General features: G+C 50.5%; 176 protein-coding genes, 1 tRNA gene, 1 pseudogene and 1 CRISPR repeat array (2 of these 179 cut by a window edge). Of the genes and pseudogenes, 33 read left to right on the top strand and 145 right to left on the bottom strand.

Annotation, left to right across the window (positions count from 1 at the left end; all coding sequences use genetic code 11):
- From rlmD to LK436_RS07905, 7 genes are all read right to left on the bottom strand, one after another.
- Positions 1-852: the 5' portion of a 23S rRNA (uracil(1939)-C(5))-methyltransferase RlmD gene (gene rlmD, locus LK436_RS07935; RefSeq protein ID WP_008395749.1), read on the bottom strand. 831 nt of this gene lie to the left of the window's left edge; only the first 852 of its 1,683 coding nucleotides appear in the window; it begins with the start codon at positions 850-852; the stop codon falls past the left edge of the window.
- A 546-nt stretch (positions 853-1,398) separates the two neighbouring features.
- Positions 1,399-1,704, bottom strand: coding sequence for a hypothetical protein (locus LK436_RS07930; protein ID WP_021965953.1), 306 nt, complete (start codon positions 1,702-1,704; stop codon positions 1,399-1,401).
- A 106-nt stretch (positions 1,705-1,810) separates the two neighbouring features.
- Positions 1,811-4,303, bottom strand: coding sequence for an ATP-dependent helicase (locus tag LK436_RS07925; protein WP_008395752.1), 2,493 nt, complete (start codon positions 4,301-4,303; stop codon positions 1,811-1,813).
- 234 nt (positions 4,304-4,537) lie between these two features.
- Positions 4,538-5,188: a flavodoxin family protein gene (locus LK436_RS07920; RefSeq protein WP_008395753.1), complete on the bottom strand. Its 651-nt coding sequence runs from the start codon at positions 5,186-5,188 to the stop codon at positions 4,538-4,540.
- Positions 5,189-5,476: 288 nt separating this feature from the next.
- Positions 5,477-7,291 carry an ABC transporter ATP-binding protein gene (locus tag LK436_RS07915; RefSeq protein ID WP_008395755.1) on the bottom strand — a complete coding sequence of 605 codons (1,815 nt, stop codon included), beginning with the start codon at positions 7,289-7,291 and terminating at the stop codon, positions 5,477-5,479.
- On the bottom strand, positions 7,291-9,051 hold the full coding sequence (locus tag LK436_RS07910; RefSeq protein WP_008395756.1) for an ABC transporter ATP-binding protein: 1,761 nt from the start codon (positions 9,049-9,051) through the stop codon (positions 7,291-7,293). The genes LK436_RS07915 and LK436_RS07910 overlap by 1 nt, the downstream gene beginning before the upstream one ends.
- Positions 9,048-9,509: a MarR family winged helix-turn-helix transcriptional regulator gene (locus tag LK436_RS07905; RefSeq protein WP_008395757.1), complete on the bottom strand. Its 462-nt coding sequence runs from the start codon at positions 9,507-9,509 to the stop codon at positions 9,048-9,050. Before LK436_RS07905 ends, LK436_RS07910 begins: the two co-directional genes overlap by 4 nt.
- Before the next feature lie 329 nt (positions 9,510-9,838).
- On the opposite strand from LK436_RS07905, the gene LK436_RS07900 reads away from it, so the two are divergent.
- The gene (locus LK436_RS07900; protein ID WP_008395758.1) at positions 9,839-10,291 is read left to right on the top strand and encodes a hypothetical protein; all 453 of its coding nucleotides are present in this window, start codon (positions 9,839-9,841) and stop codon (positions 10,289-10,291) included.
- Between the two features lie 144 nt (positions 10,292-10,435).
- On the opposite strand, the gene LK436_RS07895 is transcribed toward LK436_RS07900, so the two are convergent.
- The 10 genes from LK436_RS07895 to LK436_RS07850 all read right to left on the bottom strand — a co-directional run bounded on the left by LK436_RS07895 (position 10,436) and on the right by LK436_RS07850 (position 24,927).
- Positions 10,436-11,818, bottom strand: a complete 1,383-nt coding sequence (locus LK436_RS07895) for a sodium-dependent transporter (protein ID WP_008395759.1) — start codon at positions 11,816-11,818, stop codon at positions 10,436-10,438.
- A 158-nt stretch (positions 11,819-11,976) separates the two neighbouring features.
- On the bottom strand, positions 11,977-13,935 hold the full coding sequence (locus LK436_RS07890) for a fructose-bisphosphatase class III (RefSeq protein WP_008395762.1): 1,959 nt from the start codon (positions 13,933-13,935) through the stop codon (positions 11,977-11,979).
- A 310-nt stretch (positions 13,936-14,245) separates the two neighbouring features.
- Positions 14,246-16,648, bottom strand: coding sequence for a ribonucleoside triphosphate reductase (locus LK436_RS07885; RefSeq protein ID WP_021966124.1), 2,403 nt, complete (start codon positions 16,646-16,648; stop codon positions 14,246-14,248).
- Positions 16,649-16,901: 253 nt separating this feature from the next.
- Positions 16,902-18,155: a GTPase HflX gene (gene hflX / locus LK436_RS07880; protein WP_008395766.1), complete on the bottom strand. Its 1,254-nt coding sequence runs from the start codon at positions 18,153-18,155 to the stop codon at positions 16,902-16,904.
- Between the two features lie 157 nt (positions 18,156-18,312).
- Positions 18,313-19,287: a tetratricopeptide repeat protein gene (locus LK436_RS07875; protein WP_008395767.1), complete on the bottom strand. Its 975-nt coding sequence runs from the start codon at positions 19,285-19,287 to the stop codon at positions 18,313-18,315.
- Positions 19,288-19,319: 32 nt separating this feature from the next.
- Positions 19,320-19,751, bottom strand: coding sequence for a dUTP diphosphatase (locus LK436_RS07870; RefSeq protein WP_008395769.1), 432 nt, complete (start codon positions 19,749-19,751; stop codon positions 19,320-19,322).
- Positions 19,752-20,151: 400 nt separating this feature from the next.
- Positions 20,152-20,643, bottom strand: a complete 492-nt coding sequence (nrdG, locus tag LK436_RS07865; protein ID WP_008395770.1) for an anaerobic ribonucleoside-triphosphate reductase activating protein — start codon at positions 20,641-20,643, stop codon at positions 20,152-20,154.
- A gap of 96 nt (positions 20,644-20,739) precedes the next feature.
- Positions 20,740-22,872, bottom strand: coding sequence for an anaerobic ribonucleoside-triphosphate reductase (nrdD, locus tag LK436_RS07860; RefSeq protein ID WP_008395772.1), 2,133 nt, complete (start codon positions 22,870-22,872; stop codon positions 20,740-20,742).
- Positions 22,873-23,321: 449 nt separating this feature from the next.
- Positions 23,322-24,014, bottom strand: a complete 693-nt coding sequence (scpB, locus tag LK436_RS07855) for an SMC-Scp complex subunit ScpB (protein ID WP_008395777.1) — start codon at positions 24,012-24,014, stop codon at positions 23,322-23,324.
- A gap of 112 nt (positions 24,015-24,126) precedes the next feature.
- Positions 24,127-24,927 (bottom strand): segregation and condensation protein A, encoded by an 801-nt coding sequence (locus tag LK436_RS07850; RefSeq protein ID WP_008395779.1) that lies wholly within the window; start codon positions 24,925-24,927, stop codon positions 24,127-24,129.
- Positions 24,928-25,380: 453 nt separating this feature from the next.
- On the opposite strand from LK436_RS07850, the gene LK436_RS07845 reads away from it, so the two are divergent.
- Genes LK436_RS07845 through sdaAA form a run of 3 tightly spaced genes read left to right on the top strand, consistent with a single transcriptional unit; the run spans position 25,381 to position 28,172 of the window.
- Complete coding sequence (locus tag LK436_RS07845) at positions 25,381-26,592, top strand: dicarboxylate/amino acid:cation symporter (protein ID WP_008395784.1); 1,212 nt, start codon at positions 25,381-25,383, stop codon at positions 26,590-26,592.
- 19 nt (positions 26,593-26,611) lie between these two features.
- Positions 26,612-27,283 (top strand): L-serine ammonia-lyase, iron-sulfur-dependent subunit beta, encoded by a 672-nt coding sequence (gene sdaAB / locus LK436_RS07840; protein ID WP_008395790.1) that lies wholly within the window; start codon positions 26,612-26,614, stop codon positions 27,281-27,283.
- Between the two features lie 16 nt (positions 27,284-27,299).
- Positions 27,300-28,172: an L-serine ammonia-lyase, iron-sulfur-dependent, subunit alpha gene (gene sdaAA / locus LK436_RS07835; protein ID WP_008395791.1), complete on the top strand. Its 873-nt coding sequence runs from the start codon at positions 27,300-27,302 to the stop codon at positions 28,170-28,172.
- Between the two features lie 276 nt (positions 28,173-28,448).
- Here the strand turns inward: sdaAA and LK436_RS07830 are convergent, their stop codons facing one another.
- From LK436_RS07830 to mtaB, 34 genes are all read right to left on the bottom strand, one after another.
- Entirely contained in the window at positions 28,449-29,318 is an 870-nt protein-coding gene (locus LK436_RS07830) for a metallophosphoesterase (RefSeq protein WP_008395792.1), read from the bottom strand.
- A gap of 68 nt (positions 29,319-29,386) precedes the next feature.
- Positions 29,387-30,007 carry a rubrerythrin gene (rbr, locus tag LK436_RS07825; protein ID WP_008395793.1) on the bottom strand — a complete coding sequence of 207 codons (621 nt, stop codon included), beginning with the start codon at positions 30,005-30,007 and terminating at the stop codon, positions 29,387-29,389.
- Positions 30,008-30,184: 177 nt separating this feature from the next.
- Positions 30,185-32,194, bottom strand: coding sequence for a GGDEF domain-containing phosphodiesterase (locus LK436_RS07820; RefSeq protein WP_008395794.1), 2,010 nt, complete (start codon positions 32,192-32,194; stop codon positions 30,185-30,187).
- Between the two features lie 296 nt (positions 32,195-32,490).
- Positions 32,491-33,192, bottom strand: coding sequence for an L-ribulose-5-phosphate 4-epimerase (locus LK436_RS07815; RefSeq protein ID WP_008395796.1), 702 nt, complete (start codon positions 33,190-33,192; stop codon positions 32,491-32,493).
- 25 nt (positions 33,193-33,217) lie between these two features.
- The gene (locus LK436_RS07810) at positions 33,218-34,825 is read right to left on the bottom strand and encodes a xylulokinase (protein WP_044930636.1); all 1,608 of its coding nucleotides are present in this window, start codon (positions 34,823-34,825) and stop codon (positions 33,218-33,220) included.
- Positions 34,826-34,881: 56 nt separating this feature from the next.
- Entirely contained in the window at positions 34,882-36,387 is a 1,506-nt protein-coding gene (gene araA / locus LK436_RS07805; RefSeq protein ID WP_008395799.1) for an L-arabinose isomerase, read from the bottom strand.
- A 116-nt stretch (positions 36,388-36,503) separates the two neighbouring features.
- Positions 36,504-37,526 carry an ABC transporter permease subunit gene (locus tag LK436_RS07800; protein WP_008395801.1) on the bottom strand — a complete coding sequence of 341 codons (1,023 nt, stop codon included), beginning with the start codon at positions 37,524-37,526 and terminating at the stop codon, positions 36,504-36,506.
- A 2-nt stretch (positions 37,527-37,528) separates the two neighbouring features.
- Positions 37,529-38,584, bottom strand: a complete 1,056-nt coding sequence (locus tag LK436_RS07795) for an ABC transporter permease (RefSeq protein ID WP_008395802.1) — start codon at positions 38,582-38,584, stop codon at positions 37,529-37,531.
- A 1-nt stretch (position 38,585) separates the two neighbouring features.
- Entirely contained in the window at positions 38,586-40,100 is a 1,515-nt protein-coding gene (locus LK436_RS07790; RefSeq protein WP_008395803.1) for a sugar ABC transporter ATP-binding protein, read from the bottom strand.
- A gap of 254 nt (positions 40,101-40,354) precedes the next feature.
- Positions 40,355-41,428 (bottom strand): ABC transporter substrate-binding protein, encoded by a 1,074-nt coding sequence (locus tag LK436_RS07785; protein ID WP_008395807.1) that lies wholly within the window; start codon positions 41,426-41,428, stop codon positions 40,355-40,357.
- Positions 41,429-41,602: 174 nt separating this feature from the next.
- Positions 41,603-43,291, bottom strand: a complete 1,689-nt coding sequence (locus tag LK436_RS07780) for a sensor histidine kinase (protein WP_008395809.1) — start codon at positions 43,289-43,291, stop codon at positions 41,603-41,605.
- Positions 43,292-43,376: 85 nt separating this feature from the next.
- Positions 43,377-44,486 carry a response regulator transcription factor gene (locus LK436_RS07775; RefSeq protein WP_008395810.1) on the bottom strand — a complete coding sequence of 370 codons (1,110 nt, stop codon included), beginning with the start codon at positions 44,484-44,486 and terminating at the stop codon, positions 43,377-43,379.
- A 153-nt stretch (positions 44,487-44,639) separates the two neighbouring features.
- Positions 44,640-45,827: a sodium/glutamate symporter gene (gene gltS / locus LK436_RS07770; protein WP_008395811.1), complete on the bottom strand. Its 1,188-nt coding sequence runs from the start codon at positions 45,825-45,827 to the stop codon at positions 44,640-44,642.
- 66 nt (positions 45,828-45,893) lie between these two features.
- Complete coding sequence (locus LK436_RS07765) at positions 45,894-46,862, bottom strand: aminopeptidase (RefSeq protein ID WP_015574416.1); 969 nt, start codon at positions 46,860-46,862, stop codon at positions 45,894-45,896.
- 379 nt (positions 46,863-47,241) lie between these two features.
- A complete protein-coding gene (locus tag LK436_RS07760) occupies positions 47,242-47,901 on the bottom strand; it encodes a GntR family transcriptional regulator (protein WP_008395815.1) in 660 nt (219 codons plus the stop codon).
- A gap of 161 nt (positions 47,902-48,062) precedes the next feature.
- Entirely contained in the window at positions 48,063-50,690 is a 2,628-nt protein-coding gene (ppdK, locus tag LK436_RS07755; RefSeq protein WP_008395816.1) for a pyruvate, phosphate dikinase, read from the bottom strand.
- A 625-nt stretch (positions 50,691-51,315) separates the two neighbouring features.
- The gene (locus LK436_RS07750; protein ID WP_044930639.1) at positions 51,316-52,500 is read right to left on the bottom strand and encodes an ABC transporter permease; all 1,185 of its coding nucleotides are present in this window, start codon (positions 52,498-52,500) and stop codon (positions 51,316-51,318) included.
- Positions 52,454-53,218, bottom strand: a complete 765-nt coding sequence (locus LK436_RS07745) for an ABC transporter ATP-binding protein (protein WP_008395823.1) — start codon at positions 53,216-53,218, stop codon at positions 52,454-52,456. The genes LK436_RS07750 and LK436_RS07745 overlap by 47 nt, the downstream gene beginning before the upstream one ends.
- Positions 53,219-53,239: 21 nt before the next feature.
- On the bottom strand, positions 53,240-54,964 hold the full coding sequence (locus LK436_RS07740; RefSeq protein WP_008395825.1) for an efflux RND transporter periplasmic adaptor subunit: 1,725 nt from the start codon (positions 54,962-54,964) through the stop codon (positions 53,240-53,242).
- Positions 54,965-54,981: 17 nt separating this feature from the next.
- A complete protein-coding gene (locus LK436_RS07735) occupies positions 54,982-56,109 on the bottom strand; it encodes an S-layer homology domain-containing protein (protein ID WP_008395826.1) in 1,128 nt (375 codons plus the stop codon).
- A 321-nt stretch (positions 56,110-56,430) separates the two neighbouring features.
- Positions 56,431-57,819 carry a glycine--tRNA ligase gene (locus LK436_RS07730; RefSeq protein WP_008395827.1) on the bottom strand — a complete coding sequence of 463 codons (1,389 nt, stop codon included), beginning with the start codon at positions 57,817-57,819 and terminating at the stop codon, positions 56,431-56,433.
- Positions 57,820-57,841: 22 nt separating this feature from the next.
- Positions 57,842-58,486 (bottom strand): hypothetical protein, encoded by a 645-nt coding sequence (locus tag LK436_RS07725; protein ID WP_044930641.1) that lies wholly within the window; start codon positions 58,484-58,486, stop codon positions 57,842-57,844.
- A 132-nt stretch (positions 58,487-58,618) separates the two neighbouring features.
- Complete coding sequence (recO, locus tag LK436_RS07720) at positions 58,619-59,266, bottom strand: DNA repair protein RecO (protein WP_008395830.1); 648 nt, start codon at positions 59,264-59,266, stop codon at positions 58,619-58,621.
- Between the two features lie 64 nt (positions 59,267-59,330).
- Complete coding sequence (era, locus tag LK436_RS07715) at positions 59,331-60,236, bottom strand: GTPase Era (RefSeq protein ID WP_008395831.1); 906 nt, start codon at positions 60,234-60,236, stop codon at positions 59,331-59,333.
- Positions 60,237-60,258: 22 nt separating this feature from the next.
- Positions 60,259-63,180: an insulinase family protein gene (locus tag LK436_RS07710; protein WP_044930643.1), complete on the bottom strand. Its 2,922-nt coding sequence runs from the start codon at positions 63,178-63,180 to the stop codon at positions 60,259-60,261.
- 113 nt (positions 63,181-63,293) lie between these two features.
- Entirely contained in the window at positions 63,294-64,121 is an 828-nt protein-coding gene (locus tag LK436_RS07705; RefSeq protein ID WP_008395833.1) for a YdcF family protein, read from the bottom strand.
- 132 nt (positions 64,122-64,253) lie between these two features.
- Complete coding sequence (locus tag LK436_RS07700) at positions 64,254-65,516, bottom strand: peptidase U32 family protein (RefSeq protein WP_008395834.1); 1,263 nt, start codon at positions 65,514-65,516, stop codon at positions 64,254-64,256.
- A complete protein-coding gene (locus tag LK436_RS07695; RefSeq protein WP_008395835.1) occupies positions 65,517-66,224 on the bottom strand; it encodes an O-methyltransferase in 708 nt (235 codons plus the stop codon).
- Entirely contained in the window at positions 66,221-66,628 is a 408-nt protein-coding gene (locus LK436_RS07690; RefSeq protein ID WP_008395836.1) for an endolytic transglycosylase MltG, read from the bottom strand. The genes LK436_RS07695 and LK436_RS07690 overlap by 4 nt, the downstream gene beginning before the upstream one ends.
- A 105-nt stretch (positions 66,629-66,733) precedes the next feature.
- Positions 66,734-68,401 (bottom strand): ribonuclease J, encoded by a 1,668-nt coding sequence (locus tag LK436_RS07685; RefSeq protein ID WP_008395837.1) that lies wholly within the window; start codon positions 68,399-68,401, stop codon positions 66,734-66,736.
- Positions 68,402-68,422: 21 nt separating this feature from the next.
- A complete protein-coding gene (locus tag LK436_RS07680) occupies positions 68,423-68,707 on the bottom strand; it encodes a DUF1292 domain-containing protein (protein WP_373131305.1) in 285 nt (94 codons plus the stop codon).
- Between the two features lie 148 nt (positions 68,708-68,855).
- A complete protein-coding gene (ruvX, locus tag LK436_RS07675) occupies positions 68,856-69,278 on the bottom strand; it encodes a Holliday junction resolvase RuvX (protein WP_015574411.1) in 423 nt (140 codons plus the stop codon).
- Between the two features lie 478 nt (positions 69,279-69,756).
- Positions 69,757-70,020: an IreB family regulatory phosphoprotein gene (locus LK436_RS07670; RefSeq protein WP_008395841.1), complete on the bottom strand. Its 264-nt coding sequence runs from the start codon at positions 70,018-70,020 to the stop codon at positions 69,757-69,759.
- A gap of 162 nt (positions 70,021-70,182) precedes the next feature.
- The gene (gene mtaB / locus LK436_RS07665; protein ID WP_015574409.1) at positions 70,183-71,514 is read right to left on the bottom strand and encodes a tRNA (N(6)-L-threonylcarbamoyladenosine(37)-C(2))-methylthiotransferase MtaB; all 1,332 of its coding nucleotides are present in this window, start codon (positions 71,512-71,514) and stop codon (positions 70,183-70,185) included.
- 401 nt (positions 71,515-71,915) lie between these two features.
- Here mtaB and LK436_RS07660 point away from each other — a divergent pair, with 401 nt between their 5' ends.
- Positions 71,916-72,149, top strand: coding sequence for an HPr family phosphocarrier protein (locus LK436_RS07660; protein ID WP_008395845.1), 234 nt, complete (start codon positions 71,916-71,918; stop codon positions 72,147-72,149).
- A gap of 209 nt (positions 72,150-72,358) precedes the next feature.
- Here the strand turns inward: LK436_RS07660 and thiI are convergent, their stop codons facing one another.
- The 9 genes from thiI to gpr form a co-directional block, all read right to left on the bottom strand.
- Complete coding sequence (gene thiI, locus LK436_RS07655) at positions 72,359-73,534, bottom strand: tRNA uracil 4-sulfurtransferase ThiI (protein WP_008395847.1); 1,176 nt, start codon at positions 73,532-73,534, stop codon at positions 72,359-72,361.
- A 55-nt stretch (positions 73,535-73,589) separates the two neighbouring features.
- Complete coding sequence (locus LK436_RS07650) at positions 73,590-74,744, bottom strand: cysteine desulfurase family protein (RefSeq protein WP_008395848.1); 1,155 nt, start codon at positions 74,742-74,744, stop codon at positions 73,590-73,592.
- Positions 74,745-74,807: 63 nt separating this feature from the next.
- Positions 74,808-75,551: a 16S rRNA (uracil(1498)-N(3))-methyltransferase gene (locus LK436_RS07645; RefSeq protein WP_008395849.1), complete on the bottom strand. Its 744-nt coding sequence runs from the start codon at positions 75,549-75,551 to the stop codon at positions 74,808-74,810.
- 18 nt (positions 75,552-75,569) lie between these two features.
- Positions 75,570-76,529 carry a 50S ribosomal protein L11 methyltransferase gene (prmA, locus tag LK436_RS07640; RefSeq protein WP_008395850.1) on the bottom strand — a complete coding sequence of 320 codons (960 nt, stop codon included), beginning with the start codon at positions 76,527-76,529 and terminating at the stop codon, positions 75,570-75,572.
- A 236-nt stretch (positions 76,530-76,765) separates the two neighbouring features.
- Positions 76,766-77,524, bottom strand: coding sequence for a TSUP family transporter (locus LK436_RS07635; protein WP_008395851.1), 759 nt, complete (start codon positions 77,522-77,524; stop codon positions 76,766-76,768).
- Positions 77,525-77,749: 225 nt separating this feature from the next.
- Positions 77,750-79,096, bottom strand: a complete 1,347-nt coding sequence (gene hemW, locus LK436_RS07630) for a radical SAM family heme chaperone HemW (protein WP_044930751.1) — start codon at positions 79,094-79,096, stop codon at positions 77,750-77,752.
- A gap of 40 nt (positions 79,097-79,136) precedes the next feature.
- Positions 79,137-80,951: a translation elongation factor 4 gene (lepA, locus tag LK436_RS07625; protein WP_008395854.1), complete on the bottom strand. Its 1,815-nt coding sequence runs from the start codon at positions 80,949-80,951 to the stop codon at positions 79,137-79,139.
- A 181-nt stretch (positions 80,952-81,132) separates the two neighbouring features.
- Complete coding sequence (spoIIP, locus tag LK436_RS07620; RefSeq protein WP_015574344.1) at positions 81,133-82,521, bottom strand: stage II sporulation protein P; 1,389 nt, start codon at positions 82,519-82,521, stop codon at positions 81,133-81,135.
- A gap of 129 nt (positions 82,522-82,650) precedes the next feature.
- The gene (gene gpr / locus LK436_RS07615; RefSeq protein ID WP_008395856.1) at positions 82,651-83,691 is read right to left on the bottom strand and encodes a GPR endopeptidase; all 1,041 of its coding nucleotides are present in this window, start codon (positions 83,689-83,691) and stop codon (positions 82,651-82,653) included.
- Between the two features lie 221 nt (positions 83,692-83,912).
- On the opposite strand from gpr, the gene LK436_RS07610 reads away from it, so the two are divergent.
- On the top strand, positions 83,913-85,292 hold the full coding sequence (locus LK436_RS07610) for a transposase (RefSeq protein WP_008394736.1): 1,380 nt from the start codon (positions 83,913-83,915) through the stop codon (positions 85,290-85,292).
- A gap of 318 nt (positions 85,293-85,610) precedes the next feature.
- Complete coding sequence (gene rpsT / locus LK436_RS07605) at positions 85,611-85,874, top strand: 30S ribosomal protein S20 (RefSeq protein ID WP_021966056.1); 264 nt, start codon at positions 85,611-85,613, stop codon at positions 85,872-85,874.
- A 193-nt stretch (positions 85,875-86,067) separates the two neighbouring features.
- Here the strand turns inward: rpsT and LK436_RS07600 are convergent, their stop codons facing one another.
- From LK436_RS07600 to holA, 5 genes are all read right to left on the bottom strand, one after another.
- Positions 86,068-86,304, bottom strand: a complete 237-nt coding sequence (locus tag LK436_RS07600) for a hypothetical protein (protein WP_049931601.1) — start codon at positions 86,302-86,304, stop codon at positions 86,068-86,070.
- 177 nt (positions 86,305-86,481) lie between these two features.
- Complete coding sequence (locus tag LK436_RS07595) at positions 86,482-87,294, bottom strand: Cof-type HAD-IIB family hydrolase (protein ID WP_008394420.1); 813 nt, start codon at positions 87,292-87,294, stop codon at positions 86,482-86,484.
- 160 nt (positions 87,295-87,454) lie between these two features.
- Positions 87,455-88,429: a hypothetical protein gene (locus LK436_RS07590; protein ID WP_008394417.1), complete on the bottom strand. Its 975-nt coding sequence runs from the start codon at positions 88,427-88,429 to the stop codon at positions 87,455-87,457.
- A gap of 357 nt (positions 88,430-88,786) precedes the next feature.
- The gene (locus LK436_RS07585) at positions 88,787-92,044 is read right to left on the bottom strand and encodes a DEAD/DEAH box helicase (RefSeq protein ID WP_227910189.1); all 3,258 of its coding nucleotides are present in this window, start codon (positions 92,042-92,044) and stop codon (positions 88,787-88,789) included.
- Between the two features lie 34 nt (positions 92,045-92,078).
- A complete protein-coding gene (gene holA, locus LK436_RS07580) occupies positions 92,079-93,326 on the bottom strand; it encodes a DNA polymerase III subunit delta (RefSeq protein ID WP_008394414.1) in 1,248 nt (415 codons plus the stop codon).
- A gap of 111 nt (positions 93,327-93,437) precedes the next feature.
- On the opposite strand from holA, the gene LK436_RS07575 reads away from it, so the two are divergent.
- Positions 93,438-94,196 (top strand): EFR1 family ferrodoxin, encoded by a 759-nt coding sequence (locus LK436_RS07575; protein WP_008394413.1) that lies wholly within the window; start codon positions 93,438-93,440, stop codon positions 94,194-94,196.
- A gap of 4 nt (positions 94,197-94,200) precedes the next feature.
- Here the strand turns inward: LK436_RS07575 and LK436_RS07570 are convergent, their stop codons facing one another.
- From LK436_RS07570 to LK436_RS07545, 6 genes are all read right to left on the bottom strand, one after another.
- A complete protein-coding gene (locus tag LK436_RS07570; RefSeq protein WP_227910188.1) occupies positions 94,201-96,780 on the bottom strand; it encodes a ComEC/Rec2 family competence protein in 2,580 nt (859 codons plus the stop codon).
- Positions 96,781-96,894: 114 nt separating this feature from the next.
- The gene (locus LK436_RS07565; protein WP_008398945.1) at positions 96,895-97,839 is read right to left on the bottom strand and encodes a GerMN domain-containing protein; all 945 of its coding nucleotides are present in this window, start codon (positions 97,837-97,839) and stop codon (positions 96,895-96,897) included.
- A gap of 15 nt (positions 97,840-97,854) precedes the next feature.
- Positions 97,855-99,309, bottom strand: coding sequence for a sensor histidine kinase (locus tag LK436_RS07560; RefSeq protein ID WP_008398946.1), 1,455 nt, complete (start codon positions 99,307-99,309; stop codon positions 97,855-97,857).
- Positions 99,310-100,173 carry a DegV family protein gene (locus tag LK436_RS07555; RefSeq protein WP_008398947.1) on the bottom strand — a complete coding sequence of 288 codons (864 nt, stop codon included), beginning with the start codon at positions 100,171-100,173 and terminating at the stop codon, positions 99,310-99,312.
- A gap of 801 nt (positions 100,174-100,974) precedes the next feature.
- Positions 100,975-102,519, bottom strand: coding sequence for a 2,3-bisphosphoglycerate-independent phosphoglycerate mutase (gene gpmI / locus LK436_RS07550; protein ID WP_015574334.1), 1,545 nt, complete (start codon positions 102,517-102,519; stop codon positions 100,975-100,977).
- Between the two features lie 226 nt (positions 102,520-102,745).
- Complete coding sequence (locus tag LK436_RS07545) at positions 102,746-104,335, bottom strand: potassium/proton antiporter (protein ID WP_008398950.1); 1,590 nt, start codon at positions 104,333-104,335, stop codon at positions 102,746-102,748.
- Positions 104,336-104,553: 218 nt separating this feature from the next.
- Between LK436_RS07545 and aroF the strand changes: the two genes are divergently transcribed.
- Positions 104,554-105,567, top strand: coding sequence for a 3-deoxy-7-phosphoheptulonate synthase (aroF, locus tag LK436_RS07540; RefSeq protein ID WP_008398952.1), 1,014 nt, complete (start codon positions 104,554-104,556; stop codon positions 105,565-105,567).
- 127 nt (positions 105,568-105,694) lie between these two features.
- Here aroF and LK436_RS07535 read toward each other — a convergent pair whose 3' ends face one another.
- The 4 genes from LK436_RS07535 to gap form a co-directional block, all read right to left on the bottom strand.
- Positions 105,695-106,216 (bottom strand): cysteine hydrolase family protein, encoded by a 522-nt coding sequence (locus tag LK436_RS07535; RefSeq protein WP_015574333.1) that lies wholly within the window; start codon positions 106,214-106,216, stop codon positions 105,695-105,697.
- Between the two features lie 235 nt (positions 106,217-106,451).
- The gene (tpiA, locus tag LK436_RS07530) at positions 106,452-107,204 is read right to left on the bottom strand and encodes a triose-phosphate isomerase (protein WP_015574332.1); all 753 of its coding nucleotides are present in this window, start codon (positions 107,202-107,204) and stop codon (positions 106,452-106,454) included.
- 107 nt (positions 107,205-107,311) lie between these two features.
- Entirely contained in the window at positions 107,312-108,517 is a 1,206-nt protein-coding gene (locus tag LK436_RS07525; protein WP_008398955.1) for a phosphoglycerate kinase, read from the bottom strand.
- Between the two features lie 165 nt (positions 108,518-108,682).
- Positions 108,683-109,696 (bottom strand): type I glyceraldehyde-3-phosphate dehydrogenase, encoded by a 1,014-nt coding sequence (gap, locus tag LK436_RS07520; RefSeq protein ID WP_008398957.1) that lies wholly within the window; start codon positions 109,694-109,696, stop codon positions 108,683-108,685.
- A gap of 284 nt (positions 109,697-109,980) precedes the next feature.
- On the opposite strand from gap, the gene LK436_RS07515 reads away from it, so the two are divergent.
- From LK436_RS07515 to LK436_RS07500, 4 genes are all read left to right on the top strand, one after another.
- On the top strand, positions 109,981-111,801 hold the full coding sequence (locus LK436_RS07515) for a sensor histidine kinase (protein ID WP_227910187.1): 1,821 nt from the start codon (positions 109,981-109,983) through the stop codon (positions 111,799-111,801).
- A complete protein-coding gene (locus tag LK436_RS07510) occupies positions 111,789-112,481 on the top strand; it encodes a response regulator (protein ID WP_008398960.1) in 693 nt (230 codons plus the stop codon). Before LK436_RS07515 ends, LK436_RS07510 begins: the two co-directional genes overlap by 13 nt.
- 111 nt (positions 112,482-112,592) lie before the next feature.
- Entirely contained in the window at positions 112,593-113,843 is a 1,251-nt protein-coding gene (locus LK436_RS07505) for a sodium/glutamate symporter (RefSeq protein WP_008398961.1), read from the top strand.
- Between the two features lie 301 nt (positions 113,844-114,144).
- Positions 114,145-115,173 (top strand): TAXI family TRAP transporter solute-binding subunit, encoded by a 1,029-nt coding sequence (locus tag LK436_RS07500; protein WP_227910186.1) that lies wholly within the window; start codon positions 114,145-114,147, stop codon positions 115,171-115,173.
- 43 nt (positions 115,174-115,216) lie between these two features.
- Here the strand turns inward: LK436_RS07500 and LK436_RS07495 are convergent, their stop codons facing one another.
- From LK436_RS07495 to LK436_RS07475, 5 genes are all read right to left on the bottom strand, one after another.
- Positions 115,217-115,951, bottom strand: coding sequence for a class I SAM-dependent methyltransferase (locus tag LK436_RS07495; protein ID WP_008398963.1), 735 nt, complete (start codon positions 115,949-115,951; stop codon positions 115,217-115,219).
- A 24-nt stretch (positions 115,952-115,975) separates the two neighbouring features.
- Entirely contained in the window at positions 115,976-117,337 is a 1,362-nt protein-coding gene (locus LK436_RS07490; protein WP_015544689.1) for an MATE family efflux transporter, read from the bottom strand.
- A gap of 792 nt (positions 117,338-118,129) precedes the next feature.
- The gene (locus LK436_RS07485; protein ID WP_008398965.1) at positions 118,130-119,368 is read right to left on the bottom strand and encodes a DHHW family protein; all 1,239 of its coding nucleotides are present in this window, start codon (positions 119,366-119,368) and stop codon (positions 118,130-118,132) included.
- Between the two features lie 69 nt (positions 119,369-119,437).
- Positions 119,438-120,877, bottom strand: a complete 1,440-nt coding sequence (locus tag LK436_RS07480; RefSeq protein WP_008398966.1) for an MBOAT family O-acyltransferase — start codon at positions 120,875-120,877, stop codon at positions 119,438-119,440.
- Positions 120,878-120,938: 61 nt separating this feature from the next.
- Positions 120,939-121,586, bottom strand: a complete 648-nt coding sequence (locus LK436_RS07475; RefSeq protein ID WP_008398967.1) for a DUF4358 domain-containing protein — start codon at positions 121,584-121,586, stop codon at positions 120,939-120,941.
- Between the two features lie 255 nt (positions 121,587-121,841).
- On the opposite strand from LK436_RS07475, the gene LK436_RS07470 reads away from it, so the two are divergent.
- A complete protein-coding gene (locus LK436_RS07470; RefSeq protein ID WP_008398969.1) occupies positions 121,842-122,870 on the top strand; it encodes a 3-deoxy-7-phosphoheptulonate synthase in 1,029 nt (342 codons plus the stop codon).
- Positions 122,871-122,953: 83 nt separating this feature from the next.
- Here LK436_RS07470 and LK436_RS07465 read toward each other — a convergent pair whose 3' ends face one another.
- A complete protein-coding gene (locus tag LK436_RS07465; RefSeq protein WP_008398970.1) occupies positions 122,954-125,500 on the bottom strand; it encodes a sensor domain-containing diguanylate cyclase in 2,547 nt (848 codons plus the stop codon).
- Positions 125,501-125,980: 480 nt separating this feature from the next.
- On the opposite strand from LK436_RS07465, the gene LK436_RS07460 reads away from it, so the two are divergent.
- Positions 125,981-127,204, top strand: coding sequence for a BclA C-terminal domain-containing protein (locus tag LK436_RS07460; RefSeq protein ID WP_147594728.1), 1,224 nt, complete (start codon positions 125,981-125,983; stop codon positions 127,202-127,204).
- A 427-nt stretch (positions 127,205-127,631) separates the two neighbouring features.
- On the opposite strand, the gene LK436_RS07455 is transcribed toward LK436_RS07460, so the two are convergent.
- The 3 genes from LK436_RS07455 to LK436_RS07445 form a co-directional block, all read right to left on the bottom strand.
- Positions 127,632-128,900 (bottom strand): diaminopimelate decarboxylase, encoded by a 1,269-nt coding sequence (locus LK436_RS07455; RefSeq protein WP_044931755.1) that lies wholly within the window; start codon positions 128,898-128,900, stop codon positions 127,632-127,634.
- Positions 128,901-129,170: 270 nt separating this feature from the next.
- Positions 129,171-130,607 carry a pyruvate kinase gene (pyk, locus tag LK436_RS07450; protein WP_008398975.1) on the bottom strand — a complete coding sequence of 479 codons (1,437 nt, stop codon included), beginning with the start codon at positions 130,605-130,607 and terminating at the stop codon, positions 129,171-129,173.
- 120 nt (positions 130,608-130,727) lie between these two features.
- Positions 130,728-131,615, bottom strand: coding sequence for a membrane protein (locus LK436_RS07445; protein ID WP_008398976.1), 888 nt, complete (start codon positions 131,613-131,615; stop codon positions 130,728-130,730).
- A 354-nt stretch (positions 131,616-131,969) separates the two neighbouring features.
- Between LK436_RS07445 and LK436_RS07440 the strand changes: the two genes are divergently transcribed.
- From LK436_RS07440 to LK436_RS07430, 3 genes are all read left to right on the top strand, one after another.
- Entirely contained in the window at positions 131,970-136,241 is a 4,272-nt protein-coding gene (locus tag LK436_RS07440; RefSeq protein WP_008398977.1) for a 2-hydroxyacyl-CoA dehydratase, read from the top strand.
- 220 nt (positions 136,242-136,461) lie between these two features.
- A complete protein-coding gene (locus LK436_RS07435; protein ID WP_021966650.1) occupies positions 136,462-136,911 on the top strand; it encodes a GNAT family N-acetyltransferase in 450 nt (149 codons plus the stop codon).
- Positions 136,912-137,097: 186 nt separating this feature from the next.
- Positions 137,098-137,565 carry a hypothetical protein gene (locus LK436_RS07430; RefSeq protein WP_008398979.1) on the top strand — a complete coding sequence of 156 codons (468 nt, stop codon included), beginning with the start codon at positions 137,098-137,100 and terminating at the stop codon, positions 137,563-137,565.
- Positions 137,566-137,726: 161 nt separating this feature from the next.
- On the opposite strand, the gene LK436_RS07425 is transcribed toward LK436_RS07430, so the two are convergent.
- The 4 genes from LK436_RS07425 to LK436_RS07410 all read right to left on the bottom strand — a co-directional run bounded on the left by LK436_RS07425 (position 137,727) and on the right by LK436_RS07410 (position 144,663).
- A complete protein-coding gene (locus LK436_RS07425; protein ID WP_008398980.1) occupies positions 137,727-139,040 on the bottom strand; it encodes a TolC family protein in 1,314 nt (437 codons plus the stop codon).
- Between the two features lie 24 nt (positions 139,041-139,064).
- Positions 139,065-140,234 (bottom strand): TolC family protein, encoded by a 1,170-nt coding sequence (locus LK436_RS07420; protein ID WP_008398981.1) that lies wholly within the window; start codon positions 140,232-140,234, stop codon positions 139,065-139,067.
- A 157-nt stretch (positions 140,235-140,391) separates the two neighbouring features.
- The gene (locus LK436_RS07415) at positions 140,392-143,406 is read right to left on the bottom strand and encodes an efflux RND transporter permease subunit (protein WP_008398982.1); all 3,015 of its coding nucleotides are present in this window, start codon (positions 143,404-143,406) and stop codon (positions 140,392-140,394) included.
- Between the two features lie 15 nt (positions 143,407-143,421).
- Positions 143,422-144,663 carry an efflux RND transporter periplasmic adaptor subunit gene (locus LK436_RS07410; RefSeq protein WP_008398983.1) on the bottom strand — a complete coding sequence of 414 codons (1,242 nt, stop codon included), beginning with the start codon at positions 144,661-144,663 and terminating at the stop codon, positions 143,422-143,424.
- A gap of 360 nt (positions 144,664-145,023) precedes the next feature.
- On the opposite strand from LK436_RS07410, the gene LK436_RS07405 reads away from it, so the two are divergent.
- Together LK436_RS07405 and LK436_RS07400 are read left to right on the top strand one after the other, a co-directional pair.
- Complete coding sequence (locus tag LK436_RS07405) at positions 145,024-145,701, top strand: response regulator transcription factor (RefSeq protein WP_008398985.1); 678 nt, start codon at positions 145,024-145,026, stop codon at positions 145,699-145,701.
- On the top strand, positions 145,698-146,744 hold the full coding sequence (locus tag LK436_RS07400) for a HAMP domain-containing sensor histidine kinase (RefSeq protein WP_008398986.1): 1,047 nt from the start codon (positions 145,698-145,700) through the stop codon (positions 146,742-146,744). Before LK436_RS07405 ends, LK436_RS07400 begins: the two co-directional genes overlap by 4 nt.
- A gap of 261 nt (positions 146,745-147,005) precedes the next feature.
- Here the strand turns inward: LK436_RS07400 and xerA are convergent, their stop codons facing one another.
- The 8 genes from xerA to recA form a co-directional block, all read right to left on the bottom strand.
- Positions 147,006-147,869: a site-specific tyrosine recombinase/integron integrase gene (gene xerA, locus LK436_RS07395; RefSeq protein WP_008398988.1), complete on the bottom strand. Its 864-nt coding sequence runs from the start codon at positions 147,867-147,869 to the stop codon at positions 147,006-147,008.
- Positions 147,870-147,974: 105 nt separating this feature from the next.
- Positions 147,975-148,223, bottom strand: a complete 249-nt coding sequence (locus LK436_RS07390; protein WP_008398989.1) for a hypothetical protein — start codon at positions 148,221-148,223, stop codon at positions 147,975-147,977.
- A 15-nt stretch (positions 148,224-148,238) separates the two neighbouring features.
- Complete coding sequence (locus LK436_RS07385; RefSeq protein ID WP_044931736.1) at positions 148,239-148,808, bottom strand: stage II sporulation protein M; 570 nt, start codon at positions 148,806-148,808, stop codon at positions 148,239-148,241.
- A 101-nt stretch (positions 148,809-148,909) separates the two neighbouring features.
- A complete protein-coding gene (locus LK436_RS07380) occupies positions 148,910-149,596 on the bottom strand; it encodes an NUDIX hydrolase (protein WP_008398991.1) in 687 nt (228 codons plus the stop codon).
- Positions 149,597-149,676: 80 nt separating this feature from the next.
- Positions 149,677-150,558 (bottom strand): pyrroline-5-carboxylate reductase, encoded by an 882-nt coding sequence (proC, locus tag LK436_RS07375; RefSeq protein WP_008398992.1) that lies wholly within the window; start codon positions 150,556-150,558, stop codon positions 149,677-149,679.
- 178 nt (positions 150,559-150,736) lie between these two features.
- Positions 150,737-152,281 carry a ribonuclease Y gene (gene rny, locus LK436_RS07370; protein WP_008398994.1) on the bottom strand — a complete coding sequence of 515 codons (1,545 nt, stop codon included), beginning with the start codon at positions 152,279-152,281 and terminating at the stop codon, positions 150,737-150,739.
- A 186-nt stretch (positions 152,282-152,467) separates the two neighbouring features.
- Entirely contained in the window at positions 152,468-153,076 is a 609-nt protein-coding gene (locus tag LK436_RS07365) for a regulatory protein RecX (RefSeq protein WP_008398995.1), read from the bottom strand.
- A gap of 87 nt (positions 153,077-153,163) precedes the next feature.
- A complete protein-coding gene (gene recA / locus LK436_RS07360) occupies positions 153,164-154,249 on the bottom strand; it encodes a recombinase RecA (RefSeq protein ID WP_021966657.1) in 1,086 nt (361 codons plus the stop codon).
- A 1,108-nt stretch (positions 154,250-155,357) separates the two neighbouring features.
- On the opposite strand from recA, the gene LK436_RS07355 reads away from it, so the two are divergent.
- Entirely contained in the window at positions 155,358-156,704 is a 1,347-nt protein-coding gene (locus LK436_RS07355) for a TrkH family potassium uptake protein (protein WP_008399002.1), read from the top strand.
- A 29-nt stretch (positions 156,705-156,733) separates the two neighbouring features.
- Positions 156,734-157,387, top strand: coding sequence for a potassium channel family protein (locus LK436_RS07350; RefSeq protein WP_015572976.1), 654 nt, complete (start codon positions 156,734-156,736; stop codon positions 157,385-157,387).
- 75 nt (positions 157,388-157,462) lie between these two features.
- Here LK436_RS07350 and LK436_RS07345 read toward each other — a convergent pair whose 3' ends face one another.
- Together LK436_RS07345 and LK436_RS07340 are read right to left on the bottom strand one after the other, a co-directional pair.
- Positions 157,463-158,281 (bottom strand): MBL fold metallo-hydrolase, encoded by an 819-nt coding sequence (locus LK436_RS07345; protein WP_044931738.1) that lies wholly within the window; start codon positions 158,279-158,281, stop codon positions 157,463-157,465.
- Between the two features lie 43 nt (positions 158,282-158,324).
- Positions 158,325-159,215 carry a S8 family peptidase gene (locus tag LK436_RS07340; RefSeq protein WP_008399005.1) on the bottom strand — a complete coding sequence of 297 codons (891 nt, stop codon included), beginning with the start codon at positions 159,213-159,215 and terminating at the stop codon, positions 158,325-158,327.
- 353 nt (positions 159,216-159,568) lie between these two features.
- On the opposite strand from LK436_RS07340, the gene LK436_RS07335 reads away from it, so the two are divergent.
- A complete protein-coding gene (locus LK436_RS07335; RefSeq protein ID WP_008399006.1) occupies positions 159,569-160,024 on the top strand; it encodes a DUF2726 domain-containing protein in 456 nt (151 codons plus the stop codon).
- Between the two features lie 32 nt (positions 160,025-160,056).
- Here LK436_RS07335 and LK436_RS07330 read toward each other — a convergent pair whose 3' ends face one another.
- On the bottom strand, positions 160,057-160,476 hold the full coding sequence (locus LK436_RS07330) for a PPC domain-containing DNA-binding protein (protein ID WP_008399007.1): 420 nt from the start codon (positions 160,474-160,476) through the stop codon (positions 160,057-160,059).
- Between the two features lie 63 nt (positions 160,477-160,539).
- A complete protein-coding gene (locus LK436_RS07325) occupies positions 160,540-161,547 on the bottom strand; it encodes a polysaccharide deacetylase family protein (RefSeq protein WP_008399008.1) in 1,008 nt (335 codons plus the stop codon).
- A 241-nt stretch (positions 161,548-161,788) separates the two neighbouring features.
- Here LK436_RS07325 and LK436_RS07320 point away from each other — a divergent pair, with 241 nt between their 5' ends.
- The gene (locus LK436_RS07320; protein WP_015572972.1) at positions 161,789-163,195 is read left to right on the top strand and encodes an amidophosphoribosyltransferase; all 1,407 of its coding nucleotides are present in this window, start codon (positions 161,789-161,791) and stop codon (positions 163,193-163,195) included.
- 129 nt (positions 163,196-163,324) lie between these two features.
- On the opposite strand, the gene LK436_RS07315 is transcribed toward LK436_RS07320, so the two are convergent.
- Both LK436_RS07315 and LK436_RS07310 read right to left on the bottom strand, forming a co-directional pair.
- Complete coding sequence (locus LK436_RS07315; RefSeq protein ID WP_008399010.1) at positions 163,325-165,418, bottom strand: HelD family protein; 2,094 nt, start codon at positions 165,416-165,418, stop codon at positions 163,325-163,327.
- Positions 165,419-165,582: 164 nt separating this feature from the next.
- Positions 165,583-165,918, bottom strand: coding sequence for a DUF3870 domain-containing protein (locus LK436_RS07310; protein ID WP_044931764.1), 336 nt, complete (start codon positions 165,916-165,918; stop codon positions 165,583-165,585).
- 383 nt (positions 165,919-166,301) lie between these two features.
- Between LK436_RS07310 and LK436_RS07305 the strand changes: the two genes are divergently transcribed.
- Both LK436_RS07305 and LK436_RS07300 read left to right on the top strand, forming a co-directional pair.
- Positions 166,302-167,189: a DUF4392 domain-containing protein gene (locus tag LK436_RS07305; RefSeq protein WP_015572970.1), complete on the top strand. Its 888-nt coding sequence runs from the start codon at positions 166,302-166,304 to the stop codon at positions 167,187-167,189.
- 146 nt (positions 167,190-167,335) lie between these two features.
- On the top strand, positions 167,336-168,226 hold the full coding sequence (locus tag LK436_RS07300; RefSeq protein WP_008399013.1) for a LysR family transcriptional regulator: 891 nt from the start codon (positions 167,336-167,338) through the stop codon (positions 168,224-168,226).
- 392 nt (positions 168,227-168,618) lie between these two features.
- On the opposite strand, the gene pckA is transcribed toward LK436_RS07300, so the two are convergent.
- From pckA to LK436_RS07205, 19 genes are all read right to left on the bottom strand, one after another.
- A complete protein-coding gene (pckA, locus tag LK436_RS07295) occupies positions 168,619-170,211 on the bottom strand; it encodes a phosphoenolpyruvate carboxykinase (ATP) (protein WP_008399015.1) in 1,593 nt (530 codons plus the stop codon).
- Between the two features lie 130 nt (positions 170,212-170,341).
- Positions 170,342-173,504: direct repeats of the CRISPR family, unit length 32 nt; unit sequence ATTTCAATCCACGCTCCCGCGAGGGGAGCGAC.
- 169 nt (positions 173,505-173,673) lie between these two features.
- Positions 173,674-173,952, bottom strand: a complete 279-nt coding sequence (gene cas2 / locus LK436_RS07290; protein WP_044931741.1) for a CRISPR-associated endonuclease Cas2 — start codon at positions 173,950-173,952, stop codon at positions 173,674-173,676.
- A gap of 74 nt (positions 173,953-174,026) precedes the next feature.
- Positions 174,027-175,406 (bottom strand): transposase, encoded by a 1,380-nt coding sequence (locus tag LK436_RS07285; protein ID WP_008394736.1) that lies wholly within the window; start codon positions 175,404-175,406, stop codon positions 174,027-174,029.
- A 209-nt stretch (positions 175,407-175,615) separates the two neighbouring features.
- Positions 175,616-176,995, bottom strand: coding sequence for a transposase (locus tag LK436_RS07280; RefSeq protein WP_008394736.1), 1,380 nt, complete (start codon positions 176,993-176,995; stop codon positions 175,616-175,618).
- A gap of 279 nt (positions 176,996-177,274) precedes the next feature.
- Positions 177,275-178,306 (bottom strand): type I-C CRISPR-associated endonuclease Cas1c, encoded by a 1,032-nt coding sequence (cas1c, locus tag LK436_RS07275; RefSeq protein WP_008398228.1) that lies wholly within the window; start codon positions 178,304-178,306, stop codon positions 177,275-177,277.
- Positions 178,303-178,965, bottom strand: coding sequence for a CRISPR-associated protein Cas4 (cas4, locus tag LK436_RS07270; RefSeq protein ID WP_008398230.1), 663 nt, complete (start codon positions 178,963-178,965; stop codon positions 178,303-178,305). The genes cas1c and cas4 overlap by 4 nt, the downstream gene beginning before the upstream one ends.
- Positions 178,966-179,104: 139 nt before the next feature.
- Entirely contained in the window at positions 179,105-180,004 is a 900-nt protein-coding gene (gene cas7c, locus LK436_RS07265) for a type I-C CRISPR-associated protein Cas7/Csd2 (protein ID WP_008398231.1), read from the bottom strand.
- Positions 180,005-181,783, bottom strand: coding sequence for a type I-C CRISPR-associated protein Cas8c/Csd1 (gene cas8c, locus LK436_RS07260; RefSeq protein ID WP_008398233.1), 1,779 nt, complete (start codon positions 181,781-181,783; stop codon positions 180,005-180,007). It lies immediately after the preceding gene.
- Entirely contained in the window at positions 181,780-182,442 is a 663-nt protein-coding gene (cas5c, locus tag LK436_RS07255) for a type I-C CRISPR-associated protein Cas5c (protein ID WP_008398234.1), read from the bottom strand. The genes cas8c and cas5c overlap by 4 nt, the downstream gene beginning before the upstream one ends.
- A gap of 138 nt (positions 182,443-182,580) precedes the next feature.
- The gene (locus LK436_RS07250; protein ID WP_008398235.1) at positions 182,581-183,870 is read right to left on the bottom strand and encodes a hypothetical protein; all 1,290 of its coding nucleotides are present in this window, start codon (positions 183,868-183,870) and stop codon (positions 182,581-182,583) included.
- Between the two features lie 394 nt (positions 183,871-184,264).
- On the bottom strand, positions 184,265-186,541 hold the full coding sequence (locus tag LK436_RS07245) for a CRISPR-associated helicase/endonuclease Cas3 (RefSeq protein WP_008398236.1): 2,277 nt from the start codon (positions 186,539-186,541) through the stop codon (positions 184,265-184,267).
- Between the two features lie 27 nt (positions 186,542-186,568).
- Positions 186,569-187,210 carry a phosphoribosyltransferase gene (locus LK436_RS07240; RefSeq protein ID WP_182433325.1) on the bottom strand — a complete coding sequence of 214 codons (642 nt, stop codon included), beginning with the start codon at positions 187,208-187,210 and terminating at the stop codon, positions 186,569-186,571.
- A 458-nt stretch (positions 187,211-187,668) separates the two neighbouring features.
- Positions 187,669-188,799 (bottom strand): M42 family metallopeptidase, encoded by a 1,131-nt coding sequence (locus LK436_RS07235; RefSeq protein WP_008398239.1) that lies wholly within the window; start codon positions 188,797-188,799, stop codon positions 187,669-187,671.
- A gap of 188 nt (positions 188,800-188,987) precedes the next feature.
- Positions 188,988-189,788: a M55 family metallopeptidase gene (locus LK436_RS07230; RefSeq protein WP_008398240.1), complete on the bottom strand. Its 801-nt coding sequence runs from the start codon at positions 189,786-189,788 to the stop codon at positions 188,988-188,990.
- Positions 189,789-189,990: 202 nt separating this feature from the next.
- Entirely contained in the window at positions 189,991-190,968 is a 978-nt protein-coding gene (locus LK436_RS07225; RefSeq protein ID WP_008398241.1) for an ABC transporter ATP-binding protein, read from the bottom strand.
- A gap of 12 nt (positions 190,969-190,980) precedes the next feature.
- Complete coding sequence (locus LK436_RS07220; protein WP_008398242.1) at positions 190,981-191,958, bottom strand: ABC transporter ATP-binding protein; 978 nt, start codon at positions 191,956-191,958, stop codon at positions 190,981-190,983.
- Between the two features lie 52 nt (positions 191,959-192,010).
- Positions 192,011-192,892 (bottom strand): ABC transporter permease subunit, encoded by an 882-nt coding sequence (locus tag LK436_RS07215; RefSeq protein ID WP_008398243.1) that lies wholly within the window; start codon positions 192,890-192,892, stop codon positions 192,011-192,013.
- A gap of 18 nt (positions 192,893-192,910) precedes the next feature.
- Positions 192,911-193,831, bottom strand: a complete 921-nt coding sequence (locus LK436_RS07210; RefSeq protein ID WP_008398244.1) for an ABC transporter permease subunit — start codon at positions 193,829-193,831, stop codon at positions 192,911-192,913.
- Between the two features lie 292 nt (positions 193,832-194,123).
- Positions 194,124-195,851 carry a glutathione ABC transporter substrate-binding protein gene (locus LK436_RS07205; RefSeq protein WP_008398246.1) on the bottom strand — a complete coding sequence of 576 codons (1,728 nt, stop codon included), beginning with the start codon at positions 195,849-195,851 and terminating at the stop codon, positions 194,124-194,126.
- Positions 195,852-196,283: 432 nt separating this feature from the next.
- On the opposite strand from LK436_RS07205, the gene LK436_RS07200 reads away from it, so the two are divergent.
- Positions 196,284-197,003: a gamma-glutamyl-gamma-aminobutyrate hydrolase family protein gene (locus tag LK436_RS07200; protein ID WP_008398248.1), complete on the top strand. Its 720-nt coding sequence runs from the start codon at positions 196,284-196,286 to the stop codon at positions 197,001-197,003.
- A gap of 142 nt (positions 197,004-197,145) precedes the next feature.
- Here LK436_RS07200 and LK436_RS07195 read toward each other — a convergent pair whose 3' ends face one another.
- From LK436_RS07195 to LK436_RS07170, 6 genes are all read right to left on the bottom strand, one after another.
- Positions 197,146-198,258, bottom strand: a complete 1,113-nt coding sequence (locus tag LK436_RS07195; RefSeq protein WP_008398249.1) for a P1 family peptidase — start codon at positions 198,256-198,258, stop codon at positions 197,146-197,148.
- A 52-nt stretch (positions 198,259-198,310) separates the two neighbouring features.
- Positions 198,311-198,823 carry a ferritin gene (locus LK436_RS07190; RefSeq protein ID WP_015544834.1) on the bottom strand — a complete coding sequence of 171 codons (513 nt, stop codon included), beginning with the start codon at positions 198,821-198,823 and terminating at the stop codon, positions 198,311-198,313.
- A gap of 62 nt (positions 198,824-198,885) precedes the next feature.
- On the bottom strand, positions 198,886-199,230 hold the full coding sequence (locus tag LK436_RS07185) for a phenylpyruvate tautomerase MIF-related protein (protein WP_008398252.1): 345 nt from the start codon (positions 199,228-199,230) through the stop codon (positions 198,886-198,888).
- A gap of 87 nt (positions 199,231-199,317) precedes the next feature.
- Complete coding sequence (locus LK436_RS07180; protein WP_416207813.1) at positions 199,318-200,085, bottom strand: gamma-glutamyl-gamma-aminobutyrate hydrolase family protein; 768 nt, start codon at positions 200,083-200,085, stop codon at positions 199,318-199,320.
- 176 nt (positions 200,086-200,261) lie between these two features.
- Positions 200,262-201,464, bottom strand: a complete 1,203-nt coding sequence (locus LK436_RS07175; protein WP_008398254.1) for a M20 metallopeptidase family protein — start codon at positions 201,462-201,464, stop codon at positions 200,262-200,264.
- Between the two features lie 277 nt (positions 201,465-201,741).
- The gene (locus LK436_RS07170) at positions 201,742-202,692 is read right to left on the bottom strand and encodes a LysR family transcriptional regulator (RefSeq protein ID WP_044931501.1); all 951 of its coding nucleotides are present in this window, start codon (positions 202,690-202,692) and stop codon (positions 201,742-201,744) included.
- Between the two features lie 193 nt (positions 202,693-202,885).
- Between LK436_RS07170 and LK436_RS07165 the strand changes: the two genes are divergently transcribed.
- Positions 202,886-204,163, top strand: a complete 1,278-nt coding sequence (locus LK436_RS07165) for a serine dehydratase subunit alpha family protein (protein ID WP_008398257.1) — start codon at positions 202,886-202,888, stop codon at positions 204,161-204,163.
- A 150-nt stretch (positions 204,164-204,313) separates the two neighbouring features.
- Here the strand turns inward: LK436_RS07165 and LK436_RS07160 are convergent, their stop codons facing one another.
- Together LK436_RS07160 and LK436_RS07155 are read right to left on the bottom strand one after the other, a co-directional pair.
- The gene (locus LK436_RS07160) at positions 204,314-205,747 is read right to left on the bottom strand and encodes an APC family permease (RefSeq protein ID WP_021966224.1); all 1,434 of its coding nucleotides are present in this window, start codon (positions 205,745-205,747) and stop codon (positions 204,314-204,316) included.
- Between the two features lie 345 nt (positions 205,748-206,092).
- A complete protein-coding gene (locus tag LK436_RS07155; protein ID WP_021966223.1) occupies positions 206,093-207,085 on the bottom strand; it encodes a Gfo/Idh/MocA family protein in 993 nt (330 codons plus the stop codon).
- Positions 207,086-207,372: 287 nt separating this feature from the next.
- Between LK436_RS07155 and LK436_RS07150 the strand changes: the two genes are divergently transcribed.
- Complete coding sequence (locus LK436_RS07150) at positions 207,373-208,740, top strand: MATE family efflux transporter (protein ID WP_008398265.1); 1,368 nt, start codon at positions 207,373-207,375, stop codon at positions 208,738-208,740.
- A 56-nt stretch (positions 208,741-208,796) separates the two neighbouring features.
- A tRNA-Arg gene (locus tag LK436_RS07145) sits at positions 208,797-208,868 on the top strand.
- Positions 208,869-208,986: 118 nt separating this feature from the next.
- Here the strand turns inward: LK436_RS07145 and LK436_RS07140 are convergent.
- From LK436_RS07140 to LK436_RS07115, 6 genes are all read right to left on the bottom strand, one after another.
- Positions 208,987-209,571 carry a DedA family protein gene (locus tag LK436_RS07140; RefSeq protein ID WP_318281193.1) on the bottom strand — a complete coding sequence of 195 codons (585 nt, stop codon included), beginning with the start codon at positions 209,569-209,571 and terminating at the stop codon, positions 208,987-208,989.
- Between the two features lie 110 nt (positions 209,572-209,681).
- The gene (locus LK436_RS07135) at positions 209,682-210,635 is read right to left on the bottom strand and encodes a hypothetical protein (protein ID WP_227910185.1); all 954 of its coding nucleotides are present in this window, start codon (positions 210,633-210,635) and stop codon (positions 209,682-209,684) included.
- Between the two features lie 350 nt (positions 210,636-210,985).
- Positions 210,986-212,170, bottom strand: coding sequence for a flagellin lysine-N-methylase (fliB, locus tag LK436_RS07130; RefSeq protein ID WP_008398268.1), 1,185 nt, complete (start codon positions 212,168-212,170; stop codon positions 210,986-210,988).
- The gene (locus LK436_RS07125) at positions 212,167-214,572 is read right to left on the bottom strand and encodes an AAA family ATPase (RefSeq protein WP_008398270.1); all 2,406 of its coding nucleotides are present in this window, start codon (positions 214,570-214,572) and stop codon (positions 212,167-212,169) included. The genes fliB and LK436_RS07125 overlap by 4 nt, the downstream gene beginning before the upstream one ends.
- A 75-nt stretch (positions 214,573-214,647) precedes the next feature.
- A complete protein-coding gene (locus LK436_RS07120; RefSeq protein WP_008398271.1) occupies positions 214,648-214,947 on the bottom strand; it encodes an ATP-dependent Clp protease adaptor ClpS in 300 nt (99 codons plus the stop codon).
- A gap of 45 nt (positions 214,948-214,992) precedes the next feature.
- Positions 214,993-217,179, bottom strand: a complete 2,187-nt coding sequence (locus LK436_RS07115; protein ID WP_008398272.1) for a SulP family inorganic anion transporter — start codon at positions 217,177-217,179, stop codon at positions 214,993-214,995.
- Positions 217,180-217,344: 165 nt separating this feature from the next.
- Between LK436_RS07115 and LK436_RS07110 the strand changes: the two genes are divergently transcribed.
- A complete protein-coding gene (locus LK436_RS07110; RefSeq protein WP_008398274.1) occupies positions 217,345-218,700 on the top strand; it encodes an MATE family efflux transporter in 1,356 nt (451 codons plus the stop codon).
- 235 nt (positions 218,701-218,935) lie between these two features.
- On the opposite strand, the gene LK436_RS07105 is transcribed toward LK436_RS07110, so the two are convergent.
- From LK436_RS07105 to LK436_RS07090, 4 genes are all read right to left on the bottom strand, one after another.
- Positions 218,936-219,226, bottom strand: coding sequence for a hypothetical protein (locus LK436_RS07105; protein WP_008398276.1), 291 nt, complete (start codon positions 219,224-219,226; stop codon positions 218,936-218,938).
- A 117-nt stretch (positions 219,227-219,343) separates the two neighbouring features.
- On the bottom strand, positions 219,344-220,732 hold the full coding sequence (locus LK436_RS07100; protein WP_008398277.1) for a transglutaminase-like domain-containing protein: 1,389 nt from the start codon (positions 220,730-220,732) through the stop codon (positions 219,344-219,346).
- A complete protein-coding gene (locus LK436_RS07095) occupies positions 220,710-221,513 on the bottom strand; it encodes a sensor domain-containing diguanylate cyclase (protein ID WP_008398278.1) in 804 nt (267 codons plus the stop codon). Before LK436_RS07095 ends, LK436_RS07100 begins: the two co-directional genes overlap by 23 nt.
- Positions 221,507-222,076 carry a nuclear transport factor 2 family protein gene (locus LK436_RS07090; RefSeq protein ID WP_008398279.1) on the bottom strand — a complete coding sequence of 190 codons (570 nt, stop codon included), beginning with the start codon at positions 222,074-222,076 and terminating at the stop codon, positions 221,507-221,509. Before LK436_RS07090 ends, LK436_RS07095 begins: the two co-directional genes overlap by 7 nt.
- Before the next feature lie 286 nt (positions 222,077-222,362).
- On the opposite strand from LK436_RS07090, the gene LK436_RS07085 reads away from it, so the two are divergent.
- Positions 222,363-223,577, top strand: coding sequence for an IS256 family transposase (locus LK436_RS07085; RefSeq protein ID WP_008398281.1), 1,215 nt, complete (start codon positions 222,363-222,365; stop codon positions 223,575-223,577).
- 346 nt (positions 223,578-223,923) lie between these two features.
- On the opposite strand, the gene LK436_RS07080 is transcribed toward LK436_RS07085, so the two are convergent.
- The 6 genes and pseudogenes from LK436_RS07080 to LK436_RS07055 form a co-directional block, all read right to left on the bottom strand.
- A complete protein-coding gene (locus LK436_RS07080) occupies positions 223,924-224,982 on the bottom strand; it encodes a PIN domain-containing protein (protein WP_147594823.1) in 1,059 nt (352 codons plus the stop codon).
- A 176-nt stretch (positions 224,983-225,158) separates the two neighbouring features.
- The gene (locus LK436_RS07075; protein ID WP_008397415.1) at positions 225,159-225,794 is read right to left on the bottom strand and encodes a GNAT family N-acetyltransferase; all 636 of its coding nucleotides are present in this window, start codon (positions 225,792-225,794) and stop codon (positions 225,159-225,161) included.
- 9 nt (positions 225,795-225,803) lie between these two features.
- Complete coding sequence (locus tag LK436_RS07070; RefSeq protein WP_008397416.1) at positions 225,804-227,831, bottom strand: M28 family peptidase; 2,028 nt, start codon at positions 227,829-227,831, stop codon at positions 225,804-225,806.
- 422 nt (positions 227,832-228,253) lie between these two features.
- Positions 228,254-228,373 carry a homoserine O-succinyltransferase gene (locus tag LK436_RS07065; RefSeq protein ID WP_008397418.1) on the bottom strand — a complete coding sequence of 40 codons (120 nt, stop codon included), beginning with the start codon at positions 228,371-228,373 and terminating at the stop codon, positions 228,254-228,256.
- 31 nt (positions 228,374-228,404) lie between these two features.
- Positions 228,405-229,631, bottom strand: a complete 1,227-nt coding sequence (locus tag LK436_RS07060) for a tyrosine-type recombinase/integrase (RefSeq protein ID WP_008397419.1) — start codon at positions 229,629-229,631, stop codon at positions 228,405-228,407.
- Positions 229,632-229,714: 83 nt separating this feature from the next.
- A pseudogene (locus LK436_RS07055) lies at positions 229,715-229,918 on the bottom strand (helix-turn-helix domain-containing protein); the annotation flags it as partial.
- Between the two features lie 252 nt (positions 229,919-230,170).
- Here LK436_RS07055 and LK436_RS07050 point away from each other — a divergent pair.
- Positions 230,171-230,686, top strand: partial view of a transposase gene (locus tag LK436_RS07050; protein WP_008394736.1) — the 5' end (the start) only. Its footprint extends 864 nt past the window's final position; 516 of the gene's 1,380 nt are visible here — the first part of the coding sequence; the start codon lies at positions 230,171-230,173; the stop codon falls past the right edge of the window.

Here is a 230,686-nt window from a genome sequence, read left to right as displayed (position 1 = left end):
GTAATCCTGTCCAAACAGTATCTCTGTGCCCTCATCCTTTACCGCGTCTGCCAGCGTATCATTTTTCGTATGGAGAATGCCGGCCAGAGTCCCTTCCAGCGAAAGAGACAGAATTTTCTCCCTCCACTGGTTCAGAAGCTCCTCCTCTGTCCCGCCAAACTGCTCTGTCTGCAGGGTGTGCGTCTGGGTCGTTGTGATTAAGTCAATAAGAATTTCCCCTGTCTTTACTGCCCTTCTCACAAGCAGGTGGCGCAGATACCCTGTCTGCTGCATCTTTTTATAAAACGGAATCTGTCTCTCTTCAAAAAATTCCTTGGTACAGAGAAGAATCTTCGTAAAATCTTCATGGACAATCCGGCATCCGCCAACTGTCACCACATCGTAAAAGCTGCCTCTCTTATGCATACCCAGGGCTAAGGGGCCATCCTTCACCTCATCTCCGAAGGAAAACTCCATCTTATTTCTGTACCGCTCTGCGGCAGGACTTCCGATAATCCCCTCAAAGTTCCATGTTCCCGAGACTCCCGGTGTCCCCAGCACACCCTCCAGAAACTCTCTTACCTGTCCCTCCTTGATTTTCAGCTGCTCCTCATAGGGAAAGGTCTGAAACAGGCAGCCTCCGCAGATTCCAAAGTGCGGACAGGCATCGGACAGCTCCACAGCTGCCGGTTCTGTCACTTCCAGAAGACGGCCCTCGCATTTTCCCTTTCTCTTTTTATTTACCAGAAATTTTACCTTCTGTCCGGGAAGGGCATTCTTCACCGTAACCCGTTCTCCCTCAATATAAATGATTCCCTTGTTGGGAAAATCCATCTTCTCTACAATCCCCTCGTAAATCTCACCTTTTTTCATCTTGTCTCCTTTTCGTCTCTTCCATGATCTACTGTATCTTCCTGTTCCTTACGGTTATTACTCAGCTTTTTCCATCTTTCTCAGCTTTCCCCATCTTGTCTAATCCTGTAATCTCCTGCCCTTTCCAGGCAGACAGCCCGGATTTTCCGAATCATGCCGCCGGTCTCCTGCTTCCGCTATTGGTGGCATATCCAATATCAGATTTCACAGGCAGCATTCCTGCATTGAGGACATATCCGACTGTATGCCAGTCTGATAGTTTGTCTTTTTTTCCGATAATGCTCCTGCATGGAAGACGCACCCGACCACGGGCAGTACCGGCAGCTTTCCAAATTTCTCTGATAATGCTACGGTTCCTGGCTTCCGACTTCCAACAGTATACACAAAAAATCTGTCTTTGGCTACCTCTGCCGGTATATTTTGTAGTGCTACCGGAACCTCTTTTCCCCTGAAACGTAAGAACGGGGGGCTGTGAAAAAATGAGAAATCATTTTTTCACAGCCCCCCAATTTTCAAAACAGTTCCATCCTGCCCTGATTCTTTCTTTTATTCTTTGTCCTTCTCCTTCTCGACAGCCTCTGCCTCTTCCTCGTCGAAGAAGTCATCGTCGAAGTCATCCTCGAAATCGTCCTCAAAATCCTCCAGATAGTCAGGAGTAAAGAAACGATACACTCCATAAGCGATTGCCGCTACAGCAGCTACCACGCCGATAATCGCCAGAATCCAGAGAATGCAGGTTTTTTTCTTCTCCTCCTCCTCTTTTCTGTGAAGGAATTCGTTGAGTTTTGTGGCATTCATAATCTCTTCCACTCTGTTAAAAGCATCCTTGCCCATCAGATCGAATTTATTCATCTTGTCACGTCCTTTCTCCATAACCTTCTAATGGATATGTCTTTATTATTATACCATTATCTCTGTCTTTTTACTATACATATTTTATGTGAAAACCACAAATTTATTACAATTTTTTCAATTTTGCAAAGGATGCAAACATCTTTTTAATTCCGGCTCTGTCGAAGTCCACGGTCACCTCGTAATCCTTACCGCCATCCACAATATTCTTTACGGTCCCCTCCCCGAATTTTATATGGCAGACACGGTCGCCGGCCTTATAGTCAAGGCTTCCTGCCTTCTGGACCGTGAACTGCTTTCCGAAGGAAGGGGCCGGGCTGGAGGTCTTAGAGGCATAGGCGTTTGGCTTCTGACCAAAGGCGCTGAAGCCGGCCGGACGTTTCGGCACAGTAAACCCTTCTGTGGAGCGGTCCCAGTCGCCGGAGGAGACTGAGGAGCCTCCCCATCCTCCTCCCCAGGAGGAATTGCCCGACCAGGAGGAACCTGAGGAGGACAGACTGCCCTGTCCATCCCCAAATCTTCCGTTCTGACGGCCGGACGGGCGGGAACCAAAGCCCGGCTCAAACTCATCTCCCCAGGGCAGACCGCTGTCGTCAAACTCATCCTCCGCGAAGTGAAGCCCGGATCCGCCGGCTCCCGTTCCTCTTTTCTCAAAGGAAGAGGGCTTGTTCTGCCTGTCCAGGAGAAGGGGCGGGATCTCCTCCACGAAACGGCTGAGCCTGGAAAACCTTGTTTCTCCGTTGGTCATCCTCTGTCTGGCTGCCGTCAGGGTAAGCCTCTCTCTGGCCCTTGTGATTCCCACATAGCAGAGGCGGCGCTCCTCCTCCACCGCGTCCCCGTCGTCGGACATGATTGACATGCTGCTGGGGAACAGCCCATCCTCCATTCCGCTCAGGTACACATGGGGAAATTCCAGTCCCTTGGCGCTGTGGAGCGTCATGAGCACCACACGGTTTTCCGACTCGTCCATGCTGTCCACATCCGCCACCAGAGCCACCTCCTCCAGGAAGCCGTCCAGGGTGGGGTTCTCCTCATTGTCCCAGTAGGCCACTGCCTTGTTGATCAGCTCCTGGATATTCTGAAGCCTGGTTTCCGCCTCGACCTCTCCCTCAGCCTCAATCTCCTTGCGGTATCCGGTGTTTTCAAGGATTTCTTCGATAAGCTCCTTTAAGCTCAGCTCCCCCAGCCTTGCCTTAAAGTCCTCGATCTGTTCTGTAAACACTCCAATCTTGTCAGCTGCCTTCCCGATGGACGGAACAGCCTTCACGCGGAGGAGGGCGTCATAAAAGCTCATACCGCCTGCAGAGGCAAAGGCAGTCACCCTTCCCATGGATGTGGCTCCGATTCCCCGCTTCGGCACATTGACAATTCTCTGGACAGCCAGATCGTCCTGGCCGTTTGCGATGGTTTTCAAATAAGAGAGAATATCCTTGATCTCTTTTCTCTGATAGAAGTTGACGCCGCCCACCAGCCGGTACGGGATGCTGTGGAGAATCATTTTCTCCTCCAGAAGGCGGGACTGGGCGTTGGTCCGGTACAGCACAGCGAAGTCGGAAAAGGGACTGTTTTCCTTGGCGGACTCGGCCTTAATGTCACACGCTATGTAGTCCGCCTCTTCATAAGCTGTGTCAAACTGGGCAAGCCGCACACGCTCGCCCTCCCCGTTGGCCGTCCAGAGGGTTTTATCCTTTCTGCCTCTGTTATTTCGGATCACCTCGTTGGCGGCATTCAGAATATTCTGGGTGGAGCGGTAATTCTGTTCCAGTTTGATGACCTGTGCTCCCGGGAACGCCTTCTCAAAGCTCAGGATATTTTCAATGTCAGCCCCCCTGAACTTGTAGATGGACTGGTCGTCGTCGCCCACCACGCATATATTCCTGTACTTTCCCGCCAGCAGATCAACCAGCTTAAACTGCACCATATTAGTGTCCTGGTACTCGTCCACCATAATGTAGCGGAACCGGTTCTGATAATAGGCGAGAACCTCCTGATCCGCCTCAAACAGCTCCACAGTCTTAACCAGCAGATCGTCGAAATCCAGGGCATTATTATTTTTCAGAGCCTTCTGGTACTCTCCGTAGAGCTCTGCGATCTTTTTCTCCCCGAAGTCCCCCCCTGCGTTTGTAAGGGCCTCGTCTGGCCGGATCATCTCGTTTTTAAGGGAGGAAATCCTTCCCAGCACACTTCTCTCCTTAAACTGCTTGGTATCTACCTGAAGGCGCTTGAAAATCTGCTTCATCAGAGTTCTCTGATCATCCGTGTCATAGATGGTGAAGCTGGTGTCATATCCCAGCCTGTCTATATGTCTTCTGAGGATACGCACACAGGAGGAGTGAAAGGTACTCACCCAGATGCTCTCAGAGCCAAAGCCCACAATCTGGTCCACCCTCTCCCTCATCTCGGCTGCCGCCTTGTTGGTAAAGGTGATGGCCATAATATTCCAGGGGTTCACCCCCTTTTCCTCTATGAGATAGGCTATCCTGTGGGTCAGAACTCTCGTTTTTCCCGAACCGGCTCCAGCCAGAACAAGAAGAGGCCCCTCTGTGTGGAAAACTGCCTCCTGCTGCTTCGGATTCAGCAAATCAAATTTATTTCCCATATTTCTATTCTCCTATATCGTGCTCCATCTGGCAGTATTCTGCCGCGCCGTCTCTTCGGCCTGCACTGCAATGGGTTCATTATAATATATTTCTCCCCCAGTGTCACGAAAAAAATCGAACAGACTTTTGGAATGTGACTCCTCAGTCTGTCCGATTTCCCGGTTCTTGTTTCTTCGCCGGACTTTCTCCGCTCTGTTTTCTCTCAGCCTTCTTCTGTCAGTCTTGTCCTGCCTCTATTTTTCAAACAGCTCGCCTGCTTTTCTGGCAAACCGCTCTCCGTAGATCCGGAAGTCCTCCTTGCAGTCCTCAAAATGAGTTCCCACGGAATCCAGGGCAACCGGCCCCAGATGGATGAAAGGTTTTCCCAGGGAAGCACCGCCGGAGTAGAGAAGCATTCCCTTCACCAGCATGTGGCCGATCATATTCATGAGAGCCACATCGCCTCCCCCCTGGGCATAGTGGGCTGTAGCATACACGCCTCCCAGCTTTCCTGCCAGCTTCAGCTTCCCGCTGTCCACGTCAAACCACTTTTTAATCTGCCAGCAGGTATTGGCAAGCCAGGTAGGCGTTCCGATAATGACTCCGTCGCAGGAGTTTACATACTCCTCGTCCACCGGCTCCTCCACGGAAAAGAGCCTTGCCTCACCGCCGGCGCGCTCCACTCCCTCTGCAATCACAGAGCCCATCTCTCTGGTGTGACCTGTCTGGCTATAATAAATAATTGCAATCTTCATCCTTCTCCATCCTTTCTGCCGTCTGAGCCGCTCCCATCCCCAGGCATTCCCGCCAAAAACAGCCTGCCTGCAGGGCTGACGGCTCCGCAGCCCCTTTTCCGGCTCACCCTGTGTGGCACAACACTGCCTGTGAACCGTTTCTTTTATCATGCCATATCCTCCGGATATGGCGGCCTCCGGCGGAATTTAGCGCCCGGCTTTCAGCAGTGAATGCTGAAACCGGTATGCGCAGATATAATGACCGCTCTGCGGTCATTATATCATATCCTTCGGATATGCCATTCTCCCCCGAGGGATGCGCACTCGCCGAAGTGGTGTTTTGGCTCCCTTCGGGCGCCAGCGGCTCGGCGCAGGTATAATGACCGCTTTGCAGTCATTATACCACAAATTCCCTCTTCTGTCAGAAAAAACTGCTGGAAACGTCTGTGCCCTCCGCGCCTAGGCAAACTGGCTGTTATAGAGCTCTGCGTACGCTCCTCCGGCCTTCAGAAGCTCCCGGTGGCTTCCCTGCTCGATGATATCACCGTCCTTCATCACCAGAATCAGATCTACATCCACAATCGTCGACAGGCGGTGGGCGATGACGAAGCTGGTTCTTCCCTTCATTAACGACTGCATGGCCTCTCCTATGGCCATCTCTGTCCGCGTGTCTACGCTGGATGTGGCCTCATCCAGGATCAGCACCGGAGGATTGCAGAGCATCACCCGGGCGATGGTGAGAAGCTGTCTCTGGCCAACCGAGATATTCTCCGCCTCATTGTCCAGAATGGTATCATATCCCTTGGGGAGAGTGCGGATAAAGAAATCCACATGGGCGGCCTTAGCAGCCGCGATCACCTCTTCTCTGGAGGCATCCGGCCTTCCGTAGGCGATATTTTCCGCTATGGTTCCCCCAAACAGCCAGGTATCCTGAAGCACCATGCCGAAATTTTTCCGAAGCTCCGCCCTGGTCATTTGAGCCGTATCCTCTCCGTCCAGCAGAATCCTTCCGCTGTTTACCTCATAAAAACGCATGAGAAGGTTAATCAGCGTTGTCTTTCCCGCGCCCGTATTTCCTACAATGGCAATTTTCTGCCCCGGTTTTACGGAAAAGCTGATCTGCTTCATCAAAATGTGATCCGGTGAATAGCCAAAGCGCACATCCTGAAATTCCACGCTTCCCCTGGCGCCTGACACGCTTACGGGGTGCTCAGGCTCCTCTGTAATCTCCTCCTCGTCAAGCATTCTGTAAATATGCTCCATGGAGGCCAGAGCCGACTGCATGGAATTGATCATATAGGATGCCTCTGTCAGCGGCTCCGCGGCCTGGTAGACGTACTGGAAAAAGGCCTGGATAGCGCCTACCGTCAATGCCCCGTCAATCAAAAATTTTCCGGCCAGAACGGCAATCAGCACCTGCCCCGTCCGGTTTACAAAGCGGATGGCCGGATTGATGGCCTGGGCCAGAAATTCTGCCTGGATGGAAGTTCTGGCAAGCTCCTCCGAAGCCTCCTTCATGGACGCAAGACTTTCCTCCTCCCGGTTAAATGCCCGGATGATCACGCGCCCGCTGTAGGACTCCTCCACACAGCTGGTCAGCCTGCTCATGGCCCTCTGCCTTCTGGCAGAGAAGCGGAGCGTCTTTCCTGAAAATATATTTGTGAGCACCATGGACAGCCCTGTAAATACCAGGAACACTGCCGTAAGAATAAGGTTATAGCGAAGCATCATAATCAGCGAGCCTGCCGCCAGCCCCACTGAGGTAAACAGCTTCAAAAGCCCGGTCTGAAGGGCCTCTGACATTTTGTCCAGATCGTTTGTGGCGCGGCTTAAAATCTCTCCCGGCTGGTGCCCGTCGAAGTAGGACAGGGGCAGCCTGTTTAATTTCCTGCTGATCTGTTCCCTCAGATTCAGGTTCAGCTTTTCTGCAAAGCCGGCCATCAGGAAATTCTGGGCCGTATAGAACAGCCAGGTGACAGAATAGAGGAGAAACAGGATGAGCAGCTCCCGCCCTCCCCGGGCCCAGCTGAAGCTGAAAACCGTCCTCTGGGCGGCAGACTCCTTCACCCCGTTCCATATCAGATCCACCAGGTGTGCGCTGTAGAGGGGCGATACAATGGAAAACAGCGTATAGCACACAACAGAAATCATGACTAAAAGCAGCCGCAGGTGCTGCTCCGGCGCAGAATCCCACATCCGCTTCATGGTCTTAAGCCCGTTCTTTGGCACCTCCAGCTCCAGTTCATCCTCCAGGTAACTCTTCTCTGTATCCACTATGCCTCCCCTCCCTTCATCTGTGATCGGGCGATTTCCTGGTACACACTGCACTCTCTCAGAAGACTTTCATGTGTTCCGATCCCGGCAATCTGTCCCTCATTCAGCACAATGATCTGCTCTGCGTTCAGAATCGTGTTGATCCTCTGGGCAATGATCAGCACGGCTGCATCCTCCGTCTCTGCCTTCAGCGCCCTTCTGAGGGCGCTGTCCGTCTTAAAGTCCAGAGCAGAAAAGCTGTCATCGAAAATGTACAGATCCGCCTTCTTCATAAGGGCTCTTGCAATGGCAAGCCTCTGCTTCTGGCCGCCGGAGAAATTCGTCCCTCCCTGAGCCACATGAGATTCAAGCCCCTGCTCCAGCTCCCTCACAAAGCCTGCCTGGGCCACATCCAGGGCATGGTACATCTCCTCCTCAGAGGCATCCGGTTTCCCGTACCGGAGATTATCAGCGATGGTCCCGGAAAACAGCCATGCCTTCTGGGGGATATAGGAAATTTTTGAGCGGAGCTCCCTCTGGCTCATCTGCCTTATATCTCTCCCGTCTGCCAGGATGGCTCCCTCCGTCACATCGTAAAAGCGCAGAAGCAGCCTGGCGATGGTCGATTTTCCGCTCCCCGTTCCTCCTATGACAGCCGTTGTCTCCCCTCTGCGGCAGACAAAGTCCAGGTTCTTCAGAGTGTCCTCATCGGCGTCTGCAAACCGGAACGAAACATTTTTAAAGCAGAAGGCCCCGTCTCCTTCCAGTCTGTCTCTTTTTTCATCTCTGTTTTCGTCTCTGTTTTTCTCCTTTTCAGCGTCCTCTCCGTCCTTTACCTCCGGCTCGCAGGTCAGAACCTCCTCAAGCCTTCCCAGACAGACACGCGCCCTGGGCAGGAGAATAATCACCATCTGAGCCATCATCAGATAATAGAGAATCAGGATCGTGTACTCTGTCAGAGCCGTGATGTCGCCGATTTCCATGCTTCCCGCGCCAATCCTGTTTCCTCCGATCCAGAGAATCGCCACGATCAGGATGTTGATTGCAAAGAAGGAAAAGCTGTCAAGGGCGGCAAACAGCTGGTTCGTCTTTACAGCAGCCTCTGCGTAATCCTCAAAGGACTTCTTCATCCTCTTTTTCTCATGGTTTTCCTTGTTAAACGCCCGGATGACCCTCACGCCTGTAATATTTTCCCTCAGCACTACATTCATCCGATCCAGATAGCGCTGGAGCATCTCAAAGATCGAAGCCGCCCTCCGGCTGATAACCAGGGCTAAAAGGATGACAAGCACCACCGCAGCCGCCAGGATTGCCCCCATAGCAGGGTCGATCAGAACTGCCATGACAATCCCCATGACAGAGAGCGCAGGAACCGGGAGCACCATCATGATGCACCACACGGCTGACTGCTGAATCACCGACACGTCATTCAATGTCCTGGTAATCATGGATCCGGTGCCGAACTGCTCAAAATCGTGAATCGAAAAAGAAAGAGTCTTTTCATACAGGGCATTTCTCATATCCCTCCCAAGCAGCGCGGACAGTCTGGCTGACAGAAGGCTGCCAAGCAGGGCACAGCCCCCCGCCAGGACAGTGACTGCCATCATCAGGATTCCCTTCTCTATAATATAGTCCATATTTCCGGTGCCGACACCCACATTGATCAGATCGGCGGTGATGGTGGGTATGACAAGGGCTCCCGCCACATCCAAAAACACGAACAGAAGCGCAGCCGCAGCCAGCCCTCTGTACGGCCTGATAAATCTCATCAAAATCTTCATGATCTTTCCTCCAAAGCCCTGATAGAACTTGTTTCCCGGATCATGGCGTCCACATATATCCGGCTCAGCCGCAGAAACTCCGCCCGGTCCTGCTCAGGCATCCGTATAAATGCCTGATCCTCAGCTTCCATGACAGGAAGAATCTTTTCTCTCACCTCACACCTTCCCCTCTCCGTCAGGTGAATGTGAAGCTCTCTCCCCTTTTCCCCCTTCCTCATAAAGAGGATTCCCTGATTTTCCAGCTTCCGTATCGCCGAGTTGATCGTCTGCTTGCTGGCAGAGAGCTGCTCACAGATCTCCTTCTGAGAACAGCCGTCTCCCAGCTCGCAGATGGTGTACAGAATGGAAAAAATACTGTCTGACATCCCAAGCCTCAGCGAAAGGCTGTGATACAGCTCCTCCAGCTTTTTGTACAGGCGGTTAAATTCTCTGAGCTCCTGCCCCTGATTCTCCTCCATCTTATGCCTCCCTGAACTGTTTTTAATCTTTACTTTCTTCCAGACCGGCCAAGCCGGCTCCGCTCTGCAGCCTTCCGGAGCAATTCGAGACGGCTCCCCTGACCGGGGCTTTCAGAAAGTTTCTCTTAATCCGAAATCGGACTTGCAGATACCATTTTAGTCCGATTTCGGATTAAAGTCAAGCCCTTTCAGAAGCCTTAACACTTCTTTTTCACGGAGGCCTCTTTTTTCGCCAGTCATTCCCACTCCCTCCCTCCTCACAGCTATTCCCTGTCATAAATCCCTATGCTCCCAAATACACTGTAATAAACAAAATCGGGGGGCTTTCTATGAGCTCTAAAACAAAAATCGTGGTGCTCCGCATGAAGGAAATTATCTATACGGCCATATTTATCGGCCTTGGCATCATCCTCATCACTCTGTTCTTTATTATGTTCCGTCCAAAAGAGGAATCCAGTGCCGTCTCCTCCAGCCAGGCAGAGGCCGGCACAGTTTCCTACACCCCCGGCATCTACCGGACTTCTCTCGTACTTGGAAGTCAGACTGTGGATCTGGAGGTGGCGGTGGACTCCGATCACATCAATTCCATTGCCCTCTCGCCCCTGAGCGATTCCGTGGAAACCATGTACCCTCTCATGGCTCCGGCACTGGAACAGCTCTCAGAACAGATCTGCTCTTCCCAGTCCCTGGAAAACCTTACATACCCGGAGGGGACACAGTATACCTCGGCTGCCCTAGTGCAGGCCATTGAAGCCTGCCTTTCAAAAGCGTCCGCCCGGTAGCGGACTTTACATCCGGCAAATTCCTTCATCATCTCTCTGTGTCGAGGCGTACCAATAAATGAAAAGCGCCCCTGCCGGGAACTCAGATACAGTTCCCGGCAGGGGCGCTTTTCCTCTGCCTCAGCAGTCCGGTTATTTTTTATTTTAATTCATAAACATCGGTGCAAACTTTGACCAGTAGCCCTGAACAAAGATAACCAGCACGATAATCGGGATTCCGTAGGAAACGTAAACTCTCGCCCACGCCGGGAATTTGATTCCCTTTCCCTCATCCGCCTCAGCCAGAAAGTTTTTAAAGCCCCAGCCGTAACGGCTTGTGCAGAATAAAAGATATACAAGGCTTCCCAGAGGAAGCAGGTTATTGCTGACAATGAAATCCTCCAGATCCATGATGGTGGATCCCGGTCCAAACGGTGCAACTGCACTCAGCACATTAAAGCCCAGAGCACAGGGGAGGGAGAGGATAATCACAACCACCAGATTCACTGCGACTGCCTTCTTTACGGAGCAGCCTGTCAGGTCGGTGGCGAAGGATACGATATTCTGGAATACGGCGATTACCGTGGAGCCTGCCGCAAATGCCATGAATACGAAAAACAGGCTTCCCCAGAACCTTCCGCCGGACATATTGTTGAACACATTGGGAAGGGTCACAAAGATCAGGGACGGTCCCTGCCCAGCCTCGATATTGTAGGCAAAGCAGGCCGGGAATATAATCAGTCCAGCCATAAATGCCACGCAGGTGTCCAGAATAAGGACACTGATAGCCTCTCCTGTCAGACGTCTCTCTTTCCCTATGTAGCTTCCGAAGATCGCCAGAGCTCCGATTCCGATGCTCAGCGTAAAGAAGGACTGTCCCAGAGCGGCGAACACCACCTCTCCGAGTCCCGCATCCTTAATCTTCTGGAAATCCGGCTTCAGGTAAAACTCAAGGCCTGGGCCGCTGTTTTCCATCATGACAGAGTTAGCCGCCAGGACAATCATCAGGAGCAGGAGCACAACCATCATAATCTTGGTAATCTTCTCAACTCCCGCCTGAAGGCCCATTGCGCAGATGGCAAAGCAGACCACAACCACCAGTACCATAAATCCCACGTTGATAGACGGACTCGCCATCACGGCATTAAACTGTTCAGACACTCCGGCCGGATCAAGACCGGCAAAGTCTCCCTTTGCCATCTTCACAAAGTAGTATACCAGCCAGCCGGCAACGGTTGTATAAAACATCATTAAGATGTAGTTTCCAGCCATGGCAAACCACTTCTCAATATGCCATTTGCTCCCTTTCGGCTCTAAAACGTCAAAAGACAGAGCCACGCTCTTCTGGCTGGCACGTCCCACAGCAAACTCCATGACAATGATGGGAAGGCCCAGAAGAAGCAGGAAAGCCACATAAATCAGCACAAAAGCTGCTCCGCCGTACTGTCCCACGATATAGGGAAATCTCCAGACATTTCCCAGGCCAATGGCGCAGCCTGCGGAGATCAGGATAAATCCCAGGCGAGACGAAAATTTTTCTCTTTCCATTCCACTTTCTCCTTTATAAATATACCTATTTCTTGACAGTTTACTACATATTTGCATAAAACACAAGGTAAAATGATACATTAATGCGTTAAAATGATAAAAATGGCAGAAAAAAATGGTATGTTAAGAGCCGGCATCCCAAAATTACGAACAGGATGCTATCCGGTAAACTTTTCTGCTATGGCTCCGCTGTAATAAGCCTCCAGAAGCCTCTCCAAATCCTTTATCTTTTCCCTCAGCTCCTGACCTGTGTCCGTATCTCCCACCCGCTTTCTTCTGGCAACCCATTTAACCACCGTGCTGTCTGAATGTATATCGCTCTCATTTTCGATGGCCGCTTCTGTGGATTCGAAGGGTCTGTGCGCCGCCAGAATCAGTCCGTAGGAATTATAAATCAGCGTATACCCGGCAATTCCCGTCTCCTTCTGGTAGGCTCTGGAAAATCCCCCGTCGATGATCAGCAGTTTTCCGCCGCATTTAATAGGGCTTTCCCCATCCTTTGACTTGACCGGCACATGTCCGTTGATAATATGCGCCCCCTCCGGCTCAAGCCCGAATTCCCGGAGGATCCGGTCAACGACCTCCTCGTTTTCCAGAAACTTGTAATAGGGGTTTTTCACCTCCCGGTGCGTTTCCTTTTCTGCCAGAAAATACCGCTCAAAGGTGGCCATCTTATCCTTCCCGAACAGAGGAGAATTCTCGCTGAGCCAGATATACCACATCAGATCCCGGCCCTTTTCGCGCTCCTCCTCATCCACAGCCACAAAGCCCTTGCGGACATAATTGTCCAGAACGTCGTAGAGCGCCCGGCCTTTATAGCGCCTTCCGTAAATTTCCACCTCCTTCAGCGTACCGTCCTCATTGAGAGGTACGCAGCCGTGGTATAGCAGATTGTTATTGTATACTTTATACAGGCTTCCGTTGGCAAGCAGGAATTTCATATGCTTCTGCAGTTTCTCGCATCCCATAAAAGCCTTGGCAAGGCGATCCATAATGTCCGCCTCCTGCTCTGTAAACCGGCAGGGATCTGCCGGATCGATGGTGGGAAAGTTCGTGTCGAGAAGGGGATAGTCTTTCCCGTCCAGAAAGATCGTTCCTTTTTCATAGTCAATCTGCTGAAGCAGATTTCTGTGCCCCAGGCCGAACTCAGGATGGCGCCTGATCGCCTGTCCCTCCGCTTTAAACTGAATGACGGAGATCGCCTTGTGCATTTTCAGGTTCAGCTCCAGCTCCGGCTGCTCATATGTATTCGTTCCCTTCAGTGCAAAACAGGAACAGGGATCGTCTCCGTAGGTGTTCAGGGCAAAGTTCGCCAGAGGAAGCAGGTTAATGCCGTACCCATCCTCCAGAATGTCGAGATTCCCATACCTTGCACAGATGCGGATCACATTTGCAATGCAGCAGAGCTGCCCTGCTGCCGCCCCCATCCACAGCACATCGTGGTTTCCCCACTGTACGTCCACAGAGTGATAGGCCATCAGCTTGTCCATAATGATATGCGGTCCCGGTCCCCTGTCAAAGATATCCCCGACAATGTGCAGGTGATCCACGGTCAGACGCTGAATCAGCTCACAGAGCGCCGCAATAAACTGACCTGCCCTCCCCACGCGGATAATCGTCTGCACAATGGCCCCATAGTAGGATTCCTTGTCTGCCAGATCCCCTCTCTCTGTGATCAGCTCCTCCATCACATAGGCAAACTCCCTGGGGAGAGCCTTTCGCACCTTGGAGCGCGTATACTTGCTGGACGCCCTGCGGCATACCTCAATCAGCCGGTAAAGGGTAATCTTATACCAGTCTTCCGGATTTTCCTCCTTTTTCAGAATCCGCTCCATCTTTTCCCACGGATAGTAGATCAGCGTTGCCAGCGCCTGCTTGTCCTGACGGCTCAGGGTATTTCCGAACACATCGTCAATCTTTCTCTTCACTGAGCCGGAACCGTTTTTCAGCACATGGGAAAAGGCCTCATACTCCCCGTGCACGTCCGTCAGAAAGTGCTCTGTCCCCTTGGGAAGGTTTAATATGGCTTCCAGGTTGATCACCTCTGTGGATGCTGCCGCAATCGTCGGGTACAGCTCCGAAAGCCGTTCCAGATACTTCTCTTCCAGGTTCTTCATAATCTCCTCCTAATACTGGGCAGTTTTTAATTTAATGAAAAATTTTCCTGCATTTCCTAGTCTTGTCTATGATTTTAGCATAATATGGAGAATATTTACAGTTTTATCTGGATTTTGTGAAAATAATAACTCGAAATGATTCCTGAACCCCAGACTTTCCCTCCCTGCCCTCCTGTCCCGGCTCTTTCAGAACGTGGCCGCCGCAGCTTCGGGAGAGGGGCGCTCACGGAAAAAACGGCGCCGCAGCCTCCTTCTTTCGAAGCTGCGGCGCCGTTTTCGCCTGCTGTCAGTCTGATTCTCCTGTCAGACTCTACCTGTGTTCCTCGGCAAACTTCCTGATATTGGACGCATTGACGAATTTCTTTATCTCCCCGTCCTTTCCCACGAGAACCAGTGTGGGAGCCTGCATAATCCCGAACTGATCGGACATGTCAGGATTCTCCTCCGCATCGACTACCGTATACTCGGTTCCCTTTAAAAATTCCTTTGCCATCCGGCAGTTGGGACATGTTTTAGTGGTAAACAGGTAAGCGCCTGCCCTGGCAGCCACACCCTTTCTGGCTGTATCTGCGGGCTCCTCCCTGGCAGATTCATGCTTCTCCTCCAGGCCGATGGAAAACTCCTTTCCGTTTTTCATCCTGGAATGGCCCATACTGTAGGTCTTTCTGTCCTTATACTCCTGGGATTTTCCTTCATTCCAGTTCTGTACCGGGCGGTAGTAGCCGGTAATGCGGCTGTATACCTCCGCCTTCTCACCGCAGACAGGGCAGGTAAAGTGCTCTCCGATCAGATAACCATGCTCTCTGCAGATCGAGTAGGTCGGCGACAGGGTGTAGTAGGGCAGCCGGTAATTCTCCGCAATGGTGCGTACCAGTTTGGCCGCAGACCTCCAGTCCGGCAGCTTCTCTCCCAGGAAGGCATGGAATACGGTTCCCGAGGTGTAAAGAGTCTGCAGCTCGTCCTGAATATCCAGGGCATCAAAGACATCGTCCGTGTATCCCACAGGAAGGTGAGAGCTGTTTGTATAGTACGGCGTTTCTCCCGGCGCTCCGGCTGTGATGATGTCAGGATACCGCTCTCTGTCATGCTTTGCCAGCCTGTAGGAGGTGGACTCGGCCGGAGTTGCCTCCAGGTTGTAGAGATCCCCGTATAATTCCTGATAATCGGAGAGTCTTTCCCTCATGTGGTTCAGCACGTTCTTTGTAAATTCCTGAGTCTCCCTGTGGGTCAGATCCTTGCGAATCCATCTGGCATTGAGGCCCGCCTCATTCATTCCCACCAGACCGATGGTGGAGAAATGGTTTTCAAAGGTTCCCAGGTACCGTTTTGTATAGGGGTACAGCCCGTTGTCCAGAAGCCTTGTGATCACCTCTCTCTTTGTCTTCAGGGAACGGGCCGCCACATCCATCATGTGATCCAGGCGGTGGTAAAAATCGTCCTCATCCACTGCCAGATAAGCGATTCTCGGCATATTGATCGTCACTACGCCTACTGAGCCGGTACTCTCTCCCGAGCCGAAGAAGCCGCCGGTCTTCTTTCTCAGCTCCCTTAAATCCAGTCTCAGGCGGCAGCACATACTTCTGACATCGCTGGGCTGCATGTCGCTGTTAATATAGTTTGAAAAATACGGGGTTCCGTATTTGGATGTCATCTCAAAGAGAAGGCGGTTGTTTTCTGTATCGGACCAGTCAAACTCCTTGGTGATGGAGTAGGTCGGGATCGGATACTGGAAGCCGCGTCCGTTGGCATCTCCCTCGATCATGGTCTCAATAAAGGCCTTGTTGATCATATCCATCTCGTGCTTGCAGTCCTTATATTTGAAATCCATCTCCTTTCCGCCCACGATGGCATTCATCTCAGCCATATCGTCCGGAACGGTCCAGTCCAGGGTAATGTTGGAGAACGGCGCCTGGGTTCCCCAGCGGCTTGGCGTGTTGACGCCGTAGATAAAAGATTCAATGCACTTTTTGACTGCGTCATAGGAGAGATTGTCCACCTTTACAAACGGAGCCAGATACGTGTCAAAGGAGGAGAATGCCTGTGCTCCTGCCCACTCGTTCTGCATAATTCCCAGGAAGTTTACCATCTGGTTGCAGAGAACGGAAAGGTGCCTGGCCGGCGATGAGGTGATCTTTCCCGTGATGCCCCCAAGTCCTTCCAGGAGGAGCTGCTTTAAGGACCAGCCTGCGCAGTAGCCTGTCAGCATAGACAGATCGTGCAGATGGATATCGGCGTTTCTGTGAGCCTCTGCCACCTCGTGATCGTAGATCTCTGACAGCCAGTAGTTGGCTGTGACAGCGCCTGAATTGCTCAGGATCAGCCCTCCCACGGAATAGGTGACGGTGGAATTTTCCTTCACCCGCCAGTCCTCCACCTTCACATAGCTGTTCACCACATCCTTATAGTCCAGGATGGTCGCCTTCATGTTCCTGATTTTTTCTCTCTGCTTTCTATATAAAATGTAAGCCTTCGCAACCTCTGTGTATCCGGTCTGCTCCAGCACATGCTCCACGCTGTCCTGTATCTCCTCCACGCTGATCTTTCCGTTTTTCAGCTTGGGCTGAAAATCAGCGGTCACGCGAAGAGACAAAAGCTCCAGAATCTCCTGGCTGTACTCATTGCTGGTGGCCTTGAACGCCTTTTTGATGGCATTCGTTATCTTCGCCAGATTGAAGTCAGCTATCTCTCCGTCACGTTTAATCACATTTATCATACTGCCTTCTCCTTTCCAAAAACCCGTCAAGAGGGTACAGACTCCATTATAGCAAAAGACAGAAGAAAGCACAATATCTATGAAAATGTTTTTAATAAAAACAAGATATTGTGCTTTTTCGTCTGTTTTTCTCTCTATTTTTTGTATATCCGTGCGCTCTGCCCTTCCGGCAGTCTCTGTCCCCGCCTCCTGATTTCTCTTCTCTTTGCGCCTGTGGGCCCGTATGTCAAAGGGGTCCGGGGCGGCGTTTTTCTCAGCCCTGCAGAATGCTTCCGTAAATCTCAGCCGGCACATACGCCTTCACTGCGATTCCCTCTTCTGTATACTCTTCCGACAGAAGCTCTCCGTACCTGCGGATGGACTGGATTTTTCCAGCCCGGGCGTAGGGGAACACCTTTTCCAGATACACCTTGCGGCTGCGGAGAATGCCCTCCAGTGTCTCCAGAAGGGCCGGAATGCCTTCTCCTGTCTTTGCCGAGATCTTCACCTGGAAGTCCGAGCGGAAATCCCTGAGGATCACATCCCCTGTCAGGCGGTCCATCTTATTAAACACCGTGATCACCGTCTTATCCGTGATTTCCAGCTGCCTCAGTGTCTCATACACAATGTGGATCTGAGTCTCCATCTGGGGATTGGATACATCCACCACATGCAGGATAATGTCGCTGTAGCGCGCCTCCTCAAGAGTGCTCTTAAAGGCCTCTATCAGGTGATGGGGCAGCTTTCTGATAAAGCCCACCGTATCTGTCAGAAGGATTTTCTGCCCGCTGGGAAGCTCCAGTGTCCTCGTGGTGGGATCGAGGGTGGCAAACAGCATGTCCTGGGCCAGAATCCCCGCGTCTGTCAGATAGTTTAACAGGGTGGATTTTCCCGCGTTGGTGTAGCCCACGATGGCGGCCGATACGGTACAGTTTCGATCCCTCTGCTGCCTTGCCACCTCCCTGTGGCGCTTCACATTCTCAAGCTCTGATTTGAGCTGCCCGATTCTCTCGTGGATCAGACGGCGGTCCACCTCCAGCTTTTTCTCTCCCGGTCCCCTGGTTCCGATTCCTCCGCCAAGCCTGGAAAGAGAATTTCTCAGTCCCACCAGTCTGGCAGCCCGGTAGCGAAGCTGGGCAAGCTCTACCTGGATTTTTCCCTCCCGCGTCACCGCGTGGGACGCGAAAATATCCAGGATAACCATGGTTCTGTCCATCACCTTTATCTGAAGGGCATCCTCCAGGTTGCGAAGCTGAGCCGGGCTCAGCTCATCGTCGCAGACAATGCCTGTGGCGTGAAGCTCTGCTGCCCGCCCCCTCACCTCCTCGATCTTTCCCTTGCCCAGATAGGTTCCCGGGTGTACCCGCTCCCTGTTCTGGATGATCCGGTCAATGGCCGTGGCTCCGGCTGTCTTTACAAGCTCTGCCAGCTCATCCACCGACTCCTCCGTGTCATCCCCGTCGTCTGTGCTGACTGCTACCAGAATGACACGCTCTGCCTCTTCCCTCATATCATAAAGCTCTGCCATAAATCAAATACTCCATTCTGCTGCCCGGAGGACAGCCTGTCCCTCGTCTTCCTGTCCTGAGCTTTTATTTTCCTGGCTCAGGTCTTTTTTATGCCCAGCCTTTCTTAGACCAATCCTTCTCAGGCTTTCTTGTGCCTGGCCTTTCCTGTCCCAGGGGTTACCGGCTCTCCAGGAAGGTGATCTCTTTTTCTATCTCAGGAGTGGAGCCATAAACGGAAACCCAGTCTCTTAAAAGCTCCAGGGCCTTTTCAAAATTTCCCTTGTACTCGTAAGCAGCGGCTTCGTTATACTTTAAATCTGGCATTTTCACCTCGTCATTCAGTGTCATTCCCGTTTCAAAGTAAGAGATGGCTTCGTCATACCGTCCCGCTGCCATCATGCACAGGCCCATCCGGTTATAGAGATCGGCCGTGAGGCCTGAGTCAGCCGCGCTCTCATAAAAATCCATGGCTTCCTCATACCGGCCCTGATCCTCGTATGCCTTTCCGATGGCTGACAAGGCCAGAGAGCGGCCTGCCTGGGCCTCAGGTGAGAGAGCGGCTTCCCTGATTGACTTCTGCTTCGGCGCAGAAAAATCGCCGGAAGTCTCCGTCTCTTCCTGGCTGCTTCCTGCCTGGGCCGCTTCCGTCTGGTCCTCTTCCGTCTGAGGGCTGTCTGTTTCCCGGTCTGTCTCCTGAGCTGACTCCTCCTCGCTGCCCTCTTTCCCCCTGTCCGGGTCACTTTCCCCGGCGCCTGAGGTATCTCCCAGAGCGCTTTCGTAGGCTTTAACTGCCCCGTCCAGGTTTCCCGCCATGGCTTCGGAAGCAGCCTGATAGTAGAAGTACTCCGGCTTTCCGTCATCCACATCCGCCAAAATCCCATAGGTATGGGCCGCTGCCGTGAAATCCTCTGTCATATACTCAGCCTCTGCCCTGTATTTTAACACATCCAGCTCAAATTCATTTACGATCCCGTCCGCCTCGTCTAAAGCCAGGTCAAAGGAGGCGATAGCCTCCTCATAATTTCCCTGATTCATCTGCTCGATCCCCGCAAGCCTGGCATCCCTGGCGGCCTTTGAGTCCTGGCAGCCGGACATCATAAGAACTGTTGCCGACACGGCAAATATCCAGCCGATCCGTCTTTGAACTCTCATCTGCCCCTCACCTTCCGAAGCCTTCAGGCTTCTTAATTCTTCCCTGTGCTTCCGTGTCCGCCTCTGTTCTCATTGCCCAGGGTTTCTGTTTCCTCGAAGGCAAAGGCAGGCTGATGCTCCATAATACGGAACTGGCAGATCCGGTCATTGACATGGATCACCGTATCCCTCAGCGCATAGGCCGGGAAAAACCACTGGTCCTGATCTCCGCAGTAGGTTTCATCGATGACACCCATATGATTCGTCTGGATCACACCGAAATTTTTGAAGGTGCTGCTCCTGGGCACCACATGGGCCTCGTAGCCCTTTGGAAGCTCCATGGCCACTCCGAGGGGGATCAGGGCAAACTCACCGGCTTTCAGCTCCACATCTTCTGAAGCCCGCAGATCAATCCAGTCGGATTTTCCGTCTATATAACACAGTTTATCAATTTTGTCCGTAAAATATTTAATTCTGATTTTCATCTGTTTTCCTGGTTCCTCTCTTTCATCTCCATTGGTTCTGATTTCCCTGCTATTTTACCATTCCGCCGGGAGAATGTCACGGGTTTTTGGAGACAAAAAATCAGCCCCTTGCCATCCGCTTTGCCGTGTGATACGGCTTCGTTCCTCTCTCACAATCCAGGAAAAGCCAGGTCATATCACGCGGTTTCTGATATGCACTGGCTTTTTTCTGCATTTTTCTCTATATTTTCTGCCTGTCCTCCGTCTGTGTTCCCTCTCAGAACTTACCTTCCGCCTGCTGATGCTGCCTGAGCTTCAGCCCGTCCTGAAAGGCGTTTCCTGCCTTCTCTCTTCTCTTTTCCCTCTTAATCGGCTGCCTGTCAAATCTGTCTCTGCCGGCCGCCCCGAAATTTATATACCCCTACTGGCAGTGAAGCACAACCTCTCCGCTCTCCAGAGATTTCTTCACGTCGATCACCCTCTGGTTTGAGCTTCCCCGCCAGTACAGATCCTCGTTCTTCAGCTCCTCCAGGAACCTTCCGTCCACCAGGACATCGGCGAATGCAAGATAAGGCAGCTCTCTCACCTGCTCCCAGTCGTAGCCTGTGTAGAGCCAGATAGTCTTATCCGGAAATCTCTCCCTGATCTCTTCCATCAGCCTGCCGATTTCCTCCCGGTTGCCCGGGTGGAGGGGATCTCCCCCGCTTAAGGTCACACCGGAAATATAGGGTTTCTCAAGCTCTGCAAACAGCTCTGCCTTAGCCTCCCTGTCAAAAGGCAGTCCGCCCTCGATATCCCAGGTCACCGGATTGTGGCAGCCCTTGCAGCCATGGCAGCAGCCCGCCACCCAGAGCACCACGCGAAGCCCGTCTCCGTTTAACATGTCATCCTTCGTTATATTGTGATAGCGCATATCATCTGTCCTCTATCTTTTTTCCTTTATCTATCCGTTCTCGTCCGCTTTCCCGAAGACCCCGAAAACTTCGGGGCCTTCAGAACCGATCTGCCTTTACATGGATTTTCGCTCGGCAATCTCCGCCATCTTCGCATCGTTGAGCCTTGTATCGCCTTTTACGCGGGAATAGCTCAGGTAGCCGTTCATCCTGTCAATCTTTGTGAGGTTCCTGCTGCCGCACTTGGGGCATACGTCCATGTTTAACTCCTCATGGCCGCAGTCATCGCAGTAGGACAGGGACAGGTTGACGCCCTCGTAAAAGCCCATCTTCATAGCCCTGCGCACCAGGGTGCGGATGGCATCTGTGTTGTAGGCAATCGGATATTTCACATACTGGATCTTTCCGCCGTTTGACAGCTCCCAGAAACGGTACTCCAGATCCTGCTTCTGAATCGGGGTAATGTCCTCCGTCACATGGCAGTGGAAACCGTTGCTCACATACTCCCTGTCGGACACATTCTCGATAATTCCGTATTTCTTTCTGAACTGCTTTACCTGTAAGCCGCACAGATTCTCAGCAGGAGTTGCGTAGATGGCATAGAGGTTTCCGTCCTCCTTCTTGAACTGGTTCACCTTGTCATTAATGTGCCGGAGCACCTCCAGGGCAAACTGTCCGTCCTCCACCAGTGACTTTCCGTTGTAAAGCTCCTGAAGCTCGTTGAAGGCAGTAATGCCGAAGGACGCCGTTGCTGTCTTTAACAGAGGCTTGATTTTGTCGTGAAGGCCCAGGTGTCCGCCGTAGAAGCCGCCCTCGCAGTAGGCCAGCGGGTTCGTGGAGGCGCGCATCTCGCCCAGGTAAGCATAGGTGCGGATGTGGATCTTTCGGATCAGCTCCAGATAGTAGTCTAACACCTCATAGAAATCGCGGCTCTCCTGCCTTGCCTTGGCGAGAATCATCGGAAGGTGGAGGCTCACGACGCCAATGTTAAAGCGTCCCACAAAGCGGGGCACGTCGTTCTCGTCCGCCGGCTCCATGCCGCCTCTCTCATACCAGGGAGAGAGGAAGGCGCGGCAGCCCATGGGGGAGATAATCTTTCCATATTTTTTGTACATGCCGGCAATATAGCCCTCGCCGGTCAGGGACAGCCAATCGGGATACATGGTCTTGGAGGAACAGCGGATTCCCGCCTCAAATACGTCCTCCAGCTCCTTTCCCGGTCCGTGCAGGTTTTCATCGTAGAGGAACACCAGCTTCGGGAACAGCACCGGCTTTTTGTGGCCTTCCTTTCCCTGTCCCTTTCTTCTCACGTCCAGCATGGTGATGGTGGCCATCTTCGCAAAGCGGCTCCTTCCGGTTCCCGCTGTCATGGTAATAAACGGATAGTCTCCGCGGCTGGAGGAAACGGAGTTGAACTTATACTCCCAGCCCTGGAATCCCTGCTCCATATCCCTCTGAACATCAGCCCAGGCCACCTCCTCGGCCTTCTTCTCATTAAGCCCGAGCCCCGTATATTTTTCAATGTATTTTGCATAGGATTTCTCCGCATAGGGCGCCAGAATCTCCTCCACGCTGGGAACCGTAAAGCCTCCGTACTGCTGGCTGGCGGCGCTCAGGACAATATCTCCGATGACGTCGAAGGCCACATCAAGGGTCTTTGGCTCATTGTACCAGAGGTTTCCCATCTCGAATCCCCCTGTCAGCACGCTCTTTACGTCGAAGAGGCAGCAGTTCATCGTATCTCTGCGGGCAGACATATCATGGATGTAGAGATAACCGTCGCGGCAGGCCTGAAGCTCCTCCACCGTCATGAAAAATTTCTTATAGAGCTCCTTATTCAGCTCGTTAAAAATCAGGCTTCTCTTTGTGGATACCAGGGCGCTGTCTGTGTTGGAATTTTCCTTGTCGCCGATATACATGATAGACTGGCTCTTCTTGTAAACCTCATCCAGCATCTGCACAAAGTCCTGCTTATAGTTGCGGTAATCCCGGTAGCTCTTGGCCACGAGAGGGTTGACCCTCTCAAGAGCTCCCTCCACCAGATTGTGCATCTGGGCGATGGGAATCTCAGCAGTCCCAAGAGCCTCTGCCTTCTCCTCCACAAACTGACAGATAAAGTTGAGCTCCGCCTGTGAGAACTGGATCATGGCCCTCTCGGCGGACTTGTTCACTGCCACTACCACCTTCTGGACATTAAAATCCTCCCTGGTTCCGTCCTTCTTTATCACTTTTATCTCGCTGCACTTCATTTCCCTTTACCTCCTTGATATCCTGCTCCTGTGCTGCCTTTTCATAGAATACAAAAGCCGGACACGGCCCGGCTGTCAGCACAATATATTGTATACAATAAACTATATTTAGTCGTATTTATCACTTCAAACACAATATCCTGTGTCATACCTGAACCCTATCGTATCATCTGCCCTATAGGAAGTCAAGAGCCATTTTCCCTCAAAAAATGCTTGACAGGCCGTAAAGCCTTATCCTGTGCGGAAGAAACCAGAAAAACTTTTTTCTGTATACATGCAGGGCTAATCTTTCCTGCCCAGAAGCCAGATGGAAACAGTCTGCAAAACCCGGCACATCCCTGCCCGCTTTCATCGGCACAGGTATAGCTTTCAGCGCAAAAAAACAGAAACGAGACGAACGCCCTGCCTGTCAGGGGCGTCCAGACTGTTTCCGAATTTTCGCCAGCTCTCTATTCCTGCTCCTGTTTTTTCCCTTCGCCTTCTCCTTCGGTTTCTCCCTCTTCCGCTTTCCCATCCTCCTTCTCTGATGCCGCTGCCGTCTCCAGCACAGCCTGCAGCTCCTCCGGGTTCATGGACAGCTCCTCCTCCACCTCCAGCTTGAACTCGTCAAGCTGCTGGGGATCAATCACCGGCAGCTCCTCCATGCTTCCCACACCGAACCTGCGCAGAAACTCCTCCGTAGTGGCAAACAGTGCCGGCCGCCCCGGGGCGTCCAGACGTCCCACCTCATAGACAAGGTTGTACTCGATAAGGCGGTTCACCGCGTGATCCGACTTCACTCCCCGGATCTGCTCAATCTCAATCTTTGTGATCGGCTGTTTATAGGCGATAATGGACAGTGTCTCCAGAACCACGTCTGACAGCACCTGCTTTTTGGGCGCCTTTGCCACGCGGATCAGATTCTCATAATACTCAGCCCTGGTACACATCTGATAGCTGCCTGAAAGCTCGATGATGCGAAGCCCCCTCTTCTCCCTGTCATACCGCCTGGAAAGCTCCGACACCGCCTCTTTTGCCTCCTCCTCGCTTTTTCCGATGGCAGCGGCAAGCTGCCTAAGCTCCACCGATTTTCCCATGGTAAAGAGAACCGCCTCCACTATGGCCTCTTCCCTTTTTAATTCTGCTCCCTCTCTTTTATCCATCGCTTATCTCCCGTTTCTATGCCTCCTGCTTTTATGGCGCCTGTCCCTGGCCGGCAGACTCCCTGGCTGCTGCCGCCCTTCCTGCACCCGGTGCCCCGAATTTTCTCCGTATTCAGCTTTCAGAGCCTGAGCCCTCCTCCCGGAAGTTCTCCGGCGCCTCTTCTTCCTCAGGCTCCAGCGCCTCTATGTACATATCATCGTCTATGGATGCCTGTGACAGGCGGATTCTCCCGACCTTCATCAGTTCCAGCACTGCCAGAAAGGAAACGACGATCTCCATCCTGTCCCTGGAGTATTCCAGCATCTGCCTGAAACTGAACCTCCTGTTTTTTCTGGCATAGGACAGTACGAAGGTGAGCTTCTCTTCCAGACTTACCGGCTCTTTTTTTATGGTTCCAAAGCTGCTTCTCACCGGGTCTCTCCTGTTGTCACCCCTGCGGAGCACAGACTCGAATATCTCCTGGAGCTTTGCCAGAGTCAGGCCGTCCAGAAGGCTGTCCAGATCCACCGGCTCCTCATATTTTGCCACTTCCTCCGGAATCGTAGGCCCTTTAAACAGAAGGCGCTCCGCCCCCTCTTCCATCTCCTCCAGCTCTCTGGCCATAAACTTATACATCTTGTATTCCAGCAGGCGTCTCACCAGCTCAGCCCTCGGATCCTCCCCTTCCCGCTCCGGCTTTTCCTCCTTAGGAAGCAGCATCCTTGCCTTAATGTCAAGCAGCGTAGCCGCCATCACCAGAAACTCGCTGACTAAGTCCAGATCTCTGATATCCATGTGGTTCACATAGTCTAAATACTGTTCTGTGATCGTCACAATCGGAATATCGTAAATGCTTACCTTATTTTTTTCGATCAGATGCAAAAGCAGATCGAGAGGTCCCTCGAAATGCTCCAGCTTGTAAGAAATTCCCATATTCTCTGTCCCCTGTGCGCTTTCACACCGTCATCCGTTCCGTTTCATAAAATCTCAGAAAATCTCAGTATAGCAGATTTTCCATTCAAAGTAAACCTGCGTCACAGATCCTGCCATACCTCAGCTGCAGAAGCTGCAGAAATTTCTGCCCTGATAGGGCGTCCATAAGCCTCTGCCCGGATTCATCCCGGCAGGTTCAGCTAACCGTTCCGGCTCCTCCCGGACGATTTCCCTTCAGTATTAAATTTCAGCATTAATTTTACAGTATTAATTTTTTTCAACAAATCTATATATTTTATGAATTTGAATAATGTATACTAATTATGATACAATAGTCCCACAAAGACGTCAATCGTACTCCTGCCAGACAGCTGTACAAAGGCGGCTTTGGGAGAGCATTTGCTGAAGCCCTCTCTTCCTTCTCATACCAATACAAAGGAGAATTTTGTACTTATGGAAAAGAAAAAGAAAAAGCTGGGCCTAGTTCCTAGGCTGATTATTGCCATTATTCTCGGTATTCTGATTGGTCAGTTCCTGCCGGAGCCGGTCTGCCGTGCCGTGGTTACCGCCTCCGGTATTTTCAGTACCTTTTTGAAATTTGTCATCCCCCTTATGATCCTGGCCTACGTTACCATGGGAATCGCAGATCTGTCCCAGGGTGCCGGAAAGCTGCTTCTCATAACTGTTGCCATTGCCTACGCTTCCACCCTTGCGGCAGGCTCCTGCTCCTATCTGGTTGCAAGGAGTCTGTTTCCGCACTTTATGAGCGAGGGCGCCATGGCGCAGATTGCCGCCACATCCGGCGTTTCCCTTGAACCCTACTTCAGCATCTCCATTATCCCCTTAATGGACACGCTTTCTGCCGTAGTTTTTGCCTTTATGCTGGGGCTTTGCCTGTCCGCCATGCGCGGAAGGGAGATCAGCGACACCCTCTACAACGGCATGAAGGACTTCTCCGGCATTATCGACAGGGGGCTGCACACGGCCATCATTCCCTTCCTTCCCCTCTATATCTGCGGAACCTTTGTGGATATGACACGTTCCGGAAAGACCTTCGCCATTCTCGGCATACTCTGGAAGGTATTCCTGGTTGTAATTGTCATGCACCTGATCTGCATTGCCGTGCAGTTCACCCTGGCAGGAGTTATCAGTCACAAGAATCCTGTCACCCTGATCAGGAACCAGATTCCAGGCTACACCACAGCCCTGGGAACCCAGTCCTCCGCGGCCACCATCCCGGTCAATCTGGAATGCGCCAGGGCTGACGGCATCTGCGAGCAGATCCGCAATTTCGTCGTTCCCCTCTGCGCCAATATCCACATGGCAGGCTCCATGATCACCATCACAGCCTGCGCCACTGCCGTCTGTCTGATGAATCAGTTTCCCATCAGCCTGTCCACCGTCATCCCCTTTATCATGACTCTGGGCATCGCGATGGTAGCATCACCGGGCGCTCCGGGCGGTTCTATTATGACTGCCCTGCCGTTTCTCTACATGATCTTCGGCACCGCAGCCGGCGATCCGGACGGCCCTATCTGCGCCATCATGGTTGCCCTCTACATTACACAGGACTCCTTCGGAACAGCCTGCAATGTATCCGGCGACAACGCCATCGGCGTGATTGTAGACACCATCTATCATAAATTTATCGAAAAAAACGCTTAAAGAAGGGAGCTGAATTTCTATGGCTTTTATCAGTGTATTTGACGTTCTGGGGCCCAACATGATCGGCCCTTCCAGCTCACACACAGCCGGAGCTGCCTCCATCGCCCTCCTGGCCCGGAAGATGATGCCGGGCGGCTCCTTAAAACAGGTGGACTTCACCCTGTATGGCTCCTTTGCCAAAACTTACCGGGGTCACGGCACCGACCGGGCGCTTCTCGGCGGAATCATGGGCTTTCACACAGATGACAAGAGGATTCCCGACTCCTTCTCCATCGCCGCCGACCGGGGACTTTTATATACCTTCACCCCAGACGAGACAGAAACAGAGATCCATCCCAATACCGTCGACATCCGCATGACCAGTGACTCAGGCCGTGTGATGACGGTGCGCGGCGAATCTCTGGGCGGCGGAAAGGTCCGCATCACGCGTATCAATCAGGTGGAGGTGGATTTCTCAGGCGAATACAACACGCTGATCGTAATTCAGCGGGACAGGCAGGGAGTCATCGCCCATATCACCGACTGCCTCAACCGGGCCAATATCAATATCGCCTTCCTGAAGCTCTTTCGTGAATCCAAAGGGAGCACCGCCTACAGCATTGTGGAATTTGACGGCATCCTCCCTGAAGGCATCCCGGACCGGATCAAGGAAAATCCCGATGTGAAAGATGTCATGCTGATACAACTGTAAGGGAGGAAGGAAAATCATGGATTTTAAGAATGGAAAAGAACTGCTGAAATTGTGCCAGACACACCGTCTCCCTATCTCTGAGGTGATGAAGCTAAGAGAGTGCGAACTGGGGGAAACCACCGACGAACTTATCTGTGCTCGCATGAAGCGGGTGCTGGAAATTATGAAAGAGGCTGCTTTCTCTCCCATCCTCTCCCCTAAGAAGTCCATGGGGGGCCTTATCGGCGGGGAAGCCAGACTTTTGAGTGAACACCGGGCAAAGGGAGAGAATATCGGAGGCGGCGTGCTGGACCGGGGCATCGCCTACGCCATGGCTGTTCTGGAGGTCAACGCTTCCATGGGCCTCATCGTGGCAGCTCCCACGGCAGGCTCCTCAGGCATTGTCCCAGGCCTCTTACTGGCCTTAAAGGAGGAATATCACATCTGCGATGACAGAATCGTTGACGTGCTGTTCAATGCCGGTGCCGTGGGCTACCTGGCCATGCGCAACGCTACCGTAGCAGGGGCTGTAGGCGGATGTCAGGCCGAGGTCGGCGTTGCGTCGGCCATGGCTGCCTCCGCCGCAGTGGAACTGATGGGAGGCTCCCCATCTCAGTGTCTGGATGCTGCCTCCACAGTTCTCATGAATATGCTGGGCCTTGTCTGCGATCCTATCAGCGGCCTGGTGGAATGTCCCTGCCAGGGGCGGAATGCAGCCGGAGTCGCAAACGCCCTGGTAGCCGCGGAACTGGCCCTCAGCCATGTGCGCCAGCTTATCCCCTTTGACGAGATGCTGGAAGTGATGTACAGCGTGGGAAGACGCCTTCCCCCGGAGCTGCGGGAGACAGCCATGGGAGGCTGCGCCACCGCCCCCTCCGCCTGCGGCCTCTGCGGCAAATGTTCGCCGTAATTGAATTTATCCACAAAAAAGTGTGCGCCTTGGCGCACACTCGCGCCGAGCGCGGTTGCCTTCAGGCAATTTTTACCTTGCGCGCGAGTGCGCATCAACGTCATTTTTGTTCAATAGGAAATGAAATTTCCTATTGAACAAGAAAGAATCCTGCTTCGCAGGATTCTCCGCCTGCGGAGCGTTTTAATATAACAGGGAACGAAGTTTCCTGTTATATTAAAAAGGGAGAAGATTTTCTGTCACAGCGAAATCACAGAAAATCTTCTCCCTTTCTCTCTATCTGCCCTTCTTCAGCCTGATATGCACCAGCTGAGGCCTGTTGTTCAGCCTGATATTAATCGAGTGGGTCCCCAGTCCCCTGCTTACGATCATCGTCTTTTTCTCTCTGTCAAACTGTCCCGCACACCACGGCAGAAAAAACTGATACTGAGGCGTCATAACGCCTCCCAGAAAGGGGAGGCGTATCGTGCCGCCGTGGAAATGGCCGCAGAGCGTCAGATCGGCTCCCCACCTGCGGCAGCAGTCAAAAAACAGCGGAGAGTGAAGCATCAGAATCTGAAATCTTTCCCTGTCAGCCTTCCCCACATGGCGTTCCAGCTCCCCTTCCTCCATCTGAGGCACTGTAAAGCGGTGGCGGTAATAGCGCTCTTTCATGTTGCAGCCTGTGATTCTCACATCCTCCCCCAGGCAGGCCGAGCAGTCTGACAGATAGATGACTCCTGCCTGCTCAAGGGCCTCCCGAAACCGGTCGTAGCTGTTTCCGTAATGTTCTCTCTCCCGGTTCATCCTCTCCTCATGGTTGCCGTTTGCATAGTATACGGGATACTTTGACGCCAGCCTCTCCACCAGGTTCAGGCAGACCGCAAGATCCAGCTTTCCCTTTTTGCACACCATCATATCTCCGCCGATCAGCACGGCATCCGGACGAATCCTGTCAATTGCCCTGAGAAGCCTTTCGTTTTCCTCCCCGAACTCATTACTATGTAGGTCGGAGAGAAACACAAGGTTCCTCTCCGGCGTTTTTAGCTTATCAGACGAAATCTCAAACGTTTCCGTGACAAAATGACGCTTTTCGTATTCTGATCGGGCAAAAGAGGCCGCCGCCGCTGCAGACAGAGCTGCTGCCGCTGTCCTGAATAAATCCATAATTCCTCCAATCTCTGAATGCCTGGCCTGGCTTTCTGCACTTTCTTTGTCTTTTATCCTGCTGCCTTCTAAAGGTTCTTCCAGGGCTTATAGGCCCCGGCATAGGGGGTAAGCTCCATGCGGATAAACCAGCCCTGTTCATGCTCGCAGACCGGACAGTATTTCGGCGCAAAGGTTCCGTGATACACATAGCCGCAGTTTAAGCACACCCAGCCCGTCTCCACCTCAGAGGCAAAGAGCTGGCCCCTCTCCAGAAGGCCTGCAAACAGATCAAACCGGTCACCGTGGGTTTTCTCTATGTCTGCCACCATGTGGAATACCTGTCCCACCCGGTCAAAGCCTTCATCCAGGGCAATATCCCCGAACTGCTTGTAGACATTCTCATATTCCTCAAATTCATTGTGTCTGGCGGCTTTCAGCAGATCCAGCGTGCGGTCGTAGGTATCCACCGGATAGCCGCCGTCAATGTGTATGGTATCTCCTGTCATCTCCTGTAAAAATTTGTAAAACAGTTCTGCGTGTTCCTTCTCCTGATTGGCTGTAAACTGGAATACCGCCTGGATGACGGGAAAGCCCTCCTTTTTTGCCGCTGATGCCGCAAAGGTATAGCGGTTTCTTGCCTGGCTCTCACCTGCAAAGGCCCTCATCAGATTTTTTGCCGTCTCGCTGGTCTTTAAAATCGGTTCCATGCAAATCCCTCCTGAATCTTGATATCAGATATTTCCGGCCTCCTCGCCGGGTATCCGTGTGTTCTGACGGCAGGCGCGTTCTGCCTTCCGCTGTTTCTATCTTTTCCAGAATCAGGGATTTCTATTCCAGCACCGCTTAGCTGGGCTGCAGATATCCATCTATGGTTTCTGTTACCCTCAGGCGCCTGAAATCTTTGTCAGAAGCTCTTGTGTGTTCAGCGGACGATAAAAGTAGTAGCCCTGTACATAATCAGCCTTCATTCTCTTAACAATTCCAAGCTCTGTCTCCGTCTCCACCCCTTCCACGCATACCTTCTTATCTGCTCTGTGACATGCGAGGACAATACTTTTCACCAGCTCTCTGCTGGTTCTCGACTGAGCTATCTCTCTCATTATCTCCCGATCCAGCTTTACCAGATCCACCGGATAGCGCAGCAGCATCTGAAGGTTAGAATATCCTTTCCCAAAATCATCCAGAGCCAGCTTCATCCCCATAGTTCTGCATTCTTTGACCAGCCTCTCCAGATGCTCAGGAGCCTCATCAAAATGTGTCTCTGTCAGTTCCAGGATTAAATTTTTGCCGGAAACTCCATATCTTGACAGCGTTTCCTTCATAAAAGGAAGAAAACTGCTGTCAGTAATCTGAAGATAGCTCACATTAAACGACACAGTAAAATCAGGACGCTCTTTCATAAAGCTGCGACAGGCCAGAACAGCCTGTTCAAAAACCCACTTTCCAAAGGCCAGAATCTGCTTATTCTCCTCCATCAGCATAATAAAGCATTCCGGTGAAACAGCTGTCCCCCTGCACTCCCAGCGGCTCAGGATCTCTCCTCCCTTGATTCTCCCTGTCTCTCCCTCTACAATAGGCTGAATCACTACCCGGAACCCCTTGAACTGATCTCTGACATTCCGGCACAGCTCCAGAGACATCTCTGTCTCTTTCTGACGCTTTTCCAGCATATCCCACGAAAACCGCAGGACTCCCTGTTCGGGATTCCGTTTTGCATAGTAGATGCAGGTCATCACCCTCTCGATCAGTTCCATTCCGCTTCTCCCGTCTTCCGGACAGCGCAGCATACCCAGAGCACAGGGATTTTTCATCTCGATTCCTTTTTTCCGGTAGCACTCCTGAATACACTGGCGGATAATGCCGGATATTCTCACATCTGGCACCTGGCCGGGACAAACTGCAAGGAAACGGACTCCGTCCATCCGGTACAGCTCAAATCCGTAAAGTCTTTCCCGAAGCTGTGCGCAGATTTGTCTGAGGAGCCTGTCTGCCTCCATACGTCCCAGAGAGTCATTGATCACGGAAAAGCGGCTGAGTCCAATGCCGAACACCGTCGCCTGCTCTTTTTCCTCGCTCAGAGCGGTAAGTCTTCTGACAGCTGCCGGGTAACGCAGGAGACCTGTCACAGAATCCGCTGAGAACTCGTCTTCCAAATCTGTCATGCAGCCCGAGAAAAACAGAGGTCTGTCCCCGTCCCACTTGATAATTCCCCAGCAGCACATCCATCGGATTCTTTTGTCCATTCCCTGAAATCTCAGACGCTGGCTGTAAAATTCCCGTCTTTCCTCCATCACACTTAAAAGTCCCCGCTTATAGTTCTCCCGATCTTTCTCGTAGACAAACGGCTCTGCCTGCCTGAACAGCTGATGAACCAGGTTGGAAGAAAGCCCTAACTCCTCTCTTAACTTATCTGAGACATAGTAGACATCCTCCTGCACATCGCCGAAGAAAACATATACCGGCATTTCACGAGCTGACACTGAATGAAAAAACATTTCTGTATCAAAATAATATTTTCTGAGAAAGCGTCCGAAAGAAGACTGATACTCATGCAGTTCCTCCTCCCTGCATTCACTGGCAGTCTGGATTCTGAACCTCTCTCCTCCCACCTCAAAAAAGCCGCTTCTTACAGCATAAACAAGCCCGTCCACCATATTTTTCCAGAGTTTTTCATCAGGCCCTCCATCCGGCGTCTCCTCCTGCCCGCAGGCTGTAATAAGTCCGTCAAGGTTCTGCAGTGTCTCTGAACGGAAGTCTTTCCCAAGCTCCTCCAGGGAACGAAATCCCAGCATCCTCAGGCCATGGGGATTCATGTATACAATCTCCTGAGTGTCTGCATTTAAGATACAAACTATATCTCTCATCCGGTCATATATGTGCCATAGTTTTTTCATCTTTTATCTCCTGTATAATCCCCCTGCAGCGGTCTTTTCACACCTGTTCTGCGTAAAACTCCATGTTTCTTTAACGGCTGACACATTTCTCCTGCCTCCTGCAGGCTCCGTCTCCCATCCTTTTGCTATTACCAAATTTTACTGGAAGGGCTCCTGGTTGTCAATGCTTCTTTCCCCTTTCACCTTGTACTCAAAAAAAGACAGAGTCCTTCTGCTTCCAAAACGGCTGCAGAAGGACTCTGCCCTTTTCTCTGTGAATTTAAGCTGCTTTTCTCTGTTTCAGTCCCGGAATCTGCCTACTTCTTCTCCTGTCCATAGTAGGCGCCGGGCCCGTGCTTTCTGAAGTAATGTTTATCCTGAAGGTAGGCCGGCGCCTCCTTCACCTCAGGATTCAGCCATTCCGTGCGGGCGGCCATCCTGGCCACCTCCTCAAGCACTGCCGCATTGTGGACTGCCATGTGAGGATTCTCTCCCCAGGCAAAGGGGCCGTGACATCTGCACAGGACGCAGGGAACTGCCCGGTAGTCAATTCCTTCCTTCTCAAACAGATCTCCGATCACAATTCCCGTATTCTTCTCGTAGTCCTCATCCAGCTCCTCTTTTGTAAGGCATCTGGCACAGGGGACATCCCTGTAAATATAATCTGCATGGGTAGTTCCGTAGCAGGGGATGCTCCTGCCTGCCTGGGCCCAGGAGGTTGCCCACGGACTGTGTGTGTGAACGATCCCTCCGATGTCCGGAAAACGGCGGTACAGAACCATGTGCGTCTTCGTGTCCGACGAGGGATTCAGCTCTCCCTCCACCTTCTCTCCATCCAGGCTCATGACCACCATGTCCTCCGGCGTCAGCTTCTCATACTCCACTCCCGACGGCTTTAGGACAAACAGTCCCTTCTCCCTGTCGATTCCCGATACATTTCCCCAGGTAAATGTCACAAGGCCCAGCCTCGGAAGCTCCATATTGGCCTCATATACCTGTTTTTTCAGTTCCTCCAGCATAATCCTGCTCCTTTTCCTGCTGCTGTTACCCGCGCACAGCCTCCACAGCCGCTCTCTCTGCTGCGAGACCTGCCCGGTACCGCTTCATATACGCCTGAAATCCCTTCACATCTGCCTCGTCCGGCTCTATGGTGGTCGCCCTGGTATCTGCGAACACCCGTCTTTCCAGATATTCTTCCAGAGACTCTCCCTTCCCCTCAGTCATGTAGGAAGCCAGAAGAGCCATCCCCCAGGGGCCTCCCTCTCCTGCCGTCTCCATGACGGAGACAGGTGTCATGGCAGCTGCGGCCATTATCCTCTGGCCTACCCCAGCCGTCTTAAACAGACCTCCATGGCCCATCAGGCGGTCCAGCTTCACGTCCTCCTCCTCTGTGAGAAGATCCATGCCGATCTTTAAGGTGGCCAGGGAGCTGTACAGATGGCTCCTCATGAAGTTGGCCAGGTGGAAGCGGCTGTCCGGCAGACGGAAAAACATGGGACGGCCTTCAGTAAAGTCTGTAATCGGCTCTCCGGAAAGATAGCCGCAGGCAAACAGACCGCCGCAGTCTGCATCCCCCTTCAGGGCCTCCCTGTAAAGGCTTCCATAGAGCTTATCCGGCTCCGTGGGGAATCCCATAAGCTCGGCAAACTCCCCAAACAGGCCGACCCAGGCGTTCAAATCCGAGGTGCAGTTATTGCAGTGCACCATCGCCACCGGCCTGCCCGTAGGTGTCGTCACCATATCGATCTCCGGGTGCACCTTTTTCAGCTCCTGCTCCAGGACAATCATGGAAAATACAGATGTCCCCGCCGATACATTTCCCGTTCTCTCAGCCACACTGTTGGTAGCCGTCATGCCGGTTCCGGCATCTCCCTCAGGAGGACAAAGCCTGACTCCCGCTTTCAGCACACCGGCAGGGTCCAGAAGAGCGGCGCCCTCCCTGGTGAGAGTTCCCGCCTCCTCTCCTGCCGGGAGCACCTTCGGAAGAATCCCTGGAAGGGACCACCGGTATCCCATCTCCTCCCTGAGAGCTTCAAATTTTTCCATCATCTCCCGGCTGTAGGTTCCCGTTTTGCTGTCTATAGGGAACATGCCGGAGGCATCACCTACGCCCAGCACCTTCTCCCCGGTGAGGCGCCAGTGAATATACCCTGCCAGGGTTGTCAGAAAGGACAGCCTGCCCAGGTGCTCTTCCCCATTCAGCATGGCCTGATACAGATGGGCGATGCTCCATCTCTGGGGAATGTTGTAGGAAAAGAGCTTCGTCAGCTTCTCTGCCGCCTCCCCGGTCATGGTATTTCTCCAGGTCCTGAAGGGCACGAGAAGGTTTCCGTCCTCCCCGAAGGCCATATAGCCGTGCATCATGGCGCTGATTCCCAGGGAACCCACGTTTTCCAGCTCTGTTCCGTAGGTTTCCCTCACATTCCGGGCCAGATCCCTGTAACAGGACTGAAGCCCCGCGATAATTTCCTCCTCCGGATAAGTCCAGATTCCGTTTTCCAGCCGATTTTCCCAGCTGTGGCTTCCCTGGGCCGCCGGGGCCAGGGAGCTGTCTGTGAGAACTGCCTTGATTCTCGTCGAGCCAAACTCAATTCCCAGAGCTGTTCTCCCTGCCCTTATATCCTCTCTGATTTCCTCTATACTTCGGCTCATTGTCTCCACCTCTTTCCAGCCGGCCTCTGCCTGGCCTTTCCCTGTTTGCCTTCTGACTATCTGAACTTGTAGAAAGCCTCGTTCCATCTCAGCTCATTTCTGAACTGTCTTAAATTCGTATCTCTGTCAATATACACAGCCTCAATACCCATGGCGTTTGCCCAGTCTCCCATCTGCTCTGCCGTCAGATCATAGGAGAAGGCTGTATGGTGAGCGCCTCCTGCATAGATCCATGCTGCGGCTCCTGTCTTTAAATCAGGCTGAGGCGTCCAGAAGGCCGTGGCTACCGGAAGCTTCGGCATCGGCTTTTCCGCCTTCTTCACATCCACCTCATTGATAATCAGACGGAACCTCTCGCCCAGGTCAATGAGGGACACCGCAACTCCCTTCCCCTCCTTGGCCGTAAACACAAGTCTCGCCGGATCCTCTCTGTCTCCCATGCTCAGCGGCTGCTCCTTGATGCAGATGGGGCCGTCTGCCACAGTGGGGCATACCTCCAGCATATGGGCCTGCAGGATTCCCTCCCGGCCCTTTACCAGGTTGTAGGTATAGTCCTCAAAGAAGGAGGTTCCCTTTGCCCCCGGAACGCCCTCAGCCATGATCTTCATCAGGCGCACCATGGCCGCTGTCTTCCAGTCTCCCTCTGCTCCGAAGCCGTAGCCCTTCTCCATGAGCCTCTGGATGGCAAGTCCCGGCAGCTGCTTCAGACCTCCCAGATCTCCGAAGTGGGTGACAATGGCCTGGTAGTTCTTCTCATCCAGGAACCGCTCGAAGCCCAGCTCAATCTGGGCCTGCACAGCCACCTTATCTCTGAATTCCTTCTCGTCTCTTCCCTCTGTGAGAATCTGGTATCTGCTGTAATATTCCTCTGTAAGGGCATCTGTGTCTGCCTTAGAGACAGAGTTTACACAGTCCACAATCTCGTTCACCGGGTAGGCGTCAACCTCCCAGCCAAACTTGATCTGGGCTTCCACCTTGTCTCCCTCTGTCACGGCTACATTTCTCATGTTGTCGGCCACACGCATCACGCGGATGTGGGAGGACTCCATCACGCCCACTGCTGTTCTCATCCAGGAGGCAAGGGCATCCTGAACCTCGCTGTCATCCCAGAAGCCTACGATCACCTTTCTCTCGATCCCCATGCGGGAAACAATGTGGCCATACTCTCTTCCTCCGTGAGCCGACTGGTTCTCATTCATAAAATCCATGTCTATGGCGTCATAGGGAATCTCCCTGTTGAACTGGGTGTGCAGATGGCACAGAGGCTTTCTGTACTCCTGAAGTCCCAGAATCCAGCTTTTGGCCGGTGAGAAGGTGTGCATCCATGTGATGACTCCTGCGCAGTCCGGATCCTGATTGGCCTCATTGAAGGTTTTGCGGATCACCTCATTGGTGATCAGAGTCGGCTTCCACACCACCTCAAAGGGCAGTCTTCCGCTTTCATTGAGCTTCTCCACAATAATCCTGGAATGCTCTGCCACATGGGCCAGACATTCGTCTCCGTAGAGATCCTGAGAGCCTGTACAGAACCAGAATTTATATTTCTTTCCCGTTAAAATCATTCCTCTTTCCTCCTGTCGCTGCTGTGATTTTCTTTCTCAGTTTCCCGGGCCGGATATCTTTTCTTCCGGCCCTGATATTTTCATTTCCGTCTGTCTCTTCCGGCATCAGCTGCCTTCTAATCCTGCTTTCCGCCCTTCTTGATCATGGCCAGCACAGATTGGAGCACGATGAAGAAGCAGAGAAGAGCTGCAATGGTGATTCTGGTCCACCAGGAGGACAGAGTTCCCTGGAAGGTGATAAAAGCCTCGATGGTAGCCTTAATCAGAACACCGAACAGCGTTCCGAAGACATTTCCCACACCTCCTGTCAGGAGAGTTCCGCCGATAACAGAGGAGGCGATGGCGTCCATCTCAAAGCCCTTTGCCTGCTCCACAAAGCCGCCCAGCGTATTCAGGCAGAACAGCACGCCGCCCACGCCGCAGAGAAATCCGTCCAGCACGTAAGCTTTCAGCTTCACCTTCCGCACATTCAGTCCCATCATCATGGCAGACTGCTCGTTGCCTCCCACGGCGTAAAGGCTGCGGCCGAACTTCGTATACTTGAGCATGATAAATGCCAGCACCACCAGAAGCAGGGCAATGACAACCGTCGGGTAAATATACGGCTGGATCAGAATTCCCTTTTTATTTAAGTAGCCTCCGAAGGGAAGATAGATCTTGGCCTTCGCCCATGCCATGAAAGTTTCATTAGTAATGCTTATCATATCCTTGGAAATAATCGCCGTCATACCTCTGGCAAAGAACATTCCCGCCAGCGTCACAATAAAGGGCTGGATATCCATATAGGCTACCAGGAAGCCCTGCACCAGGCCGAATACCACGCCTGTCACAAGGACAATGATCACTGCGGGGACTGCTCCGATTCCGCCCCGCTCCATCATCCACGCAAGCATCATACAGGCCATAGCCACAAAGGAGCCCACGCTGATGTCAATGCCTCCCGTGATCATAACCACTGTCATTCCGATGCCGATGACAATCAGTCCCGCATTGGAGATAAACAGGTTCAAAAAGTTCTGTGTTTTTGCAAAGCCAACATCCTTAAACACCACGCAGCCGATTCCGTACATAATAAAGAACAGAAGAATCGTGATAAGCAGAAGGAAGCTGTTCTGATTCATTTTTTTTCTCTGTTTCATAGTTAAGCCTCCTTTCCCTCAAGCTGCATTTTCTCTTGCTTTCTGGACAGAGATTTTTTCCATCTGGCAAATCCCGGTGACTGGAGTGCCACAATGATGACAACCACAACCGCCTTATAGACAGGAACCTGATCCGAAGATACATGCATAGCGTACAGGGTTGTGGTGAGGGCCTGGATCGTATAGGCTCCGATCACAGAGCCTGCCAGAGAAAACTTTCCTCCGCCCAGGGAGTTGCCGCCGATGGCCACCGCCAGAATAGCGTCCAGCTCCATGTTCAGTCCGATATTGTTGGCATCCGCCGAGTAGATACGGCTGGAGGCAATCAGTCCCGACAGTCCGGCACAGAGTCCGCAGTAGGCATAAGTAAGGAAAATAATAAACACGGCCTTGATTCCGATAAGCCTGGATGCCCGTTTATTGATACCTACTGACTGTATGTACATTCCAAGAGCCGTTTTCTTTAAAATCAGCGCCGTCACAGCCACCATAATGACTGCCACAATAAAAGGCGTGGGCACCGGGAATCCCGGAAACGAAGCGCCCAGCAGCTTATAGCTGTCCACCCTCACATAGGTAATCTGGCCGTCTGTAATCAGCTGGGCAATACCGCGGCCTGCCGTAAACATAATAAGGGTTGCCACCATGGGCTGAATATTCAGTTTTGCAACGAGAAAACCGTTAAAGCAGCCGATGAGGATACCCACTAAGAGCGCTGCTCCAAAGCCCATGAACAGAGGCGCTGCCAGCTCAGTAGCGGCTCTCTCTCCGCCTGTCAGCAGGTTGCAGCAGACTGCTGCACTCACAGCCATGATCGCGCCCACGGAGATATCCGTTCCGGCGGAGGCGGAGACAACCAGGGTCATTCCGATTGCCAGTATCACAAGCTCTGACGCACGGTTGATAATATCGATAATGTATCCGTAGAGTACTCCGTCTCTCACGGAGATCTGAAAAAAGTCCGGCGTGGTAATCACATTGATCAAAAGCACCAGAGCCAGGCAGAAAATCGGCAGAAACAGCCGCTTTGACGTAATATTTTTTAATGTCCCACTCATATCACTGACCTCCCGCAATGGTTGCCATAATGCTGGCCTGATTCATCTCATCGCCGTAAAGCTCGCCTACCTTAGTGCTGTCCCTCATTACGACCATGCGATCGCAGGTTCTGAGCATCTCCTCAATCTCGGAGGAGATAAATACCACAGCCATGCCCTTCTTGGCCAGCTCCACCACCAGCTTCTGGATTTCTGTCTTGGTTCCAACATCGATTCCCCTTGTAGGCTCGTCGAGAATCAGGAAATCCGGATTTGTAAGAAGCCATCTTCCGATGATAACCTTCTGCTGATTTCCTCCCGACAGGGATTTAATCGGCGTCTCCCGGCTGGCAGTCTTAATCTGCAGCATCTCGATGTATTTGTCCGTGAACTCCTCCTGCTGCTTTCTGGAAAGGAGCCTGAACACACCTCTCTTAGCCTGGAGGGCCAGGATCAGATTCTCCCTCACAGAGAGATCTGCAATGATTCCCTCGTTTTTCCGATCCTCGGGAAGATAGGCCATACCGCAGTTCATGGAGGAGAGGGGGTTCTTTGCCAGATGCTTCTGTCCTTTCACAAAAAGTTCTCCGGAGTCAGCCTTCTCCGCCCCGTACAGGAGTCTTACAGTCTCGGATCGCCCGGAGCCGAGAAGTCCCGTAAAGCCTACGACCTCTCCCTTTCTGATAACCAGATCAAAGGGCTTTATGTACCCCTTCTTTCCAAGGCCTACCGCCTTGATAACCAGATCCTCCTCGCTCTCCCGGATCTCTGTTTTCTCTGTCTTGATGGATGCCAGATCGTCAAAATCCTTCCCCATCATTCTGGCCACAAGCTGTACTCTGGGAAGCTCCGCCGTTGTGTACTGCCCCACCAGCTGGCCGTTTCGAAGAACTGTGATCTTGTCGCAGACTGCATACACCTGCTCTAAGAAGTGGGTGACAAAAATGATGCCTACCCCTTCTCCCTTGAGCCTGCGCATCAGGGAGAACAGCTTTTCTACCTCGCCGTCATCCAGGGAGGACGTGGGCTCATCCAGGATCAGAACCTTCGCCGACATATCCACTGCCCTCGCAATAGCGATCATCTGCTGGATGGCAATGGAATAATTGTCGATTGTCTTCGTTACATCCGCATGAATATCCAGCTCCTCTAAGAGCTTTGCCGAACGGCGGTTCATTTCCTTCCAGTCAATAAAGCCTCCCTTTCTCGGCTCTCTTCCAATGAAGAGATTTTCCGCAACCGTCAGATTCGGACAGAGGTTAATCTCCTGGTAAACGGTGCTGATTCCTCTCTTCTGCGCCTCCTGGGGACTTCTGTTTACGACGTTTCCTTCTATGCCGTCAACGCGGATCTCTCCCGTCTCAAACTCCTCCACTCCCGTAAGCACCTTGATGAGCGTGGATTTTCCTGCTCCGTTCTCTCCCATCAGTGCATGGATCTCTCCCTTTTTCAGGGTAAAATCTACGTTCTGGAGAGCCTTCACGCCCGGAAACGTTTTATAAATGTGTCTCATTTCTAGCACGCTGCCCTGTTCCATAAACGTCCTGCCTCCTTACCTTCCATTCTGCCCGTCAGCCTTCTGTATAGAATCCCTCCCAGGGGGTCTTTTCCAGGGCTGATTTTGCCTCACCTGAGCTTGCTCCTGCCCGGCAGGGCTCTCTCACCTCACAGAAAATCCTGTTGAATTTCCCCTGAAATGCGAAAGCGGGGGCCAAAGGCCTCCGCCTTCGGCCCCCGCATCTTAGCTGATGAATCATCGGGCTGCTCTGATTCTTCTTTATATGCTTTTAATTAGTATGCTCTTGTCTCCAGGATGGACTCCAGATCCATTGTTGTGTCGAAGTATCCCTCGTCAACGTACTGAATCTTCTCTACTTCCTCTCCTGCCTCTAACTTCTGAATAATCTCATCTACACGAGGTCCGTGAAGCGGGTTGCACTCGAAGGTAGCATTCATGTCGCCTGCGATCATAGACTCAAATGCAGCTTTTACAGAGTCGAAACCTACAACGATGATGTCTCCGTCCGGTCCGCAGGTCTTTCCTGCTGCCTTGATGGCATCGATTGCACCAAATGCGGAGTTGTCGTTCTCGCATACAACTACGTCAATATCATCGTAGCTCTTTAAGAAGGACTCCATAACTTCCTGGCCCTTAGCCTGTGTGAAGTCTCCGGACTGCATGTCAAGCATATGCCAGTTTGGATGCTGCTCCAGAATGTTTCCGAATCCCTCTGTACGTCCAATCTGTGCAGAAGCGCCGATGGTACCCTGAATAGTAACGATGTTGATGTCCTCGTCTGCTCTTCCCTGAGACTCCAGGTAATCAGCCAGCCAGTTTCCGCAGGTCTCGCCCTCTTTGATGAAGTTTCCTCCTACCCAGCACTCATACAGGCTGTCATCGGAAACCTGCATCTGACGGTCAGAAAGGATAACCGGAATTCCTGCTTCCTTGGCCTCCTCGAGAACTGTCTCCCATCCTGTCTCTACAACAGGGGCAACAACTATGTAATCTACATCCTGCTGGATGAAGGAACGGATTGCCTTAATCTGATTTTCCTGTTTCTGCTGTGCATCATCAAAGATCAGCTTGTAGCCGTTCTCCTCTGTGAAAGTGGACTTAAAGGACTCTGTGTTAGCTGTTCTCCAGTCAGACTCAGCGCCAACCTGTGCATAGCCCACTGTAATCAGATCGCCGTCAGCTGTATCGGCAGCTGCTTCCTCTCCTGCCTCAGAAGCTGCCTCTGTGTCAGCTGCCTCTGTTCCTGCTGCTGTTGTCTCAGCCGGTGCTTCTGCCTGAGAGCTGCACGCGATCAGGGATGCTGACATAGCCATCATCAGAGCGATTGATAAGAATCTCTTTTTCATATTTGTTTCCTCCTTTTTTCAGTTCCGTTTCTGATAACTTTATTATAAAAAAAGCCCTGTCTTTTTTAAACAGAGCTTCTTTTGAAAAAAGTATAATTTTTTTAAGAAATTTTTTCTGTCAATAATAAAACGTATATTTTTTTACTATAAAGGTATGTTTTTTTAAGGTAGCTCTCATGGCCGCACCTGCTCTGTTCTGCTTTTCTCATCCTCCCGGCGGGAAAGGGGAATCTGCCCCAGATACAGCTTTACGCAGGTGCCCACACCCTTCTCTGATTCAATCACAAGGGCCGACGATTCTCCATAGTACATGGAAAGCCTCTGGGCCACGTTGCTCAGTCCGAAGCCTCCGCTCTTTCTGACCGGCTCCTCCCTGCCCTCTCTGCCGCTCTTTATCTTTTCTCTCAGTTTTGAGAGAGTTTCCTGATCCATTCCGGTTCCGTCATCCTCTACCTCGAAGACAATCCCGTTTTTATCCTCATATCCGCGGATGGAGATTGTGCCTCCTCCTCGTTTATTCTTAATTCCATGGTAGAGGGCATTCTCCACGATAGGCTGGAGGATCATCTTGAGCACCACCCTGCTGCGGATCCTCTCCTCCATCTCTATCCGGTAGTCCAGCACATCCTCATAGCGGATCTTCTGGATTTTCAGATAGCTTCTGATATGCTGTTCCTCCTCTGCGATGGTGATGAAATCGTGTCCTTCAGAGAGCACCGTCCGGAAGAAGTCGCTCAAATCCGAGGTCATCTCCACTACCTGCCTGTTGTTTCCCCCTTCTGCCATCCAGACAATGGAGTCCAGAGTATTGTAGAGGAAATGAGGGTTAATCTGCTCCTGCCTCAGCTTCAGCTCCATCACACGCAGATTCTCCTGTTCCCTCCTGGTCTTATCCATCAGCCCAGCAATTTCATCGCTCATAATATTAAAGGTTCTCGCCAGAACATTGATCTCTGCCATGCCGCTCATGGCCGCCCGGGCCTTCAGATCCCCCTGCCCCAGCCTGCGGGCCGTCTCCGTGAGATCTTTCACCGGCCCTGTCACGGAACGGGCAATCGCTGCCGCAATCGCAAATCCCACAGTCAGCACCGCAGCCAGCAGTACCAGGTATATCATGAGCAGCCGGGTTGTCTGGGTTTCCAGATCCTTCTGCAGACGCTCCATTCTCAGAGTCTCATAATAGATATACTGGTTTATGTAGTCCTGAATCATGGAACAGAGTCCCTGAATATCATTCTCCCAGATAGACTGCTGCACATCGTAGGGGGTTGTCTCCTTGGAGGCGTTCATCAGCTTGTTCACCGCCGTCTCCAGAGAATCCAGGCAGGATAAAAGTCCTCTGATTTTAATATCTCTGTCAGAGCCTCTCTCCCTCTCAATAGACTCAAAATCCCTCCTGGCCGACTCGATCATATTGTAGGGATTCTTGACTATCGTAGCATACTGGGTTCTCCCCTCTATGATGTCCCCGTCCTGAAACTGCTCCGGCTTCAAAAGCCCGATCATAACCCGGTACATGGAATACTCCATGTCCTCCTTAAATTTCATATTGTATTCATTGGCAATTCTCAGATTCGACATAATCGTGGCGTAGGATGCCGAGTATTCTCTGATCAGGGAGACAATCCCCAAAACCATGCAGGTCAGAGGAATTGCTGTCACCAGAATCAGCAGACTCATCCTCCGGTTCAGCGTAAAAAAATATAAAATCCTTCTGGCCCCTGTTCTCTCCTGCTCTTTCCCGGAATTACTCACAGGCTGTCTGCCCTCCTGTTCCTCTTTTCTTTCTTCTGAGTTTTCCGTCAGTCTCATGCGGGGAATCTCTCTTTTTTCATCTCCACCTGTTTTTATCTGCCCTCTCATCCCGTTTTCCTCCCCTGTTCCGGCAGTTCAAGCCGTTTTTCCACGGTGCGGCCCCTTCCGGAGTACCAGCCAATCCTGCCTGATGCTACCCCTGTCTGACCGACGTCTTATACTCCTTCGGCGACATTCCCATAACCTTTTTAAAGGCAGAGCTGAAGTAGTGGGGATCATTGTATCCTGCACGCTCACCGATCTCTGCAGTTCTGAGATTTGTGCATTTGAGCATCTCACAGGCGCTGTCAATCCTCACCCGCGTCAGATACTCCACAAAGGTCTGCCCCGTTTCCTGCCGGAAAATGGAGCTGAAATAGCTGGGGCTTACCCCAATATGGGCAGCTACCAGGTTTAAAGAAAAATCTCCCCTGGAAAAGTTTTCCTTTATGAAGCTCTTGGCTTCGCGGATCACCTGCCCATACCGATCCGAGGAGACTCTGTCTCTGACTTCCAGCGCACATCCGAACAACCCCACCAGATAGTGTTTTGTTTTCTCCACCTCTGTAATCGCCTGGGGGATCCTCTTTATATCCCGAAAACTCTCCGGCAGCTCCTCCTCGATTCCGAGATTTCTGACAAACTCCTGGACACAGTAGAAAATATCTACCACCATATACTGGCGAAGCAGCAGAGATTTATAGTTGTTCTCCCCCACAGCCGCAAAATATTCCTCCACAAATGTCTCACACTCGTCCACAGAGCCCAGTTTTAAAAATTCCTCAATCAGCCTCCGATCCACTCCCCGGTAGTCCGTCTGATCCAGAAATTCCGTATACTTTTTATAGCTGGCAAAATACCGCTCCAGCAGCTTCTCCCTCTCTCTCTCCTCCCGGATCGTATCGGCCACCCGCTTTAACGCCTCCACGAGAGCCGCTGAGGTCACCGGCTTCAGGATATAGTCGCTGATTCCCATCTTTATCGCTTCCTTGGCGTAGTCAAACTCGTTGTATCCGCTTAAAATCACAATCTTTATATCAGGAAGGGCTTTTTTTACCAGCCTGCTCAGCTCCAGCCCGTCCATAAAGGGCATCTTGACATCTGTAACCAGGATGTCCGGCTCCATCTCCAGAATCAGGGGATAGGCATACTCCCCGTCTCCCCCTTCTCCCACAAACTGAAATCCATTAGCCGCCCAGTCAATATTATCACGAATTCCTTTTCTGATAATCGGCTCGTCCTCCACCAGAAATACCTTTATCATTCTTCTCCCCCCTCTTTTCCCGTTTCCCGGTTTTCACACTGCCGGACAGCGCAAAAAACCTCCGGCTGTACGATATATCATATCATACTGACCGGAGGGTTTCCACTGAAATATGTAATATGCAGGCATACGCCTGTGTCTGGTATATTTTACTTATAGAAAATTCAAAAATCCTGTAATAATGGCAGAATTTACCAGATTGATGAACAGGCTTCCCACGAGAGGCACAATGAAGAATGCGCTGGGGGAGGAGCCGTACTTGCTCTCAATCACCTGCATATTAGCCATAGCCGTCGGTACAGCTCCAAGGCCGAAACCTGTCATTCCTACCGTCATCACAGCGGCGTCAAAGTTTCTTCCCATAAACCGGAAATTGACAAAGATTCCATACAGGGTAATTAAAATCATCTGGGCCAGCAGGATAAGGAACATGGGCACTGCCAGGTCAATCAGTTTCCACAGCTCCATGGTCATCATGGAGAGGGCCAGGAACACCAGCAGAGATATATTGGAAATGATGGACAGCTCCGGGAGCTTCAGATCCAGCTTATCTGAGTGATCCGCGATATTTCTCAGTATGGCAGCGGCAGTCATGGCTCCCACGGAGGCAGGAAATTCAAGCCCTGTCAGTTCCAGAAGGTAGGAAATCAGCGTCCCCAGTCCCACAGTCAGCAGGATCTGATAGGCAGCGGCAGTCATCCTCTTCTCATCAATCTCTGCTTCCTCCTCCTTATCTCCAAACTTCATTTCTTTCGTCTCCAAGCCGGGTTTCAGATGTTTTTTCTCGATGAGGAACCTTCCAATGGGTCCTCCCAGAAGCGCTCCTGCTACCAGACCGAAGGTGGCGGCAGCTGTGGCAATCGTGGTTCCGGCGTCCAGCCCGGCACTCTCCAGGATGGGCCCCCAGGCAGCGGCTGTACCGTTTCCTCCTACCATGGGGATCGAGCCGCAGGCCATACCGATCAGAGGGTTAATTCCCATTATATGGCAGATCACAATTCCCAGGCCGTTCTGGAAGACAACCAGAATACTGGAGAGCACCAGGAACAGAATCACCTGAGGTCCTCCTTTTTTCAGCAGCTTCCAGCTTGCCGTATAGCCAATTCCCGCATAAAAAAGCAGGCTGAAAAATTCATTGAACGAGCTGTCCAGACTTACAGAAGCCGTGCCGGACAGGTTTAAAGCTGTAATGAGAAGCGCAACCAGTACACCGCCCACCACCGGAGTCGGAATGCAGAATTTTCGAAGCACATAAATACGTTTTTTGATAAAATCGCCCAGCATCAGCGCCAGAACTGCCAGCGCTATGGTATAGTAAACATTGAAACTAATCTCCGTCATCTTGATTTCCCCCTTAACCTTCTCTGCCCTGCGTTACCTTCCCTGCCTTTTACCTTATCGCTCTGATCAGATTTTCGGCACTCCATTTTCCATCAGAACTCTTCCGTCTGCCACGATAGTTCCATTTTTCATAATCACATCGTAGTGACAGCTGGCCTTTACCTTTCCTCCCAGTGTAATACTCGTTCCGATTCCGATATGGCAGGTTCCGAAAACTCCCTCGTCCTCCAGCATAAACCCGCAGAAACGGCACTTGGGATTCAGCCCCACGCCATGCTCCGCTATATTATATACGTTCGGATCATTCTTGGATGCCAGATCGTCTGCCAGCATTTTGGCCTGACGTCCTCCCGTGATCTCCACAATCCTTCCATTTTCTACCCGGAGCGTCACCGGCTCCTCCAGCACGCCGATCCCGATGTAGGGGATGCTTCCGTCTGCCACAATAATTCCATTGGCGCTTCCCTCAACCGGGGATACGTTTGCCTCAACAGTGGGAAGCGTAGAAAACTGCCCTTTTTCCACCATGCAGTACAGATGGTTTCCTCTGCGCCCCTCGGCAGAATACTCCAGATGTGTTCCTCCCGGAGAGGTCAGCACAATTTTTTTGGCTCCTGCCATAGCCTCCGCCATATTGATGCACAGCGGCTTCAGCTTCTCGAAATCTCCCTCGATTCCCCCGTGAATCATCATCTCTTCCGTAAAATGGGTCAGAACGAGTCCCCGGGAGCCTGCCCCTATCGCCGATTTTACCGCCTCTGTATGGGTGATGGATTTTCCAACCACCGAAATAAATCCGTCGCTCGCCAGCATGGCTGCTGCAATTTCCTTCGGCGGCTCCTCTCCGTCCCTCTTTCGCGGCTCCATGATGCAGACGGCCGGCTCTGCCCCTGCCCGGTAAACCTCCGAGGCCAGTGCCTGGGCGATGCTCAGTCTGGACAGCTCCGTCACAATCAGGATCTGCTCTCCTGGCCGGACCTTCATACACGTGTTGACCACCTTGTCTGCTCCTCTGGACATATAAATGTTTTCCATTGCCAATCCTCCTTCTCCTTTTACTTTTACTTTTACTTTTACTTCTCCACAGTCTCTTTGTCCTTCTTCTCTTCTTAGTCTCTTTACTGTTTCATTTTCTATATAATATATTCTATAGAATATATTATAATTTGTCAATCCTCAATATGATTGTTTGCCCCTTTTTTTCTAACTTTCTATTCCCCTGCTTTTCTAATTCTCCCTGAAGAAGCTCTCCAGACGCAGAGAGACTGCTGCAAAACCAGACTTTCATACAGAAATACTGCCCGCGGCGTGAAGCCTGGCGCTATATTCTGCACTTCCATTCCATTCTGCAGCAGTCTCCCTTTTTTTGCGGCCGCCTGCCCTTTGGCTCTTCTTTCCTGCTTCTGAGGAGAGCTTACTTTTTTCCCTCAATGTATTTCCTTCCATTATGGATATGGGTGGACACTGCTCTCCTGGCAGCCTCCACATCACGCTTCGCGAGAGCGTCCACAATGGCCCGATGCTCCTCGCAGATCTCATGCTTTCGTTCCGGGCTTCCGGCGGAATATTTTCTGTCCCTGCTGATCACTCCCTTGAGCATTTCCAGCAGGTTTTTGAGAATCCTGTTTCCAGTCAGCTGATAGATCTGATCGTCAAACTGCTGGCTCGCCCTGGCGATCTCCGCGACCCCCTCTGTCTGTTCAAACTCCTCGATCATCCGGTAGAGCTTATCGATCTCCTCCTGGCTGACTCTCTCGATTACCTGCTCTACCGCCAGGTGCTCCAGCGCCTCACGGCAGGCATAGGCCTCTTCAATTTCTCTCTGATCCAGCTCTTTTACGACTGCGCCGCGGTAAGGAATAATCTCAATCAGCCCGTCGCTTGCCAGCCGCTTGAATGCCTCCCGTACCGGGGTAGCGCTGATTCCCATCTGTTTTGCCACATGCTGCTCCCTAAGCTCTGTCCCGGGAGGCAAAACACCGCTGACGATAGACTCCATCAAGGAGCGGTATGCTTTTTCACTGAGAGGAATCCTGGTAACTGCTGGAATCCTCCTGTATTCTGTCTGTTCCATCTTCCCTCATTCAAGTAATCATTCCAAAACATCCCGTACCTGCATCTGCCCGGCAGGCTGTTTCTGCAGGGCCGGCAGATAAAGTTAGCCCCTCACAGATGTGGGGGGCTAGCTTTTAAACGGATCGTTCTATTAACAGTAGACTGTCACTGTCCGCTTCATTATTTATTGTTCAGAGCGGCCTGAGCTGCTGCCAGACGTGCGATCGGCACACGGAATGGTGAGCAGGAAACATAGTCCAGACCAATCTTGTGGCAGAACTCTACGGAAGAAGGATCTCCGCCGTGCTCGCCGCAAATGCCGACATGTAAGGTTGGGCGCTCAGCCTTTCCTAACTTGATAGCCATCTCCATCAGCTTGCCAACGCCGTCCTGGTCAAGCTTAGCGAATGGATCGTTCTCGAAGATCTTAGCATCGTAGTAAGCATTTAAGAACTTACCTGCATCGTCACGGGAGAAGCCGTATGTCATCTGTGTCAGGTCGTTTGTACCGAAGCAGAAGAACTCAGCCTCTTTTGCAATCTCATCTGCTGTCACGCATGCTCTCGGGATCTCGATCATTGTACCAACCTCGTACTTGAGCTCTACGCCTGCTGCTGCGATCTCAGCGTCTGCTGTCTCAACAACTACCTTCTTAACATACTTTAACTCTTTTACATCGCCAACGAGCGGGATCATGATCTCCGGCTCAACCTTCCAGTCAGCATGTGCCTTCTGTACGTTGATTGCTGCGCGGATAACAGCCTTTGTCTGCATCTTTGCAATCTCAGGATATGTCACAGCCAGACGGCAGCCACGGTGACCCATCATCGGGTTGAACTCGTGTAAGCTGTCAATGATTGTCTTGATCTGCTCAACGGTCTTGCCCTGAGCGTCAGCCAGCTTCTTGATGTCCTCTTCCTCTGTCGGAACGAACTCGTGTAATGGCGGATCCAGGAAACGGATGGTAACTGGGTTGCCCTCCAGAGCCTCGTATAACTTCTCGAAGTCGCCCTGCTGTACCGGAAGGATCTTCTCGAGAGCTGCCTCTCTCTCCTCTACTGTATCAGCGCAGATCATCTCGCGGAATGCGTCGATTCTGTCGCCCTCGAAGAACATATGCTCTGTACGGCAAAGTCCGATACCCTCTGCACCTAACTCGCGTGCCTTCTTAGCGTCAGCCGGAGTATCAGCGTTTGTACGAACTTTTAATCTTCTGTACTTGTCAGCCCAAGCCATGATTCTTCCGAACTCTCCAACGATGGAAGCGTCTACTGTCGGGATGATTCCGTCGTAGATTTTACCTGTGGAACCGTCGATGGATAACCAGTCTCCCTCATGGTACTCTTTTCCAGCCAGAACGAACTTCTTGTTCTCCTCATCCATAGCGATCTCGGAGCAGCCGGATACACAGCAGGTTCCCATACCACGTGCAACTACTGCTGCGTGGGATGTCATACCGCCGCGGACTGTCAGAATACCCTGAGCAGCCTTCATACCCTCGATATCCTCCGGGGATGTCTCAAGACGAACCAGAACAACCTTCTCGCCCTTGGCAGCCCACTCCTTAGCATCCTCTGCTGTGAAGACGATCTTACCGCAGGCAGCTCCTGGAGATGCAGCTAATGCCTGAGCAACCGGAGCAGCCTCCTTTAATGCCTTTGCGTCGAACTGTGGGTGAAGCAGTGTATCCAGGTTTCTCGGGTCGATCATGGTAACTGCCTTCTCCTCAGAGATCATTCCCTCATCTACTAAATCGCAGGCAATCTTTAATGCAGCCTTAGCTGTTCTCTTACCGTTACGTGTCTGAAGCATATAGAGCTTTCTGTCCTCGATAGTAAACTCCATATCCTGCATATCTCTGTAGTGATCCTCAAGAGTATGGCAGATGCCTACGAACTGCTCGTAAACCTCCGGCATAACCTCCTTTAACTGATCAATCTTCTGTGGTGTACGAACACCGGCAACTACGTCCTCGCCCTGAGCGTTCATTAAGAACTCGCCCATCAGGTGCTTCTCGCCTGTAGCCGGATCACGTGTGAAGGCAACACCTGTACCGGATGTCTCGCCCATGTTTCCGAATGCCATCATCTGTACGTTTACAGCAGTACCCCAGGAGTATGGGATATCGTTGTCACGACGGTATACGTTTGCACGTGGGTTGTCCCAGGAACGGAATACAGCCTTGATAGCCTCCATTAACTGAGTCTTCGGATCAGTTGGGAAGTCCTCGCCGATCTTCTGCTTGTACTCAGCCTTGAACTGGTTAGCCAGCTCCTTTAAGTCATCAGCAGTAAGCTCTACGTCCTGTGTAACGCCCTTCTCTGCTTTCATCTTGTCGATTAATTCCTCGAAGTACTTCTTGCCGACTTCCATAACAACGTCGGAGAACATCTGGATGAATCTTCTGTAGCAGTCCCAAGCCCAGCGCGGATTGCCGGATTTCTTAGCCAGAACCTCTACTACTTCCTCATTTAAACCGAGGTTTAAGATTGTATCCATCATACCAGGCATGGAAGCTCTGGCACCGGAACGAACGGAAACCAGAAGTGGGTTCTCCTTGTCACCGAATTTCTTTCCTGTGATCTCTTCCATCTTGGAGATGTACTCCATGATCTGAGCCATGATCTCATCGTTGATCTTTCTGCCATCCTCATAGTACTGTGTGCAGGCTTCTGTTGTGATCGTAAAGCCCTGCGGTACAGGAAGGCCTAAGTTTGTCATCTCAGCCAGGTTAGCGCCCTTGCCACCTAACAGGTTTCTCATCGTGGCATTGCCTTCGCTGAACAAATAAACCCATTTCTTTGCCATAAGTTGTATTCCTCCTATTGTTTTGCAGGTTTCCCCGCTTAAATTGTAAGACGGACTGTTACCGCCGGGGACATCTCCCGGCGGAACATGCCCCGATGCGCCCTCACAAGCGCATGCCTAAAAAGCCCTCAGCCCGGAACTCCGAACAGAGCCAGCCTTCCTGCACCTCCCCAAATAAGCAGAAGAACAACAAATCCCGCCTGCAGCGGGCCGTTTTTGCGGCAAATTCTGTCCGGCCTGACAGTTTCTTAGATATGCGCTTGTCATCAGCCTGTCTTTCGTGAATATTATAACATAAACTTGTAAGTAGTAAAGGGGTTTTCTTCAAATCTTTCCAAATTTTGTACAGTTAAGCCATGCAAAATCAAAAGGAGAGATGCGGCGCGGGAGCTTGCTCACGAAGACGTATCTCTCCTTTTGATTTTATAGGGCGCACGCCCTCATGAATCATTTGACGGGCGTGGCCTGACACTTCCTCTTTTCAGTTCCTCCGTCAAATGATGAATGGCATGGCTTAACTGCTCCCTAAAAGTCTCCTGCAAAATCACAGACAGAGATGCGGCGCGGGAGCTTGCTCACGAAGACGCATCTCTCCTTTTGATTTTATAGGGCGCACGCCCTCCTCCTAATCGCTTCTGAGGGCATCGATGGGGTTCAGCCTGGCGGCCCGGCTGGCCGGCATATAGCCGAACAGAAGCCCGATTCCCATAGAGACGCCGAAGGATACCAGGATGGAAGCAGGCGTGGGGACTGCCTCCATCCCCATCAGCTTTCCAATCCAGCCCGTTAAGGTACACCCCAGACCGATTCCCAGAAGCCCGCCAATGGAGCTCGTGACAGCAGCCTCCATCACAAACTGCTGCATAATGGTTCTTCGCTTCGCCCCCAGGGACTTTCGGATCCCGATCTCCCTGGTCCGCTCTGTCACGGACACCAGCATAATATTCATGACGCCCACTCCGGCTACCAGCAGAGAGATTCCGGCGATCCCGCCTACCAGCAGAGACATCATGGCAATCATGGAATTCAGTGAATCCAGCATCTCACTCATAAAAGTTATGGAGTAGAGATCCTCATCCTTAAAAACCGGGTAGAGAAAGCGGTCGAACAGCTCCCGAACCGTATCTGTACTGCCTGTGTCCCGGACCGTAAACAGGTAGGTGTTGATCTGACCGTTTCTGGCCAGCTTCACTGCTGTGGTGTAGGGCAGGTAAAGGGTATCATCGCTCCCTCCTTCCTCCATCTCTTCCCCCTCTCCTGCCTGCCGTTCAACACAGCCCACAATCTCATAGGCCTCCCCGTTGACCTTGATTGTTTCACCTAAAGCCCTGTCGCTGCCCCCGTACAGTTCCTGGGCCAGATAGCTTCCGATAACGCAGATCTTCTGCCTGGAAATCAGATCCGAATACTGGATAAACCGCCCTGCTGCAAGTTCCTGATGCTTCAGATCCAGGAACTCCTCACTGACTCCTGTGACGGAGGTGGAGGTAAACGAGTCATTCCCCGCCTTGACAGTTCCCTGAACAGATACGGAAGGGGACATTTCCCCGAAATACTCCCTGTTTTCCTCGTAAAACTCATACATCTCCTCATCCGATACAGAGCGGGTGCTCAAATTCACCAGATTCACCGTAACCTGATCCGTTCCCATATCAGAAAAGCTCTCCGTCATATAGGACATCTGCCCGTTGACCAGACCGACCAGAATAATCACGGCCGCCACTCCGATGATGATTCCAAGCATGGTCAGAGCAGAGCGCATCTTATTGCTCCATATACTTTTTATCGCCAGATGAAAGGACTGCCGCATATTCTTTCACATCCCCGTCAAAATTTATTTTTCCGTCTTTAATCCGCACCACCCGCTTAGCCTCCAGGGCGATAGAGCTGTCATGAGTGATAATCACAATAGTATTTCCCTCCTGGTTCAGCTCCTTCAGAAAATCCAGCACTTCCCGGCTGGTCCTTGAGTCCAGCGCACCGGTAGGCTCATCGGCCAGAATCAGAGAAGGGTTCCCGGCCAGGGCTCTGGCGATGGATACTCTCTGCTGCTGTCCTCCTGAAAGCTGTTTCGGCCTGTTCTTCCACTTATCCTCCAGTCCCACCCGCCTAAGAGCCTGCATGGCCCGCTGTCTTCGCTCTTCCTTTGGGACACCGGCATAGAGGAGGGGCAGCTCCACATTTTCCAGAAGGCTGTCTTTTGGCAGCAGGTTGTACTGCTGGAAGATAAATCCTATGGTTTTATTCCTTATCTCAGCCAGCTGATCGTCACTCATATGTGACACGTCCTCCCCTCCCAGAAAATATTTCCCCTCTGTAGGCACATCGAGAGCTCCTATAATGTTCATCAGAGTGGATTTCCCGCTTCCTGATTTCCCCACGATCGCCACAAACTCTCCTCTGTAAATGTTCAGACTGATCCCATCGTTGGCTCTCACCTCTGTGCTGCCCATCTGATAGATTTTATAGATATTTCTCAGTTCAATTAACGGTACTCTGTCCATCTTTGCGCACCTTTCTTCTGCCATGCCATGTCCGGCCTGCTTCCTCTATCTCTGCCTGCCGCCGCCAGGGCCGCCTTCCATGCCGCCTCCTCCGAAGCCGCCTCCCTCAAAGCCGCCTCCGCCCATACCGTTCATTCCTCCCGGTACATCTGCCGGCTGCTGAGCGCTCTCCTGGGTATCAGAGGATACATAGACCTCATCTCCTTCTTCCAGATCACCGGAGACAATCTCCACATAGTCAGAGCTGATAAGCCCCGTTTCCACCTGAACCTGCTTAAAGCCTGCCGGAACAGGACCCTGGGATTCCTCTGCACTGTCGTCCTTCACATAGACTGCATTCCCCCTCTGCAGGGCGCCGGAGGGTACTGAAAGGACCTGTTCTGCCGAAGCTGTGATAATTGTCCCATCCACATTCATGCCGGGAAGAAGACTTCCTGACTCATTTAGCGTGACGGTGACAGGATAGTAGGTCACACCGTTGGAGCTGGTCCCCTCCATACTCACATTCGTCACTGTCCCGCTGAAGGTTTCCCCCTCAAAGGCATCTGCCTGAATCTCCACCTCCTGCCCTTCCTCCACCTGACTGATATCCAGCTCGTCAATATTTATCTGGAAGGTCAGTGCGGAGAGATCATAGATCACCGCCAGAGTGGAGGCGCTGGAGCCGTTTTGAATCTTGTCTCCCACCTTGACGCTCTTTGTGATGACCGTCCCGGATATTGGCGCTGTGATTGTGTAATCATCATAGCTTTCCTGAGTGGAATCCAGGCTGGACTGAGCGGATTCAAGCTGTGACTGGGCCGTATCCATGGAATCCTTGTAGGACTGCAGGAGCTTCTTTGCCGAATCAGAGGTCATGGAGAAAAGAGGGGTTCCCACGCTCACAAGGTCGCCCTCCTGCACCAGCAGTCCCGCCACCTCCACACTCTGAGGCAGATCTGCCACCAGCACCGTGTCCACGGACGGCTCAAATGTTCCGTCTCCGCTGGAATAAAATTCCCCCACCTGGGCAGTGGCCGCTACCGAACTGCTCAGGCCTCCCGGATTTTCCACCTCTATGGTGACATATCGGATCAGCCTCCCTCCTGTGAGCGCCTCATCCATACTGCTGACCCCTGTGACAGTACCGGAAATCTGTTCTGCGGTACTGCTCAGCGTCAGAACCGCCTGGGCTCCCTCTGGGATCTGAGCCGCCTCTGTGTTTAAAAATGGTATCCTCACTTTCATTACACTGTCATTATAGATGTCTGCAATCTGGGTGTTGGAGGACACTTTATCCCCCGCCTCAATGTACAGAGTTTTTATGTATCCTGCCTTTTCTGCTTTGTAGGTATTTCCGCTGTACCTGGAGGCCGCCTCATTGTAATCGCTCACAGCCGTGTCATAGCTGTCCTGGGCCCGCTCCACATCATTGGAGGCGGACTGGAGCCTGGACTCCATAGACGAAGCGTCGATCCGGTAGAGCACCTGCCCTTCCGTCACCTGATCTCCTTCCTCAAAGGAGGCTTCCACCACCTCCCCCTCCGCCATGGAGGTAATGCTGTAGGTGTCCTTTGGCTCGAGAGTCCCTGACGCCGAAAGGGTAGAAACAATGTCCTGTCTCGTCACCTTCCCTGTGCTGACTGCGCTTTCCTCTGTTTCCCCGCTCTCCGATAATTTCCAGACCGCAGAGAGGACGGCTGCTGCCAGAATCAGTCCGGACACGGCGGCAATTCTCTTCCAGTTCTTTCGAATCCGCATTTTCATTTGCTTGGGAACTAACTGTTTCATTCCACTCCACGCTCCTGCTAGTCAATATAGTCAATCAGCTGATATTCCAGACTGTCCTCATCCTCAGAATCAGAACTGTTTTTATTCTCCCAGATAACCGTTATGGTATCTCCTATCTCCAGCTCTCCATAGACGGAAAATGCGAACTGCATATCAGAGGTGGCCAGCTCGTACTCCGTCCCATCCACTACAATGGAGGTGGGAATCATCACATCGGAGGAGCTGTAGTAAACTGCCTCCAGCTCTCCCTCCGTCGCTCCTCTTTGGCCGTTTCCGCTCTCTGAGTATCCGTATACGGCCCGTGTCGCGGAGTTGTAGTAAATGACAACTGCCTCCTCCTCAATATCATCCTTGGAAGCCGATTCACCGTCCAGGTAGAAGGAGGCCTTTGAGGTGGAAAAGGGCAGGATCCCGGCAAAAGTTCTGTCTGCCATGGCGTAAGGGCCTTTCAGCTTGCTCTCCAGCGCCTCCAGCGGATTGATCTCTCCGTCTGAGGTGAGGGAAAAGTCGAGAACGGAAGCGTATACCGTGCTGCTTGTCTCCTCCTGTCCCTCATACTCTTTTTTGTTTGTCTTAAGCAGGTTGTAAAACAGATTCACACAGTCATACCGGTCCAGGCTGTTGGCCGCCGCCTTTCCGATTCCGTCGTCCAGCTCCAGATACGTAGCCTTCGCCATTCTGTTTGACATGATATTTCCCGAAAAATCTTCATCCGTATATCCCAGAAGCATCAGGACAGCACCCACGGCCTCCTGCATGGTGACAGGCTGATCCGGCCTGAAGTTTCCTCCCAGATAGCCGCTCATCCATCCCTGCTCTGCCGCCACTCTGATATAGGAGGCATACTCGCTGTTCCGGTCCACATCTGCAAAAACCGAAACATTGTTGTCCCCGCTGACGCTGCTTCTGAGGGTGGATGCCTTGACCAGCATCTCGGCAAACTGCGCCCTTGTAACCGGAGCGCTGTCGTCAGAGGTCTCCCGCATAATCCCGGCGGCCACCACCACTTTTTTTCTCATACTGTAATTGGACGACGCCTCCGCGGTTATGGGAGTCAATACGGAAGCTGCCGATACCACCGCCATAAAACCTGCTATGCACTGTCTGTTCATCTCTTCACCATCCTGTCTCTCTGTCTTCTCCATCTTTCCTCTCTGCCGCTCAGAGTGTTCCGGCTCCGGGGCAGAAACTGTGATTTCTTATTTTTTACTATCTTACAGAGTCAAACTTAAATCAGCTTTAAAAAACTTAAGTCAGCTTTAAGTGAGAGCAAAAAGTATTATTTTCTGTTCAGCCATATGGGAGATTGGGAGATGACTGCAGCAGACTGGGAGAAATGCACGCAAAAATGCCGCTCAGCCATCAATTCTATGATGTAATTGATGGTTGAGCGGCACGCTCTTTCCTTTTTTTCTGTTGTCTCACTGGCTGTCTTTCTGACAGACCAGGCAGACAGACCTCACCGCTTAGAAGCGGAACTTATCCTCAAAATAGTTCTTCAGCTCTGCAATCGGGATTCTCACCTGCTCCATGGTATCGCGATCCCTGACAGTCACTGCACCGTCTGTCTCAGAGTCAAAGTCGTAGGTTACGCAGAACGGAGTTCCGATCTCGTCCTGTCTTCTGTATCTCTTTCCGATGTTTCCTCTGTCGTCAAACTCGCAGTTGTAATACTTGGAGAGTTCTGCATAAACCTTCTCTGCGCCCTCGTTTAACTTCTTGGACAGAGGCAGCACGCCGATCTTGACCGGAGCGATGGCCGGATGGAAGTGAAGCACGGTTCTCACATCTCCCTCTCCGATCTCCTCCTCGTCGTAGGCAGAGCAGAGGAAGGCCAGTGTCACGCGGTCAGCTCCCAGTGACGGCTCAATAACATAAGGAATATATTTCTCCTTCTTCTCATCGTCAAAGTAGGTCATATCCTGGCCGGAGGTATTCTGGTGCTGGGTCAGGTCGTAATCAGTTCTGTCGGCAATTCCCCAGAGCTCACCCCAGCCGAAGGGGAACAGGAACTCCAGGTCTGTGGTTGCCTTGCTGTAGAAGCAGAGCTCCTCCGGAGAGTGATCTCTGGCGCGCATCTCGTCATCCTTGATTCCAAGAGTCTTTAACCAGTTGATGCAGAATTCCTTCCAGTATGCAAACCACTCCAGATCCGTGCCTGGCTCGCAGAAAAATTCCAGCTCCATCTGCTCAAACTCTCTGGTGCGGAAGGTAAAGTTTCCTGGAGTAATCTCGTTTCGGAAGGATTTTCCGATCTGGCCGATGCCGAAGGGGATCTTCTTTCTGGAGGTTCTCTGAACATTCTTAAAGTTTACAAAAATACCCTGAGCAGTCTCCGGTCTTAAATATACAGTATTCTTCGCATCCTCCGTTACGCCCTGGAAGGTCTTGAACATCAGGTTGAACTGACGGATGTCTGTAAAATCATGCTTGCCGCAGCTTGGGCAGCAGATATTGTGATCGTCAATATACTGCTTCATCTCCTCCTGGGACCATCCGTCCACGGAGCCCTCCATCTCGATATTGTTGGCAGCCATGTAGTCCTCAATCAGCTTGTCGGCGCGGAATCTCTCCTTGCAGGACTTGCAGTCCATCAGCGGATCGGAGAAGCCGCCTAAGTGGCCGGAAGCCACCCATGTCTGGGAGTTCATCAGAATGGCGCAGTCAACGCCCACATTGTATGGACTCTCCTGCACGAATTTCTGCCACCAGGCTTTTTTTACATTGTTTTTAAGCTCAACACCCAGGTTTCCATAGTCCCAGGTGTTGGCAAGGCCGCCGTAAATCTCGGAGCCCGGGTACACAAATCCTCTGGACTTCGCCAGCGCTACAATCTTCTCCATCGTCTTTTCCATAATAAATCCTCCTATTTCTGCGCTATTTTGTTGTAAACACGACAACTGATGTCTGTCCCTCCGGAACTGTCACTGCTGTGTCGCTGATTGTTTCCACACCGTTACTCATATAGAGCACCTGCCCTTCTGTTTCCAGAACGCCGCCGCCCTGGACATTGACCGCCAGAGCCTTCTGCTCCTTTGTAATATCAAGGCCTGACACTGCCTTTCCGTCCGCGGTCTGAAACTCTCCGGCCAGCCAGCCGGCCGTTCCCGCATCCGCCGCGCTTTTCACCTCTATGGATGTAAAGGAATTGCTGGTGTCCTCATTTTCATCACTCTGTCTGAATGCAATCAGATCCGCCGCGCTCCTGTAACCGAATACGGCTGTCATTTCCCCGTCCTGCACAGAACAGGAATCAAGAGATACGGGGACTTCCTCCCCCTCTGAGCCGCCGGTCTTTTCATTGAACCGCTCTACCGCCGATTCCAGAAACTCCCTAAGCTCATCTGCATCTGCCTCAAAGGTTTCCTCTGTTTCCAGGACCAGCGCGCTCTTTATATCACCGTCGGAGGTGATATAGACACAGCTCCTGTCCGGTGAGAAGGAGCCTGCGCCGCCGGCCGAGCATCCGGCCAGAAGAATCCCCGCGGCCGTAGCCGCAAGCATCAGCCTGGCTTTTTTCATATTCTGCCCTCCTGCAATCTTCGCAGCAAGCCGGCCTGTTCCCGCACTTTGCTGCAATATTGTTTTAGTATACCCGTTTTATTCCATATTTTCAATATCCTGCACAGATTTTCTGCAATCGCCGGCAGCCGTCTATGTAACCACCCGGAGAATTTCCAGTGACCGGAATTCCCTGTCCACATACCTTCTCTTGTTGTCCTCCACACAGCGGGCAAATTCCTCAAACACTGGTTCGGTCAGAAGAAAGGTATACAGCTTTTCAATAGGCGTGGAGATCACAAACTGCCAGGCATAGAGGGCGGAGTCGCTGATCTTCCTGTCAGGCGCCTCCCGGTACTCCCCCTGGATAGCCATGAGCCTCAGCTCAAAGATGCGCCTCACCAGCCTGTTGGGAATCGCCGGCTTTAAAAGCGCCCGGAACGACTGGTAGAGAAGGCGGATGGTCTCTGACTCATCCACGTTCTCACGGCCGTAATATCCCGCAAACTCCGCAAAGTAGGAGGCGTAGCAGGCGCACTCCATATCTGACGCCAGCTCATCAAAGTAGTTTTCCACCTCCGCCCCATAGAGGTTATAGGCGTCCCTCCCCTCTGTCAGTGAAAAAACGCCGAACACAAACGGCCTGCACGGAGCCCGCAGCTGGCTGGCCGCCCGCTTGGCCCCTCTCGCAAAGCAGGTGATCTTTCCCCTCTCCTTTGTCAGAATGACCAGACGCTTGTCATAGTCCCCCACCGGAGAGGCACTGATCACCATCCCTGTGGCCTGAATGAGTTCCCGCACGTTTTTTCACCTCCTTCCCCTTCGCCCTGAAATGCAAAAAAGTCAGCTCCGGGCTTACGGCACACTAAATATCCTTCGGATTATATCCGTAATTCTTCATGAAGAGATCGCTGTCTCTCCACTCCTTTCTGACCTTTACCCAGAGCTTTAAGTTTACCTGGGTGTCCATCAGGTTGCCAATCTCCATCCTGGCGGCAGTCCCGATTTTCTTTAACATGCTTCCGCCCTTTCCGATGATAATTCCCTTGTGGGAATCCCTCTCGCAGACAATGGTGGCCTCAATATCGATCATCCCGTTTTTCCGCTCTGTCATCCGCTCGATGGTCACGGCGATCCCGTGGGGGATCTCGTCGTCCAGCATCCGCAGAGCCTTCTCCCGGATCAGCTCTGCGGCAATCTGGCGCATGGGCTGATCCGTCACCGTATCCTCGTCATAGAACTGAGGTCCCTCCGGCAGGTATTTAAAAATACAGTCCTTCACGGCGTCAATATTTTTCTCCTTCAGGGCTGAGGCCGGAATGATCTCGGCAAACTCGCATATATCCTTATAGGCCGCGATAAAGGTGAGAATATCTTCCTTGTTTTTGATGGTATCCGTCTTGTTGATCACCAGGATCACCGGCGTTTTCACCTTCTTTAGCTGCTCCGCAATGTGGCGTTCCCCGGCTCCGATGAAGGTGGTGGGCTCCACCAGCCAGAGAATGACGTCCACCTCCTTAAGGGTGTGCTCAGCCACACTCACCATATATTCTCCCAGCTTGTTTTTCGCCTTGTGGATTCCTGGGGTATCCAGGAAAATAATCTGTCCCCTCTCATCCGTGTAGACCGTCTGGATCCTGTTTCTCGTGGTCTGGGGCTTATCCGATGTGATGGCAATTTTCTGCCCGATCAGATGGTTCATGAGGGTGGATTTTCCCACATTGGGCCGTCCGATCAGCGTCACAAAGCCCGATTTGAATTTCTGCTCCATGATTTCTCCTTTGTCCGTTTTGTCAGTTAAACAGATTTTTTATCTCTCCGAACATTTCTCTCTCCGCCTGAATCTTCTCCGCATTTCCGATCACGCAGAAGCTGCCTGTATTTAAGATCTGCCGGATAATCGGAGCCAGAGCGCGAATGTCTTCCTTTGTCACATTCAGGATTTCCTCCCGCTCTTTCTTCAGCATCTCGTCAGTAACTTTGGAGAAATAGGCGGAATCTGCCTTGCTTCCCTTATACTGTGGAAGAAGGGGAACATCCAGGTCACTGATAGTTCCGATGACGTATTTCGTCATATCTCTCTCATCGGCGTCAAATTCCTCCAGATATTTGACAATTCCCTCGTAGACTCTGTCCGTCTCTCTGAGGTTTGGATCCCGGTAGGAAACGAAATATCCCTCTCCTGTCCTGCCCGCTCCGTTCATCACGCCGTAGGCTCCTCCCTTGACGCGGACATTCAGCCACAGATAGTCATAGCCGAGAATTACCTTTAAGGTCTTTAAGGCTCCCGTGTATCTGTATCCGCTTCCGGCAAAGGTGCCGCATCTGGCCACATAGTTGACCTGGGAGGAGGTCATAAAGCCCTCATTCCTGTTTTCCTTTGCAGCAGTAAAGGAATATCTCTCCTCTCCTGTTTCAGGCAGCATTTCCTTCAGCTGTTTCAGAGGGGCCTTCATCTTCTCATACCCTTTGCTGTCTGCCGTAAAGCTCACCGTCATATTGTCAGAGGTAAAGAGTCTTTCTGCCGTTTTTCTGAGCTTTCCGGCAATCTCCTCCTTCTTCTCCTCGAAATTCCTGGCCAGGTCCTCTAAGAACTGGTAGTAGGCGATTCCGCCTGTCACATCATTGTAGGCAGAGGCCGCGGAGAAGTAGGACGTACCCCTCGTCACTGCCGCCGAATGGCCGGAAGCGTTTAACCGCATCTGTGCCCTGGATTTTGTCTCGTTGATGATCTCTGACAGGCGCTTTGTATCGTCAAACACAGAGGTTTTCAGAATCTCTCCCAGAATGGAGAATCCGAAATCCAGCTTCTCGCAGAGGACTCTCACGCTGGCTGCAAACATTCCGGTAAAATCATCGCTGTTTTCCAGTGAAGGGTAGGAGAGCACGCTGAAGTTTACGCCGCCGCTGTTTAAGTTAATCTCGTCTGCCAGCTCGCTGTAGCTGTAGTTCTCCGTACTCACATAGCCGAGAACGGATTTCAAAAGCCCCACATAGGCCATATCCTCTGCAGGAACACGGCTGGTGTCAAAGAGAAGGCGCAGATACCCGATCCCTGAGGTGAACAGGTCATGGAACAGCACCTTCGTTCCCTCTTCCTCCCTGACGCTTAACACCAGTCTCTCCGGTTCCCTCTCGATGTCCTCCCTGCGAAGCAGAGGAATCTTCTCCAGATCCTCCTTGGGGGACGGGGTATCCTGATACTCCTTAAGCTCCCTGGTAGCCCTGACAATATGGGCCCTCTCCTCATCTGTCAGGCTCTCCCTGTAGGCGGCCAGCCGCTCTGCCAGCTTCCTGTCCTCCTCTGCGGTCATATTTTTTCTCGGACTTACCAGGACCACAGCTGAGGAAGGATTGTCCAGAAGATACGTCCGAATCAGCTCCTCAAAATATCCCTCTTTCGCCGCTTTTTTGAGAAAGTCAAAGCTCTCCCCGTACTCCAGATGCATCAGCGGATCTCCGCCGTAGAGCCAGCTGTCCAGGCACTGAAGGCCGTACATAAGCCCTTTTGGCGCAGAACCGAAGTCTGCCTCCCTGCAGCGGAACTCATAGTAGTTGATTCCCGCAAGCAGGCTCTTCTGATTCAGCCCCTGATCGGCCAGTCTGCGCAGCGTTCCCTCCACTACGGCCAGAAACTCGCCCTTCTGGTCTCTGTCTGCATCCTTTGCGATAACGGAGAAATAGGGCTGCAGAATTCCGTTTTCATATCCTCCGAGAATATCCTGTCCGATTCCCGCATTCAGAAGCTCTGTCTTTAGGGGCGCTCCGGGGGCGTCGATGAGGACATACTCCAGCACCTGGAAGGCCAGATAGTGGATGGGATTCAGTCCCTCTCCCGCCAGGGATGTGACAGAAAGGTAGGTTGCATGCTCCCCTGACTCACCCTCTGTGATGGGATAGAAAATCTCCCTCTCTACCGGCGCGTCAAAGGCCTTCTGTTTCCTGATCTCTGAGTCTGCCGGCTGTCTGTCGTACTTGGACAGGTACTCCCGGTCCAGCCATTCCAGCTTCTCTGCCATATCCATATCTCCGTAGAGGTAGATGTAGCTGTTGGAGGGATGGTAATAGGTTCTGTGGAAGTTTAAAAAATCCTCATAGGAAAGCTGCGGGATCACCGCCGGATCGCCGCCGGACTCATTGCCGTAGCAGGTGTCCGGAAACAGGACGTTTCTCGTATACCGATCCAGAACACTCTCCGGGGAGGAAAAGGCTCCCTTCATCTCATTGTAAACCACTCCGTTTAAAGTTAAAGGACTGTCCTCTGTCTCCATCTCGTAATGCCAGCCCTCCTGGCGGAAGATCTTTTCCTCACGGTAGATATTTGGGTGAAGCACAGCGTCCATGTAGACGTCCATCAGGTTCTGGAAATCCTTCTCATTGCAGCTGGCCACCGGGTAAACCGTCTTGTCCGGATAGGTCATAGCATTCAGGAAGGTGTTCAGGGAACCCTTCACCAGCTCCACAAAGGGATCCTTTACGGGGAATTTTTCAGAACCGCAGAGTACGCTGTGCTCCAGGATATGGGCAACTCCCGTGCTGTCTGCCGGAGGAGTCCTGAAGCCGATGCAGAATACCTTGTTCTCATCGTCATTGGACAGAAGGAAAATTCTGGCACCCGTCTTTTTGTGCTCCAGAATATACCCTTCTGAGTTCAGCTCTTTTACCTGCTTTTCAGTTATGAGGCGGTATGCCTCCAACTCACTGACTTTTTTCATGCTATCTTCCTTTCCTGATTTATTTGCCTTCTTATGAATCACTTTTATGAGTCATTTTTATGAGCTATTTTTATTGTCCGATCGCCGTTTATATACATCGCGTTTATTTTCATTTATATATTTCCCATAAATTTGTCTTTTAATATGGCAAAGCACTCGCGGAGCCACAGATTCGGAATCAGAAGCGGATCGGACGGAGCCGAAATTCCATAGACATTTCTGACCCCCTGTTTCTTCGCGATTGCCTTGGCCCGAAACAGGTGAAAATCACTGGTCAGAATGCCGATGTGAATGGAATCCAGCTCGTCGCCGGGTGCGTAGGCATTCTCCCCCACCTCCTTGAAAATCTGCTGGAACACCCTTTCCTTCCACTGCTCCTGGCTGCGGATAACCTCCAGGCTGTACCTGATATTCTCCCTGGTATTAGTAGAGCGGGTTTCCAAAAGAAGCTGGGTTTCCGGCACACCGTTGTACCTCAGATACTCATACATGACCTCTGCCTCCGCGATCTCCTCGTCCTTCCCCTGCCCGCCGGACAGCACCAGAAAGGTATTGGGGTTGTTCTCCGCATAGTCAATCGCCCGATCGAGCCTCTTTTTGAGAGAATTGCTGGGCTCAGTTCCATTTACCTTTGCTCCCAGCACAATGACATAATCCATGCTCTTTTTGGTGGAGGTTAAAATTCCTGTTCCGATGAGCACCAGAACCACAGCAATCACAGCTGCAGCCGCCCCCAGAACTGTCACCGCCGACACCAAAGGCCAGACGGGAATCTCTTCCCTGTGATTCAGATAATAGTGTCTGCCGGCGGCCAGAAATCCAAAGAGCGCCGCACAAAACGGCCAGAACAGGGAAAATGAGACAGAAAATCCTGTGGAAAGCACAATCCCTCCATAATATAAAAGGCAGAGCCCTGCCGCCGCTTCCAGTATCACGGTCATGATCCTTCCTCCTTCGTTTCCCTGCCGTCCGTTCCGGGACGCCTTCCTTCAAATGGGTAAAAAAGGGGTGCAAAACCGGCAGTCCTGCCATTTCGCATCCCCCAAGCCGGATGAGAGCGGCTCAGAAACCGGCTACTGGCCGGCCTGTGTCCTTCCCTCTTCATCCTCATTATGTTCGCTTCTTCTCAAAATATCATACGGCTCCGGTGAAACAGAAAGCCTTACCTTAAGCCTCTGTTTTGGGTGAGGCGCGCTTTCCATCTGCACACCCTCCTCATCGCAGATCTCTTCCACTGAAACAGGGATATTCCGCCCGTCCGGCTTCATAATTTCGATGGATTCTCCCACTGAAAACTTGTTTTTCTGCTCCATGAGGAAGCTGCCGTCCCCGCAGACTTCCTCCACCGTTCCGATGTAGGTGTAGTTTTTCACATAGGTGTTGCTGTCATAAATCTGGGCGTCTGATTCTGGCTTGTGGAAATAAAATCCCGTCGTAAATTCACGGTAGGTACATTTTCCAATCTCAGCCTTGTACCACTCCATATTTTCCCGGTATTTTTCCGGGCTTTCCAGGTAATCGTCAATGGCCTTTCTGTAGGTGCGGGCCACTGTGGCCACATAGAGAGCCGTCTTCATCCGCCCCTCAATCTTGAAGCTGTCAATGCCCGCCTCAATCATCTCCGGAATATGCTCAATCATGCACAGATCCTTGGAGTTGAAAATAAAGGTTCCCCTCTCATTTTCATAGACCGGAAGGTACTCTCCCGGCCTCGTTTCCTCCACCACCGAATATTTCCAGCGGCAGGGATGGGTGCAGGCTCCCTGGTTGGCATCTCTTCCGACAAAATAGTTGCTTAAGAGGCAGCGGCCGGAGTAGGAAATGCACATGGCTCCATGGATGAAGCTCTCGATTTCCATATCCTCTGGGATCCTGTCACGGATCTGGCGGATCTCCTCAAGGGAGAGCTCCCTGGCTGTTACCACCCGCTTTGCCCCGAGCCCGTACCAGAACAGGAAGGTTTCGTAGTTCGTATTGTTGGCCTGGGTGCTGATGTGGATCTCCATGTCCGGCAGAATCCTTCTCGCAATGGCAAAGACTCCCGGATCGGAGATAATGAGGGCATCCGGCCTGATTTCCCTAAGCTCCTCAAAATACTGCTCCACACCTGCCAGATCCTCATTGTGAGCCAGAATATTGGCTGTGACATAGACCTTCACCCCCCGCTCGTGGGCAAAGGCAATTCCCTCTTTCATATCCTCAGTTGTAAAATTTTTCGCTTTTGCCCGAAGTCCGAAGGCCTCGCCTCCGATGTAGACGGCGTCAGCCCCGTAAATAACAGCTGTTTTCAGCACATCCAGACTTCCGGCCGGAATTAAAAGCTCCCGTTTTCTCATCTATTTTTCCTCTGATTCATTTTCATTTCGTTTCAAAGCCTCCGGGTGCACCGGTTCTGCCCCCTGCCGCCGCTTTACGCTGACCGTCACCCCGTCACCGATGGGGATCACAGAGGTCTCAAACTCCTCCATATGGGTCAGTGTGTACAGATACTCCCGCATCCTGGCGTGAATCGTTCTGTTTCTTCGCTCCACCGCGTATCGCGACTCAATCAGATCTCCGTCCTGAAGTACATTGTCAGAAACCAGCACGCCTCCCTGGGGAAGCAGCCTTAGTATCATAGGCAGCCAGTGAAGGTACTGGCCCTTGGCTGCATCCATAAAGATAAAATCGTACGGCCCCTTCAGAGTCTGCAGAAATTCCTCCGCATCCCCTTCCAGAAGAGTAATCCTGTCCTCCATGCCGGCCTTTCTGAAATTATCCCTGGCCACCGGAAGGCGCTTTTCATATTTTTCTATGGTTGTGATATGGCAGTCCTCAGGCATCACGCGGCTCATCAGCAGGGCAGAGTACCCCACCGCTGTTCCCACCTCCAGGATATTTTCCGGGCGTTTCATGGCCACTAAGGTCTTTAAGAGAGCCGCCGTTTCCTTCCTGATAATGGGAACACGGCCCCTCACTGCCTCCTCCTCGATTGAGTCGAGAAGGGCGCCGTTTCCCTGATCCAGGGAGTGAAGATAGGAGGTGATCCGCTCATTTACGATCATGATGCCTCCTCCTCTCCCGTTTCCTCTGCCTTTGGCCCCTCGCTCAGCATCTGTAAAATCTCCATGGAAGTCTGGGTGGTGCGGAAGGTATAGGTACCCGGCTGGATCTCATATTCATAGAGGATGGATTCGATCAGAAAGACGTACGCGTCCTGTATCAGCCCTTTTTCCTCCAGGAGCCTTCCCGTTTCCATGACGGACATGCCGTCCTCCACCGTCACCTGCTTTGCAGTTCCCTCCCCGCTTTCCATAGGCGTCGGGTCGAAAATTTCGTGGCCGAAGCTGTATCCTCTGGTGACCCCCTCATACATCAGGATGCACACAAGGGCCAGCAGAATCAGCTTCAGCGATACATTAATCACAGTTCCCGTCACCCGGTTGATTTCCCTCGTTGTACGGCTCATATCTCACTTCCTCGCAGTCATCTGCCCGGCAGTCCCGCCCGGCTGTCTAATCACAGCCCGCTGCGGTGCTCCGGCTGTCTTTTGCACGGCAATTCCTACAGACGCCTATACTTCCATGATAATCGGAAGGATCATCGGATTTCTCTTCATTCTCTTCCAGAGGAAATCACTTAAGCTGTCGCGGATAATATTCTTAATCTTGCCCCAGTCGCTTACATGGCGCTTTAAGCAGTCCTGGACAGCTGCGTCCACAACTGCCTGGGCCTCGTCCATCAGGTCCTCAGACTCTCTCACATAGACAAAGCCTCTTGAGACGATATCAGGCCCTGCGAGAAGCTGATTGCTGTATTTTTCCAGGGTCAGCACAACCACAATGATGCCGTTCTGCGCCAGATTCTGGCGGTCTCTCAGGACAATATTGCCCACATCGCCGATTCCCAGTCCGTCCACCAGGATTCCGCCTGCCTGCACGTGATCAACCGTCTTATATCCCTCTTCTCCGATCTCTATCACATCGCCGGAGGACATGATAATCACGTTCTCCTTGGGAATTCCCATAGACTCGGCCAGCTTCTTCTGGGCCATCAGATGGCGGTACTCGCCGTGAACCGGGATCGCAAACTTCGGACGCACCAGGGAGTAGATGAGCTTGATCTCCTCCTGACAGGCATGTCCTGAAACGTGGGTATCCTGGTTGATCACCTCTGCCCCCTTCATGGACAGCTCGTTGATCACTCTGGATACGGCCTTCTCGTTGCCCGGAATCGGTGTGGAGCTTAAGATCACCACATCCCCCGGCATAATGGAAACCTTTCTGTGGAGGTTTGCCGCCATTCTGGAAAGGGCAGCCATGGACTCGCCCTGGCTTCCTGTGGTAATCAGAACCGTATCCTCTGGTCTGTAATTTTTCAGATGCTCGATGTCAATCAGCGTTCCCTCCGGTATGTCAATGTAGCCCAGCTCGCTGGCTGTCCCGATCACATTGACCATGCTTCGGCCCTCGATCACCACCTTCCTGCCGTATTTGCAGGCAGAGCTGATAATCTGCTGTACACGGTCCACGTTGGAAGCGAAGGTCGCCACGATGATGCGGTTATTCTGATGCTCCGCAAAGATCGCGTCAAAGGTTTTGCCTACTGTGCGCTCCGACATGGTAAAGCCCGGGCGGATCGCATTGGTGCTGTCGCACATGAGCGCCAGAACGCCCTTCTTTCCAAGCTCCGCAAACCTCTGAAGGTCAGCCGGCTCTCCGAATACAGGCGTATAGTCGATCTTGAAGTCTCCCGTGTGGACGATGATGCCCGCCGGTGTGAAAATAGCCAGCGCGGATGCATCCACGATACTGTGATTGGTCTTTACGAACTCCACGCGGAAGCATCCCAGATTGATGGACTGTCCGTGTTTAACCACCTTTCTCTTAATGGTGCGCAGCATATTGTGCTCTTTCAGTTTATGCTCAATCAGCCCGATAGTCAGCTTCGTCCCGTATACCGGCGCCGGAACATCCTTCAGCACATAGGGCAGGGCGCCGATGTGATCCTCATGTCCGTGCGTGATCACAAAACCCTTCACCTTGTCAATATTGTTTTTCAGGTAGGTGACATCCGGAATTACCAGGTCAATTCCCAGCATATCATCGCTCGGGAAGGCAAGTCCGCAGTCCACTACAATAATACTGTCCTCGTACTCGAAGGCCGTCATGTTCATTCCGATCTGCTCCAGGCCTCCGAGAGGAATAATTTTTACCTTGTTGTTTTTCGTGTCCTTTTTCAAATAAATTACACCTCCGCTGTCTTATTCAATCTCAATTCCCATGTCGCCCATCAGTTCATTAAAAATTCTCGAGAGGTAGTCAAGCTCGCCGTCCTCCTCTACAAATTCATATACCGCCTCGGCGTCCTCTGGTTTTGATTTATCCTTAAGAAGGTAACAGTCTCCGTCCCCCTCTTTAGAATCTGTCACTAACAGGAAATTCTCCCCGTTTAATTTTGTTTCCTCAAGAACATAAAAATCGATGGGTTCCCCCTCTTCTGACTGAAGCGTGATCTTGTTCTCAATCTCATCTATTTTATCAAACATATTTTCCATCTTATCTCCCTGACTTTCCGTTTTTTCAGATTTCCTTATTTTTCAAGTTTCTTATTTTTCCGTTTTTTCTTCCGGCCCGGCTCTGAAATTCTGAGTTTCAGCTCCTGCGGCTCTCTTTACAGTCTGCCGGCCCTTTTTCCTACTGTCTCTGTGAGTCGAGATACCCCTGCAGAATCAGCGCAGCGGCCACCTTGTCGATCACGGCCTTTCTGTTTTCCCTGCGGACGCCGCTTTCCATCAGCATGCGCTCTGCTGCGATGGTAGTCAGACGCTCGTCCCACAGGATGACTGGCTTTCCGGTGCGCCGCTCCAGCATTTCCTTAAAGCTCTCTGTCTTTTCCGCCCGCTCTCCTGCCGTATTGTTCATATTCTTAGGATACCCTAAAACGATGGCCTCAATCTGGTATTCCTCGATCAGCTCCTCGATTCTCGCGCAGGTCTGGCGCAGCTTATTCTCATCCTTCCTGACAATGGTCTCCAAGCCCTGGGCCGTAAGACCGAGGGGATCGCTGACTGCCACGCCTGTAGTCTTGGATCCAAAATCCAGTCCCATAATTCTCATTTGATATTTCTCCATAACAAAACAAGCTGGCATGGTGCCAACTGTCCTGCTCTTCCCTGTTTTATTTTCTGCCGTACACTGCATACGCCGGAGTTTTCTTTGCATCTTAGGCTATCGCCCGGTGTTTTGAACTCTGTCTTCACGTACGCTCCTCTTCTGCCTGCGCCGCCCTCATTGAACAAAGAATCTTGCTCTGCAAGATTCTCCGCCTGCGGCGGGGCTGCAGACGCAACCATCTTCCTCTCCGCCGCAGTGCGATCCTGCCCGGAGGGCTTTTTGTATCACAGGAAATTCGGAGGAATTTCCTGTGATACAAAAAACGGGCAGATTTCCCTGCACACTGCCAGGCCGAGGGGACAGGGCAGATCTCTCCTGTGAGAGCAATCCGGCGCACCGGCTCCCTCTCTGTGCCAAAAGTCACAGGACTGGGTCTCCATCCCTGCCCGTCCTGTATCCCGTCTCTGGATTCAAACATATATCAGCGCAGACGTGTCTCCACGTAATTCTTCATCAGCTCTTCCAGAATTTCGTCACGTTCTACCTTCATAATCAGGCTTCTGGCGCTCTTATGGCTGGTAATGTAGGTCGGATCTCCCGACATGATATATCCCACAATCTGGTTGATGGGATTGTACCCCTTCTCCGTCAGCGCGCGGTACACCTGCTCAAGAACCTGGCTCACTTCCAGCTTTGTATCATCCTGTACTGTTTTAAAAAACTGTGTATTTCTCATATCACCCATGGTTATCACTCACGTCCTTTAACTACTCTCATTTATTCTAACCCAAAATATTCCATTCGGCAAGAAAAATCTTTCTTAATTTTTTGACAACTCCTTCCCTGAGAGGGAAAGATTTGGCAAAGCTCAGTGCAGATCGGATACAAAAGACATCCCTGTTTTTTCCTATTTTTCCCTGAGAAACAGGATTTCATCCGTCACCATGCGCTCCATGACGCCGCGGACCGTCACATTTTTAAGGCCCTCTCTGTAGGGTACCACAGCTTTCACATACTGGCGGGTATGGCCCACCATGTAGTCCTCCCCGTCCACTGAGATTCTCTCTTCCAGGAGCACTTCCTCTTCCTTTCCAAGAAATGTTCTGCGGTATTCCAGGGACATCTGTTCCTCCAGAGCAAGCAGAATGTCGCTCCTTTCTGCCTTCTTTGGCTCCGGCACCTGACCTTCCATGACAGCGGCCCTTGTCCCCTCGCGCCTGGAATATTTAAAGATGTGCATTTCGTAAAAATGAATTCTCTTTAAAAACTGCCTTGTCTCCTCAAACTCTTCCTCTGTTTCCTGGGGGAAGCCCACAATCACATCTGTGGTGATTGCCGGGTTATGAAAGTATCTTCTCAGAATTTCACAGCGGGCTTCGTAATCCTCTGTGGTATAGTGGCGGTTCATACGCTTTAAGGTCTCATTGCATCCGCTCTGAAGGGAGAGGTGAAAATGGGGACAGAAGGATTTCAGTCCAGCAAGCGTCTCTGCAAACTCGTCCGTGATGATGCGGGGTTCCAGAGAGCCCAGACGGATTCTCTCGATTCCCGGTATCCTGTCAAGGCGGACAATCAGAGACAGCAGATCCGCCGCAGCCTCCGGATTCTCTGCCGTCCTCTTAAAGTCTGCCCCGTAGGAGCTTAAATGGATGCCTGTCAGCACGATTTCCTTATATCCTGAGGCTGCCAGCGCCTCCACCTCCTGCACCACATCCTCCATGGAACGGCTCCTTACGCGGCCTCTTGTATATGGAATAATACAGTAGCTGCAGAACTGGTTGCAGCCGTCCTGAACCTTGATAAAGGCTCTCGTGTGATCGGCGATCTTTCTGATATGCAGCTTCTCATATTCACTGGTCTTTCCAATATCGATGATGTCGTCTGTCCCTTCGTGCTCATTAAAATACCGCTCTAATACCTCCACCAGGTCCTTTTTCCTGTTGTTCCCAATCACAAGGTCGACTGCCTCATCCTTTTTCAGCTCTTCCCCTGCTGCCTGCACGTAGCAGCCTGCTGCCACAACCACTGCTGAGGGATTCATCTTCTTAGCCCGGTGGAGCATCTGCCTGGACTTTTTATCTGCCACATTTGTGACAGAGCAGGTATTAATCACATACACATCTGCCCCCTCCCGGAAGGGGACAATCTCATACCCTGCATCCTCAAGCATCTGCTGCATGGCCTCTGTTTCATAAGCATTTACCTTACATCCCAAATTGTGAAGGGCGGCTTTTCTCATTTTTACGCTTCCTTTCTGTAGCTTCATTCTATCTTTCACTGTATCGGAACACAATCATTCTGATTCCGCGCTCTTGCCGTCTCTGGCTCCCCGCATATCCGGGAAGCTTTACTCTCTTCTGACAGTTCTGATTATTTTACCAGCTGTGCAGAAGAAAGTCCATATGAAATTGAGATTTTACCATGTTTGAGGGGTTCCGGGCTGCTGTCCCCCTCTCTTCCCTTCATCTGTTTCCTCCCTCCCTGAACCATACAGATTCTTTAAACAGTTTTGCATATTTCTTTACACATTTCCCTCAATCTCACACTTGACTTTTCCCTGTTATATTTGTAGTATAGAAACAGGGTTATCAAGCCAAAAATAAAACAGACGGCACATATGAGCCAGAGGAGGTTTTTACAATGAAAACAGTTCGCATTTCTTTAAATTCTATCGATAAAGTTAAATCTTTTGTCAACGATTTAGCAAAATTTGACGTAGATTTTGATCTCGTATCCGGAAGATACGTGATTGATGCAAAGTCTATTATGGGTATTTTCAGTCTGGATCTCTCCAAGCCGATCGACTTAAACATCCACTCTGAGTCCCAGGTTGACGAAATCCTCACCGTTCTGGCTCCTTATATTGTAGAATAAATTGCAGGAACAAATTGATGGATACAGGTAAAGCACCTGCTTTTCCCGGTATCAGATTTCTGCAGATATCCCTCATAAAAGAATTCAGAAAACAGTTACATTTCAATTTAAGGCTCCTCTGCACAGGCAGAGGAGCCTTTTATATACCGCCGCTGCCCTGACACCTTACATCCGTGACAGGGCCCGGCGTTTCGTCTTCTGTTCGTCCTTTAGCACCAGATTACTTCCGCGGTATCCACAGCCTTCTTCACCATCCCGTCGATCTCCTCTGAGAGCTTTGTCTCGGAGCGGCGGATGACATCCAGGTTCGGCTTTGTCACCGGATGCTTGGCCACGAAGATGGTGCAGCAGTCCTCGTATGGCTGGATCGAAGTCTCAAAGGTGCCGATTTTCTGGGAGATGTCCACAATATCCTGTTTGTCAAATCCGATTACCGGACGGAATACAGGGAGGGTGCAGACCTCGTTTGTAACTGCCAGAGAGTGAACCGTCTGGGAGGCCACCTGACCGATGCTCTCCCCTGTGATCAGTCCCAGGCACTCATCCTTTTTCGCAATCTCCTCGGCGATCTTCATCATATAGCGGCGCATGATAATCGTCAGCTCCTCATGAGGACACTTGTCGTAAATGTAGAGCTGAATGTCCGTAAAGTTTACCACATGGAGCTTAATGGGGCCGGAATATCTGGCCACGATCTTTGCCAGGTCAATGACCTTCTGCTTTGCTCTCTCGCTGGTGTAAGGCGGCGCATGGAAATAGGTAGCTTCAATAATAACGCCTCGTTTGGCGATCATATAGCCTGCCACCGGACTGTCGATTCCTCCTGAAAGCAGGAGCATGGCCTTTCCGTTGGTCCCTACAGGCATACCGCCGGGGCCCGGAATCACCAGGGAGTACAGGTTTATCTTGCTTCTGACCTCCACATTTAAGAGTACCTGGGGATTGTGGACATCTACCTTCGTCTCTGGAAAAGCGTCCAGGATCACGGCTCCAAGCTCCCGGTTCATCTCCTCTGAGCGCACCGGATACTGCTTGTTGGCACGGCGGCAGTTTACCTTGAAGGTAAAGTTCTGCTCCGGATAGACCTCTCTGATGTAGGAGATCACCTGGTTTTTCAGCTCCTCAAAGCCCAGATCCTCCACCCGCATCATCGGACAGATGGCTGCAATTCCAAACACTCTCTGGAGGGCCTCCACAACCTCGTCATAGTCAAATGCGGTCTGAGCTTCCACATAGATGCGCCCTGACTCTTTTGATACCGTAAACTCGCCGTCTAATCCCTTTAAGGAGCGGCGGATGTGTTTCATCAGCGCATCCTCGAACACATATCGGTTTTTTCCCTTTAAGCCAATCTCGGCATATTTAATTAAAAATGACTGAAACATTCTGATTCCTCTCTTTTTGTTTTCTCTGTGCCTCAGGCAAGGCTCCTGCGCCTTCCTACCTGGCTCTGTATCTTCTGAGCACCGGGAGAAGTTCTGCAAGAACCTCCAGACAGTAATCTACCTCCTCCGGCGTGTTGAACAGGCCGAAGCTGAAACGGATCGTGGAGTCGAGAAGCTCTTTTTTCACTCCGATTCCCCTGAGGGTTCCGCTGACTCCGGGATGGTTGACGGAGCAGGCGGAGCCGGAGGAAACGTAGATCCCCTTTTCCTCCAGCGCGTGGAGCAGCACCTCGCTTCTCACGCCCTCGAAGCTGGCGCTCACGATCTGAGGAGCATTCTCCCGTCCCTCATGGCCGTTTATGGTAACGCCAGGCAGAGCCTTTAATCCCTCGATCATGCGCTCCCTGAGGCCATAGAGCCGTTCAATCTTGGCCTCGTGATCCGTGTAGACCTCCTTTACGGCCGCTCCCAGTCCGGCACAGCCCGGCACATTCTCCGTTCCGGAACGCATCCCCTTCTGCTGCCCGCCTCCGTAGAGAAGAGGACGGATTTTTACTCTCTCATCGATATACAAAAATCCCACGCCCTTGGGGCCGTGAATCTTGTGCCCGCTGACCGACAAAAGGTCAATCCCCTGCTTTTTGGGGCGGATCACATACTTTCCATAGGCCTGGATGGCGTCTACATGGAACAGGGTTCTGGGATTCTTTTCCCTGATCACCCGTGAGATCTCCTCCACCGGCTCCACGGCTCCGATCTCATTGTTGACATACATGACTGATACCAGAATCGTGTCCTCTCTCACCGCATCCCGCAGCTCATCCAGGGAAATGCAGCCGTAGGAATCCACCGGAAGATAGGTGATCTCAAATCCCTGCTCTCTCAGAAATTCCATGGTGTTATAGATGGACGCATGCTCCACTGCCGTGGTGATCAGGTGCTTTCCCGCCCTCTGGTTGGCAAGGGCTGTCCCGATCAGAGCCGTATTGTTGGACTCTGTACCGCCGGAGGTAAACAGAATCTCTTTTTCCTGAACCTTCAGGGACCTGGCAATTTCTGCCCTGGCTTCCTTTATCAGCCTCTCTGCCTCCACGCCCTTCATATGGCGGGCGGCTGCATTCCCGTAATCCTCTGTCATGGCATGAACCACCGCATCCTTCACACAGTCGAATACCTTCGTGGTCGCCGAATTATCAAAATATGCTTCCATTCTCTGCTCCTTTTCTTCCCCGGTGCAGCGGACACTGCGTCTGCCCTCCACCGTATGTCTCTCCTAAATTCCGCCCTCCAGCTTAAATGCCAGCACAGACAGCATGCACAGTCCTGCCGTCTCTGTCCTCAGAATCCGCTTTCCAAGGCTCACCGGCACGACCCCTGCCTGGACAGCCGCCTCGACTTCTGCCTCCTCAAAGCCTCCCTCCGGCCCGATGAATACGGCAATCCTCTGCCCGGCGTCAGCCTGACCCACAAATTTCCTGACAGCCTCCATGCCCGACTCACACTCATAGGGGATGCAGGCCAGGTCGAATCCGGAGACAGCCGAGAGCGCTTCCCGAAACTCCATAACCGGTGCGATCTGGGGGATGATGCGTCTCTTAGACTGCTTGGCCGCACTCTCCGAAATGGCATTCCACCGTCTGAGCTTTGCCTCCTCCTTCTTCTTATCCAGCTTTACCACCGCCCGCTTGGAAGCCACAGGGATAATCTGATAGGCTCCAAGCTCCACTGCCTTCTGAATGATCAGCTCCATCTTATCTCCCTTTGGAAGCCCCTGAAACAGGCAGACTCTGGCGGGAAGCTCTGTTGTCTCCTCTTTTTCCCGGATAATCTCTGCCTCCACCTCATCCGGATCGATCCGGGACAGACGGCAGAGATAATCCCGGTCCTCTCCGTTGCTGATTAATACCTGCTCTCCGGTCTTCATCCGCAGGACATTCCTGATATGGTTGACATCCGGCCCTGTAATGGTGATGTGTTCCGGATGGATCTGGGATCTGTCAACAAAAAAATGATACATGCGCCCTTAAAACCCCTCTTATTTTACTCTCCTTGCAGTCACGCTGACCCACTCTCCCTGGTAGGTTACCTCTAAAACCTCAAAGGAGTCATTGGCCGCAAATGCCTCCCTCACAGCCTGCTCCTTCATGTTAATGATACCCGATGTGATAAAGATGCCGCCCTTTTTGATGTGAACCGGGATTTCCTTCTGAAGCAGGATGATCACATCTGCCAGAATATTGGCCACTGCCACGTCATAGCACTCGTAGCCGGCTTTGTCCTGTATCTCCTTATCGTCAATGATGTTTCCCTGGACCACGGTAAATCGTCCCTCCCCGATTCCGTTTGCCTCCAGGTTTTCACCTACTGCCACAATGGCGTTTTCGTCCAGATCGGTTCCGAACACTTCCCTGGCTCCCAGCTTTAAGGCTGTAATTCCAAGGATTCCGCTTCCGGTTCCCACATCCAGAAGTCTGGTCTCGGGAGTCACATATTTCTTCAGCTGGCGGATACACAGCTGGGTTGTCTCATGCATTCCCGTACCGAAGGCGGTTCCCGGATCGATCTGGATCAGCAGCTTGTCCTCATGCTCCTTTGGGATCTCCTCCCAGGTAGGCTTGATCAGAATGTCGTCCACAGTGAAGGGCTTAAAATACTGCTTCCAGTTGTTAATCCAGTCCTTGTCCTCCGTCTCCGACTCCTCAATGGTACAGGCTCCCAGGTTTACAAACAGCTTAAGCTCCTCAAGCCCTTCCCTCACCTGTCCGAGAATACTTTCCGTGTCCGCATCGTCATCCAGATAGAAGCTGACCTTCGCTGTCCCGTCGTCCGGCGGAAGCTCCGGGAGAATGTCGATAAACATTCCCTTCGTCTCCTTCTCTGTCAGAGGCACATTGTCCTCAATCTCGATTCCCTCAATTCCGATCTCATCAAACATGCTGCTGACCAGATCCACTGCCTCTGTGGTGGTGGTCAGCGTAAATTTTTTCCATTTCATCTGCAGTTACCTCCGTTTCTCCTGCTTTCCTCTCTGTCGTTTTTCCGAATCTGTCCCATGCTCAGACTTTCTGATTCTGAGTCTTTCTTATTTTGAGTCTGTTTTATTCTCAGACTGTTTCATTCTTAAACTATCTTTTTCTCAGCCTGTCCCATTCCAAGACTGAGCGGCCCTCATATGGAGGCCGTCCGGCTCTCTCTTTGCGGCAGCCGTCCGGGCTGCCGGGCACAGTCCCGCTATCCCATCAGAACCTTCACAAACAGGATCGCCAGCACGATGAGAACCACCGGGCGCACAATCTTTTTCCCGTTTGTGAGTACCAGGCCGGAGCCGATGTAGTGTCCCAGTATGCAGAACAGGCCGGACACAAATCCAAGGGAAATCAGCACCTTTCCGTTCAGAAGGAAGGTGGCAAAGGCTGCCGCATTGGAAGCCAGATTGATCACCTTCGTCGTCCCCGCAGCCTCCTTCATGGTGTAGCGGGCTGCCCCGGTTAAAATCAGGATCAGAAAGGTTCCCGTGCCCGGCCCGTAGAATCCGTCGTAGGCTCCCACAATCAGAGCCGCTGCCATGCTGATGGCAAACATCTTCCCCTTGGAGAGAGTCCCCGCCTTGGAGTCATCTCCCAGATTCTTGTTCCAGAGCACGTAGACAGCCACAATCGGCAGGATGACAAGCATCAGCTTTTCGATCACTCCCTCGCTCACCAGGAGCACAAGATGGGAGCCGATGGAAGAGCCAATCAGGGCTGCGGCGGCAAACCAGATGGAAGTTTTAAAATTGATAAACCCGTTTTTTGCGAATCTGGCTGTGGAGACAACCGTTCCCATCACAGAGCACATCTTATTGCTTCCCAGAGAAAGGTGTGCCGGGATTCCGGCTATCATAAAGGCTGGGAGTGAGATAAGTCCCCCTCCGCCTGCGATTGAATCCATCAGGCCTGCCAGAAATACAAGGGGACAGACGATCAGATATTGTGTCAGTGAAATTTCCATTTTTTCCTCCCAGTATGGCCGGAGTGCAGATCAGGGCAGATGCTGCACAGGCTCTGCTCCGGCTCTTATGTCATATATTTTCTGTATGTTCCTGCAGATGCAGCTCTCTGTCTGGCCGGTCTATTGCTCCTGCCGGCTTCTCTCTTCTTTATTCCCTGGCTCTCACCATGTCCGCCTGCCTTCACTGTTTTACATGATAGCACACCAGACATGGTCCGACAACAGCTACGCCTTTTCATCTATGAGGAATTTTGCCAGCACCCAGTTGCTCACATCCACGCCTCTGCCTGTCAGGCGCCACCGGCTGTCCAGGGCCTCCTTGCCCTGAGTCTGAACCAGGCCGTTCGGGCTCACGCTCCCGCTGCAGGCGGGATCGTGCACATACTCCATCAGCCCTTCCCGAACGCACTCTTCCAGTGCCTTCCCATAAACCTGCCTGATGGGACAGCCAAACCGGTGTTCAAATTCCTGTTCTGCCACCCCTTCTGTGAGCCTGAGCCCCAGGAACATAAACTCCTCCATCCTGTCCTTCCAGGTGAGGCGGTCTCTTCCCTCTGTATGCCTTCCCGCCCTGAAGTCCTCCCTGGAATATGCCAGGTATTTCCCCATATCCGGGGTATTTAAAAATCGCTCCGCTCCGGAAAGCGCCAGAAGGCCGGCTTCGTCCGGACAGCCTCCCAGGTCTGCTTCCCGGTTTCTTATTATGTAGGAAGAAGCTCCCAGTCCAAGCCCCAGATACTCTGTGCCTGTCCAGTATCCTCTGTTGTGGCGGCACTCAAATCCCGGCCTTGCGTAGTTGGAAATCTCATAGCGGTGATATCCTGCCTCACTCAGGATCCGCTCTGTGGCCTCGTACATGCTTCGCTCCGTATCCTCGTCCGGCAGGGGCGGCAAATCCGCCCGAGCCCGGGCCTTCCCCTTTCTTTCCATCCCCTCTGTTCCGTACTTCTCGTAAAACGGGGTCCCCTCTTCAATAATCAGACTGTAGGCTGAGATATGCTCCGGCATTAGGGACAGCACCTTTTTCAGGGTGTCCTCCCAGGCCTCCTCTGTCTGGCCGGGGAGGGCGGACATGAGATCCACATTGATATTCTCAAAGCCTGCCTCTCTGGCTGCATGAAAGCTCTCCAGAAAATCCTCCGCCGTGTGAATCCTTCCCAGGTATCTGAGCTCCCGGTTCTGTGCAGACTGAAGCCCCAGGCTCAGGCGGTTGATGCCTGAACGGCGCCAGCTTCTCAGCTTTTCGGGACTGGCCGTGCCAGGGTTTACCTCCATGGTAATTTCTGCTTCCTCAGATAAATGAAAGCTCTCCCTCATAGCATCCATAATCCTTCCGATCTGCGCACCTTCAAGCACAGAGGGGGTGCCGCCTCCGATAAATACCGTCTCTGCCACATATTCACCGAAAGCGGCACCCGCCTCCTCAATCTCCCTCGCCAGCTGTTCCACGTAGAGGCTTCTCTCCTCCTCCCCTGCCGGAAAGGACAGGAAATCGCAGTAGGCGCATTTGCGGATACAGAAGGGGATGTGGATATAGAGCTCCAGAGGGATGGGTCTGCTGCCTGTTTCCATCTGTATGGCTCCTTTTTCTCTGTTTTGTTTCATTCCGTAATTATTCTTCATCCAGCTTCAGGACACTCATAAATGCCTTCTGCGGAATCTCCACATTTCCGATCTGGCGCATACGCTTCTTTCCCTCTTTCTGCTTCTCCAGCAGCTTTCTCTTTCGGGAAATATCGCCGCCGTAGCATTTTGCCAGAACGTCCTTTCTCATAGCCTTCACCGTTTCCCTGGCAATGACCTTGCCGCCGATGGCCGCCTGAATCGGGATCTCAAACAGATGGCGGGGGATCTCCTCCTTTAATTTCTCGCACATCTTCCTTCCCCTCTCGTAGGCAGAGCCGGCAAACACGATGAAGGAGAGGGCATCCACCTCCTCGCGGTTTACAAGGATGTCCAGCTTTACAAGCTCAGATCTCTCATAGCCCTTCAGCTCGTAGTCAAAGGACGCATAGCCTCTGGAGCGGGACTTCAGGGCATCGAAGAAGTCGTAGATAATCTCATTGAGCGGGAGCTCGTACTTTAAAAGCGCCCTTGTCCCCTCAATGTACTCCATGCCCAGGTAATTGCCCCTTCTCTCCTGGCACAGCTGCATGATGGCTCCCACATAGTCGGAGGTCACCATAATCTCAGCCGTCACAATGGGTTCCTCCATATATTCAATCTCTGACGGATCCGGAAGGTTGGAGGGGTTCGTCAGCTCAATCATCTCTCCGTTCGTCTTGTGGACGCGGTAGATAACGCCGGGAGCTGTTGTCACCAGATCCAGGTTGTACTCCCGCTCCAGCCTCTCCTCGATAATATCCAGGTGCAGAAGTCCTAAGAATCCGCACCGGAAGCCAAATCCCAGGGCCAGGGAGGTCTCCGGCTCAAAGAACAGGGCCGCATCATTGAGCTGCAGCTTCTCCAGCGCGTCTCTCAGATCCGGGTATTTGGCGCTGTCGGCCGGATACATGCCGCAGTACACCATGGGCGTTACCTTCTTGTAGCCCGGCAGGGGCTCGCTGCAGGGATTTTCTCTGTTTGTGATGGTATCTCCCACACGGGTATCACGCACATTCTTAATGCTGGCCGTAATATAGCCTACCATTCCGGCAGACAGCTCGTCGCAGGCGATAAACTGTCCGGCGCCGAAGTATCCCACCTCCACAACCTCTGCTGTGGCACCTGTGGCCATCATCTTAATGGGAGTGCCTTTTTTCACCGTTCCGTTTTTTATACGGCAGAACACGATAACTCCCCGGTAGGAATCGTAGAGGGAGTCAAAGATCAGGGCCTGAAGGGGCGCCTCGGAATCTCCCTTGGGTGCAGGGATCTTTTCCACGATCTGCTCCAGCACCTGATCCACATTCAAGCCTGTCTTGGCCGAGATCCTCGGTGCGTCGTGGGCCTCTAAGCCGATCACATCCTCGATCTCCGCCGCCACATGATCCGGATCTGCGCTTGGAAGATCTACCTTATTAATAACGGGGAACACGTCCAGATCGTGATCCAGGGCCAGATATACGTTTGCCAGGGTCTGTGCCTCGATTCCCTGGGCTGCATCCACTACCAGAATGGCCCCGTCACAGGCAGCGAGGCTTCGCGACACCTCATAGTTAAAGTCAACGTGTCCTGGAGTGTCGATAAGGTTGAAGATATACTCCTCCCCATCCTTTGCCTTGTACACCGTGCGCACCGCCTGGGACTTGATGGTGATTCCTCTCTCCCTCTCAAGTTCCATGTTGTCAAGCACCTGGGCCTGCATCTCCCTGCTGGTGAGAAGGCCGGTCATCTCTATAATTCTGTCTGCAAGGGTTGACTTGCCGTGATCGATATGGGCGATAATACAAAAATTTCTGATTTTGCTCTGGTCAACTATTGCCATCTGTTCTCCTCTTTTCTTCGTATTGTCCGGGAAGGAAGGCAAACGTCCTCTCCCTCCCTTTTGCCGCACCCGGGCAGCATATAGTAGAATATATCATTTTTTTCTTTTTCCTGCAACAGACTGGCCTCTATTTTTTGCCGTCTGTGCTGTCTTTTCAGTCCTGCATTCCGGTCATCCGACCTTACTGCTGTCCCATCTGTCTTTTCCCCAGCACAGTGTCGAGAAGCTCTGCCAGGGGCTCCATGGCATTCAGGGCCTCCTCATAGGTGTTCGTCTGGGCTCCCACCTCGATGAGGGCGCTTCTCGGGCGGACGTGAAGGTTGTAGCGCAGCCCCTTCAGATAAATATTTCTCGTATAGCCGGGATAGAAGGCCTCCGCGCAGAGCTTCAGCTGGAAGCTGAAGGCCAGGTTATCTTCCCTGTTGGGATTTTCCAGATAGGAGATTGGGCCGTCCGGCGTCTGGCTGGTTCCATTAAAAAACATCACGGTTGCCGTGGGCTTTCCGTTGATCTCCCGAACCAGATGAGTCCCTTCTGCCACCCCGTCCCTGTGAAGGTCGAGAACTACCTGGATGGAGGGATTTTCTTTCAGGATGCTCTCAATGCCTTCCAGCGCATATGTATATGCCTTGCTCCGGTCAAGCGTTCCCTCCCTCAGATCATAGACAGAGGTATCGTGGATCACCTGATAGCCCTTCTTTCGGAGAAGTTCTGTCAGATACTCCCCCACCCCCACAATCGTCGCCTCACGGTTTCCCCTGTGGTAATCTGCAAACTCCTCCTGGGAGTGGCTGTGGTAAATGAGAATCTGAGGCTTGGAGCTGTCCTGCTCCAGGGCAAAATCCTTTGAGAGAAAGGTTTCCGCATTGATCATATCGCGTCCGGCTGCGGCAGTGGGATGAACCGTATAGAAATTTTTCATCACATAGTCATAGTCCTCAAGCTGTTCTAAAAGGTAGGTCTTCCCTGCAACGGGCAGCTCTGACCGCTTGAGGAGGAATTCTCCCGCCGTAGTCCCCAGTTCGGCCAGAATGGGCGTTCCGGAGGCAGTCAGATTTTCCGATTCCGTGCTCTCCCCGCCATCCCCTGGCAGAGAACCAGAATTTCCACCGAGAACGGAGCTTGCAGACAGTTTATCCACAAGCTCTCTGTACTCCCCTGCAGCCTTCTGGTTTTCAAGGTAGCGCCTGTAAGCGGGATCGCTCTCCGGCGGCTTATCTATCCCTGGTCCGCTTATCATGCTGTACCAGGGCACCCCTCCCCTGATCATTCCCGCAAGCATGGCATCCATGTCTGAAGCTTTTTCATCCTGCCCCGGAAAACAGGATGCTGGAAACAAGAGCTTCCCACAGGCTGAAAACAGGGTTTCCTCCAGGCGGGAAAGCCCTCTCTCCTGTCCGGGTACGGGCGGCACTGCCGTCTGGGAAAGGCATAAAAAAACAAGCCCGCAGATGCAGGCAGATACAGCTGCAGAGCGGAGAGACTGCCAGATTCCTCTGCTCTCCATCCGTACCGCTGTCTGTCTCAGTTTTCTTTCAAAGCTGCTGCGATGCCGTTTTGCCTGCGCCATTCCCATCCCGCCTTTTCGCCGGATTCTGGCCAGCCCGGCCTTCCGGCAGTATTTTCCCTCCTACATTCTATGCAGAGGGACGGATTATTTTACAGTTCTATGGCAGAGCAGTTTATTTTGCCGGGTATGTCACGCCTCTGCAGATGCCGTGTCATTCTGCCTGTAAAGGGCAGCGTGAATCCCCTCGGACACGGTAAAGCTCAGGCGCCTCACTCTCTCGTCGATGTCCTGGGGCGTGACAAACATGGGACCGAACTGGGGCTCTAAGAGCTCCCGAATCAGCTCATACTGCTCATCCGGTTCCAGGCGCTGCACATAGTCTCCCCATCCTTTTGTCCCCTCGCTTTCAGAGAGGGCCTGTATCATGCTCTCAACCGTATCGTGGACAATGGCAGCGGCCCCCACCACAGTGGGAACTCCGATGGCAATTACGGGAATTCCAAGGCTTTCCCTGGTCAGGCTGTGGCGGTGATTTCCCACACCTGAGCCCGGATGGATCCCTGTATCCGTCAGCTGGATGGTGGCTGTGAGGCGTCTGATGCTCCTGGCGGCCAGCGCGTCCACAGCGATCAGCAGATCCGGCCCCGTCTGGCCCACAATCCCCTTTATGATCTCCGCAGTCTCCATTCCCGTCTGTGCCATAACACCCGGAACGATTCCGCTCAGCACAGGCAGAGCGTTTCGCCGGCAGAACCCGGGATCATACTCCATATTCAGATGGCGCGTCATCTGAAGCTGCTCCACCACCCTGGGTCCCAGAGAGTCCGGCGTCACCTGGAGGTTTCCAAGACCTGCAATGAGAATCCTGGGCTTTGGATTGTCCGGGCAGCATTTCTGGACCAGGGACAGAAGCTGTTCTCCCAGCTCTGCAGACGCTTCCTGGTGGTACGATTCATCCTCTTTTGCCAGCTCCGGCGCTTCCAGCGTCAGGTAAGTTCCAACAGGCTTTCCCATGGCCTTCGCACCGCGCTCATCCAGAATGGCTACCTCTGTCAGGCGGATTCTCCGCTCCCCGTGCTGCCACTCTCTCACTCTCACTCCTCTCAGCTTCCCCGATTCCTCCCCGCGGCTCTCCTGCTCCTCCACAGCCAGATCGGTCCTGGGCTGAAAGCCGGAAATCAGGCTTGCCCTTCTCTGTGCCTCTGTCTTCTGCTTTTCTGTATCTGACATGGTTTTCCTCCTGTTTATTCAATCGTTTCTGATGGTTTTCTGAAACATTTCCCAGCTGATTTTTTCTGCTTCTTCTTTTTAGTTAACTAAAACTTCCCACACCATATTGGTGCGTTGATCCTTGATAATTCAATATTTCAGCCAATAAAAAAAGCATAAATCTGTTCCGTTTGGTATAATGGAATTGACTAGAAACCATCTTTACAAAGGAGATTTATGCCATGTCCAGTATACCACAAAACTATTTCGTTGAGAACGACTTAATTGACTGTGTTCAGAGATTTTTTTCCAAACATCATGTTGGCAGGCTCCTTGCCAGATGTAATGGAATGAAGGAAAAAGGTGTTTCATCTGTTTCCCTGCTTCGTTATAAACTCAGCAACATTTTTGTCGGAAGAAGTATGTATATGCAGCAGCGGACTGGCTCTTTTAAGGAGGCGTTTTCCAAGAACACTTTCTACCGTTTCCTTAATTCTTCAAAAACAAACTGGCTTCGTTTTACTTCTCTTCTTGCAGCTGATATTGTCAATCATGACATTCGTGATCTGACAGATCCGGAAAGAAAAAATGTCTTTATCATTGATGACAGCCTTTTCAACCGTACCAGCTGTAAGAAAACGGAACTGGGATCAAAAGTTTTTGACCACACGGATATGCATTTCAAAAAGGGCTTCAGGATGCTTACTTTAAGCTGGAGTGATGGAAACACACTGATCCCTGTAAACAGCTGCCTGTTAGCGTCTGCAAAGAATACAAATATCATCGGCCCGGTAAAGGACTTTGACAACAGAACCCTTGCAGGAAAAAGACGTGCGCTAGCCCAAACAAAAGCACCAGAGGCAATGATGACTTTACTGAATACAGCCCTCAGTGCAGGGCTGAAAGCGGATTATGTCCTGTTTGATTCCTGGTTTTCCAATCCAGCACAGGTCACAGCCATCCATGCAAAAGGCATGGATGTGATTGCCATGATTAAGAAAAGTAGCCGGATCAAATATTCGTACGGTGGTGAACAGCTGAATATCAAAGAAATCTATTCCCGGAACAAAAAGCGCCGTGGCAGATCAAAGTATCTGCTTTCTGTTGATGTTATGGTAGGAAAGGCGAATCCAATTCCGGCGAAAATCGTATGCGTAAGGAACAAGGCAAACCGCAAGGACTGGCTTGCTTTTATCTGTACAGCTACAACACTTTCCGAGGAAGAGATTATCCGTATTTATGGAAAGCGCTGGCAGATCGAGGTCTTTTTCAAAACCTGCAAATCCATGCTGAATCTGGTTGGAGAATGCCACAGTTTATCTTATGATGCACTGACAGCCCATGTGGCGATCGTGTTTACCCGATATATGTTACTTGCAATGGAGCAGCGCCAAAATGAAGATCAGAGAACGCTTGGTGAACTGTTCTTCTTCCTTGTTGATGAAATGGCAGACATTACTTTCAACAGGTCACTTTGCATCCTGATGGAAGCCTTGATGGCAAGTCTTCAGGGAATCTTTAAACTAAGCGATGAGCAACTGAATGCTTTTACCGCTGATTTTGAAGCAAGATTGCCGGAATATCTGAGAAAAGCACTCCATTTGGAAGCTGCAGCGGCATAAATCGCTATTTTGTTAGCTGAAATATTGAATTTTCAAGGAACGAATCCCATTTTAGGTATGGGAAGTTTTAGTTAGTTAAATTGTAACCGGTCAGACTGTTTTTTATGTGTCCGGGCATTTCCGGCGCCGGCAGACAGAGCAGGAAGTCACGGCGCCGGACTGCTGCAAAAAATCGCATTTCCCCTTATTTTTACTATTGACAGATGCGTCTCTTTCCGATAAAATACAATAGTATGTTTACATTAGACTGTCCGTGTCCAGGCTCTGATGCAAACCAGAGAATATTGATATTTACAAAAATCGATGGAGGTGTACAGATTGGCTAACATTAAATCTGCAAAAAAGAGAATCTTAGTAGCTGAGACAAGAGCTGCAAGAAATAAGGCTATCAGATCCAAGGTTAAAACTGTAGTTAAAAAGGTAGAGGCTGCTGTTGCTGCCGGCGATAAGGCTGCTGCACAGGCTGCTTTATTAGTAGCTACCAGCGAGATCGACAAGGCCTGCACAAAGGGAGTTTACCACAAGAACACAGCTTCCCGCAAGGTTTCCAGATTATCCAAGGCTGTAAACGGCATGGCTTAATCGCAGCGGCTGCGAACTTCATAGAGAATAAACGTCTGAATTAACCCGTTCAGATCAGAAAAACCGCTTCTTCGTGGGTGTGACGAAGAGGCGGTTTTTGTATTGGCCCATATTTTGTTTTTTAGCTATCTCTGCGTCAAAGCCGCAATCCGCTCCACTTCCGGCGGCCCTCTCCAGAGTCTTAATTACTTTATCAATTTAACAGACGCCTTTCACCTCTACCCTCCAGGCCATCACCAGCGTTCCCACTGTGAGCAGAAAAGCCCCCTGACTTCCACGTAAACTGCTCGTACAGCAGCAAAACCGACCGAATCAAGGTGAGCGCAACGCTCAGCCTATCGATGGGAACCATCCTGGGTACCTGGCCGATTTGAACCGCCCTGTAATAGCAGAGCCAGGGAGCGCCTGCCGCCAGCCCTGATAAAATCAAAAACAGCCAGCTTTTTTGCCGTTCTCCCCTATTCCCTGCTGCCTGCCTGTCAAAAATACAATTCCCCAAGCCAATATAGAGGTCAAAGCGGCAAATACTGCCGAACCGACTGCATAAATCAGCTACATTTCCGTCATCTCCTCATAAAATAGCTGAAAGTTATCTAACCGCTTTTCTTTATTCCATCATGAACTTTTCAACTACGTGGGCCACGCCGTCGTCATTATTCGAGTAGGTGATAAAATCAGCCGCCTTTCGGACAGGCAGCACTGCATTTTCCATGGCCACTCCCAATCCCGCATACTGAATCATCGTCAAATCATTGTACCCGTCGCCGCAGGCAATCATCTGTTCTCTCGTCATGCCGATGTGGGCTAACAGGCGCTCCAGAGAAGCGGCCTTGTCAATTCCCTTAGGCAGAATTTCCAGAAAAAACGGCTCGGAACGGTAAACGCTGAACCGGCTGCCCAGAGCCACCTTCACTCTCGGCTCCACCATAGCCAGATAATCTCCGTCGTCTAGAAACAGAAATTTAGGAACCGGAAAGTCCAGATAGGACTTCATATCCTCAATCTGGCGGATTTCCATACTGTTAATTTTCTGCTCAATCAGCCCATATGGACATTCCTTATTATTTGTAATAATAGAGTCCTTTTCATAGGTGAGGAAGTCAACTCTCTCGTCTTCCGCCAGCTGAATAATTTTCCGGTTCGCCTCCACCGGAAGCAGGCGTGAAAAAATCACCTCTCCCGTCCTGCAGTCGGTGATCATGCCGCCGTTATAGGAGAGAATGTAGCTTCCGTACCGGTCAAGCTCCAGCTCCTTCGCCAGAGGCATCACTCCCTGGGTGGGCCGCCCGGAAGCCAGCACAATTTTCTTTCCCCTTCTCTGGATTTCCAGCAGCACCTTCTTCGTCTTCGGGGTAATCACCTTGTCCCGATTTGTCAGAGTTCCGTCCAAATCAAGCACAATAATCTCATATTGATTCAATGGAATTTCCTCCGCTGTATTTCATTTTATGTGGAATCGGCACAGCCTCTGCGCAGATGTGCCGTCCGAAGTCCTATTATAATAGAAGGCAGGGAAAATGGCAATGGGAGGGGAAAATACTCATGCTTTTCTTCTTCCACTTTTATCTAAAATCTAAACACTAAAGGCCCTTCTGCAATTCTCCTATTACCTGCTCTATCTCCTGAACTTCCTCTTCCAGTTCCTCTGCAATCTGTTCCACTGTTTTCCCCTTTTTCAGCTTTTTTACCACTTGAGAACGCAGATGGCTCTTTAGTCCATCGACACGTCCATCCTTTAATCCATTTTCACGCCCAACTTTCAAGCCCTCCTCGTACTCCGCCCTGCGGATCAGCTTCAGCTCCCGTTCCTCGTCATACTCAAAAATACTCATCTCGATGGCCTCCCCTCGGTTTTTTCTAAGAAAGTTAGATAATACTCCCTCACGGATACATTCATCCACCGCCCGCTCTGCCGCTGCGTCTAACTCCATCGTTTTTGTGTAAAGGCGGATTCGTTCTACAAAAATCATATATTCCTTAAGCGTCCGGCACAGCTCCAGCAGCTCCTTATTTTTCCCCTGATTGATATTTAACACTAACACCTTCAGTTCCAGATTGGGCTCTTCTTTCTGGTCTCCCGCATATTCGAAGGAATCTGACAGCTTTAATATGCTGCGCTCCTCCCTCTCCTCTGTTCCATTATAAAATACCAAAAAATGAGGAGCTGGAAGCCGCAACCGTTTAGATGAATACAAGGTTTCATCCTTCACCAGCCCCTGGTACGTCCTGGATACATAAAATAAATCACGCAGCGGCATGTTGGGATTCCAGGTAGACTGGTGCTCATAGAGGCTCAGCCCAGCATCCAGCAAAAAGGCCACGTCGTTTTTCATGTTCATGTACACGGCGTTCTCCAGCGTCACTACGGTCAGAGCCTCCGAATCCGTATAAGACGTACGGTTCACCGCATTGTACAAGCTCAGCAGGTTTTCCCTGTCCTGAAACAGCCTGCGAAAAATCGTATCCTTGTAATCTCTTCTGGCTGGCAGCGTGGAGCCAGATGCAGAGGGTGCAGATTCAGATACAAATCTTGTTCCGTTTCTTTCCTTATTCATTTGTCCTCCTTCGCAGGAGAACGAAAATCTCCTGCTTTTTCATTGATTTGTGGAAAAGCATAGATTTTCTGAAATGATAATTAGAATCCTAGACGGCCCTGAACCGGCCTGTAATAAGAAATGTATGCTTTGAGATAAGTATATCATGTGGGGAGAGGGAAGGCAAGTGGGACGCCTCCCCTATACATTTATACCAAAAATGAAATTTTAAATTCCGCCTCTACACTGGAATTCACTTTTTCAATTTAGGTACATTTTTCACTTATTTCTAAAATTTTCTTAGTTTTCTTTTAATGTTCATATCAGAAACCAACAAAATAATCAGGCTTTTTTGCCCTTATAACTTCGAAATCACTGTTAAAATTCCAAAATTTCCATAAAATCATCCTTCGTCAGAGCAGACGCCGCCGCGCCTTCTCCGTCTAAGATCTGGCTGGACAGCTTCTGTTTCTCCTGCTGGAGCTTAATAATTTTTTCCTCGATTGTATTCTGTGCAATCAGCTTAAATACTGTTACCTGCTTCTCCTGGCCAATCCGGTGAGCCCGGTCTGTAGCCTGGTTCTGAGCCGCAAGATTCCACCAGGGATCGAAATGGATAACGATACTGGCAGCCGTCAGGTTCAGCCCCGTCCCTCCTGCTTTTAAAGAGATCAGAAATACCGGCACGTCTCCTGAATTAAACTGTTCTGTCATCCGCATTCTGTTTTCCTTGGAGGTCTGGCCCGTCAGCTCATAGTAGGGAATTTTTTCCTGCAGCAGACGTTTCTCCAAAATGGGAAATACGCTTGTAAACTGGGAAAACAGCAGGATTTTATGATTTCCGGACATTGCCTGGTGAATCAGCTCCATGCAGGTCTCCACCTTGCAGGAGGTCTCGCTGTAATTTTCATACAGCATCTCAGGGGCACAGCAGATCTGGCGCAGCCTGGTCAGCTCTGCCAGTATCTGAAGCTTCCCCTTTTGAAGCTCCTCGTCGCTCTGTTTTTCCAGGCTTTCCATAAGCCGGACTGCGTGGACCTCATAGAGCTTTCTCTGTTCTTCTCCCATCCTGGCGTACACTATCTGCTCCATTTTGTCAGGAAGCTCTTTTAAAACCTCTCCTTTTACCCTGCGCAGAATAAAAGGAGAAATCATCTTTTTCAGACGCCCTGCCAGACGCTCATCCTGGTTCTGCACAATCGGGAGCTCATAGCCCTTCCGGAATTTCTCATAAGTTCCCAGAATTCCCGGCATGAGAAAGTCGAAAATACTCCACAGCTCGCTGAGCCTGTTCTCGATAGGCGTGCCTGTCAGGGCAAACCGCACCTCTGCATGAATCTTTTTTACCGCTTTCGCCGCCTGAGTACCGTGATTCTTAATGTTCTGCGCCTCGTCAATGATTTCTGTGTCAAACTGGTAATCCCTATACAGAGAAACGTCCCTTTTTGCCATATCGTAGGACGTAATCCAGACATCGGCATCCTGTCTGCCCCTTATCAATTCCTCCCGCTGCTGTACATTTCCCACAATGAGCAACGTTTTCAGTTCCGGCGCAAACCGCTCTATTTCCCTCTCCCAGTTGTAGACCAGAGAGGCGGGGCAGATAATCAGATGTGGAAACTGCGCCTTTCCCTCCTGTTTCCGGTACAGCAGATACGCGATTGTCTGCAGCGTTTTTCCAAGCCCCATATCGTCTGCCAGAATCCCGCCAAACCCCAGATCTGCCAGCGTGTTCAGCCACTGGAAGCCAAATTTCTGATATTCCCTCAGGACTCCTCTCAGGTTCTCAGGTTCCTGATAATCGCTGTCCTCCACATTTTTCATATCCCGTATCAGCGCTTTATAGTCGGAGCTGCGCTCTGCCTGAAGCTGTCCGTCCTTCTGGCGGAGCATCTGATCTACGTAACAGGCCCTGAACTTGGGGACATTCAGCGTCCCTCCCTCAAAGTCCTTCCCCGATACTCCCAATCCGTCTAACAGTTCTGCTGCCGTGGACAGAGAATTTTCTTCCAGGCCAATATAGCTTCCGCTTTTCAGAAGATGGTATTTTTTCTTTTTCCGGTAGCTTTCCAGTATGCCTGCCAGTTCCTCCGGCGGAAATTCTCTGCTCTGTACCGACAGCTCCAAAAGGCCGCTTTTAATTGACACTCCCACCTGCATTCTGGGATTTTTCAGCAGTTTCCGGCCTTTTACCCTGTCTGTGGCATAGACCGTTCCCTCTGCCTCAAACTGACTGATTCCTGTATTCAGCAGATGATACATCCTGTCATGGTCGCCTGATTCAAAGTACAGCAGCCCCTCTCTGATATCTTCCAGTGAAAAATAAGAGCGGATCATGTTCTGCACCCGTATCTCCTTTGTGCGATCCCGGTATTCGCCGGAAAAATCCGCCGGTTCCAGCAGGTTATAAGCCGTATCTCCGTACGTTCCCATGGTTTTCAGGGTGACGCGCCCATTTTCCTCATCCAGATAAAAGGAAATCTCCGCATCCTTTGGCTGAAACTCTCCCAAATCCAGGTTCCCCTTATCTGAAATTCCCAGTCTGTCCAGTTCAGGCAGCACTGCTCCGCAGAACGCGGGCATATCTTGCCTGGCGATATGGTACGATGTCTCCTTTTTTTCATCTGCAAGCTTCAGAAATTCCCCCGCTCCGGCATAAAAATTATCGGAGCACTGGTAAACATTCTGCTGAAGCTTTACATAGCGCCTGTCCTTTCCCCTGATTAACTGCAGCGGAGGAATTTTTATCTGGAATCCTTTCTCTCCCTCTGGGCACAGCCTGCACCTGACTGGCGGATCCTGTTTCAGGAAATACAATTTCCCTTTATGTCCGGTAAGAGAGGCGTATTCCATAGACCGTTCCTGATTAATCTCAAAAAAACGATCCCACAGCTCTGGAGTGAGGGCCATTTCTTTCCCCAGATTCTCGTAGCGGGCTCTGGCTGCCTTCTCTGCCTGCTCCATCAGTTCTATGTATTTCCAGGCCGTCTCTGTAAAGACGTTTTTACTGTGGACAAATGCCAGCTGTTTTCCGTAGGAATGCATTTCTTCCCTGTAGACATGCCCCAGGAAATCGCTGATATTTTTTAGAACGTACTGTTTTCCGTCTTCCGGGCCGATTTTAAAGGTAAGCATAAAATTTCTTTCATTTCCGTAATAATATCTGGAAATCTCCTGCAGCTCCGGTATAATTTCAATCCTTCCGCAGGCAGTCAGCTCCTTCATCCGTCTGCGCAGAGAAAAGGCCGCTACAATATCCATCAGCTCCGTATCTGTGCGGTCCTCCCTGAATTCCAGCGGACTATCCTCAAACACCTCTTCTCCTTGCGCGTCTTCCCCGGAGTACAGATATTCCAGCGCCAGAGCCACGCAGTGCTTGCACATTCCAGGATAAGTCTCAAATGCAGGGCAGGTGCAGGAGTATCCTTCGATTTCCTCATTTTCATCCAGTGCGATACTGACATCGTACTCATTGCCATAGCTCCCCTCTACTGTACCACTTACGCAGCAGGAGCCGTCTTTCTCGCCGCCTGCTGTATCTATATACAGCACGCTTCCGTTTTCATACAGCTTAAATCCCTTTATGTAGGTAATTCCTTTGTCAGTCTGTTCTCTGATATCCCTCTCTGTAAGCATATCGCCTCCTAAATGAACTGCTGCCTGCCGCCTTCTAATACTTCCGCATAATCATCAGCTCTACCGCCATCCGATCCCCCAGGCGGCCTGTTTTCACGGCTTCCTCCGCCTCCACGCAGGCTTCCACACAGCCTGCAATCTGCTCCCTCGTAAAGCTTCTGGCCTGGGGCATCAGCTTTCCGGCCACAAAGGGCGGGACCTTGAGCTTTGAGGCTATGGCAGCCCTGTCTGCCCCGCTGTCCAGCAGCTCCTTTGTCAGAAAAAGCTGGTTAAACTGCCTTGCAATGAGAAACAGAATCCTCATCGGCGGTTCCTTTAAAGTCAGCAGATCCTCGTAAAGGTCCATCGCCGCCCTTGTCTTTCCCGTCACAATGGCATTTACCATCTCAAAAATTTTATTGCTCACCTGCACTGTGGTGACAGCCTCCACATCCTCTGCTGTCACCACCTCCCGCCCCATGGTGTAGGAGATGAGCTTTTCCAGCTCTGAGCTGATAGTCTCCATATCGTCCCCTGTTTTCTCCAGGAACAGTTCCATGGTGGCTGCCGTGATCTTTCTGCCGTTCCTCGCCAGAATCCCGGCCGCCCAGCGGGCCAGCTGGGATGCGTCCTGCTTTTTAAGCTCCGCCGCATAGCCCAGCTCCTTCACCTTCTTATAAAGCCTGTTTCTCTTATCCACCGCAGATTCCACAAAAACCATACAGGTGGTATCCGGAATGTCGGCCATCGCCTCCACCAGCTCGTCAGAAGCCGCCTTAAAAAATCCGCTGTCCTCCACCAGAATCAGACGTCTCTCGCTGAAAAAGGGCATGGTATTGGCAAGGCTGATGAGTTCTCTCACATCCATCCCCTTGCCCTCAAAGTAATTGTAATTCATGGTATCGTCCCCTGCGATGGCTTCCCGAAGACGCTTCTTATAGCTCTGCTTTAAGAACTCCTCCTCGCCAAACAGCAGGTAAAACCGTTTGAACTCTCTCGTTTTAATATCCTGATTTAATGTCTGCATCGATTGCTCCCTGTCTGCCGCATCCGTCCGGATCTGTCTGAACAGCCTGGCAGCCCTCCTCTGTCCGGCGGACCTGTATTTTACAAAGGAACCTGCGCAGGCTTTCCCCGCCTCCGATACAATAGTCTCTCTCCGGCAGGGAAAGCCCGGAGATCCCTTATCAATACAGGTATTATACCCTCGCTGCACCAAATCGGCAAGAATGAATGCAGGGCTTTTTATCTGTCCAAAGCACTGCCTTCCATTCTCAGGGCATTCTTTCACCTGCCCTTGCATTTTTTTCTGCTGTTCTATAAACTATTGAATGAGCGGCTCAGCTCAAACAGAACGTATTGATCCAGAGCGTATTGATACAGAACATATTATCCAGAAAGAAAGGATACAGCCATGATTTTATATTTTTCAGGAACCGGAAACAGCCAGTACGCCGCAGAGCGGCTCGGGCAGGCCATCAAGGAGCCTGCAGTTGATCTGTTTGAAAAAATAAGAAACAGGGACTATTCTGCCCTCTTCTCAGACTCCCCCTGGATCGTTGTTTCCCCAATCTATGCGTGGAGGATTCCGCGGCTTGTGCAAAACTGGCTGAAACAGACAGAGCTTCGCGGATGCTCTGATATTTATTTTGCAGTCACCTGCGGCTCAGAGATCGGCAATGCCGGCCATTATCTGAGACGCCTGTGCGCCTCAAAAGGCCTGAGATACAGGGGAATATTTCCCATCGTCATGCCTGACAATTATCTCGTCCTGTTTCCCTCTCCTTCCCCTGAGGAGGCGATAGAGATCATCCGCCGGGCTGCACCCTCCATTGACGAGGCTGCATCATATATCCGCCGGAATGTCCCCTTTCCCGAGCCGGCCATTTCCCTGAAAGATAAGTTTATCAGCGGAATCGTAAACTCTCTCTTTTATACCTTCTTTGTCCGCTCAAAAAAATTCCGTGTATCCTCATCCTGCATATCCTGCGGCCGGTGCGCAAAGCTCTGTCCTCTCGGAAATATCCGGATGAAGGAGGGGCGGCCGGTGTGGGGGGACGACTGTACTCACTGTATGGCATGTATCTGCCGCTGCCCTGTAAACGCCATAGAATATGGTTCCAGGACAGAGGGAAAGACGCGGTACCGCTTTCCCAAACAGCCTGAACAATAGAGTTTTACGAAAGGCTCTGCCTCTGTCTGACAAAGCCCTCCACCTGAACCTTCTCCCCGTCAGTCCGCACGGTTACCATGCCCTGCTCTGCAGTCGGCCATATGGAGATCCCTCTCTTGCTCATTCTCTCTAGTACCTCCTTATGGGGATGTCCGTAGGAGTTTCCCTTCCCGTAGGACAGGACTGCCAGGGCAGGCTTCACGGTATCGAGAAACAGCCCGCAGCTGGAAGCAGAGGAGCCGTGATGGCCTGCCTTCAGCACCTGTACCTGCTTTCCCTGCTCCCATTTTTCAGAAATCTCCTCCTCTGCCTCAGCCCCCGCATCTCCCATAAGGAGCATGGAAAAGCTGCCGTACTCTGCAAGGAGAACCTCAGAGTGTCCGTTTCTGTCGGCGCTCACCGTGTCCTTGCGGGGATACAGACAGGTAATCTTAAGTTTTCCCGCCTGGAATTTATTTCCGGCGCAGATGTATTCTGTCCTGGTGCCCCGCCGCTTTGCCGCCTCCTCCAGCTCTTCATAGATTGGATCTCCCCTTCCGGCTGCCGGGAGAAACAGCTGGTCGATTTCAATCCCCGTATCGTTTTCCAGAAGCCAGGAGAGCCCGCTTATGTGATCCTGATCTCCATGGCTCACAAACGCCATGCCGATCCGGCTGATTCCCCGGCTCTTCAGAACCGGTTCCAGCCTCTTCTCTCCCAGGCCGCGAATCTGAGTGCTTCCCCCGTCCACCAGAATCACCGTCTTTTCTGACTGAATCAGAATTCCATCTCCCTGTCCCACATCTATGAAATCTACCCTGCAGGTTTCCGGCTGTCTGCAGACCAGAAAACCGATCAGTGACAAGATAGCTGCCGCCGTTTTCAAAAGCTCTGCCTTCTCCCTCCAGGGCCTTCCAGTCCTGTTTTTCTGCCTGTTCTCCTCTCCCCTGGCAGGTCTTTCTTCCTTCTGCGGCTCTTCCTCCATCTGCTCATCTGCTCTCCTCCCCCTCTTGGCCGTGCGCCAGAGAAGTACGGAAAGCATCAGATAATAGGCCGCCAGTTTCCAGAGTGCCGGCCTTCCCAGTATCAGCGAGTAAATGGGAAGTTTTCCCACCGCCCGGCACAGCCATTCATAGAAAGCTAAGATATAATGGCAGGTTCCCATACTCCCTGCCGCAAGCAGACCGAACAGCCCCTCAAAAACTGCAGAAAAGGAACATGCAGAGAAGAGTTCAGCCATAAGCCCCAGGAAAAGTCCGGCAAGCCCGGCCCCCACCACATAGGTCATAAGGGGGATCACAATAAAATTCAAAAGGATCCCATAGACAGGATATTCGAAGAAATGCCAGAGAACAAGGGGCCCCGTCACAAGCTGGATGGCGGCGCTCACAGCAAGGGCCCTTGTCCAGCCTCTCCTGCACCGGAAGCTGTCTGTCAGCTCTTTTCCTGCCCAGCCGATGGCAAACACAGCCCCGAAGGAGAGCTGAAAGGCTGCTGTGGCAATCACATAGGGAGACTGCAGTGCCAGGATAATGGCCGCCAAAGCCATGGCCGACAGCAGATCATAGGTCTTCCCCAGCCAGGCTGCCAGAAAGGAGCATCCCAGCATCAGGCAGGCCCTGAACACCGAGGGGCCAAATCCGGTCATGATCCCGTAACAGAAAAGAAGCCCCCCGGCCCACAGCCCTGCCTGTCCAAAGCCCATCCCCCACCTTCTCAAAGCCCGGTAAAATCCCATCCCAATCAGGGAAACATGAAGTCCGCTGACTGCAAGCAGGTGGGCGATACCGTTTTTCTGATAGAGGTCAGAGATTTCCTCGTCCATGCCTGTCTTATCTCCCAGCACAACGGCAGACAGAAGCCCTGCATCACGCTGGCTGCAAAAGCGCTCAAAAACTGCCCTGCCCCTCTCTTTAAACAGATAAGCTCCCGCCTTCAGAGGACTTGGCTCCCCGTCCGCCGCCACTGCCCTCTCTGCACTCATCCGACAGCAAATATTCTTTGACTGATAGTACAGGCGGTAATCAAATTCTCCCTCATTTCTGGCAGGCTCAAAGCTTTCCAGCTCCCCCTCACAGAAAAGTTTCATTCCGGGAAGCAGTCTTCTCTCCCTTTTCTCTGTCCATCCCTCTTCCCATGAAAGCTCTCCCGGCAGGTAGACAATCAGCCGGTCCAGTCTGTAGCTTCTCTCCTCCCTCTCTCCCCTTCTGACTTCTGCCAGGACATCCACAAGCTCCGCAGAACCGCTGCCGTTTTTTTCCTGAATCCTGTCCACTGTTCCTGAAACTGTGGCTTCCAGAGCCGAGAATCCCGGACTTCCTTCCTTCTTTACGATCTCCTCCTCCCCGGACGCAGCAGCCATCCTCAGAAAGCCAACCGCCACAGCAGAAGCCAGAATGGCTGCCCTTCTCCTGTCTTTCTTTTCCCCTCTCTTTCTGTCCCCCAAGAACAAAGAATCCTGCCTCCCATGATTCTCCGCCTGCGGCGGGGCTGCAAAGCAGCCGTATTCCTTCCCGCCGGCAGCCGGTCTGCCGTCCCGGAAAAGGGCGCAGTAAAGAAAGGCTGCGGCCAGACATGCCGCAAGTCCCTTTCCTGCAATCTCCATCGCCGCTCCCTGTAAAGCCAGATAAGCCCATGCCTCTCCAAGTACAATGGCTGCTGCTGTCCAAAGTAGCGGTCTTTTTATTTTCTATTCCTCCTTTTTATCAGTGGGTTCCCCTCACTGCCTCTGAATATACGACTCATCTCTCTCAAACGGCTCGTTCAGCGAAACCACATCCCGGAACATGACGTTCTGAGAGCCATCCACGATAATCTGAACCCTGCTGACAGTCTGAAGCTCTGTCAGGGAGTTGACAATGGCATAGATCGGCAGTTTCTCCGAGGTTTTCAGGGTTCCCGTCAAAAAGCTGCTGTCAAAATTAACATAGCAGATATTCTCCGACACAGACACATTTAAAACCTTGGTGTCCTTCGGAAGCACAGAATTTTTGTCGTCATCCATGGGGCCCTCTATCAGCTGTTCCACAATGAGACGTTCCAGAGATGTGGTTGCGCTGTGAACCACCTCCCTGGTTTCCGGCACCAGAGCCGTGCCGTCTTCATTGGCAAAATAGAGCGTAAGCTCCTCCTTCTCGTAGGAATTGATATTGGAGACTCCCTCTATAAAATCACTTTTTCCCATAACCCCCACCGGATTTCCGTAGCTGTCAAGTCTCGGCTGTCCCGCACAGTTAATACTGATAAACTCGATTCCCTCAGCCTGGGTCAAAGTTTTCGTAAAGGCGGCCCTGCAGAGGATCTCCCTCACCGGATCCATGGAATCGTAATCCTTGCTGAAATTCAGGTACAGGATATTGTCGCTTTTCGTAATGTCCAGAAGCTGTACCCGGTCAGGCAGAACCGGCTGGTACTCTGTATCGGCCGGCGCTGCCAGAAGCTGTCCTGCCAGCTCTCCCACCAGCTGCTCCAGTTCTGTGGTTTCTGTCCTGTATTCACAGGCATTCAGGCCAAGACCGGAGGAATCCAGGTAATAGATCTGGTATACTCCTTCCTCCTTTCCCTTTGCCTCCTCCTTCTCCCGCTCCTTCCCGCAGCCCACAGACAGAACAGCTACAAGAAGAAGGACTGCAGCCAAAAGCCGTCTTGTCTTTCCTTTCTTCATCTGACGCCTTCCTTTCTATGGAATGTAGTTGAGAGGAATGCGGACCGTGAATGTGGTTCCCTCCCCTTCTTTGCTCTGCAGTTTGATCGCTCCCTGGTGCATGAGGATAATGCTTTTTGTGATGGCAAGTCCAAGGCCTGTCCCTCCCGTTTCTCTGGATCGGGCCTTGTCCACCCGGTAGAACCGCTCAAACACATGCTCCTGATCCTCCTGAGAGATGCCGATTCCATTGTCGGAAACCTTCACGTAGAAAAATTTGTGATCTGCATCCAGGGTCACGTGAACCCAGCCTTCCTCGTGATTGTACTTCACTGCGTTTTCCACCAGGTTGCTGAGGGCCAGAGACAGTTTCACCTCGTCCACATCGGCCGAAACCTCACGGATGCTTTCAAGCACCAGCTCAATATTCCGCTTTTTGGCAATAGGCCTGAGCCGTTTCAGAATCTGCTCCAGAAGCCCGTTGATATTGATCTGCTCCACGTTCAGCTCTGCGTTTGACTTATCTGCCTTCACCAGAGTCAGGAGATCGTCGATAATCTTGCTCTCCCTGTCGATCTCGTCAGAGATGTCAGAGAGAAATTCCCGGTAAAGTTCTTCTGGCACATCCTCCATCCCCATCAGCGAATCCGCCAGCACCCGGATGGATGTGATAGGAGTCTTCAGCTCATGGGACACATTGGAAACAAACTCCTGTCTGGACTGATCCACCGCCTTCAGTTTTCTGAGGGTCTGGCTGACCGCTTCCGAGATCTCCTTGGTTTCCCTGTAGGTGTCCACTCTGATATCCTGCTCCAGATCTCCCTCTGCCACAGCCCCCAGCACCTTTTTCAGCCTGATAAACGGCTTCAGCAGCAGTCCGGCAGCCAGAAGTCCAAACACAGCCACCACCCAGAAAACCACAAGCTGGAAAAAGGTTATCTTTTCTGTTACCCGGGCTTCCAGCAGATCGATATTTTCTGTTGAAGCCGTCAGCAGGAGAACACCTTCAGCGCTCTCGTTTTCGTCTTTCCCCGGTATCGGGAAAGCCAGAGAAAAATAATCCTTCTTTCTGTTGTAACTGCTCTGCTCCTCCCCTGAGTAGGCTTTCAGCACCTCCTGGGAAATGTTGAGCTTTCCCTCTGCCAGATTAAAAGTATCAGCAATAATCTTAAAATCCCTGTCGACGATGACAATTCTTCCATTAAACATCTCTGCCGTCACAGACAGCTCTGTGTCGATAATCGGATTCTTGGCTGTATTGCCCACATAGTCAGAGCTTACCAGACGGTTGATCAGAATCAGGCATTTGTTCTGAGCGTTGATCATCTGATCTTCCACAAGACTCTGGCGCATACTCCCCGCCAGCATTCTCGACTGGAGCATGAGAGGCAGAATGCTGAGAGCCAGAATGCAGACTGCCAGAGGAATCCTCATACTGACGGCATGGAACGGCCATCTCCTTTTCCCTGTCTTAAAAGTGCCTCCTCCCATCTATTCCTCCAGCCTCCTGGTCGCTGCAATGGCAAGCGCCCCCGGCCCTATGTGGCAGGCGACACTGAGGGACAGGTGATCCACATAGATATCCGCCTTAGGAAACAGTTCCTTCAGCTCGCCGCTCAGAGCCAAGGCTGCCTCGTCATTCTGCGTATGGGCAATTTCCAGATGTGTATTCTGGCACAGCTCATCTCCCAGCCTCTCCTTTAAATCCTTCTGAATGGCGGAAATCATAATGCTTTTGGCCTGCTTCATCGTCCTGGCCTTGGAAAATGCATCCAGCTTCTTTCCCAGGATAATGAGCACAGGCTTGATTTTCAGAAGCGTTCCCAGAGCGGCGGCCGTTGACGTAATACGCCCTCCCTTTTTCAGGTATTTGAGCGTATCCACCGTGACATAAATAACCGAATCTTTCTGGGTCTCCTCCAGTCTTCTCTTAATCTCTGCCCCGTCCTTTCCGGCTCTGGCAAGCTCGATCGCATCCAGCACAGACTGTCTCTGCGTTACGGAAATCCTGTGGTTGTCAACCACATGCACCTTCCCGCCGTAGTCCTCAGCCAGCATCATCGCAGTCTGGCAGGCCCCCGAAAGCCCGCTGGACATAGGGATGTGCACAATCTCATCCCAGTTTTTCAAAACCTCATCCCAGAGCTTCGTCACGTCTTCCGGAGATGGCTGCGAAGTGCTTATATCAGCCCCTGCATTCATTTTTTCATAAAACTCCTGCTGTGTCAGATCGATATCCTCAAAGTAGGTTTTCCCATCAATCATAAAAGGCATGGGCAGCACGTGGATTCCCAGCCGTTCTGCCTGTCTCTGGGTAATTCCGCTGTTGCTGTCTGTCACAATCGCTGTTCTCATCTTTCATCCTCCTGTCGGCAGCCCCGTTTTTTCCAAAACGCTGATTTCTGTCCCTCTGCTCCTGTCCCGTCTGGCTGCGTTTAAATCTATTCTACCGTATTATTCTGTCAAATGGAAGCACTGCAGGGAAAACTTTTTTTCTGCAGAACCTTCCTGCTGTATGGCAAAAAGCTGATGGCTTTCTGCAGCAGTGTAACCGCAGAAGCCACCAGCTTCTTTACTTCCTCCTCGGCGGATAAATTGAACTGGCTATCCTCATTATGGAAAAAGTCCCTCGCCTTGCGGCGAAGGACTATACTTTCAACCCGACCATTTATATACCACATATCGGTCAGTGGTAAACTTTCTTTGTACCTACATTCTAGCAAGTGCAAAGAGGAAAGTCAATAGAACTTCCCATTAAAATTTTATGCAGATAACCGCTAATTATTCCTGTTACGCAGTAAAAGCTGGATTTAAGCGATATAGGTACAAAATATCGCCCACGCCATTTTGGCACTCTTAAACCCTCATAAAATAAGCGTTCCAAATGCTCTAAAGCGTAACATTACGCTACAGTCATTCCATTTTGCTTCACACCTTTTTTTTAAATCCGCTCATGCAGCCAGTTTACTTCAAAAAACTGCTAAGCAGAACAATATTATATTAAAACTACGCAAAAAGAAATAGAACAGGTATCATGATACCCGTTAAAAATCCAGTATTCACCAAAGAAGCAGAGCCAACAGGCATAAAGAAACCTCGGAAACCCTTGTAAAATGGGCATCCGAGGTTTTCTGTCCGTTATTCAAACTCTTTTGTTTACTTTTTGATCAGGAGGGATTTCCCTGTCATCTCTTTCGGCTGCTCCATTCCCATAAGCTCAATCAGAGTCGGAGCAATGTCTGCCAGGCAGCCGCCCTCTCTCAGCCCATAGGACGCGTCTGCATTTACCAGAAGGAAGGGAACAGGATTCGTCGTGTGGGCAGTCCACGGTTTTCCTGTCTCCGGATCCACCATCACCTCAGCGTTTCCGTGGTCGGCGCAGATAAACAGAACGCCTCCCATCTCCTTTACCGCATCCACCGTCTTTCCGACACACTCGTCCACTGCCTCAATAGCCCGGATGGCAGCGTCCTCCACGCCTGTGTGGCCGACCATATCGGGATTTGCGAAGTTTACAATCACAACGTCGTACTTTCCGGATTTGATAGCCTCCACCAGTTTCTCACATACGATCGGCGCGCTCATCTCCGGTTTTAAGTCGTAAGTCGGAACCTCCTTGGGAGACGGAACCAGAATCCTGTCCTCGCCCTCATTGGGCTCCTCAACGCCGCCGTTGAAGAAGAAGGTAACATGGGCGTATTTCTCCGTCTCGGCGATTCTTGCCTGTGTCTTCCCATGGGAGGCCAGGAACTCTCCGAACGTATTGGTAATAACCTCCTTCTTGAAGGCTACCAGCTTATTTCCAATCGTCTCATCGTAATCTGTAAAGCATACAAATACCAGATCCAGGCGTTTTTCCCGAGCAAAGCCTGTAAATTCATCGTCACAGAATGCCCTGGTAATCTGTCTTGCGCGGTCTGGACGGAAATTGTAGAAGATAACAGAATCCTTGTCCTGAATCAGTCCCACCGGGCTTCCGTTCTCTGTGATCACAGTGGGAATCACAAATTCGTCAAACTTCTCGCTGTCGTAGGAGGCCTGGATCGCCTCCTCTGCGCTCTCCGCTTTGTTTCCCTCTCCCTTTGTCATGGCATCGTAGGCCAGTTTATTTCTGTCCCAGTTTTTATCACGGTCCATAGCATAGTAGCGTCCCATTACAGAGGCTACCTTTCCGACGCCAAGCTCCTTCATCTTCTCCTCAAGCTCTGCCACAAAGCTCTTTCCCGATGCAGGCGGCGTGTCACGGCCGTCTAAGAAGCAGTGCACAAATACCTTTTTAAGCCCGTTTCTCTTAGCCAGCTCTAAAAGTCCGTAGATATGTCCGTTATGGCTGTGAACGCCTCCATCTGACACAAGGCCGAACAGGTGGAGGGCAGAATCATTCTTCCTGCAGTTTTCAACTGCCTGCAGGAACTCCGGGATCTCAAAGAAATCTCCGTCCTGTATGGACTTTGTGATTCTTGTGAGCTCCTGATAGACAATGCGTCCCGCTCCCATATTCAGATGGCCAACCTCGGAGTTTCCCATCTGTCCGTCCGGAAGTCCCACTGCCATTCCGCTGGCATATCCCTTCACAAACGGGCACTGGCTCTCTAACTGATCCATTACAGGTGTCCTAGCCTCGCATACTGCGTTGTGCTCGCAGCTCTCATTTAATCCATAACCGTCGAGAATCATTAATACCGTTGGTTTTCTGCTCATAATTATTCTCCTTTAATATCCCAGCTGCCCTGCCTCTGTTTTCCAGAACAGAACGCGGCCTGCAGCGGTTCTCTCCACATCTTGGCAGGCGGCGGCCATATCCTCTCTTCCTCTTTCAGACTCCGGAACGGCTGCCCCTTCAGCTCTTTATTTTACATGATTTGTCTGCAACTTTCAATGGGGTAATGATAAATTTTTATCAAATTCATGCAGGTTCAGCTGCGCCTTAAAACCTTGCCACCGCCAGGCTGTCCCCTTCCCTGAGCCTTGTGTCTCCTCCCGGGATAATCGTCTCACCATTTCTCTTGATCAGCACAATCAGAGTTCCCCGGGGGGTGGAAATCTCCCGGAGTGTCTTTCCTATCCACCGGTTTCCCCGCTCCAGATTGATCTCCTTCATAGACAGGTTATCCCTGTCTTCAAACTGCTCTGCTGCCATAATCAGCAGATCCCCCTCCTCGATAACCGTATTTCCGTCCGGTACCAGAGTCTGATCTTTCCTCAGTATCAGAGCCACTAAAAAATCCGGCATAATCGGAAGCTCCTTTAACGGCAGCCCCACCATCCTGTGCCCAGGATATATATGCATCTTGACAAAGCTGACGTCACTCTCCTCCTGATAGTCGTTAAATGTCTTTCTGACATCCTGGTTGCTGTCAATCATGTCAAGAGCCTTCGACACTCTGGGAAGCAGCGTTCCCTGAATCCCGAGAGACAGGATAACAATGCAGAATACCAGGTTGAACAGGTTATACTGGGTGGAAATTCCTCCTAAGACGGCATAGATGGCGAACACAATGGAGGCCACTCCCCTCAGTCCTGCCCAGGATACGACTCCAATCTGCCGAAGTCCCGAGCCCATGGGCAGCAGCAGTATGGCCGATGCCAGAGGTCTTGCCGCAAGGGTGAGGAATGCCATAATCGCAAGTGCCGGCACGAATACCTGAGGCAGCTGAGCTGGGGTTACCAGCAGGCCCAGCAGGAAGAAAATCATCATCTGCCCAATCCCCGTCACGGCGTCAAAGAAATGAACCAGTTCCTTTTTCTCAGGCAGCGCATAATTTCCCATGAGTATGCCGCACAGATATACGCTCAGATAGCCGTTTCCTCCCAGCGCAGAGGGGAGAGCATATGCAAGTATGGCCACGGCAAATACAAAGATAGTCTTTCCCTGTTCCATATAAAAATCACATTTTACCAGCAAAAATACAGCCAGACGCCCGATTGCCAGGCCAAACAGGGCTCCTATCAGAATCTGTCCGGCCAGCAGCAGGGGAACGGAGACGGTTTCTCCTTTCATCATTGACACAAAAAGAACGGTCAGCATATAGGAGAAGGGATCGTTGGAACCGGATTCCAGCTCCAGCAGGGAAGCTGTATTGTCCTTCAGGTCCTGCTTCTGTGTTTTCAGGATATTGAACACAGAGGCGGCATCCGTAGACGCGATAACCGAGCCGATCAGAAAGCTCTCCAGCCATTCAAGTCCCAGGACAAATCTCACAAACAGCCCTACGAAGCCGGCTGTCAGCGCAACCCCGGCCGTGGACAGGAGCACCGCCTTTGCGGCCACTGGCCTGGCCGCCTTCAGATTCGTGCCGAAGCCGCCGTAAAACATTACAAACAGAAGGCAGACAGAGCAGATCTGCTCTGATATCTGGTAATCATCGAAGGGAATCCCCAAAATTCCATTTACGCCAAAGCACATGCCAAGGCCAATAAAAATCAGCAGCGACGGAACCGGAAGTTTCTGGGCAAACCGGTTTAACAATACGCAGATTACAATTACAGCTCCAATGAGCGCTAAATATCCATTCAAACTTTTACTCCTTTCTTACTGGAAACAATCGCTTCTCTCTGTACACCCTTTCTCTCGCAAGACCGAGACACCGGATGTCTTCTTTCCTCCTCTCGTTTATATTCTTCACACTGCACTTTTAAAGTTTAACTCAATAAATCGTTGACAGAACCCACTTTCTGCTCTACAATAGGCCCCATAGCAGACACAGGTAAAAAGCAGAACAGAGAGGTACCGATATGATCGTAATTATGAAACCCACAGCCACAGACGACAATATAAAAAAGATATCCCAGCAGATCGAAAGCCAGGGACTGGATGTCCATCTCTCCCGGGGGACAGAAGTCACCATCATCGGCGTTGTGGGAGATAAGACAAAGCTGAAGGGCATCAACCTGGAAATTGCTGACGGCGTCGACAAGGTGGTAGCTGTCACCGAATCCTACAAACTGGCAAACAGAAAATTTCACCCGGAACCTACCGCGGTCTCTCTTTCCAGCACTCAGATCGGTCCGGAAAGCCTCACGGTAATGGCCGGCCCCTGCGCGGTGGAGAGCTTCAGCCAGCTTCTCGAGACGGCCTTCGCAGTAAAAAAGGCGGGTGCGCGCATTCTGCGCGGCGGCGCCTTTAAGCCCCGCACCTCCCCCTACTCCTTTCAGGGGCTTGAGACAGAGGGATTAAAGTATATGAAGGAGGCACGGGATGCCACAGGTCTGTCCGTAATCTGCGAGGTGACAAGTCCCCGGGCCATCGAGGAGGCAGTCAAATATGTGGATCTGCTCCAGATCGGAGCCAGAAATATGCAGAACTTTGAACTTCTGAAAGAAGCCGGAAAGACAGGACTTCCCGTTCTCCTGAAAAGGGGACTGGCCGCCACCATAGACGAATGGCTCAATGCCTCCGAGTACATTATGTCAGAGGGAAATCCCAATGTCATCCTCTGTGAGCGCGGCATCCGCACCTTTGAGAGCGCTACCAGAAACACCCTGGATCTGAGCGCTGTGCCTGTGCTCCGCCAGAAAACACATCTGCCTGTTATCGTGGATCCGAGCCACGCCACAGGTGTGCGCGCCTATGTGGCTCCCATGGCGAAGGCTGCTGTTGCCGCCGGCGCAGACGGACTCATGATTGAGGTTCACCCATGCCCCGAGAAGGCTCTCTCTGACGGCCCCCAGTCTCTGACCTTCCGGGAGTTTGAATCTCTGATGGCAGAACTGGCCCCTTACGCGGCCCTTGAACACCGTGTAATCTAACCGGAGGGCCTGAGCCCTTTGCTGCTGAGTATGATGCCGGAGTCTCCCAGAGAGCGGGATCAAAAAAGCTGTCCGGAAATATAAGCAGTCTCTATAATTCCGGCAGCTTTCTCAGCAGTATTTTCTGCTATTTTACATCGATCTGGCACATTTTCATGGCCTCAAGGGCATTTCTGTGGCTCTCAGGAGTCACACCTGCACAGCAGGCAGAATCCACACGGACAGGGGTTCCCGGCAGCACAGCCTTGATCAGCATGGCGTTTGAGATAACGCAGATGTCTGTGCACAGTCCGACTAACTCCACAGACTCGTACTCTCCGGCGCCCACATACCGGGCCAGCTCAACACTTCCAAAAGAAGGCTTCTCAAATCTCCTTCCCTCGAATTCCCCGATCTCCGGGCTGAGTTCCCAGCCCTTTGTCCCTTTCCTGCAGTGGACGACCGGGAGCTTCTTTCCCTCAAGTGTTTCCAGATAATTTTCGTAGTGAGTGTCCATGGTAAACAGGATCTCACAGTCCTCTCCCTGATATTCCTCAATCTTTTTCCTGACCGCCGGCACAATCGCAGCAGCCTCTGCTGTTCCCAGCGCTCCGTCGATAAAATCATTCTGCATATCTACTACTATCAGCAGCCGTTTCAGTTTGTCCATCATCCATCCTCCTCTTTTGCAGCAGCCGAATTTGGAAGATAGTATACCACACAGCGGCAAACGTATCAATGAAAAACATCTTAAGATTTTCAGGAGAATTTTCAGGAATTTCACCAATGCTAAAAGGACAGAAAAACCGTCCGCTGGATCCTGCTGATGGTTTCCTGCCCTTTTGCTCATTCTGTACGCACTTTTTGCCTGCAGTCTCTTCCTCTGTATATTACAGTGAGTCTGACTATTTATTGTAGTTTACGATCTGACCGAAGTCTGGCTTCAGAGAAGCTCCTCCTACCAGTCCGCCGTCGATATCCGGCTGCGCAAACAGCTCCGGAGCAGATGCAGCAGACACAGAGCCGCCGTACTGGATACGGATTGCCTCTGCTGTAGCCTCGTCGTAAATCTCGCCGATGCACTTGCGGATAGCTGCGCAGACCTCCTCAGCCTGCTCTGTGGTAGCTACCTTGCCGGTTCCGATGGCCCAGATTGGCTCGTATGCGATCACTGCCGTTTTGGCCTGCTCTGCTGTTACATTCAAGAAGGCAATCTTAATCTGCTGGCGAATCCAGTCGATGGTGATTCCCTGCTCTCTCTGTGTTAAAGACTCTCCGCAGCAGATAATCGGGGTGATTCCGTGCTCAAAGGCCTTTAATACCTTCTTGTTTACTGTCTCGTCCGTCTCTGCAAAGTATTCTCTTCTCTCAGAGTGTCCGATAATGACATACTTAACGCCTGCGTCCACCAGCATGTTCGGGGAAATCTCGCCTGTGAAGGCTCCTTTCTCCTCGAAATACATATTTTCTGCACCGATCTGGATATTGGTTCCCTTTGCAGCTTCCATAGCCGGGATAATGTCGATGGCCGGAACACAGAACACTACGTCCACCTCATCATTTGCCACCAGTGGTTTTAATGTATTTACAAGTTCAACTGCCTCAGATGGAGTCATGTTCATCTTCCAGTTGCCTGCGATAATTTTCTTTCTTGCCATTTTACTTTCCTCCTGAATACCGGAATATTTCCCGAGGCTGTCCGAAAGAACCCCCGGCTGCCTCGGGAACAGTCTGCACACGAAGTCTGAAGATACCCCGTTATATGCTATTTGTCATTTGCAGCCGCTACGCCTGGAAGCTCCTTGCCCTCAAGGAACTCTAAGGATGCACCGCCGCCTGTGGAGATGTGCGTCATCTTGTCTCCGAAGCCTAACTGGTTTACAGCTGCAGCAGAGTCACCGCCGCCGATAATGGTAGTGGCATCTGTCTCAGCTAAAGCTTTCGCCACCTCGATGGTTCCCTTTGCAAGAACCGGGTTCTCAAATACGCCCATCGGTCCGTTCCACACAACTGTCTTGGCAGACTTTACAGCATCTGCAAAGAGCTTGGCGGACTCTGTTCCGATGTCGAGTCCCATCATATCTGCCGGAATCGCGTCTGCAGATACGTTCTTCACCTCGATCTGAGCATCAATGGGGTTCGGGAAGGAGGCTGCCACAGCGGCGTCTACAGGAAGCAGGATCTTCTTTCCGAGCTTCTCAGCCTTTGCAAGCATCTCACGGCAGTAGTCGAGCTTTGTATCATCTACCAGAGAGCTTCCGATCTCCTTGCCCTCAGCCTTTAAGAAGGTAAATGCCATGCCGCCGCCGATGATCAGCGTATCGCACTTTTCAAGCAGGTTGGAGATAACATTTAACTTATCCGCAACCTTTGCCCCGCCCAGGATGGCAACGAAGGGACGAACCGGATTGTCCACCGCATTGCCCAGGAAATCAATCTCCTTCTGCATTAAGTAGCCCACAACCGCTGTGTCCACGTACTGTGTCACACCTACATTGGAACAGTGAGCGCGGTGAGCTGTACCGAAAGCGTCGTTTACATATACGTCGCAGAGGGAAGCCAGCTCTTTGCTGAATGCCTCTCCGTTTTTTGTCTCCTCTGCTCTGTAGCGTGTGTTCTCAAGAAGGATCACATCGCCGTCCTTCATAGCCTCTGCGGCTGCCTTTGCATTCGGCCCTACAACTTCGGGATCAGCGGCAAACTTCACCTCCTGGCCCAGCAGCTCAGAGAGGCGGACAGCAACCGGTGCCAGAGAAAGCTCCGGCTTCGGCTCTCCCTTCGGCTTTCCAAGGTGGGAGCAGAGAATGACCTTTCCTCCGTCGCTGATTAATTTCTTAATGGTGGGAAGAGCTGCTACAAGGCGGTTTTCGTCTGTGATTTTTCCGTCCTTTAACGGTACATTGAAATCGCAGCGCACCAGGACTCTCTTTCCCTTTACGTTAATATCGTCCACTGATTTTTTGTTAAGCATGGGTAAATGCTCCTTTCTTTTTCATATTCCGCTCTGTCAGGCCTGATACGGCCTGCCGCCGGAAGGCTGCTTCAGACAGCTTCCCAACGGAAAAGAGGCGGCCCGGTCCAGGACGGACCGGACCACCTCTGTCGTGAATCCTATCAGGTTATCTGCGCTCAGTGATTAGTTTAACTCAGCGAAGTACTTGATTGTGCGAACCATCTGGCTTGTGTAGGAGTTCTCGTTGTCGTACCAGGAAACTACCTGTACCTGGTATGTGTCCTCATCTACCTTGGAAACCATGGTCTGTGTAGCATCGAATAAGGAACCGTAGCGGATGCCGATGATATCGGAAGATACGATCTCCTCCTCGTTGTATCCGAAGGACTCTGTGGCAGCTGCCTTCATAGCTGCGTTGATGCCCTCTTTTGTGATATCTTTGCCCTTAACAACTGCGGTTAAGATTGTGGTGGAACCTGTCGGAACCGGAACACGCTGAGCGGAGCCGATTAACTTTCCGTTTAACTCAGGAATTACAAGACCGATGGCCTTTGCAGCGCCTGTGGAGTTCGGAACGATATTCACAGCGCCTGCTCTGGCTCTTCTTAAGTCGCCTTTTCTGTGCGGTCCGTCGAGGATCATCTGATCACCTGTGTATGCATGGATGGTGGACATGATGCCGGACTGAACCGGAGCGTAGTCGTTCAGAGCCTTTGCCATAGGAGCCAGGCAGTTTGTTGTACAGGAAGCAGCGGAGATGATTGTATCATCCTTTGTTAATGTCTTGTGGTTTACGTTGTATACGATAGTCGGCAGATCGTTTCCGGCCGGTGCGGAGATAACGACTTTCTTAGCACCTGCATCGATGTGAGCCTGTGCCTTTGCCTTGGATGTGTAGAAGCCTGTACACTCCAGAACCACATCTACACCCAGCTCTCCCCATGGAAGCTCTGCAGCGTTTGCCTTTGCGTAGATTGTAATCTTCTTTCCGTCAACTGTGATGGAGCCCTCTCCGGCCTCAACTGTGTGTCCCTCATATCTGCCCTGAGAAGAGTCATATTTTAATAAGTGAGCTAACATCTTCGGATCTGTTAAGTCGTTGATAGCAACTACCTCATACCCCTCTGCGTCAAACATCTGTCTGAATGCAAGACGACCGATACGTCCAAAACCATTAATTGCAACTTTTACTGCCATGATTTCATTCCTCCTAAGAATTTTATTTCATGATGGTTAATAGGATTGTTAAATAATAATCAACCTACTCTGTATTGTACCTAATTCTACCAGAAATAGCAAGGGGTTTTTTGATCTTTTATAAAATTTACACCTCCCTTTTACATATGTTTATACAGTGTCTGTGTGAGAGAAAAGTCGGTCCTTTTTCTGTTGCACCCCTGCTTTCTTTTCTATATAATTTATATCATCTCTAGCTGGCGGGAAAATTATGCCCGCACTCTGAAAAACAGGATGTGAAACAGGTGAATTTCAGCAATTTAAATCTTTTCAGAATAAAAAATTCTGTCCGGAGAACTCACAGCAGTGCCTGCAAAAAGAAAAAAAAGACGACGCTGGAGACTACCCTCTCCCGCAGTTTTTTCGCCGTCTCCGCAGTTCTCCTGCTGCTCTCGCTGGGCATTACCATGTATTATGATATTACCAGGCAGAGAAAGGAGGTAGATTCCACCATCAGCGGAACCGCTGCCTACATCGCCTCCATGCCCCAGGTAGCTGATATGCTTCAGATGGGATATCCCTCTGAGTCCCTTCGCCGGGATCTGGACTCCCTGTGCAGAAATACGGCCAACCTGAATGTGGTGCTCATCTGCGACAAGAACGGACTGCGCTTTTACCACACGGACCGCAATACGACCGGTGAGACAGTCACAGATGGAGACGAGGCGGCGGTTCTGGCCGGAAGTCCGCCCTATATTACCACCGGCTACGGCTCCCTCGGCACCCAGCGCCGCGCTTTTCACTCCATTCAGGATGACTCGGGCTCCATCATCGGGTATGTGATGGCCTCAGTTTTTACCGCCCATCTGTCTGACAGCCAGAAGCGCATTGTCACCCTGTATCTGACGGTGCTGGCCTTTATGCTTCTTGTAAGCCTGCTTCTGTCGAGAGGCGTTGTGGTTTTGCTGCAGGGAAGGCTGATGGGCCACGAGCCGGAGGAGCTGTTAGACATCTACATCCGTCAGGATGCGGTTCTGGGCTCCCTGGAGGAAGGGCTCATAGCCGCCGATCCTTCCGGCAGGGTTCTGTTTGCAAATCAGGCGGCGTCCGATCTGTTCTGCGGCAGCCGTACGTCCGGCAGTCTGGAGGGAAAACAGCTGTCTGCACTGTTTCCAGATACAGATTTTTCCCGCCTGCTGTCCGATGATGATTCCCGGTCCGGGGCAGAGGCATCCCGTGAGCTGAAAAAACAGCCGGTACAAAAAATTATGTCGTCAGGGACTGACGCTGAGAAAGCTCAGGAAAGCCGAGTCCTGGCGGACAGCTTCAAAACCGCCTCTGTCTCCGGCCTGATCTCAAATGTCGGCAGCCGTACCCTTCTCATTAAGACAATTCCCATTATAAGGAAGGATTCCATGAAGGGCGTCCTCATGGTGCTGAACGACAGAACCGAGGTGCTGCGAATGTCGGACGAGCTGTCCGGAACCCGCGCAACCCTGGATACGCTGCGTGCCTTTAACCATGAGTTTATGAACAAGCTCCACGTCATCCTGGGCTATCTGCAGACAGGAGAAACAAAAAAGGCTATCACCTTTATCATGAACAGCAGCCTTGTATCCAGCCAGGCTGTCAGAGAAACTGCTGAGCGCATCCGCGTATCTTCCATCTGCGCCCTGATTATCGGAAAAATGATGCACGCGGCGGAGCTTGGGATCCGCCTGTCCCTCTCTCCCGACAGCATCTGCCTGGAGCACGATCTGCTGATTCCCAGCGAGGAAATGATTACCGTAGTGGGAAACCTCCTGGAAAATGCCGTGGAGGAGCTGGCAGACCCGGACAATGCAGACAGGGCAATAAAGGAAATCAAACTCTCCCTTTTCTGTCGGAGGGATTTTAACCTGATTGTCTGCGAAGATACAGGACGCGGCATCTGCAGAGAGCTGGCTGAGCGCATCTGTGACAAGGGGGTGTCCACAAAAGGTGAAAGCCGGGGCCTTGGCCTGTTCCTTATAAAGGATATTGCCGAGCGCCGCAGGGGAGAGCTTACTATAGAAACAGAGGAGGGAGAGGGAACAGTGATTACCCTCACCTTCACGCAAAAGGAGAACGAAACATGTATTCAGTAATTATCGTAGAGGATGATCCGATGGTGGCTTCCATCAACCGCCAGTATGTGGAGCTGGAGCCCTCCTTTTCTGTAAAGCAGATCTTTAAATCCGGTCAGGATGCGCTTTCCTGGCTGAGCAGAGAGGAGGTGGATCTGATTATCCTGGATTACTACATGCCGCTGATGACCGGGCAGGAATTTATTGACCGGCTGCACAGCATGGGAAAGGCGCCCTCCGTTATCATGGTCACATCTGCCGGCGACTCTGCCATTGTCCAGGAGCTTCTCTCCCGGGGCGTGCTGGACTATCTGGTTAAGCCCTTTGAGCGGTCAAGATTTCGCCAGGCCCTCTCCCGCTTTGCACAGACCAGAAGCTGTCTGGACGGCTCTCCTGAGCTGAATCAGGCAGAGATTGACCGGCTGCTCTCCCATGCGCAGCCGGCTTCCCCCTCCTGCCAGACAGAACTTGCCAAGGGCTTAAGCGAAACTACTCTGACCCTGATCCGGAATTTTCTGAAAAGCAGGCCCGGCGAGCTCTTTTCCAGTGAACAGATTGCCGAGCAGGTGCACTTATCCCGGATAACCATTCGCCGCTATATGAACTATATGCTGGAAATAGGGGAGATTGTAAGCTCCGTGGATTACCAGACCGGCGGCCGGCCCTCCATCAAATATACCTGCTCCGGCCATGTACTTTAGTTACGAAAGCCTGTCAATAGTTACATAAATTGACTTTCCTTTTCTGTTTCTTTATATTTTATTTATAAATTTTTAACACATTCATAACATAGAGAAACGGAGGGAACTGTTATGGAAGCAATTTTAAGCTACTTTGGTACATATACTCCTGCTGCCGACGGCGCTGTGGCATCGTTCAAGTTTGAGTATCTGACCACCCTGGGCTTCGCGGCCATTGTAATCTTTGCAGGCCGCGCGATCGTTGCACATTCTGCGCTTTTGCGCAAGTATGCAATCCCGGCGCCCGTTGTATCCGGAATCATCTTTTCCATCATCGTGTCCGCCATCAAGGGGGCAGGTATTGTCGGCATCTCCTTTGATACGAAAATCATGCAGGATCTGTGCCAGAACCTGTTCTTCCTGTGCGTCGGCTTCGGCTTCAGCCTGAAAATGATTAAACATGCCGGCGGCAAGCTTTGTATCATGATTGCCGTTGCCGCATGTCTTTTAATCACCCTGCAGGATATTGTCGGCGTGCTGGTGGGAAATGCCATCGGCCTTCACCCGCTGTTAGCCCTTCAGTGCTCTTCCGCATCCATGTCCGGCGGCGTGGGAACTGCATCCGCTTTCGGCGCGATCTTCGAGGAGTGGGGAGCCCCCAACGCCACTACCATCGGCGTGGCAGCCGGAACCTGCGGAAATATCATGGGTTCCTTAATCGGCGGTCCTGTGGCTGCCTTCCTGATCACACATCACAAATTAAAGGCTGACCCTAATGACAAGCCGGAGTCCGCAAAGACAGGCGAAGTAATCCCCTTAAACAACAGCCGCATGATTTCCATGTTTGCCATGTGTCTGCTGGTTGCCGCTCTCGGAATGCCGATCTACTGTATCCTTGACAACATTCCGATGATCGAGATGCCGAAATTCATCGGCTGCCTCTTCGCCGGCGCTATCGCAAGGAATGTGATGGAGGCATTGAACATCAAGTTCTACACTCCTGAGGTGGATGCCATCGAGCACATGTTCCTCGAGCTGTACCTGGCTCTGGTTCTGATGACCATTGATATTACGGCTCTTGCACCTGTTGCGGGACAGATGGGAATTATCCTTCTCGTTCAGGCAGTATTAATGGCCCTGTTTGCCATCTTTATCTCCTACAACATGTTCGGACGCGACTACGGCGCCGCTGTCATGGCTGCCGGAAACTGCGGATGGGGCTGCGGCTCCGGCCCGAATGCCGTTGCAAATGAGAAGGCTGTTATGGATGCCTATGGCTGGCATAATGTTGCCTGGGTACTGTACCCGTCCTTCGCCGTTATCATTGACGATATCTACAACCCGATTTTCCTCTCTGTCTTCGGCGGAATCGTAGGAAAATAAAGACGGTGCCGAATCTTTCTTTGCCAGAGGGAAAAGGAAAGTGCCCGCAGCTATCCAAATGGCTGCGGGCACTTTCCTGTATTCCGATACTTTCTCTGATTTTCTTTTTCTCTTCTTCCTGAAGTTTTCTGATGTTTTTTTCTGAATTTCCTTTTCACGGAATTTCGTTTTTTCTGATTTCATTTTCCCTTTTCCGAATGTTAATTTTGTGTTATAGTTATGAATAATATTTCACCTTACAGCAGGGCGGCAGAAACTGTTTCACATAGCCGTTCTGCCATAAAAAATGGGAGGACTGCCATTGAAACACCTGATACACCTTATGTCTATATCTGCCCGTTCTGTCATCGGCATCCTTATTGCGATCCCATTTCTCTGCTCATGCTCGCTTAACGGGTATTCCTCTGCCTTTTCCGGCGGGAACGAACAACCAGACAGCACGATCACTGTTCTCACCATTGGGACAGCTGACAGAGGAGGAAGCATGTACCCGGCCGGAGAGGCCATCGCCGAATCCATTGAAACAACTTCGGAGCATATCCATGTAAATATATGCGCCTCTACCGGATCCTACACCAATATCCAGATGCTGAGCGAAGGCCAGATTGATCTGGGCCTTGTCAGCGGTGATGCGGCCTATGCAGCCTTCCATGGAACTCACGAGTTTTCAGCCGCCCCCCAGACAGAGCTTCGGACGATCGGGGCTGTATACTCCAGCATTTCCAACTGGATGGCCCTGAACTCCTCTTCTCTGTTTTACGTTCATGATCTGAAGGGCAGCCGTGTCTCTGTAGGTCCTGAGGCATCAAATACGGACCTTTCTGCCCGCATTGTCTTTGACCTGCTTGGCATATCCCCGGAGAACACGGAAATTGAAACGCGGGGAGGCATCGGGTACGGGGCAGAGCAGGTTTTGGCGGGAAACCTGGACGCTGTCCACGGCTTTGCCGGAACTCCCGTCGAGGGCCTGTATAACCTGTCTGTCCAGGCACCTTCAAGGCTTTTAAAATACACAGCCAGCGAACTGAACCAGATTCTGTCTGAAAACAGCTTCTATTACCGGGCCAGGATCCCTGCCGGAACCTATAAGGGTCAGGCGGAGGATGTGGACTCCTTTGGCGTCAAATGTCTGGTCTGTGTAGACGAAAGCATGGACGAGGAGCTGGTTCACGAGCTGACCTCTATCCTCTATTCCAGCAGAGTGGCTCTCGGAGAAGAGCAGGCTCTCCTGAAGCCCATGTCTGATGAAGGCTTCATGTACAGCGAGCTTCCCATACCGCTCCACCCGGGTGCCGAGCGTTTCTACAGGGAGCAGGGGCTCATTCCGTAGCCCGGATTTCAAATGTCTTCCAGGTACGGCTCCCTGTACCCGATTACTGTCTTTTCACAGCCGCTGCAAGGAGCATCATTGGCCTTCGCATCTCATCTCTCATTCCGGGAAGTCCCATCATCTCCTCCGGCGGCTGAGGTTCTACGATATGTGTCAGCTCGAAGCCGCATTCCAGAAGGGTATTCAGATAGGTGGTCAGCGTCCTGTGATACTTTGTCACCTTTTCCCCCAGAAACACTGCCTCCCTCGCCCCCTCATAGTAATAATTGTCCACCGGAAAGTGAAGGATCTCCTTATTCTCTCCGTAATACCAGTCCTGGGTTCCATAGGCGGTAAATGCAGGGTGCTCCACAGAAAACACGAAATCCCCTCCCGGCTTTAAAAAGCGGCTGATCTTCCCGACGAGTGGCTGAAAATCACGGACATAATGAAATGCAAGAGAACTCAGCACCACGTCAAAGGAGCTGTCATCAAACTCCAAATCTTCCATAGCCGTCAGGCGGTACTCAACTCCTTCGCAGCTGTTGATCTGCCTTGCCCTTCCCAGCATCTTTTCCGACAGATCCGTTCCCAGCACAGACAGGGCTCCGTGCTCTGCTGCATACCGGCAGTGCCATCCATAGCCGCAGCCCAGGTCAAGGACTTTCTTCCCCCTGAAATCGGGAAGCAGTTTTTCAAGCTCGGACCACTCTCCGGCCCCCTTCAGCCCCTTTTTTGAGCGCTCCATCTGGCTGTATTTTTCAAAAAATACAGGATCGTCATACTTGTTTTCCTTCATACCTTTTCTCCCTCTGCTGCCTTGCTACAGGGCCCCGTTTTCTCTTCTCCTCAGGATCTTTTTCATCGTCAGCAGATAGACAGCGATGCTGACCGCAGTTCCCAAAAAGTCAGAGAAAGGCTCTGTATAGAATACAGCCCTTACACCAAAAATCATCGGTATCAAAAACACTCCCAGCAGATACAGCGTCTTTCGGAAAGCCGACAGCGAGATGGCAATAGGCGCAATTCCCATCCCCGTATAGCCGTCTACAATCCCATACTGTATGGACAGCGGAATGATGCCCAGCGTAAATACCCGAATGGCCCAGACTGTCAGCTCCACATACTCCGGCTCTCTCGTAAAAATGCGGACAAAATACTGCGGAACTGCCTGGGCAATGATAAACATAACCGCTGTAAAGATGAGGGCCAGCGTCACAATCCACTGCTGAGCCGCCAGCACACGGTCGGATCTGCGCGCGCCGAAATTGTACCCGAGAATGGACTGGGTTCCCCCTGTAATGCCGCCTAAGGGCATCGTCACCATCAGCATAAAGCTCTGGACAATCGTATTGCAGGTCAAAAGCATATCCCCCTCCGGGCCTCCATAATGCTGGAGGGAGGCGTTCATTGCGATAACCAGCACATTGTCAAAGGCAACGATAAGGAAGGGTGAGAGCCCTAGAAAAATTACCTTCCGCATAATTCTCCACTGGTAATTGCCGAAGGTGATGCGGATCGGCACCCGTTTGCCAAACAGGAAGGCAAGCACGAAGGCGGCAGAAGCCATCTGAGAGATGACCGTAGCCAGAGCTCCGCCTTTCACTCCCATGTCAAAGCCGAAAATAAAAACAGGATCCAGCACAATATTGACCACTGCCCCCAGCATCACCGACTTCATCGCCACCTTTGCAAAGCCCTGGCAGATGATAAACTGGTTCATGCCGATAGACAGAAGGGCAAAAATCGTTCCCAAAAGATAGATGGTAATATAGTCGTTGGCATAGGGAAAAATGGCCTCACTGGCCCCGAACCACACAAGGAGCCTGTTTTTCAGAAGCAGGGCTGCCGCCATGATAATGAGAGAAATCGCAGAAAGCAGCAGAAAGCAGTTCGCAAGAATCTGAGAGGCTCCCTTTTCGTCCTTCTCTCCCAGGCGTATGCTCATCAGCGGCGCTCCTCCCACTCCCACCAGGGAGCCGAATGCCGTGATGAGCGTTACAATCGGCCCGCAGACGCCGACGCCGGCCAGAGCAGTCTCGCCTATCTCTGGAATATTTCCGATGTACATGCGGTCCACCACGCTGTAAAGCACACTGACAAACTGAGCCAGCATGGACGGAATCGCAATTCTCATAACAAGGAGCCGGACATCATCCCGGCCCAGATCATTTTCTATTTTCATCTTCTGTTCCCCCTTTTGCATTGACATTTATACCCTGTTTCCCCAGTCTTGTCAACACAAAAAAATAGCAGCAGAAAACTGCCTTCACTCCCGCTCCTGATTTCGAAGCAAAGGATTCTGCCGACTGCTTTCTTGAGCGAAAGAAAAAAGAATCCTGCCTCGCAGGATTCTCCGCCTGCGGCGGGCCGCAAAAGCGGCATTTTCCTCTCCAACCCAGTGTGATCCCCGCGGAGCGTTTTTATATAACAGGGAACAGCGTTTCCTGCTGTATAAAAAAGTGTGCGCCTTGGCGCACACTCGCGCCGAGCGCGGTTGCCTTCAGGCAATTTTTACCTTGCGCGCGAGTGCGCATCAACGTCATTTTTATTCAATAGGAAATGAAATTTCCTATTGAATAAAAAAGACCGGCACTGATTTCTCAGCCCGGTCTTTTTTATTCGCCTACAGGCCGGTTGGTTGGTTGGAATGGCCTGTATTTGAAAATTTTCTGCACTGCTTTGGAAACATACCTGTAACGGGGTGTAATGCATCAAGGAATTTCGAGTAACTTGATATGTTGTTATAGTATGTCTTCCGTCTGCCAGAAACAGAAATCATTTTCATCCGTTCAATTAGTTAATGCAACAGACTTATGTTTTATTGCATTTATTTCAAAAAATTTTTAAAATTTTTTGAATCATAGAAATAGGTAAAACCTGAACGGTTTTTATTCTGTTCTATTCTAATATGAAACTTCCGTTCCGTCAAGCTGTACCCCGCAAATTTATTAAATTCTTTTTACAAAACTATCACCTATCTGGCGATTTTTGTAACATTTTCGTCGCTGGCAAAGCCCGGTATCTGGTAGAGCACCAGCACATCCGTCACCTTCTCTTCCTCAGACAGCTCTGACAGCTTCTGATTCAGGTACCGCAGATCAGCCATGTACACCCGCTCAAAATAGGGAGCCGCAAAGGCGGCAAAGCAGTGGGCGTAGGAGTCCTTTATGATCAGAAGCCGCCTGTGCCCTGCGGCCTCTGTGTTCACGATTTCTGTCAGCGCGTGGTTGCCGTCCAGAAAAACCGCATACTTGTCTCTGCCTTTAAGCCGTTCCGGCTCATAGAGACTTCCGTGTGCCTCAGGAACGCCGTCGTAAAATACCTCAAACTGGCTGTCCCCATTCCACTCTCCTGCACCGGCAGGCGTCCATACCTCAATTCTGTCAGGGTTCATGGGAATATTTAACTTCGAGTGAATGGTTCCCAGAAACTCCTCTGTCACCACAGTTCTGTCGTATTTTTCCATGTCGGGGGCCTTCTCCCCTATGGAGTCCATCCAGCAGGAAAAGGCGTAGTAGGCTCCCTTCGTAGTCCAGTGATGATCTGTCCTGTAGTACAGTTCCTCCCCGCTGTGCCCGGCAAGCACCTGATCCGGCCTGAGAAGCCATGAGGGCCAGTCCTGTGCCTCTCCTCTCTTCCCTTTTCCGGCAGCATTTTCCCGCCATGCCGCCTCCCGAAGGAGCTCATAAACCTCTGTCTGATCCCAGGGCTCGGCAAAATCGGGCAGCTTCTCTGTCAGAATCTGGGACGCCGACGGTACAAGCATCACCCGGACATGATCCTCCCCCAGGCTTTCCCCAAAACTGCTGACTGCCTTTGCCAGATAAGCAATATTTTTCTGAAGCTGCCCGTTTAGGAGCTTCTCCCTGTCAAACCGCTCAATATAGTACCCGTCCTTCCCAAAATACACGCCGTTTACATCTCCCTTTCCGGCACTTCTCTGGGCCAGCGCCTTTAGAGCCACCAGGCCTCCCCTCATCGGAAACTGATCCGAAAGGTACTTCTCATAGTCTTCCCCATAGCTGCCGTCCAGAAAAGCCTCTGGTGTCCATTCCGGCTTCTGCGCCAGATACCGGTTCTCTGTATCCGAAAATACTTTCTCCGGAAGAAAGACCAGGCCGGCCCCAAACACAGCCAGAAATCCCAGAAAAGCAGCTGTGAGCGGCAGTCCCTGCCTTCCTTTTTTCTGTCTGTGCTTTTGCTCTTCTCTCATCCTGCACTCTCCTCTCCCGCAATCCCGCGCCCTTCCTCACCGGTCAGCCAGACATGGCTGCCCTCCCTGTCAGAATCTGAAATACAAAAACGGATTATAGCCGGCATTAACCAGAAAGGCCGTGGAAAATAAAAGCAGAAGCAGGCAGAAGCTAAGCTCCAGCACCTCTCTCGCCCCCTTCTTTTTTTCCAGAAGCTTCATGGCGAAACCGGCTCCAAGGGCCGGAAGTCTCGTTGCCCCCAGAACTGCCGCCCCAAGGAGCAGCAGGTTTGACAGGAAAAGATACACCGTCCTGTCAGTTGCCAGGGGAAGAAAGCTGCCTGCTGCCGTGCGGTAAAATCCAGCCATCTGAGACAGCCAGACGCCGATCTGCCCCATATCCTCAAAGGCAAACAGCACCCATCCCAGAATCACAAGAACCTGTGCATAGAAAATGCCTGCCGCCCGCGGGAGCCTCTCCAGAATTCCTTTCAAAAACAGCTTTTCCGCAAGCAGAAGGACGCCGAAGTACAATCCCCACAGGAGAAAATTGAAGCCTGCGCCGTGCCAGATGCCTGTGAGCAGCCATACAATCAGAATATTCCTCACCTGGACTCTGACCCCTCTTCTGTTTCCGCCAAGGGGAATATAGACATATTCCCTGAACCAGGTGCCGAGAGAAATATGCCACCTTCTCCAGAACTCTGTAATGCTTGAGGCCGTATAGGGGTAACGAAAATTTTCCGGAAAATGGAAGCCGAACATGGCTCCCAGACCTACCGCCATATCTGAATAGCCTGAAAAGTCAAAATAGATCTGCATTCCGAAGGCGAAAATGCCAAGCCAGACCAGAAGAATACTCCGGTCATCTGCAAACATCCCTGAAATTTCGGAGAACAGAGCTCCCGCCTGGTTTGCAATCAGCACCTTTTTCCCGAGTCCTATGCAGAAGCGCCTGACTCCCAGGGAAAACCGAGAGAGACTCTCCTGTCTTGCTGACAGCTCCCGGGCTATCGTGTGATAGCGGACGATGGGCCCTGCAATCAGCTGCGGAAACATGGAAACATAGGCTCCGAAAGCAATCAGGTCCTTCTGCGCCTTCGCCTCTCCCCGGTATACGTCAATGGTATAAGACATGGTCTGAAAAGTGTAGAAAGAAATTCCCACAGGAAGCGCCAGCCCCAGAAGAGGCAGCTGAGTGCCCAGAATCTCGTTTGTGCTCCTGATCAGAAAATCGGTGTATTTAAAAAAGCACAGAAGGCCCAGGTTAATGATGACCGAAGAGGCCACCGCCATCCTGGCCCTCCTGATACTTCCCTGCTTCTGAAAATGTTCTACCAGCTGTCCGTGAAAAAAATCCACCAGGGTGGAAAACAGGAGCAGGGTGATATAAACGGGCTCTCCCCATCCATAAAAAACAAGGCTTCCAATGAAGAGAACGCCATTGCGAAGCCTTGTGGGCACCAAATAATAGGCCAGTATCACAGCCGGCAGAAACCGGAATAAAAACAGAAGGCTTGAAAATACCATTTACCCTTCCTCCTGCAAAGGCTGCGGGTTATCCGGGTGACGGAGCCCCCGCGCCTGTTTTCTATTCTGCAAAAAATCCCTCTATCACATCAACGCCGATCTGATTATTTGCCTTTGCCGATTCCAGAGCTGCTTCCTCTCCCTGTTCTTCAGCCTCTGTGTCAGCTGAGCCGAGCATGACAAAAAACACGTATCCATCTTCCTCCAAAACCTGGGATGCCTCCAGCTTGGGAAGATTCATGGGGTACTGCATTCCGTCCGTCAGCTGCTGATCCCTGTAGTCATAGAGGGCAGCCGCAATGTCCTCCTCGTGTCCTGACACTGCCTTAAATCCCATGAATGTTTCCACATGGGCAGAGATCATCGGCCCCTCTGCAATGCAGGCCTCGTACCAGTCTCTGCTGATCCCGTAAATATTTTCCAGCATCTCACTGTCAAGCTCCATGCTGGGAATGTAGCGCTCCCCATATGCTTCCTTCACGGCCGCATAGATTTCATTGAGCTTTTCGTCAGAAGCTTCCGCCTGGGAGCTTCCGGCCTCTTCGCTATCCTGTGTGTCTTCCTCTGTTTCAGGCGCCTCTGTGGTATCCTGCTGTGCAGACTCTTCCATATCCGCTGTCGCCTGTTCTCCGCTTTCTGATGCCGGTGCGCACGCACTCAGGCTCAACGCCGCCAGAACTGCGGCCAATACATAGGTTTTCTTCTTCATAATACCCTTCTGCTCTCCTTAATTCATTCTGCATTCTTGTCTCTTCCCAGCTCTTTTCTCTTTTTCCCAGAACCCGCCAGGCAGTATGCCTGTCTCTTTCAGAGAAAGGAAGAAGCTCCGGCCTGTCTGACGCCCGGGCAATTTCCCGCGGTCATACACTTGCCGAATCCAGATTTCTATATTATAATGTAGCCACATGTGAATTACAATTTACTTTTGCTTAAAGAATACTTACGATTTTAGGAGGACTAAACCATGGGATTTGAGTATGTCAGCAAACTTCCCACGCCGGACGAAATCCGGGCCCAGTTCCCGCTGGCTCCGGCTCTGGCGGCAGAGAAAGCCAGAAAAGACGAAGAGATTAAAGATGTGTTTACAGGAAAGAGCAGCAAATTTCTGGTCATTATCGGCCCCTGCTCCGCAGACCGGGAGGACTCCGTGTGTGAGTATGTTTCCCGTCTTGCAAAAGTTCAGGATAAAGTTAAGGACAAGCTGATCCTGATTCCCCGGATCTACACAAACAAGCCCCGGACAACCGGTGATGGATACAAGGGCCTTCTTCACCAGCCAAACCCGGAGAAAAAGCCCGACCTCCACGAAGGGTTAATTGCCATCCGCAAGCTCCACATGCGCGTCATAGCGGAAACCGGCTTCTCCACGGCAGACGAGATGCTGTACCCGGATAACCTGACCTATCTGTCTGATCTTTTATCATACATTGCCGTAGGTGCCCGCTCAGTGGAAAACCAGCAGCACCGCCTCGTCTCCAGCGGCGTTGACGTGCCCGTGGGTATGAAAAATCCCACCAGCGGCGCTCTCTCTGTCATGTTAAATGCCGTTCACGCGGCACAGCACGGCCATGAATTTATCTACAGAAGCTGGGAGGTTAAGACAAAGGGCAACCCCCTTACCCACTGTATTCTTCGCGGTGCAGTCAATAAGCATAACCAGTGCCTGCCCAATTACCACTATGAGGATCTGCGCCTGCTCCTGGAGCTCTACTCAGAGCGCAGCCTTGAAAATCCTGCCTGCATTGTAGATGCCAACCACTCCAATTCCAACAAGCAGTATATGGAGCAGATCCGTATTGTGAAGGAAGTTCTGCACAGCCGCCGCCACTCAGACGATATCAGAGATTTTGTCAAGGGCGTCATGATCGAAAGCTATCTGGAACCAGGATGTCAGAAGGTAGGAGAGCACTGCTACGGAAAATCCATCACGGATCCATGTCTGGGATGGGATGATTCGGAACGGCTGCTCTATGATATTGCAGAAAGCATTTAGAAATCGTCTGAATAAAAGACCGGTACAAAAGCTGTCTCTGTGGCGTCAGTCTGTTTTGTACCGGTCTTTTTGCATTCCCCTCGCTATTCCTGTTCTGCCTTCTGCCTGCTGTCCGCCTTTTCGGCAAAGCAGTAGCCTCCCTTTCCCGCATATTTGACAGAATAGAGGGCCTGATCTGCGCAGTCATACAGATGTTTAAATTTCCTTCCGCATTCCGGAACCATGGCAATCCCAATGGAACCGCTGATACTTACCTCCCGCCCCTCTCTTTTATATGTGCGCCGTAAAAGCCCAAGGAGCTTTTCTGCACTGGATCGCACATTCTCCTGTGATTTGATGTCTCTCATCAGAACGATAAATTCATCTCCGCCAAGGCGCCCCACAATATCTGTCTTTCGAAAACTGCTCCTCAGTATCTCGGCAACTTCCCTGAGGACCAAATCTCCCTGTACATGTCCCATTGTGTCATTGATCTCCTTAAAATTATCCAGATCAATCAGAAGAAATGCTGATTTCATGTCCCTGGCTCCGATAGACAGGCTGGCATTTATATTTCTCTCAGAGGCAGCCCGGTTGTAAAGCCCGGTCAGCTGATCCCTCTCTGCCTTATAGAGAAGCTCCAGCTCCTTCTTTTTCTTTTCCTCATTGTTGTGGGAAACCACTACGGCATTCAGCTCATGGCTTTCCGGGAGCTCTGTCAGATATACATTTGCCACACACCAGGAATATCCATGGTCCGTACGTCTCCGGTATTCAAGGGAAAATTGGTTTTTCCCCTTGGAGTAAAACTCTTCCTTCAGCCTGTCACAGCTCAGGATATCCGATACCTCCCTGGCATCCTCCTGGTACACGATCTGAGCTACATGCTCCTGAATGAATTCTTCATACTGAATATGCTCTCCCTCCGGAACAGGAATCCGGTTATAGGACAGCAGACGATTGCGGGTCACATTCGTTTCCAGATGAAACACGGACTGTCCTATCATTGCCTCCATATATGCCTTCTCTTTTAAAAGCTGATGCTCCTTCTTTCTCTCCTCTGTCACATCTTCAATGATACCGACAATCTGCCTTGCGCTGCTCTGCAGGGAAAACGGATTAAGAAGCGTAATTTTTTTCCATCGCTCCTCTCCATCAAAAACCGCTGCAGCCCTGCAGATCGTCTCCCTCCTTGTCTCAATGATCTCCTCAAAAGCGCTCAAAAATTTTCCCTTTGATTCCGGACTGATGAAACGCTCTGCAGCATCTTCCAGACTCATTTTCATATTAGCCGGAAATTCTATATCCCAGCCTCCTCTGTTTTTGAAGGTCAGCTCCTGTGTCTCTTTATTGTAGATAAACACCGACAGCCCGCTGTAATCGGCAGAAATCCTTAAAATCTCGTCATCCAGTTCGATTTTCCTCTCAGCCGTAATATCCTGAATGATACCGATAATTTTTCGGTTTCCATACTTGTCGGGAAATGGATTTACAAGGGTCACCCGTTCCCAGATCGTCCCCTTCTCCGTCTGTTTTTTCATGACGCAGGAGGCACTCCTCTTTCCATTTTCCAGAGCCTTAAACATGCCGAGAAATCCTTTTCGCATGCCTGAATCCTGAATCTTCTCTGCCATTCTTTCAGGAATATGTTCCAGTACCCTTCCTCTCCTGCTTCCATTCTGACTGCTGTTCTGAAATACAAGCCTCCTGTCTTCCTGGTTATAGATAAATACAGTGAGGCCGCTCTCCTCCATGGAAATGCGAAAAATTTCATCTTCCAGCTCCAAAGCGTCGAGAATGCGTTTCCTCTCCTGGGAGACATGATAAATATATGACAGAGCTGCGCTGGCAGCTAATCCAAGCATCACGATTATCACGCAACCTTCCCAGTCCGTCCATCCTTTGTCAAGCGTAACAGACAGGTTCCACTGTCCCCCCGGAACAGAAACCGGCTGCTGCACAGCCTGGCTCTCATCCACATTTCCCATAGAAATTGCTGAACTTCCGGATTCTGTCACCAGCTTATATGAATATCCCTTATTTTTTAAATCCTCCCATCCTGCTTCCTTAGATATTTTATCAACGTCCAAGACAGCGCAGGCAAATCCGCAAAGCTTCTCCTTCTGCCCCTGAACCGTAAAAATCGGAGATACCAGGATAGAGACTGCTGACAGCTTTTCCGTTTCCAGTGGAGTCCCCAATACGTTTTCTTTTCTTTCTTCTGCAAGACTCCTGAGCTTTTCAACTTCTGCCCTTACACCATTCTGCGATGCAGACTGAGGCAGTACATTCTTCGGATACTGATATATTTCCCCGCTCCCTGTGACAAGAATTTCTGAAATTATGCCCCTTCCTGTGCCGGCCAGTGACATGATCTGATTAAATTCTTCCTCCGTCATCTTTCCCTTTGATGACTGAACTGCCGCCTTCATGACATTCGTCCGATCTGCCGCATCTTCTGTCACTGTCTCAAAACGTTCTGCATATAATTTTGCCAGATGCTTCGCATTTTCCTTCAATATGTACTCTGTTCTGTATAAATAAATTCCTGAAAGAATAACGGTTATAAAAATTCCGCATAGTAAAATAGGTGCGTGAAACGGCATTGTCCTGATAACTGCACCTTCTTTTTTCTTCATTGTTTCACTCATCTTCTGACCGCCCGCCCAATAGATATTCTCTCTTCCTTATTCCGTTATGTAAAATATGCACCGGAGTGTGGCTCCCAAAAGACCAGCGCCCACGCATCGTGTACATCCCTGAATCTTTCTGTATCCGGGAGACGAAATTTTCTGCGGTATGCGACAGCCTCTCTGTTTCCTATCCAGGCAAAAAGCCGCTCTGTTATCTGTGCAGCCTAAAAAACCGTACCCCAAAAAGACAGGCAGAAGTTCTGTCTGTCCCGACTGTTTCAGAAAACAGCACTGCTCTCAGCAGCTTATTTTAAAATCTTATTTTCTCTGAAGTATGATAAAATTCTGTCTACCGGACATTATAGCATGATAAATCACCGGCGTAAAGAGCAGAAAAATCACCTCTGCCCAGAGCTTTTCTTCCCCTGTATGCTGTCTTTTCACCCAAAGTACATCCCTGCATATATTATATTAAAACAAAACATGAAGGATTTATTTATGTGTAATAGATGCAATCAAAATCCATGCCAGTGCGGACGCCCATGCCCGCCTATTTTTCCGCCGAACCCATGCCCGCCTGGTACCTGCCCTCAGCCAATCGCCATCGGGCAGACCATCACAGGGCTTCCCGGGACAGCCGCCAATGTATTTAACAGCGGCACTCCCTGCCGGCCCATTCTGAACTTTACAATTCCTCAGGGCGGAACCGGACCGACCGGACCTCAGGGGCCTCAGGGACTCCAGGGACCGGCAGGGCCTCAGGGACCTCAGGGACCTCAGGGACCGGCAGGACCTCAGGGAGCCCAGGGGCCGGCAGGACCGGCGGGCGCTACCGGCGCCACAGGTGCCACAGGACCGACCGGCGCACCCGGACCAGGACTTGACACCGCTACTGCCTATAATCCCACTGTCACTTATGCTGAAGGGGATATTGTTTACTTCAACGGAAGCATTTACCGTGCTGCCAGAAATGGAATTTTAGCTACACCGGGAACTAACTCTGACTTTACACTGCTCTCTGTTGCCGGACCGACCGGCGCTACAGGACCAACCGGCGCTACAGGTGCTACCGGCGCCACAGGGCCGACCGGCGCCACGGGACCTACCGGCGCCACGGGTGCCACAGGCGCTACAGGACCGACCGGCGCCACGGGTGCAGACGGAGCAGCAGGAGCGGCGGGCGCTACCGGCGCCACAGGACCGACCGGCGCTGCAGGACCGGCAGGTGCCGCAGGTGCTGACGGCGCCACAGGACCGACCGGCGCTACAGGTGCTACCGGTGCCACAGGACCGACCGGCGCTGCGCCTCCATTTAATGGCCTGTATGCGACCAATGTTCCCAGCCAGTCACCGGCTTCCGACGGAACTGCCCTTACCTTCGACACAAACCAGTTAGAGGAGGGCACCGCCGTCACCCACACAGCCAGCAGCGGTGATTTTACCATCAATGAGGCCGGCGTATATCTGATTTCCTATTCGGTTATCGGAACCAACACAACCGCCACCGGCGAGGCGAAGGTGGAGCTTCGGGAAGACGGCACTCAGATTCCTGGAAGTGCAAAATCAGGAACTATCGCCGCTACCAGCAACACAACCACCCTGGCAGCCTCCGTACTCATCAGCGTAGCCGCAACTGCTACAATCACTCTGGTTATGATTGGAACCGGCTTCTCCTTTACGGATGCCGGACTTCTGATTCAGAAGATATCAGATACACCGTAAAAACTGGATATGTACCCAGCGGAGGGACAGCCGCAGTACGCGGCTGTCCCTCCGATTTGCTCACCTGTCTGCAATGAGATTTGGCCGAAAGCATCCCCGGGGCAATCCATTTCCACGGGACTCCTTCTATTTGAGGAAAAGAAATTTTCCTGTAAACTGAAAAAACCCCCGCACCTTCCGGTGCAGGGGGCTCTTTCAGTTAGGATTTTGGAATTTCAAAAAGGTTAAAAGGTTTATTACTTTTGTATCGTGCATTTATTATGGTTTTAGTATAACACGGTTCTCCCAAAAATGTTTGTATAGTCTTTAAATAAATTATGAAGTTTTTCTTAAGATTCCACCGCCCCATGCAATAAAACGGCAGTTTTCTGCATTATAGGGACTTTCATCCCCTGCTTTTTACGCCCTCTTCTTTCCCAGCTGTCTCCTACAGCACTTTATTAAAGAGATCGCAGAAATCAAAGGTGGCGAAATAATCCCTGGGCGTCTCTGCCCGGCGGATCATCTGGACGCTTCCATCCTCCCTTAAAAGGAGCTCTGCAGAGCGCAGCTTTCCGTTGTAATTATATCCCATGGAAAATCCGTGGGCTCCCGTATCGTGGATCACCAGCAGATCTCCTAAGTCAATTTTCGGAAGCATTCTGTCAATGGCAAATTTATCATTGTTTTCGCAGAGGGATCCCGTTATGTCATACTTATGGTCACATGGTTCCTTCTCCTTCCCCATCACTGTAATATGATGGTAGGCTCCGTACATGGCCGGGCGCATCAGGTTCACAGCGCAGGCATCTACACCGATATACTCCTTGTGCGTGTGCTTTTCGTGGATAGCCGTTGTCACCAGGCAGCCGTAAGGCCCCAGCATAAAGCGTCCCAGCTCTGTGTAAATTGCCACATCGCCCATCCCTGCAGGAACCAGAACCTCCTCGTAAACCTTTCTTACTCCCTCTCCAATCATGAAAATATCGTTTGGCTCCTGATCCGGACGGTAGGGAATTCCGATTCCGCCGGAAAGGTTGATAAAGGCTATCTCTGCTCCGGTCTCCTCCTTCAGCTTGACTGCCAGCTCAAACAGCACCTTTGCAAGCATCGGATAATACTCATTGGTCACCGTATTGCTGGCCAGAAATGCGTGAATTCCAAACCGTTTCGCTCCCTTTGATTTCAGAATCTTAAATGCCTCGAAAATCTGCTCTGTGGTCATTCCGTATTTGGCATCCCCGGGGTTGTCCATGATGTCATTGCTGATCTTGAAAAGCCCGCCTGGATTGTAGCGGCAGCTTATGGTTTCCGGAATATGGCCGATGGCCTTCTCAAGAAATTCGATGTGGGTAATGTCATCGAGATTGATAATTGCCCCAAGGCTGTCTGCCTTCTGAAACTCCTCAAGGGGCGTATCGTTTGAAGAAAACATGATCTTTTCTCCGTCATATTCCATGGCCTCTGCCATCATAAGCTCCGTCAGAGAGGAACAGTCCACTCCGCAGTCCAGTTTCTTTAAAATATCGATGATAAACGGGTTCGGTGTTGCCTTGACTGCAAAGTACTCTCTAAACCCCTTGTTCCAGGAAAATGCCCTCTTTAAGCGCTCTGCATTCTCCCGAATTCCCTTTTCATCATAGAGATGAAAGGGTGTCGGATATGTCTTAGTAATCTCTTTTAACTGTTCCAGTGTCACAAACGGTTTCTTATCCATTCTCTTTCTCCTTATCCTGTTAAAATCCTCCGGCGTTTCTGCAGTCTTTGCCTTTTTCTGTTCTCTCCTGCGCCTTTTATCCGGCATCCGCAAAAACGGCGCGGACTTTCACTGGGAAATGCCGCGCCGCATAAGCCGTTTATCTGATTTCAAAAGTCCGGCTCAGCCTTCCCTCCGGCCTGGCCATCCTGAAGCTGCCTGACTCCGGCCTTTTTATCTGATTTCTGTTGATCTCTATTGACTCCTATTCATTCCTATCGATTTCTGTCTTTAGTCCACCTCAACCACGCGCATGATATTGGTATTAGCTGCCGGAGAATGCCGGCTTGCATAAGTCACAACTCCGGCAGTAGCCACAACCACATCTCCTGCCTTTACGATTCCCTTTTCCTTCAGAATCTCGATAGAAGAATATACCAGAACGTCGGTGGAATCTGCCCTCTTTGCGTGGAACGGCTTCACCCCCCAGTAGAGCTGCATCTGGCGGACCGTTGTCATGCTCGGTGAGAGTCCCACAATCGTCGCGTTGGGACGCCATTTGGAGAGCATTCTCGCTGTAAATCCGCTGACAGAAGGCGCCACAATCGCAGCTGCGCCCAGATCATGGGCTGTGGCTACGGATGAATAGCACACTGCGTTGGAGATATTTTTCTTATTTTCCACACTGACCCTTCTCTGACGATAGGACGAATAGTCCAGATACTTCTCAGAATCTTCCACGATCTGAGCCATCATCTTTACCGCCTCCACCGGGTAGCGTCCCATAGCTGTCTCCCCGGAGAGCATCACTGCGTCTGTTCCGTCATAAACGGCATTGGCCACGTCTGTCACTTCCGCACGGGTTGGACGGGGATTCCTGATCATGGAGTCCAGCATCTGGGTTGCTGTGATAACCGGCTTACAGGCCTCATTGCACTTTCGGATAATCAGCTTCTGTATATGAGGAACCTTCTCTGCCGGAATCTCAACTCCCATATCACCTCGGGCAACCATAATTCCATCGCAGGCTTCCAGGATGGAATCCAGATTTTTGATACCCTCTGCATTCTCAATCTTTGCAATAATAAGCATATTGGAACCATGCTTATCCAGAATCTCACGAATCTCACGGATTGCAGATGCATTTCTGACAAAGGAGGCCGCGATCATGTCAAATCCGGCCGTGATTCCAAAGAGGATATCCTCCTTGTCCTTGTCGGTCAGAGCCGGGAGCTTAATTTCCACATTTGGTACATTGACTCCCTTCTTCTCCCCAAGCTCACCTCCATTGATGATTCTGCAGACAATATCATTTCCCCTTACTTCTTCCACATCCAGCTCAATCAGTCCGTCGTCAATAAGGATCTGATTTCCCGGCACCACATCAGCGGGAAGCCCTGCATAGTTGATGAAGCCTCTCCTGTCGTCACCCACGATTTCATCTGTGGTGAGCGTATAAAGTTCTCCCGCCTTCAGAGTGACCTTCTTTCCGTCCTTCAGATTTCCCGTGCGAATCTCCGGACCCTTGGTGTCAAGCAGGGCTGCGATTGGAAGCCCCAGCTCTTCACGCACACTCTCGAGGATCTTATAGCGGCCCATATGCTCCTCGTAATCTCCGTGGGAAAAATTAAAACGCGCCACATCCATTCCATTTAAAGCAAGCTGTCTCATAATCTCTCTGTCATTGGTGTTCGGGCCCATGGTGCAGATAATTTTTGTCTTTTTCATCCTGTTATATTCCTCCTGTATCTGTTCTCAGCCCCCTCTGGCTGAGCGTTGCAAGTTTCCCCCGTTTTTCCCCATGTCTGCTTCGGCAGAAAAGCCGGCGGCTCTGATACTCTCCCCGCTCTAGTCCTCCCTGCGTTTCTCCAAATCCTCCTTTGTCACATGTTTATGCGTATAAAGGTGATCCATACAGTATTCCAAGCCCCCTTCACACTTGGAACAGTAACGGAACTCCAGATTCGGATCGTCTTTTTCAGTCCTGCCGCAGACTGCACAGCGGTGATGCCCAATCTTAATTTTCTGTGCATTGGCAGCCTTCACATTGGATTTGAATTTCTGTTTTCTCCGAATCTCGGAGGGACTGATCTTCCGGTAATTTCTGGTCATAAGGAAGAATACGACAAAATTTAGCAGTGACAGGCCGATACATATTTTGGACACAAACCCGCCAAAAATAAAGTCATACAGAAATTCTGCCCCGATAAAAATACCCAGCCACGATGCCTTGATCGGAATGACAAAGTACAGGCGGAACATCAGATTTGGAAATGTCACCGCAAAGGCCAGAAACAGGGAATTATTCAGGTAATAAGTGGTCAGCGGAAATGACAGAGGCACCCCGATCAGTGCCCAGGTGGCAAAATAGAGGATAAATGCCGCTACGATATGACCCAGAATTCCCATCAGGAAATACAGGTTAAAGCGGAAGATTCCCCACACCTGCTCCAGCGTCCGGCCCAGGAAGTAGTAAAGGCTCATGGCAATCGCGCTGAGCAGCACGGAAGTCATGGGATCACTGCTCATAGAAGGCGGACAGATCAAAAAGGTGACAATTCTCCAAATCTGTCCCTGAAGAATCGCCCCCACATCTAACGACAGATACTGAAAATAAATATTGGGGTTTGCCACATAAATGATGAGTCCCATTCCGTACATTATAATAATGTAGTACATCAGGTTGGGAATGGCATATCTCCCGAATTTCTTTTCTAGTTTTCTCAAAAAATTCATATATTTTCCTGCTCTCTCTTTTCTGATCCCTCTGTTGGAATCTTTAGTTCCTTATTATAAATTTAGCCGCCCTCTTTGTCAAATAAATTGTTTTTCCTTCCATACACTTTGCGCACGCCGATCCCGCTTTTTTCTTCTCTTCGCCCTCTGCCGCCTTTCAGAAACACGCCGGGGAACGATAAAAACAGTTCTTCACATCGGAATTTTCCTCTAGTGCAAAATTAATGATTCTAACCTTTTTTTTACAGCATTTTAACGCAAATAATCAATTGTATTCTTTCTTATTCTATGTTAAAGTATAGCCGAATAAACGTGTACTACAAAGGAGGGACGGGGATTAGCCCCGGTTAATATATGAAATCCTGTAAAAGACTGGGAATCGATATCGGTTCCACTACCGTAAAAGTCGCGATTATCGACGATGACAACCGCATTCTGTTTGCCGATTACGAACGCCACTTTGCAAACATCCAGGAGACCCTGGCCCTGCTCCTTTCACGGGCAGTGGAGGTTCTCGGAGACATGGAACTCTATCCCATGATTACCGGCTCCGGCGGACTTACCCTCTCCAGTCATCTGGAAGTGCCGTTTGTCCAGGAAGTCGTTTCTGTGGCATCTGCCCTACAGGACTATGCTCCCCAGACGGACGTAGCCATTGAGCTCGGCGGAGAGGACGCGAAAATTATCTACTTTACCGGAGGCATTGATCAGAGAATGAACGGCATCTGTGCAGGAGGAACAGGCTCCTTCATCGATCAGATGGCTGCCCTTCTCCAGACTGACGCTTCCGGACTGAACGAATACGCAAAAAATTACAAGGCCATTTATCCCATCGCTGCCCGCTGCGGCGTGTTTGCGAAATCGGACATTCAGCCTCTCATCAACGAGGGCGCTACAAGGGAGGACCTTGCCGCCTCCATCTTCCAGGCCGTAGTCAACCAGACCATCAGCGGACTGGCCTGCGGAAAACCTATCCGCGGTACTGTCGCATTCTTAGGCGGACCGCTTCACTTCCTGTCCGAGCTTCGGGCAGCTTTTATCAGAACCCTAAACCTTGGACCGGACAGAATTGTTGCCCCTGATCACTCTCACCTGTTCGCAGCCGTCGGCGCTGCCATGAATTCAAAATGCGAAGTCAGCATGAATGCATCATCCATGATTGAGCGCCTCAAAAAGGGCATCAAGATGGATTTTGAGGTCAACCGTATGGAGCCTCTCTTCGAAAATGAGGCCGCCTATGAGGAATTTAAAACGCGCCACGAGAACCACTGCGTCAAAAAAGGTGACTTGTCAACTTATAAGGGAAACTGCTTCCTGGGAATCGACGCAGGATCCACCACCACCAAGGTAGCCCTCGTCGGCGAGGACGGAACTCTGCTCTACAATTTTTACAGCAGCAACAACGGAAGTCCTCTGGCCACAGCTATACGCGCCATGAAGGAGATCGATGAGAAACTCCCTGAGGGCGCCCACATCGTCTACTCCTGTTCCACCGGATACGGCGAAGCGCTTTTAAAAGCTGCCTTCATGCTGGATGAGGGGGAGGTTGAAACCATCTCCCACTACTACGCTGCAGCCTTTTTTGAACCGGATGTGGACTGTATTCTGGACATCGGCGGCCAGGATATGAAGTGTATCAAGATCAAGGACGGAACGGTCGACAGCGTTCAGCTCAATGAGGCCTGCTCCTCCGGCTGCGGTTCCTTCATCGAAACCTTTGCGAAATCTCTGAACTACAGTGTCATCGATTTTGCAAAAGAAGCCCTGTTTGCGAAAAATCCGACGGATCTGGGAACCCGCTGCACGGTATTCATGAATTCCAACGTAAAGCAGGCCCAGAAGGAGGGCGCATCTGTAGCCGACATCTCTGCAGGTCTCGCCTACTCCGTTATCAAGAACGCATTATTTAAGGTAATCAAGATCACAAACGCCTCCGATCTGGGAAAGCATGTGGTAGTTCAGGGCGGAACCTTCTACAACGACGCAGTGCTCAGAAGCTTCGAGAAAATCGCGGGCTGTGAGGCTGTCCGCCCGGATATTGCCGGAATCATGGGAGCCTTCGGAGCCGCTCTCATTGCCAGGGAGCGCTATGACGCCTCCAGGGAAACCTCCATGCTGCCGATGGAGAAAATTTTAAATCTCTCCTACAAGACCAGCATGACAAGGTGCCAGGGCTGCACCAACCACTGCGTTCTGACGATCAACCGTTTCGACGGCGGACGCCAGTTCGTAACCGGCAACCGATGCGAGCGCGGCCTCGGACATTCAAAGAAAAAGGAGGATATTCCAAACCTCTTTGATTACAAATTTCACCGGATGTTCGACTACGAGCCTCTGACTGCCGATGTGGCAAAACGGGGAACAGTCGGCATTCCAAGAGTGCTGAACCTCTATGAGAACTATCCGTTCTGGGCCGTATTTTTTAAGAAGCTGGGCTTTCGGACTGTCCTGTCTCCCCAGTCTACGAGAAAGATTTACGAGCTGGGAATCGAATCTATCCCCAGCGAGTCTGAGTGTTATCCTGCCAAACTGGCCCACGGCCATGTAGAATGGCTGATAAAACAGGGCGTCAAATACATATTTTACCCCTGTATTCCTTATGAGCGAAACGAAATGCCGGAGGCCGGAAACCATTACAACTGCCCGATGGTTACTTCCTATGCAGAAAATATCAAGAACAACGTGGAGGAGCTCCACGGAAACGAGATTCTGTTCAGAAACCCATTCATGGCCTTCACCAATGAGGAGATCCTGACAGACGCTCTCGTAAAGGAGTTTACAGAGCAGTTCCAGATTCCGGAAAAAGAGATACGCGAGGCGGCCGGTGAAGCCTGGAAGGAGCTTCTCGCATCCAGGAAAGATATGGAGAAAAAGGGAGAAGAGGTTCTCAGGTGGCTTGTGGACAATAACCGCCACGGAATTGTCCTGGCCGGACGTCCCTACCATGTAGACCCTGAGATCAACCACGGAATTCCGGAGCTTATCACCTCCTACGGCTTTGCCGTGCTGACAGAGGACTCAGTATCTCATCTGGGAAATGTGGAGCGTCCCCTCATCGTCACCGACCAGTGGATGTACCACTCCCGCCTGTACGCAGCCGCAAACTTTGTTAAAACTCAGGAAAATCTGGATCTCATCCAGCTCAATTCCTTCGGCTGCGGGCTGGATGCAGTGACAACGGATCAGGTAAACGATATTCTGACTCACTCGGGAAAAATCTATACCTGTTTAAAAATCGACGAGGTAAATAATCTGGGAGCCGCCAGAATCCGAATCAGGTCTCTGATCTCGGCGATCCGTGTCAGGGAGAGAAAGCACTATCAGCATGATGTGGTCACAAGCGCCTACAGCCGCGTTTTCTTCACCAAGGAGATGAAAAAAGACTACACCATTCTCTGTCCCCAGATGTCTCCGATTCACTTTGATCTGATCGAACCGGCAGTCAGAAGCTGCGGATACAAGCTTGAGGTACTCCAGAATTCTGACCGTACTGCCATTGACACAGGCCTTAAGTTTGTAAACAACGACGCCTGCTATCCGTCGCTGATTGTGGTGGGACAGATCATGTCTGCCCTGCTGTCCGGAAAATACGATCTGAACCGTACGGCCATCATTATGAGCCAGACAGGAGGAGGCTGCCGTGCGTCCAACTATATTGGATTTATCCGCCGTGCCTTAGAGCGGGCAGGGATGCCGCAGATACCTGTTATTTCCCTGAATGCCAACGGCATGGAGACAAACCCGGGCTTCTCTTTTACACTGCCGATGGTAATCAAGGCTCTGCAGGCTGTAGTCTACGGAGACGTGTTCATGCGGGTTCTCTACGCCACAAGGCCCTATGAGGCAAAACCCGGAAGCGCAGACGCTCTCCATGAGCAGTGGAAGGAGAGATGCATTGCTTCCCTGACAAAGAAAAAGCCGTCCATGAAGGAATTCAGCAGAAACCTTCGTGGAATCATCTCTGACTTTGACACACTCGCCCGGAGGAATGTGGTGAAGCCGAAGGTGGGAATTGTAGGCGAGATCCTGGTTAAATTCTCCCCTCTGGCAAACAATCACGTAGTGGACTTACTGGAGAGCGAGGGCGCAGAGGCCGTGATGCCGGATCTGCTTGACTTCCTCCTCTACTGCTTCTACAACTCCAACTTCAAGGCAGAAAACCTGGGAGGAAAGAAGTCCACTGCATGGCTCTGCAATGTGGGAATCCAGATGCTTGAGTATTTCCGCCGCACGGCCAGAAAAGAGCTGGAAAAGAGTACGCATTTTATTCCTCCGGCGCGAATTCACGATCTGGCTGCCATGGCAAAATCTTACGTTTCTCTGGGAAATCAGACGGGAGAGGGATGGTTCCTTACCGGAGAGATGCTGGAGCTGATACACAGCGGCACGAAGAATATTATCTGCACTCAGCCCTTTGGCTGTCTGCCCAACCATATTGTGGGAAAAGGCGTTATCAAGGAGCTGAGGGCCTCCCATCCTGAGGCGAATATTATCGCCGTGGATTACGATCCGGGAGCCAGCGAGGTAAATCAGCTGAACCGGATTAAGCTGATGCTAGCTACGGCGCAGAAGAATCTGAATGCGGAGGCGGCCGCTGAAGCTGCTGCCGCCGGGGAGAGGGCTTAAAAAGGGCTGTTGTCAGAAAAAGGAAGTTTTCCAGTTCCAGGAAAGTCACCGGAAAACTTCCTTTTTCTTCTTTGCGGCTTTCTTTTCTGGCCGGGAGAATATAGGAGAGGTGTGTTTTGAAGAGCTGCGCCTGGGAAGGAGGCTCCGGATAGAAACTGGGGACATTTCCCCCTCCCATGGCAGGCTTTTTAACAGAAATACTGAATGGAGGAATGGAACAGTGGAGCTTGTAGTAAAACGTTTCAATGAACTGACCCTTTCGGAGCTTTATGATATTTTAAAGCTCAGGGTAGATGTATTTGTGGTAGAGCAGCACTGCGCCTACGGGGAGATTGACGGGAATGATCCGGATGCTATCCATGTGTTTTTCAGGGACAGCGACGGGATTGCCGCATACCTGAGAGTCCTTAACCGGGGAGTATTCTTTCCGGAACCGGCTATCAGCCGGGTGATCTCTGCCAGAAGGAGATGCGGCATCGGAAGCAAACTTCTGCAGGAGGGAATCAAAACGGCTGTGGAAAAGTTTGGAGCGACTTCCATCCGCATTGAGGCTCAGACCTATGCCCGCCCCTTCTATGAGGCTCAGGGCTTTCGCAAGGTTTCCGACGAGTTTCTCGATGCTGGGATTTCCCATATTGAGATGCTGTGGGAAAAGCCTGACTCCTTTTAACAGACTGAAAAAGCCTCATTCAGGCTGAAAAACGGCTGCTTCTGAGGCCCTGTTTTTCGGGGCTGACAGAAACTGTGAAGATTCTATGAATAATTGTTTAACAGCCTTTTAATAAGTCATTACGATTTTTTTAATGACAAACCGCAATTCTTGTGATAAAATAAAGAAGGATTGGAGGTTCTTACAATGGGTTTCAGAAATTTTGCCTGTACGCTTGTACTGACGTTTTCATTTGCCGGCACAGCTTTTGGGGCTGATGCTGCGGCAGTTCCGCAGACACTTTCCGCTGACATGGTAACGGCTGCTTCTAATGAGGCGGTTCCTTTGACCGGTTCTAAGGTTATCACAGATGAATTTTCCTTCGAGGTTCCCGAACGGTGGGCCGGAGAATGTGTAATTATTCAGAATGATGACGGACTGGACATGTATGACAAGGAGTCCTATGAAGCTGACGGTTCAGGACTTATGTTCTCCATTGTCCGTTGCAGCGACGACAGTTATACATCACTGGAAAGCTACTCCATTCTCGGATTTTGCGGAAGCGACACCTTTATCCTGGACACATCGGAATCAGAAAACGACAATAAGAGCTTAAAAAAAGGCTTAAGAGAGCTGCAGAGCAGTTTCGTCGCCGTAGTGGGCGAAGGACAGTAACACTTTTCCTGAAACCAGTGAGATACTTTCCATCTGCTCCCAAAATTATCAACAACCCTTTCTAATTTACAAGAGAAAAGGCCGCAGGAGGCTTGATAGGTTCCCCCTGCGGTCTTTTCTTTTACTCTCCTTTTCTCTTTATTTTCTTTATTTCTGACGTTTTATATGCCTTTGATCTCCCACCTGTACGCGGAGATGGCCTGGCTGAGGGCAATGGATGCTGCCTCTCTGTCCGCTTTTTTCTCCTGGTAGGAAGCCACTCCCTGAAGGTAATCCTGTCTGGAAATCATTCCCGACTGATACTTGGTCTCAAGGGCATCCCGCTCCTTCTGGGCGCTCTGGAATGCCTGACCGGCAGCCTCATACGCCTCACGTTTTGCGATCATATCGCTGTAGAGCGCATCCATGGTGGAATTTTTTTCTCCCTTCGCCTCCTCTATCTGCTGGGTCCTGAGGCTGCTGGCCGCGCTTCCTCCCGCCTGGGATTTTCGCAGTGCCTGAATGGATTCATCTGAGGTTATGGCGGTCTTTTTATCTTCCTCCAGCTGAAAGGTATCAATGACAGACGGATCAGGCTCCGGGAGCGTTCCTATCTCCAATCCTTCTGCGTTTCGTCCAATCATGGCCGCCAGCTGCCGTTTCAGACTGTCCTCGCTGTCCCTGGCCGACTGCAGAGAAATCTGGGTGCTCAGCAGACTCTGCTCTGCTGTCAGCAGTTCCTGCTGGGTTGTCATTCCGGCTGCATACATTTTCTGTGTCTTTTCATAAGCTGCCCTGGCGCTTTCTTCCTGTTTTTCGGCGGTCTCTCTCTGGGCCCGCATCTGGTTATAGCTTGCCATAAGGGTCTGAGCTGTCTTCACCATGGTGTTGACAGACTGGTTCAGACTCTTCTGACCGCTCACTCCCGTAAGTCTGCGGATTGTCCGATTCATCTGAGCGATGGAGGTTCCAAGCTGATCTGCATTTGACTCATACTGGGCGATCAGAGCATCACTTCCGTCCTCCTCCTTCAGATCCCCGGCATTTTCTGTCATCTCCTGCTTTGCAGCCGCCAGAGACGAAAGGGCCTCCTGATAGATCTCCAGATCGGTGTCGTAGGAGCCGATGGCTGCTTTTACGGTAGGATTTCCCCTCCTTATAAGCTCCTCCAGCTCTCCGTATTCAATCTGGCTGTCCGCCAGTTCCTCCTCTGAAAAAGCAGCTTCTTCTGCCTGGGAGCCGCTTTCAGTCCCGGAGCCGGCGGACGCATCATCCCCTCCTTCTGCTGAGACTCCAGGGCCGACGGCCAAAGCTTCCTCCTCAGTCTGCCCGTCGGCTTCACCTGCCTTCCCTTCTCCCTCAGCCTGCCGCTCCAGCTGCGTCTGTGTCACCTCCAGAGATTTGGCGGCCTGAACGGGCAGTGTCCAGACCACAGACAGCAGAAGGATACTTCCAGCCAGCCATCCCCCTTTTCCTCTTCCCATCACTTTGCGCATATGGCATTTCCTCCTAATCTGCGTCTATGAAGCGCTGGCCAGACCGTTCACTGCCCATTCATAGGCAAGCTGCGCACTCAGCAGGCTGTAGGCCGCCGTCTGCTTTGCCGTTTTCGCATCCTCATAGGAATAGACCTGTTCCTGGTAGCTGTTGGCACTGATCGTGCCGGCCGCCTTTTTCCGTTCTGCTGTCTGCATCTGCTGTTCAGAAAGAGCCAGCTGGTTTACCGCCTGTTCATACTTGTTTTTGGCCAGAAGAAGACTCTGGTAGGCGCTTGTCACATTGGACTTTATGGTCTGTTCCCCGCTCTTTACCTGCTCTGTATACGTTTCTTCATTTGTACTGGATCTGGAATTCTGCAGCTTCTTTTTCAGGATTTTCAGATTGTAGTTATTCTCCAGGGCCTTGTTCAGAGCCTCTTCCAGGTTAACGGTCTGAACAGCGTCCAAATCCGGCTCCGGCAGCTCTTTAATCTCCACCTCATCTCCATAATTCCACCCCAGCATCCGGATTAGAGAGTCTCTCGTCTCATTCAGACTGCTCTGGGCGGAGGTAATGGATGACTGCGCTGTGAGAACCGCCTCACTGGCATTTAAAAGTTCCGTCTGTGTAGCAGTACCGGCAGCCACTTTGGCTGAAACTGTCTGTTCATTCTGCTTCGCCTGCTCCAGAGCGCGGTTCAGGGATTCCAGATTGGCAGTACTGCTCCAGTAGGAGATCATCAGGCTCTGGGCCTGGTTTACCAGGCTCTTCTCTGTCTTTGTATACCCCCACCTCACCGTGTCCTCATCGTCCACATTGTTGTCACCCTGCTCCACCATATTGTCCGCCTGCTGCTCACTGCTGATATAGCTGGAAAGGGCTGATGCATATCCCTCTGAGTCAGAATCCAGCTCCGGAAGGTTCCCATAGATTTCATCTGCTGAGTCGTAATATTCCTGTGCCACGTCATCCCTGTCTTTTCCCTGATAATCCTTATAATCAATGTTATTCTGCTTCACCGTACTGTTGTACTCATGGATCAGCTCGTCTATCTCTCCAAATTCCAGTGTGTCATCCCTGATAGACGCCCACTCCTCCTCCGTATAGGCAAAAGGGGGGCTATCCGCAAAAGCGCACATGGGAAAAACTGTACCTGCTAAAAGAGCCATTCCTACTGCCCAAAGCGCCGCTCTGTATCTGAATTTTCTCATAATTTATACTCCTTTTGCAGTGCCTCTGCCAGGACTGTACCGAGAAGCTTTTCCATCCTCTTTCTTCTGCCAGTTTCCGGTTCGTTCCGTCCTCTGCAGAGGCCATACCTTTTCTCACTGTTCCGTTTGTCTCATATTCAGCCGACACCGGCAAAGCCTAGTCAATATCCCAGCCGTTATATGCCTTTGGCTTTCGGTTCATCAGCGCGTAGTAGACAGGGAGCATGAAGAGGGCTACAAACAGTCCCACTGTCAGTCCTCCAATATCCACTACCGCAAGTCCCTGAGTCGTAGAACCGCTGCTTCCAATAGCCATTGCCATAGGCAGCATGCCAAGGATCGTAGTAAGGCTGGTCATCAGCATCGGGCGAAGCCTCGTAGCTCCCGCTTCAATCATGGCTGTCTCCATATCCATTTCCATCCGGTACTGGTTCACCGTATCCACATAGAGGATTCCGTTGTTTACGACCGTTCCCACCAGGATCAGAAATCCCAGGATGGAAGTCATACTCATGGTGACCCCTGTCAGCTTCAGAAAGCCAAAGGAGCCGATCAGGCTGAACGGAATCGTGGTCATAACCATAAAGGAGAACTTGGGAGACTCAAACTGCGCCGCCATTACAACGAAGAGCAGGAACACCGCCGTTGCAATCGCTGTATAGAGGGCTGAAAATTCTTCCTCCATCATCTGATCCGTGCTGCTCGTTCCCCTTTTTATAGTTCCTGTCAGATTCGGCGCAATCACCTCGCTGTCAATCTCTGCAGACACATCCTGGCCGGTGTAATCGCCGCTGATGGTTACCTGGTATTCTTTATCCTCCCTGCTGATGGATGACGGGCTGTCTTTAAAGATTACCTCTGCCACATCTGTCAGGGCAACAGAGCTTCCATCCTGTGCCGTCAGCGTAATATTTTTCATCTGATCAATGGTCCGGTACTCATCTTCCGGGTACTCAACCTTTACATCTATATCCTGCCCATCCACAGTAAGAGTCGTGGCTGTGGTGCCGCTCAGTGCATTGTTTACCGAAGAACCGATGGAAGAAGCGCTCAGACCATACTTCTCAGCCATCAGAGAATCTACCTTGATGGTGACAATGGGAGCATTGTTTTCATAGCTGGAATGGACGTTGATAATGTCGTCCCTGGCGGTGAGCTCCTCCACAATTTTGTCGCTGACTTCTTTCAGCTCGTCATACTGGGTTCCCTTAAGAATCACCTCGTAGCCGCGGCTTCTCTGCATAAAGCTCATGGAGCTTCCCGCTGTGACGTCGATGCTGAAATTTTCAATGTCTGTCATCTCCTCCTGCCACAGATCTGCCAGCTCCTGGGTTTCCATGGTTCTGTCATCCTTCAGATAGGCTGTTACGCTTCCGCTCTGGTTATTATACCGAAGCATGTAGGAATCCACGTTCTCATTGGAAGATACTATCTGCTCGATCTCCTCGAGAGCCGTGTCTGCCTTTTCATCCAGAATGCCCGGACGGGCCTCAATGTCGATGCTGATCTGTGCCGTATCGTCAGCCGTGATAAGCTCTGTCTCCATTCCTGAGGCCAGATAGACAGTGGCCACAAGCATTGCCACAGATACAGACATAACCATCGCCTTGTGTCTTAAAAGTCTTTTCATGATCCTGCGGTAGAGGTCCTGCAGTCTCTCCACCGGCCTGGACAGGACAGCCCCCTCCTTCTCTCTCGGCTTATACACAACGTAGCACAGAGGCACGACCGTCACGGCAGAGAGCAGAGATGCTATCATACAGAATACTACGGTAAAGCCCAGAGGGCCGAACATCTGTCCTGACATTCCCTGAAGGGATGCCAGCGGAATAAATACGACACAGGTTGTAGCCGTACCGCCGATGATCGACGCGAACACCACATTGGTTCCCTGAAGAGCGGACTTTGCATAACCCACAATTCCCTTATCCCAGTTTTCTTTCGTAACCCTGAAGCAGCTTTCCAGAACGACAATGGAGTTATCTACCATCATTCCAACTCCCAGGGTCAATGCGCTCATGGTGATGACATTCAGCGAAAAGCCTGCCGAGGTAATCGCGATCAGCGATAACAGGATCGAAGTAGGGATAGAACTTCCGACAATCAGGGAAGCCTTCACATCTCCAAAGAACAGGAAAATAATAATCATCGAGATTACTACCGCCAGGATCATGGTTACCGCCACATCCTTTAAGGAGTCCAGGATCGTGTCCGCAGAATCATTTACAATCTCAATAGTCAGATCAGAATCATCTGCCGTCAGAGTTTCTATGGTCTCTTTTACGGCATTGGAAACCTCCATGGCCGTGTTGCTCTGGTTTTTAGTGATGGAAATGGAGATTGTTTCCTGTCCGTCATATCGGGATATTCCTCCCTGCTCCTCCTTGGCCTCCGTAATGTTCGCAACATCCTGCAGCATAATAATCTCGCCGGATGAGGTTGTGATGGGAACAGTCTTTAAATCCTCCATCTCCTCTGTCTCCAGTGAGGTGGTGACAGACAGCTCCAGATTTCCCACCACTGTGTCTCCTGACGGAGATGACAGGTTTGCCGCCTCAATAGCCGAGGTGATCTGGGACATGGTTACCTTGTACTGGGCCATCTTTTCTGAAATCAATTCAACCTTGATATATTCCGACGAACCTCCTGTAGCCTCCACAGAGGCCACAGATGTGATTTTTTCCAGCTCAGGAACGATTTTCTGATCTACATAGTCATACAGATTGCTCTGTGTCCTGTGGCTGATGGACAGCATCATAGTGGTACTGGCATCCATACTCATTTCCATCACCGTCGGTTCCTCCGCGTCATCTGGAAGCTGCCGTTCAATGCTGTTCATCTTCTTTGTTAGATCGCTGTATGCCTCATCCATATCTGTGCCGTAGTCGTATTCCAGCATAACCATAGATGAACCGTCACTGGATGTAGAGCTGACGCTCTTCACTCCCTCCAGGGTACTGACCTCATCCTCTATGGGCTCTGTCACCAGCTCACAGATGTCCTCAGGACCCGCTCCGTCATAGCGGGTGCTTATAATCAGCATGGGAGTCTCCATCTCCGGCATCTGCTCCAGAGTGGCATTAAATACAGAAGAAATACCGAACACCAGCAGACAGAGCAGCGCCATAACGATCGTAACCGGACGTTTCAGGACAAATTTTGTAATTCCCATAATGGCCTCCTTTTCCTACCTTTCCTCTGCGTCCGCTACCGGTTCCAGGGGCAATGCGTCTGACGGGGAAAGCGGCTGTTCCCTGCCGTCTGTCTCTTTGTCCGCCGTCTCCTCTGTCTGCATATCCGCGTCTGTACCTGTGCCCTCGCTGTCATCTTTGAGCTTTACCGTACTTCCCTCATATAGCTCCGAGCTCCAGGTGCTTATCACCAGGTCATTTTCTGTGAGACCTGCCTTGATCTCTGCCAGTTCTGAATCGAAGATTCCCACCTCAACCTCTTTTTTATGTACCGTTCCGTCCTCATAGACATAGACGTTTCCTACGCCGCCGTCAAAGTAAACTGCGTCCACCGGGACCGTCATGGCATCGTGAACCTCCTCAGAAACCACATAGATTTTCACTGTGCTGCCTGTGGGGACCTCATCTGCCTGATCCATGCTGGCCTTCACCTTAAACATTCCTGTGGCTGCGTCTACCATGCCGCTCACCTCTGTGATGAATCCTCTGTATTCCGCCCCGTCCTTTTCAATCCGTATTTCATCTCCCACTGACAGATTCTTTGCCACGCGCTCTGTCACACTGAAGGACACTCTCTGCTCCCCCTCGCCGGAAATAACACAGAGCTGCGCGCTCACATTCACATTGTCAAATACCTCCACATCACAGCTCTCTACCTTGCCGGCGATAGGAGCGGTCACAGTGCTGTACTCCACCTGGTTTTCATAATTCAGCTTTGCTGATTCATACTGCAGCCTGGCTGACTTTACCTGATTCTGATACTCTTCATACTCCTGGTCGGAAATATCGCCTCCCGCATAGAGAAGCTGCATCCTGTTCAGAGTGCTCTGAGCCTGATCATAGCTGATCTTTGCAGAATCCATGGAGTTTTTAGCTGACTCTACCTGTTTTGTGTCGATGGTCAGAAGCACCTGTCCGGCTTCAACTACATCTCCGGCCTTTACCTGCACAGAAGTGACATCGCCTGACTCCTGAGCGTATACATAGACAACATCTGCCGGTTCCACGGTTCCCGTGACAGCTGTTTCCAGCTTAATATCTCCGCTTTTGGGATACTCCGCAGAAACGGTTGCCACGTTGTTCATCTGCCCCATACCCATGGCTACCGGTGAAGAAGACTTTCCTCCTCTTCCTGCCAGAAAGGCAGCGGCAGCTACTGTAAAAATAGCCGCCGGGATCACTATCTTTTTTTTCCGTTTCAGCAAATCTGCCGCTGAATACAGTTTTTCTCTATTCATGTCTGTTCTCCTTCCTTCTCGCCTGCACTTCTGAAGGCGAGCCTGAGCCCCGTATTCTCTCTCGGTGACTGTTTGCGCTAAAGTATAGCACCTCAATTTTAAATGAACTTTAACCTTATATAAACTGAATGTGAACTTACATTTAAAATTCTGTGTTCTCCTGCTATTACAAAGTCCACGCAAAACACACCGCGATATGCTGTTTCGTTTAAAGAAAATTAATAATCCTGTGGTATACTTATGGTGAAACCGGCAGACAGCCTGGTGGGAAAGCGCTGATGGGAGACAGAAACTGCCTCCACCATGTTCAGCCTGACTGCTCTGCTGCCGGCAAAATGACTGTGATAAGAGGTGAATCCAATGTTTAATATTCTTGTAGTAGAGGACGATATGAAACTGAGAAATCTTTTCTGCACTGTACTGCTGAATAACGGCTACTGTGCCATCCCTGCTGAGAGCGGGCTTGCTGCTCTGAAAATTCTCGATACTGAGTATGTGGATCTGATTATCTCCGATATTATGATGCCCGGTATGGACGGATATGAGCTGATTGAGACACTGCGGGTCAGCGGCTACACCCTGCCAATTCTGATTATTACTGCCAAAGAGCGGTTTGAAGACAAACAAAGGGGCTTTCTGGCAGGCACTGACGATTACATGGTAAAGCCCATTGATGTCAATGAGATGGTTCTTAGAATCGGCGCCCTGTTAAAGAGAGCCAGGATCTCCACAGAGCGGAAAATTATCTGCGGAAAAACGGTATTAAATTATGATGCCCTGACAGTCACTTTCAACGGAGAGGAGCTTCTGCTGCCCCAGAAGGAATTTTACCTTTTATACAAACTGATGTCCTATCCCAACAAGATCTTTACCCGCCAGCAGCTGATGGACGAAATCTGGGGCGTGGATTCCCAGTCAGATGAACGGACGGTGGACGTACATATTAACCGATTAAGAGAACGCTTTAAGGACTGCGATGATTTTCAGATTCTCACAGTCCGCGGCCTGGGATACAAGGTGGTGAAACAGGAGCCATGAAACAGATAAAACAGCATACATCTCCTCTGAAATTTTATATTATCCTGATAACCTTCATCAGCACTGCCGTGACTCCAATGCTGATTGGGTGGGTATTCCTTCTGATCAGTAACTGGAGCGGCGATTACGGCCCCAGCCCTTATTTTCCGCTCTTTACCATGCTGGTGGAAAGCCTGCTGGCCGGTATCGTTTTGACCCTCCTTGTGAACCGGCTTCTGCTGTCGCCGTTAGTGAGCTTCAGCGATGCCATCAAGAAGGTGGCAACCGGCGACTTCTCCGTGCGCGTTAAAACCGACTACTCGTTTCCGGAGCTTGGACAGCTGGCCGGACATTTCAACAAGATGGTTCAGGAGCTGGGAAGTATAGAATCCCTGCGCAATGATTTCGCAGCAAATATTTCCCATGAATTCCGGACACCTCTGGCAGCTATCGAGGGATACACCACCCTGCTCCAGGATCACTCTCTTACGGAGAAGGAACGCGATGAATATATACATATTATCATTGACAGTGTACGCCAGCTCTCCAGCCTGTCCGGGAATATTCTGGCCATGTCGCGTCTGGAAAAACAGGAGATTGTGACGAATAAGACGCGCTACTGCCTCGATGAGCAGCTGCGTCAGGCAATCCTCCTTCTGGAACCTCTCTGGGACGAGAAAAAGCTGGATCTGGACATTGATATGGAAACTGCCTGGTATTATGGAAATGCCGACATGATCATGCAGGTCTGGGTAAATCTTCTTCACAACGCCATCCAGTACACGCCAAAGAACGGAACGATCCGTGTCTATCTGAAAAATGAGGGCTCTCTGATTCGCGTTTCCATCCAGGACACCGGGATCGGAATGGATGAAGCTACCATAGCCCATATTTTTGACAAATTTTTCCGCAAGGATAAAAACAGCTCCTCCGGCAACGGCCTTGGCCTTCCCATGGTTAAGCGGATTCTGGAGCTGAGCCACGGCTCCATTACTGTGGAAAGCCGCCCGGATGAGGGTTCCTCCTTTACGGTCACCCTCCCTGTCGAAGCTCCTGCCGATTAGACGAAGCATGTCAATTTTGCAGAAACGAAAGAAGGGCTCTGATTTTGAAATGCGTCTCAGGGCAGATGTTTATTTCCGCCCCGGACTTGCCTTTTCATACAATCCGTATCTTTGCTGCAGGCAGGTTATCTTAAACAAAAAACTGTAACAATATGAGCGCCGCCGGCATAAAGCCTTCTTCAGGAAGGTATGAACCTGCCGTTCTCTCTCATATTATTACAGTTTTTCATTTTCTATATAACAGCGAAACCTGTCTCTTCGCTACTCCTTGGCTGTCTGTGAGCCATGCAGATAGGCAGCATACATCTGAGTAGTGGCCATATCCGAATGTCCCAGTATCTGCTGCACTGCCTTCATGTCTGCTCCGCTGCTGATCAGATGAGCGGCAAAGGAGTGGCGCAGCGTGTGAGGCGTGATGTCCGTCTGGATCCCCGCCTTTTCCCCGTAATATTTGATAATCTTCCAGAAGCCCTGACGGCTCATCTGTCCTCCGCTGCAGTTTACAAACAGCCAGTCTGACTCTTTCTTTTTCGTAAGCTCCGGCCTGGAATTTTTCAGGTAATCATCCAGCGCTTTTTTCGCCACGCGGCCAAAGGGGATCGTTCTCTCCCTGCCGCTGTCGCTGCAGGTAATAAAGCCGATGGTCATATTAATGTGATGCAGATTCAGGTTCATCAGCTCTGAAACCCTGATTCCTGTAGCGTAGAGAAGCTCCAGCATAGCCTTGTCCCGTATCTCCTTGGGGGTTCTGCCGCCCGGCTGGTTTAAAAGTCTCGTAACCTCCTCTACCGAGAGAATAGACGGAGCTTTCTTTTCGATTTTAGGCGCCCGGATCATCTCCGCCGGATTTCTTTTTATATATCCTTCTGTGCTTTCATAATGAAAAAACGCCTTGATCGATGCCAGCATCCGCGAGATAGTTGCGGCAGCCTTCCCCTCCCTCTCCAGAAAAAGAATGTAGGAATCCAGGCTGGTCTTTGTAACTTTTCCAGCCTCTGCCACTCCCCTGTCCGCCATATAGGATGCGAACTGCAGCAAATCACGCCTGTACGAGAGAATCGTATTCTGGGACATTTTTTTTACGTCCCGCAGATATCCTACAAACTTCTCCACCTCATCAAACATACTTTATCCCCTAATCGTTCCGTACTCTTTTGTCAATCCATACCTTTTTTGAAGCTGATAACAGAAACTGAAAAAAACAGAACGGCTTACCTCACCTCTTCCTTTTCAGTCCAAAGGCATGGCTGTGTGCCCCTTTCCATTTTGCTCCTGCCTCAGTCTTTCCTCATAAAACAAGGCAAAAATCCACTGGTATCTACCATTATATATACATTTTTTGATAAAATCAAACACATTTTTCCCACTTTCGACACCTCCTCCTGCTGATTTACATAAAAAATACAAGATATTGTCCTGCTGCATTTTAACAGGGCAATATCTTGAGAAAAAATTTTTTTCTGTTCTCGCAAATTCCATAAAAACCAGCCTTGTTCAGCCTGAAAGAGCTGCTACAACACTTCCTGCCAGTTCCATCCACACAGGATTCAGAAGGGTTTCCGTCAGAGCTCCTGCTGCCGTAAACGCCATCAGAATCAAGAAGGCGGCTCCGTGGGTACGCTTCTCTGTGCTGCTCCCCCACCGGAAAAGAACCAGGAGAACGGGAATATAAAACAGCCATTGTGGAAACAGCGACAGGATAAACAGAGGGAGAGCCAGAAAACCTGCCTGCATAGTCAGGGCGGAAAGTACGGCTGCCATGGAGAAGCCCAGGACTGCCGCCCCGAGACACAGCCCAGCCGTTCCAAACGATGTCATTCCTGCCAGCCACAGGACTGCTGCCTGAATGCATCTCTGAAACATAACTGGAACAGCCTGGGCAGGCTCCGGCTTCACTGAGTATCCTGACTGATGCAGCCATGCCTGCCCAAGAACCCCCATTTCCTCCTGTGTCTGACCGGGAAGCCCGTTCATCCACACACTTCCCGCCAGCGAGGCCGCTGCAAAGCAGAAAAAAAACAGCATAACCGGATGAAAGCGGATCATATCTGAAACACGTCTCATGTGTTAAACCCATTTCCTTTTTTTCATCCTATGCCGTTTTTTTCCGGTCTATGCAGTTTCCGTTTTTTCCTGTCTTCCTTCTTCCGGCACCGCTGGCGCCGCTATTTTCTCTCAGGTCCTCTGCCTCTGTACTTTACTGCGTAGGCCAGGATAGATGCCACTGTTTTTCCATCTGTCATCTTTCCTGCAGCGATCAATTCCAGAAGATCCTCCAGCTCCCATTCCTCCACCTGAATGTTTTCGTCCGGATCCAGATGCTGGCGGGAGGGAATCAGGTTTCTCGCCACAAACACGTCGATGGCCTCATCGCAGAAAGCGATGGTAGTGTTGATGCTCAGAAGATATTCCAGATGGTCTGTCCTGAATCCCGTTTCCTCCTCCAGTTCTCTGTACGCGCAGTCAATTTTCGGCTCCTCCGGATAGTCCAGAGCTCCCGCGGGAATCTCCAGCGTATAGCGGTCAAGGGCGTTTCTGTACTGGCGCACCATCAGAAGCTTCCCCTCCTCCGTTACAGCTACCACGGCAGCGGCTCCATTGTGATGGATATAATCCCATTTTGCCTCGTGGCCATTTACCTGAACCGTATCCTGATACACCTTCAGGATAGTTCCCTGGTATTTTAATTCCCTGTCTATCCGCCTTACGGGAATCTCTTCCTCCTTTGTCTTCTGATCCATCATGTCCATCTCTTCCTCTCCTTCCATTCCCTCATATCTTTTCTGCGGCAGGCTGCAGCCCGGACGATCCCTCGCCGCTTCGCAGAAGCCCGCTTCTTTAGGGCTCTGCACCTGCCTTTTCCTATCTCTTTTTATCTCTTTTTTATCTTAATCTCTCTTTTCCTGTCTCTTTTTATCTTGTATCTCTTTTCTTATCTCATATCAGTGCATTTCTTAAAGCAGGCATCAGCCGCCTTAATTACGGCATTCCTGAATCCGCATTCTTCAAGGGCTGACACAGCTGCAATCGTAGTTCCTCCCGGTGAGCATACCATATCCTTTAATTTTCCTGGATGTTCACCTGTCTCGAGAACCATTTCTGCGCTTCCCATAACCGTGCGGGCGGCCATGCGGTACGCAGTATCCCGGGGGAGTCCGTACTTGACAGCGCTGTCTGCCAGAGCCTCAATAAACATATAGACATAGGCAGGAGAGCTTCCGCTCACACAGACAACTGCGTTCATCAGCCGTTCCTCCACCAGTTCCATGGAACCGAAGGACTCAAAAAACTGACGGATGGTATCCCTTTCCTCCTCAGAAAAACGCTCTGCCTCATAGCACACCCCTGTCACCCCCATTCCAACAAGAGCAGGAGTGTTCGGCATAGCTCTGACAATTCTTCGATCCTGTCCCAGCTTTTCCTTTAAATCCTGGATCGTGACGGAGGGAGCGATTGAGATAATAATTTTTTCCTTTGTCACCGTATCTTTTATATCTGAGAGAACAGCATCATAATACTGGGGCTTAACGGCTAAAACCACATAATCAGCCATAGAGGCGCAGGCTGCATTGTCCGCAGCGCAGGCAACGCCTGTCTCCTCCGATATTTTCTCTGCACGTTTCCGATCCGCATCGGTAAGAAGCAGTACTTCCCTGTCAAATACCTGTAAAAGTCCCTTTAAAATGGCATATCCCATATTTCCCATTCCAATAAAGCCAATCCTTTTCATTTCCATTTCCTCCAATCGCTGTTTCTTTTTTCTGTCTTTCCATCCCCCTGTCTGATACAGGAGGTTTTGATCAGCTGTTTTCATTTTACCTCATATTCGTGCCCTGTCAAGAATATGAACACATGAACTGGTTTTTCCCTGTACCCTTGCAGCCGCCCCTCTGAAAAGAAAAAGAGAGGGAACCGCGCTTTCCGGCATCTGCCGAATGAAAGCACGCTTCCCTCTCTCAGAATTAACTGCTCAGAACTCAATTTGCCTTTATCTACTTCGCGTAGTCCGTCACTCTTGATTCGCGAATTACATTCACTTTTATCTGACCGGGGTATTCCAGTTCTGTCTCGATTCGCTTGGAAATTTCCCTTGCCATCAATACCATACCATCGTCGTTTACCTGTTCGGGAATGACCATGATCCGTACCTCGCGTCCTGCCTGGATCGCGTAGGATTTGTCTACTCCCTTGAAAGAATTTGTAATATCCTCCAGCTGTCTGAGACGGTTCGTGTATGTTTCAAGTGTCTCTCGTCTGGCTCCAGGTCTTGCAGCCGAGATTGTGTCAGCAGCCTGTACAAGACAGGCAATCAGGCTCTGCGGCTCCACATCGCCGTGATGGGCCTCCACCGCATTAATCACTACAGCGGATTCCTTGTACTTTCTGCAAAGATCCACGCCGAGCTTTACGTGTGTTCCCTCCATCTCGTGGTCAACAGCCTTGCCTATATCATGTAATAAGCCTGCTCTCTTCGCCGTGCGGACATCTACTCCGACCTCCGCCGCCAAAAGTCCTGCAAGCTGTGCTACCTCTATGGAATGCTTCAGTGCATTCTGTCCGTAGCTTGTCCTGAACTTCATCTTGCCAAGCAGTTTGACAAGCTCAGGGTGAATTCCGTGAATGCCCACCTCAAGCAGTGCAGCCTCACCTTCCTCGCGCATCATGGTTTCTACTTCCTTCTGCGCCTTCTCTACCATCTCCTCAATTCTGGCAGGATGGATTCTGCCGTCTACAATCAGGCGTTCCAGAGCAATTCTGGCAACTTCCCTGCGGATTGGGTCAAAGCCGGAAAGGACAACCGCCTCCGGCGTATCGTCAATGATCAGTTCCACGCCCGTCAGCGTCTCAAGGGTCCGGATATTGCGTCCCTCACGTCCGATGATTCGTCCCTTCATCTCATCGTTTGGAAGCTGGACAACGGATACTGTCGTCTCGGCCACATGGTCAGCCGCACAGCGCTGGATTGCCGTTACCACGTAATCCTTGGCCTTCTTATCGGCTTCCTCCTTGGCCTTTGCCTCCATCTCCTTGATGAGCTTGGCCGTGTCGTGCTTTACATCCTCCTCCACGGATTTCAGAAGATATTCCTTCGCCTGCTCGGATGTAAGACCGGAAATTTTCTCCAGCTCCTGCATTCCCTTCTCGTAGAGTTCCTCAACCTCTGTGGTTCTCTTCCTCAGAGCTTCCTCTTTGGCGTTAAGCCCTGCTTCACGTTTCTCAATCGCTTCTGATTTCTTGTCCAGATTTTCTTCCTTGCTCAGTACGCGCCGCTCATAGCGCTGAAGCTCAGCTCTTCTTTCCTTTGTTTCTTTTTCAAGCTCATTCTTAGTCTTCAGTGACTCTTCCTTCGCTTCAAGGAGAGCTTCTCGCTTCTTTGTCTCTGCAACCTTTAATGCTTCATCTATTATTTCCCTTGATCGTTCTTCCGCACTGCCAATCTTAGCCTCGTATGTCTTCTGGCGGTAATTGACAGCCACAAACCAAGTAATAACAGCAACAATAACAGCCGTAATCAACGGAATTATTACTTGTGGCACAGGAGCACCTCCTTATTTAGTTTTCATTGTACATATCGATACAACACTACAATTTTAAACTGTTTTATACACTATGTCAAGTATAATAGGAAGTGTTTGCTCTTTTTCGTAACTATCTCACAAAGAAAAAAACGCGCTCTGCTCCTCTGTTTTTTGCCCGCAGTGCCAGAAATAGTGAAAATACAGTCAGTACAGATCCCTGAGCTCTGCAATCACCCTGCGCACCGTTTCATAGGAAAAGCCTCTGCGCATCAGGTACGCCACCTGTCTGGCTGTTTCCTTTGGATCGGCATTTTCCGGATCAAAACGCCGCTTTGCAAGGAGCTTTCGCACCTGCTCCTCCTCATCCACAGGGTTTTCTTCCAGCAGGCGGCTGACACACTCCCGGCTGATTCCCTTGCTTTTGAGCGCTGAAGCCAGCTCGGCCCGGCTTTTCCTCGTTCCGTTCAGCTCCACAAAATTTCTGGCATACTCCTCATCGTCAATATACCTGTACTTTTTCAGAAGCTTTATGGTATGATCCACTGCCCGCTCAGGATAATGGCCATCCCGCAGCTTTCTGCGAAGCTCCTCCTCTGTCCTGGCTGAACATTTCAGCCAGTAGACAGCCCTCTCTCTGGCTCTTTTAAATACAATCTCTCTAAGAATCGCTTCATACTGCTCGCAGGAAAGCTCTCCTCCCTCCTCTATGCGGTAGTGTCTGAGCTCCCCGCTGTACAGGGCAAAAGCAAACTCTCCATCCAGAAAAACCTTGCTCCTGCGCCTGTCTATGGGTTCTATCTTGTCAACCTTCATTCTCTTCTACGTTTTCTGTCCGGGCAGGCACCTCAGAAGCAGACGGCCCGTTTCTCCGTCCCTTCTGCCCTTTGCCTGACTCCCATCCTACTCCTGCTCGTCTCCCAGATCAGGCATGGCCAGCTTTGGCTCCTGTGCATCAGCCTCACGCTCCGCTGAGCCTTCATCGGCAGCAGCTCCGTCCAGACCGTACTTGGCCCTCACCTTGGCCTCTATCTCCTGGCACAGCTCCTGGTTTGCCTGAAGGAAATTCTTTGCGTTCTCGCGTCCCTGTCCAATCTTGCTTCCATTGTATGCGTACCAGGCTCCGCTCTTCTCCACAATATTCTCCTTGGCTGCCAGATCCAGTATATCTCCCTCCTTGGAAATTCCCTTTCCGAACATGATGTCGAATTCTGCCTCCTTAAACGGAGGGGCGATCTTGTTTTTCACTACCTTGATGCGGACGCGGTTTCCCACCATCTCACCGCCCTGCTTGAGGGTTTCGATCCTTCTTACATCCATGCGGACAGATGCATAAAACTTCAGCGCCCGTCCTCCTGTGGTGGTTTCCGGATTTCCGAACATAACACCTACCTTCTCTCGGAGCTGGTTGATAAAGATCACGATACAGTTGGATTTGCTGATAATGGCAGTCAGCTTTCTCAGCGCCTGGGACATGAGCCTGGCCTGAAGTCCCACGTGAGAATCTCCCATCTCCCCATCAATTTCCGCCTTCGGGACGAGGGCTGCCACAGAGTCCACGATGACAATATCGACAGCTCCTGAGCGCACCATGGTCTCGGTGATCTCGAGAGCCTGCTCGCCGTTGTCCGGCTGTGAGATGTAGAGATTATCTATATCGACGCCGATATTCTTCGCATAGACCGGATCCAGGGCATGCTCGGCATCGATAAAACCGGCGATTCCGCCCCTCTTCTGAACCTCGGCAACCATATGGAGAGCTACCGTCGTCTTACCGCTGGACTCAGGTCCGTATACCTCTATGATACGCCCTCTGGGAACGCCTCCAAGTCCCAGGGCAATGTCAAGGCTCAGGGAGCCGGTGGGAACTGTCTCAATATTCATATTGGCTCCTGAGTCGCCCAGCTTCATAACGGAGCCCTTTCCATATGCCTTCTCTATCTGCGTCAGCGCGGCGTCGAGCGCCTTCAGTTTTTCATCTCTATCCATATTCTCCTCCATATCTCCAAAATACGAACAAATGTTCTGTTCTCGCTATACCTATCATATTATAGGCAAACTGAAATGTCAACTGTTATTTTAAGAATTTCCCCCAGATTCTGCCGCGGCAGGCTATCTCCCTCTCCATCGGATCTGCTCGTCCCGTTTTCCCTCCTTTCCGGCCCCTTCTGCCCGCAGCAGCCGTCTCTTTCCGTATCTCTGCTCTCGTATATATCTTTTCTTTTTCCGCTTGTCACAGCCGGGATAGGCGTAAAACGGAAACATATAAAACTGAATCTGAAATTCTGCCGGAATTCGGCCTTTGGATTGAAATTGAAAGATACGCAGCCGGAACCGGCTGGCGAAAGAAATCTCTGGCTTCTGCTCTGCAGTCATTATACCATATCCTTCGGATATACCAGCCTCCGGCGGAATTTAGCGCCCGGCTTTCAGCAGTACATGCTGAAACCGGTATGCGCAGGTATAATGCCCGCTCTGCAGTCATTATACCATATCCTTCGGATATGCTATACTCTCCGAGGGATGCGCACTCGCTGCAGTGGTATTTTGGCTCCCTTCGGGCGCCAGCGGCTCGGCGCAGGTATAATGCCCGCTCTGCAGTCATTATACCATATCCTTCGGATATGGCAGCCTCCGGCGGAATTTAGCGCCCGGCTTTCAGCAGTACATGCTGAAACCGGTATGCGCAGGTATAATGCCCGCTCTGCAGTCATTATACCATATCCTTCGGATATGGCAGCCTCCGGCGGAATTTAGCGCCCGGCTTTCAGCAGTACATGCTGAAACCGGTATGCGCAGGTATAATGCCCGCTCTGCAGTCATTATACCATGCCGAGCTGTCTGGTGTCCAGAAGGGAGCCTGCGGTTTTGTAATTTTTGCAGTTTTAATGCCTGTTTTTCTGTACTGCCGGACTGTCTGCAAATTGTAGCAGGCTTTTAACGGATGTTCTCTTTTGTTTTGTTGACATTCCCTGATGTTCTATATATAATCGTTATGATTATCTGGATTTGCAGATACAATTTATTGTCTGAACGCACAGAGGATTTGACGTATCGGACACATGCTTACTATAAATAATACTAAGGAGTTCCGGCAATGTTAAGCAATAAGGTTTGGGCACTGACCCCGGCTAAAATTATTCTAGGCGGATTTTTTCTGATTATCCTGTGCGGCGGTATTTTGCTGTCGCTTCCGTTCTCATCGAGAAGCGGGGAAATGACTCCCTTCATCGACGCTGTTTTTACAGCCACATCGGCAACCTGCGTGACAGGTCTCGTCGTCCATGACACCTCCACCTACTGGTCTGTATTCGGGCAGGCCGTGATTCTTCTGCTGATTCAGATCGGAGGAATGGGAGTTGTGACTCTGGCCATTGCCATCACCATTCTGTCGGGAAGGAAGATCGGTCTGAAGCAGCGTTTTGTCATGCAGGAGTCCATCTCTGCCCCGCAGGTAGGCGGTATTGTCAGGATGACCCGTTTCATAGTCAAATGCACTATCCTTTTTGAGCTTCTGGGGGCTCTCGTGATGGCTGTTCAGTTCTGTCCTCAGTTTGGCATTGTCAGGGGAATCTGGTACTCTGTCTTCCACTCCATATCGGCCTTCTGCAACGCAGGCTTTGATCTGATGGGAGGTACTTCAGGCCCTTACTCCTCCCTGACCAGCTACCGGACAAATCCTTTTATCACCATCCCTGTCATGGCTCTGATTGTCATCGGCGGCATCGGTTTCTTCGTCTGGGACGATATTTACAAACACAGGCAGTCCTACAAGTTCTACAGGCTGCAGACAAAGATCGTTCTCACTACCACCTTTCTGCTGATTCTGATACCGGCGGTTCTCTTCTTCCTGTTTGAGTTCACGCCGCAGCGGTGGGAAGGCTACACGCTTGCTGATCGGATTTATTCGTCAATTTTCCAGTCAGTAACACCCAGAACGGCCGGTTTCAACACGGTTCCTCTGGATCAGCTTTCCACTCAGAGCCAGCTTGCGACGATTATTTTAATGATCATCGGCGGTTCTCCGGGCTCCACAGCAGGAGGTATTAAAACGACCACTTTCGCCCTGGCGGTTCTGTGCATTCTCTCTGTATTTCAGAATCAGGAGGACATCCACTGTTATAAGCGCAGAGTCCCCTATGATATCCTGAGGAATGCGATTGCGATTCTGGTACTCTATCTGTTCCTGTTTCTGTCAGCCAGCTTTCTGATTACCCGGGCTGACGGAGTTTCCATGATGGAGTCCTCCTTTGAGGCAGCCTCCGCCATTGCGACTGTCGGGCTGTCCCTTGGAATCACAGAGGATCTTGGAATTTTTTCTAAAATTATACTGATCCTTCTGATGTATCTGGGCCGTGTGGGCGGTCTCACCATGCTGTACGCTCTTACCAATCACAGAAAATTTCCAGTCCATCTGCCCCAGGAACGCATCACTGTGGGGTGACAGACAGGTAATAAATGGAGGATTATGATATGAAGTCTATTTTGTTAATCGGCCTCGGCCGCTTCGGCGCCACAATGGCAATGAAGCTCTATGAACTTAAACATGAGGTAATGGCTATCGACATCTCTGAGGAGCGCATCAATGCGATCCTCCCCTATGTCACCAGCGCGCAGATCGGCGACTGTACCAATGAGCAGTATATGGCCTCCATCGGGGTCAGAAACTTTGATCTCTGCGTGGTGGCTATCGGCGATAATTTCCAGAGTTCCCTGGAAACCACAGCCCTCTTAAAAGATCTGGGAGCCAAGTTTGTCCTCTCCCGTGCAAACCGGGATATCCACGCGAAATTTCTCCTCAGAAACGGCGCCGATCAGGTAGTCTATCCGGAAAAGGAAATGGCCATTCACTCTGCCGTCCGCTACAGTACAGACAATATCTTTGATTATATTGAGCTGACTCCTGATCACTCGATCTATGAGGTCCCTGTACCAGAATCCTGGGTTGGAAAAAGCATTGTTCAGATTAACGTCCGAAATAAATACAGTATTTCAATCCTGGCTGTCAAAATGGACGGAACTCTCCATCCTCTTCCAGGGGCCGCCTATGTATTCCAGGGGCCGGAAACTCTCGTTATTATGGGAGCCAACACAGACATCAAAAAATTCCTCTCACTGGGGAAATAAAAAGGAAGAGGGAAAACAGCGCCTCTGTTTTCCCTCTTCCTTTTTGCCGTCCTCTCTTCCCCTTTTCTTCTGATTTCAAAGGAAAATACTCTTTCCCGTCTCCAAAATCATGCATCTCTCCCTCAGGCGTTCTTTCATCCTCCCGATTGCATAGATTCCCGTGCAGTGGACAGGCATCAGAAGGGAAATCCCCATTGCATCCAGCGCCTCAATCGTCTTTTCAAGCCTATCCTCATTTACCCCGCCCAAGTGCATCCCAGCGAGAACACTGTAGATGGGACGTCCGGGAAACGAGCTCTGGACAAAGCTCAGGCAGTTGATAATTCCTGCATGACAGCAGCCTGCAAACACACAAAGCCCCTTTTCTGTGTCAATGACAAGAAGCTGTTCGTCCTCCATGTAGTCAGGGCGCTTTTCACCGCCCTCGTCAATAAAGAAAATCTCCGGCCTTTTTTCAAATGGAACCGTGTAGGGAATATTCCCCAGAACCCACACGCCCGGCGCAATCTCCTGTCTGTCCTCTGTCAGGATCTCCATTCCCTTCAGCAGCTCTCTTTTCCACGGAATCCCGAGAATCCGGTACGTCTTTTTGTCCTCATTGACAGCCTGCTTGTTTAAGAATGCATTTTTCCTCACATAAACTGGACAGCGGGGCAGTGCATCCCCAAAAAATTCCAGACCTCCGCAGTGATCAAAATGGCCGTGGCTCAGTATAATCCCGTCCAGCTGTGTGAGATCCTCTCCGAGCTTTTCAGCGTTGTGAAGGAATACGCCTGTCTGCCCTGCGTCAAACAAAAACCGTTTCCCGCCATGCTCTATCAGAAGGGAAAGCCCGTGTTCCGCCAGAAAGCCTCTCTTTCCGGCTGTGTTTTCATTTAGTACTGATATTTTCATCCTCTTCCTCCTCTGTCCCGGCAGCTCTGCCAGGACGTTTCCGTTACTCCACAAGCCTCTCCACGTCGAGAAGCCCCCACCCCTGCTGGTTTCTCGGAAGCCCCAGATCTACCGCCCTCTCCCTGAGCCTGAGCTTCACATCCAGGTTTGTCATTTCAGGATACTTTTCCAGCAGAAGGGCGACTGCTCCCGATACAAGGGGCGTGGACATGGAAGTTCCGCTTTTTCTGGTATAGGAGCCGCTCCGGTTGGCACAGCTCACAATGTTGGAGCCGGGCGCCACGATATCCGGTTTCAGAATGCAGGCATTTGTGGGACCGCGGCCGGAATAGTCAATCATCCTGTTTCCCGCCACATCCACCTCCTTGTAATCGTCAGAGCAGCCCACTGTTATCACCTTCCGGCTGATTCCGGGCGTTGTGATCGTGCGCTGCCCCGGACCATTATTTCCGGCAGCTACCACCACTACCAGACCGGCATCCCAGGCGGCATCCACCCCCTTTACCAGGGCGGATTCCTCGCTCATCCCCCGGCGGCTGAAGGAGCCCACCGATATATTGACGATTCTGATATTATACTCCTCTCTGTGATCCCGGATCCATTTCAGCCCTGCCAGCACGTCGGAGGCATATCCATTGCCCCGGTGATCCAGCACCTTCAGGCTGATGAGACTGCACCCCGGGGCAACTCCGTGGTACCTGCCCCCTGAGTCGATCCCCGCTCCTGCGATGATCCCGGCTATATGGGTGCCATGTCCATTGTCATCATACGGCTCCTTTCTGCGCTTTACCATGTCCACAAACGCTGCCAATCTATCCTCAAAATCCCGATGCAGGAAGATTCCCGTGTCCAGGATTGCGACTCCCACTCCCTGTCCTGTCAGGCCAAGCCGATATGCCCCATCGCAGTTGATCCATTTCTTTGCCTGATCCATCCTGCTTTCCTTTCAGTGCTTTTTCTATTAGATTATTCAGAGGACAGTATCCGGGGCAATAAAATCTCAAAAGGACGCGGCCTCCCCCACATTTCCTTTCAAAAAGAAGACGCTATATGGTATAATAGCGAGAAAAGCGCATGCCATGCTTGCATGAGCATGCATTTGACGAGCGGTCCCATCGAGACGTAAGTCGAGATGGTATAATGTCCGCAGAGCGGTTATTATACCTGCGCCGAGCCGCTGGCGCCCGAAGGGAGCCAAAACACTACTGCGGCGAGTGCACATCCCGGTTTCAGCTCTCACCGCTTCAGCCCAGGCATTCTATTGCGCCGGAACACAAAGGAGAACCTATGGATACTTCAAAAATTTTCTTTCTGGCCGCTGCGGCGGCCGCAGTTCTTTTGGTCCTTTTCCTCTTTTTTGGCAGCCGCAGGCACTATCCCTATAAGGCCAAGCCGATTCTCACCAAAAGAGAGTACTCGTTTTACCGGATTTTGAAGCGCGAAGCAGATGCCCGAAAGCTCCTGATCTGCCCTAAGGTTGGCCTGAAAGATCTCATGGACGTGACAAACCGCCGCCATTTTTTCCGGTATTTCGGCAAAATATCTCAGAAGCATGTGGATTTTGTCATCTGTGACAGAAACCTGAACGTCCTGTTTGCGGTGGAGCTGGATGACCGGAGCCACGATACAGAAGATGCCAGAAAAAGAGACCGTTTTAAGGACAATGCCTTCCGGGCAGCTAAAATTCCGCTGAAGCGTATCCGCTATTTCAATGAAGAAAATGTCCGGGATCTGTTTGACTGAGCATATCCGCTCCCTTAACCCGGACTGCTTTTCTAAAATTTCATCAGATTAATCCCGATTTCATCACTCATCTCCCTCTCCACGGTTCCGTCCGCCACAGTCAGAAACAGCTCCGCTGTGGCGCTGACCACCGCGCGCTTCAGGTGTCCGCCTCTGGCCATACCGTCCCTGCCGGCCACAGTGATATGGAGATGCTCGTAAGGCTTCTGTTCCTTTGTTGTGATATTGCCGGTCAGAGCAGTTATCTCCATATCGCCTGTCCAGGTGTGGGAGATAAACTCCTTCTTCTCCGTGTCGAACAGGCCTGCCGTTACCTCCCCCACTGCTCCAATTCCAGTCACCTGGGCTACCTTGATATCCTTCCAGGCACAGAGCTTTAAGAGACTGTATACAATCTCCTCCCCCTTATCCAGACGAACCACATACTTATCTCCGAATTTTCTGTATTCCATCGAAATCCCTTCCTTTCTCTCACACCCAATACGCCTGCGTTTCCTCTCCGTTTCGTAAAAGCCCTAAGCCGGAGGAAAGCTGTAGGAAATAACTCCGGGAGCCGCTCCGCCCCGAAACTGTATCAGCTCGCTCACTGTCACAAGCTGGAAGCCCTGCCCGGTGAGAGCCGGAGCTATCTGCTCCACCGCCTGAGCCGTAGACGAATACAGCTCATGCATCAGCACAATATCTCCATCCTTTACTTTGCCGATTACAGCTGCAGCTGTCTGAGCTGCGTTTTTTGTGGCCCAGTCCCTTGTGTCAATGTTCCACAGGATAATCGGCTGGTGAATATTGGCCAGTACAGCTGCATTGTAGCTTCCGCCCGGCAGGCGCATCAGGGCCGGCGATACGCCGGTGACGGCAGCCACTGCCTGATTGCAGCCTTCCACCTCATTTCTTATCTGCTCAGCTCCCAGCTTCTGCAGGTACTTATGGCTGTAGCTGTGATTTGCTATCTCGTGGCCGGCTGCCTGCATCCGGCGCAGTTCCTCCTGGAAGGAATTGACGCGGTTTCCTACTACAAAGAAGGTGCCCCTTCCATTATACTTTTCCATACAGTCCATAATCCTGTTTCCCACCGGGGCATACGGTCCGTCGTCAAAGGTAAGGGCAACCATGGGTCTGGACGGATCCAGAAGACGGCCATTGCTCATCACCATCCCGTCTGCCTGACCGGCTGTTTCTCCCTGAGCTCCATCTCCTTCCTGGCTGCTTCCCTCTGTCTGAGCCCCATCCCCTGTCTGAGCTGCGCCTCCCGTCTGACCGCCCTCTGTCTGCAGCGTATCTCCTGCCTGGCCGCCGCCTTCTGTCTGGGCTCCGTTTTCTGGCTGACTGCTTTCTGCGGACTGTGCACTTTCCATCCCAGGCCCCATTGGCTGAGCCTGCTCTTTTGAGTTCTCCGCTATCTCCGTGTCAGATGCCGGCCCTGACACTTCTGCCGCAAAGGAGGCTGTGCCTCCCCATGTACACAGGGCTGCCGCACAGACCATGGCAGCCAGAAATTTTCCTGTTCTGTATTTGATCCTCATAGTTTCTTCCTCTTTCTATTCTGATGAGTCTGAAAAGCATTTCCTGCCGTACAGCCATTATACCTAATTTTATGAAAAACACCAACCCCTTTATCACGAAACCCCTTTGTTTTTATTAATATTTATAATAAATGAATCCTATTGTCCATTTTACCTAATATATGCTAAGATAGAGTTGACTTTTGCGCTGTATGGCGTCAGAAAAAACAACTGAATTACACAGATTGAAAGGAAGGAAAAAATGGGCGGATTTTTTGGTGTAACCTCAAAAACAAACTGCACTTTGGATTTATTCTTCGGAGTAGACTATCATTCTCATCTTGGGACCAGACGCGGCGGAATGGCCGTCTACGGGCCTGACGGCTTCAACCGTTCCATTCACAATATCGAAAATTCCCCGTTCCGAACGAAATTTGAGCGAGATGTGGACGAACTGACGGGAAATATGGGCATTGGCTGTATTTCCGATATGGAACCGCAGCCGCTTTTAATTCAGTCCCACCTGGGCAGCTATGCCATCACCACAGTGGGCAAAATAACAAATGAGCAGGAACTGATCGAGGAGTCCTATGAAAAGGGCCATATTCATTTTCTTGAGATGAGCGGCGGAAAGATCAATGCCACCGAGCTGGTCGCCGCCATCATCAACCAGAAGGATTCCATTGTAGACGGCCTTCTGTATGCACAGGAGAGGATTCAGGGTTCCATGACAATCCTGCTTCTGACCCCGGAGGGCATCTACGTTTCCAGAGACAGGCTTGGAAGAACTCCGGCCATGATCGGAAAGAAGGAGGGCGCTTTCTGCGTATCCTTCGAGAGCTTTGCCTACATTAACCTCGGCTACAAGGACTGCCACGAGTTAGGCCCCGGCGAGATTGTATTTATGACTCCGGAGGGAATCGAAACGCTGAGCGCACCGCGGGAGGAGATGAAAATCTGTTCCTTCCTCTGGGTTTACTACGGCTATCCTACCTCCACCTATGAGGGAGTCAATGTGGAGGCCATGCGCTATACCTGCGGAAAAATGCTTGCCAGACGCGATCACTCCAAATCTGATCTGGTTGCAGGCATTCCGGACTCCGGTATCGCACATGCCATCGGCTATGCCAATGAATCCGGCATCCCATTTGCCCGTCCTTTCATTAAATATACGCCAACCTGGCCTCGTTCCTTCATGCCTACAAGCCAGAACCAGAGAAATCTGATCGCCCGCATGAAGCTGATTCCCGTAGACGCCCTGATCCGCGACAAGAGTCTTCTTCTCATTGACGACTCCATCGTCCGCGGTACACAGCTGGGGGAAACCACAGAGTTTCTCTACCAGAGCGGCGCCAAGGAGGTACATATTCGTCCCGCCTGTCCTCCGCTTCTGTTTGGCTGCAAATACCTGAATTTTTCCCGCTCCAACTCAGAGCTGGATTTAATCACACGACGGATCATCCGTGAGCGGGAGGGAGACGACGTCTCTGAGGAAACACTGGCCGATTACGCTAACCCGGACAGTGAAAACTACAAGGCCATGGTAGAGGAAATCCGAAAGAAATTAAACTTTACCACACTCCAGTTCCACCGCCTCGACGATCTGGTGGAATCCATCGGCATTTCCCCATGTAAACTCTGTACTTACTGCTGGAACGGCAAGGAGTAGGAAAGAGCAGGAGAAATCCCTGCCCCAGGTTTTCTAAAAAAGAGAAAAGTGACGCATCCAGACGGCTGTCTGTGTGGATGCGTCACTTATTTTTTTCACCGATGGCTGATGCGCCATTTCACATGGAAGCTATGCTTCCCTTCCCTCAAACAGAGGACTTTTTTCCCGATCGCCCACCAGCCAGAGCTCGTGAAGGGCGCGGGTGATTGCCACATACAAAAGTTTGGCGTCCTTTTTGTTTACGCCATAATGCTCCTCATCCGGCTTCCAGAGAATTACCGCGTCAAACTCCAATCCCTTCGTCAGAGTCACAGGGAGCACCATAACGCCGTTTTTAAACTCTCCCGGCGCAGTCTTTTCGAGTCCCAGCAGCATTCTCACCTCTTCTGCCTCTTCCTCGCACCGGCAGATAACGGCAATGGTTTCATAGCCGCGGCTCTTAACCTCCTCCACCGCCACTCTCAGCGCCTTTTCAGGCTCCTGATGTGCCGTTCTGTCCTCTACCGGACGGCCGTGCCGGATCACCGGCTGGATCTTATAGGCGCCCTGGGATGCATGCTCCAGAACCAGTCCGGCCTGGCCGGAAATCTCTATCGTATTCCGGTAACTCTTGGCCAGCAGGTAAAAGCTGTCGTTCTCCTTCTCAAACATGGCTTCCTTAAGCCCCTCCCAGTCGTTCATTCCCGTCTCATAGCGGATATTCTGGGAGACATCGCCCATAATGGTGAAGTAGCAGCCCGGCAGCAGACGGCGGATCACATAGTACACCGTCTCTCCGAAATCCTGGGCCTCGTCAATGATGATCTGGCTGAACTCATCCGTCTCCTTTTTTGCCAGAATCCGTTTCCATATCAGGGCAATGGCAGCCGCATCATACAGGTCAAACCGCCCTTTTTTCACAGCCTCCTTCGTCTCCTCTGAAATGCCGGCAGAGCCTTCCTCCGCAAGCAGGCCGAGAAATTCCAGGTAGATCTGCATTTCCGTCCATTTATGTCTGGATGAGTCGAAATATTTTTTATACTCTGCCAGCTTTTCCTTCCTGAAATTCTCATCCTTTCCCGTACAGAGAAAGCGGATTCTTGACGCAATTCTGGCATTTAAGAGCTTTTCCAGCTGATAAAGGGAGAGTCCCTCATTTCTCTCTGCCGTTTCTCTCAGGTTTTCCTCTGTAAATACCATGCCCAGCGTCTGGTCTCTGATATCCCCAAGGTTCAGAGAGCGCTCCCTCCATGTATCCAGAAACTGATCCAGCTTCCTTATAAAGGACAGGTGGCTTTTGGCCGGAGCATCCTCCCTGTCTTCTGTCAGAATGTATTTCTTTTTCCACGCTTTTCCCATCAGATAGGGGATAAACACATCCATTCTCATCTGGCGCACATGGTTTACATCCAGCTCCGGAAGACCGCTGTTTATATAGTTGAGCAGCATATCACTGCTTCCGACAATGCAGAACTCCGACGGCTTGTATTCCTTGTCATAGTTGTAGAGCAGATAGGAAATGCGGTGAAGGGCAACTGTAGTTTTTCCGCTTCCCGCAACTCCCTGGACAATGATATTTTTATAAGGTATATCCCTGATAATTTCATTCTGCTCTCTCTGAATAGTCGCGATAATATCGCCCAGAACAGCCTCCTTGTTCTGAGAGAGATATTTAACCAGAAGCTCGTCATTGGCAGCCACATCGTCATCGTAAAATCCCAGAAGCGTATCTCCGTCTATATCGTAGGTTCTCTTCCTGTCCAGACAGATTTCCACAGAGCCGCTTCCCGGAACGTCATAGCTGCCCTCTCCCAGCTCATTTTCATAGTAGACATTGGCAGCCGGAGCGCGCCAGTCCACGATGATCACATCCGTCTGATTCTTTGTAATGCCGTTTTTTCCAATATAACATGTTTCATTGACGCCAAAGGTTCTGTCCTCATAGTCAATGCGCCCGAAGTAGGCTTTTTTCAGCGCAGCTCTGTTTTTTCTGAGCGCATTCTGGGTGTGTTCCAGAATATTGCGCCCGGCAACCAGAAGGCCGTAGGAGTCACCTTCCCCCTTTTTCACCGACTGGTACAGTTCCTTTACCTCCCGCTGATAATCTCTCTCCTTCTTTTTATAGAGAGAAATATTCTCCTCAATCACTGAGAGGCAGTTTTTCAGATGGCGCTTCTCCCCGGCCTCATCCAGGGGAGCCTTCCATTTCGCTTCGCTTACATGCTGTCCGTCTCTTTCCTTCACCGAACAATCCCTCACTTTTCCTAAATTTTTTTGTTTCCTGCAAAGAAATCCAGAGCAGGCGCCGTCTCTTGGCACCTTCCAGTTTCAGGGCACGTATAGTTATATCAGAAACGAATGAAAAAATACAGATCTATTTTCTCTGTCCGCTCTGAGTCTGCGAGGATCTACAGGCGTCTTTCCTTTTCCAGAACCATCATATACCGGTTGTATGCGTCCTTCATGCAGGCAATCAGCGGTTTCTGGGTCATGGCAAAATAGCGGCTTCTGATCTCTCCCTCCAGCAGCTCCAGATCTGTCCTGAGACTCTTTCCAATGAACATCTCTGCCACAAAATCACTCGTCACATGAAGAATGGTGTTGCACTCCACATTCAGAATTTTCCCGCTCTCCTTTTCCAGCACCAGGCTGATGTAAAATTCTCCGTGGAGGCTGTAGATCGCATCCTCTCTGCTGGGCTTGGCCTGGCCCACCACTAATATTGTACCTTTTCCGTATTGCATAGCTTTGTTCTCCCTGTCATTTTCCTGAAAAACCAGTCTGCCGGAATTCCTTCTTTTTTGAGGCAGACGGCTCTGTTTTGGCATCTTTTCGCCATCCATTGTTACTATTATAAGCAGGCAGTTTTCTTCCTTCAAGCAAAATTTCAGAATCGCCTGGATTTTTGAAACGGAGCCGTCTTTTAACTTGACAGGAGGGAGGAAACGCGTTAAGATAGGATTGAAAAAAGCATACGGATTCTTTTATTTATCGGGACTCCTGCCCGGATGTTCCCATCGTAAATAAGAGCCATGAATCTGAACAGGAGGAGTGGCTTTTTTTATTTGTTCCAACCGGGTCTGAACCCGGAAACAGGTAAAAAGCCCTCATAATGGGAGGATTTCATATGAATTTTTTTGACAAGCTGGATGCAGTGATGAAGCAGGATTTTGGCGGACGCGGCCTGCTTGGCTCTCTTCCGCCGTCCCCCTTATCACTGGCAGCCAAAGAGCTTTTCTGCGCAAGACGCGCCCTGATCCTTACGGGCTTTCCGGTTCTCTGTCCTGACGGGTCCGTGATCGGGGAGACGGACGGACCTCTGGGATCCGCCGATCTTGCTTTTGCCCTGAAAGCAAACGGATGCCAGGTCACAGTGGCAACGGACGCGCACTCGTCCGAATTAGTTAAGGCAGCTCTCTCCGTACGCTGTCCCGACGTGCCTGTCACCGTACTTCCGGAAACAGGAACCCGCGCCTTTTCCGAGCAGCTTCTCGACACCCTCTGCCCTACCCACGTGATCACCTTAGAACGGCCCGGAAAGGCGGCAGACGGCCATTATCACAATATGCGCGGTGAGATTATTGACTTCATGACAGCCGACGCCGACTGTTTTCTGGAGCTGGCTGCCCGGAGAAATATCCGTACCCTCTCCATCGGAGACGGCGGAAATGAGATGGGAATGGGCGCCTTCCGAAAAGAAATCGAGTCCTTTGTTCCCTGCGGAGAAATCATCTGTACCGCCGCTTCTGCCGACTGCGTGCTGGCCGGAGGCGTGTCTAACTGGTGGGGAATCGGAGCAGCGGCACTGCTTTCCATGGAAACAGGAGCCTTCCTTCTTCCCAGCGAGGCCCAGGAGACGGAAATGCTTCGCCGTGTCATAGAAGCCGGCGGCGTAGACGGAACCACAAAGCTCAGAGAGATGACAGTCGACCATCTTCCTCTCTCTGTCCACCTTGAAATTCTCAGAGATGTTTCAAGCCTTGTAAGAAAGGCCCAGGAGGAGCAGGCGGCGTAAGCCAGAGCCTGCTCTTTTTCGGCTTTTTCTCCCTTCACCCTGTCTTTACTTCTCCCATTCTTTCAGGTATAATTAGGAACATCAAATCAATCGGATATCTTCGATATATCATTTTGATATAAGAATTGTGCAGATAAGGAGAAGCCATGGAAATCAACTACGATTACTACCGTATTTTCTATTATGTGGCAAAGTACAAGAGCTTTACCCAGGCCGCCAATATTTTGATGAACAACCAGCCCAATATTACGCGTTCTATGAACAATCTGGAGAATCAGCTTGGCTGCCGTCTGTTTATCCGCTCCAACCGGGGAGTTTCTCTGACGCCGGAAGGAGATCGTCTGTTTCACCACGTTTCCATCGCCTACAAGCAGCTTCAGATGGCAGAGTCAGAACTGGGCCGCGGAAAAAGCATACAGGATGGAACTGTAAGCATCGGCGCCAGCGAGACGGCTCTCCACGAGCTTCTGCTGTCCAGGCTCAGTGAATTTCGCACCCTGTTTCCGGGAGTACACATCCGCATTGCAAACTTTTCCACGCCTCAGGCTGTGTCTGCTCTCAAAAAGGGGCTGGTAGACTTCGCAGTTGTCACCTCTCCTTCCGACACTTCCCCTCCGTTTCGCGAAACTCCATTGAAGCAGTTTCGTGAAATCCTGGTGGGCGGCAGCAACTATGCGTTTTTATCTGGCAGCAGACGGCGCCTGGCCGAGCTGACTGATTATCCCCTGGTCTGCCTGGGAAAGTCTACCAAAACGTATGAGTTTTACCATACGTTTTATCAAAGTCTGGGACTTACGCTTCTTCCAGACGTCGAAGCGGCTACTGCCGACCAGCTTCTTCCCCTGATCCGCAATAACCTGGGAATCGGCTTTGTCTCAGAAAACCTGGCCAGGGAAGACCTGGAAAGCGGAAAGGTGGTTCAAATTCCTCTGGATGAGAAAATCCCCCTCCGCTCTATCTGTCTCGTGGAGGATACCAGCCGTTCCCTGAACCCGTGCGCCTGCCAGCTGGCTAAGCTGCTCTGCAGGGAAGATTGAGAAAAGTACATGTTCCCCAGAGACCTTATATCAGATAAAATAGCGTATTTCAGGACATGACCGGCACAGCTGCCGGGCAGCAGTTCTTATCTGGCCGGCTGCACATCCCATCCCCAGCAAAGCCCTTTCTGCTCTGTCGGAATCAGGGCTTTTGCCTTTTAAAACAACACGGTCTTTCCATACAACAAAAAAGCTGTTGCCGATGCCCCGGCAGGATCGTAAACCGGAATAATCTTCCGAAACGATTCCTGCCGGATTCTGCATCCTGCAGCAGCTTTCTCTTCAGCTTGTCCTGCTGTTTTTTATGTCTGCCTTATATGGGCTTTACTGCTCAATATTTCTCTGCGCTCTTCTCCTGCCTAAACCGGAGCCTGCGGCGCCAGTACCTTTTATTAAGCTCTCGGGCCGGCATTCTTGATCTCTTCCGGCATATTCGGGTACTTCTTGTCAAAGTTGTCCTTGAACATCTTAGCCAGCTTGGCAGCTGCCTCATCATAAGCTGCCTTATCAGCCCATGTGTCTCTCGGATTCATAATCTCTGCCGGAGCACCTGGGCAGGACTGGGGCACGTCTACATTAAATACATCGTCGTGTTTGTACTCAGCCTTCTCCAGCTCTCCGTTTAATGCTGCTGTTACCATGGCTCTCGTGTAGGACAGCTTCATTCTGCTTCCCACTCCGTAAGGACCGCCTGTCCAGCCTGTATTTACAAGGTAAACCTTTGTGTTGTACTTTTTAATTCTCTCACCTAACATCTCTGCATATACAGACGGATCGAGAGGCATGAACGGCTCGCCGAACAGTGTGCTGAATGTCGGCTGCGGCTCCTTGATTCCGCGCTCTGTACCGGCTAACTTGGAGGTAAATCCTGTCACAAAGTGATACATTGCTGCATTCTCGTCCAGTCTGGAGATTGGCGGAAGTACGCCGAACGCATCAGCTGTCAGGAAGATAACAACCTTCGGAATTCCTCCCTCTCCCGGAATCTGAGCATTGTCAATGTAGGTGATCGGGTAGCCCACACGGGTATTCTCCGTGATAGAGTCATCATCATAATCCGGCTTTCTTGTTTCCGGATCCAGAACTACGTTCTCCACCTCGCTTCCGAAACGGATGGCATTGTAAATCTCCGGCTCATTCTTCGGATCCAGATTGATGCACTTTGCATAGCAGCCGCCCTCGAAGTTGAATACGCCGTTGTCAGACCAGCCGTGCTCGTCGTCACCGATGAGCTTTCTTCCAGGATCGGCGGAGAGAGTTGTCTTTCCTGTTCCGGAGAGACCGAAGAATACAGCTGTCTCATGGGTCTCAGGATCCATGTTGGCAGAGCAGTGCATCGGGAGTACATTCTCCTCAACCGGCATCAGATAGTTCATTACGGAGAATACGGATTTCTTGATCTCTCCGGAATACTTGGAACCGGCAATCAGTACCATCTTGTCCTGGAAGTTGACAATGATAGCTGCCTCGGAATTTGTCCCGTCTACAGCCGGATCGCAGGTAAAGCCAGGAGCTGCAACGATGGTAAAATCAGATGCGCCGTAATTTTCCAGCTCCTCAGCTGTCGGTCTGATCAGTAACTGATGAATGAACAGGTTCTGGCTTGCAAGTTCATTGACAACCATGAACTTTCTGGTGTACTTCTTGTCAGCTCCTGCAAAACCCTGGAATACGTATAATTCCTTGTCAGCCAGATATGCAAACATTTTATTTTTAATTGACTGGTAGGCATCCTCAGAGATAGCAACATTTACATCTCCCCAGGCAATCTTATCATGAACGTCCTTTGTGTCCACGATGAATTTGTCTTTTGGTGAACGTCCTGTGTATTTGCCTGTAGTAACAGAAAGAGCACCTGTATCTGTTAACACACCTTCACCGCGGCGAAGAGCCTCCTCTACCAGACGGGCAGGGCTTAAATTGTAGTGAACCTTGCCTGTGGTATTCTGAATTCCAATCATTTCTAAGCTATGGTTTTCTTTCATGAAATTGCCTCCTGTCGGTTGTAATTTTTTACCTATACTTCATATATTACACTGATTATTAGACACCTGTAAAATATATTTTTTAGATGACTGACATATTAAATTGATATAATGGTAATGAGAATACAGAACTTCAATCCACGCTCCCGCGAGGGGAGCGACGCGAAAATGTGCTATAATAGTATCATCGGCACTGATTTCAATCCGCGCTCCCGCGAGGGGAGCGACAAAACAGTGATGAAGAGCTTCTAAACGGACATGTATTTCAATCCACGCTCCCGCGAGGGGAGCGACGACGGATCTACTGGCAAGAGGGATGCGGATAGAGATTTCAATCCACGCTCCCGCGAGGGGAGCGACCAGCAGAGCATTTCCGGCACTCTGATTTTTGGAACAATTTCAATCCACGCTCCCGCGAGGGGAGCGACGGTCGGTAACAGAACGATTCCCTTTTTCTATATTAATTTCAATCCACGCTCCCGCGAGGGGAGCGACACAGCAGCTGAAAGCTCTGGAACGGTACAAGAGAATTTCAATCCACGCTCCCGCGAGGGGAGCGACGGGAAAATTTAAGATCTTGAACCGGGAGATGAAGATTTCAATCCACGCTCCCGCGAGGGGAGCGACGATGCCCTGATCCGGTGTGTGACCGTACAGGACAGTATTTCAATCCACGCTCCCGCGAGGGGAGCGACTCTGTGCTCATTCTCTCTCCTCAATCTCCACATCCGATTTCAATCCACGCTCCCGCGAGGGGAGCGACGCCGGGATGGTTATGCAATTATATCGCTGTACTATTTCAATCCACGCTCCCGCGAGGGGAGCGACTACTGCAAACCCGGATCTTACAGATGAGCAGGTTATTTCAATCCACGCTCCCGCGAGGGGAGCGACAAGGGCTGCTTTTATGGACTTCCTGAAGCGGAGGAATTTCAATCCACGCTCCCGCGAGGGGAGCGACGGTAGGACTGTTTGCTGTCCATATACTCGCTGTAGATTTCAATCCACGCTCCCGCGAGGGGAGCGACTGTTATTTCCAGTTATCTTATTCTCAATCAAGCAATTTCAATCCACGCTCCCGCGAGGGGAGCGACGAGGAAGGGGCTTGCAAGTCTAAAAGGGACAAGCTATTTCAATCCACGCTCCCGCGAGGGGAGCGACGGAGAAGATTGTAGCAAGCGCAAAATCGTATGTAATTTCAATCCACGCTCCCGCGAGGGGAGCGACGGCTCTACTGTTTTTTTTTAGTCACAGTAACAAGAATTTCAATCCACGCTCCCGCGAGGGGAGCGACTTGGTCTACTCGCCGGAAAGAAGGATTTGGACGCGGATTTCAATCCACGCTCCCGCGAGGGGAGCGACTCTGATGCTGGATATAAACAGCGGGGGCAATTCGATTTCAATCCACGCTCCCGCGAGGGGAGCGACTGTATCATTACGTCATAGACAACAAATGTCATCAAATTTCAATCCACGCTCCCGCGAGGGGAGCGACCTGGCAGAGCAACACGGAATTTCAGGATACACAGATTTCAATCCACGCTCCCGCGAGGGGAGCGACGATTACGGAAGGTATCAGGATGATCTGGCTTATATTTCAATCCACGCTCCCGCGAGGGGAGCGACGATAAGATTCAGGCCCAGGCCGACGAAACAGTTCGATTTCAATCCACGCTCCCGCGAGGGGAGCGACTATTTGCCTATGCTACTGATGACGGAGCCGTCTTTATTTCAATCCACGCTCCCGCGAGGGGAGCGACGCTGTCTTAAATAAAGCGGAAGTAAAAGACGTAATTTCAATCCACGCTCCCGCGAGGGGAGCGACGAAAAGACCAGGGCGCATGTAAAAGAATCCACTATTAATTTCAATCCACGCTCCCGCGAGGGGAGCGACTGGATCTACAATGGCAAGGTCAAAAAAGCTATCCGGATTTCAATCCACGCTCCCGCGAGGGGAGCGACTCGGAGACAGGACGGGCGGACACCTACATCGCGATTTCAATCCACGCTCCCGCGAGGGGAGCGACATACATTCCAGAATACATATAAAATCCAATAGTAATTTCAATCCACGCTCCCGCGAGGGGAGCGACCAAAAGTACACGAAAAGTATATTCTATTGCTCCAATTTCAATCCACGCTCCCGCGAGGGGAGCGACGACTCTCAGCAGCTTTCTCTTCAAGCATCCTGGCAAATTTCAATCCACGCTCCCGCGAGGGGAGCGACAATATATCCATTTGGTTTAAAAGACAGATTAATGATTTCAATCCACGCTCCCGCGAGGGGAGCGACGCAGACGGCGGAAAAGATATGGCGGCAGTGTTTAATATTTCAATCCACGCTCCCGCGAGGGGAGCGACCCAGAGAGGGCGAAAAACCTGTGGTGATGCATAGGAGATTTCAATCCACGCTCCCGCGAGGGGAGCGACGAATACATGTACATAGATAGCCCAAAAGGATATGATTTCAATCCACGCTCCCGCGAGGGGAGCGACTCCGTCGCAAAAGTCCGTCTGAATCGGTGCGGATATTTCAATCCACGCTCCCGCGAGGGGAGCGACGACGGTGTAGCACACCCTGATGTAGTGGCTCATTGGATTTCAATCCACGCTCCCGCGAGGGGAGCGACCCATGTATTTTGCTTACCTTTCCCTTGTCCATATATTTCAATCCACGCTCCCGCGAGGGGAGCGACGAGTAAAACAATAAATAAGATCGTGGCGTAAATTTATTTCAATCCACGCTCCCGCGAGGGGAGCGACTCTATTACCAGCCAAGGCTCATTTTGTTCGGATGATTTCAATCCACGCTCCCGCGAGGGGAGCGACCGCCCTTGCCCGTACAAAATGGGCTGACCTGCTGATTTCAATCCACGCTCCCGCGAGGGGAGCGACGGCAGTATTGCCGGAACATGTAGGCCTTGGAACAATTTCAATCCACGCTCCCGCGAGGGGAGCGACTTCGCAGAGTCAAGCTTGCTTCCGAAGATGAGGATTTCAATCCACGCTCCCGCGAGGGGAGCGACATGGTTTGGAGGGGCATTGCTAATATTGTTTTCGGATTTCAATCCACGCTCCCGCGAGGGGAGCGACCCAGGAGTAATTCCAAAGGGAGCAGAAGGGTAGATTTCAATCCACGCTCCCGCGAGGGGAGCGACCCATCTCTACTTCCTGCGCTATGAATCCGATGGCCTATTTCAATCCACGCTCCCGCGAGGGGAGCGACAACAAAGCATGTTATACTTATATTTGGAGGTAAAAATTTCAATCCACGCTCCCGCGAGGGGAGCGACGGCAAAACTGCCCAAATATCTTGTGCGATTTTCAGCAGTTTGCACATTTTTTCATTCATAATTTATTATTACAGGCCATTTTTCCCTCTATCCTGTCCATTTCATAATTTTTTGTGCAGTTTTTTCGGTGCGAATCTCCAGGGAATTTTATGTGTAACTGTTATTCGCACTAGAAAATCAATACAGAATCTGCGGGCGTCCCCCTCTCTACTCCAATATGTTCTACCTTGGTTTTATAATTATTTCCCAGATAATAAAAACGGAGGCTGTCTGTCTGCTTATCTACCAGCTCTTCCAGTTCACATTTCAGTTTTACGCACTGGGCGCTGTCCAGAATGCACTCAAATACGGAGTTCTGGACTCTCCTTCCGTAATTGACGCACTGTTTTGCCACTTTTCTCAGTCTTGCTTTTCCCTCCGGTGTTTCTGTGTTGACATCATAAGTAATTAACTAAAACTTCCCATACCTAAAATGGGATTCGTTCCTTGAAAATTCAATATTTCAGCTAACAAAATAGCGATTTATGCCGCTGCAGCTTCCAAATGGAGTGCTTTTCTCAGATATTCCGGCAATCTTGCTTCAAAATCAGCGGTAAAAGCATTCAGTTGCTCATCGCTTAGTTTAAAGATTCCCTGAAGACTTGCCATCAAGGCTTCCATCAGGATGCAAAGTGACCTGTTGAAAGTAATGTCTGCCATTTCATCAACAAGGAAGAAGAACAGTTCACCAAGCGTTCTCTGATCTTCATTTTGGCGCTGCTCCATTGCAAGTAACATATATCGGGTAAACACGATCGCCACATGGGCTGTCAGTGCATCATAAGATAAACTGTGGCATTCTCCAACCAGATTCAGCATGGATTTGCAGGTTTTGAAAAAGACCTCGATCTGCCAGCGCTTTCCATAAATACGGATAATCTCTTCCTCGGAAAGTGTTGTAGCTGTACAGATAAAAGCAAGCCAGTCCTTGCGGTTTGCCTTGTTCCTTACGCATACGATTTTCGCCGGAATTGGATTCGCCTTTCCTACCATAACATCAACAGAAAGCAGATACTTTGATCTGCCACGGCGCTTTTTGTTCCGGGAATAGATTTCTTTGATATTCAGCTGTTCACCACCGTACGAATATTTGATCCGGCTACTTTTCTTAATCATGGCAATCACATCCATGCCTTTTGCATGGATGGCTGTGACCTGTGCTGGATTGGAAAACCAGGAATCAAACAGGACATAATCCGCTTTCAGCCCTGCACTGAGGGCTGTATTCAGTAAAGTCATCATTGCCTCTGGTGCTTTTGTTTGGGCTAGCGCACGTCTTTTTCCTGCAAGGGTTCTGTTGTCAAAGTCCTTTACCGGGCCGATGATATTTGTATTCTTTGCAGACGCTAACAGGCAGCTGTTTACAGGGATCAGTGTGTTTCCATCACTCCAGCTTAAAGTAAGCATCCTGAAGCCCTTTTTGAAATGCATATCCGTGTGGTCAAAAACTTTTGATCCCAGTTCCGTTTTCTTACAGCTGGTACGGTTGAAAAGGCTGTCATCAATGATAAAGACATTTTTTCTTTCCGGATCTGTCAGATCACGAATGTCATGATTGACAATATCAGCTGCAAGAAGAGAAGTAAAACGAAGCCAGTTTGTTTTTGAAGAATTAAGGAAACGGTAGAAAGTGTTCTTGGAAAACGCCTCCTTAAAAGAGCCAGTCCGCTGCTGCATATACATACTTCTTCCGACAAAAATGTTGCTGAGTTTATAACGAAGCAGGGAAACAGATGAAACACCTTTTTCCTTCATTCCATTACATCTGGCAAGGAGCCTGCCAACATGATGTTTGGAAAAAAATCTCTGAACACAGTCAATTAAGTCGTTCTCAACGAAATAGTTTTGTGGTATACTGGACATGGCATAAATCTCCTTTGTAAAGATGGTTTCTAGTCAATTCCATTATACCAAACGGAACAGATTTATGCTTTTTTTATTGGCTGAAATATTGAATTATCAAGGATCAACGCACCAATATGGTGTGGGAAGTTTTAGTAACTAAAACTTCCCATACCTAAAATGGGATTCGTTCCTTGAAAATTCAATATTTCAGCTAACAAAATAGCGATTTATGCCGCTGCAGCTTCCAAATGGAGTGCTTTTCTCAGATATTCCGGCAATCTTGCTTCAAAATCAGCGGTAAAAGCATTCAGTTGCTCATCGCTTAGTTTAAAGATTCCCTGAAGACTTGCCATCAAGGCTTCCATCAGGATGCAAAGTGACCTGTTGAAAGTAATGTCTGCCATTTCATCAACAAGGAAGAAGAACAGTTCACCAAGCGTTCTCTGATCTTCATTTTGGCGCTGCTCCATTGCAAGTAACATATATCGGGTAAACACGATCGCCACATGGGCTGTCAGTGCATCATAAGATAAACTGTGGCATTCTCCAACCAGATTCAGCATGGATTTGCAGGTTTTGAAAAAGACCTCGATCTGCCAGCGCTTTCCATAAATACGGATAATCTCTTCCTCGGAAAGTGTTGTAGCTGTACAGATAAAAGCAAGCCAGTCCTTGCGGTTTGCCTTGTTCCTTACGCATACGATTTTCGCCGGAATTGGATTCGCCTTTCCTACCATAACATCAACAGAAAGCAGATACTTTGATCTGCCACGGCGCTTTTTGTTCCGGGAATAGATTTCTTTGATATTCAGCTGTTCACCACCGTACGAATATTTGATCCGGCTACTTTTCTTAATCATGGCAATCACATCCATGCCTTTTGCATGGATGGCTGTGACCTGTGCTGGATTGGAAAACCAGGAATCAAACAGGACATAATCCGCTTTCAGCCCTGCACTGAGGGCTGTATTCAGTAAAGTCATCATTGCCTCTGGTGCTTTTGTTTGGGCTAGCGCACGTCTTTTTCCTGCAAGGGTTCTGTTGTCAAAGTCCTTTACCGGGCCGATGATATTTGTATTCTTTGCAGACGCTAACAGGCAGCTGTTTACAGGGATCAGTGTGTTTCCATCACTCCAGCTTAAAGTAAGCATCCTGAAGCCCTTTTTGAAATGCATATCCGTGTGGTCAAAAACTTTTGATCCCAGTTCCGTTTTCTTACAGCTGGTACGGTTGAAAAGGCTGTCATCAATGATAAAGACATTTTTTCTTTCCGGATCTGTCAGATCACGAATGTCATGATTGACAATATCAGCTGCAAGAAGAGAAGTAAAACGAAGCCAGTTTGTTTTTGAAGAATTAAGGAAACGGTAGAAAGTGTTCTTGGAAAACGCCTCCTTAAAAGAGCCAGTCCGCTGCTGCATATACATACTTCTTCCGACAAAAATGTTGCTGAGTTTATAACGAAGCAGGGAAACAGATGAAACACCTTTTTCCTTCATTCCATTACATCTGGCAAGGAGCCTGCCAACATGATGTTTGGAAAAAAATCTCTGAACACAGTCAATTAAGTCGTTCTCAACGAAATAGTTTTGTGGTATACTGGACATGGCATAAATCTCCTTTGTAAAGATGGTTTCTAGTCAATTCCATTATACCAAACGGAACAGATTTATGCTTTTTTTATTGGCTGAAATATTGAATTTTCAAGGATCAACGCACCAATATGGTGTGGGAAGTTTTAGTTAGTAATTAATACAAGCATTCTCCCTCCTTAAGGCTTCCCACGTTTTTTTCACTTTTTCACTCATACGTTTCCATACTCGTTTTCCCATCGCCGTGTTTACTGTATTTCTCTCAGGTTCGCTTTCTTCTTCCTATCCTATGCCCTACTTCCATAAAAAAGGCGGATAACCATCCAAATCTCCTCTCAGATATCTGGCCAGAAGCAATGCCTGGACGTAAGGTGCCATTCCCCATTCTATTTTTTCCTTAAGAAACGGATGTGTAAGTGTCTCTTTTTTCCTGTTCTGCCACTCTGTCAGTACAATCCGTTTTGTATCATCCGTCATAATAACCGCTCCGTTCTCTTTCTTCTTAAACCCTTTTCCGTTTACGAGCTTTTTATTAATCAGCGACAATACAAAGCGATCTGCCAGCGCCGGCCGGAACTCCTCTATTATGTCAAAGGACAGAGATGCCCTTCCCGGACGATCCGTATGAAAATACCCTACATAGGGATCAAGGCCCACACACTCGAGAGCCGAAGAAATCATATTGGCAAGAAGTGTGTAGACGAAGGACAGCAGTGCATTGACATTATCCATAGGCGGCCTTTTACTGCGCCCTTGAAAGAAAAACTCTTTTTTCTGCTGAAGGATCAGCTCATCAAATACGCCGAAATACGCCGCAGCCGCCTCTCCCTCATGACCTCTCAGCTCTTCCTTTGTCTTGCTTCTTTCTATGCATTTCAGACTCTCCTTTAAGTGCAGGGATACTTCTTTCACCTTTTTTGCATCTATCTGCATTCCGTGATCTCTTATGGCTCTCTCCAGCACCCATCTGGCATTATGTACCTTTCCAATCATGCAGTTTTTCGCAATTGCAAGGCTCTCCTCATCATTTCTGCTGCTCTCAAACTGCCTTTGTCTCAGCAGTACATTGCCCTTAACTTTCCCGCTTACCCTTGCCAGAAATTTACCCTGGGGCGTCAGATAGCAAAGAGAGATTCCCCGCTCTGCACACGCTCCCATAAGGGCAGGGCTTGTACCCCGGTATCCAAAGGAAATCACCGATTCGAGCGTATGAAGCGGAAGCCTGCCAGCCTCCTGTTCACCTGTAAGTACCACAATATTCTCTCCATCCAGAGCCAGATAGCTGTCCTCTGATGTGACATACAATGTATTTAAAAGCCTTCTCATTCTTCCTCCCCAACTGCCTGGCTGATATATGCTTTTACTGACTGTGCCTTTCCCAGCTTTGGCAGACAGATGTCCTTCAAAGAGCAGCCATTGCAGCTTTTGCTCCATTTAACCTTCGGAGTGTAACCGCGATTGTAATACTGATGCATTTCCTCAAACATTTCCTTCACTTCTGTTCGCAGCTCATCTGTAAACGTCACAGCCTCCCGTTTTCTTGTTTCCCCGTAAAAAATAGCCCCCTCAGCAATATTTACAGAAAACATTTCCTCCAGGCACATGGCCTGAGCGGTAAGCTGAAGGCGGTCCTCCTCTGTAATTTTCGGGCTTCCCTTCTTATATTCTACCGGATAAATTTCATAGAGATCCCTATGGCCATGCAGCTTGATTCCATTCTCTGATTTTCTGAATTCCACCGTATCACACTCGCCGCTCACCCCCAGTGACCGGGAATGTACCGGAAGGGCTCTGCTGATCAGAACATCTCTTCTCTTTTCTGCCAGATAGGGATCATGGGTCTTCCTGTGCATCAATTCTCCAGTTACAGTATGGACATTTTCCTCCCACTGCTTCTCTATATGGATGATTGCCCACTGTCTTCTGCAGAACCTGAAATGCTGAATCCCGGAAATCATCAGATAATCCTCTTCCCTGTATTCCATCGTTTTACTGCCTTCCCCTCTCTGCGGCAGAAGACATACCGCTTTTTCCTCTGCCGCCTCCTGCTTTGGACTATATGTGCAATATGTACAGGTATGTATAAGCCATACAGGCTATTTTCAGTCCCTCTGAAAAAGTGCGTTAAATCTTGTCCATCACTTCAACGCTTTCCGGAATCTGCTCCCTGTGAATTGCTATCTCATAATCTGAATACTGCCTTGCAAATTCCACCCCTTCCTTTCTCTTTACCTCAACAGCATCAAACAGTTTGTACGACGGGCAGTCTCCCAGCTCCCTGCTGTGTTTAAACACAATCAGCCTGCGGACGGCCATTTTCCCTCTTGCTGCGGAATGATCGTGCTCAAACATATTGATAATCGCTTCCCACAAAAGTTCCAGGTCTTCCTCTGAAAATCCTGTCACCTTTCTAGCCAGGTTTGCAGAGATAAATCCCTCTGCCCGGTACAGGCCATATGGGACAATATTTTTTCTTCCCATCTCCGTCTTTTTATTCAGCGAGTCCTCCTCTGTGGTAATCGCCACTCTGGTTATGGTGAGCTCCTGACTCACAATCGGGTCAATGCTTCTGGCAAAACCAATCTGCACAGGTCCCCTCACCTGCCCGCAGTTTAAAGATGCCTTCACAAAGGTCGTCATGACTGCCCCGAAGGTCCGAATGTCAAAGAAATTCCGGCACATAAAATCTCTGATTTTTTTGTCCGCTTCCGGATCATTTTTCTTTAATTCCTTAAGCCCCTTATCGCTCAAATCTTCGACTCCGATATAGGATAATGCCTTCTTGTCACTTGTGTTGAGAGGCACATCTTCTCTGATATAAATTCCGTATCCTTCCTCCCCCTCTTTTACTGTTTCCACATAATTTCGTATTTTCCGCTTCAGGCACACATCCGTCACAAGTCCAAAATTACTCTCCGGATCGATTCTCGGCATATTGCCTGCATCTGGATCTCCGTTTGGATTTCCGTTTTCCACATCGAATAATACCACGAATTCATATCTGTTTTTAATTGCCTCGCTCATCTATTTATCCTCCTTTTTCGTATATCTCTTCTGAACCTGGTGATAGTACCCCAGAATAAACGCCCCCTGCTCTTCCAGATTCAGGCTGGCCGGATAGGATTTTGCCTTTTCCCTTATTCCGTTTTCTCCCTTCTCTGCCTGTAGCATCCCTTGAAGTTCTGTAAGCTGTCTCTCATAGTAAATGGCAGCTCTGTCCTCCAGCTTTCTGATATGGCTGCTCTCCAGCTTGAAAAGCGTGGGAAAAATCAGCTGCGGCCTGGAGCAGGCAGCATTAAAATATCTGTCTTTAATTGTGCTGTTCAGGCCTGGATTCGCCTTCTCCTGAATTTCCTCCAGCACTGCAAATATGCGTCCCAGCACATAGGCTGTGTCGACGCAGGACTCATTTACCCTCACAAATGTTCCCTCCTTTATCAGTCGTTCCTCTTTATTTCGTATGAGATAGGCCTTGATAATAGCAGCCCGTCCCCTTGTCACTTTTCCTGCACCGTTCTCGGCCCGTATCCGAATGAGCACGTTGGAGTAAAGGCTTTCCGGGTATTTCGCTCCCGACAGGATCGATTCGAAAACGGCAGCAGCCATATTCGGCGGTGCTTTTTTGTCACGGGACTTCTGATTAGCCGTTTCATACAGCATTCTTCCTGCACTCAGATATTCTGTCCTGTCCCAGGAAGGCCGGACAATCTCCATCTGCTCATAGTGGCGTTTCAGATTGGTAAGAATACTGCCAAAGCTGTCCTTATAGAAAAAACGCACAGACAGCCGCGCCGCATTCGGCGACAGTCCCAGGACGCAGAAACTCTGTTCGGGATTCAGAGAAATGTCATCTATCGCCACAGGTCTGCCCTTCTGCATCGCCTCCAACAGCTCCCTGAGCTTTTCCTGATCGTCCTCTCTGGCCTCTATTCCCATCCAGAACGCCTGCTGGTAGGCTTCTTCTCCGCTCTCAGACCAGAAAATCACAGTCGCATCTCCCAACTGGAACACATATCTGCGCTGGGACAGAAGATAATTGAGAGCCGTCGTATAGGCGAAGGCCGCATAGATTCCCACTGGTGCATTGTAGCTCTGTTCCTTCCCGTAGGAAGTAAATGAATCTGCATTGAAGGATACCAGAGCCGCACCGCTGGACTGTGCACCCGAAACTCCCTTGATCGTATTGTGAATTCTTGCGATCTCTGTCCTCTTTCCTGTCACAAGGCAAACCCCGGCTTTTTCTTCCCCTTCTCCCTTTTTATTCTGGCTTTCTTCCCAGGCGCACCGGATACTTTCATCCTTCTGGGCTTCATCCATCCCAACGGAAAAGATAAGGTTTCCACCAGCTGTAAGCTCCTCCCACTTTTCACTAATCACAGGATTTTCCGCTGCCTTATCCGGGTCCCAGCTCTTAAAAAACGCACAGACAGCCTCTGCGGCTTCTCCGGAAACGCCGTCGAGAATTTCCAGATGCCTGTTCTTAGCTGCCTCAAAGCACTCTCTGAGCCGCTTTCCCGAACCATTTTTGTCTATTCCCAGAAGGTATTTAGAATTGTCACAGAGAAAATTCGGGGCAATGCCTGAGGAACGGGAAACCATGGCCGGCACAGTAAAATCCTGGGGAACCAGAACCTTTTTTTTACCGCGTTCTTCCTCTTTCAAACAGGAAATCACTCTGGCCACTGTCCCGTCCGGTCTCAGATCCAGGCAGTATGATACCTTTGCGCTGCACCAGCCTGGTTTTGATACTTTCCCCTGCTCTGCCAGCCTTTCATAATACTTTACAAGCTCCTGTAAAATCACCGTACCACCTCACAGTCTTTTACATCCAGCACTCCCCGCCTTAATACGGCCCTGAAAAACATGGGCTGGATATTTTTCAGATCGGAATAGTCCATATCATAAAGCATATATCCCAAATCTCTTTCCTCCTCCCCCTCATAGGCAGTGGAAATTACTTCCTCCTCGCAGGGAGCAAAGTAGGCGGGAAACTCCCTGCATCCAAAATAGGGCATATGAAAACACTCCCCTCTATTGAGTCTTCTGGTTACAATGTCCTTAAACTTTCCCGGGTTGTCTGTTTCATTGGCATCCTGCGTCATCTCGAAATGGGCTTCTATCACGTATTCTACATCCTTTAAAATCAGTGACGCCCTCTGAACAATATCGGCTTTCGTGCTGATGTAGAGATCCTTTTTCGCTCCATTGTAAACGGAAAGAGCATTAGACGCAGACAGCTTGCTTTTCACCTCATTTCTTCTGACGCTGGTAAAGCGAATGGGCTTCTTGACATAAATCCTGTCAATTTTCCATCTGAGGCCAGGATGCCAGTAGATTGCCTCCAATATGCCCCGGGCGGCAGAGGGTGTCATCACATCGTAGGTGCACCGTTCTACCTTCATCTCCGGCCGCGAAAAAAGAGCATAATCTCCCCACACCCGTACTTTGATTCCTTTTGCCATATGTATGGCTCCTTTCTTTTGCTGTGTATACAAACATTCAATATTTTCGCTAATACCTTAAAGTCTCATCCAAATAATTTTTCTCCGAGAAAAATCATCAAATCTCCTTTTTACCTCTGAGTAATCTCTGAAGCCTTATTAAAGCATATCCTGAATAATCTCCGCCGCAAGATTCCCACCTCCATGCTGGCTGTCACTTCCTGATGCTGATAACGTAAACAAATATCTGGAGTCCCCTTTATATGTGAGCTTATAATGTCCCCCATCTTTTGTAATGGTAAAACCATATGTTTTTAACTCCCTTTTTAAATGATCATCTACCTTCGTATAACCTTTTAATATACGCTTAATCTCTGCCTGTTTTTTATTTAAAACATCTGTCGACTTATTAGATTTCAAAATATCCTGTAATATATCTTCCTTTCGAGTCTTCTTTTTTATATTCTTCAGTTGATTACTAAGCATTCCCAGTATCTGATCTTTTATTTCCCCCTCAAACAATTCATCTTCCGTGCCGTAGTATAACAGAGGAATTTCTGTAATCTGATCATATTTTGCTCTAAGTCCCTGGTTTTCTGCCTGCAGTGCCATAACTCGATTATTTAACTCTTCAATGGTATGTTCCTTTTCTTCGAGTTCCTCTCCAAAACTATCATAAATCTCAGATACTTCGCTCTCCGCTTTTTCTTTCTTTTCTTTAGCTCTTACATAACGTAATTTCAGCAATTCATTCTGAACGCCCTCCCAGGTCATCATCCTGTCCCTAGCCTGTTGATTAACATATCTGCATACAATATTTACTACGCGCTCTATCAGTACTTCCTCCCGTTCTTCATAGTTTTTGGTGCTAATTATTTTATTCAATGCCGAACTGCTTGGGTAATAAATGCCGATACTTCCATGATGTGAATTCATCCCATCGCAGCTTTCTCTGAGAATCTTTGACACATCTGCATCATCCTCCGCAAGAACATGTGCAACACCGCGCAATTTATATGCTAAGTCCTGAACTCTTAAAGGATAATTCCCCCATAGTTTCGTTACATAGATCACAGGCATCGAATATACAACATTTCTACATATAATATTTTCTATTACTTTATAGTTATCTTTATTAATGAAAATCGGCTTATCACTTATGGGCATGTCCTTATCAGTTCCTATATATCCCCTTTCCAGCAGCATATTAACAAGAATCGGCGGTTTGAATTTGGGAATGAAACTAATTGTATCAACAGTTGTTTCCCTGTCTAATTTGATAGAGAAAATATGTGTGGAAAAATTCACAACAATATCCGTATTCCATATAATCTTATTTTCATCAAACTGATGAAATCTCACAGCAATTGTATTATAAGCACGGATTTCCTCAATGGATAAAGATAAATTTTCATCTTCAAATTTTATATTTCTTTTTTTCCATCCCAATTTAAATTAGAAATTTTATTAAAAGGACTTCCTTGATTCCATTCAATTACTAATTGAATTAAAACATCCTGAGTTAAAGATTCCTTCACAGGAAAAATTGCTGAATAGATCTGCATTAGTAAAACCCTTCTTTCTTCGGTAAATCAATATTTAACTTCATTTTTTTCTTTTTTATTTATAAAACTATTTGTATTTCTATCATATCACTTTTTCTTTTTAAGTCAATCTGATTTTTGCCATTAACTCTTTTTTTTCACCGCTTCTTGTGTTATGGTATCTATGTCGCTCAGCATTCTTATCCGATACCGGGCGTGGATTGAAATATTTTTTTCCAGTTTTATTTATGAAAAGGGAGAGGGGGCCATTCGGCCCCCTCTCCCTCTTTTCCTTCTTTCTACATCAAAAATGCCTTTCCTGTTTCCACCTCCATCAGGAGTCCGACTTCCTGCGAATACTGCTCTCTCCTCTTCAGCAGGTACAATCCGTCTTCTTCCCCTTCGGTCAATAGCTCAGCAATGCCGTTTCGGCAGAACTCTTCTATTTTCTTTTTGTCTACGCTCACACTGTACCTGCCCGCCTCACGCATCCGCTTTCTGCTGCAGCCTTTTAAACGGATTTCCTCCGCAATTTTTTCTGCACTCTCCTCGACCGGTATCAGGAGAGATACTGTGTGTTCCTCGATCATCTTAAATTCCTGAGCGGCAGAGGCGAAGCTGAAATTTCCCGGGTGGAAATATTCCATTATATGTTTTCTGTCCAGCTCACTTCCCTTAAACTGGTACAGATAGCGGAAATATTCTTCCGCTGCCTCCGGGGAATTCAGGCTTTTTCCTGCCCTTTCAAGCTTCTCCAGCATTCCGCTCATCACCTCGGCCCTCTGTTCCTGTTCTGCGGTTTTCTTTTCCCCCTCCATATCAAAAATCCAGGTTCTGCTCTCCTCCAGGGGGCGTTTCCCCTCCCTGTTGCAGCGCCCGGCCGCCTGTATGGCCGAGTCGAGACCTGCCATTTCCCGGTACACAGATGCAAAATCCAGGTCCACTCCAGCCTCCACCAGGCTCGTCGCAATCACAATGCAGACATTCCCTGCAGATTCTGTCTCTTCTGTTTCTTCCTCAATCCCAGTTTTCTCAATCTGAGATTTTCCTTCTGCCCTTTTCCCTGTCCGTTTCCGTATCTCCTCCAAAACCGCCTTCCTGTGCTCCGGATACATCTGGGTTGAAAGGTGAAAAATCTCTCCTTCCGATGATTGTCCTCTTCTCTCCTTCAGCTCCTGATAGACCTCCTGAACCTCCCGCTTTGTATTCAGGATGCAAAGTGCCTGGTCTTCCTGCTCCAGCCTGTCAATCAGCTCCTCCCTGCGGATTCTTCCGAGATTAAGTATCTGGCAGCGCTTAAAAAACTGAAACTGCTCCTCGCGATCGGGGCACAACTCTTCCCACGTTATACTTTTTCTGAACAGGCCGCCGAGGGCCGGCTGTGTCGCTGTGCAGAGTACCAGCGTACTCCTGTACCTCAAAAGCAATTCCTCCATCGCAGCGATACAGGGCCTCAGGTACTCGCAGGGCAGCATCTGTGCCTCATCAAATATGATCACGCTGTCCGCTATATTGTGGAGTTTTCTGCACTTTGATGACTTATTGGAAAACAGGGATTCAAAAAACTGGACATTCGTCGTCACCACCACAGGCTTGTCCCAGTTCTCAGCCGCCAGGTGAAGCGGTTTCAGTTCCTCATCACTCTCATAGTCGATATTACAGTGATCCTCCAGCACATTCTCTCTTCCCAGAATGTCGCTGAAGATTTTAGCATTCTGTTCGATGATGCTTGTATACGGGATCACGTAGATCACCCGCTTCATCTCGTGCTCTGCGCCATGGCGGAGAGCAAAGGCCAGGGAAGATATGGTTTTTCCTCCTCCGGTGGGTACTGTCAGCCGAAACAGACCACGAGGGAGCGTTCCTTTCTCAAGGCACTGCCTCAAAATCTCACTTCTTCTCCCGTTGACGGTCCTCCTGTCGTGATTATCCAGCCAGCCCGACACGTGCTTTTCCAGCTTTTTTAAAAGGGATTCCAGTTTTTCGCCGGAATCCCTCTCCACTTTTTCCTTCATAAATGCTTCCGTGTCGAGATAATCCGCATCTACCAGGCAGGAATACAGCATCCGAATTAGAAAAGACTGGGCAAATCCCGGATCCTCCCCTCTGTCTGTTCCCCTGAAATTTGTGGGAGCAGAAAGGGCAGGAAAGTCAACTTCCTTTCGGTACTCCTCAAAGCTGCAGAGTTTTTTCTTCATTCTCCCTTTCAATGTTCCCCTTCCAGCTAAGTCCCCATCTCCGCCTGTATCGGGCAGGCCGCTGTGGTGTCCAGCCACTGCGTAGGCAAGCATTCCATACGGACTGTAGGGCCCTTTCTGCTCCCAGCACAGCCTGGCTCCGGCAGTGGCATGATCTACTTTTTTTCCATTTTCCGTGAGCCTTTTCTGAAATTCAAAGGAATACTTTCCTATATCATGCAGTTTCCCCAAAGCATAGCCATAACTTCCGAATCCGAATACTTCTGCAAACTGCTCTGCCAGCCTTCCCGTTCCCTCCAGGTGCTCCAAAATTGTCTGCTCACGTTTCCCATCTTCACTGATATGGGCCAGAAACCTCCGCTTCGTCTCCCGGCACATCTCACATCTTCCTCCATTCCCCGTCCACTATTCCTGCCTGAAATACCCAAAGCTGTTTACCAGGGCATCAATTTTCATCTTTCTTTCACAGAATGGACAGTTCCTGTAATCGTAGAACCGGTAGTCCGGCAGATCCTCTGTGGAATACACGCTGTTGATATGCACCCCGTCCACCTCCGTCTGGGCGCTGAACACGGCGGCCACCCCTTCCAGGATCCCCTCATAATATCCAATGCACTCCAGCGCCTTATTGAGGGTCAGGCCGGTGGTGACATTTGCCAGCAGAAGAATCACATGCTTCCCGGCCACCATTGGCCTGACATTTTCTTTAAATATCATCTGGCTGTTGCTGTTGAACTCCGGGGTAATGATATAGATCGTCTTATGCTCATTCATTGATATGAAACCGGCCCTGGAAAGCTCCTCTGCAAGATAAGCTCCAATAACCTGGGTTCCGTCCAGACATACGATGGTATCTACTACCGTATTGTTTACATACTGGCCTGCCAGTGTCTTTGCCATCTCCTCTGCCTCGCTCTGGCGGGCCTTCACTGTCGTCATATCAATATAATAATTAATGTGGGCGTGATTCGTTGCGAAATGTCCCGGAACCGCCTTGAGCGGAAGATGTGTGTTCTTTGCGCGAATTTTCATCATTGCATGTTCCATAAGATACCTCCTCCTGCCAAAATGGCCTGCCTGCTCCGCTGTGTATATTGTCATATTCCACTCTGGCTGTGCCGCAGCTAACATATTTCCATTTTCTCCTCTTCCTCCTCAGAAGGAGCTAAAAACAGCCCACCTTATTCTCAGCCAGGCAGAATATACGAACCGTATACAGGCAGAGCAACTATTTTCTTAATTATATAACATATCACCCTGATTACACAATATAATACAAGATTATTTTCCTGTTTTTTCAGATTTTTATTTATTTTTTCACAAACAAACCAAATGTTTTTCCGTTTCTTCAGAATCAAAAAAGCTGCTGCAAGACGAACGCCCCAGTCCATACTCTGGAAAGACTCTCAGAAATGTATCCCTGTCCTGAAAGTTTTCCTTTTCTTTCCTATGGCACTCTGTCTTACAGCAGCCTGTGCTTCCCGTATTTTTAATCTGCTTCTCTGCTAAATCGTTCCTCTGCGCAGCACCCGGTCAATCCTTTCTCTGTCAAGGCTCTTTATTACCTCTGCCGCCATTTTCACAGTAGCGTCGATATCCTCCATGGCGCAGAAATTGTAATGGGTGTGAACGTACCTGGATGGGATTCCGAGAACCAGAACCGGCACAGCCTTTCCCGTGAGACTGATCTTCCCGGCATTGGTGCTGCCTCCCCTTCTCACGGCATCCTGATATTTGATTCCGCACTGCTCTCCTATCTCATGAGCCAGACGGATAAATTCCGGGTTTGATACATAACTTGCGTCCAGATGGCGAATCTGGGTTCCCGCCTTCAGGCTGCACTGGGCAATTCCCGGCCTGAAATAAAAGTCATCTGCCGGAGAACCCTCAAACACAATCGCCAGATCCGGCAGGACTGCCTGGGAAGTTACCTGGGCTCCCCTTGTCCCCACCTCCTCCTGGGCGGCAAAGGCTCCCACTACCTGGACAGCCAGATTTTTCTCCTCCTTCTGCAGAGTCTTCATGGTTTCAAGAATACTCACACATCCCAGACGGTTGTCAAAGGCTTTTCCGTAGCAGATTCCGTGTTCCTCATCATACTCAAACCGCACATCCGGCATAACCGGGTCGCCTACAGAAATTCCGTAATCCTCCATTACCTCCTGCCGGCTGGACGCGCCCACGTCAATCCGTATGTCCTCTATATTTAAGGAGTTGTCTGCCTTCTCAGCCGCAGTCAGAAAATGCACCGGCTTTGAGGTTGTGATTCCCCTGATTTTCTTTCCCGCTCCATTTTTGACAATCACTGAATGGGCCGGAATATTGGTGTTGTGAATTCCCCCCAGACAGATAATGTCCAGAAGACCGTTTTCCTCAATATTCTGGACCATGAAGCCCACCTCATCGGAATGGGCATCCAGCATCAGAACAGGTCTCCTCCTCTCCCCCTGCCTGAGCTCTCCCCGGCTGAAAGCCTCTCCCGCCTGCTCGTCCATAAATGCATATACATTATGCATGGCGTCATGTTTAAGGCAAAGCGCTCCGCTGTGAGCCTTAATCGCCCTCACCACATCCTCCTCAAATCCGCTTGGCCCGAAGGCGTTGGTGAGATCCTCTATCATTTTTAAATCTGCCATGTAAATCCCTCCTTATCTTTCTCCTGTCTGTATGATTCATCCGCTGTACGAAAAGCGGCTGGCTGCTCTCCCCGAGGGAGGCACACTCGCCGCCTAGGACTTTTGCCAGCCTCCGGCGGAATTTAGCGCCCGGCTTTCAGCAGTGAATGCTGAAACCGGTTTGCGCAGGTATATTGACCTCTCCGCGGTCAATATACCATAAACGAATGTGCCGTCACTATATCGCGGTAATTGCTGCTCACCACCCGGTTTGTCCTCTCATCCACCCGCTCTGCTCCCGGGAAAAATGACATCTGGTAGGCTTTTTTCAAATCCTTGTAATTCACCACATACTCAAATTTTTCCGGCATGGAAATACGGCAGGCTTCCGGGCCGCGGCTCAGAGCTTCCTTCACACGGCTTCGCAGAAGACGGTCCGCCTCCGCTTTGCTCATGCTGATCGTACTTCCCCCGACTCCCTTCTTCACAGCCGCCGTGGTAATTGCGGGAACCATCTCTCTTGCCAGAGAGCAGATTGCCTCGTCTCCGGATATAAATACAGCCGGGACGCCAATCATGGCAGCCGTGTATGTGTTGAGCATGAATTCACTCATCACCTTTCCGTTCAGAAGAATCTGATTGCTGTTTCCCGTGGATGTGTGGCTGATCGGGTTCCCTCCATTTCCAGCCGGAGCGTGGTAGCCTACATAGAGCACAGCGTCAAAGCTGTCATCCAGCCCGAACATCATGTTGTAGGGATGCCCGCTCTTTCCTCTGATCAGGGTCACACGGTCAGGGAGAGCGGTAAAATCAATATTTGTCGCATCTCCATGGCCATCCTTCACTACAATCTCGTCAGCTCCTGCCTCCAGAGCAGCTTCGCAGACTGCCGCCACCTCCTCTGTCATCTGTCTGGCAAACTGGCGGTACTCCGGCATATCTTTATGGGTTTCACTGGCCAGCGTCGTCCCGACGCAGCCTTCAATATCAGCGCTGATAAACAGCTTCATCGCTTATTCCTCCTCTCATCCTTTCCTCTACAAAGCATCATATCACACTCCGCTTCAAATGCAACCTTCTTTCCCCGAAAAGAATTCTCTAACGCAAACGGCAGGAATCCAGCCCGTTTTCCCGGCCTCGCCGGAACAAAAACGGGCTGGATTCCTGCCGTCCCTCCGTCTCTCCCTTCGCCTGTACTCTTCCGTTTTCTTTCTACATCTCGTTGTCATACAGGTGGCAGTATACGAAGTGATCCTCTCCTACCTGGTATTTTCTCGGAGCTTCTTTTTTGCATATCTCCATACATTTCGGGCATCTGGTGTGGAATTTGCAGCCGGACGGCGGATTGATCGCCGACGGAATGCTTCCCTCCAGGATAATCCTCTCCTTCTTCACCGTCGGATCGGGAATCGGAACTGCAGACAGCAGCGCCTGTGTGTACGGATGCATGGGATTCTTATAGAGATTTTCCTTGTTTGCCTCCTCCACAAAATTTCCCAGATACATAACCCCAATCCTGTCGCTGATATGCTCTACAACGCTCAGATCATGGGCAATGAAGATATAGGTTAAGTTAAACTCCTTCTTCAGTCTGCTCATCAGGTTTAAAACCTGAGACTGAATGGACACGTCCAGCGCAGATACCGGCTCGTCGGCGATAATCAGCTGCGGCCGCACGGCCAGAGCCCTCGCAATGCCGATTCTCTGTCTCTGGCCTCCTGAGAACTCATGAGGGTATCTTCTGGCATGGTAGTCGTCCATCCCCACCTCTCTGAGAAGCCGCACCACCGCCTCGTCGATCTCCTGTTTTCCCTTGGCAAGCCCGTGGATCACCAACGGCTCTGCCAGAATATCGTGGATGGACATTCTGGGATTCAGGGAAGCGTAAGGATCCTGGAATACCATCTGAACCTTCTTTCTCACGCTTCTCATTTTTTTGCTGTCATAGCCCCGGATATCCTCCCCGTCCAGAATAATTTTTCCGTCTGTGGGCTCAATGAGCTTGCAGATAGCCTTTCCGAGAGTGGATTTTCCGCATCCGGACTCTCCTACGATTCCGAACACTTCTCCCTTCTTTACCTCAAAATCCACATCGTCCACGGCCTTTACGTAGGTCTTTTTCCCAAACAGGCCGCTGGATGCCGGATAATACTGTTTCAGTCCCTCTACCTTTAATAAATCTTCTGCCATATCCGTCCCCCCTTATCTTTCACAGAGCCAGCATCTGCTCAGGTGTCCGTTCCCCAGATCAAAGAATCCCGGCTCTTCCTCTCTGCAGCGTTCTGTGGCGTGTTCGCATCTGGGGGCGAACTTGCAGCCCTTTGGCATATATTTGGGATTCGGCACATTGCCGGGAATGGAATCCAGCTCCTCCACATGCTCCCCGAGCTTTGGGATGGAGCGCAGAAGTCCCTGGGTGTATGGATGAGCTGTCTGCCCGAAAATGTCGTACACATTTCCCTTTTCCACCACGCGGCCGCAGTACATTACCACCACCTCGTCGCAGGTTTCCGCCACCACACCCAGATCGTGGGTAATGAACATGATAGAAGTTCCTATCTCCTGCTTCAGATGGTTCATCAGATCAATGATCTGGGCCTGAATCGTCACATCCAGAGCAGTGGTAGGCTCATCGGCGATGAGGATTTTCGGGTTGCAGACGAGAGCCATGGCGATCATAACCCTCTGCCTCTGTCCTCCGGAGAGCTGAAACGGGTACTCATTGACAATCCGCTCTACCCTCGGAAGTCCCGTCTTTTTCAGCATCTCAACGGCCATCTCCCTGGCCTCCTGTTTCGTCTTGTTCTGGTGCATCTTGATGGCCTCCACCAGCTGATCCCCGATTTTCATAACCGGGTTCAGGCTCGTCATAGGCTCCTGGAAGATCATGGAAATCTGATTTCCCCTGATCTTTCTTCTCTCCTCAGCGCTCAGGTTTGTGATGTCGCGGCCGTCCAGCAGAATCTGCCCCTCCACCACCTTTCCCGTGGTTCCCATTAACAGTCCCATAACCGAGAGGGCCGTCACGCTCTTTCCGCTTCCCGACTCTCCCACTATCCCCAGAGTGGAGCCCTCCTTCAGCTCGATATCCACTCCGTCCACCGACTTTACCACTCCATTGTCTGTGAAAAAGTAGGTGTGCATATTTTTTATTTCCAGAATATTCTTCCTTGTATCCATTCCGTTCCTCCCTCCTGTCCGGCTCTCCCTTTCATCGTTTCTCTTCCTTCATTTAATCGGTCAGCTTCGGATCCAGTGCATCCCTGAGTCCGTCCCCCAGAAGGTTGAAGCACAGAACTGTCAGGAATATGGCAAGGCCCGGAAACAGGGTAATGTGCCAGCTGGTCATCATGTAGGTTCTTCCGTTGCTCAGAAGAAGTCCCCACTCCGGTGTCGGCGGCTGGGCTCCCATTCCCAGAAAGCTGAGGCTCGATGCTGTCAGAATGGAGGTTCCGATAGACATGGTATACTGCACGATGATATTGGGAATGGCGCTGGGCAGAATATGGCGAAACAGGATCCTGGCGTCGCTGGCGCCCAGATTTCTTGCCGCCTGCACAAACACATTTCCCTTCGTCGACAGGGTGGTACTGCGCACCAGCCTCGCAAAGGTAGGTGTGCTGAACACAGCTACTGCAATCACCACGTTTGTCATTCCGCTTCCCAGAATGGCAATGATAGCGATAGCCAGAATAATTCCCGGGAATGCAAACAGAGTGTCACAGATTCTCATAATGATAGAGTCCAGGATTCCGCCGTAATATCCGCCAAGGAGTCCCAGAATAGTTCCGCAGACAGCAGCGATGCTGACAGAGAACAGTCCTACACTCAGGGAGATCCTGGTACCGCAGATGATCCTTGAAAACAGATCCCGCCCAAACTCGTCTGTTCCAAACCAGTGGGCTGCGCTGGGTCCCTGCATGATCGCCGTGTAATCATACTCATTAATGCCATAGGGGGCAATCTGGTAGCTGATAAATGCGAGTATCACCAGGGCAATGATGAAGAACATTGCCACGATTGCCGTTTTCTGCTTTTTAAATTTCCGCACAAAGTCCTTAAACGGCGTATTGATGTCCGTTTTTTCATTTAATACTTTTTCTTCCTTCGCCATAACGTATCCCCTTTCCCATTAATTCAGCTTGATTTCCGGATTCAGCAGAGCATAGAGGATGTCCACTACCAGGTTAATCAAAATAAAGTGCAGCGAGAAAATCAGGATCAGGGACTGAATAGCATTGTAATCCCTGTAGTTTACCGACTCCACAAGAAGGGAGCCAAGACCCGGAAATGCAAACACAGACTCTGTAACTACAGAACCGCCAAGGAGGAATCCAAACTGCAGACCCACTACTGTCACCACGGAGATCATGGCATTTCTGAAGGCGTGCTTCCAGATGACAGATTTCTCCCTGAGGCCCTTGGCCCTGGCTGTCCTTATATAATCTTCCTTCATTACCTCAATAATGGACGAACGGGTAAACCTGGCGATAATGGCCGCGATACTGGTTCCCAGTGCAATAGCCGGAAGAATAAAGCTCTTCCAGGAGTCCGCACCTGTGGTGGGAAACCATTTGAGGTTAACGGAAAACACCATAATCAGGAGAAAACCGATCCAGAAAGAAGGCATGGAGATGCCCGATATGGCCAGCGTCATTCCCGTGTAATCCTGCCACCGCGATCGGTGCTTTCCTGACCAGACTCCGATGAGCACTCCCACAATCACACTCCACACCAGACTGAACACAGTCAGCTTCACTGTATTCATGTACCGCAGACTTACCTCTGTGGCTACCGGGCGCTTCGTTCTCAGAGACATTCCCAGATCTCCGTGAAACAGTCCTGTCACATAGTCTGCATACTGAGTGAGAATGGGTTTATTAAGCCCCAGCTCTTCCCTTACTACCTCCACGTCCTCAAGAGTCGCCTGAGGGCCGGCCACCAGACGGGCCGGATCTCCCGGAATCAGGCGAACGAAAAAGAACACAAAGGTTGTAACAATAATCAGTGTCGGGATTACACCAATCACACGCTTTACAATATATTTAAGCATCCGTTCACTCTCCCTTCTCTCCCTACTCCCAAAAATGGTTTGGCAGCTTTCTGTTACAGACCGCCAAACCATTTCCGAGCAAATCCTGAGCTTCTGCACTCTTTGCCTTTTCAGCTTTTCCTGCAGCTACAGGCTGTATTCCAGTCAAGAAAGAGAGCTCAGGCCATCCGTCTTACCGGAAGTCTTCCTGCGACTTTGGCCTGCCGCTCTCCTGCTGACTTTCAATTATGTTTTTGTATTCAGTTTACTTTTTCACTGTCTTTTCCATCTTCTGCATGATCTGATATATTCACTATTTTGCCATTCTGGCATTTCTGATGTTCAGACAGTTATCCGGGTAAACCTTAACATTGGCAATCTTGTTTGTGGTGGCCCATGTGTTGTAATCGTTCACGAGGCATACCATCGGGCAGTCTTCCCAGAGAATATCCTGAGCCTTGGCATAGGCCTCTGCCCTCTTCTCCTCATCTGCCGTTGCCAGTGCTTCATAGAGAAGGTTATCTACTTCCTCATTTTCATAGTAGCAGATGTTATAGCTCATCGGAGGCATGGATTCTACAGCAACCAGAGGACGGATACCCCAGTCTGCATCTCCCGTGGAGGAGGACCAGCCGATGGTGTACATCTCTACCTCAGCCTCTGAGCCGGGAACATTGACATTCTCTACCTTGTCATTTACGACCGCGCTCTCGAGAGCGTTGATGTTCATGGTGATTCCCACCTGAGCCAGCTGCTGCTGAAGGAACTCGGCCTGTTTTAAGTTTGCCGTGGTGCTGGCGCAGATCAGGGTGCACTCAAATCCGTCCGGATATCCCGCCTCTGTGAGAAGTTCCTTGGCCTTTTCGGGATCATAGGGGTATGGATCGTTTGCCTTATAGTGCTGAGTGGCAGGTCCGATGATGGAGGTTGCCACCGAGGAGAGGCCATTCTTTACAACTGCAATGTAGGCTTCCTTGTTGATTGCATAGTTGACAGCCTGGCGCACCCTCTTGTCATTAAACGGCGCTTTCATATTGTTCATGAACAGATAGCGGACAACCATGCCCTCCTCTGCTCCTACATACACGTTTGTATCTGCCGCAAGTGCCTGCATGCTCTCTGTGGGAACCGGCCAGATAAACTGGGCATCCCCTGACTGAAGCATGGCGACTCTCGTGGCGTTCTCAGCTACCGGGCGGAAGGTGATGCTCTTAAAGCCTGCATCCGGCTCTGCCAGAGCTGTACCGCCGCAGATTTCTGCGTCATAGCCCCACCAGTCCTTGTTAAGTGTGACGGTAGCGTGATCGCCTGCGATCCACTCCTTAAATATGTACTGTCCTGTTCCAACCGGGCTCTCGGCACAGGCGTCGTTTCCCTGGGCAATCACCTTCGGGCTCATCAGCACACAGGCCGGGTGGGCCAGCGTTGCAATAAAGGCGCCGAAAGGCTGTGACAGCTTCACCCTTACGGTATACTCATCCACGATCTCTGTCGATTCCAGAACATTGCAAAGAAGTGTCGTCCTCTTAAGTCCCAGCTCCTTATCGCCCCAGCGATCCAGGTTGGCCTTCGCCGCTTCTGCATTGAACGGTGTCCCGTCTGTGAAAGAAATTCCCTGTCTTAAATGAATCACATATTCTGTGGCATTTTCATTTGCCTCATAATCCGTTGCCAGCATGGGGATGATCTTCATGTTGTCGTCAAATCCGAATAATCCATCCATCATGAGTCTCTGAATACCGCCTGAAAGTGTATCGCTGGTATCCATGGGATCCATGGTGGTGAAATCCACATTCATGGCACCGACCACATCCATCTCCTGGGAAACGGATTCTCCCTCCGGCACAACCACTTCCTCTGCTGATTTGGGAACTGAAGAAGCTGCTCCGCCCTCTGAGGATGCTTCTCCGGTCTGCCCCGCTGCCTCTGAGCCTGCGTTCCCGGAACCGCCGGAGCTTCCGGAGCCGCCGCAGCCGGCCAGGGATAACGTCATCACACCGGCCATTGCAAGGGCAAGTAGTTTTTTCGCTCTCAATTTCATAAAATCTCTCCTCCCTTTTTTTCACAGAATACGCATTTTAACCGCACCGCTGTAAATTTCTGAATTTTTGATATATTATCCCATAAATTTTGTATTATGTCAATATTTCACCTTTTAATAATTTTGTTTTTGTCTTCGGAGGCTCTGAAATATTCCAAATATTTCTTTACTGTTTTTATTTTTGTTTTATTCGTCTTTTCCTGTAGAATTTCCATTATTTTATTCTGCTTTTTGAAGCTGACCTGACTGTCTGGCATATCTTTCCATCTCATTTTCTGTGATTTTTTACTGACTTCCGGTATTCGATTTATATGAAGCGGCACGAAAAATATTCTCTCTTTTATCTGTGCATTCCTTCTGCTCCATGCTATACTAAAAGGAATCTATGCTATACTAAGATAAATCTATATTGTAAAAGGGGGATTTTTTCTAATGAAACAGCCGGTTATCGGAATTGTCACCGTCCTGGGCGAAGAGGCGGTTCCCAGAGTCTTTACCAACATAAATTATCCGAACGCCGTCATCCGCGGCGGCGGCGTTCCCGTCATGCTGCCTGTAACGAAGAACAGGGAAATTCTTTCCCAGTATCTTGCTGTCTGCGACGGCTTTCTCTTCAGCGGAGGGCAGGATATCTCTCCCTGCAAATACGGAGAGCTTCCCAGCCGTCTTGTGGGGCCTACCAGCCTTCTTCTGGACGATTTTCAGCTGTCTCTGATGAAGCTCGTGCTGGAGGCGAAAAAGCCCTTTATCGCCATCTGCCGCGGCATACAGGTTCTCAATGTGGCCTGCGGCGGAACGCTCTATCAGGACTTGACGGAATTTTCTCCAACCGTTTCAAAGCACATGCAGGCAACGGACAGAGGGGATGTCAGCCACCCTGTCACAATTAAGGAGGGAACTCTTCTTCATCAGCTGTTCGGAACCAGAATCTGGACGAACAGCTACCATCACCAGGCTCTCAAGACTGTGGCAGAATGCCTGCAGACAGCCGCTCTCTCCGATGACGGGGTAATCGAAGCGGTGGAGGTAAAAGATTATCCATTTGGAATCGGGCTTCAGTGGCACCCGGAGGCCATGCTCCCTGTTGATGACGCCATGCTTCCATTATTTGAATCCCTTGTCCGTGAGGCTTGCGTCCCCTTTAAAGATTAGGCAGAGCTTTATTCATAAACTTCAGAGAAATATCCTGCAAACAGTAAAATGGAGCCGGCATTTCTGCATAATGCCGGCTCCGCTTCACGCTCTGTATTCTGCTTTTCCCTCGTTCTTATCACGTCCCAACAGGACTGTCTTTTTACTCTCTGATCGGTTTTCTTTCCAAAAATTCCGCCAGGCTGTAATAAACGGTTCCGTCCACTCCCTCTGTCGTATCAGCCATGGTCATGGAATTGAGAACCGCCTCCTCCACCGCCTCGGCCACTGCCTCAAAGGGCTCATTGAGAAGGCTCTCGTTGAGCATCTCCCTCGTCAGAACCGCAGGTTCCTGTGCCGCCGGAACGCGATTGGCAGTGGAGAAACCTATCATAATCTCCCCGCTGCCATGTCCTGTATAGGAGCCGGTTCTGGCCAGTCCGTTTCCCATTCTGCGGATCAGGCGCTTTAACTGGCGATCTGAGAGCGGTAGATCCGTAGCGCAGATCATCATAATGGAACCGCGATCCTCCTGGGTACCGTGGAACAGAGCCTTTTTGACATGGCTTCTCAGGGTATCTGAAGGGGAGGGCAGCTCCTGTCCCTCTGCCTCTCTCAGAATTTCCCTTCCCACGGGAACGCCGTTGATCGTCAGACAGCGGGTGGCACCGAAGTTTGACTGAACCAGGACTCCGATGGTATATTTCTTTCCTTCCACTTCCACCAGCCGGGATGCGGAGCCGATTCCTCCCTTGAAGCCATAGCAGATGGTTCCGGCTCCGGCGCCCACGCTGCCCTCCTCAAAGTCCTCACCGGCTGCCTCGATCGCCTCAAACACATCCTCTTTTGTCACTGCTCTCACAGAGATCTTATTAATCCGGCTGTCATTGCACTCTCCCACCACCGGATTGACGGAAAAAGCAGGCTCTCCGTCAGCCTCACAGCGGTTTAAGGTATATTCTACCAGCGCATCGGCCACCAGCCCTACATTCAGCGTGTTGGTAAGCGCGATGGGTGTTTCCAGTGTTCCAAGCTCCTCCACCTGCAAAAGTCCGCAGGTTTTTCCAAAACCATTGTGGATGTAAGCTGCGGCAGTGCACTTGTTCAAAAACAGATTGTCTTTTACAGGCATAATCACTGTGACTCCCGTACAGTTCCCGTTTCCCTTCACCGTCTTATGCCCTACAGCTACGCCTGGAACATCCGTTATCAGATTTCTGGTTCCCCTGGGAAAACTCCCAATCTGAATTCCATAATCACAGATTCTCTGTCTCATTATTTTCGCCTTTCTGTCTGCTTTCCTCAGCGCAGGCCTTGACTGCCGCAGACTACAGAGTCAGGGAAGGAGCTGTATACGTCCTGGCTCCCAGCTCGCTGTCCAGCATATAAAGTCCCTTCGGATCTCCTCCAAACAGCTCCATCTTTTTGATCAGGTCAGAGGCATTCATCTCCTCCTCCCCCTGCTCCTTTACAAACCAGTCGAGGAACTGCATGGTGCGGAAATCTTTCCCGGTGTAGGCTGCGTCATAGATATTGTTGATCAGGGAGGTTACATACTGCTCATGCTTAAGGCCCTCCTTCAGAGGATCCATATTGTTCTGAAGCTGTACCTGCGGCTTGTCAATAGCCTCCAGCGTCACAGACACGCCGTTGTTTTGAAGGTATTTTAACATCAGCATCGCGTGATCTCTCTCCTCCTGGGCCTGTATGCTGTACCAGTTTGCAAATCCGCTTAATCCCTGCTCCACGTAAAAATTGGAAAATTCCAGATAAAGGTATGCGGAGTAAAACTCCTTATTTACCTGTGTGTTAATAAGCTCTGCCACTTTTTCGTTCATCATGACCGTCATCCTCCTTCTTCTCTGTCTCTGCCTGCGGCATCTTTGTCAAACCGCCGCCTCCCTTAAAAATTAGCTCCGTTCCATCCCCAGTGAAGCACTTCCTCATACTTGATATAAATACGGTTTTTGGGTATTCCAAGCTCCTCCTCATAGATGGAAGAAATACGCTCTGTCAGCCTGTCAAAGGCGCTGTCCGGCGCGCTGCCGAAAATTTTCACCTCAATAAAGGCAGTGGGTCCGTCCTGGTTTCCCTTGAAATACAGGCAGTAGTCATCCTCAAATCCTACCATCAGCCAGCTTTCCGTTTTGCCCGGAATCGCCTCTATGGCATGCCCCAGCTTTGTTTTAATTGCTTCCTTTTTTTCATCTGACACCTTAACTGACAGTTTTGAGTTAATAAAAGGCATCCATGTCACTCCTTTCCAATGCAAGCTATCCTGATTGTACTACAGGAAGAGAGGATTTTCCACTGAAACGTAAAAGTCCGGATGAGATCAGGATTCCTGCTGCTTCTCGCATCTGTGCCTCTGTGCCTTTCGCACCAGATCAGAAAACAGCCCGTTCATTTTCGGCACCGACCTTGTAAGCTCCTCGGGATGCCACTGTACAAGAACAATTCTTCCCTCCGGACTCTCCATAGCCTCCGCCACTCCGTCTACCGCCCAGGCTGTTACAGCCAGATCTCTTCCCGGGAGCCTGACGCACTGGTGATGAAGAGTATTTGTATATACGGTCTCCTCTCCCAGTATTTTTGAAAGCCGGCTTCCCTTCTCGATCCTCACCTGATGGATCGGATAGGATCTCTCCTGCTTCTGCGCATGGAGCTGGTGATCCGCCCGGTACAGGCTGATATCCTGCCACAGGCTCCCTCCTCTGGCAACATTGACAAGCTGCATTCCTCTGCAGATTCCAAGCACCGGGAGCTTCCGCTCCTCTGCCTTTTTCTCTGCCAGAATCCAGAAGCGATCCATCTGCTCATTGACTGAACCGATGGAGGGATGGGGCTCCTCCCCGAACAGCTTCGGATCCACATCCTCTCCTCCGGGAAACAGCAGTCCGTCACAGAAAGAGAGGAGCCTCTCCAGTTCCTCTTCTGTGCCCACAGCCGGGATCACAAAGGGAATCCCTCCGTTCTCACTCACTGCGTTCAGGTATGCAGAATTTGCATATGTCATCTGAGCCGCATACGCGGAATGTGTATGTGTATACAGATTTCCCAGTACTCCTATTACAGGGCGTTCCATTTCTTCTGAATGTTCCATTCTCTTCTTTTTAACTCCTTCCTGACTGTATATCTCTTTCATCATTCACATTAACTGTGCGTCTTGCCTATATCTGTCTATATCTACTTGACCTGGATATCCTCACCCTAAGCCTGCCATGTTTTTGCTTTACTCATCCTGCTCTCTTAAAGCGGGGAATCTTCCCAGCTGCAGATCTACATACTTAAAAAACGGAGCGCTGCAGCTGCCATAAGCCTGGTGCAGAGCTTAATGCAGTTTTCGTCAACCATAAACCGGGAACTGTGAGCTGGGGCATATACTCCCGTTCCCACCTGGATAAAGCAGGAGGGAACTTGTCTGGAATAAAATCCGAAGTCTTCAGCGATCAGCCTTGCCTGGCTGCCTGTGAGTAAATAGTGTTCCGGAATCTCCACAATCCCATCATACAGCACTTCCCTGTGGTTCTCAACCGTATCTGTCACAAAAGCGGTAAATTCCGGATCATTGTATACAGACGGATATCCCTGGCGAAAAGAAATTTCACAGCTGCCCCCCATAGCTTCCGCTATCCCTTTTGATATAGAATTAATTTTTTCCATCATCACCTCACGGGCATCTGGCGTAATATTGCGCATCATAATTGAGAGTTCACATTCCGAGGCGATAATATTCGGCGCACTTCCCCCTGCAATTTTTCCTACATTCAGAGTGGAGTTCTCCATGGGGCTGATGTTCCTGGCTGCCACTGAATTGAGAGCTGTCACAATCGCCGCCGCAATTCCTATGGCATCCACTCCTTCTTCCAGTGTGGATGAATGGGCCGCTTTTCCGTGTATTTTCACTGTGCAGCCATCAGAAAAGGCCGTCAGATACCCGCTCCCGATTACCAGTTTCCCCTGAGTCCAGGGAAACACGTGGAGCCCTATACAGGCATCCGGCTTTTCATCCAGAAGCCCCTGTTCAATCATTCTTCTGCCGCCTCCTCCGCTCTCCTCGCCTGGCTGGAACACCAGCTTTACCCGGCCGTTAAAGCAGTCTTTCATCTCATTTAAAATCCTGGCGACAGTTAAAAGGTTTGCGGTATGGACATCGTGTCCGCAGGCATGCATGACATTTTCACGCTCAGAGCGAAACTCCAGGTCATTTTCCTCCTGAATTGGAAGGGCATCCATGTCTGCCCGAAGCATTAGAAGCTTTCCCGGACGTCCGCTGTCTATCTGAGCAATGATCCCCGGTTCAACCGGACTTTTTTCCCAGGGAATGGAAAGGGCGTCAAGCTCCCGGCACACCAGGGCCGCCGTACGGAACTCCTGAAAAGACAGCTCCGGGTTTTTGTGGATCTCTCTCCTGTTTTTCAGTGTATATGCTTCATACTCGTCCGAAAGGCGGATTAACCGCTTTAAGCTATGGTTCTCCATGCTCCTTCCTCCCCTAAAATCCTATTGATGTACCCAGTAAAATCCAGCCATCCATTACGAGTGCGCATCTCTCGGAGAGATGGCATATCCGGAGGATATGACAGGCAAAATCCCCCGCTGATTTGAACTGTTGTCTGGTATTCTCCTATTTATGGACAATTATACAAACAATTTCTACTGAATTCCAACAGTTTTATCCGGTGAGGCCACTGTGTTTTTCTGTCGCTTTCATTTTTTCAGGCAGATTGATATAATCTTCCCTTTCACCGCCTATAATTTAATTTTGTCTGATTATTTTTTCATGCCAGCCCTTATGGAAAACCTGTTTTGCCAGGGCAATAAATTCCTTTGCTATGCGGGGCTGATACTTTCGATCCAGATAGTTAACTGCTATTTTCCTGCGAAACATGGATTCTGACAGCCGAAATACCTTAAAACCGTCTTCACGGAGTTGTTTCTCATCAAGATAAATTTCCGGACAAACCATAGCTCCCATCTCTTTCATACACAGAGAAATCATCGTGTCAATACTTGCTGTCTCTACTGAAGAGTAAAATTCCACCTCCTTTTCCCTCCCAAAAGCCTCTACCATTTCCCGAAGCCAGGTTCTCTCACCCATCAAAATCAGAGGACATTTTCTGGCCGTCTGAAAAGAAATCCTGGTTTGGGATAGCAGGCGTTCTCTTTCGCTGTCACTGAAGCACGCTTCAAAAATTTTTCCGGGAATCACAAGCCATATCTCCTCCTCATAGAGGACATCGCTTCGAATCCCTTTGTCCTCATCTGATTCATATCCGATTGCCATCTCAACTCTCCCGTGAAGGAGCGCCTCTGTCACCTGGGCTAACGGGGCCTCGAGAAGCTTTACCCGGCATTCAGGCCTTTTTTTATAAAAAGCCGGTAAAAGAACAGGCATCATAGCGCTGCTTCGATAGCCGGAGATTCCTATGGAAAGCTGGCATCCTCCTCCCTCTCTTAAGTCCTGGAGTTCTTCTTTTATCTGATTTTCTTCATCGAGAATTGCCCGGGCATGCTTCAGAAGAAGGTTTCCCTCCCTGGTCATTGTCAAAGGTGCGCTTCTGTCAAACAGACGGACACCATAATGCTCCTCCAGCTTTGCAATATGGCTGCTCAGAGACTGCTGAGAAATGTAAAGCCGCTTGGCTGCACGCGTAAAGTTCATTTCCTCGGCAGCCATGACAAAACACGAAAGATCTACAAAATTCATGATTAACCCCCTGCCACAATATACAATATTTTTTTGTGGGCCTTTTTCAAAAAACTGTTGGACAAAACCTGTTATTTTCCCCATAATATCTTATAAGGAGATTCTGTGTCAAAGGAAATCTTTATCACCTGCCTTCTGCTTCTCCTCCGAGACGGAGAGCACATGAAAACAGAAAGAAAAGAGGAAACAAAATATGGAAAAATCTGATATCCGATACAAAACCTACGTGGACATTCTGAAACGGGAACTTCTCCCCGCCATGGGATGCACGGAACCTATCGCCATCGCCTACTGCGCTGCCAGGGCCAGAGCGCTGCTGGGCTGTATCCCCGATTCCGTCCTCATTGAAGCCAGCGGAAACATTATAAAAAATGTAAAAAGCGTTATCGTCCCCAACACAAACGGGGCCAAGGGAATCGAGGCTGCAGCAGCTGCCGGCATCATCGCAGGAAAGGAGGAGCTGAAGCTGGAGGTTCTGTCACAGGTAACTGATGAGGAAAAAGAAAAGCTTGCCGCCTACCTGAAAACGGCTTCCATTTATGTCCGCCCGGCAGATTCCCCCTTTATCCTGGACGTATCCGTGACCGTGAAGAAGGACGGCTCACAGGCCAAAGCCCGCATAATCAATGAGCATACCAATATTGTTCTTCTCGAAAAAGACGGGGAAGTTCTCTACCAGGGAGAGCTCTCCGAGCAGGCAAGCACAGATATGCCTGACTACAGCCTTCTGACGGTTGAGGGAATCGTGGACTTTTCTGATACAGCAGACCTCTCCGATGTCCGCGAACTGTTAGACCGCCAGATCGCATACAATACCGCCATCTCCCAGGAGGGACTGCGCGGCAGCTATGGGGCCAACATCGGAAAAGTTCTTTTAAAGGAATACGGAACAGATGTAAAAAACAGGGCAAAGGCTGCGGCGGCTGCCGGCTCCGATGCCAGAATGAACGGCTGTGAAATGCCCGTTGTCATTCTCTCCGGCAGCGGAAACCAGGGCATAACCGCCTCCCTTCCGGTTATCGAATACGCTAAGGAGTGGAATTGCAGCGAGGAGAAGCTGTACCGGGCTCTTCTCGTCTCGGATCTCATCACCCTGCACCAGAAAACAGGGATTGGACGGCTGTCAGCCTACTGCGGAGCCGTCAGCGCCGGCGCCGGCGCCGGTGCCGGGATCGCCTACCTGGCCGGAGGCGGCTTTGAGGAAATTGCCCATACCCTGGTAAATGCCATTGCAATTACCTCCGGCATTATCTGTGACGGCGCCAAGGCTTCCTGCGCCGCCAAGATTGCCGCCTCCGTGGATGCCGGCATTCTGGGCTGGAACATGTACCGCAACGGCCAGCAGTTCTACGGCGGTGACGGTGTCGTGTCCAAGGGAGTGGAGAACACGATCCGGAATATCGGCCGCCTTGGAAAGGACGGCATGCGGGAGACAGACAAGGAGATTATCCGAATCATGACGGGATGCTGAACCGGGAAGTGCCGGAACCGGCAGCACTGCAGTCTCTAAAATCCCTTCCGCTATACAGAAAAAGAGCCGCTGGGGGAAATTTTTCCCTGCCAGCGGCTTCTCTGTTTTATCTTGTTTTTATTCTGTTTTATCTTGTTTTTATCTTGCTTCTCACTGTGCCTTAGCTGCCTCTCTCTTCTTGATAATAGGAAGAATCAGTCCAAGGGCTGTCAGCACGAACGGAGTCACAATGTTTAACGCTGTGGAAGCGATATCGCCTTCTACATACATACCCAGGACGCAGCAGAGGGCTGTGACGCCGAAGCACCATATGCCTGCCGTGAAGGCAAGACCCTGATGCTTTGTAAAGCGGTATTCCGGATTAAATTTTCCGATACATCTGCGCAGCGCAATGTAGGCAGCAAATACCCACAGGTAGCGCAGCGGCATGGTTACGGAGTTCAGCTTATTTAACTGGGCCAGAACTGCAGCAGCCCCCGGCACAAAGGACTGAATTGCGATGATGCTTCCTGACAGGATAACCACCATCCAGATTCCGTTGATGTAAGCGCCGTATTTGTTCTTCTTTAACAGCTTTGTCGGGATAAACTCTCTCGCATCCTCATTGTCAAGCAGCATGCGAAGCGGAGCGTCGATGCTGAGTACCAGCGTGGAGAACTGTCCCACTGCGTTGCAGGCAGCGTAGATGATTAAGAACAGATTTCCCACATGGTAATACTCGCCCAGCTTCTGGAATGCCCAGTATCCGCCGTTGGACACGTAGGAATTGAAGCTCTCTGTGCTCTCATTGATGACCGCCGGATCAAACATCATACCCATGGCTACCGTACCCAGGATCGCGCAGACCATAACCATGACGGCCAGGGCAATCATTCCCTTGGGGAAGCCGGTGGCAGAGTTTTTCACCTTGTTTACATAGGGAGAAATCTTTTCACATCCGCCCACTGCAAACACAAGGATGGACAGGGAGGTGAAATATCCCACGTTAAACTGCGGAATCAGGTTCTTTGCGCTGAAATCCATGGAAACGTAGCCGCCTCCCGGGTTGATGGCCGGAGCTGCGAACATCATGAGAATGTAGAGGATTGACATAATGAACATGCTTGTTCCGGCGATGGTGGCCAGCTTTTTCAGCGGGTTTAAGCCGCGGCTTGCAACCCAGCAGAAGAACAGGAACACAGCCAGAGTCGCAAGCTGTACCCAGGTGGTGGGCAGCGTGTCATAGGTGCTTCCGTTCTGGAATACCATCCAGCTTAAAGCCTTTAATCCGCCGCTTCCCTTGCTGGCGATATAGGTTACATGGCAGGCCCAGTACGTCCAGCCTGCATAGTAGGCAAACTTGGGGCTGATGGTTTCACGGATCCAGGAGCTTACGCCGCCGCCGGAATGCTTGAAGGCAGAGCCCAGTTCGCCGACCATCAGCGTATAAGGTACAAAGTACAGGGCAAACATCAGAATCCAGCTGAAGATAACCTGGATTCCGTTAAAGTAAACGAAGCCGTTGAGCACGTTTCCAAAACCCCAGACCGTAGAAAACGCCATAAAGGCCAGGGTGTACCAGTTGATTTTCTTTGAGTTTTCCATAAACACCTCTTTTTCTTTCATTTCTTTCATCTGCCTTTCCCCGGGAAGAAACCTGTCCCAGAGCCGCCAGCTTCCCGCTGACTGACGGACCCAAAAAGGGAGTGTCGCATGATGGAACTTTTGCAGCATAAACTGTAAAGCAGAAGTTCCAGGAGCAGCACTCCCAGACAAGTTATTTTGCTTTCCCAAAGGCACAACGAGAATTATTACATAAAATGAATGCGGCGTCAACCTTTTGATGTTTTTTACATTCATTCTCGAAAAAAGTTATTATTGTGTAATTATGGAAAATTCCTCCATTTTAATGGCAGAAAACCGGCCTGCCGGCTGCCGCCTCAGCCCATGTCATGAAATTTCCTCACAGGGGTAGGACAGTCCCCACTGCCTCCTCAGCTCATCCATCAGCTCCATGACATAGATCGTTTCACTGTGAGGCATTTCGGGACATTCTGTCCGGCCCTCCCTGACAGCCTTCAGGCAGCTCTCCACCTCGTACTCATATCCTGTCACCTGGGGCGGGCAGGGAATCCTTTTTACTTCCCTGTAATCCCCGTCATAAACCGTAATGGACTGTGGGTTGTTAATATTTTCCACTTCCAGGAACCCTCTGTCTCCGTAGATCACGCCGCGTCTGTCGCTGATCCCCATCATCGTCGCATTCAGCACAGCCATCCTGCCGTCTCTGTAGCGCAGGGTAATGCTCTCCTGGGCGTCCACTCCCGTCTCTGCCATCTGCACGGAGGATTCTATTTTTTCAAAATCCTTTCCAAAGGCCATGAGAGCAAAATTCAGCGTATAAACTCCCACATCCAGGAGAGTTCCTCCTGCCAGCTCCGGCCGGATAAGCCTCTCCTTCTCAAAAATCCGGTACCCCAGATTCGCAGTCAGGGTACAGGGAGTGCCGATAATGCCCGATGCCAGCACATCGTCAATCATCTCTCTCATAGGCATGTACCTTGTCCAGATGGCCTCTGTCAGAAGAAGCCCCCGTTTCTCAGCCATATCAAACAGCTCCCTGGCCTGAGGGGCGTTGACTGTAAAGGCCTTCTCACACAGCACATGCTTTCCGTTTTCCAGGCACAGCTTGGCATGGGCATAGTGGTGGGAATGAGGGGTTGCAAGGTAGACCAGATCCACTGCCTGGTCGGCCGCCATCTCCTCATAGGAGCCGTAGGCCTTCTCAAAGCCATATTTGGCTGCAAAGGCCTCCGCCCTCTCTCTGTCCCTGGACGCTGCCCCATAACAGCAGAACTCCTTATCCTTTCCCTCCATTCCATTTAAGGTCTGGGCCATCTTTTCCGCAATGGATCCCACTCCGAGTATTGCAATATGAATCATATGTTTCCTCCTTTTTCCAGAAAAATCCCTGTACGTTTCTGATATTCTTATCATATCACACAGTCCGGCCTGATTCCTACAGGAAATTCTCACAGACTCACTGTCCCGGCAATCCGCTGCACCGGCCGGCATCTCCCCTCCCTCCTGCCGGAAACAGCAGAAAGATACGTTCTTGCATTCTTCCTCCCTTTCCGTTACAATAAACTCCGTATGTTTCACGCCTGTACAGCAATGAAAAAGGAAAAAGCATACAGCTGACAACGTGTATGAAATGAAGGTGCATTGCAATGAATCAAAAAGAAAGCGCCCCTTCCGGCGCAGGACATCTCTACAGCAACCGGCAGCTTTTCGCCCTGATGGTTCCCCTGATCTGTGAGCAGCTCTTCACCTCTTTTATGGGAACTGTGGACTCCATGATGGTGAGCAATGTCAGCGAGGCGGCCATCTCCGCCGTTTCCCTTGTAGACTCCATCAACATACTGGTTATCCAGGCCTTTTACGCTCTGGCTGCCGGGGGTGCGATTATCTGCGCCAACTATATGGGCCAGAAGCGGGAGGAACAGGCGAAACGCTGTGCCGACCAGCTTCTGTTTATCGTACTTGCCATCTCGCTGGCTGTTCTCGCAGTCTGCCAGCTTTTCAGAGGGCCGATCCTTGGCCTGATCTTCGGCTCGGTGGAAAAGGAGGTCATGGACTCTGCCATGGTATATTTTTTCTATACCTCCCTGTCCTTCCCCTTCATCGCCCTCTTTGACTCCGGTTCAGCTATCTTCAGGGCACAGAATAACAGCCGCCTTCCCATGGCTGTCACAGTAGCCACGAATCTTCTGAATATTTTCGGAAATGCCGTTCTAATCTGGGGTGCAGGGCTGGGGGTGGCAGGAGCTGCCATCTCCACCCTGGTATCCCGGATTATCGCCGCCGTCTGCGTGCTTTTATTCCTCCGGAGGAAATCCGGCCAGATCATTATCGGAAACTTCATCTTCCTACGGCCGGACGGACGCCTGATCAAAAATATTCTGCGCATCGGGATTCCCTCCGGGGTGGAAAACGGAATGTTCCAGTTTGGAAAGCTGGCCATTCAGTCCACCGTTTCCACTCTGGGAACAGCGGCCATTGCCGCCCAGGCCATGACGAATATTATGGAAAATTTCAACGGCATTGCCGGGATCGGCATCGGGATCGGAATGATGACTGTGGTGGGCCAGTGCCTGGGAGCAGGCAGACCTGACGAGGCCAGGTATTACATAAAAAAGCTGAGCTATGCCGCAGAGGCCGCCGTCTTTGTGAGCTGCATTCTCATCTTCCTCCTTTCAGGGCCTATCACGAGGCTGGCAGGCCTGGAGGCAGAGAGCGCCTCCCTCTGTCTGTTTATGATGGGATGGATTACGGTGGTAAAGCCTCTGGTATGGACAGCCGCCTTTATTCCCGGCTATGGCCTGAGAGCGGCCGGCGATGTGAAATTTTCCATGCTGCTCTCCTGCCTCTCCATGTGGACCTGCCGGGTCACTCTCTGCATCTTCCTGATCAGAGTCTGCGGCTTTGGCCCCATGGCTGTATGGATTGGAATGTTTACTGACTGGACTGTGCGGGGCTTCTTCTTTGTAAGACGGTTCAGAAGCGGGAAATGGCTGGAGCATGAGGTTGCAGATTAGCGATAATTGAAAAAGTTCTTGCCTTTTCCAACAGTTTATAGTAAAATACAATCGATGCGTCTGTAGCTCAGTGGATAGAGCAATGGCCTCCGGAGCCGTGTGCGTAGGTTCGATTCCTATCAGACGCATGATAAATCCCCTGTCAGATTGTCCAGGCAGTCTGACAGGGGATTTTTTTATATAACAGACAACTTCGTTCCCTGTTATATAAAAACGCTCCGCGGGGATCGCACTGCGGCAGGGGAGCTATCTCTCCCCTCCATTTTCTTCACCGCTGTCCTGCCCCTCTCTCTTTCTGAAATAGAGACAGCTTCCCAGAAAGGCCGCAGCGCCGATCAGGAGAACGGCCGCATTCGAGTAGGCGTCCATGGCCTCCAGAATCCTCTCCCAGGATGCACCTGCTGTGGCCCCTGCCAGAACCAGGGCTGTATTCCACACCAGGCTTCCGGCGGCTGTGAAAAGGAGGAAGGGAAACATCCTCATTCCGGCCATGCCTGCAGGAATGGAGATCATGCTTCTGATAATCGGGACACAGCGGCAGATCAGCACTGCTGCCATTCCCCGTCTCTCAAACCACTCCACAGCGTCTCCCACATCCTCCTTCTGAAAATGCAGCATATGTCCCACCTTTCCGTCCAGAAGGCGGGACATATGTTCCCTCGGAATGAGATGCCCTGCATAGTACAGAATCACAGCCCCCAGAACCGAACCCGCTGTAGACGCTGCAATCACTCCTGCAGGCGTCATGGACGTATATGTAGTCATAAATCCGCCGAAGGTAAGAATCACCTCAGAAGGAATGGGAGGAAACAGATTTTCTATCAAAATCAAAGCAAATATCCCTATGTATCCGAACGAATCCATCACTTGAAAAACAAATTCCTGCACTGCATTCCCCTGCACACAGCTTCTCAGTCCAGTTTATTCGGACACTGGCCCTTCTATTCCTCCAGCCCCTCACCGCTCTGATTTTCTCCTGCTTTTTCCCTCACTTCACCGATTAAAAAGCTGACCTTTTTCGTTCCGTTTCCATAGCTTTGGCTGTTTAACTCTACCGGGGCCGTCACAACAAGGTTCTCTCCATAGTAGGGGGCGCGCCCTTCGGCTGTGATTCCGATCTCCACCTCTGCCCAGACCGTGCTGCCGGGAATAAAGCGGACGCGATTGATGACATTCAGTCCTGTGATGGCGGCTCCGTCCGCCCAGCTCAGGTCCACCTCACCAATCAGCCTCCCATCCTGGCCCACCAGTTTCCCGCTGTTTTCCCCAGGCTGGTAGCTCAGGGAAAAACGGTTTTCCATCTGCCCCAGAAAGTCCTCTGCCGTAAATTCCTGACATGTCATGGTTCCCGCCGGGCTTTTTAAGAAGGCGTAGAGGGTATCCCGCTTCTTTTCCTCTCCTGCCCCGGCGTGGAAGGAGGCTATAATCAGGCTGTTGCTGCTGTCTGCGTAAATCTCCGGCATCTCCCGAGACTCTGACAGATAGACAATATCCGGAAAATAGCTCACATTGTCTCCACACCGGATCATGACTCCCTGCCAGGGCTTCTCTGCGTCCACATACCCGTATACGGAAATGTCTTCCTGAGGGAATTCCGCCAGCAGAATACCCAGGCCCTCTCTCCCCTCGGACGCAGCCTTTTCTGCCGTCTCGGCATCTGTCACTTCCAGACTGTCCGGACTCAGCGCGTAAAATCGCTCTCTGAAGCGCAGATCTGCGTCATCAGTGGCAATCGGCTCACTCTCCCCGCCGTCTGCCGTGTCAGAACTCTGCAGCTTCTGAGCCATTACATAAGACACGCCCTTTACCGCCCATCCTGCCCCTATTGCTGCCAGCCCCAGGATGCAGACGGCCAGCCAAAATCCCCTCGCGGCTCTCAATCTCCCTTTTTTCATCTCAATCTCCATTCTATCTCTTCGTCCCCATTCCTCTCATACCTGTGAATGGTTCGCGGTTAACTGATCCAGTCTATGTTTAGGATACTTCTGGAAAAACCGTTCGTCAATTTCGATTTCCTTACATTTTCTTTATTTTTCCATTTCCTGAAAAGAAAAAAAGATAAGAATTTCTAAAACGCTTTTATTTATGAAAATGAGATACGAGAAACGAGATTTGGTGTAAATTTGATGTAAAATGAGATGGAGAGAGAGCCTGCAGAAAGATATTGTATTTTAGCGGCTGAGCCCGCCAGGCGGCGGGCTCCTTAACCCCGGAGGGCAGTCCGGGCAAACGGGCTGACCAGGTTTCAGCCAAACAGGTTGATAAATATGGACTTCATGGAAAACAGTTTTCTCTTTTTCAGGGCATTCTCTATCAGCTCCAGATTTTCGTCAGAATGCTCCGTCTGCCTGGAATAGCTCCATGACAGTCTGAGGAGCGCGGCCTCGGCTTCCTCCCTGCCCATGGCATTTTCTTTCTTAAGCCTTCCTAGAGCCATCTCTGCAGTCAGAGCCTCCCGGATACAGAGAACAGAAAACAGGCAGTATTTCACCTTGGTATACACATCCCTGTCATAGACTGCCCCGGGCACGTACAGACACAGGATATAGGCGGCCAGATTTTCAAGCATGATTTCGATTTCCGGCTCTCCCTCGCTTTCCCGCACTGCTCTGTCATAATCTGCAAATCCAGCCTCCGTCCGGTAGAGCACATCCATCCAGCCGGAAACCATCCTCCCATAGCCCGGGTAAATTTCAGTCAGCTCCCCGAGAAGCCCCAGGCAGGCTGCCATCTGATCATACCGCTCCTCCCGTCTCCCCATGCAGGATGACGTTTTCGACAGAAACCACTCGTACCCCTTCTCTGTTTCCAGCAGGGTGTACCGATCCATTATCATATGGAGGGATTCATCTTTGCCCTGGCTGATTCCCCGCTGCATGTCGTGGGACATGGCGAGAATCATAGCCAGACGGTGTGCGAGAGGCCTTTCCCGGAAGGATAACATTGAGAGCATCTGTTTTCTCGCCCTCATAAGCTGGGCAAAGAGAGGACGGGACGCCGGATCCTCTGCCTCTTTTTCTCCCCTCCCCATATATTTCCGGAAGGTAAGCCTCCCCTCTCTCTTTAAGATCAGCCTGGCCGCCTCCGGGCATGACAGGGAGAGGGAACGCTCGTGAACACTGCCGTAATCTTCATCGTGGCGCGGATAGAGCCGGCAGGCACGGCACAGGTAATCCTCCCCCAGATCCCTGTGGAGCCTGCAGAGCCCCTTTTCCAGCAGAGGGCAGGAACCATCCTTCATCACAATCTGCCGCCTTCTCCTGTCTACCGCACCATGGAAGTCAAAGCCGCTCCGGCCCAGAGCACGGTATTTTTTCATGGTTTTTTTGTCAATGGGAATTTTCCAGCCTCCGCAGCAGGTGTCCGGACAGCTGCTCTCGATACAGTGAAACTCTCTGTAGTAGTTCGGCACGATGAGCGTTCGTATCATGCATGTTCCTCCCTTTTTTCCTTTGCGCCAGCTTCATCTGAGAGAACAAACGCGCCGTCTTTTACATCCAGCCGGCAGAAACCGCCCCGCTTCAGGCTTCCAAACAAAAGCCGGTCAGCCAGGAGAGGCTTGATCTCCCGCTCGATCACCCTCGTAAGCTCCCTTGCCCCATATTCCCGGCTCACTCCCTTTTTCGTCAGAAGGGCCTCCGCCTGCCTGGTGAAAGAAAACTCCACCTGCCGCTCCGAGAGAAGGGCTCCCAGCTCCCTGAGCTTTTTCCCTGCAATCTCTCTGGCCGTCCTCTCGTCAATTCCATCAAACACGACAATCCGGCTCAGACGGTTCCTGAACTCCGGCTGGAATACCCGGTTTACCTCATCCATAATCACGCTGCCCCGTCCGTCTGCGCCGGCGCCGTCCCCGAAGCCCAGCCTTGCTTTCGTAAGCCTGCTTGCCCCGGCATTGGAGGTCATAATCAGGACAATATTTCTGAAATCCGCCTTTCTCCCCTGATTGTCCGTAAGCGTCGCATAGTCCATCACCTGGAGAAGAATATTGTAAATATCGGAATGGGCCTTCTCAATCTCGTCCAAAAGCAGGACTGCATGGGGATTCTTTCTGACCGCCTCTGTCAGAAGGCCTCCCTCCTCGTATCCCACATAGCCGGCCGGCGCTCCGATGAGCTTCGCCACCGCATGCTTCTCCTCATATTCGCTCATGTCGAAGCGGATCAGCCTGATCCCAAGCTCCGACGCAAGACTTCTGGCGATCTCCGTCTTTCCCACCCCTGTGGGGCCTACAAACAGGAAGCTGGCCAGGGGCTTTCCCGCCTCGGAGAGCCCTGCCCTGGAGAACTTGATGGCGTTGACCACCTCTTTTATGGCCTCGTCCTGGCCGAACACACAGGCAGACAGTCTGCGCTCCAGGCCCGCGAGCTTCTTTATCTCCCCGCTCTCCACCACCTTCTTTGGAATCCGGCAGGTCTTTGAGAGGATCTCGTCAATGACCTCCTTTCCCACGGTCTGCTTTTTCTGGGGAAGCGGATGGAGCTTCCGGTAAGCGCCTGCCTCGTCGATCAGATCGATGGCCTTGTCCGGCAGAAATCTCTCATTGATATACCTGGCGCTCATGTGCACCGCATACTCCATCACGCCCTTTTTGTAGGAAACGCCGTGGTATTTCTCATAGTGCTTCCTGAGCCCTTCCAGAATTTTGACTGTCTCCTCCTCTCCGGGCTCGGAAATTTCAATGTTCTGAAACCGGCGCACCAGGCTCTTGCTCTTCTCAAAGTGCTTTTTATATTCCTCATGGGTAGTGGCCCCTATAAAACGGATCCTTCCGGCTGCCAGGTAGGGTTTTAACAGGTTTGACGCGTCAAAGCTCCCCTCCCCCACGGCCCCGGCTCCTACAATGTTGTGGATCTCATCCAGGTATACAATGGGCTTTTCTTCCCTCTCAAGGCCTGCCAGAACACTCTTTAACCGTTTTTCAAACTCGCCTCTGTACTGGGTTCCGGCAATCATGGCTCCTAGATCCAGAGAATAGATTCTGGCACCTTTTAAGGCCTCCGGCACCTTTTCTTCTTCCAGAAGCCTTGCAAGGCCGTAGGCTATGGCTGTTTTCCCGACGCCGGGTTCGCCGATATGAAGGGGGTTGTTTTTCTCCCTGCGGCAGAGAATCTGCATGGTGCGTTCCAGCTCGTCCTCCCTGCCGATGAGGGGGCTTACATCCGACAGGCTGTCATTTAAGCAGGTCACATAATCTCTCCATTTTTCCCTCTTCTTTTCTGTACTGCCAAACGGGATGTCCTCTTCCCCGCCGTCATCATTCTTTCCTTCCGTTCTTTTCCCGCCGCCTCTCATCAGCTCTTCCCTGCGCTTTTCCAGCTCATATTCCCGGGCATAGTATTCCTCCCACTCCTCCGAATTGTCACCGCCCTCATGAACCTCGTATTCCTCATACTCCCCCTCCCATTTTTCACCGGACTCAATAAGCTCCAGCAGAAGCTCCGCCTTTTCAATGCCCTGCTCCATCAGATAGTAGAGGGCAAAGCTGTTCTCTAAGTGGTAATAAGCGGCGATCAGGTGATTCAGGTCAATGCTCCTTTTCCCGCAATTCTGGGTGGTAAGCTCTGTATAGAATAAAAGCTCATTTAAGTCGGCGGAAGGAACAGGCTCTTTTTTTCCGTCTGAAGCCGGTACCTGTTCCCTGATGTACGCTTCAAGCTTGCTTTTCAGCTCCCCGCAGTCGCCGCCGCACTCCTCAAAGGCCTCCCGAAACATAGGCTCGTCTGCAATTTTTAGCAGAAACAGTTCAGGAGTCACATACTCCAGCCCCCGCTCTCCTGCTTCCTTCACAGCACCACTGAACACACGGGCTACCTCTTCATCTATTTCCATCATCTGCAAATTTCTCCTTTTTCTGACGCAAATTCCGGCAGACAGCAGAAAATTTCCCGGAAGCTGTCTGCCGGATTCCTATGCCTCTTCTACGCTGAGCCTGAACGGGAATCCCTGTTCCCTGGCTCTTTCCTCTGCCTCCTCTGCCTTGGTCCTGGCAATATCGTAGGAATACGTTCCCACCACCGCCCTCTGGATATTATGCACAAGCATCATCAGGGCTACTGCCTCCTCATGTTCCTTGTGGAAAATCGTCATCAGAATCTCCACCACAAAATCCATGGTGGTAAAATCATCATTGTGCATAACTACATGGTAGAGGCTCGGTTTTTTCAGCTTTATCTTAGTGTCCTCTTTTACGCCTGTCTGGAATGCCATCTCTCTCCCTCCTGCTGCAGTTTTTCATATCAATAAGCCGTCTTGTCACCGAATGTTACCTGTTTTGTCTGTTTTCTCTCTGCCTTCACTCAGAGCCTTTTCCCATTCGCGAAGCCGCATGGCAGCTTCCGGGTTCTGCTTCATCAGCCGCCGTTCCAGCTTCTCACGCCGCTGCTTTAACATGCTTAAAAGCTCCGGATGATTCTGCTCAAGCTCTTCCCTGATCCTCTGCCTTCGTTTTTCGAGAAGGCTCAGGACAATGCTTTTGTTGTCGCTCAGATTTTCCGGCAGCTCATCAAGGTGAAGCTCGATTCTTCTTAAAATCTCGTCCTCATCAAAGGCTCCCAGATTCATCCATCCGTCCTTATCCTCAGGAAGACCGCGTTCCACCAGCTCCTCAATGTCCGGCATATAGTGGATGCTCTCCATAATCCGGTGGACGCGTCTCTCGATCTGGCTCACCACGTCCCCTCCGAAGGCCCAGCCAAATTCCTCCAGAGAATTCTCCTCCTCCGCAGAGAGGCCTGTCATAGCCTGGTACCTGGAAGGGCCTGCCTCTCTCTCCTTTACCGGGTAGGGCTCCTCCATTCCGGCTGCCTTTAAGGCAGTGGTGATGGTGCGTCTTACCATTCCCTCCTCAATCAGGCGGCCAATTCCCAGCTTTCTCATTTCCTCATTGACTGTATCCACATGCTCGGTCAGGTAAAAGCGGATTCCCCTCTTTTTCAGGCTTTCTGCCAGAGCCTCCAGCTGATCGGCGGCCGTAATATCAAGGCTTGTCACTGCCCCTGCATCCACAATCACTGTTTTTGTGTCATCCTCAATCAAGGACTCGATGTCCTCCTTAAATATCTTTATGTTGGCAAAGAAAAGACTCTCGCTGAATCGGTAGATCACCGTTCCTCTGATGGGAACGGCATGGGGATTTTTTCTGAGATCGAAGAATCCCTCCCTGCCCGGAATAATTCCCAGCACCGTTCTGGGCGGATTGGCAGCCTTTAAGATCATTTCTGTAAAAGACAGGGCAATTCCAATGACAACTCCGTAGATCGTTCCAAGGCAGAGTACGCTCATGCAGGCTGCCAGAAAAATCCAGAACTCGTTTCGGCTCACAGAAAACAGCCGCTTTGCCAGATGCAGCTCTACCACATTCATCAGGGCGGAGATGACGATGGCCGCCAGCACGGGAACAGGAAGATAGCCGATAAAGCCTGTGGCAAAGAGCAGAATGACTGCCATCGCAGCTCCTGCCACGATCCCTGTCATCTGCGTTTTGCCCCCGAACTGATCGTTCATGGAGGTCCTGGAAATACTTCCGTTTACCGGGCAGCAGCCAACCAGAGCGGCAGCCAGGTTTCCGGCTGCACAGGCCAGGATCTCCCTGTTGTCCTTAATCTGATATCCATTTTTAAAGGCAAAATTATTTTCCGATAAAAGTGTTTCTGACATGACCACCACTGCCACTGTCAGGCTGGTTCCCGCCGCCCTGCCGATATCCAGGCCGGAAACGGAAGGAAGGGACAGAGCGGGAAAGCCCGGCTCTACGGCCGCAAGCATCCTGACACCCATCCCGTGCAGCCCGAATGCCAGCTCCAGGCCCACTCCTGCCGCCATAATGGCCACTGCCATGGGGAATTTCGGCACCAGCCTCTGGGACAGGCGCAGAATCACAAGAGCGCCGGCACCGAGCATCACAGACAGGATGCTCACATGCTCAAAAGCCTCCCAGATATGTAAGAGAAGCTCCAGAAGCTCCCCTGAGCCGGAACCGCTTCCAAGAATCTTCGGAATCTGCATCAGGATAATGGTGAAGGAAATTCCCGTGATAAATCCGCCCATTACGGGGGTGGAAATGTAGTTGACAATTTTTCCCGCCTTCAGGAAATAAAAGAGCAGAAGCCACAGCCCTGCAAGCAGAGCAGTAAACGGCACAAAAGCCATGGCCTCGGGGGAACCTGCCTCTATCCCCGCAGACGACAGGGCAGCGCACACGATCGCTGCCGGAGCTGCATCCACTCCCAGGATAAACTGGGGCGAAGTGGAAAAGAGTGCAAAACAGAGAATGGGCAGAAGCGAGCCATAGAGGCCGTATACCGCCGGAAGCCCGGCCACCTCCGCATATCCCATAGAAATGGGGATTGAAACGGCAGCAATAATAAGCCCTGCCTGGATGTCCTTAACAAGCCAGGAGGGCCTGTATCCTTTTAGTGTCGGAAAAAGAGATAGGTTCATGGTGATCGCCTCCAAAAAAAATCAGTTTTATTATATCATCGGAATACCTGTATGTGCAATCTGGGATTTTCAGAAGGCCTTGGGCAGCCTCAAAAACCATTTGACATTCTCTCCTTCCCCGTATACACTTTCCTTTGTTAAAAAACGTTAAGAAAGGAATTTCCCATGGAACTTGACATGACTGAGGGGAAACCGCTCCCCCTTATTTTAAGATTTGTTTTTCCGTTATTCATAGGCAATGTGTTCCAGCAGCTCTACAACATGGTTGACACCGTCATCGTAGGGCGCTATGTAGGCAGCAGCGCCCTGGCGGCGGTGGGGTCTACCGGAACGATTATGTTTCTGATCACCGGCTTTGCCCAGGGTCTGACTGCCGGCTTTTCCGTTCTCACTTCCCAGAAATACGGGGCCGGAGATACACACGGAGTCAGGCGCAGTGTGGGAAACGGCGCTCTTTTGTCCCTGGCGGCAGCCGTCCTTCTGACAGTGTCCAGCCTTCTGTTTATGAAGCCCCTTTTAGCTGCCATGAATACGCCGGCTGATATTTTTGACGACGCCTATTCCTATATCAGTGTCATCTGCATTGGCCTTGGCGCCAACATCCTCTACAACCTTCTTTCCTCCTACCTGAGAGCAGTGGGAAACAGCAAAGCTCCCCTGTTTTTCCTGATTCTCTCAGCTGGGATCAACGTGATTCTGGATCTGGTTTTTATCATCTGGTTTCATATGGGTGTGGCGGGCGCTGCATGGGCCACAAACGCGGCCACTCTGATTTCGGGACTGCTGTGCCTTTTATATATCTGGAAGCGCGTCCCTGCTCTCTGTCCCGTGCGTGATTCCTTCCTTCCGAGGGCTTCCTATGTACGCTGCCAGCTCTCTATGGGAATCCCCATGGCTCTGCAGTTTTCCATCACTGCTGTGGGAACCATCGTCATGCAGGCTGCCATCAATCTCTTCGGCTCCACAGCCGTGGCAGCCTTCACCGCTGTGAGCCGGCTTCAGAACCTGGTAACCCAGGGAATGGTTGCAATGGGGCAGATGGCCGCCACGTACGCCGGTCAGAATATCGGCAAGGGCGATCTTTGGCGCATCCGCCAGGGGATCAAAACCTCTCTGGCTATCAGCACAGTGTACGCCCTCGCCAGCGCGGCCGCCTTGGTTCTTCTGCTTCCTTTTGGAATTCGTCTGTTTTTTACAGGCGACCTTACCCAGATCCTTCCCTATGCGCAGACCTATATGTACATCTGTGTGGCATTTTACATTCCTCTCAGCTACATTTTTGTCTTCCGCAATTTCATGCAGGGCTGCGGCTACGGCTTTCTCCCCATGATGGGAGGTGCGGCTGAGCTTGGCGCCCGCTGCGCTCTGGCCCCCATAGCCATGAAGCTCATGAGCTACCCGCTGGCCTGCTTCTGCGATCCGGCCGCCTGGATAGCCGCCTCCGTCTTTACAGGCATATCCTGCCGCTATGTCCTGCGCCGTCTGGAGGAGCGTCCAAAAAGCCGGGAGGAGCTGCTTTAGACTTTTCCTTTCCGACGCAGCGCAGCACCTAGGGGCTGCCTAAGGCAGCCTTTTTCTTCTGCACGGCGTGCGCATCCTGCCAGTCAGGGCTTTTTGTATTATGGAAATTCTTCCGAATTTCCTATATTAAAAGGCACCCCTCTGCTGGCAGGTTCACTGCGCGGGATGCCTTTATTTATTCTGAATTTCTGCGTATTTTCGGTAATTCCTTAAATGTCTCTGACTGCGTTTCCGACTAATTAATCTCTATCTTCTCTGCCTGCTCCGGGAAGAAGGAATTCTTCATATCGTATTTGTTATGGTGGGTAAAGTCATAGAGGGCTTTTCCCTTTAAGAAATAATTTCTCTGATATTTTCCCTCTTTAACCAGCAGCCAGTTCTCCCGATCCCAGGTCAGGTAGCCGTCCTCATCTGTCCTTGGCTCTGAAAATACTAAATCCACCTGGCGGTTGGAGTCTAAAAGCTTCATAAGCTCCTCTCCTGTAACCTCCACCTCTTTTTTCTCCTGCATATCGTATGCCTTCATAAAATAAACCTCCTCATCTTATGCTGTCCTGTCCCCTGGGCCTGAAGTTCCCTGCCCTGAAGACTTTTTACAGCTCTTCTGCTATTATAGCACATATTTATATCCTGTACAGTATATTTATAATTCCTCTGTATCCAGCCGGTACTCAACCGTAAAGTCCTTTCTGCACCGAAGGGCCTGTCCCTCGCAGAACACTTCCCCGCACTGGTTGTCATAGGGATCGTCCCTGAGTCCCCCTTCCGGAACGGAAAAACCGTGCATAAACGAAGAAGCATAGGGGATTCGGTATGGATCCAGGTTTTTCCCATAGTATTCCCTGCGCTCCTCATCCTTCTGCCGGAATGCAGAGCCGCCGAAGGAACAGTCTGCACTCAGCCAGCCAAAAGGCGCCACATAATATTGAGCCCAGTCATGGCACCCGACGGAAAGGGGCGTGGCATAAAGACCCGACTGCCACCTGGCAGGTATTCCCGCCGCCCTGCACATGGTGATAAATAAAAGGGCCTGGAAACCGCAGTCCCCCTTCTGATTGACTGCCGTAAACTCCGGAATGTCATAGATGGTACTGTAGCTTCTGACAAAAGAATACCGAACCTCCGATGTGATAAAGCGGTAAATTTTTTCCGCTGCCAGCAGAGGATTCTTTTCCTCCCCCACAGCCTCCCGCGTCAGCTCCCTGATATACGGCGTAAAACGGATATGAGGCGCCTCTTCCTGCGTATAGAAGGCCGGCTGGACAGGCAGAACTTCTCCTGGATCGGGCTGCCGGTAAACGGTTATATTGTCAAATTCGTACTCTGTCTCCCAGCGCTCCCCTCCTTTGATCACTGTCTCAAAGTAAGCCGTCCGCTGGGGATAACTTCCCTCATCGATTCTGACCGGAGCTCCCACATTGCCGGGAAAGCCGCAGATTTTCAGATTTTTTACCTGTGCATACTCCACGGGAAGGGGAAGATAAACGCCAAGTTTCTTTCCCATACAGCCTTTCTCCGCTTCAGGTGTCAGGCGAAGGGTTGTGTGAAGATGGAGGTGAAGCGTCCTGCTCCCCTTTTCCTTCATGATTCTGATATTCTCCCTCAGCAGTGCCGCATTTTTTTCTCCGTCGCTGCTTTTTTCTTTCGCCCTGACCTCATAGTCCGGCCTTGTCTTCATTAAATTATCAAAAAACAGTTCATGGAAATGTACGCTTCCTTTTATGTAGATCCAGTCAGCCGTATTCTCCTCCCACAGCCTTTCCAGCTCTTCATCCTGGAAATTCTCAATCCTCTCTCTTAAAATCAAGAGGGCATCTTCATAGCTGTAAGGATACTGAGCCGGTATCCTTACGGCCAGCTCCCGCTCAAGCTCCAGCCTGATTCTAAGCGCTTCCGGAAGCGACTCACTTTTCAGCTTTTTCTCGATTACCTTTTGAAGCCGCTCATAGTCTCCCCCCCATTTGAGTTTTTCCACATCCTCAGGAAGAGGTACGTTCAGGTATCTTAAATCAAAGTGCTTCTCTCTGTCCATTCTCTGAATCCTCCTTCTTTCTCAGCCTGTACTGGCCCTTTCCCGTTCTTTTAGCTTCATAGAGAGCCTGATCGGCCTGCAGATAAAGCTCCTGGAAGCTCTCCTCTTTTTCCCTCATGGATACGCCGATGCTGATGGATATTCCTGCCATAGGGTAATCCTTTCCCTCCAGACGGAATGCCTCGATAATACTCCTGGCTCTGTCCTCCACCACATTCTTTGCCACACAGCCTGAAAGATAAATCAGAAATTCATCGCCTCCCATGCGTGAAACCGTATCCTGTCTTCTTGTGTGGACCTTTAAAATGTTTGCCAGAGCCATCAGCACTCTGTCTCCTGCCTGGTGCCCGTAAATATCGTTGACTTTTTTGAAATTGTCAATATCAAGCAGAAAAAGCGTCCCCTTTTTGTCTGTCATAAAAGACTGCCTGATGCAGCCTGCCGCTCCCTTTCTGTTGAGCGTTCCCGTGAGGGGATCCTCTATTGCCTCGCGCTTCAGTTTTTCCTGCAGATCCATATTTTTAGAATTATCCAGAATAATCCCTATAATGGCCTCTCTTCCGTCCTCTGTGACAATCCGGTGCCCCTTTTCCATAATCCACATAAGGGATCCGTCTTTTCTCATAAATCTGCACTGCAGTTCATACTCGCCCGTGTCCCTTACGCTCTGAAAGACCTCCCGTTCCACCTGTTTTCTGTCCTCGGGGGCAATGATGGAGATAATCTTCTCCCCTGTCACCTCCACCAGTTCCTCGTATGTATAGCCCAGATAGCTTAGCATGGAATCATTGATGACATAGAGAGGAAAACCCGGTTCCAGATATACTCCCGAATTCCTCCGGGAAGCAGGGATGACATGGTCTGTATCAGGCTTCTTCCTGCTACAGCCCCGATTTTTCCTACAGAACGATGGCCATATTTCAGAGGAAAGACCTCCTCTCTCTCCTGGAAGCGCATAGGCCTTGACATATGCAGCTGAACAAGCTTCCACATCCCCTCCTCCTTCCTTGCGCATGCAGTCAGACGGATTCCGGCATTTTTTCGAATGGCCCCCTCCTGTTTCTTTTCCACCGCAGTTACAAAAAAGCAGAAGGCCCCGCACATCCCCTCCCCATATTCGCTTTCTCTGTAATCTGCCAGGACGTAGCTGAACTTTTCTTCTTTCTGAACTGCGGCAGTTTCACGTTCCAGAAGAGCCCTAAGCTCCATCTTGTTCCTTGCAATCTCCTGTTCCTCTGTCCCGAAGCTCATGATTTTCTCAGAGGCAAAAGTCAAAGCCTTTTCTACATTTCCCTCTATCAGGCATGCGTCAAAAAATTGTTCCAGCAGCTTTTTTACTCTCATAATAGCATTCCTCCCGCTGCCGCGGAAACTGTTCTGTGGATGCGTCCCCGCCACTTTTTCATACCTGTCATTATATCGAAAATGATTATCATTTTCAATAATAAAGTATGCGCCAAAATGCGTACTGGAAATTTCCGTGGGGATTTCCGTCTTTAAGATCAGATGGTTTAAAAAAGAGACAGCCTTCTCAGGCGGTAGTGTAAAAAAGTTTGTGTCTTTGGAAGAAAATGACTCCTTTTTGGTAAGAATTACGATATGAAAATTCTTATCGAAAAGGAGTATTTTTATGCCGGTAGCTAAGGAACAGATTCGACAGATTATTGCTGATAACAACTTATCCAGTGTTGCTGATGTCTATTCCCTCCTCAGGGACAGTTTTAAGGATATCCTCCAGGAGCTGATGGAAGCGGAACTCGATGCCTCCCTCGGTTATGAAAAGAATCAGAAAGGGGATTCCGTTTCCTCTAACAAAAGGAACGGCCATTCCCAGAAAACCCTGAAAAGCCAGTATGGAGAGTTCCAGATTGACGTCCCCAGAGACCGCAACGGGGAATTCGAGCCGAAGCTCATCCCCAAATACCAGCGGGATATCTCCGGCATTGAGGATAAGGTGATCTCCCTTTATTCCAGAGGCCTCAGCACCAGGGATATCCATGACCAGCTTCAGGACCTCTATGGGATTGAACTGTCCGCTGAAATGGTCAGTAAGATCACAGACCGGATCCTCCCTGAAATCAAAGAGTGGCAGTCCCGTCCCCTCAATCCCATCTACCCTTTTGTCTTTATGGACTGTATCCATTACAAGGTCAGGGAAGAGGGCAGGATCCTCAGCCGGGCCGCTTATGTGGTGCTGGGCGTTACAACGGAAGGCTATAAGGAAATCCTCAGCATCACTGTAGGAGCCAATGAAACCTCAAAGTTCTGGCTGGGGATGCTCAATGACCTGAAGAACCGCGGCGTGCAGGATGTCCTGTTTTTCTGTGTGGACGGACTGCCGGGATTTAAGGACGCGATCCAGGCCGTATACCCGCAGGCACAGATCCAGCGGTGCGTCATCCACATGCTGCGCAATTCCTTCAAGTATGTGAATTACAATGACCTTAAGAAATTTTCCTCTGATTTCAAAGCGGTCTATAATGCCCCGACAGAGGCAGCAGCCCTGGCAGAGCTGGAGGCAGTGAAGGAAAAATGGGGAAAGAAGTACCCATACGCGGTCAGTAACTGGGAAAACAACTGGGAGGATGTCAGTTCCTTTTTCCAGTTTTCAGGGGACATCCGCCGGATCATGTATACCACAAACATCATAGAAGGGCTGAACCGCCAGTACCGGAAGGTAACAAAAACAAAGAGTGTATTCCCGAGCGACAGCGCGCTGGAGAAAATGCTGTATCTGGCGAGCGGAAATGTGACAAAGAAATGGACGCAGAGATACCGGAACTGGGACCAGGTGCTCAGTCAGCTGATTCTTCTGTATCCGGAACGTCTTACACCGTATCTGTAAAGGAAGAAAAAGCAATAAAAGCCGGGACAGCGTTTTATAGGCATAAGCAGCTGTTCCGGCTCTGTTATACAGACATTTACAGTATAGCCGGGAAAGCCCGTTTTAAACCTGAAGTACGGGAAATGGCTTTGGCTTCTGTAAATGTCTAATCAGCATGTAAAAATTTAAAAAGCATGTATAAAAGAAAGCGGGCAGGAAATACTATAACCAGAAAGATAAATTCGACAAAAGATACGGCTGCAAAAGCCGACAAAAACCACTACATATCGAATTCTTATCTGGAAGGTTTCATTCCCATAGACACAGAATATTTTACAGCCTCTCTCAGGCTGTCCCTTCCAGACTTTTACCGTCTCCAGACATATCTGTCCTTCGGCCTTCTCCTGCTTCTTTTTAAATGCCTTCTCGCCTCTTTCTCACCTTCCTGGCCGCCGTCTGAAGCTGGTATCTGTCTTTTCTCCTCCTTTTCCTCTGCTCCTTTCGTCTCTTCGTGAACGCATTCTGCGGACCTCTGCTCTCCCTTCGTGTTTTTCTTCCCGTTCTCCTTTTCAGCTCTCTCTTTCAGCCATTTTGGCTCCTCACGCCTGGAATCCTTTCTGACTGACTCCTCCTTCAAATGGTTCTGTGTCTCCTCTGCAGCAGAGAGAATCATCTCCTCATCCGGCCTCTGACCGCGCTTTTTCCCGGTGTTTCTTCTGCCTTTTCTCCTCATTTCCGGTATGGAGGCCTCCTCCTGCTCATTCTCAGAGGACGCTTCCCTCATCTCCTCCCTGGCTGCTTCCTGTCTTTCCCGCTTTTCCCGGATATGCCTTTCTTTTTCCTGCCGCTCTCTCTCCCGCTTTTCTTTTTCGTGTTTCTCCTTCTCAGCCTTTCTGTCAGCTTTTTTCTGTTTTTTCTGTTCTTTTTCCCGTCTTCCCTGTTCTGTCTGCCCGCTTTTTTCTCTGGAACTTTTGGTCTCTTGTTCCTTGGCCTTTTCTCCGGCCCGCTCACTGCGGTCGACAATAATCTCCCTCACGCTCTCCGCCTTCTCCTCATTCACCGCTATGGCCGGCTGGCGTTTCATACTGATCAGCTTTCCTGACATCTCCTTTCCGTCCCAGAAATCCTCCATACTGCCGAATCCATTGTCACGGCTGACGATAATAAAATCCTTTTCAGCTGTACTTCCGATCAGGTAGCCGCAGTAGCTGGAGAGCTGAAAATCCAGGAAATTCTTTCCTGTTTTATCCACCTTAATATATCTGACCTCTGCCCTGGAAGAAGCAATCTCAATATGGCGCTCAAACGGGACGGCCGCCGCCTGCTTTCCATAAAAAATCACAACTCTGTCGTGGTCAGAAAGTTTCTCCACTCCGTCCATTCCTCCTACTCCTACATTCTCGAAATCTACTAAATACGTACTCATCTGAATCCTCCATTCATTGTTTATCCGTTCTGCAATTCTGCAGCTTTTCACACAGTTTGCTCCGGCGCAGAAAGGATGTTCTGCTTTCTCTGTCCCCAGCACGTAAGCTGCGGCCGCCTGCAGTTCCTTCAGCTGCCTGTTCTGCCCTTGAAGCAGGCAGAAGGCCTGATCATTTTTCACTGCACTTCCCTGATCAGGCAGTACTGATTCAGAGGGAAATGCTTCTTTACCACCCCATATACCTTAAAACCGAATTTGGCATAAAAGGCCAGATTCTTTTCATTGTGTGTTTCCAGTGAAATCATCATTCGATGGCGGTTTGCATAGTCAATGGCCTCGTCTAACAGAAGGGCCGCTACCCCGTGGTGCTGTACATGAGGATCTACGGCAAGGTAAATAATGTGGAGCCTTCTGTTCTGGTGAAGCTGATCCGTCCAGCTTGAATTCAGGTAATCTATGCCCCTCATAAAGTTATAGAAAGTCTTTAGAGACGGATCCTCCTTGATCAGCACAGTGTCCGTGTACAGAGCCGCCTTTGCCTCTGAAAAGTAAAACCGGAACAGGTTATACGGCTCTGCCTCATCCGATACAACCAGTACCCCCTTCAGCTCTTCGCTGTCTGCAAATATCTCACAGGTTTCAAAAAATTCATCCAGATCACAGTGAAACAGCTCAGGCATCAGCCTTTTTCTGACCTCTGGATCAGGGATCAGCGTTTCATAGAGCGGATCATGTGCAAAGCAGAGATTCAAAATTTTCTCCAGCTTCGGCAGATCTTTTCTCTGCACACGGTACAGCTTATCACTATCCATAATAAATTTTCACCTCTGTATAAAGTCCTTTTTTGTTATTTTTTCAAGAGTGTCCAAAGCATCCAGAAGCGCTCGAAGCTGTCTTGACAGCGCCTCATCAAGCGCATCTGCTTCCTTCCTGCAGTCACTCTCTCCTCCGGACTCTCTTTGAAGCAGCCCTGTGACAAGAGGATACAGATTTTCATGACCGGCAAGTCTCTGGTACCCCCATTTCAGACGGTCCTTTGGCTGATCCAGCACATACTCGGTAAAGTGGCGGTACACTTCTTCAGAAAACATAAAGGCATAGGCATTATTATCCACCTGATAGAGCTTTCGCAGAGCAGCTGAGATCTTTCCTTCTCTGAGATTCTTCACCGCCCCGCCCAGCAGCCGTATCTTTTCCATACAGAGCTCATGAAGATAATAGACATTTCCATACCAGTCAATGCGCACAAACTCATCCTGTTCCAGCTTAAAGCGCCTTAAAAGCTCTGCCTCGCGCTTTCTCTCTCTCTGAAACAGCTCCTCTGCCTGCGCCTCTCTTCCCTGGCTCAGAAGGCTGCTGTAGCGGTTATTGATTTCCCGCACTTCTTCATATTCTCTCCATGAGAACTCTGCCGCCTGCTCAAAGAGCTGCTTCATCTCTTCCAGCCTGACAGCCACCTCCGGACTCACCCATAGCTCTCCCAGTTCTTCATCAAGAGACCGGGCCGCCCGCTTCATCACCCGCTCAAAACAGAGAGGAACCACAGCTGTCCGGTCAAGAGCCTCAATCAGAAGAGCGAACAGCTCATGGTGAAGTCTGTAGACCTGCTCATCATAGAACTCATCATTGTCAAACTGGGAATGATAATGCGTTTCCATAAAGCTCCCGCCTGTGAAATCATTGACCATGGACGGAATTCCGGCAATTGCCATGGAAAAGTCATCTGACCAGGTTTCAATGGGAGCCGTTACCTTTGTCTCTTCCGGATACGCCTGAGTCAGATTGGGCAGATCCTCCAGCCATTCATTCAGATAATCTACGTATTCGTAGCAGCTTCTGATCCTCGCCCTGGTTCCATGTGCCAGAGCCGGCAGCTCGAAATTCAGGTCTGCAATCACCCTGCCCACCCATTCGGGATGCGCTGTGAACACCTGCTCATAGGCTCCCGCAGACCAGTCAAAATTAGAATCGGCTACTCCCCACTCCTCAGCCGCCATAGCGCAGAAAACAATGGTATTGTTGGGCTGAAAGCCGCTTGCCACCAGAGCCCTGGCAATTCCCAGCATCATAGCCACAGCTGTATTATCATCCTGAAAGCCGCTGAAATAGGAATCATAGTGGGCAGACAGGAGAACCATACGCTCCGGATGTCTTCCCGGAATACGGCCTGTGATGTTGTAGGTGGTGCAGTTTCTTCTGACACGGGTATCCGCATCCAGAAACACAGACAGCTCCCCCTTCTCCTGCAGCAGCTTTTTCAGCTCTCTTGCATCTCTTTCTGAGATAGAGAAAGCAGGTGCATCCTCCGGCCCTGCAATATCCTGGGCGTTTAATGCTTCCTCTCCGATTTCGCCGTACCCTCCGCTCTGAACAGCGATCAGAGCTCTGGCCCCCTTTAAATGGGCTTCATAGACCGGATAGTTAATCCACCACTCATCCCTCTGGTTAATATCCACCAAAACCAGCTTTCCGGCTGCATTCTTTCCCTCATAATCCCGGTCCGTTCCCTTCCCCAGGTACATCAGGGAGCACTCCTCAAATCCATCTGTCACAAGAGTGGTCTGGTAAGCTCCCAGCTGAACCTCTCTCTCCCTTCCGTCCTGTCCCTCAAACCGAAGAACTGCCTTTTTAAACTCCCAGCCATCCACGGTTACCGCATCCTTTGACACATCTGAAAGGCCGATGCTCTCCATCTCCTGTTTCAGCATTTCTCCTGTTTCAAACTCCGCCCTGGAGCCCGCTGTGCGGTATCCCAGGACAGGATTGGATTTATATACTTCCATCCGTTTTGCCAGACGGTAGGAATAATCCACATCCAGATGCTTTAGGATCTCTTCCTGTGTTATCATGACTGCCTTCCCTCCTGTTAAACATTCCGGCAAAACTTAGCGCCCGGTTGCCGGCACTGCATACTGAAGCCGGCATGCGCAGGTATAATGCCCGCTTTGCAGGTATTCCTTGGTTATTATACCACCTCTCCTTACAGGTAGGGAAGTGAATTTCGCCTTCGGCCTGAAGAATCAGAAAAAAGTGCTGCTGTTTCAGGGCTCCATCTGTTCTGAGCTGTTCCCGCTGATCAGTATAACTGACAAATCCCCCCGGCAGGACTGGCATTCTCCTTTCCTGCCGGAGGGACTGATTTTCTGGCGTTTCCCTTTTTTAATTTTCTGCTTCCTCTTTCTCTGATGCCAGCTCCGCCTTTACCTTTTCCATCTCTTCAGACGGCAGCCTCTCCCGTATTCCACGGAACTCAGGGAGAAAAACGTATTTCTCAATCCTCCGACAAAAGATACGGAGTCACCTGATATACGTAGAAATTCAGCCAGTTGGTGTAGAGAGTGTTGGCCACGTTGCTTGTATTTACAGGAATTTCAACCTTTACTACCCCCATATTTTTTCCCTCTACCCCATTTTTACCCCATTTATATCTGCTTTTCAAATTCTCTTTCAATATTTATTTCTCTGCTGTCTTCCAGAGAAATAAAATATTCACTTAGTCTGCTGATTGCCTTCTCTTCACAATGTTTAAATACGGAAGTATACAAATCCATTGTCATTTGTAATGTAGAATGTCCCAAATACGTCTGTATTACTTTTGGTGATATTCCGGCTTCAAAACATCGTGTTGCAAACGTATGCCGAAAGCAATGCGGAGTAAACATTTCAAACTGCTCAATCTCGCTTCTGACTGAATTAATCTCGTTTACAATTTTCTTAATGGCATCAATTAGAATCTGGTCACAAATAGGCGTTGCGTATTTTGTAGTGAACAGTAGATTTTCAAACCCCTTTTCCGGCTTTGCTGACTGCCTCGAGATAATATTATTTCTTTGAATCAACTGTTTTTTCAATGCAATTTCACATTGTTTATTTATTGGAACTTTTCTATTGCTTGTTTTTGTTTTTGGGGGATTAATATGAAATGTCTTTCCGGTATCTCCCTCTAACTTCTGATACAGCAGAGTCTTTTCTACATTGATTTCTTTCTTCTCTAAATCAATATCATCCCATGTTAAAGCACATAGCTCACCTTGTCTCAGTCCCGTATTGACGGCAACAGTAAAGAGATTATCATAAAATGTACCTTTACAGCAATCAAAAAAATCTATCTGTTCTTCCACTGAAAATACTCTTTTATTTCTTTTGTTGTGCTTTGGAAGCCTGATACCTTTTGCAGGATTCCGAACAGCATAATTGTCAAGAATTGCTTTATTATACATATCGAGCAACATAACCCTGACTTTGTTTTGTGTTTGAAACTGTAAGCCCTGCTTATCTAACTCTTTTAATAATGCCCTTATGTGCAGCTGTGTTATGTCTTTTAACCTCTTATGTCCTAATAGCGGTTCAATATGCTTTTTAAAAACCTGTTTATAATAGACTCTGGTATTATCACGTATTACATTGTATTTATAGATTTCCAGCCAATTATCAAACCAAACAGATAAAGTTAAAGAATCATCTAATATCACATTCCCGATTGCATCATTATATTTGGCTTCGTTTAGTTTTCTTTTTAAAGAAGACAAATTTCTATCATATAATTCTTTACGCTTACCAAATTTATCTACATATCTTGCAGAATAAATACCGTCTACTTTTTGCCTGATTCCAACTCCTAATTCTTTACCTTTTAAATCTTTTCCCATATTAAATCCTTTCTAACAGATGAGAAAAGACCTATATAACATAACTTATTTTAAATCTTCTTTTGCATCGTATCAATACTTATTTATTTAATATTTCTTAAAATCCGGTTAACTGTACTTCTGCTCAATGCTGTCTCCTTACAGATGTCCGCAATTTTCATCCCCCCCTTATACAACAATAGAACTGTTTCTCCTTTTTCATTTTGCTTAGATGGCCTTCCCCCATTTCTGCCTCTGGCTTTTGCTGCTTTTAGTCCTTCCTTGGTTCTCTGACTAATCAAATCTCTTGTGTCAAAAAGTAAATAGATTATGATACGTTTTTTGATACTATTTTGAGTATAAAAAGAGGCATACTTACGTACACCTCTGATTTATATCTGAATCATTTATTATGAATTTAATTACTAAAACTTCCCACACCATATTGGTGCGTTGATCCTTGAAAATTCAATATTTCAGCCAATAAAAAAAGCATAAATCTGTTCCGTTTGGTATAATGGAATTGACTAGAAACCATCTTTACAAAGGAGATTTATGCCATGTCCAGTATACCACAAAACTATTTCGTTGAGAACGACTTAATTGACTGTGTTCAGAGATTTTTTTCCAAACATCATGTTGGCAGGCTCCTTGCCAGATGTAATGGAATGAAGGAAAAAGGTGTTTCATCTGTTTCCCTGCTTCGTTATAAACTCAGCAACATTTTTGTCGGAAGAAGTATGTATATGCAGCAGCGGACTGGCTCTTTTAAGGAGGCGTTTTCCAAGAACACTTTCTACCGTTTCCTTAATTCTTCAAAAACAAACTGGCTTCGTTTTACTTCTCTTCTTGCAGCTGATATTGTCAATCATGACATTCGTGATCTGACAGATCCGGAAAGAAAAAATGTCTTTATCATTGATGACAGCCTTTTCAACCGTACCAGCTGTAAGAAAACGGAACTGGGATCAAAAGTTTTTGACCACACGGATATGCATTTCAAAAAGGGCTTCAGGATGCTTACTTTAAGCTGGAGTGATGGAAACACACTGATCCCTGTAAACAGCTGCCTGTTA

This window comes from Clostridium sp. M62/1, assembly GCF_020736365.1.
GTDB lineage: Bacteria > Bacillota > Clostridia > Lachnospirales > Lachnospiraceae > Otoolea > Otoolea saccharolyticum_A.
Note: the sequence above shows the minus strand (reverse complement) of the source record. Positions and strands in the feature narration are given on the sequence as shown.

Bases quoted from the DNA above. Each gene is read 5' to 3' on its own strand.
- LK436_RS07790 (WP_008395803.1), bottom strand. From the start codon at position 40,100: ATGGAACAGGGCAGCGTGCTAGAAATGAGACACATTTATAAAACGTTT.
- mtaB (WP_015574409.1), bottom strand. From the start codon at position 71,514: ATGAGAAAAGCCGCCCTTCACAATTTGGGATGTAAGGTAAATGCTTAT.
- LK436_RS07885 (WP_021966124.1), bottom strand. From the start codon at position 16,648: ATGATAAATGTGATTAAACGTGACGGAGAGATAGCTGACTTCAATCTG.
- LK436_RS07765 (WP_015574416.1), bottom strand. From the start codon at position 46,862: ATGGAAAACATTTATATGTCCAGAGGAGCAGACAAGGTGGTCAACACG.
- holA (WP_008394414.1), bottom strand. From the start codon at position 93,326: ATGCAAGGGCAGGTGAAAGAATGCCCTGAGAATGGAAGGCAGTGCTTT.
- LK436_RS07590 (WP_008394417.1), bottom strand. From the start codon at position 88,429: ATGAATAAGGAAAGAAACGGAACAAGATTTGTATCTGAATCTGCACCC.
- LK436_RS07150 (WP_008398265.1), top strand. From the start codon at position 207,373: ATGAATCAAAAAGAAAGCGCCCCTTCCGGCGCAGGACATCTCTACAGC.
- era (WP_008395831.1), bottom strand. From the start codon at position 60,236: ATGGAGCAGAAATTCAAATCGGGCTTTGTGACGCTGATCGGACGGCCC.
- LK436_RS07460 (WP_147594728.1), top strand. From the start codon at position 125,981: ATGTGTAATAGATGCAATCAAAATCCATGCCAGTGCGGACGCCCATGC.
- cas1c (WP_008398228.1), bottom strand. From the start codon at position 178,306: ATGAGAAGGCTTTTAAATACATTGTATGTCACATCAGAGGACAGCTAT.
- LK436_RS07900 (WP_008395758.1), top strand. From the start codon at position 9,839: ATGAGCTCTAAAACAAAAATCGTGGTGCTCCGCATGAAGGAAATTATC.
- sdaAA (WP_008395791.1), top strand. From the start codon at position 27,300: ATGGATTTTAAGAATGGAAAAGAACTGCTGAAATTGTGCCAGACACAC.
- aroF (WP_008398952.1), top strand. From the start codon at position 104,554: ATGATCGTAATTATGAAACCCACAGCCACAGACGACAATATAAAAAAG.
- LK436_RS07115 (WP_008398272.1), bottom strand. From the start codon at position 217,179: ATGAACCTATCTCTTTTTCCGACACTAAAAGGATACAGGCCCTCCTGG.
- scpB (WP_008395777.1), bottom strand. From the start codon at position 24,014: ATGGATAAAAGAGAGGGAGCAGAATTAAAAAGGGAAGAGGCCATAGTG.
- hemW (WP_044930751.1), bottom strand. From the start codon at position 79,096: ATGGAAACAGGCAGCAGACCCATCCCTCTGGAGCTCTATATCCACATC.
- thiI (WP_008395847.1), bottom strand. From the start codon at position 73,534: ATGTTTCAGTCATTTTTAATTAAATATGCCGAGATTGGCTTAAAGGGA.
- LK436_RS07785 (WP_008395807.1), bottom strand. From the start codon at position 41,428: ATGAAAAAGAGATTCTTATCAATCGCTCTGATGATGGCTATGTCAGCA.
- LK436_RS07560 (WP_008398946.1), bottom strand. From the start codon at position 99,309: ATGGGAGGAGGCACTTTTAAGACAGGGAAAAGGAGATGGCCGTTCCAT.
- LK436_RS07680 (WP_373131305.1), bottom strand. From the start codon at position 68,707: ATGTTTGATAAAATAGATGAGATTGAGAACAAGATCACGCTTCAGTCA.
- LK436_RS07385 (WP_044931736.1), bottom strand. From the start codon at position 148,808: ATGAGACGTGTTTCAGATATGATCCGCTTTCATCCGGTTATGCTGTTT.
- LK436_RS07795 (WP_008395802.1), bottom strand. From the start codon at position 38,584: ATGAGTGGGACATTAAAAAATATTACGTCAAAGCGGCTGTTTCTGCCG.
- LK436_RS07570 (WP_227910188.1), bottom strand. From the start codon at position 96,780: ATGGAGATTGCAGGAAAGGGACTTGCGGCATGTCTGGCCGCAGCCTTT.
- araA (WP_008395799.1), bottom strand. From the start codon at position 36,387: ATGATTTTAACGGGAAAGAAATATAAATTCTGGTTCTGTACAGGCTCT.
- LK436_RS07060 (WP_008397419.1), bottom strand. From the start codon at position 229,631: ATGGGAAAAGATTTAAAAGGTAAAGAATTAGGAGTTGGAATCAGGCAA.
- LK436_RS07355 (WP_008399002.1), top strand. From the start codon at position 155,358: ATGTTAAGCAATAAGGTTTGGGCACTGACCCCGGCTAAAATTATTCTA.
- LK436_RS07430 (WP_008398979.1), top strand. From the start codon at position 137,098: ATGGGTTTCAGAAATTTTGCCTGTACGCTTGTACTGACGTTTTCATTT.
- LK436_RS07480 (WP_008398966.1), bottom strand. From the start codon at position 120,877: ATGGTATTTTCAAGCCTTCTGTTTTTATTCCGGTTTCTGCCGGCTGTG.
- LK436_RS07700 (WP_008395834.1), bottom strand. From the start codon at position 65,516: ATGAGAAAACGGGAGCTTTTAATTCCGGCCGGAAGTCTGGATGTGCTG.
- LK436_RS07845 (WP_008395784.1), top strand. From the start codon at position 25,381: ATGGAAAAGAAAAAGAAAAAGCTGGGCCTAGTTCCTAGGCTGATTATT.
- LK436_RS07180 (WP_416207813.1), bottom strand. From the start codon at position 200,085: ATGGAACATTCAGAAGAAATGGAACGCCCTGTAATAGGAGTACTGGGA.
- LK436_RS07635 (WP_008395851.1), bottom strand. From the start codon at position 77,524: ATGGAAATTTCACTGACACAATATCTGATCGTCTGTCCCCTTGTATTT.
- LK436_RS07210 (WP_008398244.1), bottom strand. From the start codon at position 193,831: ATGCTTAAATATATTGTAAAGCGTGTGATTGGTGTAATCCCGACACTG.
- LK436_RS07535 (WP_015574333.1), bottom strand. From the start codon at position 106,216: ATGGACAAACTGAAACGGCTGCTGATAGTAGTAGATATGCAGAATGAT.
- LK436_RS07235 (WP_008398239.1), bottom strand. From the start codon at position 188,799: ATGGCAGATTTAAAAATGATAGAGGATCTCACCAACGCCTTCGGGCCA.
- LK436_RS07690 (WP_008395836.1), bottom strand. From the start codon at position 66,628: ATGAGCCGTACAACGAGGGAAATCAACCGGGTGACGGGAACTGTGATT.
- LK436_RS07125 (WP_008398270.1), bottom strand. From the start codon at position 214,572: ATGATGGAAATAGATGAAGAGGTAGCCCGTGTGTTCAGTGGTGCTGTG.
- LK436_RS07610 (WP_008394736.1), top strand. From the start codon at position 83,913: ATGTCCAGTATACCACAAAACTATTTCGTTGAGAACGACTTAATTGAC.
- fliB (WP_008398268.1), bottom strand. From the start codon at position 212,170: ATGATACGAACGCTCATCGTGCCGAACTACTACAGAGAGTTTCACTGT.
- LK436_RS07185 (WP_008398252.1), bottom strand. From the start codon at position 199,230: ATGCCTTTTATTAACTCAAAACTGTCAGTTAAGGTGTCAGATGAAAAA.
- LK436_RS07310 (WP_044931764.1), bottom strand. From the start codon at position 165,918: ATGCAATACGGAAAAGGTACAATATTAGTGGTGGGCCAGGCCAAGCCC.
- LK436_RS07745 (WP_008395823.1), bottom strand. From the start codon at position 53,218: ATGGCAGAAGAAAGGTGCGCAAAGATGGACAGAGTACCGTTAATTGAA.
- rbr (WP_008395793.1), bottom strand. From the start codon at position 30,007: ATGGAACCGATTTTAAAGACCAGCGAGACGGCAAAAAATCTGATGAGG.
- LK436_RS07300 (WP_008399013.1), top strand. From the start codon at position 167,336: ATGGAAATCAACTACGATTACTACCGTATTTTCTATTATGTGGCAAAG.
- LK436_RS07705 (WP_008395833.1), bottom strand. From the start codon at position 64,121: ATGACCGTGATACTGGAAGCGGCGGCAGGGCTCTGCCTTTTATATTAT.
- LK436_RS07095 (WP_008398278.1), bottom strand. From the start codon at position 221,513: ATGCTAAGCTATCTGGGCTATACATACGAGGAACTGGTGGAGGTGACA.
- gap (WP_008398957.1), bottom strand. From the start codon at position 109,696: ATGGCAGTAAAAGTTGCAATTAATGGTTTTGGACGTATCGGTCGTCTT.
- LK436_RS07205 (WP_008398246.1), bottom strand. From the start codon at position 195,851: ATGAAATTGAGAGCGAAAAAACTACTTGCCCTTGCAATGGCCGGTGTG.
- LK436_RS07090 (WP_008398279.1), bottom strand. From the start codon at position 222,076: ATGAGAGTAAAAAAGCTGCTGGAACAATTTTTTGACGCATGCCTGATA.
- LK436_RS07905 (WP_008395757.1), bottom strand. From the start codon at position 9,509: ATGGAGGAGAATCAGGGGCAGGAGCTCAGAGAATTTAACCGCCTGTAC.
- LK436_RS07350 (WP_015572976.1), top strand. From the start codon at position 156,734: ATGAAGTCTATTTTGTTAATCGGCCTCGGCCGCTTCGGCGCCACAATG.
- cas5c (WP_008398234.1), bottom strand. From the start codon at position 182,442: ATGGCAAAAGGAATCAAAGTACGGGTGTGGGGAGATTATGCTCTTTTT.
- LK436_RS07335 (WP_008399006.1), top strand. From the start codon at position 159,569: ATGGATACTTCAAAAATTTTCTTTCTGGCCGCTGCGGCGGCCGCAGTT.
- LK436_RS07305 (WP_015572970.1), top strand. From the start codon at position 166,302: ATGAATTTTTTTGACAAGCTGGATGCAGTGATGAAGCAGGATTTTGGC.
- LK436_RS07345 (WP_044931738.1), bottom strand. From the start codon at position 158,281: ATGAAAATATCAGTACTAAATGAAAACACAGCCGGAAAGAGAGGCTTT.
- LK436_RS07735 (WP_008395826.1), bottom strand. From the start codon at position 56,109: ATGGAGAAGACAGAGAGACAGGATGGTGAAGAGATGAACAGACAGTGC.
- LK436_RS07930 (WP_021965953.1), bottom strand. From the start codon at position 1,704: ATGAATAAATTCGATCTGATGGGCAAGGATGCTTTTAACAGAGTGGAA.
- gpmI (WP_015574334.1), bottom strand. From the start codon at position 102,519: ATGAGCAGAAAACCAACGGTATTAATGATTCTCGACGGTTATGGATTA.
- cas7c (WP_008398231.1), bottom strand. From the start codon at position 180,004: ATGAGCGAGGCAATTAAAAACAGATATGAATTCGTGGTATTATTCGAT.
- LK436_RS07870 (WP_008395769.1), bottom strand. From the start codon at position 19,751: ATGAAAATCAGAATTAAATATTTTACGGACAAAATTGATAAACTGTGT.
- LK436_RS07485 (WP_008398965.1), bottom strand. From the start codon at position 119,368: ATGAGAGAAGAGCAAAAGCACAGACAGAAAAAAGGAAGGCAGGGACTG.
- LK436_RS07465 (WP_008398970.1), bottom strand. From the start codon at position 125,500: ATGAGTGAAACAATGAAGAAAAAAGAAGGTGCAGTTATCAGGACAATG.
- LK436_RS07155 (WP_021966223.1), bottom strand. From the start codon at position 207,085: ATGATTCATATTGCAATACTCGGAGTGGGATCCATTGCGGAAAAGATG.
- LK436_RS07420 (WP_008398981.1), bottom strand. From the start codon at position 140,234: ATGAGAAAATTCAGATACAGAGCGGCGCTTTGGGCAGTAGGAATGGCT.
- LK436_RS07100 (WP_008398277.1), bottom strand. From the start codon at position 220,732: ATGGACAGAGAGAAGCACTTTGATTTAAGATACCTGAACGTACCTCTT.
- LK436_RS07525 (WP_008398955.1), bottom strand. From the start codon at position 108,517: ATGCTTAACAAAAAATCAGTGGACGATATTAACGTAAAGGGAAAGAGA.
- LK436_RS07070 (WP_008397416.1), bottom strand. From the start codon at position 227,831: ATGATAACACAGGAAGAGATCCTAAAGCATCTGGATGTGGATTATTCC.
- pyk (WP_008398975.1), bottom strand. From the start codon at position 130,607: ATGAAAAAGACAAAAATTATCTGCACCATGGGCCCGAACACCAATGAC.
- recA (WP_021966657.1), bottom strand. From the start codon at position 154,249: ATGGATAGAGATGAAAAACTGAAGGCGCTCGACGCCGCGCTGACGCAG.
- LK436_RS07190 (WP_015544834.1), bottom strand. From the start codon at position 198,823: ATGATGAACGAAAAAGTGGCAGAGCTTATTAACACACAGGTAAATAAG.
- LK436_RS07120 (WP_008398271.1), bottom strand. From the start codon at position 214,947: ATGGCATTCCAGACAGGCGTAAAAGAGGACACTAAGATAAAGCTGAAA.
- LK436_RS07065 (WP_008397418.1), bottom strand. From the start codon at position 228,373: ATGGGGGTAGTAAAGGTTGAAATTCCTGTAAATACAAGCAACGTGGCC.
- ruvX (WP_015574411.1), bottom strand. From the start codon at position 69,278: ATGAGAATTATGGGACTGGATTTTGGATCCAAGACTACAGGCGTGGCA.
- LK436_RS07810 (WP_044930636.1), bottom strand. From the start codon at position 34,825: ATGAGCCGAAGTATAGAGGAAATCAGAGAGGATATAAGGGCAGGGAGA.
- nrdG (WP_008395770.1), bottom strand. From the start codon at position 20,643: ATGCGCTATCACAATATAACGAAGGATGACATGTTAAACGGAGACGGG.
- LK436_RS07555 (WP_008398947.1), bottom strand. From the start codon at position 100,173: ATGAGAACAGCGATTGTGACAGACAGCAACAGCGGAATTACCCAGAGA.
- LK436_RS07660 (WP_008395845.1), top strand. From the start codon at position 71,916: ATGAAAACAGTTCGCATTTCTTTAAATTCTATCGATAAAGTTAAATCT.
- LK436_RS07165 (WP_008398257.1), top strand. From the start codon at position 202,886: ATGGAAAAATCTGATATCCGATACAAAACCTACGTGGACATTCTGAAA.
- LK436_RS07830 (WP_008395792.1), bottom strand. From the start codon at position 29,318: ATGGATTTATTCAGGACAGCGGCAGCAGCTCTGTCTGCAGCGGCGGCG.
- LK436_RS07455 (WP_044931755.1), bottom strand. From the start codon at position 128,900: ATGGATAAGAAACCGTTTGTGACACTGGAACAGTTAAAAGAGATTACT.
- LK436_RS07340 (WP_008399005.1), bottom strand. From the start codon at position 159,215: ATGGATCAGGCAAAGAAATGGATCAACTGCGATGGGGCATATCGGCTT.
- LK436_RS07075 (WP_008397415.1), bottom strand. From the start codon at position 225,794: ATGGATAGTGATAAGCTGTACCGTGTGCAGAGAAAAGATCTGCCGAAG.
- sdaAB (WP_008395790.1), top strand. From the start codon at position 26,612: ATGGCTTTTATCAGTGTATTTGACGTTCTGGGGCCCAACATGATCGGC.
- LK436_RS07105 (WP_008398276.1), bottom strand. From the start codon at position 219,226: ATGAAGGCATACGATATGCAGGAGAAAAAAGAGGTGGAGGTTACAGGA.
- LK436_RS07200 (WP_008398248.1), top strand. From the start codon at position 196,284: ATGAAACAGCCGGTTATCGGAATTGTCACCGTCCTGGGCGAAGAGGCG.
- LK436_RS07695 (WP_008395835.1), bottom strand. From the start codon at position 66,224: ATGATCGTAAATGAGCGGATCACCTCCTATCTTCACTCCCTGGATCAG.
- LK436_RS07405 (WP_008398985.1), top strand. From the start codon at position 145,024: ATGTTTAATATTCTTGTAGTAGAGGACGATATGAAACTGAGAAATCTT.
- LK436_RS07910 (WP_008395756.1), bottom strand. From the start codon at position 9,051: ATGAAGATTTTGATGAGATTTATCAGGCCGTACAGAGGGCTGGCTGCG.
- LK436_RS07725 (WP_044930641.1), bottom strand. From the start codon at position 58,486: ATGAAAAAAGCCAGGCTGATGCTTGCGGCTACGGCCGCGGGGATTCTT.
- LK436_RS07575 (WP_008394413.1), top strand. From the start codon at position 93,438: ATGATTTTATATTTTTCAGGAACCGGAAACAGCCAGTACGCCGCAGAG.
- LK436_RS07445 (WP_008398976.1), bottom strand. From the start codon at position 131,615: ATGAATTTTTTGAGAAAACTAGAAAAGAAATTCGGGAGATATGCCATT.
- LK436_RS07215 (WP_008398243.1), bottom strand. From the start codon at position 192,892: ATGGCGAAGGAAGAAAAAGTATTAAATGAAAAAACGGACATCAATACG.
- hflX (WP_008395766.1), bottom strand. From the start codon at position 18,155: ATGGCAGAGCTTTATGATATGAGGGAAGAGGCAGAGCGTGTCATTCTG.
- gltS (WP_008395811.1), bottom strand. From the start codon at position 45,827: ATGACGGAGATTAGTTTCAATGTTTACTATACCATAGCGCTGGCAGTT.
- nrdD (WP_008395772.1), bottom strand. From the start codon at position 22,872: ATGAAGTGCAGCGAGATAAAAGTGATAAAGAAGGACGGAACCAGGGAG.
- LK436_RS07400 (WP_008398986.1), top strand. From the start codon at position 145,698: ATGAAACAGATAAAACAGCATACATCTCCTCTGAAATTTTATATTATC.
- LK436_RS07925 (WP_008395752.1), bottom strand. From the start codon at position 4,303: ATGGGAAATAAATTTGATTTGCTGAATCCGAAGCAGCAGGAGGCAGTT.
- LK436_RS07225 (WP_008398241.1), bottom strand. From the start codon at position 190,968: ATGGCAGAAGATTTATTAAAGGTAGAGGGACTGAAACAGTATTATCCG.
- LK436_RS07390 (WP_008398989.1), bottom strand. From the start codon at position 148,223: ATGGAATTTGCGAGAACAGAAAAAAATTTTTTCTCAAGATATTGCCCT.
- LK436_RS07650 (WP_008395848.1), bottom strand. From the start codon at position 74,744: ATGGAAGCATATTTTGATAATTCGGCGACCACGAAGGTATTCGACTGT.
- LK436_RS07815 (WP_008395796.1), bottom strand. From the start codon at position 33,192: ATGCTGGAGGAACTGAAAAAACAGGTATATGAGGCCAATATGGAGCTT.
- proC (WP_008398992.1), bottom strand. From the start codon at position 150,558: ATGAAAACAGCTGATCAAAACCTCCTGTATCAGACAGGGGGATGGAAA.
- LK436_RS07170 (WP_044931501.1), bottom strand. From the start codon at position 202,692: ATGAATTTTGTAGATCTTTCGTGTTTTGTCATGGCTGCCGAGGAAATG.
- LK436_RS07645 (WP_008395849.1), bottom strand. From the start codon at position 75,551: ATGTATCATTTTTTTGTTGACAGATCCCAGATCCATCCGGAACACATC.
- LK436_RS07740 (WP_008395825.1), bottom strand. From the start codon at position 54,964: ATGAAACAGTTAGTTCCCAAGCAAATGAAAATGCGGATTCGAAAGAAC.
- LK436_RS07850 (WP_008395779.1), bottom strand. From the start codon at position 24,927: ATGGGAATTTCTTACAAGCTGGAGCATTTCGAGGGACCTCTCGATCTG.
- gpr (WP_008395856.1), bottom strand. From the start codon at position 83,691: ATGTCAGATACAGAAAAGCAGAAGACAGAGGCACAGAGAAGGGCAAGC.
- LK436_RS07110 (WP_008398274.1), top strand. From the start codon at position 217,345: ATGGAACTTGACATGACTGAGGGGAAACCGCTCCCCCTTATTTTAAGA.
- LK436_RS07280 (WP_008394736.1), bottom strand. From the start codon at position 176,995: ATGTCCAGTATACCACAAAACTATTTCGTTGAGAACGACTTAATTGAC.
- LK436_RS07565 (WP_008398945.1), bottom strand. From the start codon at position 97,839: ATGAAGAAAGGAAAGACAAGACGGCTTTTGGCTGCAGTCCTTCTTCTT.
- lepA (WP_008395854.1), bottom strand. From the start codon at position 80,951: ATGGCAATAGTTGACCAGAGCAAAATCAGAAATTTTTGTATTATCGCC.
- spoIIP (WP_015574344.1), bottom strand. From the start codon at position 82,521: ATGGCGCAGGCAAAACGGCATCGCAGCAGCTTTGAAAGAAAACTGAGA.
- LK436_RS07220 (WP_008398242.1), bottom strand. From the start codon at position 191,958: ATGGATACAAGGAAGAATATTCTGGAAATAAAAAATATGCACACCTAC.
- LK436_RS07085 (WP_008398281.1), top strand. From the start codon at position 222,363: ATGCCGGTAGCTAAGGAACAGATTCGACAGATTATTGCTGATAACAAC.
- cas4 (WP_008398230.1), bottom strand. From the start codon at position 178,965: ATGGAATACAGGGAAGAGGATTATCTGATGATTTCCGGGATTCAGCAT.
- LK436_RS07475 (WP_008398967.1), bottom strand. From the start codon at position 121,586: ATGAAGAAGAAAACCTATGTATTGGCCGCAGTTCTGGCGGCGTTGAGC.
- LK436_RS07410 (WP_008398983.1), bottom strand. From the start codon at position 144,663: ATGAATAGAGAAAAACTGTATTCAGCGGCAGATTTGCTGAAACGGAAA.
- LK436_RS07285 (WP_008394736.1), bottom strand. From the start codon at position 175,406: ATGTCCAGTATACCACAAAACTATTTCGTTGAGAACGACTTAATTGAC.
- LK436_RS07730 (WP_008395827.1), bottom strand. From the start codon at position 57,819: ATGGAAAAGACGATGGAGAAGATTGTAGCGCTGGCGAAGTCCAGAGGA.
- LK436_RS07775 (WP_008395810.1), bottom strand. From the start codon at position 44,486: ATGATAAAGGTATTTCTGGTGGAGGACGAGCCGATTATCAGAAAAGGA.
- LK436_RS07760 (WP_008395815.1), bottom strand. From the start codon at position 47,901: ATGGAACAGACAGAATACAGGAGGATTCCAGCAGTTACCAGGATTCCT.
- LK436_RS07505 (WP_008398961.1), top strand. From the start codon at position 112,593: ATGGAAGCAATTTTAAGCTACTTTGGTACATATACTCCTGCTGCCGAC.
- LK436_RS07135 (WP_227910185.1), bottom strand. From the start codon at position 210,635: ATGAAAAAAGGGAGATTGAGAGCCGCGAGGGGATTTTGGCTGGCCGTC.
- LK436_RS07895 (WP_008395759.1), bottom strand. From the start codon at position 11,818: ATGGAAAGAGAAAAATTTTCGTCTCGCCTGGGATTTATCCTGATCTCC.
- LK436_RS07920 (WP_008395753.1), bottom strand. From the start codon at position 5,188: ATGATAAAAGAAACGGTTCACAGGCAGTGTTGTGCCACACAGGGTGAG.
- LK436_RS07175 (WP_008398254.1), bottom strand. From the start codon at position 201,464: ATGGAGAACCATAGCTTAAAGCGGTTAATCCGCCTTTCGGACGAGTAT.
- LK436_RS07080 (WP_147594823.1), bottom strand. From the start codon at position 224,982: ATGAGTACGTATTTAGTAGATTTCGAGAATGTAGGAGTAGGAGGAATG.
- LK436_RS07495 (WP_008398963.1), bottom strand. From the start codon at position 115,951: ATGAAGGAAAACAAGTATGACGATCCTGTATTTTTTGAAAAATACAGC.
- prmA (WP_008395850.1), bottom strand. From the start codon at position 76,529: ATGAAATGGAAAAAATTTACGCTGACCACCACCACAGAGGCAGTGGAT.
- LK436_RS07890 (WP_008395762.1), bottom strand. From the start codon at position 13,935: ATGAAGAACCTGGAAGAGAAGTATCTGGAACGGCTTTCGGAGCTGTAC.
- xerA (WP_008398988.1), bottom strand. From the start codon at position 147,869: ATGTTTGATGAGGTGGAGAAGTTTGTAGGATATCTGCGGGACGTAAAA.
- LK436_RS07365 (WP_008398995.1), bottom strand. From the start codon at position 153,076: ATGAAGGTTGACAAGATAGAACCCATAGACAGGCGCAGGAGCAAGGTT.
- LK436_RS07875 (WP_008395767.1), bottom strand. From the start codon at position 19,287: ATGAGAGTTCAAAGACGGATCGGCTGGATATTTGCCGTGTCGGCAACA.
- LK436_RS07240 (WP_182433325.1), bottom strand. From the start codon at position 187,210: ATGGAACATGCAATGATGAAAATTCGCGCAAAGAACACACATCTTCCG.
- LK436_RS07800 (WP_008395801.1), bottom strand. From the start codon at position 37,526: ATGAAACAGAGAAAAAAAATGAATCAGAACAGCTTCCTTCTGCTTATC.
- LK436_RS07820 (WP_008395794.1), bottom strand. From the start codon at position 32,194: ATGAAAAAACTATGGCACATATATGACCGGATGAGAGATATAGTTTGT.
- LK436_RS07670 (WP_008395841.1), bottom strand. From the start codon at position 70,020: ATGGGTGATATGAGAAATACACAGTTTTTTAAAACAGTACAGGATGAT.
- LK436_RS07510 (WP_008398960.1), top strand. From the start codon at position 111,789: ATGTATTCAGTAATTATCGTAGAGGATGATCCGATGGTGGCTTCCATC.
- LK436_RS07245 (WP_008398236.1), bottom strand. From the start codon at position 186,541: ATGTGCCGGGAGACGAAGCGGAGGTTTCTGGCCCATATCAGTGAAGAT.
- LK436_RS07585 (WP_227910189.1), bottom strand. From the start codon at position 92,044: ATGCTTACAGAGAGGGATATCAGAGAACAGACTGACAAAGGAATTACC.
- tpiA (WP_015574332.1), bottom strand. From the start codon at position 107,204: ATGGCAAGAAAGAAAATTATCGCAGGCAACTGGAAGATGAACATGACT.
- LK436_RS07230 (WP_008398240.1), bottom strand. From the start codon at position 189,788: ATGAAGCTGTTTATCAGCGCTGATATTGAAGGCTGCGTCGGGACGACG.
- LK436_RS07710 (WP_044930643.1), bottom strand. From the start codon at position 63,180: ATGAAAAAAGTCAGTGAGTTGGAGGCATACCGCCTCATAACTGAAAAG.
- LK436_RS07195 (WP_008398249.1), bottom strand. From the start codon at position 198,258: ATGAGACAGAGAATCTGTGATTATGGAATTCAGATTGGGAGTTTTCCC.
- LK436_RS07160 (WP_021966224.1), bottom strand. From the start codon at position 205,747: ATGGAAAACTCAAAGAAAATCAACTGGTACACCCTGGCCTTTATGGCG.
- LK436_RS07415 (WP_008398982.1), bottom strand. From the start codon at position 143,406: ATGGGAATTACAAAATTTGTCCTGAAACGTCCGGTTACGATCGTTATG.
- pckA (WP_008399015.1), bottom strand. From the start codon at position 170,211: ATGAAAGAAAACCATAGCTTAGAAATGATTGGAATTCAGAATACCACA.
- LK436_RS07320 (WP_015572972.1), top strand. From the start codon at position 161,789: ATGGGCGGATTTTTTGGTGTAACCTCAAAAACAAACTGCACTTTGGAT.
- LK436_RS07750 (WP_044930639.1), bottom strand. From the start codon at position 52,500: ATGCGGCAGTCCTTTCATCTGGCGATAAAAAGTATATGGAGCAATAAG.
- LK436_RS07780 (WP_008395809.1), bottom strand. From the start codon at position 43,291: ATGAGAGGGCAGATAAAAACAGGTGGAGATGAAAAAAGAGAGATTCCC.
- LK436_RS07440 (WP_008398977.1), top strand. From the start codon at position 131,970: ATGAAATCCTGTAAAAGACTGGGAATCGATATCGGTTCCACTACCGTA.
- LK436_RS07490 (WP_015544689.1), bottom strand. From the start codon at position 117,337: ATGAAAATAGAAAATGATCTGGGCCGGGATGATGTCCGGCTCCTTGTT.
- LK436_RS07330 (WP_008399007.1), bottom strand. From the start codon at position 160,476: ATGGAATACAGAAAATTCGGAGATAAGTATGTGGTTCGTCTGGATAAG.
- LK436_RS07325 (WP_008399008.1), bottom strand. From the start codon at position 161,547: ATGAGGATCAAATACAGAACAGGAAAATTTCTGGCTGCCATGGTCTGT.
- LK436_RS07425 (WP_008398980.1), bottom strand. From the start codon at position 139,040: ATGCGCAAAGTGATGGGAAGAGGAAAAGGGGGATGGCTGGCTGGAAGT.
- ppdK (WP_008395816.1), bottom strand. From the start codon at position 50,690: ATGGCAAAGAAATGGGTTTATTTGTTCAGCGAAGGCAATGCCACGATG.
- LK436_RS07470 (WP_008398969.1), top strand. From the start codon at position 121,842: ATGGGATTTGAGTATGTCAGCAAACTTCCCACGCCGGACGAAATCCGG.